The sequence below is a fragment of the Janthinobacterium sp. 1_2014MBL_MicDiv genome (assembly GCF_001865675.1).
GTDB lineage: Bacteria > Pseudomonadota > Gammaproteobacteria > Burkholderiales > Burkholderiaceae_D > Janthinobacterium.
Map to the genome: position 1 here is coordinate 5,181,741 of NZ_CP011319.1, position 226,134 is coordinate 5,407,874.

212 protein-coding genes, 1 other RNA gene and 2 riboswitches are annotated in these 226,134 nt (G+C 63.5%); of the genes, 85 read left to right on the forward strand and 128 right to left on the reverse strand.

Annotated features, from left to right (window positions below):
• Nucleotides 1-250 precede the first annotated feature (250 nt).
• From cobT to yacG, 18 genes are all read left to right on the forward strand, one after another.
• Nucleotides 251-1,291, forward strand: a complete 1,041-nt coding sequence (gene cobT, locus YQ44_RS22310) for a nicotinate-nucleotide--dimethylbenzimidazole phosphoribosyltransferase (RefSeq protein WP_071325253.1) — start codon at nt 251-253, stop codon at nt 1,289-1,291.
• Nucleotides 1,292-1,295: 4 nt separating this feature from the next.
• The gene (locus YQ44_RS22315) at nt 1,296-2,102 is read left to right on the forward strand and encodes an adenosylcobinamide-GDP ribazoletransferase (protein ID WP_071325254.1); all 807 of its coding nucleotides are present in this window, start codon (nt 1,296-1,298) and stop codon (nt 2,100-2,102) included.
• 6 nt (nt 2,103-2,108) lie between these two features.
• Entirely contained in the window at nt 2,109-2,663 is a 555-nt protein-coding gene (locus tag YQ44_RS22320) for a histidine phosphatase family protein (protein ID WP_071325255.1), read from the forward strand.
• Nucleotides 2,664-2,707: 44 nt separating this feature from the next.
• Nucleotides 2,708-2,949: riboswitch (cobalamin riboswitch) on the forward strand.
• 83 nt (nt 2,950-3,032) lie between these two features.
• Nucleotides 3,033-5,027 (forward strand): TonB-dependent receptor, encoded by a 1,995-nt coding sequence (locus tag YQ44_RS22325; RefSeq protein WP_071326691.1) that lies wholly within the window; start codon nt 3,033-3,035, stop codon nt 5,025-5,027.
• Between the two features lie 132 nt (nt 5,028-5,159).
• Nucleotides 5,160-6,185, forward strand: a complete 1,026-nt coding sequence (locus tag YQ44_RS22330; RefSeq protein WP_071325256.1) for a FecCD family ABC transporter permease — start codon at nt 5,160-5,162, stop codon at nt 6,183-6,185.
• Nucleotides 6,186-6,192: 7 nt separating this feature from the next.
• Complete coding sequence (locus tag YQ44_RS22335; RefSeq protein ID WP_071325257.1) at nt 6,193-6,960, forward strand: ABC transporter ATP-binding protein; 768 nt, start codon at nt 6,193-6,195, stop codon at nt 6,958-6,960.
• 1 nt (nt 6,961) lies between these two features.
• Entirely contained in the window at nt 6,962-7,594 is a 633-nt protein-coding gene (gene cobO, locus YQ44_RS22340; RefSeq protein ID WP_071325258.1) for a cob(I)yrinic acid a,c-diamide adenosyltransferase, read from the forward strand.
• A gap of 7 nt (nt 7,595-7,601) precedes the next feature.
• A complete protein-coding gene (cobU, locus tag YQ44_RS22345; RefSeq protein WP_071325259.1) occupies nt 7,602-8,168 on the forward strand; it encodes a bifunctional adenosylcobinamide kinase/adenosylcobinamide-phosphate guanylyltransferase in 567 nt (188 codons plus the stop codon).
• On the forward strand, nt 8,162-9,115 hold the full coding sequence (gene cbiB, locus YQ44_RS22350) for an adenosylcobinamide-phosphate synthase CbiB (protein WP_071325260.1): 954 nt from the start codon (nt 8,162-8,164) through the stop codon (nt 9,113-9,115). Before cobU ends, cbiB begins: the two co-directional genes overlap by 7 nt.
• Entirely contained in the window at nt 9,108-10,094 is a 987-nt protein-coding gene (gene cobD, locus YQ44_RS22355; protein ID WP_071325261.1) for a threonine-phosphate decarboxylase CobD, read from the forward strand. Before cbiB ends, cobD begins: the two co-directional genes overlap by 8 nt.
• Nucleotides 10,091-10,990: a cobalamin-binding protein gene (locus YQ44_RS22360; protein WP_071325262.1), complete on the forward strand. Its 900-nt coding sequence runs from the start codon at nt 10,091-10,093 to the stop codon at nt 10,988-10,990. Before cobD ends, YQ44_RS22360 begins: the two co-directional genes overlap by 4 nt.
• Nucleotides 10,987-12,462, forward strand: coding sequence for a cobyric acid synthase (locus tag YQ44_RS22365; protein WP_071325263.1), 1,476 nt, complete (start codon nt 10,987-10,989; stop codon nt 12,460-12,462). The genes YQ44_RS22360 and YQ44_RS22365 overlap by 4 nt, the downstream gene beginning before the upstream one ends.
• Nucleotides 12,463-12,561: 99 nt before the next feature.
• The gene (locus YQ44_RS22370) at nt 12,562-14,034 is read left to right on the forward strand and encodes a DHA2 family efflux MFS transporter permease subunit (RefSeq protein ID WP_232250971.1); all 1,473 of its coding nucleotides are present in this window, start codon (nt 12,562-12,564) and stop codon (nt 14,032-14,034) included.
• Nucleotides 14,035-14,107: 73 nt separating this feature from the next.
• Nucleotides 14,108-15,304, forward strand: a complete 1,197-nt coding sequence (locus tag YQ44_RS22375; protein WP_071325265.1) for a type II secretion system F family protein — start codon at nt 14,108-14,110, stop codon at nt 15,302-15,304.
• Nucleotides 15,305-15,409: 105 nt separating this feature from the next.
• Complete coding sequence (locus tag YQ44_RS22380; protein WP_071325266.1) at nt 15,410-16,279, forward strand: prepilin peptidase; 870 nt, start codon at nt 15,410-15,412, stop codon at nt 16,277-16,279.
• 42 nt (nt 16,280-16,321) lie between these two features.
• Nucleotides 16,322-16,969, forward strand: a complete 648-nt coding sequence (coaE, locus tag YQ44_RS22385; RefSeq protein ID WP_071325267.1) for a dephospho-CoA kinase — start codon at nt 16,322-16,324, stop codon at nt 16,967-16,969.
• Nucleotides 16,970-17,031: 62 nt separating this feature from the next.
• Complete coding sequence (gene zapD / locus YQ44_RS22390) at nt 17,032-17,787, forward strand: cell division protein ZapD (RefSeq protein ID WP_071325268.1); 756 nt, start codon at nt 17,032-17,034, stop codon at nt 17,785-17,787.
• An 11-nt stretch (nt 17,788-17,798) separates the two neighbouring features.
• On the forward strand, nt 17,799-17,987 hold the full coding sequence (gene yacG / locus YQ44_RS22395; protein ID WP_071325269.1) for a DNA gyrase inhibitor YacG: 189 nt from the start codon (nt 17,799-17,801) through the stop codon (nt 17,985-17,987).
• Between the two features lie 123 nt (nt 17,988-18,110).
• Here the strand turns inward: yacG and YQ44_RS22400 are convergent, their stop codons facing one another.
• From YQ44_RS22400 to argJ, 5 genes are all read right to left on the reverse strand, one after another.
• Nucleotides 18,111-18,533, reverse strand: coding sequence for a PIN domain-containing protein (locus YQ44_RS22400; protein ID WP_071325270.1), 423 nt, complete (start codon nt 18,531-18,533; stop codon nt 18,111-18,113).
• Nucleotides 18,533-18,742 carry a FitA-like ribbon-helix-helix domain-containing protein gene (locus YQ44_RS22405; protein WP_071325271.1) on the reverse strand — a complete coding sequence of 70 codons (210 nt, stop codon included), beginning with the start codon at nt 18,740-18,742 and terminating at the stop codon, nt 18,533-18,535. Before YQ44_RS22405 ends, YQ44_RS22400 begins: the two co-directional genes overlap by 1 nt.
• 120 nt (nt 18,743-18,862) lie before the next feature.
• On the reverse strand, nt 18,863-19,300 hold the full coding sequence (locus tag YQ44_RS22410; protein WP_071325272.1) for an NUDIX domain-containing protein: 438 nt from the start codon (nt 19,298-19,300) through the stop codon (nt 18,863-18,865).
• Complete coding sequence (locus tag YQ44_RS22415; RefSeq protein ID WP_071325273.1) at nt 19,297-20,163, reverse strand: ATP-binding protein; 867 nt, start codon at nt 20,161-20,163, stop codon at nt 19,297-19,299. The genes YQ44_RS22410 and YQ44_RS22415 overlap by 4 nt, the downstream gene beginning before the upstream one ends.
• Nucleotides 20,160-21,398, reverse strand: coding sequence for a bifunctional glutamate N-acetyltransferase/amino-acid acetyltransferase ArgJ (gene argJ, locus YQ44_RS22420; RefSeq protein ID WP_071325274.1), 1,239 nt, complete (start codon nt 21,396-21,398; stop codon nt 20,160-20,162). The genes YQ44_RS22415 and argJ overlap by 4 nt, the downstream gene beginning before the upstream one ends.
• A 421-nt stretch (nt 21,399-21,819) precedes the next feature.
• Here argJ and YQ44_RS28445 point away from each other — a divergent pair, with 421 nt between their 5' ends.
• A complete protein-coding gene (locus YQ44_RS28445) occupies nt 21,820-22,950 on the forward strand; it encodes an alpha/beta hydrolase (RefSeq protein WP_198043800.1) in 1,131 nt (376 codons plus the stop codon).
• A gap of 73 nt (nt 22,951-23,023) precedes the next feature.
• Here YQ44_RS28445 and secA read toward each other — a convergent pair whose 3' ends face one another.
• Entirely contained in the window at nt 23,024-25,792 is a 2,769-nt protein-coding gene (gene secA / locus YQ44_RS22430; RefSeq protein ID WP_071325275.1) for a preprotein translocase subunit SecA, read from the reverse strand.
• 279 nt (nt 25,793-26,071) lie between these two features.
• On the opposite strand from secA, the gene YQ44_RS22435 reads away from it, so the two are divergent.
• The gene (locus tag YQ44_RS22435; protein WP_071325276.1) at nt 26,072-26,581 is read left to right on the forward strand and encodes a DciA family protein; all 510 of its coding nucleotides are present in this window, start codon (nt 26,072-26,074) and stop codon (nt 26,579-26,581) included.
• Nucleotides 26,582-26,740: 159 nt separating this feature from the next.
• Here YQ44_RS22435 and lpxC read toward each other — a convergent pair whose 3' ends face one another.
• The 3 genes from lpxC to YQ44_RS22450 form a co-directional block, all read right to left on the reverse strand.
• Nucleotides 26,741-27,676 (reverse strand): UDP-3-O-acyl-N-acetylglucosamine deacetylase, encoded by a 936-nt coding sequence (gene lpxC / locus YQ44_RS22440; RefSeq protein ID WP_071325277.1) that lies wholly within the window; start codon nt 27,674-27,676, stop codon nt 26,741-26,743.
• A 75-nt stretch (nt 27,677-27,751) separates the two neighbouring features.
• Nucleotides 27,752-28,594: a DMT family transporter gene (locus tag YQ44_RS22445; RefSeq protein ID WP_071326693.1), complete on the reverse strand. Its 843-nt coding sequence runs from the start codon at nt 28,592-28,594 to the stop codon at nt 27,752-27,754.
• A gap of 192 nt (nt 28,595-28,786) precedes the next feature.
• Nucleotides 28,787-29,557 carry a helix-turn-helix transcriptional regulator gene (locus tag YQ44_RS22450; RefSeq protein ID WP_071325278.1) on the reverse strand — a complete coding sequence of 257 codons (771 nt, stop codon included), beginning with the start codon at nt 29,555-29,557 and terminating at the stop codon, nt 28,787-28,789.
• 118 nt (nt 29,558-29,675) lie between these two features.
• On the opposite strand from YQ44_RS22450, the gene YQ44_RS22455 reads away from it, so the two are divergent.
• Nucleotides 29,676-30,443: a class I SAM-dependent methyltransferase gene (locus YQ44_RS22455; protein ID WP_071325279.1), complete on the forward strand. Its 768-nt coding sequence runs from the start codon at nt 29,676-29,678 to the stop codon at nt 30,441-30,443.
• A 48-nt stretch (nt 30,444-30,491) separates the two neighbouring features.
• Here the strand turns inward: YQ44_RS22455 and YQ44_RS22460 are convergent, their stop codons facing one another.
• The 17 genes from YQ44_RS22460 to rnpB form a co-directional block, all read right to left on the reverse strand.
• Nucleotides 30,492-30,998 (reverse strand): peroxiredoxin, encoded by a 507-nt coding sequence (locus YQ44_RS22460; RefSeq protein WP_071325280.1) that lies wholly within the window; start codon nt 30,996-30,998, stop codon nt 30,492-30,494.
• 267 nt (nt 30,999-31,265) lie between these two features.
• The gene (ftsZ, locus tag YQ44_RS22465; RefSeq protein WP_034784974.1) at nt 31,266-32,474 is read right to left on the reverse strand and encodes a cell division protein FtsZ; all 1,209 of its coding nucleotides are present in this window, start codon (nt 32,472-32,474) and stop codon (nt 31,266-31,268) included.
• Nucleotides 32,475-32,629: 155 nt separating this feature from the next.
• Nucleotides 32,630-33,862, reverse strand: a complete 1,233-nt coding sequence (gene ftsA, locus YQ44_RS22470; protein ID WP_010394955.1) for a cell division protein FtsA — start codon at nt 33,860-33,862, stop codon at nt 32,630-32,632.
• Nucleotides 33,863-33,906: 44 nt separating this feature from the next.
• Complete coding sequence (locus YQ44_RS22475) at nt 33,907-34,725, reverse strand: cell division protein FtsQ/DivIB (protein WP_071325281.1); 819 nt, start codon at nt 34,723-34,725, stop codon at nt 33,907-33,909.
• Between the two features lies 1 nt (nt 34,726).
• Nucleotides 34,727-35,695: a D-alanine--D-alanine ligase gene (locus YQ44_RS22480; protein ID WP_071325282.1), complete on the reverse strand. Its 969-nt coding sequence runs from the start codon at nt 35,693-35,695 to the stop codon at nt 34,727-34,729.
• A gap of 1 nt (nt 35,696) precedes the next feature.
• On the reverse strand, nt 35,697-37,100 hold the full coding sequence (murC, locus tag YQ44_RS22485; RefSeq protein ID WP_071325283.1) for a UDP-N-acetylmuramate--L-alanine ligase: 1,404 nt from the start codon (nt 37,098-37,100) through the stop codon (nt 35,697-35,699).
• 10 nt (nt 37,101-37,110) lie between these two features.
• Complete coding sequence (murG, locus tag YQ44_RS22490) at nt 37,111-38,166, reverse strand: undecaprenyldiphospho-muramoylpentapeptide beta-N-acetylglucosaminyltransferase (RefSeq protein ID WP_071326694.1); 1,056 nt, start codon at nt 38,164-38,166, stop codon at nt 37,111-37,113.
• A gap of 35 nt (nt 38,167-38,201) precedes the next feature.
• Nucleotides 38,202-39,413: a putative lipid II flippase FtsW gene (gene ftsW, locus YQ44_RS22495; protein ID WP_071325284.1), complete on the reverse strand. Its 1,212-nt coding sequence runs from the start codon at nt 39,411-39,413 to the stop codon at nt 38,202-38,204.
• The gene (gene murD, locus YQ44_RS22500) at nt 39,413-40,990 is read right to left on the reverse strand and encodes a UDP-N-acetylmuramoyl-L-alanine--D-glutamate ligase (protein ID WP_071325285.1); all 1,578 of its coding nucleotides are present in this window, start codon (nt 40,988-40,990) and stop codon (nt 39,413-39,415) included. Before murD ends, ftsW begins: the two co-directional genes overlap by 1 nt.
• Nucleotides 40,990-42,165, reverse strand: a complete 1,176-nt coding sequence (gene mraY / locus YQ44_RS22505; protein WP_071325286.1) for a phospho-N-acetylmuramoyl-pentapeptide-transferase — start codon at nt 42,163-42,165, stop codon at nt 40,990-40,992. Before mraY ends, murD begins: the two co-directional genes overlap by 1 nt.
• A gap of 2 nt (nt 42,166-42,167) precedes the next feature.
• A complete protein-coding gene (locus tag YQ44_RS22510; RefSeq protein WP_071326695.1) occupies nt 42,168-43,598 on the reverse strand; it encodes a UDP-N-acetylmuramoyl-tripeptide--D-alanyl-D-alanine ligase in 1,431 nt (476 codons plus the stop codon).
• Nucleotides 43,599-43,609: 11 nt separating this feature from the next.
• Entirely contained in the window at nt 43,610-45,118 is a 1,509-nt protein-coding gene (locus tag YQ44_RS22515; RefSeq protein ID WP_071325287.1) for a UDP-N-acetylmuramoyl-L-alanyl-D-glutamate--2,6-diaminopimelate ligase, read from the reverse strand.
• Between the two features lie 8 nt (nt 45,119-45,126).
• Nucleotides 45,127-46,905 (reverse strand): peptidoglycan D,D-transpeptidase FtsI family protein, encoded by a 1,779-nt coding sequence (locus YQ44_RS22520; RefSeq protein WP_071325288.1) that lies wholly within the window; start codon nt 46,903-46,905, stop codon nt 45,127-45,129.
• Entirely contained in the window at nt 46,905-47,174 is a 270-nt protein-coding gene (gene ftsL / locus YQ44_RS22525; protein ID WP_071325289.1) for a cell division protein FtsL, read from the reverse strand. The genes YQ44_RS22520 and ftsL overlap by 1 nt, the downstream gene beginning before the upstream one ends.
• Nucleotides 47,171-48,148, reverse strand: coding sequence for a 16S rRNA (cytosine(1402)-N(4))-methyltransferase RsmH (rsmH, locus tag YQ44_RS22530; protein WP_071325290.1), 978 nt, complete (start codon nt 48,146-48,148; stop codon nt 47,171-47,173). Before rsmH ends, ftsL begins: the two co-directional genes overlap by 4 nt.
• Before the next feature lie 9 nt (nt 48,149-48,157).
• On the reverse strand, nt 48,158-48,586 hold the full coding sequence (gene mraZ, locus YQ44_RS22535) for a division/cell wall cluster transcriptional repressor MraZ (protein WP_071325291.1): 429 nt from the start codon (nt 48,584-48,586) through the stop codon (nt 48,158-48,160).
• Between the two features lie 663 nt (nt 48,587-49,249).
• An RNA gene (gene rnpB / locus YQ44_RS22540) (RNase P RNA component class A) lies at nt 49,250-49,611 on the reverse strand.
• A 243-nt stretch (nt 49,612-49,854) separates the two neighbouring features.
• Between rnpB and YQ44_RS22550 the strand changes: the two genes are divergently transcribed.
• Entirely contained in the window at nt 49,855-51,558 is a 1,704-nt protein-coding gene (locus tag YQ44_RS22550; protein WP_071325293.1) for a thiamine pyrophosphate-binding protein, read from the forward strand.
• 70 nt (nt 51,559-51,628) lie between these two features.
• On the opposite strand, the gene YQ44_RS22555 is transcribed toward YQ44_RS22550, so the two are convergent.
• The 9 genes from YQ44_RS22555 to YQ44_RS22595 form a co-directional block, all read right to left on the reverse strand.
• Nucleotides 51,629-52,183 carry a hypothetical protein gene (locus YQ44_RS22555; protein WP_071325294.1) on the reverse strand — a complete coding sequence of 185 codons (555 nt, stop codon included), beginning with the start codon at nt 52,181-52,183 and terminating at the stop codon, nt 51,629-51,631.
• A 151-nt stretch (nt 52,184-52,334) separates the two neighbouring features.
• Nucleotides 52,335-53,399 (reverse strand): porin, encoded by a 1,065-nt coding sequence (locus tag YQ44_RS22560; protein ID WP_071325295.1) that lies wholly within the window; start codon nt 53,397-53,399, stop codon nt 52,335-52,337.
• Nucleotides 53,400-54,375: 976 nt separating this feature from the next.
• Nucleotides 54,376-54,819, reverse strand: coding sequence for a nuclear transport factor 2 family protein (locus tag YQ44_RS22565; RefSeq protein WP_071325296.1), 444 nt, complete (start codon nt 54,817-54,819; stop codon nt 54,376-54,378).
• 14 nt (nt 54,820-54,833) lie between these two features.
• The gene (locus tag YQ44_RS22570) at nt 54,834-55,601 is read right to left on the reverse strand and encodes an SDR family NAD(P)-dependent oxidoreductase (protein ID WP_071326696.1); all 768 of its coding nucleotides are present in this window, start codon (nt 55,599-55,601) and stop codon (nt 54,834-54,836) included.
• Nucleotides 55,602-55,656: 55 nt separating this feature from the next.
• The gene (locus YQ44_RS22575; RefSeq protein ID WP_071325297.1) at nt 55,657-56,943 is read right to left on the reverse strand and encodes an MFS transporter; all 1,287 of its coding nucleotides are present in this window, start codon (nt 56,941-56,943) and stop codon (nt 55,657-55,659) included.
• Nucleotides 56,940-57,488 (reverse strand): chalcone isomerase family protein, encoded by a 549-nt coding sequence (locus tag YQ44_RS22580; protein WP_071325298.1) that lies wholly within the window; start codon nt 57,486-57,488, stop codon nt 56,940-56,942. The genes YQ44_RS22575 and YQ44_RS22580 overlap by 4 nt, the downstream gene beginning before the upstream one ends.
• Nucleotides 57,489-57,490: 2 nt before the next feature.
• Nucleotides 57,491-58,720: an SAM-dependent methyltransferase gene (locus tag YQ44_RS22585; RefSeq protein WP_156894954.1), complete on the reverse strand. Its 1,230-nt coding sequence runs from the start codon at nt 58,718-58,720 to the stop codon at nt 57,491-57,493.
• Entirely contained in the window at nt 58,717-59,514 is a 798-nt protein-coding gene (locus YQ44_RS22590) for a DUF1365 domain-containing protein (protein ID WP_232250972.1), read from the reverse strand. The genes YQ44_RS22585 and YQ44_RS22590 overlap by 4 nt, the downstream gene beginning before the upstream one ends.
• Nucleotides 59,504-60,814 (reverse strand): NAD(P)/FAD-dependent oxidoreductase, encoded by a 1,311-nt coding sequence (locus tag YQ44_RS22595; protein ID WP_071325299.1) that lies wholly within the window; start codon nt 60,812-60,814, stop codon nt 59,504-59,506. Before YQ44_RS22595 ends, YQ44_RS22590 begins: the two co-directional genes overlap by 11 nt.
• Before the next feature lie 200 nt (nt 60,815-61,014).
• On the opposite strand from YQ44_RS22595, the gene YQ44_RS22600 reads away from it, so the two are divergent.
• From YQ44_RS22600 to rpoH, 5 genes are all read left to right on the forward strand, one after another.
• The gene (locus tag YQ44_RS22600) at nt 61,015-61,965 is read left to right on the forward strand and encodes a MerR family transcriptional regulator (protein WP_071325300.1); all 951 of its coding nucleotides are present in this window, start codon (nt 61,015-61,017) and stop codon (nt 61,963-61,965) included.
• Between the two features lie 155 nt (nt 61,966-62,120).
• On the forward strand, nt 62,121-63,188 hold the full coding sequence (gene ftsY, locus YQ44_RS22605; protein ID WP_071325301.1) for a signal recognition particle-docking protein FtsY: 1,068 nt from the start codon (nt 62,121-62,123) through the stop codon (nt 63,186-63,188).
• Nucleotides 63,189-63,196: 8 nt separating this feature from the next.
• On the forward strand, nt 63,197-63,946 hold the full coding sequence (locus YQ44_RS22610; protein ID WP_071325302.1) for a cell division ATP-binding protein FtsE: 750 nt from the start codon (nt 63,197-63,199) through the stop codon (nt 63,944-63,946).
• On the forward strand, nt 63,943-64,863 hold the full coding sequence (gene ftsX / locus YQ44_RS22615; RefSeq protein ID WP_071325303.1) for a permease-like cell division protein FtsX: 921 nt from the start codon (nt 63,943-63,945) through the stop codon (nt 64,861-64,863). The genes YQ44_RS22610 and ftsX overlap by 4 nt, the downstream gene beginning before the upstream one ends.
• Nucleotides 64,864-65,325: 462 nt before the next feature.
• Nucleotides 65,326-66,219 carry an RNA polymerase sigma factor RpoH gene (gene rpoH / locus YQ44_RS22620; RefSeq protein ID WP_071325304.1) on the forward strand — a complete coding sequence of 298 codons (894 nt, stop codon included), beginning with the start codon at nt 65,326-65,328 and terminating at the stop codon, nt 66,217-66,219.
• Nucleotides 66,220-66,309: 90 nt separating this feature from the next.
• Here the strand turns inward: rpoH and YQ44_RS22625 are convergent, their stop codons facing one another.
• Entirely contained in the window at nt 66,310-66,576 is a 267-nt protein-coding gene (locus tag YQ44_RS22625; RefSeq protein ID WP_071325305.1) for a hypothetical protein, read from the reverse strand.
• Between the two features lie 178 nt (nt 66,577-66,754).
• On the opposite strand from YQ44_RS22625, the gene YQ44_RS22630 reads away from it, so the two are divergent.
• On the forward strand, nt 66,755-67,207 hold the full coding sequence (locus YQ44_RS22630) for a hypothetical protein (RefSeq protein ID WP_071325306.1): 453 nt from the start codon (nt 66,755-66,757) through the stop codon (nt 67,205-67,207).
• Here the strand turns inward: YQ44_RS22630 and YQ44_RS22635 are convergent.
• Together YQ44_RS22635 and YQ44_RS22640 are read right to left on the reverse strand one after the other, a co-directional pair.
• Nucleotides 67,204-67,557, reverse strand: a complete 354-nt coding sequence (locus tag YQ44_RS22635; protein ID WP_071325307.1) for an antibiotic biosynthesis monooxygenase family protein — start codon at nt 67,555-67,557, stop codon at nt 67,204-67,206. The genes YQ44_RS22630 and YQ44_RS22635 overlap by 4 nt on opposite strands.
• Nucleotides 67,554-68,717 (reverse strand): cytochrome P450, encoded by a 1,164-nt coding sequence (locus tag YQ44_RS22640; protein ID WP_071325308.1) that lies wholly within the window; start codon nt 68,715-68,717, stop codon nt 67,554-67,556. Before YQ44_RS22640 ends, YQ44_RS22635 begins: the two co-directional genes overlap by 4 nt.
• 76 nt (nt 68,718-68,793) lie before the next feature.
• On the opposite strand from YQ44_RS22640, the gene YQ44_RS22645 reads away from it, so the two are divergent.
• The 7 genes from YQ44_RS22645 (at nt 68,794) to YQ44_RS29160 (ending at nt 77,056) form a co-directional block, all read left to right on the forward strand.
• Nucleotides 68,794-69,492, forward strand: coding sequence for an ArsR/SmtB family transcription factor (locus YQ44_RS22645; RefSeq protein ID WP_071325309.1), 699 nt, complete (start codon nt 68,794-68,796; stop codon nt 69,490-69,492).
• Between the two features lie 229 nt (nt 69,493-69,721).
• Nucleotides 69,722-70,567 carry a DUF3667 domain-containing protein gene (locus YQ44_RS22650; protein ID WP_232251322.1) on the forward strand — a complete coding sequence of 282 codons (846 nt, stop codon included), beginning with the start codon at nt 69,722-69,724 and terminating at the stop codon, nt 70,565-70,567.
• 73 nt (nt 70,568-70,640) lie between these two features.
• Nucleotides 70,641-71,372: an ABC transporter ATP-binding protein gene (locus YQ44_RS22655; protein ID WP_071325311.1), complete on the forward strand. Its 732-nt coding sequence runs from the start codon at nt 70,641-70,643 to the stop codon at nt 71,370-71,372.
• Entirely contained in the window at nt 71,369-73,693 is a 2,325-nt protein-coding gene (locus tag YQ44_RS22660) for a CPBP family intramembrane glutamic endopeptidase (protein ID WP_071325312.1), read from the forward strand. The genes YQ44_RS22655 and YQ44_RS22660 overlap by 4 nt, the downstream gene beginning before the upstream one ends.
• Nucleotides 73,694-73,765: 72 nt before the next feature.
• Entirely contained in the window at nt 73,766-75,418 is a 1,653-nt protein-coding gene (locus YQ44_RS22665; RefSeq protein ID WP_071325313.1) for a patatin-like phospholipase family protein, read from the forward strand.
• A gap of 323 nt (nt 75,419-75,741) precedes the next feature.
• A complete protein-coding gene (locus YQ44_RS22670; protein WP_083412009.1) occupies nt 75,742-76,014 on the forward strand; it encodes a hypothetical protein in 273 nt (90 codons plus the stop codon).
• Nucleotides 76,015-76,063: 49 nt separating this feature from the next.
• Nucleotides 76,064-77,056 (forward strand): zinc ribbon domain-containing protein, encoded by a 993-nt coding sequence (locus tag YQ44_RS29160; protein WP_156894955.1) that lies wholly within the window; start codon nt 76,064-76,066, stop codon nt 77,054-77,056.
• A 91-nt stretch (nt 77,057-77,147) separates the two neighbouring features.
• Here YQ44_RS29160 and YQ44_RS22680 read toward each other — a convergent pair whose 3' ends face one another.
• From YQ44_RS22680 to YQ44_RS22700, 5 genes are all read right to left on the reverse strand, one after another.
• Nucleotides 77,148-77,366 (reverse strand): proteolipid membrane potential modulator, encoded by a 219-nt coding sequence (locus YQ44_RS22680; RefSeq protein WP_071325316.1) that lies wholly within the window; start codon nt 77,364-77,366, stop codon nt 77,148-77,150.
• A gap of 80 nt (nt 77,367-77,446) precedes the next feature.
• The gene (locus tag YQ44_RS22685; RefSeq protein WP_034784902.1) at nt 77,447-78,028 is read right to left on the reverse strand and encodes a TerD family protein; all 582 of its coding nucleotides are present in this window, start codon (nt 78,026-78,028) and stop codon (nt 77,447-77,449) included.
• Between the two features lie 34 nt (nt 78,029-78,062).
• A complete protein-coding gene (locus YQ44_RS22690) occupies nt 78,063-78,758 on the reverse strand; it encodes a TIGR00266 family protein (RefSeq protein WP_071325317.1) in 696 nt (231 codons plus the stop codon).
• Nucleotides 78,759-78,949: 191 nt separating this feature from the next.
• Nucleotides 78,950-79,525 carry a TerD family protein gene (locus YQ44_RS22695; RefSeq protein ID WP_071325318.1) on the reverse strand — a complete coding sequence of 192 codons (576 nt, stop codon included), beginning with the start codon at nt 79,523-79,525 and terminating at the stop codon, nt 78,950-78,952.
• Nucleotides 79,526-79,676: 151 nt separating this feature from the next.
• Entirely contained in the window at nt 79,677-80,756 is a 1,080-nt protein-coding gene (locus tag YQ44_RS22700) for a DUF475 domain-containing protein (RefSeq protein WP_071325319.1), read from the reverse strand.
• A gap of 115 nt (nt 80,757-80,871) precedes the next feature.
• Here YQ44_RS22700 and nhaR point away from each other — a divergent pair, with 115 nt between their 5' ends.
• The 3 genes from nhaR to YQ44_RS22715 all read left to right on the forward strand — a co-directional run bounded on the left by nhaR (nt 80,872) and on the right by YQ44_RS22715 (nt 84,701).
• Nucleotides 80,872-81,786, forward strand: coding sequence for a transcriptional activator NhaR (nhaR, locus tag YQ44_RS22705; RefSeq protein ID WP_071325320.1), 915 nt, complete (start codon nt 80,872-80,874; stop codon nt 81,784-81,786).
• Nucleotides 81,787-81,908: 122 nt separating this feature from the next.
• Nucleotides 81,909-83,243: an MFS transporter gene (locus tag YQ44_RS22710; RefSeq protein WP_071325321.1), complete on the forward strand. Its 1,335-nt coding sequence runs from the start codon at nt 81,909-81,911 to the stop codon at nt 83,241-83,243.
• Between the two features lie 117 nt (nt 83,244-83,360).
• Nucleotides 83,361-84,701 (forward strand): hemolysin family protein, encoded by a 1,341-nt coding sequence (locus YQ44_RS22715; RefSeq protein WP_071326699.1) that lies wholly within the window; start codon nt 83,361-83,363, stop codon nt 84,699-84,701.
• Here the strand turns inward: YQ44_RS22715 and YQ44_RS22720 are convergent, their stop codons facing one another.
• Genes YQ44_RS22720 through YQ44_RS22745 form a run of 6 tightly spaced genes read right to left on the reverse strand, consistent with a single transcriptional unit; the run spans nt 84,702 to nt 89,817 of the window.
• Nucleotides 84,702-85,778 carry an AI-2E family transporter gene (locus YQ44_RS22720; protein WP_071325322.1) on the reverse strand — a complete coding sequence of 359 codons (1,077 nt, stop codon included), beginning with the start codon at nt 85,776-85,778 and terminating at the stop codon, nt 84,702-84,704.
• 43 nt (nt 85,779-85,821) lie between these two features.
• Nucleotides 85,822-86,415 carry an SCO family protein gene (locus YQ44_RS22725; RefSeq protein ID WP_071325323.1) on the reverse strand — a complete coding sequence of 198 codons (594 nt, stop codon included), beginning with the start codon at nt 86,413-86,415 and terminating at the stop codon, nt 85,822-85,824.
• Complete coding sequence (cyoE, locus tag YQ44_RS22730; RefSeq protein ID WP_071325324.1) at nt 86,412-87,311, reverse strand: heme o synthase; 900 nt, start codon at nt 87,309-87,311, stop codon at nt 86,412-86,414. The genes YQ44_RS22725 and cyoE overlap by 4 nt, the downstream gene beginning before the upstream one ends.
• Nucleotides 87,312-88,481, reverse strand: coding sequence for a COX15/CtaA family protein (locus tag YQ44_RS22735; RefSeq protein WP_071326700.1), 1,170 nt, complete (start codon nt 88,479-88,481; stop codon nt 87,312-87,314).
• 18 nt (nt 88,482-88,499) lie between these two features.
• Nucleotides 88,500-89,087 (reverse strand): SCO family protein, encoded by a 588-nt coding sequence (locus YQ44_RS22740; protein ID WP_071325325.1) that lies wholly within the window; start codon nt 89,085-89,087, stop codon nt 88,500-88,502.
• Between the two features lie 16 nt (nt 89,088-89,103).
• A complete protein-coding gene (locus YQ44_RS22745; RefSeq protein ID WP_335589237.1) occupies nt 89,104-89,817 on the reverse strand; it encodes an SURF1 family protein in 714 nt (237 codons plus the stop codon).
• Nucleotides 89,818-89,895: 78 nt separating this feature from the next.
• Here YQ44_RS22745 and YQ44_RS22750 point away from each other — a divergent pair, with 78 nt between their 5' ends.
• On the forward strand, nt 89,896-90,096 hold the full coding sequence (locus YQ44_RS22750) for a twin transmembrane helix small protein (protein ID WP_034748996.1): 201 nt from the start codon (nt 89,896-89,898) through the stop codon (nt 90,094-90,096).
• Nucleotides 90,097-90,218: 122 nt separating this feature from the next.
• Here the strand turns inward: YQ44_RS22750 and YQ44_RS22755 are convergent, their stop codons facing one another.
• The 7 genes from YQ44_RS22755 to YQ44_RS22780 all read right to left on the reverse strand — a co-directional run bounded on the left by YQ44_RS22755 (nt 90,219) and on the right by YQ44_RS22780 (nt 96,286).
• Nucleotides 90,219-91,079 (reverse strand): cytochrome c oxidase subunit 3, encoded by an 861-nt coding sequence (locus tag YQ44_RS22755; protein ID WP_071325327.1) that lies wholly within the window; start codon nt 91,077-91,079, stop codon nt 90,219-90,221.
• A 56-nt stretch (nt 91,080-91,135) separates the two neighbouring features.
• Complete coding sequence (locus YQ44_RS22760) at nt 91,136-91,342, reverse strand: DUF2970 domain-containing protein (RefSeq protein ID WP_071325328.1); 207 nt, start codon at nt 91,340-91,342, stop codon at nt 91,136-91,138.
• A gap of 9 nt (nt 91,343-91,351) precedes the next feature.
• Nucleotides 91,352-91,924: a cytochrome c oxidase assembly protein gene (locus YQ44_RS22765; protein ID WP_083412010.1), complete on the reverse strand. Its 573-nt coding sequence runs from the start codon at nt 91,922-91,924 to the stop codon at nt 91,352-91,354.
• Nucleotide 91,925: 1 nt separating this feature from the next.
• Entirely contained in the window at nt 91,926-92,042 is a 117-nt protein-coding gene (locus tag YQ44_RS29605) for a cytochrome oxidase small assembly protein (protein WP_232250973.1), read from the reverse strand.
• Between the two features lie 55 nt (nt 92,043-92,097).
• Nucleotides 92,098-93,702, reverse strand: a complete 1,605-nt coding sequence (gene ctaD, locus YQ44_RS22770; RefSeq protein ID WP_071325329.1) for a cytochrome c oxidase subunit I — start codon at nt 93,700-93,702, stop codon at nt 92,098-92,100.
• A gap of 13 nt (nt 93,703-93,715) precedes the next feature.
• Entirely contained in the window at nt 93,716-94,924 is a 1,209-nt protein-coding gene (gene coxB / locus YQ44_RS22775) for a cytochrome c oxidase subunit II (RefSeq protein WP_071325330.1), read from the reverse strand.
• Nucleotides 94,925-95,389: 465 nt separating this feature from the next.
• Nucleotides 95,390-96,286, reverse strand: a complete 897-nt coding sequence (locus YQ44_RS22780; protein WP_071325331.1) for a methyltransferase domain-containing protein — start codon at nt 96,284-96,286, stop codon at nt 95,390-95,392.
• Between the two features lie 84 nt (nt 96,287-96,370).
• On the opposite strand from YQ44_RS22780, the gene YQ44_RS22785 reads away from it, so the two are divergent.
• Nucleotides 96,371-97,120: a ComF family protein gene (locus YQ44_RS22785; RefSeq protein WP_071325332.1), complete on the forward strand. Its 750-nt coding sequence runs from the start codon at nt 96,371-96,373 to the stop codon at nt 97,118-97,120.
• A gap of 50 nt (nt 97,121-97,170) precedes the next feature.
• The gene (gene trmL / locus YQ44_RS22790) at nt 97,171-97,641 is read left to right on the forward strand and encodes a tRNA (uridine(34)/cytosine(34)/5-carboxymethylaminomethyluridine(34)-2'-O)-methyltransferase TrmL (protein ID WP_071325333.1); all 471 of its coding nucleotides are present in this window, start codon (nt 97,171-97,173) and stop codon (nt 97,639-97,641) included.
• Nucleotides 97,642-97,754: 113 nt separating this feature from the next.
• Here the strand turns inward: trmL and YQ44_RS22795 are convergent, their stop codons facing one another.
• The 8 genes from YQ44_RS22795 to YQ44_RS22835 all read right to left on the reverse strand — a co-directional run bounded on the left by YQ44_RS22795 (nt 97,755) and on the right by YQ44_RS22835 (nt 107,932).
• Nucleotides 97,755-98,513 carry a hypothetical protein gene (locus YQ44_RS22795; RefSeq protein ID WP_071325334.1) on the reverse strand — a complete coding sequence of 253 codons (759 nt, stop codon included), beginning with the start codon at nt 98,511-98,513 and terminating at the stop codon, nt 97,755-97,757.
• Between the two features lie 13 nt (nt 98,514-98,526).
• Complete coding sequence (locus YQ44_RS22800; protein ID WP_156894956.1) at nt 98,527-99,804, reverse strand: hypothetical protein; 1,278 nt, start codon at nt 99,802-99,804, stop codon at nt 98,527-98,529.
• 33 nt (nt 99,805-99,837) lie between these two features.
• The gene (locus YQ44_RS22810) at nt 99,838-103,557 is read right to left on the reverse strand and encodes a tubulin-like doman-containing protein (protein WP_083412011.1); all 3,720 of its coding nucleotides are present in this window, start codon (nt 103,555-103,557) and stop codon (nt 99,838-99,840) included.
• A 36-nt stretch (nt 103,558-103,593) separates the two neighbouring features.
• Nucleotides 103,594-104,040, reverse strand: coding sequence for a hypothetical protein (locus YQ44_RS22815; RefSeq protein WP_071325338.1), 447 nt, complete (start codon nt 104,038-104,040; stop codon nt 103,594-103,596).
• 52 nt (nt 104,041-104,092) lie between these two features.
• Entirely contained in the window at nt 104,093-105,562 is a 1,470-nt protein-coding gene (locus YQ44_RS22820; protein ID WP_071325339.1) for a hypothetical protein, read from the reverse strand.
• A complete protein-coding gene (locus tag YQ44_RS22825; protein ID WP_156894957.1) occupies nt 105,559-107,046 on the reverse strand; it encodes a hypothetical protein in 1,488 nt (495 codons plus the stop codon). Before YQ44_RS22825 ends, YQ44_RS22820 begins: the two co-directional genes overlap by 4 nt.
• A gap of 133 nt (nt 107,047-107,179) precedes the next feature.
• On the reverse strand, nt 107,180-107,656 hold the full coding sequence (gene rfaE2, locus YQ44_RS22830) for a D-glycero-beta-D-manno-heptose 1-phosphate adenylyltransferase (protein ID WP_071325341.1): 477 nt from the start codon (nt 107,654-107,656) through the stop codon (nt 107,180-107,182).
• A 33-nt stretch (nt 107,657-107,689) separates the two neighbouring features.
• Nucleotides 107,690-107,932: a DUF3717 domain-containing protein gene (locus YQ44_RS22835; protein ID WP_071325342.1), complete on the reverse strand. Its 243-nt coding sequence runs from the start codon at nt 107,930-107,932 to the stop codon at nt 107,690-107,692.
• A gap of 134 nt (nt 107,933-108,066) precedes the next feature.
• On the opposite strand from YQ44_RS22835, the gene YQ44_RS22840 reads away from it, so the two are divergent.
• The 8 genes from YQ44_RS22840 to YQ44_RS22875 all read left to right on the forward strand — a co-directional run bounded on the left by YQ44_RS22840 (nt 108,067) and on the right by YQ44_RS22875 (nt 113,262).
• Nucleotides 108,067-108,999 (forward strand): hydrogen peroxide-inducible genes activator, encoded by a 933-nt coding sequence (locus YQ44_RS22840; protein WP_071325343.1) that lies wholly within the window; start codon nt 108,067-108,069, stop codon nt 108,997-108,999.
• Between the two features lie 93 nt (nt 109,000-109,092).
• Nucleotides 109,093-109,947: a 4-hydroxybenzoate octaprenyltransferase gene (ubiA, locus tag YQ44_RS22845; protein ID WP_071325344.1), complete on the forward strand. Its 855-nt coding sequence runs from the start codon at nt 109,093-109,095 to the stop codon at nt 109,945-109,947.
• Nucleotides 109,948-110,064: 117 nt separating this feature from the next.
• The gene (locus YQ44_RS22850) at nt 110,065-110,418 is read left to right on the forward strand and encodes a DUF883 family protein (protein WP_071325345.1); all 354 of its coding nucleotides are present in this window, start codon (nt 110,065-110,067) and stop codon (nt 110,416-110,418) included.
• A 79-nt stretch (nt 110,419-110,497) separates the two neighbouring features.
• The gene (locus YQ44_RS22855) at nt 110,498-110,884 is read left to right on the forward strand and encodes a phage holin family protein (RefSeq protein WP_071325346.1); all 387 of its coding nucleotides are present in this window, start codon (nt 110,498-110,500) and stop codon (nt 110,882-110,884) included.
• On the forward strand, nt 110,881-111,231 hold the full coding sequence (locus YQ44_RS22860) for a hypothetical protein (protein ID WP_071325347.1): 351 nt from the start codon (nt 110,881-110,883) through the stop codon (nt 111,229-111,231). The genes YQ44_RS22855 and YQ44_RS22860 overlap by 4 nt, the downstream gene beginning before the upstream one ends.
• A 182-nt stretch (nt 111,232-111,413) precedes the next feature.
• The gene (locus YQ44_RS22865) at nt 111,414-111,887 is read left to right on the forward strand and encodes a DUF3455 domain-containing protein (protein ID WP_232251323.1); all 474 of its coding nucleotides are present in this window, start codon (nt 111,414-111,416) and stop codon (nt 111,885-111,887) included.
• 92 nt (nt 111,888-111,979) lie between these two features.
• Nucleotides 111,980-112,546, forward strand: a complete 567-nt coding sequence (locus tag YQ44_RS22870) for a sigma-70 family RNA polymerase sigma factor (RefSeq protein ID WP_071325349.1) — start codon at nt 111,980-111,982, stop codon at nt 112,544-112,546.
• Entirely contained in the window at nt 112,543-113,262 is a 720-nt protein-coding gene (locus YQ44_RS22875; RefSeq protein WP_071325350.1) for an anti-sigma factor, read from the forward strand. Before YQ44_RS22870 ends, YQ44_RS22875 begins: the two co-directional genes overlap by 4 nt.
• Before the next feature lie 7 nt (nt 113,263-113,269).
• Here YQ44_RS22875 and proC read toward each other — a convergent pair whose 3' ends face one another.
• Nucleotides 113,270-114,100, reverse strand: a complete 831-nt coding sequence (gene proC / locus YQ44_RS22880) for a pyrroline-5-carboxylate reductase (protein ID WP_071325351.1) — start codon at nt 114,098-114,100, stop codon at nt 113,270-113,272.
• 18 nt (nt 114,101-114,118) lie between these two features.
• Nucleotides 114,119-114,820: a YggS family pyridoxal phosphate-dependent enzyme gene (locus YQ44_RS22885; protein WP_071325352.1), complete on the reverse strand. Its 702-nt coding sequence runs from the start codon at nt 114,818-114,820 to the stop codon at nt 114,119-114,121.
• A gap of 70 nt (nt 114,821-114,890) precedes the next feature.
• Between YQ44_RS22885 and YQ44_RS22890 the strand changes: the two genes are divergently transcribed.
• The 4 genes from YQ44_RS22890 to YQ44_RS22905 all read left to right on the forward strand — a co-directional run bounded on the left by YQ44_RS22890 (nt 114,891) and on the right by YQ44_RS22905 (nt 119,862).
• Complete coding sequence (locus YQ44_RS22890) at nt 114,891-115,934, forward strand: type IV pilus twitching motility protein PilT (RefSeq protein WP_071325353.1); 1,044 nt, start codon at nt 114,891-114,893, stop codon at nt 115,932-115,934.
• Between the two features lie 3 nt (nt 115,935-115,937).
• Entirely contained in the window at nt 115,938-117,077 is a 1,140-nt protein-coding gene (locus YQ44_RS22895) for a PilT/PilU family type 4a pilus ATPase (RefSeq protein ID WP_269466315.1), read from the forward strand.
• A gap of 1 nt (nt 117,078) precedes the next feature.
• On the forward strand, nt 117,079-117,564 hold the full coding sequence (locus YQ44_RS22900; RefSeq protein WP_071325354.1) for a glutathione peroxidase: 486 nt from the start codon (nt 117,079-117,081) through the stop codon (nt 117,562-117,564).
• A gap of 186 nt (nt 117,565-117,750) precedes the next feature.
• Nucleotides 117,751-119,862 (forward strand): putative bifunctional diguanylate cyclase/phosphodiesterase, encoded by a 2,112-nt coding sequence (locus tag YQ44_RS22905; RefSeq protein WP_071325355.1) that lies wholly within the window; start codon nt 117,751-117,753, stop codon nt 119,860-119,862.
• Here YQ44_RS22905 and glcF read toward each other — a convergent pair.
• The 3 genes from glcF to YQ44_RS22920 are packed head-to-tail and all read right to left on the reverse strand — an operon-like array spanning nt 119,855 to nt 123,668.
• Complete coding sequence (gene glcF / locus YQ44_RS22910) at nt 119,855-121,084, reverse strand: glycolate oxidase subunit GlcF (protein ID WP_071325356.1); 1,230 nt, start codon at nt 121,082-121,084, stop codon at nt 119,855-119,857. The genes YQ44_RS22905 and glcF overlap by 8 nt on opposite strands.
• Nucleotides 121,085-121,090: 6 nt before the next feature.
• Complete coding sequence (glcE, locus tag YQ44_RS22915) at nt 121,091-122,161, reverse strand: glycolate oxidase subunit GlcE (RefSeq protein WP_071325357.1); 1,071 nt, start codon at nt 122,159-122,161, stop codon at nt 121,091-121,093.
• Between the two features lie 16 nt (nt 122,162-122,177).
• On the reverse strand, nt 122,178-123,668 hold the full coding sequence (locus YQ44_RS22920) for an FAD-linked oxidase C-terminal domain-containing protein (RefSeq protein ID WP_071325358.1): 1,491 nt from the start codon (nt 123,666-123,668) through the stop codon (nt 122,178-122,180).
• 162 nt (nt 123,669-123,830) lie between these two features.
• Here YQ44_RS22920 and YQ44_RS22925 point away from each other — a divergent pair, with 162 nt between their 5' ends.
• Nucleotides 123,831-124,385: a cob(I)yrinic acid a,c-diamide adenosyltransferase gene (locus tag YQ44_RS22925; protein WP_071326703.1), complete on the forward strand. Its 555-nt coding sequence runs from the start codon at nt 123,831-123,833 to the stop codon at nt 124,383-124,385.
• 51 nt (nt 124,386-124,436) lie between these two features.
• Here the strand turns inward: YQ44_RS22925 and YQ44_RS22930 are convergent, their stop codons facing one another.
• The 3 genes from YQ44_RS22930 to YQ44_RS22940 all read right to left on the reverse strand — a co-directional run bounded on the left by YQ44_RS22930 (nt 124,437) and on the right by YQ44_RS22940 (nt 125,323).
• Entirely contained in the window at nt 124,437-124,631 is a 195-nt protein-coding gene (locus YQ44_RS22930) for a hypothetical protein (RefSeq protein ID WP_071325359.1), read from the reverse strand.
• Nucleotides 124,632-124,722: 91 nt separating this feature from the next.
• A complete protein-coding gene (locus tag YQ44_RS22935) occupies nt 124,723-124,914 on the reverse strand; it encodes a hypothetical protein (protein ID WP_071325360.1) in 192 nt (63 codons plus the stop codon).
• 31 nt (nt 124,915-124,945) lie between these two features.
• Nucleotides 124,946-125,323: a glutaredoxin family protein gene (locus YQ44_RS22940; protein ID WP_071325361.1), complete on the reverse strand. Its 378-nt coding sequence runs from the start codon at nt 125,321-125,323 to the stop codon at nt 124,946-124,948.
• Nucleotides 125,324-125,331: 8 nt separating this feature from the next.
• Between YQ44_RS22940 and YQ44_RS29165 the strand changes: the two genes are divergently transcribed.
• The gene (locus tag YQ44_RS29165) at nt 125,332-125,910 is read left to right on the forward strand and encodes a hypothetical protein (RefSeq protein WP_156894958.1); all 579 of its coding nucleotides are present in this window, start codon (nt 125,332-125,334) and stop codon (nt 125,908-125,910) included.
• Here YQ44_RS29165 and YQ44_RS22945 read toward each other — a convergent pair.
• The 6 genes from YQ44_RS22945 to YQ44_RS22970 all read right to left on the reverse strand — a co-directional run bounded on the left by YQ44_RS22945 (nt 125,876) and on the right by YQ44_RS22970 (nt 135,106).
• Complete coding sequence (locus YQ44_RS22945; protein ID WP_232250974.1) at nt 125,876-127,024, reverse strand: cytochrome-c peroxidase; 1,149 nt, start codon at nt 127,022-127,024, stop codon at nt 125,876-125,878. The two genes, YQ44_RS29165 and YQ44_RS22945, sit on opposite strands and share 35 nt — an antisense overlap.
• A 25-nt stretch (nt 127,025-127,049) precedes the next feature.
• Nucleotides 127,050-129,596, reverse strand: coding sequence for a TonB-dependent receptor plug domain-containing protein (locus YQ44_RS22950; RefSeq protein ID WP_071325362.1), 2,547 nt, complete (start codon nt 129,594-129,596; stop codon nt 127,050-127,052).
• 212 nt (nt 129,597-129,808) lie between these two features.
• The gene (locus YQ44_RS22955; RefSeq protein ID WP_071325363.1) at nt 129,809-131,908 is read right to left on the reverse strand and encodes an FUSC family protein; all 2,100 of its coding nucleotides are present in this window, start codon (nt 131,906-131,908) and stop codon (nt 129,809-129,811) included.
• 163 nt (nt 131,909-132,071) lie between these two features.
• On the reverse strand, nt 132,072-133,940 hold the full coding sequence (gene dxs, locus YQ44_RS22960; RefSeq protein WP_071325364.1) for a 1-deoxy-D-xylulose-5-phosphate synthase: 1,869 nt from the start codon (nt 133,938-133,940) through the stop codon (nt 132,072-132,074).
• Nucleotides 133,941-134,858 (reverse strand): polyprenyl synthetase family protein, encoded by a 918-nt coding sequence (locus YQ44_RS22965; RefSeq protein WP_071325365.1) that lies wholly within the window; start codon nt 134,856-134,858, stop codon nt 133,941-133,943.
• Complete coding sequence (locus YQ44_RS22970) at nt 134,855-135,106, reverse strand: exodeoxyribonuclease VII small subunit (protein ID WP_071325366.1); 252 nt, start codon at nt 135,104-135,106, stop codon at nt 134,855-134,857. Before YQ44_RS22970 ends, YQ44_RS22965 begins: the two co-directional genes overlap by 4 nt.
• Nucleotides 135,107-135,512: 406 nt before the next feature.
• Between YQ44_RS22970 and YQ44_RS22975 the strand changes: the two genes are divergently transcribed.
• The 3 genes from YQ44_RS22975 (at nt 135,513) to YQ44_RS22985 (ending at nt 138,585) form a co-directional block, all read left to right on the forward strand.
• The gene (locus YQ44_RS22975) at nt 135,513-136,613 is read left to right on the forward strand and encodes an aromatic ring-hydroxylating oxygenase subunit alpha (protein WP_071325367.1); all 1,101 of its coding nucleotides are present in this window, start codon (nt 135,513-135,515) and stop codon (nt 136,611-136,613) included.
• A gap of 183 nt (nt 136,614-136,796) precedes the next feature.
• The gene (locus YQ44_RS22980; RefSeq protein ID WP_071325368.1) at nt 136,797-137,720 is read left to right on the forward strand and encodes a DMT family transporter; all 924 of its coding nucleotides are present in this window, start codon (nt 136,797-136,799) and stop codon (nt 137,718-137,720) included.
• Nucleotides 137,721-137,733: 13 nt separating this feature from the next.
• Entirely contained in the window at nt 137,734-138,585 is an 852-nt protein-coding gene (locus YQ44_RS22985) for a sulfurtransferase (protein ID WP_071325369.1), read from the forward strand.
• 46 nt (nt 138,586-138,631) lie between these two features.
• Here YQ44_RS22985 and YQ44_RS22990 read toward each other — a convergent pair whose 3' ends face one another.
• Both YQ44_RS22990 and YQ44_RS22995 read right to left on the reverse strand, forming a co-directional pair.
• Nucleotides 138,632-140,374 carry an ABC-F family ATP-binding cassette domain-containing protein gene (locus tag YQ44_RS22990; RefSeq protein WP_071325370.1) on the reverse strand — a complete coding sequence of 581 codons (1,743 nt, stop codon included), beginning with the start codon at nt 140,372-140,374 and terminating at the stop codon, nt 138,632-138,634.
• A 257-nt stretch (nt 140,375-140,631) separates the two neighbouring features.
• Nucleotides 140,632-141,390: a ZIP family metal transporter gene (locus YQ44_RS22995; protein WP_071325371.1), complete on the reverse strand. Its 759-nt coding sequence runs from the start codon at nt 141,388-141,390 to the stop codon at nt 140,632-140,634.
• Between YQ44_RS22995 and YQ44_RS29390 the strand changes: the two genes are divergently transcribed.
• Nucleotides 141,302-141,532 (forward strand): hypothetical protein, encoded by a 231-nt coding sequence (locus YQ44_RS29390; protein ID WP_198044011.1) that lies wholly within the window; start codon nt 141,302-141,304, stop codon nt 141,530-141,532. The genes YQ44_RS22995 and YQ44_RS29390 overlap by 89 nt on opposite strands.
• A 219-nt stretch (nt 141,533-141,751) precedes the next feature.
• Here the strand turns inward: YQ44_RS29390 and YQ44_RS23000 are convergent, their stop codons facing one another.
• The gene (locus YQ44_RS23000; RefSeq protein WP_071325372.1) at nt 141,752-142,636 is read right to left on the reverse strand and encodes a dienelactone hydrolase family protein; all 885 of its coding nucleotides are present in this window, start codon (nt 142,634-142,636) and stop codon (nt 141,752-141,754) included.
• A 30-nt stretch (nt 142,637-142,666) separates the two neighbouring features.
• On the reverse strand, nt 142,667-145,429 hold the full coding sequence (polA, locus tag YQ44_RS23005) for a DNA polymerase I (RefSeq protein WP_071325373.1): 2,763 nt from the start codon (nt 145,427-145,429) through the stop codon (nt 142,667-142,669).
• A gap of 242 nt (nt 145,430-145,671) precedes the next feature.
• Here polA and YQ44_RS23010 point away from each other — a divergent pair, with 242 nt between their 5' ends.
• The 3 genes from YQ44_RS23010 (at nt 145,672) to YQ44_RS23020 (ending at nt 147,958) form a co-directional block, all read left to right on the forward strand.
• Nucleotides 145,672-146,115, forward strand: a complete 444-nt coding sequence (locus tag YQ44_RS23010; RefSeq protein ID WP_232250975.1) for a hypothetical protein — start codon at nt 145,672-145,674, stop codon at nt 146,113-146,115.
• Nucleotides 146,116-146,207: 92 nt separating this feature from the next.
• Nucleotides 146,208-147,164: a homoserine kinase gene (locus YQ44_RS23015; protein WP_071325374.1), complete on the forward strand. Its 957-nt coding sequence runs from the start codon at nt 146,208-146,210 to the stop codon at nt 147,162-147,164.
• A 2-nt stretch (nt 147,165-147,166) separates the two neighbouring features.
• Entirely contained in the window at nt 147,167-147,958 is a 792-nt protein-coding gene (locus tag YQ44_RS23020) for a BPSS1780 family membrane protein (protein WP_071325375.1), read from the forward strand.
• 198 nt (nt 147,959-148,156) lie between these two features.
• Here the strand turns inward: YQ44_RS23020 and YQ44_RS23025 are convergent, their stop codons facing one another.
• Complete coding sequence (locus YQ44_RS23025; RefSeq protein WP_071325376.1) at nt 148,157-150,466, reverse strand: UvrD-helicase domain-containing protein; 2,310 nt, start codon at nt 150,464-150,466, stop codon at nt 148,157-148,159.
• A gap of 113 nt (nt 150,467-150,579) precedes the next feature.
• Between YQ44_RS23025 and YQ44_RS23030 the strand changes: the two genes are divergently transcribed.
• Both YQ44_RS23030 and YQ44_RS23035 read left to right on the forward strand, forming a co-directional pair.
• Entirely contained in the window at nt 150,580-150,855 is a 276-nt protein-coding gene (locus tag YQ44_RS23030) for a hypothetical protein (protein WP_071325377.1), read from the forward strand.
• Entirely contained in the window at nt 150,852-151,373 is a 522-nt protein-coding gene (locus YQ44_RS23035; RefSeq protein WP_071325378.1) for a GNAT family N-acetyltransferase, read from the forward strand. The genes YQ44_RS23030 and YQ44_RS23035 overlap by 4 nt, the downstream gene beginning before the upstream one ends.
• Before the next feature lie 4 nt (nt 151,374-151,377).
• Here YQ44_RS23035 and YQ44_RS23040 read toward each other — a convergent pair whose 3' ends face one another.
• The 12 genes from YQ44_RS23040 to YQ44_RS23095 all read right to left on the reverse strand — a co-directional run bounded on the left by YQ44_RS23040 (nt 151,378) and on the right by YQ44_RS23095 (nt 163,146).
• Nucleotides 151,378-152,232, reverse strand: coding sequence for a hypothetical protein (locus YQ44_RS23040; RefSeq protein ID WP_156894959.1), 855 nt, complete (start codon nt 152,230-152,232; stop codon nt 151,378-151,380).
• Nucleotides 152,233-152,576: 344 nt separating this feature from the next.
• On the reverse strand, nt 152,577-153,683 hold the full coding sequence (locus YQ44_RS23045; RefSeq protein WP_034749160.1) for an S-(hydroxymethyl)glutathione dehydrogenase/class III alcohol dehydrogenase: 1,107 nt from the start codon (nt 153,681-153,683) through the stop codon (nt 152,577-152,579).
• Between the two features lie 101 nt (nt 153,684-153,784).
• A complete protein-coding gene (locus YQ44_RS23050) occupies nt 153,785-154,417 on the reverse strand; it encodes an ANTAR domain-containing response regulator (protein ID WP_071325380.1) in 633 nt (210 codons plus the stop codon).
• A gap of 79 nt (nt 154,418-154,496) precedes the next feature.
• On the reverse strand, nt 154,497-155,120 hold the full coding sequence (gene thiE / locus YQ44_RS23055; RefSeq protein ID WP_071325381.1) for a thiamine phosphate synthase: 624 nt from the start codon (nt 155,118-155,120) through the stop codon (nt 154,497-154,499).
• 10 nt (nt 155,121-155,130) lie between these two features.
• On the reverse strand, nt 155,131-155,895 hold the full coding sequence (locus YQ44_RS23060) for a hydroxymethylpyrimidine/phosphomethylpyrimidine kinase (RefSeq protein WP_071325382.1): 765 nt from the start codon (nt 155,893-155,895) through the stop codon (nt 155,131-155,133).
• A complete protein-coding gene (locus YQ44_RS23065) occupies nt 155,895-156,689 on the reverse strand; it encodes a thiazole synthase (RefSeq protein WP_071325383.1) in 795 nt (264 codons plus the stop codon). Before YQ44_RS23065 ends, YQ44_RS23060 begins: the two co-directional genes overlap by 1 nt.
• A 157-nt stretch (nt 156,690-156,846) precedes the next feature.
• Nucleotides 156,847-157,050, reverse strand: coding sequence for a sulfur carrier protein ThiS (gene thiS, locus YQ44_RS23070; protein ID WP_071325384.1), 204 nt, complete (start codon nt 157,048-157,050; stop codon nt 156,847-156,849).
• 19 nt (nt 157,051-157,069) lie between these two features.
• Nucleotides 157,070-158,983, reverse strand: coding sequence for a phosphomethylpyrimidine synthase ThiC (gene thiC / locus YQ44_RS23075; RefSeq protein WP_071325385.1), 1,914 nt, complete (start codon nt 158,981-158,983; stop codon nt 157,070-157,072).
• An 89-nt stretch (nt 158,984-159,072) separates the two neighbouring features.
• Nucleotides 159,073-159,188: riboswitch (TPP riboswitch) on the reverse strand.
• 108 nt (nt 159,189-159,296) lie between these two features.
• Nucleotides 159,297-159,566 carry a hypothetical protein gene (locus YQ44_RS23080; RefSeq protein WP_071325386.1) on the reverse strand — a complete coding sequence of 90 codons (270 nt, stop codon included), beginning with the start codon at nt 159,564-159,566 and terminating at the stop codon, nt 159,297-159,299.
• A 54-nt stretch (nt 159,567-159,620) separates the two neighbouring features.
• Complete coding sequence (locus YQ44_RS23085) at nt 159,621-160,427, reverse strand: response regulator (RefSeq protein WP_071325387.1); 807 nt, start codon at nt 160,425-160,427, stop codon at nt 159,621-159,623.
• Between the two features lie 28 nt (nt 160,428-160,455).
• On the reverse strand, nt 160,456-162,360 hold the full coding sequence (locus YQ44_RS23090; RefSeq protein WP_232250977.1) for a hybrid sensor histidine kinase/response regulator: 1,905 nt from the start codon (nt 162,358-162,360) through the stop codon (nt 160,456-160,458).
• A gap of 45 nt (nt 162,361-162,405) precedes the next feature.
• Nucleotides 162,406-163,146, reverse strand: a complete 741-nt coding sequence (locus YQ44_RS23095) for a Crp/Fnr family transcriptional regulator (protein ID WP_071325388.1) — start codon at nt 163,144-163,146, stop codon at nt 162,406-162,408.
• Nucleotides 163,147-163,387: 241 nt separating this feature from the next.
• Here YQ44_RS23095 and YQ44_RS23100 point away from each other — a divergent pair, with 241 nt between their 5' ends.
• Nucleotides 163,388-165,472 carry a putative bifunctional diguanylate cyclase/phosphodiesterase gene (locus tag YQ44_RS23100; RefSeq protein WP_071325389.1) on the forward strand — a complete coding sequence of 695 codons (2,085 nt, stop codon included), beginning with the start codon at nt 163,388-163,390 and terminating at the stop codon, nt 165,470-165,472.
• On the opposite strand, the gene YQ44_RS23105 is transcribed toward YQ44_RS23100, so the two are convergent.
• On the reverse strand, nt 165,469-166,533 hold the full coding sequence (locus YQ44_RS23105; RefSeq protein ID WP_071326707.1) for a porin: 1,065 nt from the start codon (nt 166,531-166,533) through the stop codon (nt 165,469-165,471). The two genes, YQ44_RS23100 and YQ44_RS23105, sit on opposite strands and share 4 nt — an antisense overlap.
• Nucleotides 166,534-167,022: 489 nt before the next feature.
• Here YQ44_RS23105 and YQ44_RS23110 point away from each other — a divergent pair, with 489 nt between their 5' ends.
• Both YQ44_RS23110 and YQ44_RS23115 read left to right on the forward strand, forming a co-directional pair.
• Entirely contained in the window at nt 167,023-169,830 is a 2,808-nt protein-coding gene (locus tag YQ44_RS23110) for a valine--tRNA ligase (RefSeq protein ID WP_071325390.1), read from the forward strand.
• 115 nt (nt 169,831-169,945) lie between these two features.
• A complete protein-coding gene (locus YQ44_RS23115; RefSeq protein WP_071325391.1) occupies nt 169,946-170,401 on the forward strand; it encodes a DUF2147 domain-containing protein in 456 nt (151 codons plus the stop codon).
• A 70-nt stretch (nt 170,402-170,471) separates the two neighbouring features.
• Here the strand turns inward: YQ44_RS23115 and YQ44_RS23120 are convergent, their stop codons facing one another.
• Nucleotides 170,472-172,106 carry a hypothetical protein gene (locus tag YQ44_RS23120; protein ID WP_156894960.1) on the reverse strand — a complete coding sequence of 545 codons (1,635 nt, stop codon included), beginning with the start codon at nt 172,104-172,106 and terminating at the stop codon, nt 170,472-170,474.
• 408 nt (nt 172,107-172,514) lie between these two features.
• Here YQ44_RS23120 and YQ44_RS23125 point away from each other — a divergent pair, with 408 nt between their 5' ends.
• Nucleotides 172,515-174,032, forward strand: a complete 1,518-nt coding sequence (locus tag YQ44_RS23125) for an ice-binding family protein (protein WP_071325393.1) — start codon at nt 172,515-172,517, stop codon at nt 174,030-174,032.
• A gap of 13 nt (nt 174,033-174,045) precedes the next feature.
• Nucleotides 174,046-175,185: an OmpA family protein gene (locus tag YQ44_RS23130; RefSeq protein WP_071326708.1), complete on the forward strand. Its 1,140-nt coding sequence runs from the start codon at nt 174,046-174,048 to the stop codon at nt 175,183-175,185.
• Between the two features lie 55 nt (nt 175,186-175,240).
• Here YQ44_RS23130 and YQ44_RS23135 read toward each other — a convergent pair whose 3' ends face one another.
• The 11 genes from YQ44_RS23135 to tyrS all read right to left on the reverse strand — a co-directional run bounded on the left by YQ44_RS23135 (nt 175,241) and on the right by tyrS (nt 184,559).
• Entirely contained in the window at nt 175,241-175,708 is a 468-nt protein-coding gene (locus tag YQ44_RS23135; RefSeq protein WP_071326709.1) for a YaiI/YqxD family protein, read from the reverse strand.
• Nucleotides 175,709-175,740: 32 nt separating this feature from the next.
• Nucleotides 175,741-176,796 carry a Holliday junction branch migration DNA helicase RuvB gene (gene ruvB, locus YQ44_RS23140; protein WP_071325394.1) on the reverse strand — a complete coding sequence of 352 codons (1,056 nt, stop codon included), beginning with the start codon at nt 176,794-176,796 and terminating at the stop codon, nt 175,741-175,743.
• A gap of 6 nt (nt 176,797-176,802) precedes the next feature.
• Entirely contained in the window at nt 176,803-177,381 is a 579-nt protein-coding gene (ruvA, locus tag YQ44_RS23145; RefSeq protein WP_070222695.1) for a Holliday junction branch migration protein RuvA, read from the reverse strand.
• Nucleotides 177,382-177,428: 47 nt separating this feature from the next.
• Nucleotides 177,429-177,968, reverse strand: a complete 540-nt coding sequence (gene ruvC, locus YQ44_RS23150; protein WP_034784777.1) for a crossover junction endodeoxyribonuclease RuvC — start codon at nt 177,966-177,968, stop codon at nt 177,429-177,431.
• Between the two features lie 184 nt (nt 177,969-178,152).
• Nucleotides 178,153-179,739 (reverse strand): bifunctional phosphoribosylaminoimidazolecarboxamide formyltransferase/IMP cyclohydrolase, encoded by a 1,587-nt coding sequence (purH, locus tag YQ44_RS23155; RefSeq protein WP_071325395.1) that lies wholly within the window; start codon nt 179,737-179,739, stop codon nt 178,153-178,155.
• Between the two features lie 95 nt (nt 179,740-179,834).
• Nucleotides 179,835-180,068, reverse strand: a complete 234-nt coding sequence (locus YQ44_RS23160; RefSeq protein ID WP_008445162.1) for a helix-turn-helix domain-containing protein — start codon at nt 180,066-180,068, stop codon at nt 179,835-179,837.
• Nucleotides 180,069-180,246: 178 nt separating this feature from the next.
• Nucleotides 180,247-181,239: a tRNA dihydrouridine synthase DusB gene (gene dusB / locus YQ44_RS23165; RefSeq protein ID WP_071326710.1), complete on the reverse strand. Its 993-nt coding sequence runs from the start codon at nt 181,237-181,239 to the stop codon at nt 180,247-180,249.
• A 198-nt stretch (nt 181,240-181,437) separates the two neighbouring features.
• Nucleotides 181,438-182,082 (reverse strand): histidine phosphatase family protein, encoded by a 645-nt coding sequence (locus YQ44_RS23170; protein ID WP_071325396.1) that lies wholly within the window; start codon nt 182,080-182,082, stop codon nt 181,438-181,440.
• Nucleotides 182,079-182,720 carry a YbhB/YbcL family Raf kinase inhibitor-like protein gene (locus YQ44_RS23175; RefSeq protein WP_071325397.1) on the reverse strand — a complete coding sequence of 214 codons (642 nt, stop codon included), beginning with the start codon at nt 182,718-182,720 and terminating at the stop codon, nt 182,079-182,081. The genes YQ44_RS23170 and YQ44_RS23175 overlap by 4 nt, the downstream gene beginning before the upstream one ends.
• 130 nt (nt 182,721-182,850) lie before the next feature.
• Nucleotides 182,851-183,297, reverse strand: a complete 447-nt coding sequence (dtd, locus tag YQ44_RS23180; RefSeq protein WP_071325398.1) for a D-aminoacyl-tRNA deacylase — start codon at nt 183,295-183,297, stop codon at nt 182,851-182,853.
• Entirely contained in the window at nt 183,294-184,559 is a 1,266-nt protein-coding gene (tyrS, locus tag YQ44_RS23185) for a tyrosine--tRNA ligase (protein ID WP_071325399.1), read from the reverse strand. The genes dtd and tyrS overlap by 4 nt, the downstream gene beginning before the upstream one ends.
• Nucleotides 184,560-184,713: 154 nt before the next feature.
• Between tyrS and YQ44_RS23190 the strand changes: the two genes are divergently transcribed.
• Both YQ44_RS23190 and YQ44_RS23195 read left to right on the forward strand, forming a co-directional pair.
• Nucleotides 184,714-186,081 carry a M23 family metallopeptidase gene (locus YQ44_RS23190; RefSeq protein ID WP_071325400.1) on the forward strand — a complete coding sequence of 456 codons (1,368 nt, stop codon included), beginning with the start codon at nt 184,714-184,716 and terminating at the stop codon, nt 186,079-186,081.
• A 150-nt stretch (nt 186,082-186,231) separates the two neighbouring features.
• Nucleotides 186,232-187,326 carry an anhydro-N-acetylmuramic acid kinase gene (locus YQ44_RS23195; protein WP_071325401.1) on the forward strand — a complete coding sequence of 365 codons (1,095 nt, stop codon included), beginning with the start codon at nt 186,232-186,234 and terminating at the stop codon, nt 187,324-187,326.
• Nucleotides 187,327-187,468: 142 nt separating this feature from the next.
• Here the strand turns inward: YQ44_RS23195 and erpA are convergent, their stop codons facing one another.
• From erpA to rplM, 5 genes are all read right to left on the reverse strand, one after another.
• Nucleotides 187,469-187,831 (reverse strand): iron-sulfur cluster insertion protein ErpA, encoded by a 363-nt coding sequence (gene erpA / locus YQ44_RS23200; protein ID WP_029496047.1) that lies wholly within the window; start codon nt 187,829-187,831, stop codon nt 187,469-187,471.
• A gap of 98 nt (nt 187,832-187,929) precedes the next feature.
• Nucleotides 187,930-188,319: a bactofilin family protein gene (locus YQ44_RS23205; protein ID WP_071326711.1), complete on the reverse strand. Its 390-nt coding sequence runs from the start codon at nt 188,317-188,319 to the stop codon at nt 187,930-187,932.
• Nucleotides 188,320-188,418: 99 nt separating this feature from the next.
• The gene (argC, locus tag YQ44_RS23210; protein ID WP_071325402.1) at nt 188,419-189,456 is read right to left on the reverse strand and encodes an N-acetyl-gamma-glutamyl-phosphate reductase; all 1,038 of its coding nucleotides are present in this window, start codon (nt 189,454-189,456) and stop codon (nt 188,419-188,421) included.
• Nucleotides 189,457-189,624: 168 nt separating this feature from the next.
• The gene (rpsI, locus tag YQ44_RS23215; RefSeq protein ID WP_010393285.1) at nt 189,625-190,017 is read right to left on the reverse strand and encodes a 30S ribosomal protein S9; all 393 of its coding nucleotides are present in this window, start codon (nt 190,015-190,017) and stop codon (nt 189,625-189,627) included.
• A gap of 9 nt (nt 190,018-190,026) precedes the next feature.
• A complete protein-coding gene (rplM, locus tag YQ44_RS23220) occupies nt 190,027-190,455 on the reverse strand; it encodes a 50S ribosomal protein L13 (RefSeq protein ID WP_010393282.1) in 429 nt (142 codons plus the stop codon).
• Nucleotides 190,456-190,680: 225 nt separating this feature from the next.
• Between rplM and YQ44_RS23225 the strand changes: the two genes are divergently transcribed.
• On the forward strand, nt 190,681-191,109 hold the full coding sequence (locus tag YQ44_RS23225) for an OsmC family protein (protein ID WP_071325403.1): 429 nt from the start codon (nt 190,681-190,683) through the stop codon (nt 191,107-191,109).
• Between the two features lie 160 nt (nt 191,110-191,269).
• Here the strand turns inward: YQ44_RS23225 and coq7 are convergent, their stop codons facing one another.
• Both coq7 and YQ44_RS23235 read right to left on the reverse strand, forming a co-directional pair.
• Entirely contained in the window at nt 191,270-191,914 is a 645-nt protein-coding gene (coq7, locus tag YQ44_RS23230; protein ID WP_071325404.1) for a 2-polyprenyl-3-methyl-6-methoxy-1,4-benzoquinone monooxygenase, read from the reverse strand.
• An 87-nt stretch (nt 191,915-192,001) separates the two neighbouring features.
• The gene (locus tag YQ44_RS23235; protein WP_071325405.1) at nt 192,002-192,433 is read right to left on the reverse strand and encodes a hypothetical protein; all 432 of its coding nucleotides are present in this window, start codon (nt 192,431-192,433) and stop codon (nt 192,002-192,004) included.
• A gap of 148 nt (nt 192,434-192,581) precedes the next feature.
• Between YQ44_RS23235 and YQ44_RS23240 the strand changes: the two genes are divergently transcribed.
• From YQ44_RS23240 to YQ44_RS23255, 4 genes are all read left to right on the forward strand, one after another.
• A complete protein-coding gene (locus YQ44_RS23240) occupies nt 192,582-193,361 on the forward strand; it encodes an ATP-binding cassette domain-containing protein (RefSeq protein WP_071326712.1) in 780 nt (259 codons plus the stop codon).
• Between the two features lie 4 nt (nt 193,362-193,365).
• Nucleotides 193,366-194,562: an ABC transporter permease gene (locus YQ44_RS23245; RefSeq protein ID WP_071325406.1), complete on the forward strand. Its 1,197-nt coding sequence runs from the start codon at nt 193,366-193,368 to the stop codon at nt 194,560-194,562.
• A 194-nt stretch (nt 194,563-194,756) separates the two neighbouring features.
• Complete coding sequence (locus tag YQ44_RS23250) at nt 194,757-195,650, forward strand: ABC transporter ATP-binding protein (RefSeq protein WP_071325407.1); 894 nt, start codon at nt 194,757-194,759, stop codon at nt 195,648-195,650.
• 10 nt (nt 195,651-195,660) lie between these two features.
• Nucleotides 195,661-199,239 (forward strand): ABC transporter permease/M1 family aminopeptidase, encoded by a 3,579-nt coding sequence (locus YQ44_RS23255; protein WP_071325408.1) that lies wholly within the window; start codon nt 195,661-195,663, stop codon nt 199,237-199,239.
• Nucleotides 199,240-199,298: 59 nt separating this feature from the next.
• Here YQ44_RS23255 and YQ44_RS23260 read toward each other — a convergent pair whose 3' ends face one another.
• The 5 genes from YQ44_RS23260 to YQ44_RS23280 form a co-directional block, all read right to left on the reverse strand.
• Complete coding sequence (locus YQ44_RS23260) at nt 199,299-199,676, reverse strand: hypothetical protein (RefSeq protein ID WP_156894961.1); 378 nt, start codon at nt 199,674-199,676, stop codon at nt 199,299-199,301.
• 173 nt (nt 199,677-199,849) lie between these two features.
• Nucleotides 199,850-201,313, reverse strand: a complete 1,464-nt coding sequence (locus tag YQ44_RS23265) for a catalase (protein WP_071325410.1) — start codon at nt 201,311-201,313, stop codon at nt 199,850-199,852.
• A 106-nt stretch (nt 201,314-201,419) separates the two neighbouring features.
• On the reverse strand, nt 201,420-202,076 hold the full coding sequence (locus YQ44_RS23270; protein ID WP_071326713.1) for a DsbA family protein: 657 nt from the start codon (nt 202,074-202,076) through the stop codon (nt 201,420-201,422).
• 17 nt (nt 202,077-202,093) lie between these two features.
• The gene (locus tag YQ44_RS23275) at nt 202,094-202,963 is read right to left on the reverse strand and encodes an MBL fold metallo-hydrolase (RefSeq protein WP_071325411.1); all 870 of its coding nucleotides are present in this window, start codon (nt 202,961-202,963) and stop codon (nt 202,094-202,096) included.
• Nucleotides 202,964-203,050: 87 nt separating this feature from the next.
• Entirely contained in the window at nt 203,051-203,971 is a 921-nt protein-coding gene (locus YQ44_RS23280; protein WP_071325412.1) for a LysR family transcriptional regulator, read from the reverse strand.
• 96 nt (nt 203,972-204,067) lie between these two features.
• Here YQ44_RS23280 and YQ44_RS23285 point away from each other — a divergent pair, with 96 nt between their 5' ends.
• From YQ44_RS23285 to pcaC, 5 genes are all read left to right on the forward strand, one after another.
• A complete protein-coding gene (locus YQ44_RS23285; protein WP_232250979.1) occupies nt 204,068-204,745 on the forward strand; it encodes a hypothetical protein in 678 nt (225 codons plus the stop codon).
• A gap of 114 nt (nt 204,746-204,859) precedes the next feature.
• A complete protein-coding gene (locus tag YQ44_RS23290; protein ID WP_071326714.1) occupies nt 204,860-206,311 on the forward strand; it encodes an alkaline phosphatase in 1,452 nt (483 codons plus the stop codon).
• Nucleotides 206,312-206,379: 68 nt separating this feature from the next.
• Nucleotides 206,380-207,765 carry an alkaline phosphatase gene (locus YQ44_RS23295; protein WP_442905942.1) on the forward strand — a complete coding sequence of 462 codons (1,386 nt, stop codon included), beginning with the start codon at nt 206,380-206,382 and terminating at the stop codon, nt 207,763-207,765.
• 79 nt (nt 207,766-207,844) lie between these two features.
• Nucleotides 207,845-208,576: a hypothetical protein gene (locus YQ44_RS23300; RefSeq protein ID WP_071325413.1), complete on the forward strand. Its 732-nt coding sequence runs from the start codon at nt 207,845-207,847 to the stop codon at nt 208,574-208,576.
• An 83-nt stretch (nt 208,577-208,659) separates the two neighbouring features.
• Nucleotides 208,660-209,058, forward strand: a complete 399-nt coding sequence (pcaC, locus tag YQ44_RS23305; protein WP_071325414.1) for a 4-carboxymuconolactone decarboxylase — start codon at nt 208,660-208,662, stop codon at nt 209,056-209,058.
• 80 nt (nt 209,059-209,138) lie between these two features.
• On the opposite strand, the gene YQ44_RS23310 is transcribed toward pcaC, so the two are convergent.
• The 3 genes from YQ44_RS23310 to dprA form a co-directional block, all read right to left on the reverse strand.
• Nucleotides 209,139-211,808, reverse strand: coding sequence for a DNA topoisomerase III (locus tag YQ44_RS23310; protein WP_071325415.1), 2,670 nt, complete (start codon nt 211,806-211,808; stop codon nt 209,139-209,141).
• Between the two features lie 367 nt (nt 211,809-212,175).
• Entirely contained in the window at nt 212,176-212,640 is a 465-nt protein-coding gene (locus YQ44_RS23315) for a DUF494 family protein (protein WP_071325416.1), read from the reverse strand.
• 94 nt (nt 212,641-212,734) lie between these two features.
• Entirely contained in the window at nt 212,735-213,841 is a 1,107-nt protein-coding gene (gene dprA, locus YQ44_RS23320) for a DNA-processing protein DprA (protein WP_071325417.1), read from the reverse strand.
• A gap of 336 nt (nt 213,842-214,177) precedes the next feature.
• On the opposite strand from dprA, the gene def reads away from it, so the two are divergent.
• Nucleotides 214,178-214,720 carry a peptide deformylase gene (gene def, locus YQ44_RS23325; protein WP_071325418.1) on the forward strand — a complete coding sequence of 181 codons (543 nt, stop codon included), beginning with the start codon at nt 214,178-214,180 and terminating at the stop codon, nt 214,718-214,720.
• Nucleotides 214,721-214,948: 228 nt separating this feature from the next.
• Nucleotides 214,949-215,905 (forward strand): methionyl-tRNA formyltransferase, encoded by a 957-nt coding sequence (fmt, locus tag YQ44_RS23330; RefSeq protein ID WP_071325419.1) that lies wholly within the window; start codon nt 214,949-214,951, stop codon nt 215,903-215,905.
• Nucleotides 215,906-215,975: 70 nt separating this feature from the next.
• On the opposite strand, the gene YQ44_RS23335 is transcribed toward fmt, so the two are convergent.
• Nucleotides 215,976-218,459: a hypothetical protein gene (locus YQ44_RS23335; RefSeq protein ID WP_071325420.1), complete on the reverse strand. Its 2,484-nt coding sequence runs from the start codon at nt 218,457-218,459 to the stop codon at nt 215,976-215,978.
• A gap of 231 nt (nt 218,460-218,690) precedes the next feature.
• Nucleotides 218,691-218,867: a hypothetical protein gene (locus tag YQ44_RS29170; protein ID WP_156894962.1), complete on the reverse strand. Its 177-nt coding sequence runs from the start codon at nt 218,865-218,867 to the stop codon at nt 218,691-218,693.
• 267 nt (nt 218,868-219,134) lie between these two features.
• Between YQ44_RS29170 and metH the strand changes: the two genes are divergently transcribed.
• Together metH and YQ44_RS23345 are read left to right on the forward strand one after the other, a co-directional pair.
• Nucleotides 219,135-222,905 carry a methionine synthase gene (gene metH / locus YQ44_RS23340; RefSeq protein ID WP_071326717.1) on the forward strand — a complete coding sequence of 1,257 codons (3,771 nt, stop codon included), beginning with the start codon at nt 219,135-219,137 and terminating at the stop codon, nt 222,903-222,905.
• Between the two features lie 112 nt (nt 222,906-223,017).
• Nucleotides 223,018-223,389 carry an SPW repeat protein gene (locus YQ44_RS23345; protein WP_071325421.1) on the forward strand — a complete coding sequence of 124 codons (372 nt, stop codon included), beginning with the start codon at nt 223,018-223,020 and terminating at the stop codon, nt 223,387-223,389.
• Nucleotides 223,390-223,573: 184 nt separating this feature from the next.
• On the opposite strand, the gene YQ44_RS23350 is transcribed toward YQ44_RS23345, so the two are convergent.
• From YQ44_RS23350 to YQ44_RS23360, 3 genes are all read right to left on the reverse strand, one after another.
• Nucleotides 223,574-224,854, reverse strand: coding sequence for an EAL and HDOD domain-containing protein (locus YQ44_RS23350; protein WP_071325422.1), 1,281 nt, complete (start codon nt 224,852-224,854; stop codon nt 223,574-223,576).
• Between the two features lie 137 nt (nt 224,855-224,991).
• Nucleotides 224,992-225,771: a class II glutamine amidotransferase gene (locus tag YQ44_RS23355; RefSeq protein WP_083412184.1), complete on the reverse strand. Its 780-nt coding sequence runs from the start codon at nt 225,769-225,771 to the stop codon at nt 224,992-224,994.
• Nucleotides 225,772-225,859: 88 nt separating this feature from the next.
• Nucleotides 225,860-226,117 carry a BTH_I0359 family protein gene (locus YQ44_RS23360; RefSeq protein WP_071325424.1) on the reverse strand — a complete coding sequence of 86 codons (258 nt, stop codon included), beginning with the start codon at nt 226,115-226,117 and terminating at the stop codon, nt 225,860-225,862.
• Nucleotides 226,118-226,134: the final 17 nt, after the last annotated feature.

The window sequence follows — 226,134 nt, forward strand, 5'->3', positions numbered from 1 at the left end:
GACAAAGCGTTGTGTTTGTCAGCTGCGAAGAAGGAAGAGTATGAAGCAATTTGCTACGTCCGTCAACTCCTTCTTTTTACTGCATCGCCGTTTCCGGCGATCCTCAAAGCTGCATTTGACTGCGTCTCATTGGGGAGGCGAACTATAGCAAAGCACCGCACGCCCCGCAAGCGCTATTTTGCAGTTGGGCAAATATTGCCGTGTGATATCGTAGCGCCGACCGCACTCTGCCTCATCCACATAGATTCCCATGCCTATCCCACACATCTCCCCCACCGCCCATCCTGCCCTGGCCAGCGCACTCGACCATGCCATCAATAGCAAAACCAAGCCATTGGGCAGCCTCGGCATGCTGGAAACCCTGGCCCGTCAGATCGGCCTGATCCAGCAAAGCACGCAACTGGCGCTGCACCAGCCTGCCATCATCGTTTTCGCAGCCGACCATGGCGTCGTCGCCGAAGGTATTTCCGCCTACCCACAAAGCGTGACCTGGCAAATGGTGGAGAACTTCCTCGGTAACGGCGCCGCCATCAATGTCTTCGCCCGCCAGGCCGATTGCGCCCTCTATATAGTAGACGCGGGCGTGAACCACGATTTCGGTGTGCGCGATGGCTTGCTCGACCGCAAGCAAGGCCCTGGCACACGCAACTTCGCCACGGAACCGGCCATGAGCCAGGAGCAATGCCTGGCCGCCATGCAGGCCGGGATGGATCTGGTCGCCACCTTGGACGGCAACGTGCTGGGCTTTGGCGAAATGGGCATCGGCAACACCACGGCCGCTGCCGCACTGATGCACAAGCTGACCGGCACGCCCGTCGCCGATTGCGTCGGCGCCGGCACGGGCCTCTCGAAAGAAGGCGTACTACATAAACAGCAGGTGATCGAAGCGGCTGTTGCGCATCATGCGGCAGCCAATGAGCCGCTCGATGTGCTGGCCACCTTTGGCGGCTTCGAAATCGCCATGATGGCGGGCGCCATGCTGAAAGCGGCCGAACGGCGCATGATATTGCTGATCGACGGCTTCATCGTCAGCAGCGCCCTGCTGGTGGCGGCCCGTTTGCAGCCGGCCATCCTCGATTACTGCGTGTTTTCGCACTGCTCCGATGAAAACGGCCACCGCCAGCTGCTGGCCAGCCTGGGCGCGCGTCCGCTGCTGCAGCTTGATTTGCGCCTCGGTGAAGGCACGGGTTCCGCGCTGGCCTTGCCGCTGCTGCACGCGGCCGTCAATTTCATGCGCGAGATGGCCACCTTCGCCTCGGCCCAGGTCAGCGAAAAGTCCACGCCGGACTAAGATCATGGCCAACCCCGTTTCCGCCGCAGTCCACCAGTGCCGCCTGTTCTTTATCGCGCTGCAGTTCTTCACGCGCCTGCCCATCCCGCGCTGGGTGGGGTTCGAACCAGCCTGGCTGCAGCACGCCTCGCGCTACTTCCCCCTGGTCGGCGTAGTGGTGGCGGCCATATCCGGCGCCGTGTATCTGCTGGCCAGCTGGCTGCTGCCGTCGCCAGTGGCCGTGCTGCTGGCCGTCGCCGCCGGCATCTACCTGACGGGCGCCTTCCATGAAGACGGCTTCGCCGACATGTGCGACGGCTTCGGTGGCGGCTTGACGCGTGATCGCGTGCTGGAAATCATGAAGGATTCGCGCATCGGCGCCTATGGCGCCATCGGCATCCTCTGTTTGCTGGCCATCAAATGCGCGGCACTGGCCTCGCTGCCGCCAGCCGTCGTCGTGGCGACCCTGTTCATCGCCCATCCGCTCTCGCGCCTGGCCGCCGTCTCGCTGATCCGGTTCATGGACTACGCGCGCGACGAAGGCAAGGCCAAGCCGATGGCGCAGGAAATGCGCACGGGTGAATTCATCATCGCCACCGTCTGCGGCCTGCTGCCGGCCGCTGCCTGCGGCGTACTGGGAATATTTGACTGGGGCGCGCTGGCCTTTGCCATCGTGGCGGCGGCCACCTGCGCATTCTGGCTGGGCCGCAAATGCCAGCGCCGCCTGCAAGGCTACACGGGCGACTGCCTGGGCGCCGTGCAGCAAGTGGCAGAAGTGGCCGTCTACCTGGCCATCCTCTCCAGCTTCCAGCCTCCCGTGCGCTTCTATTAAACACGCATGCGCCTGATCCTCGTCCGCCACCCCGCGCCGCAAGTCGCCAGCGGCACCTGCTATGGCAGCAGCGACGTGGCGGTGGCGCCGCATGACATGGCTGCCGTGCGCGCCAGCCTGCAAGCAAGCCTGCCGGCACATGTGCCGCTCTACGCCAGCCCGCTGCGCCGCTGCGCCGACCTGGCGACGGCATTGGCGCAAGACCTGCCTGCCAGCGCCCTGCGCTTTGACGACCGGCTAGCCGAAATGGATTTCGGCTCCTGGGAAATGCGTCCCTGGCACGCCATCGAGCGCGCCGAGATCGACGCCTGGGCGGCCGACCTGGCCCACTACCGCCCCGGCGGCGGTGAAAATGTGCTGGCAATGGCCGCCCGCATCGATGCATTTCTGCATGACCTGTTGCGCGAACAACACGAAACGGCGGTCATCATCTGCCATGCGGGCACCATCCGCCTGCTCTGCGCATTGCAAGCCGGGCTGCCATTGGAGGAAACGGCCCTGCTGGCAGCCAATTCGGCCCATAAAATCGGCTACGGTGCGACGGTCGTCGTCGATTTCTGATATTGAATTGCCCAGCCAACCATGTCAGTCCATGCCTGCTGCACGTATAATGGCGGGGTTTTGGTGCCCGCGCTCATGTCCATGAGCGCAGTTAAACGGGAAACACGATGCCGCGATCGCGGCGAGCGTGTGCTGCCCCCGCAACGGTAAGCAAGTGTCGCCCCTCCCTACAGGAAGCGGGCGACAAGCTATCTCTGACAACCACTGTGCTTGCAATCATCGAGCATGGGAAGGTGGGATAGCTCTACTTGCCAGCCCGGATACCGGCCAGGACAGGTGGAAGTGCGGGCCTTGCCGGGCGCCGCGCCTTCCGTTGAATCTGGCTTGCGGGGACGCGAGCCGGGTGCTTTTTCCGAAGAAAACGATATCATGACTGCTCCCGTATTACACCGCCGCGCGCCGGCAATGGCGCCGCGCGCCCTGGTTTCCGCCATTTCCCTGTGCTTCATCGCCGCCGCTCCAGCATTCGCGCAAACCGCGAACAACACGCTGGACCAGATCGTTGTCACCGGCTCCCGCTTCAATAGCGACCCGGCATTGCAACCGATCGGCGCTACCGTCATCACGGCCGATGAAATCCGCCGCGCGGGCATCAGCGACGTGAACCAGGCCATCCGCAAGATCGGCGGCGTCTATGGCCGCCAAAGCCTCACCGGCAGTCCTGACTTCACCCTCGATCTGCGCGGCTTCGGCGCCACCGCCAGCCAGAACACGGTCGTGGTCCTCGATGGCGTGCGCCTGTCGGAAAATGAACTGACCGATCCAGTCCTGGCCAGCATCCCCATCGACAGCGTCGAACGCATCGAAATCACGCGCGGCGGCAGCAGCGTCCTGTATGGCGACGGCGCCACCAGCGGTGTGATCAATATCGTCACCAAACGTCCAGGCAAGCAGGCTGGCCGCGGTACCGTCTTTGCCGAAGTCGGCCAACTGGGCCAGCGCGAAGTGCGCGGCTCCGTAGCCCAGACCTGGAATAACGTCACTCTCGATGCCGCTATCGGCAAGCAGGAAACCGACAACTATCGCGACAATAACGAATACAAGCAGACCAACTTCGGCGGCGGCGCGCAATGGCAGGACAAGAATGTCCGCGCAGGTGTGCGTATCGACAGCACGCGTCAGGACAGCCGCCTCCCTGGCTCGATCACATTGGCCCAATTTGAAGACAATCCGCGTCAGGCGAAGACTCCGAAAGATTTCGGTTCAGTCGACAGCGACCGCTACACCGCCTTCGCCGAAGGCCGCCTGGGTGCCGTTGATCTGGCAGCCGAATTGTCGCACCGTGAAAAGACGGCCAAGTCCACCTATTTCAGCAGCTTCGGTCCTTCCGCCTCGGAACGCAAGGTCAAACAAAACCAGTTCTCGCCACGACTGCGCCACCTGGGCCAGTTCGACGGCATGCTCAATGAGATCGTCGCTGGCGCCGACTTCATCAAGTGGGACCTGCAGGTTGACGCTTCGTATTCCCAAGCCAAGGCAAAGCAGAAATCGCAGGCATTCTATGTGCGCGACGAATTGAAGTTCGCTGGCCCGCAAAACGTCCGCATTGCTGCGGGCGTGCGTCACGAAACCTTCGACAAGGACTTCAGCGACCCTCTCGGATACTTGACGACAGCCTACAATCTCAAGCAAAACTTCAATGCATGGGATGTGCAAGGCAGCTTCGATATCGTCTCGCAGGTGAATCTGTACGCCAAGGCCGGACAAAGCTATCGCGTCGCTAATGCCGATGAAAATGGCTTCACCCCTATCGCTAACAAACCATTGCAAGGCCAGACCTCGCACGACCTGGAACTGGGCGCAACCTACGACAACAGCATCATGAAGCTCGATGCCCGCGTCTTCCGCCACAAGCTGACCAACGAGATCTACTACGATCCGACGGCAGGTCAATTTGGCGGGGGTGCCAACACCAACCTGGACCCGACCAAACACCAGGGTTTCGAACTCGATGCCAGCGCGAATATCGCGGCTGACTGGCGCGTCAGCGGCCACTACCAGCACGTGAAGGCCACCTTTACCGAAGGCGTCAACTCGGGCAAGGAACTGACGCTGATCCCGAAAAACACCCTGTCGGCCCGTCTGTCGTGGGTACCGAAAAACGGCCAGAGCGCGGACATCGGCGCGCAATGGGTGGATAGCCAGCGCTATGGCAGCGATTTTGCCAATACCTGCGCTGCCAAGATCCCGTCGTTCACCACCTTCGATGCCCGCTATGCACGCAAGTTCGGCGCCTGGGAAGTGGCTGTGAACGCCTTGAACCTGACGGACAAGCAGTACTTCACCAACGCCTTCAGCTGCAAAGGCGGCATCTATCCTAGCAATGGCCGCCAGATGAAACTCTCGGCACGCTACGATTTCTAAAGTGGCCAGGAGTTGATTACAATGGCCCGTACGCGCAATCGCATGCGGGCCATTTTTTTGTATACGCCCCACCAACGCATCCGAGGAAGTCCGCAGCCACTTGCACCGCTCCCGTTTCACCTAAGGCAGTACATGCACCCATTTTTCCGCAATATGCGCCACCGCGCCACCGTGATCCTCACGGTGCTGGTCGCGTGCGCAGTTGCCAGCCTGATTTTCTCCGGCATGATCGGTTCGATCGCGATTCCGCTCGCCGACCTGCCCTCCGCCCTGTTCCATGTCGTACAGGGCAAGACCGACACCCTCGCCGCCACCCTGCTCGACCTGCGCATGGGCCGCGCGCTGACCGCGTTTGTCACCGGCGCGGCACTGTCGCTGGCCGGCGTGATGATGCAGGCGCTGCTGCGCAATCCGTTGGCCGACCCGTACGTGCTGGGCATTTCCGCCGGCGCCTCCGTCGGCGCCCTGGCCGCGCTGCTGTTCATGTGCGCACTGTGGGTGGTCGACGCGGCGGCGTTCGCTGGCGCCGTCGGCGTCTCCATGCTGCTGTACCTGTTTGCGCGGCGCGACCTGCGCGGCGGCACGGCGGCAGAAGGCGGCGCCTCGCTATTGCTGCTGACGGGCGTGATCCTGGCTTCGGCCTGCATGGCCATCGTCACCCTGATGCTGTCGATCGCGCCGGAAAGCCGCTTGCGCAGCATGGTGTTCTGGATGATCGGCGACCTGTCCGGCGCGCCGGCGCGGCTGATGCCCTGGCTGGTCCTGGGCGGCGCCATGGTCTTCGCGCTGCGCTGCGCGCGTTCGCTCAACGTCATGGCCCTGCACGCGGAAGCGGCCAGCACGCTGGGCGTGCGCGTGGGCGCCCTGCGCAAGGGCCTGTTCTTCTGTTCCGGCCTGCTCACGGCCAGCGCCGTCACCAGCGCCGGCAGCGTGGGCTTCGTCGGCCTGATCGTGCCGCATGCGCTGCGCTTCGCCTGCGGTCCCGATCACCGCCTGCTGATTCCCGCCGCCGCCCTGGCCGGCGGCACCTTCCTGGTGCTGGCCGATACACTGGCGCGCACCGTGCTGGCACCGTTGCAGCTGCCCGTCGGCGTCGTTACGGCGATGATAGGCGCGCCCGTCTTCCTGTACCAGCTGCATCGATTGCGCAGGGGATGAAACAAACATGATCCGCACCTATCAACTGGGCCTGAAGGCCGGCGCGCGCTGCCTCGTGGAAAACCTCACCTGGCGCATCCAGGAAGGCGAATGCTGGAGCGTCATCGGCCGCAACGGCGCCGGCAAGAGCACCCTGCTGCGCGCACTGGCCGGATTGCGCGAACCGGATGCTGGCCACGTGACGATACAGGGCCGCGCCCTGATCGACTGGCCGCTTGACGAGCTGGCGCGCGAACGGGCGTTCCTGGCGCAGGCGCGCCACGACGCGTTCTCCTACCGCGTCATCGAAACGGTGCTGTCGGCGCGCCACCCGTATCACGACAACCACTATTGGGAAGGCAGCGACGACCAGCGCATCGCCCTGGCGGCGCTGGCGTCGATGGAAGTCGAGCACCTGGCCGAACGTGACGTGCGCAGCCTGTCCGGCGGCGAGCGCCAGCGCGTGGCCATCGCCGCGATGCTGGCGCAGGATACGCCCTTGCTGCTGCTCGACGAACCGGCCAACGCGCTGGACCTGGCACACCAGGTCAGCGTCATGGGATTGCTGGCCAAACTCTGCCGCGAACAGAATAAAACCGTCGTCATGGTAGGGCATGACCTGAACCTGGCGCACAGCGTCTCGACCCATGCGCTGCTGCTGATGGGCGATGGCGGCTGGCTGGCCGGCCCCGTGGCCGAAGTCATGCAGGCGCCGACCCTGAGCGACTACCTGGGCCACCCGATCGAAATCATTGCCCACGGCAAACGCAAGATATTCATACCGAAAGAGGACTGACATGAGCGACAACAAGAACATCGACGCGGACACCGCCGCCATCAACGAACGCCACCGCGTGCGCATGGAGAGAAAAAAGGTCATCATCGACGCGGCCATCGCCAAGGCCGACAAGGAAATCGGCATCATCATCGTCAACACGGGCAATGGCAAGGGCAAGAGTTCGAGCGGCTTCGGCATGGCCATCCGCGCCATGGGCCACGGCATGAAAGTGGGCGTGGTGCAGTTCATCAAGGGCACCATGTCGACGGGCGAAGAGAAATTCCTGCGCCGCTTCCCCGACGAAATCAGTTTTCACGCGATGGGCGAAGGCTATACCTGGGAAACCCAGAACCGTGAACGCGACATCGAGAAAGCGGAACTGGCGTGGGAACAGGCAAAGACCTTCCTGGCCGATCCAGCCTATGGCCTGGTACTGTTCGATGAACTCAATATCGCCCTCAAGTACAAATACCTGGACGTGCACAAGGTGATTGCCGACCTGCTCGAACGCCCGGCCATGCAGCACGTGGTCATCACGGGCCGCGGCGCGCCCGATGAACTGATCGCCATCGCCGACACCGTCACGGAAATGGCCGTCGTCAAGCATGCGTATGCGGCCGGCATTGGCGCGCAACTCGGCACCGAGTGGTAACAGCGCCATGACGCGCACCCTGGTCTTCGGCGGCGCCCGTTCCGGCAAGAGCGCCTACGCCGAGCAACTGGCACGAGCGTCCGGCAAGGAGGTCATCTACATCGCCACCGCGCAGGCGGGCGACGGCGAAATGGCCACGCGCATCGCGCATCACCGGGCGCAGCGCCCGGCAGACTGGCCCACCGTGGAAGAACCGCTGCGCCTGGGCGACGCCATCCTGCGGCAGGCGCTGCCCGGCCGCCTGCTGCTGGTCGACTGCCTGACCCTGTGGCTGACGAACCTGATGTTTTCCACCGGCGAGACCTATCCGGACGTGGGCGACATCGCCCTGCCCGAACTGTTTCACAGCGAGCGCGCGCACCTGCTGTACGCGCTGGCCGAAATCGAGGAAACGGGCTGCGACCTCGTGCTGGTATCGAACGAAGTGGGCATGGGCATCGTGCCGTATGGCGCCATCTCGCGCTGCTTCACCGACGAAGCGGGCCGCTTGAACCAGGCCGTCGCGGCCCTCTGCGACAGGGCCGTTTTTGTCGCCGCCGGCCTGCCGCTGCACCTGAAGGGCGGCCCATGCTGAGCGGCTTGTCGCTGCCCATGCTGGCGGGCCTGATGACGGCCGGCGTGCTGCTCGACATGCTGCTGGGCGAGACGCGCCGCTGGCATCCGCTGGTCGGTTTTGGCCGCCTCGCCAATGCGCTCGAGCACCTGCTGAACCGGGGCCGCGGGCGCTTCGTGCGCGGCGCGCTGGCATGGATGCTCGCCGTGCTGCCGATCAGCTATGCCGCCTATTGGCTGTGCGGCCTGGCCGGTGCCGCCCTCCACGTCTTCCTTTTATATCTATGCCTCGGCTTGCGCAGCCTGCGCGACCATAACCAGCCGATCGCCGACGCGCTGGCCGCCGGGGATCTGGACAACGCGCGCCTGCTGACGGCGCGCATCGTCAGCCGCGACACGGCCAACGCCGATGCGGCCAGCCTGGCCAAGGCCAGCACGGAATCCTTGCTGGAAAACGGCAACGACGCTGTCTTCGGCACCCTGTTCTGGTTTGCCGTGGCCGGCGGCCCCGGCGCCGTGCTATTCCGGCTGGCGAATACTCTCGACGCCATGTGGGGCTACCGCAACGCACGCTACGACTGGTTCGGCTGCTGCGCCGCGCGCATCGACGACATATTGAACTACCTGCCGGCGCGCCTGACGGCCCTGTCGTATGTCTTGCTGGGCAAGCGCACGGCCGACAAGCAGCGCGCCTGGCACTGCTGGCGCAGTCAGGCGCCGCACTGGGGCAGCCCGAATGCGGGCCCCGTCATGGCCAGCGGCGCCGGCGCTCTGGGCCTGGCCCTGGGCGGCGACGCCATCTACGACGGCAAGCTGGAACGCCGCCCGCCGCTGGGCAGCGGACGCCCGGCCGAAGCGCACGATATCGACCGCGCCTGGCGCCTGGTCGCCGAGACGGCCGTGCTGTGGCTGATCTGGGTGGCGCTGCTGGCGGGCCTGTCTTACCTGCGGGAGACCTATCTTGCTTGAACACGGCGGCAACCTGCGCGACGCGGCGCGCGAATATGGCCGGCCGCTGGCCGACTGGATCGACCTGTCGACCGGCATCAACCCGCACTGGTATGCGGCGCCAGCACCGGACGCCAACGCCTGGCACCGGCTGCCGGAAGCCGATCCGGCGCTGGCCGCTGCCGCCTGCGCCTACTACGGCGCGCCGGCCATGCTGCCCGTGGCGGGCACGCAGGCCGCCATCCAGGCCCTGCCCCGGCTGCGCGCGCCATCGCGCGTGGTGGTGACCGCCCCGTCGTATGCGGAACACGCGCACCATTGGGGCCAGCATGGCCACCAATTGCGCCAGATGCCGTATGCGCAACTGGCCGGCGCCGTGGACCACTGCGACGTGCTGGTCGTCTGCAATCCGAACAATCCCACGGGCGAACGCATCGCCCCCGAACTGCTGCGGGAGTGGGCCGCCAGGCTGGCCGCGCGCGGCGGCTGGCTGGTGGTCGACGAAGCGTTTGGCGATACGGAGTCGCACGCCAGCCTGGGCCGCCATACGCAGCAGCCGGGACTCATCGTGCTGCGTTCGGTGGGCAAGTTCTTTGGCCTGGCGGGCCTGCGCCTGGGCTTTGTCGCCGCCCAGCCCGCGCTGCTGGCACAACTGGCTGACCTGCTGGGCCCGTGGACCGTCAGCGGTCCGGCCCAGCAAGTGGCGCTGGCCGCCCTGAACGACACGCACTGGCAGCAGGCGATGCGCGCACGCCTGCAAGCACAAGGCGAACGTCTGCGGCAGCTGCTGGCGACCCACGGCATCGCCAGCAACGGCACGGCGCTGTTTCAATGGTGGCCGGAAGAACGCGCCGACGCCTTCTGGCGCCACATGGCGGAATCCGGTATCTGGGTGCGCCTGTTCCGCCACGCCGCCCACGGCATCCGCCTGGGCCTGCCCCCCGACGAACCCGCCTGGCTGCGCCTGCAGCAGGCCCTCACCGCATGGAAGCACACATGAAAAACCTGAACATATCGCTGCTGCTGGCCGGACTGATTTCGCTGCAGGCGCATGCCGCCATCACCGTGCGCGACGACGACGGCAATACCGTCACCGTGGAAAAACCCGCGCAGCGCATCCTGGCGCTGGCGCCGCACGTCACGGAACTGCTGTTCGCTGCCGGCGGCGGCGAGAAGATCGCCGGCGTCGTCAGCTACAGCGACTACCCGGAGGCGGCTAAAAAAATCATGCAGGTCGGCGACAACCGCCAATACGACATGGAGCGCATCATCGCCATGAAGCCGGACCTGATCGTCGTCTGGATGCATGGCAGCGCCGAGCGCCAGATCGCCATGCTGCGCCAGCTGAAAGTGCCCATCTACCACAGCGAACCGCGCAAGCTGGCCGACATCCCCGACAGCATGGAGCGCCTGGGCCAACTGATGGGGACGGAAAAAGTCGCCAGACCGGCGGCTGCCCAGCTGCGCGCCAAACTGGCCAGCTTGACGTCGCAATACGCGCAGCGTCCGCCCGTGCGCGTGTTTTACCAGGTGTGGGACAAGCCTCTCTATACCTTGAGCGGCGCCAGCATCATCAGCGATTCGATGCGCGTATGCGGCGGCCAGAATGTGTTTGCCGCGATGAAGGTGGTGGCGCCCGTCGTCACGCCGGAAGGCGTGCTGCAGGAAGACCCGGAAGTCATCTTCGGCACCAGCGAGAAAAGCGATGCGCGCAGCGAAGGCGGACTGGCCATGTGGCGCGCCTTCCCGTCGATGACGGCCGTGCGCCGCAATAACCTGTTCCGCCTGAATGGCGATTTGCTGAACCGCGCCGGCCCGCGCATGATCGAAGGCACGGCCGCCATGTGCGAGCAGCTGGAGCTGGCCCGCCAGCGCCGCGCGAAAGCCGTCCCATGACGCGACAAGCGCCATTTCCGGCGCTGATGGTACAAGGCACCACGTCCGACGCCGGCAAGAGCACCGTCGTCGCGGCCCTGTGCCGATTGTTGAAACGGCGCGGCGTGACGGTGGCGCCGTTCAAGCCGCAGAACATGGCCTTGAATAGCGCGGTGACGGCCGACGGCGGCGAGATCGGACGCGCCCAGGCCTTGCAGGCGCTGGCCTGCGGCATCGCGCCGCACACGGACATGAACCCGGTGCTGTTAAAGCCTTCGTCGAACACGGGCGCGCAGGTGATCATCCATGGCAAGGTGCGCGCCGAGATGGATGCGCGCGACTACCAGCAGTACAAAACCATCGCCATGGGCGCCGTGCTGGAATCCTATGCGCGCCTGCGTGGGCAATACGACGCCGTCGTCGTCGAAGGCGCGGGCAGTCCCGCCGAAGTCAACCTGCGGGCGCGCGATATCGCCAACATGGGCTTTGCGGAAGCCGTCGACTGCCCCGTGATCCTGGTGGCCGACATCGACCGCGGCGGCGTCTTCGCGCACATCATCGGCACCCTGGCCTGTTTGTCCGACAGCGAGCGGGCGCGCATCGTCGGCTTCGTCATCAACCGCTTCCGCGGCGACATTTCGCTGCTGGCGCCCGGCATCGACTGGCTGGAACAGCAGACGGGCAAGCCCGTGCTGGCCGTGCTGCCCTACCTGCAAGGCCTGTTCCTCGATGCGGAAGACGCCGTCGAAGCGACGCAGGCGGAACAAGGAGCCTTCAAAGTCGTGGTGCCGCAACTGCCGCGCATCAGCAACCACACGGATGTCGACGCCCTGCGCGCGCATCCCGATATCGACCTGCAATTCATCAAGCAGGGGCAGCCGATCCCGCCGGCCGACCTGGTGATCCTGCCCGGCAGCAAAAACACGCGCGGCGACCTGGCCTGGCTGCAGCAGCAGGGCTGGCCCGCCTACCTGGCGAAACACCTGCGCTATGGCGGCAAGGTGATCGGCATCTGCGGCGGCTTCCAGATGCTGGGACAGTCCGTGCACGACCCGCTGGGCGTGGAAGGCGCCAGCGGCGTATCGACGGCGCTGTGCCTGCTCGACATGCACACGCAGCTGACGGCCGAAAAGACGCTGGAACAGGTCACGGGCCACTGCGCATTTGACGAAGCGACTGACATTGCCGTCGCCGGTTATGAAATCCACATGGGCGTCTCGCACGGCGCGGCCATGCAGCAGCCGGCGTTTGTCATCGACGGCCGGCCCGAAGGGGCCGTATCGGCCGACGGACAGATCCTGGGCAGCTATCTGCACGGCATGTTCGACACGCCCGCCGCCTGCGCGGCGCTGCTGCGCTGGGCGGGACTGGAATCCGGGCATGCGGTCGACACCAGCGCCCTGCGCGAGGCCAGCCTGGAGCGCATCGCCGACGCGGCGCAAGCGCTGATGGATGCGCTCGACAAGCTGGGGAGACCGTCGACGTTTCCATGATGCACAGCAACAGCGGGCGCGGCGGCGACGTGGCGGGGCCATTTATGTGACAATTGCTGGCATACACAGGCGCAGTATCCACGACCAGGCTCCGCATCCATGACCAGTTCCCCGATTAAAAGCTACCTTCCCTGGGTGGTCGCCACCGCCCTGTTCATGGAGCAACTCGACTCCACCATCGTCAACACCGCCATTCCCGCCATGGCAGCCAGCCTGAACGTGACGCCGCTGAGCCTGAAGGCCGTCGTCACCAGCTATATCCTGAGCCTGGCCGTGTGCATCCCCATCAGCGGCTGGATGGCCGACCGCTTCGGCACGCGGCGCGTGTTTTCCGCCGCCGTCGCCATCTTCACCATCGCCTCGATCCTGTGCGGCCTGTCCGTCAATTCGCCGATGCTGGTGGCGGCGCGGCTGCTGCAGGGCGTGGGCGCGGCCATGATGATGCCGGTGGGCAGGCTGACCATCATCCGCACCTTTCCCAAGTCGCAACTGCTGGCGGCCATGAACTTCGTCATCATCCCGGCCCTGATCGGCCCCCTGCTGGGCCCCACGGTGGGCGGGCTGATCGTGCACTGGCTGTCCTGGCGCGAGATTTTCTTCGTCAACGTGCCCGTGGGCCTCGTGGCCCTCTACCTGGCGCACCGCTACATGCCCGACTATTACGGCGACAAGCCGCGCCCGCTGGACCTGATCGGCCTGGTGCTGTTCGGCACGGGCATCGCGCTGCTGTCGTGGCTGCTGGAAATCTTCGGCGAACACCGCATCGACCCCACCTCGTTTGCCGTGCTGCTGTTCATCTCGATCAGCCTGCTGGCCGCGTATGCCTGGCACTCGAGCGAAGTGCTGCATCCGCTGCTGCGCCTGACCCTGTTCAAGATCCGCACCTTCCGCGTCTCCGTGGTGGGCGGCTTCGTCACGCGCCTGGGCGTGGGCGGCCTGCCCTTCCTCTTGCCGCTGCTGTACCAGCTGGGCCTGGGCTTGCCCGCCTGGCAGTCGGGCCTGCTGATGATGCCGTCGGCCGCCGCCGCCATGGGCATGAAATTCATTTCCGCGCGCGTGCTGGCCCGCTTCGGCTACCGCCAGGTGCTGATCGTCAACACGGTGCTGATCGGCGTCACCATCGCCATGTTCTCGCAGGTGGGCGTGGGCACGCCCCTGTACGTGATCGTCGCCATCAGCCTGTGCATGGGCTTTTTCAATTCGCTGCAGTTTTCCAGCATGAACACCATCGCATATGCCGACGTGGACAATGCCGACTCCAGCATGGCCAGCACCATCGCCAGCTCGATGCAGCAGCTGTCGATGAGCTTTGGCCTTGCTTTCGGCTCGCTGATCACGGGCTGGTACCTGGGCGACATGCCGCAGTCGGACCGCGCCATGCTGAGCACGGCGCTGCACCACGCCTTCCTGACCCTGGCCGCCTTGACGGTGCTGTCCTCGCTGACCTTCTGGACCTTGCGCCGCGACGATGGCGAAAGCATCAGCAAGGGCACGGACATCGACGAGGAGGACGCCGCCGATGTGAAAGCCCAGGCCGTTGTGCAGACGGAAGTGCAAACGACAAAAGGCTGAGCCAGATCAAGCTTGCCGCCAGCGTCGCTGGCGCTTTGGCCTGCCGCTGCTACCTTGACGGCAGGAGGCGCACATGGCGGCCGAGCGGCGGTTTGCATGGAAAGGCACTGACCGCCATGGCAAGACGGTGGACGGCGTCCTGCGCGCGGCCGATGCCGGCGCCGCCAAGGTCGCGCTAAGGCGTCAGGGCATCCTCGCCAGCAAGGTCAAGGCCCCGCGCGCCGCGCCCGGCAAGGCCATCACGCACAACGATATCGCCCTGTTTACGCGCCAGCTGTCGACCATGATGGCGGCCGGCGTGCCGCTGCTGCATGCCTTCGACATCGCAGGCAAGAGCCACGCCAAGCCGGCCATCACGCAGCTGATGCGCGACTTGCGCAGCGATATCGAAGCGGGCAGCAGCCTGCAGCAGGCGTTCCGCCAGTATCCGCTGCTGTTTGACGAACTGTATTGCAACCTGCTGGCCGCCGGCGAGCAGGCCGGCATCGTGCAGGAATTGCTGGCGCGCCTGGCCACCCACCAGGAGAAAGCCATCGCCCTGCGGCGGCAAGTGCGTGGCGCGCTGATGTATCCGCTGGCCATCGTGCTTGTCGCCATCGTCGTCACGGCCATCATCATGAGCGTGGTCGTGCCCGCCTTCCGCCAGGTCTTCGACAGCTTCGGCGCACCGTTGCCGCTGCCGACCTTGCTCGTCATGGGTTTGTCGTCCTTTTTCGTGCGCTACTGGCCAGGATTGGCTGCCGCGCTGGCCGTCGCCGCCCTGCTGCTGCGCCTGGCCTGGCGCCGCTGGCCCGCCTTGCGCCGCCACGCCCAATTGCAGGCGCTGCGCTTGCCGCTGTTCGGCCCGCTCCTGCGCAAGGCGGCGATCGCGCGCTGGACACGCACCCTGGCCGCCATGTTCGCGGCCGGCGTGCCCCTGCTCGACTCGCTCGACCTGGTGGGCGCCGCCTCGGGCCACGCGTTGTACCGGGAAGCGACGCAGCGCATCGAACGCGACATTCGCGCCGGCGGCAGCCTGGCCCTGGCCATGGAGCACGCCGGCGTGTTTCCCGACCTGCTGACGCAACTGGCGCTGATCGGCGAGGAATCGGGCGCGCTGGACGCCATGCTGTCGCGCGCGGCCGAGATCATCGAAGGGGAATTCGAAGCCAGCATATCGGTCCTGGCATCGCTGCTGGAGCCGGCGCTGATGGTGGTGCTGGGCGTGCTGGTCGGCGCCCTCGTGATCGCCCTGTATTTGCCCATTTTTAAGCTCGGCGCCGTGATTTGAACGATCGCGCCGCCAAAACACCCCCATGCGCTGGCGGATGTTTTACACTGCGGCAGTGCCAGGCAATGTTTGCGCGGCAACAATCTTCACCTCAGACTAGTCACCATGCTGCAAGATACCCTGTTGTTCGCCGCGCCCGGCAACCTGCCCGTCGCCCTCGTCGCCGCCCTGTTCGGCCTGATCGTCGGCAGCTTCCTGAACGTCGTGATCCACCGCATCCCGAAAATGATGCAGCGCGACTCCGATAATTACGTGGCGGAAGAAAGCGGCCAGCCGTTGCCGCATACGGACCGCTACAACCTGATGCTGCCGCATTCGAACTGCACCGCCTGCGGCCACCGCATCACGGCCATGGAAAACATTCCCGTCATCAGCTACCTGCTGCTACGCGGAAAATGCAGCGCCTGCCAGGCACCGATCTCGGCCCGCTATCCGCTGGTGGAATTGCTCACGGGCGCGCTGTCGGCCGTGCTGGTCTGGCATTTCGGCAGCGGCTGGACGGGGCTGGCCACGCTCGTCTTTGCCTACCTGCTGATCGCCATGACCTTCATCGACGCCGATACGCAAATGCTGCCGGACGACCTCACCTTCCCCCTGCTGTGGGCCGGTCTGCTGGTCAATATCAACGGTACTTTCGTGCCCCTGCAGGATGCCGTCATCGGCGCGGCCGCCGGCTATCTGGCCCTGTGGAGCGTGTACTGGGCCTTCAAGCTGGCGACAGGCAAGGAAGGAATGGGCTATGGTGACTTCAAATTGCTGGCGGCGCTCGGTGCCTGGCTGGGCTGGACCATGTTGCCGACAATCATCTTATTGTCGTCGCTGGTCGGCGCCCTGGTCGGCATCGGCCTGATCGTGTTTGCCCGGCGGGGACGCGACAAGCCGATTCCGTTTGGCCCCTACCTGGCCGCCGCGGGACTCATCGCCCTGCTGTACGGCACGCCGCTGTCGCAACTCACGCTTGGCCTGATCGGCTGATTTTCTTCGCGCAGCATGGCTGCCCCGGATTGGACAACAGATATGGAAACACAGAACGCGCCCTATTTCAGCGTAGGACTCACTGGCGGCATCGGCTGCGGCAAGAGCACGGTGGCCGACATGTTCGCCGCGCGCGGCGCCACCATCGTCGACACCGACCAGATCGCGCACAGCCTGACGGCACCGAATGGCGCGGCCATGCCGGCCCTGGTGGCGGAATTTGGCGCCGCCTATGCCGATGCGCGCGGCGCCCTGGACCGCGCCAGGATGCGCACTCTCGTATTTTCCGATGCCGATGCCAAGGCGCGGCTGGAAGCGATCCTGCATCCGCGCATCCGCCAGGCGACCCTGGCGGCGGCCGCCGAAGCGACGGGCAGCTACGTGATCTTTGCCGTGCCCCTGCTGGTCGAGTCTGGCGGATGGGTGGAGCGGGTCGACCGCGTGCTGGTCATCGATTGCCTGGAAAGCCTGCAAGTATCGCGCGTGATGGCGCGCAATGGCTTATCGGAAGAACAAGTCAAGGCCATCATGGCGACGCAGGCGACGCGCGCCATGCGCCTGGCGGCGGCCGACGACGTGATCGATAACAATGGCGATTTGGCAGCACTCGAGCCGCAGATTGCCCAGTTGCACGATTTATATCTGGCATTTTCAAAAAGAATGGCTGGAATCGGGTCGCAACGTTTGTAATTTGTCGACGCTTGGTTCAAAATCACGGGATTGTTTGCAGGTCCTTACTTAAGGGAACTATTTTGATTGTCTACGAATACCCTTTCAACGAACGCATACGTACCTTGTTGCGGCTGGAAGACCTGTACGACAAATTCAAGTTCTTCGTCCAGCAGGAACATGCAATGCAACACCATGTTGCTTTGGCAACTATTTTCGATATGCTCGAAGTGGCCGGCCGCGCCGACCTGAAATCCGACTTGCTGCAGGAGCTCGAGCGCCAGCGCCAGAGCCTGCTGGGCTACCGCAGCAATCCGAATGTGGAACCGGAAACCCTGGACGCCATCCTGGCAGAACTCGACAGTGTCAGCGGCGCCCTGGTGGCGGCGCAAGGCAAGACGGGGCAGAATATCCGCGACAATGAATGGCTGATGAGCATCCGCGGCCGTACCATCATCCCGGGCGGCGCCTGCGAATTCGACTTGCCGTCCTACTTTGCATGGCAAAAACGCAGCTCGGAACAACGGCTGGCCGATATTCACGCCTGGTTTGCCCCGCTGGCCCCGCTGTTCGATGCGCTGGCCCTCGTGCTGCGCCTGCTGCGCGATTCGGGCGGCCCCGTGAAACTGATCGCCAATGGCGGCAGCTACCAGCAAATGCTGCAAGGCAAGGTCTACCAGATGCTGCGCCTGAGCCTGGATGAAACCAGCGGCGCCATCCCGGAAATTTCCGCCAACAAATACATGCTGTGGGTGCGCTTCACCACCCAGGGCGGCGACTTGAAACCCAAGCCGCTGGAAGACGATGTCCCATTCGAGCTCACGCTCTGTAATTTTTAACTGTAATCGCCATGACCGTAGTCAACTGCCCTACCTGTGCCGCCAAAGTCGAATGGACTGAAGCCAATAAATACCGCCCGTTCTGCTCGGAGCGCTGCAAGCAGATCGACCTGGGCGCCTGGGCCGAGGAAAAGTACACGATCCCCGCCGCCGATCCGTTCGAGGATCCGCTGGCAGACGAAGACAACAAGCCGCAATAAGAACCGCGCTCAACACCGGCAGCGTGGGCGCCGGCCTGCGCTACCTTGCCAAGGCAGGGCTGCGCCGCTCAAGCACATCCCCTTTCGCCCGCTACGGCGTCATGCGACGCCGCGAAGCACGCATCAGATAAACGGATTTTCCAGGCGCAGCCCCTGCGCCACGAAACTGCCGAGCCTGCCACTGACCACCGTCAAGCCATAGGCGATGCCCATCGCCGCGATCTGCCCGTCCACGCCATGCGCATGGGCACGGCCATGCAGGCGCGCGCACACGAGCGCGCAATCGAGGTCGAACTCGAGCAGGCGCGGCGCATACTCGACCAGCAGCGCTTCCAGCCACGCTTCCAGGGCCAGCGCTTCCAATGCCGCCTCGCGCCGCCAGCTTTGCTGTATGCCCGCGCGCAATTGCGCGATGACCTGCACCGGCACATAGCGGGCCGCGGGCGCCACGCGTTCGAAAAAAGCGCCCACGCCCGCCGGCGCAGCGCTGCCGCGGCGCGCGGCAACGATCACGTCCGTATCCAGCAGATAAGCCGGATCAGGCATCAGGAGCGGCGTTCGAAATCCGTGTCGAGCCCCACTGCGGGCATGCTGCGCAAGATATCCTCGAGCGGGCGCTTCGGCAGCGGACGCAAGGCATGGCGCAGGATGTCGCGGTGTTCTTCCTCGATGCTGCGACCATGCGCGCGGGCACGCTTGTGCAGCGCCGCCAGCAGCAATTCATCGGTGTCGGTAAAGGTCAGGGTCAGCGCCATGCGTAGCTCCCGGTGTCTGATTAGAGCACTGTAGCGCAAAGCGCCGCCGATACAAGGGCAGGTCGAGGAAAGCTTGCGCCAGCCATGCAGCTCCTCGCCGCATGGCTGGCGCAAGCGGAATCAGGCCGTTGCCAGCAACGCTACCCGGCGTACCTCGTCCAGCCATTCCAGCAGGGGAATGGTGGCCGGCAGCAAGGGTTCCACGCCGACCGTGCCCTGCCAGGCGAACGCCTGCCCTTCCAGGCTTTGCGGTTCGCCGCGCCAGTGGCGGCTGATGTAGAAGTGCAGGCGCACATGGGCGTGCGGATACACATATTCCACGCCGCACCAGGGTTCGGCGCTGTCGATATATAAGCCGAGCTCCTCGACAAACTCGCGTTTCAAGGCATCGAGAATGGCTTCGCCCGGCTCCACTTTGCCACCAGGAAACTCCCAGTAGCCGTCATACGGCTTGCCGGCCGGGCGTTGGCCCAGCAGTACGTCGCCATTCGGCTTCATCAGGATGCCGACGGCCACATCGACAGGCTGGATTTTTTCCTTCAAGGTCACTTCGCTCATTGCGGCAACTTCCCCGCGTAATCGCGCGCGAATTGCCAGGCCACCCGGCCCGACCGCGAACCGCGCTGCAAGGCCCAGCGCAGGGCGTCGCCGCGCGCCGCGGCGATGTGCTCCGGCGTGCAGCCGAACGAGGCCAGCCAGTGGGCGACGATATCGAGGTAATCGTCCTGCTTGAACGGATAGAACGACAGCCACAGGCCGAAACGCTCGGACAGCGAGATTTTCTCTTCCACCGTTTCGCCCGGATGCAGATCGCCATCGTCGTCCGTCTTGTAGCTGCTGTTGTCCGACATGCGTTCCGGCATCAGGTGACGGCGGTTCGAGGTGGCGTAGATCAGCACATTGTCCGATTGTGCGGCGATGCTGCCGTCGAGCGCCACTTTCAGCGCCTTGTAGCCGCTCTCGCCCTCTTCAAACGAGAGGTCGTCGCAAAAGATGATGAAGCGCTCGGGACGCGCCGCCACCAGGTCGACGATGTCGGGCAGGTCGGCCAGGTCGGCTTTATCGACTTCGATCAGGCGCAGGCCCTGGCCGGCGAACTGGTTCAGGCAGGCCTTGATCAGCGACGATTTCCCCGTGCCGCGCGCGCCCGTCAGCAGCACGTTGTTGGCCGGGCGTCCGCTGACGAACTGGCGCGTGTTCTGCTCGATCTGCGCTTTTTGCATGCCGATATTGTGCAAGTCGTCAAACGCGATGTTCGACACGTGGGCCACGGCCTGCAAATGGCTGGCAGCGCCCTGGCGGCGGCGCCAGCGGAACGCAAAGCTGTTCCAGTCCGGCGCCGGCACGGCTTGCGGCAGGATCGCTTCCACGCGCGCCAGCAGGCTTTCCGCGCGCAGCAGGAATTGATCGAGGCTGGTCATGAGCGGTAGTCGGCGTTGATCGACACGTAGTCATGCGACAGGTCGCAGGTCCACAGGGTCGCCGTGGCATCGCCGCGCGCCAGCTTGACGCGGATGGTGATTTCGCTCTGCTGCATCACGCGCTGGCCATCCTGCTCCTGGTAATCGGGATTGCGGCCGCCATTCTTGGCCACCCACACGTCGTCCAGGTACAGGTTCAGCTGGCCCACGTCGAGGTCGTCCACGCCGGCGTAGCCGATGGCGGCCAGGATGCGGCCCAGATTCGGGTCGGAAGCGAAGAAGGCCGTCTTGACCAGCGGCGAATGGGCGATGGAATAGGCGATCTTGCGGCATTCTTCCACGTTGCGGCCGTCTTCCACGGTGACCGTCATGAACTTGGTCGCGCCTTCGCCGTCGCGCACGATCGCTTGCGCCAGGAAGGTCGACAGTTCGGTAACGGCCGCCGCCAGTGCCGCGTAGTGCGGCGAGTCGATGGAATCGATCACCAGGCTGCCGGCGCCCGTGGCCACCAGCATGAACGAGTCATTGGTGGACGTGTCGCCGTCGATGGTGATGCAGTTGAACGATTTGTCGGCCGCCTGCTTGACCAGCTGATCGAGCACGCTCTGGGCCACGGTGGCGTCGAACGCGAGGAAACCGAGCATGGTGGCCATGTTCGGCTTGATCATGCCGGCGCCCTTGCTGATGCCCGTCAGGGTGACCGTATGGCCGGCGATGGTCACCGTGCGCGAGCCGGCTTTCGGCTGCGTGTCGGTGGTCATGATGGCTTCGGCGGCCGAGAACCAGTTATCGGAAGTCAGCGCGGCCACCGCTTGCGGCAGGCCGGCCACCAGGCGCTGCACCGGCAGCGGCTCGAGGATCACGCCGGTGGAAAACGGCAGGATCTGCTGCGGCGTACAGCCCAGCAGCTCGGCCAGCGCGGCGCAGCTGGCTTGCGCGTCGGCCAGACCCGATTCGCCCGTGCCCGCATTCGCATTGCCCGTGTTGACCAGCAGCGCGCGGATCGGTTCCGCGCCTGCCGTCACGGCGGCCAGGTTGGCTTTCGAGATTTGCACCGGTGCGGCGCAGAAGCGGTTCAGGGTGAAGACGCCGGCCACAGTGGCCGTCGGCGCCAGTTTCAACACCAGCAAATCCTTGCGGTTGGGTTTCTTGATGCCGGCTTCGGCAACACCGATTTCAATGCCGGCAACGGCTTTCAGGTCGGCGGCGATGGGCTTGGGAGAATTGACGGCCATATGAGTTCTTCTGCGTGGGAAAATGGAAGCGCTATTGTAGCGCCTTCGCGGCCCGGGTGAACATGCGGCAAGGGAATCGTCGCGGCGGCCCGGGCAGCGCCGATGGGGGCCGGCAGCAAGGTCCTTGCGATTTATCAGAACGCTGCCGCCTGGCGGCGCTAAGGTATAGAAACAGACGATAGCGAGTCTGGCAAGCGCGCCGCCCAGGGAGGATGTCATGGCGCATGCTCAGTCATACCGAATGCCAAGCAACGGCGCAGGACCCTCAGGCCTGCTGCACCGCCTCCTATGCCTGCTTTGCCTGCTGGCCTGGCTGACGGCCTGTACGGTCCCGCCTGGAGCAAACGATCGCGCAGTCGACCACGCCACTGAACCGTCCTCCACAGCGCCGCCGGCCGCCGAAACGCCGCCAGCCGCAGCATTGCCCCCCACGACCGGGGGTCGGCCCCCATCCACCTTCCCATGGAGCAGCTCCTGGTCGGGCATCGGCGGCTTGCTCGGCAACCTGGGCAACCTGGCCGGCAGCAGCGCCACGCTGAAGTCCGACAACGATCCGCCGCCAGACGGTGCCGTGCACGTCACCGTGTATTACGCCACCGACAGGCAATACCAGCCCGCCAGCCGCAACTATGGCTGGCAGCCGAACCGCGCGGCCCCCTACCTGAGCTACGGCAGCGTCCTCGTCAGCATCCCTGAAAAAAGAGCGCCGGGCGAACTGCCGCTGCCGCCCTGGTACGACATCCTGTCCGGCGACGATGCGCAACAATATGTGCTGGTCAAGGGAGGCACGCGCCTGTCGCGCGCGGATTTCCTCGCCACCGTCAAGGCCAGGATACAGGCCGCCCCGGAACGCCGCGCCGCCTTCATCTATATCCATGGCTACAGCAATTCGTTCGACGACGCCGCCCGGCGCACGGCGCAGATGGCGGTCGACCTCGATATCGGCGCCCTGCCCGTGTTCTACAGCTGGCCGTCGAAAGGCACCCTGGCCGGCTACGAATACGACCAGAATTCGGTCGAATGGACGCAGGCGCACCTGCAAGCCTTCCTGGCCGACTTCGCGGAGCACTCGTCCGCCACGGATATCTACATCATCGCCCACAGCATGGGCAACCGCCCGATGACGCTGGCCCTGGCCAGCCTGCTGGAACGGCGCCCCGACCTGCTGCCCCTGTTCAAGCAGGTGGTGCTGGCGGCGCCAGACATCAATGCCGATGTCTTCCGCGACCAGATCGCCCCCCGCTTTGCCAGCCTCAGGCTCCCCGCCACCCTGTACGCTTCCGCGAACGACAAGGCGATCCGCGCCTCCTACAATTTTGCCGACTGGGACAGGATAGGCGACATCCGCGGCCCCGTCGTCGGCATACCCGGCATGGAACTCGTCGACGCCTCGGCCGTCATCATGAATTTCATGGGCCATGATTACTTCGCCAGCAACCGCGTCTTGCTGACCGATATCGCCACCATGATCAAGACGGGACAACGGGCAAGGAACCGCGGTGGCTTGAAGGGCATTCCATCCGGAGCGCCGCAATACTGGGCATTTCCCTGAGCCGAAGCCAAGCGTGCCAGACATAAAAAACGGAGACCGCAGTCTCCGTTCTTGTCCTGCCTATCGGCTTGGCTTAAGCAAGCTTGCCGTGGCAAGCCTTGTACTTCTTGCCGCTGCCGCATGGACATGGATCGTTGCGGCCCACTTTGACGCCCATGCTCACGCTCAAGTCGTCGACGTTATCCATATTGCCGCCGACCGTAGGGGCCAGCAACTCTTCCGGCGCCGCGTTCGGGTCGAACTCGGCGTGCTGGTAGTGCACGTTTTCCACGTGTGACTGCTGCATCGCCTGTTCGGCCGCATCGACTTCTTCGCGCGACTGGATGCGCACCGTCATCACGTGCTTGGTGACGTCGTTCTTGATCATGTCGAGCATCTGGCCAAACAATTCAAACGCTTCGCGCTTGTATTCCTGTTTCGGGTTCTTCTGCGCGTAACCGCGCAGGTGGATACCCTGGCGCAGGTGGTCCAGCGCCGCCAGGTGTTCACGCCAGTGGCTGTCCACGCTTTGCAGCATGACATTGCGCTCGAAGCCGCCAAACGATTCCTTGCCGACGATATCGATCTTCGACTGGTACACGGCATCGGCCGCGACCAGCACTTTTTCCAGGATTTCTTCGTCCGTCAGGGTCGCATCGGCTTCCAGCATCTGCTGCAGCGGCAGGTCGAGCTGCCACTCGCCGGACAGGGTGTTTTCCAGGCCCTTGATATCCCACTGCTCTTCCACCGATTCCTGCGGCACGTACTGGTGCACCAGGTCGGTGAAGACGCCATGGCGCAAGGAGGCGATCATGTCAGAAATATCGGTCGTTTCCAGCAGCTCGTTACGCTGCTGGTAGATGACCTTGCGCTGGTCGTTGGCGACGTCATCGTATTCCAGCAATTGCTTGCGGATGTCGAAGTTGCGTGCTTCCACCTTGCGCTGGGCCGATTCGATCGAACGCGAGACGATGCCCGCTTCGATCGGTTCGCCTTCCGGCATCTTCAGGCGGTCCATCACGGCGCGCACGCGGTCGCCCGCGAAGATGCGCAGCAGCGCGTCGTCGAGCGACAGGTAGAAGCGGGACGAACCCGGATCGCCCTGGCGGCCGGCACGGCCACGCAGCTGATTGTCGACGCGGCGCGATTCGTGGCGTTCGGTGCCGATGATGTGCAAGCCGCCCGCATTGACCACGTGGTCATGCAGCGATTGCCATTCATCGCGCAGCTTCTGCGCCTGCTCCGCCTTGTCGGCGTCGCTCAGCTCGGGATTGGCTTCGATGAACTTGATCTGGTTTTCCACGTTACCGCCCAACACGATGTCGGTACCGCGACCGGCCATGTTGGTGGCGATGGTGATGGCTTTTGGACGGCCGGCCTGGGCGATGATTTCCGCTTCGCGCGCATGCTGCTTCGCATTGAGCACGTTGTGCGGCAAACCGGCCTTGGTCAGGATGCCCGACAGCAGTTCCGAATTCTCGATCGAGGTCGTGCCCACCAGCACGGGCTGGCCGCGCTCGTAGCAGTCACGGATGTCGTTGAGCATCGCGTTGTACTTTTCCGCCGACGACTTGTAGACCTGATCCTGACGGTCCTTGCGCTGCAGCGGACGGTTTTGCGGGATCACGACCGTTTCCAGGCCGTAGATTTCCTGGAATTCGTACGCTTCCGTATCGGCCGTACCGGTCATGCCGGCCAGCTTTGCGTACATGCGGAAGTAGTTCTGGAAGGTGATCGAGGCCAGGGTCTGGTTCTCGTTCTGGATCTTCACGCCCTCTTTCGCTTCGACAGCCTGGTGCAAGCCATCGGACCAGCGGCGGCCCGTCATCAAACGGCCCGTGAATTCATCGACGATCACCACTTCATTGTTCTGCACCACATAGTGCTGATCCTTGAAGTACAAGGCATGCGCGCGCAGGGCCGCATACAGGTGGTGCACGAGGGTGATGTTGGCCGAATCGTACAGCGATGCGCCTTCCGGCAGCAGGCCCATCTCCATCAGGATGCGTTCGGCTTTTTCGTGGCCCGCTTCCGTCAGCAGCACCTGGTGCGCTTTTTCATCCTTGGTGTAGTCGCCCGGCACCTCGACCTTGCCCTTGCCGTCCGGCGTTTCTTCGCCGATCTGCAGGGTCAGCATGCCAGGCACGGAATTGATCTTGTGATACAGGTCGGTATGGTTCTCGGCCTGGCCCGAAATGATCAGCGGCGTGCGCGCTTCATCGATCAGGATCGAGTCGACTTCATCGACGATGCCGAAGTTCAGGCTGCGCTGCACGCGCTCGCGCGCTTCGTAGACCATGTTGTCGCGCAAGAAGTCGAAACCGAATTCATTGTTCGTGCCGTAGGTGATGTCGGAGTTGTACGCCTGCTGCTTGGCGCTGTGCTCGATTTGCGACATGTTCACGCCCGTCGACAGACCCAGCCAGGCATACAGGCGGCCCATGGTCTCGGCATCGCGCTGTGCCAGGTAATCATTGACGGTAACGATGTGCACGCCCTTGCCCGACAAGGCGTTCAGGTAGGCGGGCAACGTTGCCATCAGGGTCTTGCCCTCGCCCGTGCCCATTTCCGCGATCTTGCCATAGTGCAAAACCATACCGCCGATCATCTGCACATCGAAATGGCGCATGCGCAGGACGCGCTTGCTGGCCTCGCGGCAGACGGCGAACGCTTCAGGCAACAAGGCATCGAGCGATTCGCCACCGGCGATGCGTTCCTTGAAGGCCGGCGTCTTCGCTTGCAGCTCGGCATCCGTCAGCTTTTCGATGGTCGGCTCGAGCGCATTGATCTCGCGTACCGTTTTTTGGTATTGCTTGAGCAGCCGCTGGTTGCGGCTACCGAAAATCTGGGTCAGTAATGACATGCTTGAATTCTTGAAAAAACGCCGTTAAAAAAAGCTCGGTAGGCAACAACGAGGTAGTAATCGCGTCACCGCACGGAGTTCGACTATGGCAAAAGACGATGATTTTATCATGCGTTCCCGACATGGTTGGGGTAATGCGCCATATAACAATAGCTTAATGACAAACAAATGGCAGAAATTGCGGACATTTTCCATACTGTAAGGCAATGCGACGGGCCAGACAACGGCGCGCCGGCCGCCGCGCTCGTCATGCGCGGGCGAGTGTGATATGTTTCGGCCATGCGAACTCCCACTTATTCTCCGGCACCGCGCCGCGGCTACGGTTTCGCCCGTTCGGGCCCGGCCGCCACGGGCGCAACCGACTTTCTGCGCGGCAACGCGACGATGGCATCGCTGATGCCGACCGTCACGCGCCTGGCCGCCCTGCAAAAAGACTGCGCCAGGGCCTTGCCGGCGATGTTCGAGCATTGCGACATCCTGCAGTTCGAAAGCGGACAGCTGGTGCTGGCCACGCCCAATGCGGCGCTGGCGGCCAAGCTCAAGCAGCAATTGCCGAAACTGCAAGGGGAACTGGAAAGGAAGGGCTGGCAGATTTCAGGCATCAAGCTGAAAGTGCAGGTCATCAAGAGCATTGCGCCCATCGTGCACACGCGGGCGCTGGTCTTGCCGGAAAAGGCCATGTCGGCCCTGGAAGAGCTGAGCACGGCCCTGCCCGCATCGAAGCAGAACGAGCAGTTGATCGCGGCACTGCGCAGTTTAGTGCGCCACCACCGCGAATCAAAAGATTAAGACTGTCCGACGACATTTTGACACCTCAGAAAACCGTAGCGAGCGGAAGGGAGAGGTGACTAAGAAGCGCTACCGTACGAAGTACGGGGGCGCCGAGCCGGTGAGCATCGCAGGCCGCCTATACCGACGCGCAGTAGGGTTAATGAGGTGTCGCTCAGATCAGGTCAGCGACCACTCGCGCTCCATCTGGCGCAGGTACGATTGCGGCGCTTCCTCGTTGGTGGCAAACGAAACGATTTCATACGATTCCGGCTGCTCGAGCAGCGCCAGCAGCAACTGGTTGTTCAGCGCGTGGCCGGACTTGTGCGCCGTGTAATAGGCCAGCAAGGGGTGGCCGACCAGATACAGGTCGCCGATGGCGTCGAGGATCTTGTGGCGCACGAACTCGTCTTCATAGCGCAAGCCATCCGCGTTGAGGATGCGGTACTCATCCATGACGATGGCGTTTTCCAGCGAACCGCCGCGCGCCAGGCCCATGCCGCGCAAGCTTTCCACGTCCTGCATGAAGCCGAAGGTGCGCGCGCGCGCCACGTCATGCACATATGACACGTCGCCGAAGTCGACCGAGGCGCGCTGCATCGTGCCATCGACGGCCGGATGATTGAATTCGATGAAGAAATCGAGCTTGAAGCCGTCGTACGGCGACAATCGCGCCCATTTCTCCGCGTCGCCCTTGCCATGGCGCACTTCCACCGGCTTGATGACCTTGATGAACTTCTTCGGCGCTTCTTGCTCTTCCACTCCCGCTTGCTGCAGCAGGTAGACGAAGGACGAGGCGGAACCATCCATGATGGGAATCTCTTCCGCATTCACGTCGATATACATATTGTCGACGCCCAGGCCGGCCGCGGCCGACATCAGATGTTCCACGGTAGACACCCTGGCGCCATCCTTGATCAGCACGGAAGCCATGCGCGTATCGCCCACGGCCATGGCGCTGGCGGGAAACTCCACCACGGGTTCGAGGTCGATACGGCGAAACACGATGCCCGTGTCGATGGCGGCCGGACGCAAGGTCAGCTCCACCTTGGTTCCCGAATGTAAGCCGACACCGATGGTGCGGACCAATTGTTTGATAGTGCGTTGTTTTAACATCCCACGATTATATCTATTTGCCGGATTTTCGTTGCGGTGCGGCATGGCTCACGCCAGAAATACCACAAGCGTTCCTCACGGATGTTCGCTTTCCGCATGCACGGCTTCACGGCGCACCAGGTAAATCCCGCTGCCGATGATGATGGCCGCGCCGATCAGCGTATATTGGTCCGGCAGCGCGCGCCACAGCAGCCAGTCCAGGGCCATGCCCCAGGCCAGGGCCGAGTATTCGAACGGCGCCACGCTCGATGCCTTGCCATGGCGAAACGCCTCCGTGATGGCCAGCTGGCCCAGGAAGCCGCTGACGGACAGGCCCGCCAGCAGCCACCAGTCCTCGCGGCGAATGCTCACCCACTCGTGCGCCGACAGGGCCACGCCGCCGATGGCCATCATCACCATCAGCCAGAAGACCATGCTTTCGCTGGCATCGCTGCGGCTCAGGATGCGCCCCGTGACGGCGGAAATGGCGTAACAGGCGGCCGAACCCAGCACCGCCAGCCCGGCCAGCGAAAAGAATCCCGAACCGTCGGGGCGCAGCGCCACCAGCACGCCCAGCAGGCCCACGGCGATGGCGCACCAGCGCGCCAGGTCGACTTTTTCCTTCAGGATAAAAACCGACAGGACCGTGATCAGCAAGGGGGCGACGAAGAACAGCGCATACGTCTCGGCCAGCGACATGCGCTTCAAGCCGTACGCGAACAGCGTGATCATCAGCACGCCCAGCACGCCGCGCAGCACATGCAGCGGCCAGCGCACCTTCAGCACGTTCCTGAAGGCGCCACGGTACAACAGGTACAGGCACACGAGCGGCAGGGACGACAGCGCGCGCAAGGCCGTCACCTGCATGGCGGGATAGTGGGCAGACAACAGCTTCATGGCTGTGTCCATCAGGGAAAACATGGCGACCGCGGCCAGCATCACATAGATGCTGCGCAGGTTCGAGGATGGGGAAGACAAAGGAAACTCCTGGCGACAATGCGGCTAACTTCGGCTGCTCGTTGCAGCTTGGACCGTCATCATGGCGACGGCCGGAGCCAGGCCCCCATGGCAAGGCCATGCGGTCAGCCTGATTATAACAAGCGCGACCGTTTTACATTTTCAAAGGGACAACTACACGGGCAACAGCATCACCAGTTTCAGCTCATGCTGGCGCGCCAGGTGCAGGGTCACCTGGTTGAAGCTGAGCGGCCCCTGCTGCGCATGCTGGAAGCGGCGCAAGCCGCCATCGCGGCCCTGCACCTGCTGCGCGCCCCACCACAGGCGGAAGTCCGCGCTGGCCGCGGCCAGTTCCGCGATCAGCCCGGCCAGCGGCGCCTGATCCGCATGGCGGCCGATATCGGCGCGAAACTCCGCCACCAGCCGCTGCGCCCGCTCGGGCCAGCCGACGACCAGGGCACGCGCGCACGGCTCGAGAAACATGAAGCGCAGCTGGTTCGGCGCGATGGCATCGCCGCGCAGCCAGTCGGCGAACAGGATCGCCGCCGCCCCATTCCATGCCACGGCATTCCATGCACGGTCCAGGATATAGGCGGGGGCAGCGATGGCGGCAACGATGGCCGCCAGTTCGGCGGCGGCGGGACCATCACCCTCGCCTGCCCCCTGGCTGGGGTCATGTCTGTCAGCCACTTCGAACAGATAGGCGCGCTCGGCCACGCTCAGCTGCAGCACCTGGGCCAGGCGCGCCAGCATCCTGGCCGAGGCCGACACGGGCCGCCCCTGCTCCAGCCACGTCAGCCAGGTGGGACTGACGTCGCACAGCTGCGCCAGCTCTTCACGCCGCAAACCGGGCGTGCGCCGCCGCCCGCCACCGGGCAAGCCCGCCATGGCGGGGGTGAGGGCTTCGCGCCGGGCGCGGATGAATTCGGCGAGTTTGTTCGACATGGCAGGGTTCAGGACTCAGGGTTTTATGGTAGTAGTTATACCAGTATAAATTATGGTCTTGTTACAGGATAATTTTATGCCTATTCTGCAGGAACTTACTCACGAACCGGAGAAAACCATGCAGCAGCACGATGTTGTCGCCGAACAATTCGGCAAGACCGCCAACGCCTACCTGAGCAGCGCAATCCACGCGCAGGGCGCCGACCTGGTGCTGATGCAGGAATGCGCGCGCCGCCATGGCAAGCCCACCGTCCTGGACCTGGGCTGCGGCGCCGGCCACGCCAGCTTTGCCGTCGCCCCCGTGGCCGCCTCCGTCGTCGCCTACGACCTGGCGCAGCCGATGCTCGACGTCGTCGACCACGCCAGGGCGCAGCGCGGCTTGCACAATATCCGCACGCAATGCGGCGACGTGGCCAGCCTGCCGTTTGCCGATGCCAGCTTCGACATGGTCGTGACGCGCTTTTCCGCCCACCACTGGAACGACGTGGCCGGCGCCCTGGCCGAAGCGTGGCGCGTGCTGCGTCCGAACGGCACCTTGCTGGTGATCGACATCGTGGCGCCGAAGACGGCCCTGTACGACACCACCCTGCAAGCCGTGGAAATGCTGCGCGACGCTTCGCACGTGCGCAACTACCGCGCCTGCGAATGGGGCGCCAAGTTCGACAACGCCGGTTTCACGCACCAGCTGCGCAGCGTGTGGAAGCTGACCATGCGGTTCGACGAATGGACGGCACGCATGCGCACCCCGGGCGAGCGAGTGGCCGCCATCCGCAACCTGTTCGACGGCACGCCCGAGGAAGCGCGCCGGTATTTCGCGCTGCAGGACGATTACTCGTTCAGCATCGATGCGGCCATGTTCGAGGCCACCAAGCCGTCGGTACAGTAAACATGAAAACGGCGCCGATGGCGCCGTTTTCATGCAAGCGAGTAGCGTTTAAGCCAGTTGGCCCAGCAGCGTTTCCGCATTCGACACTTCAAACTTGCCGCCCTGCTCGACATTCAATTGCGTCACGACGCCATTGTCGACCAGCATCGAGTAGCGCTGCGAGCGCGTGCCCATGCCGAACTTGCTGAAGTCGGCGTCCAGGCCCAGCGCCTTGCTGTAGGCGGCATTGCCGTCAGCCATCATGCGCACCACGCCGGTGGCTTTCTGATCGCGGCCCCAGGCGCCCATCACGAACGCGTCGTTGACGGAGATGCACCAGATTTCATCAACGCCCTTGGCTTTCAGGTCGGCAGCGTGCTGCACGTAGCCCGGCACGTGCTGTGCGGAGCAAGTCGGGGTGTAGGCGCCTGGCAGGCCGAAGATGGCGATCTTCTTGCCTTTGACCAGGTCTTGCACATTGAACGTGTTCGGGCCCAGTGCGCAACCTTCGGTTTCGCTTTCGATGAATTCGGCCAGGGTGCCTTCTGGCAGGGTGTCGCCGATCTTGATGGTCATGTTGACTCCTTGTGTACTGTCGGTTGAAGGCGCTGCCAACTCCATGGAGTGGACAGCGCCCGTGATCTGGTTCGGCTAGCGTAAAGTCATCCCCAATCGATGATGGTGATTTCTCGAAGATGACTTATGCTGGCTCAGCGCGATAGTATGCCTGACTTGCCGTATTTGTGCAGAAAATGGCCAGGAAGGCAAAGGCAAACATCAAGAAAACGGATAAAAAAACGGCGGCCCTCAGGCCGCCGTCATCGTTGCTGACATCAGATCACCTTAGTCGGCCTGCTTGCGCAGAAACGCGGGGATATCGTACGTCTCCATGCCATTCTTTTCCATCGCACGCACCTGCTCGGAAGCCGATTCGCGGCGCCATACTGCCGGCGCCTTCATGCCGTCGAAACCGGCAGCCGGCGTAGCCACGCCAACCGTCGTCGTCGCCGCTTGCGCGCTACCCATGGCAGCCGATGGAGTCAACGGGCTGTTGTGGGTACCGGTGCGCAGCACTTGCTGCGGTACCAGCTGGATGTTTTTCTTGGCGCGGCCCAGGCCCGTGGCCACCACGGTAACGCGGATGTCGTCGCCCATGGCGTCGTCGTAGGCGATACCTTGCGCGATCGACGCGTCCGGCGCGGCAAACGCGCGCACGGCAGCCATGACTTCCTTGATCTCTTTACCTTTCAAGCCACGGCTGGCCGTGACGTTGACCAGCACGCCGCGCGCGCCGGAGAGATCGATGCCATCCAGCAGCGGCGAAGCGACAGCCTGTTCGGCGGCGATGCGCGCGCGGTCGACGCCGGAAGCGGTCGCCGTACCCATCATGGCCTTGCCCTGCTCGCCCATGATGGTTTTCACGTCGTTGAAGTCGACGTTGATATGGCCCGGCACGTTGATGATCTCGGCAATGCCGGCCACCGCGTTGTTGAGCACATCGTCGGCATGCTGCATCCATTCCAGCATGCTTTCGTCTTCGTAGATCTCTTCCAGTTTTTCATTGAGGATGATGATCAGCGAATCGACGTGCAGGGACAGCTGCTCCAGGCCTTCGTCGGCGATGTCCATGCACTTCTGGCCTTCGTACGAGAATGGCTTGGAAACCACGGCCACCGTCAGCGCGCCCAGTTCCTTGGCCACTTCCGCAACGATAGGCGCCGCGCCCGTGCCCGTGCCGCCGCCCATGCCGGCAGCGATGAAGACCATGTGCGCGCCGCGCAGCGAATCGGCGATGCGCGCGCGCGATTCTTCGGCCAGCTGGCGGCCCACGGCCGGCTTCATGCCGGCGCCCAGGCCCGTATCGCCGATCTGGATGATGTTGTGGGCCTTCGATGTCGACAGGGCCTGTGCGTCGGTATTGGCGGCAATGAACTCCACGCCCGACATGCCTTTGTTGATCATGTGTTGGACTGCATTGCCACCCGCACCGCCGACGCCGACGACCTTGATGACGGTACCTAAAGCTGTGTTATCGACCATATCGAACTCCATGATGTGCTCCTATCAGATGCGGTTTCCAAGCGCCAGGCCTCATATTGGTAGGAGAACTGGAGATTGAAAACTGCGGTTAAATATAAAATTAAGTTTATGTGTGTTTACCTGCGATGCTGCCAAAAAACCTGTCATGCCGGGCCTGAAGCACGCCCTTAAAAATTCCCTAAAAACCATTCCTTCATGCGCTGCCAGACTGCCTTCACCGAGCCGTCCTGACGCGTCACGATGTGGCCGCGCAGGTATTGCTTCTTCGCTTCCAGCAGCAGGCCAAGCACCGTGGCATAGCGCGGACTGCGCACCACGTCGGCCAGCTGTCCCCGATACTCGGGCGTGCCCAGGCGCGCCGGTTTCAGGAAAATATCTTCCGCCATTTCCACCATGCCGGGCATGATGGAAGTGCCGCCCGTGAGCACGATGCCCGACGACAGCACGCCTTCGTAACCGGATTCGCGCACCACCTGGTGCACCATCGCAAACAGCTCTTCGACGCGCGGTTCGATCACTGCCGCCAGCGCCTGGCGCGACAGGTTGCGCGGACCGCGGTCGCCCAGGCCTGGCACTTCCAGCGATTCACCGGGATCGGCCAGGACCTGCTTGGCCACGCCATAGCGGATCTTGATTTCTTCCGCTTCCGCGGTCGGGGTGCGCAAGGCCATGGCGATGTCGTTGGTGATCTGGTCGCCGGCGATGGGAATGACTGCCGTATGGCGGATCGCGCCATCGGAGAATACCGCCACGTCGGTCGTGCCGCCGCCGATGTCGATCAGCACCACGCCCAGCTCTTTTTCATCGGGCGTGAGCACCGCATCGGCGGACGCCATCGGCTGCAGGATCAGGTCCGACACTTCCAGGCCGCAGCGGCGCACGCACTTGACGATGTTCTGCACCGCCGACACGGCGCCGGTGACGATATGCACCTTCACCTCCAGGCGGATGCCGCTCATGCCGATCGGCTCGCGCACATCTTCCTGGCTGTCGACGATGAACTCTTGCGGCACCGTGTGCAGCAATTGCTGATCGGTCGGAATGTTAACCGCTTTTGCCGTCTCGATGACGCGCGCCACGTCGGTCGCCGTCACTTCCTTGTCCTTGATGGCCACCATGCCGCTGGAATTGAAGCTGCGGATATGGCTGCCCGCGATGCCCGCGTAGACATTGCGGATCTTGCAGTCGGCCATCAGCTCGGCCTCTTCCAGCGCGCGCTGGATGGACTCCACCGTGGCCTCGATATTGACCACCACGCCTTTTTTCAGGCCCTTCGATTCGTGCTGGCCCAGCCCGATCACTTCGTGGCGCCCGTCGGACATCACTTCGGCTACCACCGCCACCACTTTCGAGGTGCCGATGTCGAGGCCGACGATCAGGTTTTTCGCGTCTTTTGTCATTTCTGTCGCCTAATGTATGGGCTATTCGTTAATTGATTATTCGGTTAAGTCGGTTTTTTAATCGGACTGCCATTTTTCTTCCTGATCGCTGCTGCCGGTCTGCCATCCTTGCCTTCGGCCGGTATCACCAGGCCTGCTGAACTGAGGGCCAGGCCGTTCTGGTAGCGCATATCGATCGTGTCGATATTTTCCAGCCGGCTCGCCAGCTGCGGGTAGATACCCACCAGCCGGTCGACCCGCGCCTTCAGGGTCGTATGATTCTGCTCGCGCCCCAGCGCCACGCTCATGCCGTTATTCAGTTTCACGGTCCACGCATAACGGCTCGACAGCGACAGGGTCTCGGGCACCATCTTCAGCGGCGCGAACCATTTTTCCAGCTGCACGTAAGTAGCCAGCACTTCCTTCTCGCTGCCATCGGGGCCGGAAAACGCGGGCAACTCATGGTCATCCTCGGCCTCGGCCACATTGGCGGTAAACACGTCGCCCTTGACCGACAGCAGGCGTCCATCCTCGCCCCAGGTACCCAGCGCCTCATGTTCTTCCAGCGCTACGATCAGCTGGTTCGGCCACTCGCGCCGCACGCTGGCGCGGCGCACCCAGGGCACCGATTCGAACACGCCGCGCACGCTTTCCAGGTTGGTCGTGAAGAAATTGCCCTTGATGCGCCCCAGCGTGCCGCTGCGCAGGGTCAGGTAATTCACGTGGCGCAGGCCCTTGTCGTCGGCGCTTTCCACCTTGATGCTGCGCAGGTCGAACATCGGGCGCTGCGACACCCACCAGACGCCGGCCGCCACGCACACGACCAGCACCGCGGCCAGCAAGCCGTTGGCAGTCGTATTCAGGCTTTTAGCGTCATGCCACATATCAGCGTTTTCCCTTGTGCATTTTCAGGCTTGCGCCGGCGACGATTTCCAGGCACAGGTCTTCATAGCTGGTGCCTTCCGCGCGCGCCGCCATCGGCACGAGCGAATGGCCCGTCATGCCCGGCGAGGTATTCACCTCCAGCAAAAACAGCTTGCTGTCGGCCGCGCGCATCAGCACATCGACCCGTCCCCAGCCTTCGCAGCCGAGGGCGCGGTAGGCTTCCAGGGCGATACGCTCCATCTCTGCGATGATCGCCTGGTCCAGCTGCGGCGGGCAGAAATACTGCGTATCGTCCGTGAAGTACTTGTTCTGATAATCGTAATTACCTTGCGGAGCGACGATTTCGATCGGCGGCAGCGCGCGCGCCGTGGCGCCCTTGCCCAGGATCGCGACGGTGAATTCGCGGCCCTTGATGAATTCCTCGGCCAGCACCGAATCATCGAGGCCGGCGGCGATGTCGTAGGCGGCCTGGAAGGCCGACGCTTCGTTGACCGTCGTGATGCCGATGCTCGAACCTTCATGCGGCGGCTTGACGATCAGCGGCAAGCCCAGTTCCATGGCGACCTTGGCCAGGTCGGAGCTGTCGTTCAGCACCGCGTACTTGGGCGTCGGCAACTGGTGCATCAGCCAGATCATCTTGGTGTAGACCTTGTCCATGCCTACCGAGCAGGCCATCACGCCGCTGCCCGTGTAGGGAATGCCCAGCTGTTCCAGCGCGCCCTGCAGGCTGCCGTCTTCGCCGAAGCGGCCGTGCAGCGCGATGAAGACGCGGTCGAATTTCTCGGCGGCCAGTTCGGCCAGGCTGCGTTCGCCCGTGTCGAAGCCATGCGCATCCACGCCATGGCTTTTCAATGCGGCCAGCACGCCCGCGCCGGACATCAGCGACACTTCGCGCTCGGCCGAGCGGCCGCCGAACAGGACGCCGACCTTGCCCAATTGTTTTACGTCGATAGCTGAAGCTTGGTTCACATCAGGCCTTTACAGTGTTGGATTGATACGTAGTCAGTTGTTGCGGGATGCCGCTGATGGAGCCCGCACCCATGGTCAGCACGACGTCGCCGTCGCGCGCCACGCTCATGATGGTGTCGGCCATGTCCTTCATGGACTCGACGAAAATCGGTTCGATCTTGCCGCGCGCGCGCAGCGCATGCGCCAGTGCGCGGCCGTCGGCGGCGACGATAGGGGCTTCGCCCGCCGCATACACTTCGGACAGCAGCAGCACGTCCGGTGCACTGAGCACCTTGACGAAATCCTCGAACAGATCGCGCGTGCGACTGTAGCGGTGCGGCTGGAAAGCCAGCACCAGTCGGCGGCCCGGGTAGGCGGCGCGCGCCGCGGCCAGGGTTACTTCCGTTTCCACAGGGTGGTGGCCGAAATCGTCGACCAGCGCGAAGCTGCCGCCGTTCGGCAGCGCCACGTCGCCATAGCGCGTGAAACGCCGGCCCACGCCGGAGAATTCGGCCAGGCCCTGCTGCGTGGCGGTATCGGCGATGCCGATTTCACGCGCGATGGCGATCGCCGAGCAGGCATTCTGCACATTGTGCATGCCAGGCTGGTTCAGCACCACGTCGAGGTCCGGATAGCCTTCCTGCAGCACGGTGAAATGCATTTCCAGCCCTACGGCGCGCGCATTGATGGCGCGCACTTGCGCGTCTTCCGCAAAACCGTAGGTGGTGACCGGCTTGGTCACGGACGGGATGATGGCGCGCACGTGCGGATCGTCGATGCACAGCATGGCGCGGCCATAGAACGGCAAACGGTGCGTGAACTGCACGAACGCCTGCTTGAGCTTTTCAAAATCGTGCTCGTAGGTGTCCATGTGATCGGCGTCGATATTCGTGATCACTTCGATCATCGGCGTCAGGTTCAGGAACGAGGCGTCCGATTCATCGGCTTCGGCCACCAGGTAGTCTCCCGAGCCGAGTTTCGCATTCGCGCCGGCGCTGGTCAGGCGACCGCCGATGACGAAGGTGGGATCGAGGCCGCCCTGCGCCAGCACCGACGCCACCAGGCTGGTGGTGGTGGTCTTGCCGTGCGTGCCGGCGATCGCGATGCCGCGTTTCAGGCGCATCAACTCGCCCAGCATCACGGCACGCGGCACCAGCGGGATCTTGCGCGCGCGCGCTGCCGCCACTTCCGGATTGTCCTGCGGGACGGCGCCCGACGTGACCACCGCATCGGCGTCGCCGATATTTTCAGCCGCGTGACCGAGCATGACGGTCGCGCCCAGGCTCGCCAGGCGCTGCGTCGCCGCATTGCTGCCCAGGTCGGAGCCCGACACCTTGTAGCCCAGGTTGACCAGCACTTCGGCGATGCCGCTCATGCCGCTGCCGCCAATGCCGACAAAGTGGATATTGTTTACTTTATGCTTCACAGAGCTAACCTCATGCCAGTTTTTCCAATACGTTTGCGATCGCCTCATTGGCGTCGCGCTTGCCTGCTGCCAGTGCCGCCTGCGCCATCTGCTGGCAGCTGTCGCGGTCCAGCGACGCCAGCAAGGCGCTCAGCGACGCCGCACTCATTTCCGTCTGCGGCAGGTGAATCGCCGCGCCTTGTTGCGCCATCCATTGCGCGTTGTCGCGCTGGTGGCTGGTGGTCGACGCCACCAGCGGCACGAGCACGCTGGCCACGCCGGCCGCCGTCAGTTCCGACAGGGTGATCGCGCCGGCGCGGCAGATCACCAGGTCGGCCTCGGTATAGGCCCTGGCCATGTCGTCGATGAAGTCGACCACATTGGCTTGCACGCCCGCCTGCGCATAGGCGGCATGCAGGGCGTCGATATTCTTCTTGCCCGACTGGTGCGTCACCAGCGGGCGTTCGCCCTCCGGCATCAGCGCCAGCGCGGCGGGCAGGTTGTCGTTCAGCGCTTTCGCGCCCAGGCTGCCGCCCACCACCAGGATGCGCAGCGGTCCGCTGCGTCCCGCGAAACGCGGCGCCGGCGGCGCCATGGCTAGGATCTCGGCGCGCACGGGATTGCCCGTGACGACGGCCTTGCCGGCGGCGTTGCCGAAGTCGGCGGGAAAACCGAAACACACTTTCTGCGCCAGCGGCACCAGGGTCTTGTTCGACAGCAGCAGCGCCGCGTCGGCATTGACCAGCACCAGCGGCACGCCTTTCAGGCGCGCCATCAGGCCGCCCGGCACGGTGACGTAGCCGCCCATGCCCATCACCACGTCCGGCTTGCGGCTGGCGATGAAACGGCGGATGGCAAAGAAGCTGGCCAGCATCTTGAAGCCGCCCTTCAGCGTGTGCGCCAGGCCCTTGCCGCGCATGCCCGAGAACGCAATGGCGTCCATCGGGATGCCGCTCTTCGGCACCAGCTCCTGCTCCATGCCGTGGGTCGTGCCCAGCCAGCTCACCTCCCAGCCGCGCGCGCGCATCGTCTGCGCAATCGCCAGGCCAGGGAAAATATGGCCGCCGGTGCCGGCCGCCATGATCATCAGTCGTTTAGTCGGATTCAAATTCGTCACGTTGCTCATAGCCGGCCCCCACGCATCAGGATCCGGTTTTCATAATCGATGCGCAGCAAAATCGCCAGGCCGATACAGTTAATCAATACGCCCGTGCCGCCATAGCTCATCAGTGGCAGGGTCAGGCCCTTGGTCGGCAGCAGGCCCAGGTTCACGCCCATGTTAATGAACGTCTGCACGCCAATCCAGATGGCGATGCCTTTCGCCGTCAAGCCGGCGAAGGTCTGGTCGATGGCGATCGCCTGGCGGCCGATGTCGAAGGCGCGCTTGATAATCCAGTAGAACATGCCAATCACGACCAGGACGCCGACCAGGCCCAATTCCTCGCCGATCACGGCCAGCAGGAAGTCCGTATGCGCTTCGGGCAGGTAATGCAGTTTTTCCACGCTGCCGCCGAGGCCCACGCCAAACAGTTCGCCGCGCCCGAAGGCGATCAGCGAGTGCGTCAGCTGGTATGCCTTGTTCAGCGCATTGTCTTCCTGCCACGGATCGAGATACGCAAAAAACCGCTCGCGGCGGAATTTAGACAGGGCGATGATGGTGACGAAAATCGCCGTCAGCATGGCGCCGATGCCGCCGAACCAGATCGCATTGACGCCGCCCAGGAACAGGATGCCCATGGCGATGCAGACGATCACGCCGAAGGCGCCCAGGTCGGGCTCCATCAGCAGCAGCAAGCCGACGAAGCTGACGGCGAGCGCCATCGGCATGAAGCCCTTGGTCAGCTTGTGCATGTATTCCTGCTTGCGCACCGTGTAATCGGCCGCGTACAGCACCATCACCACTTTCATCAGCTCGGACGGCTGCGGCCGCAGGCCCGGCAGATTCAGCCAGCGGCGACCGCCGTTGACCGATACGCCCAGGCCCGGTATCAGCACCATCACCAGCAGCACCAGGGTGCCGATGAACAGCCACGGCGCCATCTTTTGCCAGGTCGCGATACGGATGCGGAACACCAGCGCGCCGGCGATGATCGACACGCCGATAAACAGCGCCTGGCGCACGACAAAATAATTGTTCGTGTAGGCGGCGAACTTGCGCGCATCCGACAGCGAGATCGAGGCCGAATACACCATCACCATGCCCAGCAGCATGAGCAGCAGGACCACCCACACCAGCGGCTGGTCGTAATCCATCATTTTCGACTGCCGCGCGCGGCTATCCAGCGGCTTGGCAGCCGAGCCGGAACCGAAGCTGAAGGGCAGTTGGAAGGCCATCAGATATCCTGTCCGTTTTCCAGGGCGATGTCGCGCACGGCGTCGACAAACACCTGCGCGCGGTGCGCATAGTTCTTGAACATGTCCAGGCTGGCGCACGCCGGCGACAGCAGCACGGCATCGCCGGCCAGGGCCAGGGCGCTGGCGCGCTTGACCGCTTCCGGCAAAGTGGCGCAGTCGATGATGTCCACGCCGGCCGGTTCGAGGGCTGCGCGCAGCGCAGGCGCATCGCGGCCGATCAGCACCACGGCGCGCGCATAGCGCGACACGGGTTCGGCCAGCGGCGAAAAATCCTGCCCCTTGCCGTCGCCACCGGCGATCAGCACCAGGCGCTGCTCCGCGCCGCCGAAGGCCTTGCCCAGGCCGAACAGGGCCGCCACCGTGGCGCCCACGTTCGTGCCCTTGCTGTCATCGTAGTATTCGACTTCGTTGACGGCCGTGACCAGTTCCACGCGGTGCGGTTCGCCCTGGTATTCGCGCAAGCCATGCAGCAGCGGCGCGAACGGCAGGCCGATGGCGCGGCACAGGGCCAGCGCCGCCAGCGCGTTCGAGGCATTGTGCTGGCCGCGGATTTTCAGCGCATCGGCCGGCATCAGTTTTTTCGCCATCGTCGGCACCGGTTCCGGCGCCGGATCGTTCTTCTTGCGCTTTTTCTCGATCACTTCTTCGCTCGGCACGGCTTGCGCCAGCCAGAAGATGCCGCGTTCATTGACCAGGCCAAAACTGTCCACTTCGGCCGGCTCGCCCGTGCCGAAGGTAATGCTCTCCGCCAGCGGATTGGCCATGCGCATGACGGCGGCATCGTCGCGGTTCAGGACGCGCACGGTCTCGTCGCCGAAGATGCGCGCCTTGTCCTGGGCGTAGGCAGCCATGTCGCCATGCCAGTCCAGGTGGTCCTGCGACAGGTTCAACACCGTGGCCGCATCGGCCTGCAGGCTGAAGGTCGTGTGCAGCTGGAAGCTGGACAGCTCGAGGATCCACGCCTGCGGCAGGTTGCCGGCGACGGGCGCCGCGGCTTCTGCAGCGTCCTCGCCGTCACTCTCAGGCTGAGACACAGGCTGCGGCGCGGGCGCGGCGTCGAGCACCTCGCGCAGCACGTCCAGCGCGGCCGGGCTGATATTGCCGGCCACGCGCGTGGCCAGGCCCGCGCGCTCGCACAGCAGGCCCACCAGGCTGGTCACCGTCGTCTTGCCATTCGTGCCCGTGATGGCGATGACTTTCGGCGCATAGCCGCGCTCCGCCTTGAGGAACACCAGCGCTTGCGCGAACAGTTCGATCTCGCCCCACACGGGAATATTCTTTTCCAGCGCGGCCGGCGCAATCTGCGCCAATTCGCGGCCCGGCGCCAGGCCGGGGCTGACGGCGACGAAATCGACGCCATCGAGCAGGTCGGCCGTGAAGGCGCCGGCGATGAACTGCGCCTGCGGCACGGCGGCCTGCAGGGCGGCCAGGCGCTCGGGCGCTTCGCGCGTATCGGCCACGCGCACGGCAGCCCCGCTGCGGGCCAGCCACAGGGCCATGGCCAGCCCCGATTCGCCGAGGCCCAGCACCAGTGCGGTTTTAGCGTCGTACATCATCAGCGCAGCTTCAAGGTGGTCAGGCCGAGCAGCACCAGCATCATGGTGATGATCCAGAAACGCACGACGACCTGCGTCTCCTTCCAGCCTTTTTGTTCAAAATGGTGATGCAGTGGCGCCATCAGGAAGACGCGGCGGCCTACGCCATAGCGCTTCTTGGTGTACTTGAACCACGCCACCTGGATGATCACGGACAGCGTTTCGACGACGAAGATGCCGCCCATGATGAACAGGACGATTTCCTGGCGCACGATGACGGCGATGGTGCCCAGCGCGCCGCCCAGGGCCAGTGCGCCCACGTCGCCCATGAAGACCTTGGCGGGATGGGTGTTATACCAGAGGAAGGCCAGGCCGGAGCCGGCCAGCGCGCCGCAGAAGATCACCAGTTCGCCGGCGCCCGGAATATGCGGGATGAACAGGTAGCGCGCGTACGTGACGTTACCCGTCAGGTAGGCGAACAGGCCCAGGGCTGTGCCCACCATCACGGTCGGCATGATGGCCAGGCCATCGAGACCATCGGTGAAATTGACGGCGTTGCTGGTGCCGACGATGACGCAATAGGTCAGCGCGATGAAACCCCAGACGCCCAGCGGATAGCTGATGGTCTTGAAGAATGGCACGATCAAGTCGGCCTTGGGCGGCAGGTCCATGGCAAAGCCGGACTGCACCCATGCGTAGATCAGGTTCCACACATGGCCTGCGTCGGGTTCCGAGACGGACACGGAAAACGCCAGGTAGAAGGCGGCGATGATGCCGATCAGCGACTGCCAGAAGTATTTTTCACGCGAGCGCATGCCTTCCGGATCCTGGTGCACCACCTTGCGGTAGTCGTCGGCCCAGCCGACGGCGCCAAAACCCAGGGTGACGATCAGCACGGGCCAGATGAAGCGGTTCGACAGGTCGGCCCACAGCAAGGTGGAGATGCCGATGGCGATCAGAATCAGCACGCCGCCCATGGTCGGGGTACCGTGTTTTTTCAGATGCGTTTGCGGGCCGTCCGTACGCACGGCCTGGCCGACCTTCATGCGCGTGAGCATGCGGATCACGGCCGGACCGGCGCACAGGCCGATCAGGATGGCCGTCAGGGTCGCGAAGACGGCGCGGAAGGTGATGAAGTTAAAGACCCGCAGTGGGCCAATGTCGTCCTGGAAATAATGAGCGAGCCAGAGCAGCATGATTAGTGAGCTTCCTTGTTTTTGTTGTTTGAACCAATCAAATGCTGCACGGCCCGTTCCATTTTCATGAAGCGGGAGCCCTTGATCAATACTGTTGCATCCGATCGGCCGGACAAATGCGCATCGAGCGCCGCCAGCAAGCCGTCGAACTGTTCGAAATACTCCACGACCGTGCCTGATTCCTGGCTTGCGGCCGCCTGCGCCGGATTCACCAGATGGCGCGCCAGGCCGCCCGTCGCCAGCACGTGTTCGATGCCTTTGGCGGCGGCGTAGGCGCCGATCTCTTCGTGGAACTGCTGCCCCTGCGTGCCGACTTCGCCCATCTCGCCCAGCACCAGGATGCGCGGCGCCGCGGCCTGCGCCAGCACATCGATGGCTGCCCGCGCCGAATCCGGATTGGCGTTGTAGCTGTCGTCGATGATGGTGGCGCCATTGGCGGCACGTTTTTTCTGCAGGCGGCCGTTCACCGGCGCGAACGCCTCCAGGCCCTGCTTGATATGTTCGATGGCGATGCCGGCGCCGACGGCGCATGCCACGGCGGCCAGCGCATTGCGCACATTGTGTTCGCCCGCCGCCTGCAAACCGACGAAGAACTGGCGCAAGCCGCCGTCCTGCGCGCGCACGCTGACGAACAGGTCGCTGCCAAAATCCTCTGCGGCACGGTGCGTGCAGCTCACTTCCGCATCCTTCGACAGGCCGAAGGTGATGACCGTGCGCGCGCCGGCCAGCTCGCGCCACAGGGCGGTAAATTCATCGCCGTGCGGGAAGACGGCCACGCCGTCATGCGCCAGGGCGGCCAGCGCCGCGCCGTTCTCGCGCGCCACGGCTTCCACCGTATGCATGAATTCCTGGTGTTCGCGCTGCGCGTTGTTGACCATCGCCAGGGTCGGCGCGGCAATCGCGGCCAGACGGGCGATCTCGCCAGGGTGGTTCATGCCCATTTCGATGACGGCTGCCTTGTGCTGCCCGCTCAGGCGGAACAGGGTCAATGGCACGCCGATTTCATTATTCAGGTTGCCGCGCGTGGCCAGACGGCCTTCTTCGCCAAAGGCCGCCGCCAGGATGGAAGAAATCATCTCCTTGACGGTGGTCTTGCCATTGCTGCCGGTAACGCCGATGACGGGCAGGCTGAAACGGCGGCGCCAGTAATTGGCGATGCGGCCCAGCGCCACCAGCGTGTCGGCGGCGACGATGGCCGGCACCTTGCTGCTGTCCCAGCCTTCCGGCAGGCGCTCGACCAGCACGGCGGCGACGCCCCTGGCGGCCACCTGCTCGAGGAAATCGTGGGCATCGAAATTCTCGCCGCGCAGGGCAACGAACAGCGAGCCGGCAGGCGCGCTGCGGCTGTCGGTCGACACACCCGAAAAACTGGCCTCGCCCATCAGCTGTGCGCCATCCAGCGACGGCATCAATTCAGCCAGGCTTGCGTGCATCAGGCTATCCATCAGTTCGTCCTCATCATCGTCAGGCGCGCGGACAGGGCCAGCTGCGCATGGTCGGCATCGGAAAACGGCAGTTTCTTGCCCTTGATTTCCTGGTACGGCTCGTGGCCCTTGCCCGCCAACAGGATGACATCCGGCTTGGCCGCATGCTTGATGGCCGACAGAATGGCGGCGGCGCGGTCTTCGATGGCCTGCGGCTGCGGGCCATTCGCACGCATGCCGGCGACGATCTGCGCGATGATGGCATGCGGGTCTTCGCTGCGCGGATTGTCGCTGGTGACCAGCACGTGATCGGCCAGCTGCGCGATGGCGCCCATCTGCGGGCGCTTGCCCGGATCGCGGTCGCCGCCGCAGCCGAACACGCACCACAGCTGACCGCCGCGTTCCTGCGCCACCTGGCGCAAGGCGGCCAGGGTTTTTTCCAGCGCGTCAGGCGTATGCGCATAGTCGATGACGACCATCGGCGCTTCCTGGCCGCCCACCTGCTGCATGCGGCCCGGCGCCGGCTGCAGGGATTCGATGCCGTCGATGGCCGCGCGCAGGCCGGTGCCGTGCGCCAGCAGGGCGCCCAGCACGGCCAGCGCGTTGCTGATATTGAAGTGGCCCACCAGCTGCGTCTTGACCAGCGCCACGCCAAGCGGGCATTCCAGGTGGAAGTCGGTGCCGGCATTGCGGCTGCGGAACTGGCTGGCACGCAGCATCAGCACGCCCGGCAGGTCGGGCAAGGCTGCCGCATCCTGCAAGGTATAGCCGATGACGGGATACTCGCCGGCCAGCTTGCCGTCCACGTGGCGCGCCAGGCGCAGGCCCATGGCGTCATCCAGGTTGATGACGGCCGTTTTCAGGCCGGGCCAGTCGAACAATTTGACTTTCGCCGCCTCATAGGCCGCCATGTCGCCGTGGTAATCGAGGTGGTCGCGCGTCAGGTTGGTAAACATGGCGACGTCGAAATGCATGCCGGCCGCGCGTTCCTGGTCCAGGCCTATCGACGACACTTCGATGGCGACGGCTTGCGCGCCGGCGTCGCGCATGGCGGCGAGCTTGCGCGCCAGCAGCACGGCGTCGGGCGTGGTGTAGCCGGTGACGTCGAAGTCGATCTCGCCGCGCGGCTTGCACAGGCCCACGCCCAGGGTGCCGATCACGGAGGACGTTTCACCGAGGCGCGCCAGGGCCTGCGCCAGCCACAGCGCGCACGAGGTCTTGCCATTCGTACCCGTCACGCCGGCGCTGAACATGGCGCTGTCGGGCATGCCGTAGAACGCATGGGCGATGGGGCCGGCCTGGCGTTTCAGGTCGGCCACTGCCAGCTGCGGCACGGTCCATGCGGCGTCCCAGTCAGCGCCATCATGCACGATGGCGGCGGCGCCCTGCGCGATGGCGGCGGCGATGAAATGGGTGGCGCCGGCATAGGCGAAAAACACGTCGCCGCGCTGCACGCGGCGCGAATCGGACGTCAGCTGCCCGGACGGGGCAGCCGCTTTGATCCACAAACTGATTTCTTGTATGGTCATGAGTGACTTCACATGGCCTCCGGACCGGCATTGGCCGGAACCACGATTTCGGTAACGGAGGAATCGGGCGGTACGTTCATCGCGCGCAGCGCGTTGGTCGCAATCGCCGCGAAAGCGGGAGCGGCAACCTGGCCACCATAGTGGGCCGGGCCGGTCGGTTCATCGATCATCACGGCAATGATGAAGCGCGGCGCCGACATCGGCACCATGCCCACGAAAGAGCCGATATATTTGCGCGGCATCGCGTAGCGGCCGTTTTCCACCTTGTAGGCCGTGCCCGTCTTGCCGCCGACGCGGTAGCCGGCAACCTGGGCGCGCTTGGCCGAGCCGTGCGCGCCCGACACCACCAGCTCGAGCATGGCGCGCATTTCGGCGGCCGTTTTCGGCTTGATCACTTGCTGGCCCACAGGCAGTTCATTGACTTTCTGGAACGACAGGGGAATCGTGTCGCCATCGCGCGCGAACATCATGTAGGAACGCGCCAGCTGGATCAGCGACACGGAAATGCCGTTACCGTAGCTCATGGTCGCCTGCTCCACCGGGCGCCAGGATTTATACGGACGCACGCGGCCGGCCACGGCGCCGGGGAAGCCCCATTTCGGCTGCTGGCCGAAGCCCACCTTGGTAAACATTTCCCACATTTCCTGCGACGGCATGCCCAGCGCGATTTTCGAGGTGCCGATATTCGACGACATTTCGATGATCTCGGAAACATTGATCACGCCGTGCGGCTTGGTGTCGGTAATCGTGCGGTCGGCGATGGTGTAGCGGCCCGGACCCGTGTCGATCAGGGTACCCGGCTTGACCCGGCCCGTGTCGAGCGCCAGCGAGACCGTGATCGGCTTCAGGGTCGAACCGGGTTCGAAGGTATCGGTCATGACGCGGTTGCGCAGCTGCTGGCCGGTCAGCTTGCGGCGGTCGTTCGGGTCGTAGCTCGGGTAATTGGCCAGGGCCAGCACTTCGCCCGTATGCACGTCGAGCACCACGGCGCCGCCCGCCTTGGCATTGAACTTTTCCACCGCTTCCTTCAGCTGCGTGAAGGCGATGTACTGGATCTTGCTGTCGACGGACAGGGTCAGGTCCTTGCCGTCATGCGGTTCGTGGATGAAGCCGATGTCTTCGACGATATGGCCCAGGCGGTCCTTGATCACGCGGCGGCTGCCGGTGGTGCCGACGAGGGTTTTCTGCTGCGCCAGTTCCATGCTTTCCTGGCCCACGTCTTCCACGTTGGTAAAGCCGACCACGTGGGTCATCACTTCGCCCTGTGGATAAAAGCGCTTGTATTCCTTGCGTTCGTCGATGCCGTCGATGCCCAGCTTGGAGATCTTGTCGGCCACGTCCATCTCGACCTGGCGCTTCAGGTAAACGAAGCTGCGGTCCGAATCGAGCTTCTTGCGCAATTCGTTGACGTTCATTTCCAGCAGGCCGGCCAGCGCATTGATTTTTTCGGGTGTCGCCTGCAGCACGTCGTCGGGAATGGCCCAGATGGCCTTCACGGGAACGGACGACGCCAGCACCTGGCCATTGCGGTCGGTGATCTTGCCGCGCGTGGCAGGCAATTCCAGCGTGCGCTCATAGCGCGCCTTGCCCTGCTTTTGCAGGAACTGCGTCGAGACGCCCTGCAGCCACAAGGCGCGCGCGCCCAGGCCGGCGAAAGCGAAGAACAGCAGGAACAGCACGACGCGCGAACGCCAGACGGGCAGACGCACTGCCAGTACGGGGTTTTTCGAGAATGGCACGCCCTTCGACGCCGCCACCCGGCCGTTGCTGTTACCGCCCAACTTCATTATTCGCCCTCCGTCAGGTACTGCGTGCGTGCCGCCGTCAGCGGCGTCATGCTCAGGTCGCGCCGCGCTATCGATTCGATGCGCTCATGCTTGCCCAGGGTGGACTGGTCCAGCTGCAGCTGCGCCCAGTCGATGTCGAGCTGGCGCGACAGCGCTTGCGCGCGCTCCAGGTCGATCAGCAGGTGGCGCGCCTGGTACTGCGCGTTCACCAGCGACAGGCCGCAGCACACCAGCAGGGCCGACAGCACGACACTGAGCTTGCCAGTCATCGGGCGCCGCCGCTTGCAGGCGCCGCCAGCGGCAGGCGTTGTGCCACGCGCATCACGGCCGAGCGCGAACGCGGGTTCGCCTCGATCTCGGCGTCGGACGGCTTCATCTTGGAAATGAGCTTCATCTCCGGCTGCGGCAAGTCGACGGCGCGGATCGGCAGGCGGCGGTCAGGCTGCTCCACATTCGCCTTCGAGGCGAAGAAGCGCTTGACCATGCGGTCTTCCAGCGAGTGAAAACTGATCACGGCCATGCGCGCGCCCGGCGCCAGACAGGCATACGCCTGGTTCAGGCCGATCTCGAGATCCTCGAGCTCTTTGTTAATGAAAATGCGTATGGCCTGAAAGGTGCGGGTAGCGGGGTCCTTACCCTTCTCGCGGGTCTTGACGGCGCCTGCCACGATGCTGGCAAGCTGTCGTGTGCTTGAAATTGGCTGGACTGCCCGGCCAGCAACAATCGCCTTTGCAATCTGAAAAGCAAACCGTTCTTCCCCATAATCGCGTATCACCTTTTCTAAATTCTGCTCGGTTTCCACCGCCAGCCATTCGGCCGCGGAGATGCCGCGCGTGGTATCCATGCGCATGTCCAGCGGTCCGTCGTTGCGGAAGCTGAAACCGCGCGCCGCGTCGTCGACTTGCGGCGACGAGATGCCCAGGTCGAGCAAGATGCCATCGACCTGCCGCACGCCGCGTTCGGCCAGACTGGCCGTCATGGTGGCGAAACTGTCGTGGACGATGTCAAAACGGGGGTCGGCGATCTGTTCGGCCGTGGCGATAGCCTGCAAATCCTTGTCGAAACCGATCAGGCGCGCGTCTGCAGCCAGGCGCGACAGGATCAAACGGCTATGCCCGCCGCGGCCAAACGTGCCGTCGACGTAAATACCGTGCGCGCGGTCGCCCGACAGGTCGAGCGCATCGACCGCTTCATCGAGCAGCACCGTGCGATGCTGAAATTCCGGCACCGTGAGTTGTGTCATTACGGAGCCTTAGAAAGAAAAATTGGAAAGTACATCAGGGGTGCCGGCATCGATCGCCTGCTGTTCTTGCTCGGCCAACTTGGCGGCATCCCATATTTCAAAGTGGCTGCCCATGCCGATCATCATCACTTCGCGCGACAGCCCGACGGCGTTGCGCAATTCAGGGGAGATCAGCACGCGGCCGGCCGAGTCCAGCTCGACGTCAACGGCGTTGCCGAGGAAGATGCGCTGCCAGGCGCGCGCCGACATGGGCCAGGTGGCGATTTGCTGGCGGTGGCTTTCCCACACGGGACGGGGGAAAAACAGCAGGCAGCCATCGGGGTGTTTCGTCAGGGTCAGGCGACCTTCGCATTGAATCGCCAGCGCGTCACGGTGCTTGGCAGGGATAGACATCCTGCCTTTGGCATCGAGACTGATTGCGGACGCGCCTTGAAACACGGAAGACCTTTTTTGAGCTTGGCTTGCGACGCCTTGGCGTCACGCAGAAAAGGGAAAAATTCCCACAAAAACACACTTTTTCACACAGTTGCCCACTTTAGAGTAAGCAAAGATAGTGGTCAAGCGGTTTCCGATTGGCAAAACAGGAATTTTAGTAATGAAATTAAGGACTTAGCGCATATCGTTGAAGGAGTCTCAAATAAAAATATATCGATAAATTAGATACTTATGAAAGATAGTGAATGTGCTACCTCATCTGCACACATGTGTTTTCCTACCGTAAACATCGAAAAAGACGAAATGAAAAAATTGAATTTTTTACAGTTAGTTGACACATGACAATAGTTTCGTCGTGCGAGCACAACGGTAATCGAGTGCCTGGAAAGACTTGGTTTATGGCAAAAAAATGAGCACACAATGCCCCGCTTGCCCGATTTTCCGGGGGCCGGCCATACCCGCGAAAACTTTTTTTGCAATGCAGCAATTAATTAAACTTCAGAAACTTTAACCAATTGTTCATTTTTAGTTGTATATACAACTTTATCTTAAGCACTATATTTTTAGAAACAAAAAAGCCCCGTTGCCGGGGCTTTTTGGTCATGCCGGCGGTGCGAAAAACACCGTCGCCGAACACCTCTTGGCATGCCAAAGGGTAAAGAATTCAAGTGAAGCAGGCCGGTAGGCCGGATTTTGTTACGGCGCCTTCCCTTGCAGGTCGGCGCTATGACAGTCATTCCTCTAGGCGCCAGATTACTCGGGCGCTCAAGCTTTCTACCCGCACGCTCCGCGAGCAGCATCATCGCGTGCCTATTTGAAATTGCACCAGGTGGAGGTTACCGCGTTTCACCGTAACTTAATACGCTCGTCTCTGTGGCCCTATTCCTCGCCTTATACTCCCCCGACATACAAGTACGCCGGGTCGGCTTTCGGCGGACGGCCGTTAACCGTCACCCCGCTCTATGGAGTCCGGACCTTCCTCCCGCCAGCGCATTGCTGCGCCAGCCAGCGACTGTCTGGCCTGCTTCACCCGCCATTGTACCGCGCCGCAGCATGTTTCTGCAAAAAGGCCTGCGCACGCGCGGCGCCGCTCGCCAGCCGCGCCTTGCCGGACTGCCCGCCCCGGGGGATTGTGTAATTCGGTGTCGCCATTTCAAAAGCCGGGCCAAATCGGCTCACATAGAATGGCGCAAGCTGCGCGTATACCAGGCGCATGCGCTTCGCTTGCCCGATTTTTCTTTGCCACCCAACTAGAATATAAAGAGCCGAACATGACGCAACAATCCCGTACCGGCGGCCAGATCCTGGTCGATGCCCTGCAGATCCACGGTGTCGACACCGCCTTTGGCGTGCCTGGCGAAAGCTACCTCGACGTGCTCGACGCCCTGCACGATTCGGGCATCCGCTTCATCATCAACCGCCAGGAAGGCGGCGCCGCCTTCATGGCCGAAGCCTACGGCAAGCTGACCGGCAAGCCGGGCATCTGCTTCGTCACGCGCGGCCCGGGCGCCACCAACGCGTCGATCGGCGTGCATACGGCGTACCAGGATTCGACGCCGATGATCCTGTTCATCGGCCAGGTGGGCAACGATTTCGTCGACCGCGAAGCGTTCCAGGAAATCGACTACCGCCGCATGTACGGCCAGATGGCCAAATGGGTGGCACAGATCGACCGCGCCGAGCGCATCCCCGAATACCTGGCGCGCGCCTTCCAGGTGGCCACCAGTGGCCGCCCCGGCCCCGTCGTGCTGGCCTTGCCGGAAGACATGCTCATTTCCATGGCGGCCGTGGCCGATACGCGCCCTTACCAGCCCGTGCAGGCGGCGCCGTCCCATACTCAGATGCAACAGTTGCGCAGCATGCTGGCCGGCGCGCAGCGCCCGCTGCTGCTGCTGGGCGGCACCACCTGGACGCCGCAGGCGTGCGCCGACCTGCAGCAGTTCGCCGAAGCGAATCACTTGCCCGTCGCCTGCGCCTTCCGCTTCCAGGACTTGCTCGACAATGCGCATCCGAACTACATCGGCGACGTCGGCATCGGCATCAACCCGAAGCTGGCCGCGCGCGTCAGGGACGCCGACCTGGTGATCGCCATCGGTCCGCGCCTCGGCGAAATGACCACCGGCGGCTACACGCTGTTCGATTCGCCCGTGCCGCGCCAGCGCCTGGTGCACATCCACACGGATGCCGAGGAGCTGGGCAGCGTCTACCAGGCCGAGCTGATGATCAACAGCGGCATGCCGCAAGCGTGCGCCATGCTCGCTGCGATGGATGCCGTCGACGCGGCCGCCTGGCAGCATACGCCGGCCGCCGCCAAGGCCGAGCTGGCCGCCTACCAGCAGCAGCCGCCGATCTTCCAGGATGGCAAGGCGCCGCTCGACCTGTGGCAAGTGACGCAGGACATCATGGCGCAAGTGCCCGCCGATACCATCCTGACGAACGGCGCCGGCAATTACGCCTCGTGGGCGCACCGCTTCTACCGCTACGGCGGCATGCGCACCCAGCTGGCGCCGACGAATGGCGCCATGGGCTACGGCGTGCCGTCCGGCGTGGCGGCGAAGATCGTGCATCCGGAACGCACCGTGATCACCTTTGCTGGCGATGGCGAATACATGATGAATGGCCAGGAACTGGCGACGGCCGTGCAATACCATGCGGGCGTGGTCATCATCGTCTTCAATAACCAGATGTTCGGCACCATCCGCATGCACCAGGAGCGCGACTACCCGGGCCGCGTGTCGGGCACGACCCTGCACAACCCGGATTTCGCGGCGCTGGCGCAAGCGTATGGCGCGCATGGCGAAGTGGTGAATACGACGGAAGAGTTCGCTCCTGCCCTGCAGCGGGCGCTCGCGCATGCCAAGGCGCACAGCCTGCCGGCCTTGATCGAGCTGCGCTACGACGGCAACCTGATCACGCCGAACGCGACGCTGGCCACCATCCGCGCCACGGCGGAAAAGGCGCAGGCGGCGAAGTAAGCAGTCGATTGCAGCAGAAATCACAAAGGCCCGGTCACCACCGGGCCTTTTTCATGGCGTCACGACACTATCAGGCTGCCGGCGCCAGCGAACTCTCGGGCACGGCTTCCGCTGCCGGCGCCGGTTCGGCGGGCACTTCCGGCATGGGCGGGCATGGCGTGCAATTTTTCAGCGGACGGCCAAAGTCGCGCACGCGGCTCAGCTTCATCGGCATGCGCACGTTGCCGCCGCAATAATCGCCTTCCAGGGTCAGGGTTTGCCCATCCTTCGAGAACTTGCCGACGATGGTGCGCTCTTCGCTGTCCGCGCCGGCGATGGTGAAGTCGAAGGCGCCCGTGGCGGCATCGAGGTTGACGTCACTGGCCACGATGGGCCAGCTCAGGGCCCCTGCCGTGAATTCATAGATGACGGAATCGGCTTCGGCGAAGCGATGCAGGGTGACGCGCTGGCCGCCGATCTCGCCGCTGTCCTTTTGCAGGCACAGGTCCGAATACACGGTCACGCCATAACGCTCCAGCCCGGCCGGCTTCCTTGCCTTGGCCGCGGCAAAGGCGGCGCCAGTGGCGCCGACCAGCAGCAGTGCGGCCAGCATGGCGGCCAGGCGTGGCGATTTGAATGGGTACATGGCATTCCTCTACTTTAGTAACGGCAACATTATAACTGGCGCCGCACATGCAAAAACGCGCCGCCAGGACTAGCCTGGAGACGCGTTTCTTTGCTGATAGGCACCCCCGAAGGGATGCCTGCAGCGGTACTAAGCTTCGCTTGCGCGAATATTAGAACGAGTGACGAACGCCAACGTTGAAGGCTTTGTCGCCCGTACCAACATTGGCGTTGTTGCCAACGGTGTAGCCAGCGAAGTTTTTGTTCTTGATTTTAGCGTACGAAGCGTAGGTGCTGGTGCGCTTCGACAGAGCGTACGAGTAGCCCAGTGCCCATTGATCAGCGTCAGCATTCGCGTTGGTTTTGTCGTTCGTGCGGATGAACGAAGCCATTACGGTGCCAGCTGGGCCAACAGGTACGGTTGCGCCAACCAGGATGTTGTTGCTGTCGGTGCTAGCACCAGCCGAAACGTAGTTGAAGGCATTGACGGCGCCGTTGTTACGGATGCCGCTGTTGTTGCCTTTGTTCACGCCGTAAGCGACGTAAGCTTTTGCAACTGCGAAATCGTAGTTAACAGCAGCCAGGTAGTTACGGCCGCTGCCTTGTTCGATGGTCGCGGTGTCGTTGCTGGTGTTGTTGTAAGCCAGACGTGCGTTCAGAGGACCGTTCGAGTAGCCAGCCGACGCGCCGATTTTGCGGCCGATTTTGTTCGAATCAGCGTTTTCGCCGAAGGTGTAAGCCACGTCAGCGTCAAAGCCGTTGAAGTTTGGCGAGGTGTACAGCACGGTGTTGCTGGTGCGGGTGTTCGCTGGGAACAAGTTCTTAGCGGAACCAGCGTAGCCAGCTGCGAATGGATCAGCAACTTTCGACAGGGTGTTGTACCAAGGGGTGTATTGACGACCCAGGGTCAGCGTACCAGCCGTTTTGCTGCTCAGACCAACGTAAGCTTGACGGTTGAACAGGCTGCCTGCAACGTCTTGTTGACCGTTGTCAACGCCGAAGCCCGATTCCAGAACGAACAGTGCCGACAGGCCGCTGCCCAGATCTTCGGTGCCTTTGAAGCCGATACGCGATGCCGAAGCAATGCCGCTGTCCAGTTTGTTAACGTTGCCGTTAACGCCGCCGCGCTCGCTGACGAAACCAGCGTCAACGGTACCGTAGATTACGACGCTCGATTGAGCTTGGGCTACGCCGGTGGCTGCTGCCAGAACTGCCAGGGTGATCAGAGTTTTTTTCATTGCAATTTCCTTTAATTTTTGAAGCAAAAAGTAATACAGCCTATGCATCTCGAGCTGCGCTCTAACAGAGCGCTTTTTATGAGTGAGGGCAAGGTCTCCACCTGCCACATTGCTGTTCCGGTCAGAGGAACAATTCATATCGGTATCGGCACGCTATTGCACCGATAAGCTAGAAGGCTGCATAACGACCGTATTTTCGTGCGCCGGTTCGGTGCTCAAAGGGCACCGGAAGCGGCACTATAACGACCGTTTCACATTCCATCAAGTTCCAACATGTTACTTCCGGTACCAGGCCAGGGGCTTTTTCAGGCATCCCAACCATCGCCAACCGTACTACGCGACAGAGCCAGTGCCCCTTGCCAATCAATGCATTGGCCTGATTGACCATTCCATCATAGCGCATGCCTTGTCGACACCCGTTGTATTAGTGCAACAGTATCAGGCGCATGATTAAAACATCAACATGCTTTACCCACCATCGGCCGTCCAAGATTTACGCGACAAAGCGCACAATTTGTAAGGTGATAATGGATAAACGGGACGAAGCATACACCGCATCGCCAATGTTTGCTGCCGGATGCCCAAAAACGGGAATTATTACGTCCCATTTTGGTGCGTTGCCGCATTATTCAGGGGCGTAGGGCAGAATTTCGGCGTCGGCGCGCGCATGGAAAAAATAGGCAGAGTGACAATGGAATTACTGACTTTCCGGTAATTTAAATTGCCTACCTAGAAATGTTTTCCATGCTTTCCGGTTCTTTTGCCTGTTGCCCGCGAGGTGGCGATATCGGCGTCTCTTGCTTGCCAATTCCGCATCACTTGAAACAATTTCTTACAATGTTGCCTTCTAAATATTTTGATAGTTTTGTGTCAAAAAAACGACACATTGATCGAGATCAAGCCTTTTCGGCGTCCCTCGCAGCGTATTTGCTTTTTCTTTTGAGTAATGTTTGCTTAAAAGCGCCACGCAGCAGCGCTAGCGTCGCCCTGCGCGTTTCAGCATGCGCATGAACCCGCCAAGCAGCGGCAGCTTTTCATACAATTCCTCGGCCACATCCCAATAGTCGCGGTGCTGCACTACCCTGCCCTGCGTATCGAAACGGATATGGGTGGCACCGCGAATACATTGCTCGCCAGCTAAGCGGCGCTTCATGCGGAAACGGAACTCCCAGGTGAGGAACGCTTGCCTGCCCTGTCCCATGCTGTCGAGCACGATAAAACGCGGGGCATCGACTTGCACGAACATGTGCTCGAAGATGGCCAGGATGGCCGCATGCCCCACGACGTCGTTGAACGGATCCTTGAAACAGGCGTCCGGCGCGTACACGGCGCCCAGCTGGGCCAGATTCTCCAGGCTCAGGTGCTCGTAAAACGCCACCAGCCGCGCCAGCGGGCCCTCCACGCTTGCCGTCTGCGTCATGCTCGCTTCTCCTGTCATAAGCCGGTCACCTTGCGGATCAGCCAAAAATAAGCGCGGTACGGCAACAGCCGCGCCAGACGCATGGCATTGGTAAAACGCTTGGGGAAATGGATATGGAACTGGCCCCGCTCGATGCCGTCGAGCATGGCGGCGGCCGCGTCCCGGGCCGTCATCAGCGCGGGCATGGCGAAGTCATTGCCGGCCGTCAGTGGCGTAGCGACGAAACCGGGGTTGATTTGATACACATCAATGCCACGCCCGTGCAGGTCCAGGTACAGCGACTCCGTCAAATTGATCAGCGCCGCCTTGCTGGCGCCATACGCTAGCGCTTGCGGCAAGCCGCCATAGCCGGCCACCGAGGCGACGATGCCGATGCCGCCACGGCCCTGGCGCAACAGCCACGGCAAGGCCACGTCCAGGCAATTGAAGACGCCGCCGACATTCAGCGCCAGCAGGCCCTGCGCCGCGGCCAGGTCAAAGGTGTCGGCGCGCATGGCCTGATAGCCGCCGGCCACCACCAGTATCAGGTCGATCTGCGGCCAATGCCGCGCCAGCTCCGCCCAAACGGCCCGCAGCTGCACGGGCTGGGTAATGTCGAGCGGCAAGGCCAACGCCAGCGGCTGGCCCACGCACAGCAGCTCCAGGCTGGCGCGATGGCGGGCCGACAAGGCCACGCTGGCCCCCTGCTCCAGCAGCAAGGTGGCGCAGGCGGCGCCGATGCCGCTGGACGCGCCGATGACCCACACGCGCTTGCCGGCCCAGTTATCTATCTTGCCATTCATGGCGCCGCCTTTGGACAGGATTTGGCACCGCCGGTGCTGGCGGCGCAGAAACAGCTCACGAAACGCATGCGCGATGCTCCATATGCCCACTATCGCTATATATATGTTGCAAGGGCGCACGCCACAACAGCAGCGCCGCCAGCAGCTTCAGGGCGCAGGGCAGCAAGGCATAGGTGGCCGACAGGGCCGGCAAGCCGCCGTCCCGCCCCGGCACATAGCCGAGCCAGGCCAGCAAGGGCAAGACGATGCCGGCCGCCAGCGCCAGGCTCATTTGCACACCCCAGTTCCACCAGCCGAAATATGCCGCCTCCTGCCTGCCGGCATGGCCCGCCACGCCGATCAGCCCCGCCAGCAGGGCCGGCGGCAAGGCCAGGTCGGCGCCCAGCGCCAGGCCGGACAGCAGGCAAATCGCGGCGAAACCCCAGGCGGCGCCTGCGTCGAGGCCATACGCCCAGACAAACACGCTTGCCGCCAGCAGCATGGCGCCGCGCCAGGCGCGCGCCTCGCCATAGCGGCGGGCCAGGGCCACCCACGCGGGCATCGAGGCGGCCGCCGCACAAAAATAAACGATCAGGAAAGGTCCGGCGTAATGGCCGAGACGCAAATAATCGCCGGCAAAGAACAGGAACAGGGTGGCGGGAATGGCCGCCGCGACGCCATTGACGAGCAGGATGGCAAAGAGCCAGCGAAACGCGCGCTGGCGCCATGGCGCGCGCCAGGCGCCAGCGGGCAGCGCCGCCGAGTCGCGGCGCAGGGCCGGACGCGGCGCGCGCGCCAGCAGCAAGGCGCCGGCCATCAGCAGGCAGGCGGCAAAGGCCAGCGACAGGCCTTCATAGCCAAGCACGGACGTCAGCCCGGCCGCCAGGATCACGCCGACCAGGCCGCAGCCTTCGCGCACGGCCGTGACGCGCGTGCGCTGCGCGCGCGCCTGGCTCAGCGCCGCGCCCCAGCTCTGGTGGGCGATGCTGGCCAGGCCATAGGCGGCGTAGACGAGCAGCAAGGCGGCCAGGAACCAGGCCAGGGTGGCCGCTTCCGGCAAGGCGGGCGGATGAAACAGGGCGCCAAAACCCAGCAGCAGCAAGGGCAGCGACACGCCTATGAGCTCGGCATAGCTGTGCCGGCCATGCGCCATCCACGCGCCCAGGGCCGGGTCGATGAAAGCGGCGCCGATGCGCGCGGCCAGCAGCACGGCGCCGATCTGCGCCAGGTCCAGGTTGCTGCGCTGCGCATAAAACGGCGCCACATATATATAGATGGGCAACGCCAGCATGGCCAGCGGCAAGCCGAACAGGCCATAGCTGAACAAGGCGGGCAAGTCCAGCGCGCTGGCCCTGGTGCTCATGGCAGCGGCGCCGCACTCCGCAGCAAGGCCGCGCGCAGCTGCGGCGCCGTGCTCGATGGCGAGAGCCAGATGGCGAAGAAGGCGCGCGCGAAGTCGCCATCGGTCACATCGGCCAGCACCTGGCCATCGAGATAGAAACGCACGCCGGGCGCGATGCCGGCCCGGTAGGCGCCCGCGATGCGCTGGCCTTCCTTGACGTCAGGAAAGATGCGCTGCATGGTGGCCAGCCAGGCCAGCCGCTGCTGTTGCGTGCCCACGCCCAGCTTTTGCATCTGTTCATGGCTGGCCTCGGCGATCTTCTTGCCGTCGAGCGCACGCGCGTAGCGCAATTCCAGCACGAAGGGCGCCGTTTCGGACGCCGCGCCCTGGTAGCCGCGCGGCCCCACCCATAGTTGCGCCCGATAAATACGCATGCCGAACCACGTGTAGTCGCCCTCGCCGGCCAAACGGGCCTCGGGCACATCCGTGCTGACAAAGGCCGGCGGCGCGGCCCTGGCGCCCAGCATGGTCAATGAGAGCAAAGCGAGGACAAGAAAACGGCGCATGGTCAGTCCTTGATCAGGGTAAATTGCATCACATCCGTGTTGCGGGCCTCGAAGGCGGCCTCGCAGTACGCCAGGTAAAACTCCCAGGTCAGCAGGAAGCGGCCATCGAAACCCTGCCTGTCCAGCGCCGCGCGCTGCGCCAGGAAGCTGGCGCGCCACTGGCGCAAGGTTTCCGCATAGTCGAGGCCAAAGCTGAAGGCGTCCACCACGCGCAAGCCCTGCGCCTCGGCGGCGCGGCAAAACTCGGCCGGCGAAGGCAGCATGCCGCCCGGAAAAATATACTGCTGGATGAAATCCGTGCTCTTGCTGTAGCGCTCGAACAAGGCGTCGGCGATGACGATGGTCTGGATGCAGGCCCGTCCGCCCCGCTTCAGGTTGCGCGCCACGCAGTCGAAATAGCCGGGCCAGTAGCTTTGCCCCACGGCTTCGAACATCTCGATCGAGGCGATGGCGTCGTACTGTCCATGGCTGTCGCGGTAGTCGCACAGCTGCAGGTCGGCCTGCGCCGCCAGCCCCGCGACGTGCAGGCGCTGGCGCGCGTATGCGAGTTGTTCGGTGGATAAGGTCAGCCCCGTCACATGGACGCCATGGTCGCGCGCCGCCGTTTCCGCAAAACCGCCCCAGCCGCAGCCGATTTCCAGTACGCGCTGGCCCGGCTGCAGCCGCAGCTGGCCGGCGATACGCGCGTATTTCGCCGCCTGCGCCTGTTGCAGGCTGGCGCCCTCGCTGAACAGGGCGCTCGAATACGTCATCGACGGGTCCAGCCACAACTGATAAAAGGCATTGCCGATGTCGTAATGGGCATGGATATTCTTCTTGCTGCCCGCGCGGGAATTGCGGTTGAGCACATGCCGGACCTTATACATCAGATTGCCCCACCAATTGCCGTAGATCAGGGACTCGATCTGCGCACGGTTGCGTACCATCAATTCGATCAGGCCCGGCAAGTTGTCCGTGCGCCAGTCGCCGGCGATGAAGGTTTCGGCAAAGCCGATGTCGCCCGAACGCAGGACGGCCGCGCACAGGCGCCAGTTATGCAAGTCCAGCGTGACGGGGTGGCCGCCGTCGCCATACAGCAAGACGCTGCCATCGGGCGTGCGCAGGCGCAAGGCGCCAAATTGCAATTCTTGCAGCAGGCGCAAGATCATGCGCGCGGCGGCGGGCACGCGAACGTGCTCAAGGGGCTGGCTGCTGCGCGCATCGAGGCTGGTTGGCAGGGAATCGGAGCTCATCGGGACACCTTTTCTTGTGGGGGAAGCGGTTTGCTGAAGAAAGGCACGCGGCGCAGCCACAGGCGCAGCGCCTGCCAATGGATGCGCGCCATCACGCCCAAGGTCATCAGTGGATAGCGCAGCAAGGCCCAGGCGATGGCGGCATCGCGCAGCGGCTGCGCCGTGCCGGACAAGCTCGTCTGTAGCAACGGGCCATCGAGGTCGTCGTAATCGACCTTCGCCAGGTGGCGTTCGCCATCCTTGCCGCTGCTGCGCAGGAAACGGAAGCGATACTGGCCTTCCACCTTGCAAAACGGCGAAACGTGGAAAATCTTACTGGCGCGCAACTCGCTGCCATACGCGATCGCTGCGCCCTGCTCCAGCAGATACAGGTGGCGCTCGCCGAAGGTATTGCGCACGTCGCACAGCACGGCGCGCAGCGCGCCATCGGCACGATGGCAAAACCAGAAACTGACGGGATTGAAGACATAGCCGAACACGCGCGGCATGGCTTGCAGCCAGATTTCCCCATCGGCATCGAGCACGCCATGCTGGCGCAGCAAGCCATCTATCCATTCGAGCAGCGGCGTGCTGCCGTCGCCATGGTCGCTGTCGCGGAAGGACAGCGCATTGGCGCGGTTGCGCGCGATCAGGCGGGCGGGGAAATCGTGGGCGCCCATGCTGCGCAAGGGCAGGCGCAGATAAAACATGCCGTAGCTGAACGCATGCGCGCGCGGCCGCAGCCGCGCATGGCGCACCAGCCCCAGGCACAGCTGCGGCTGCGACATGGCCGGCAAGGCGGGATCACGCGGCACGACCGAGCTCCGCCGCCGCCATGCCGTTCAGCGCCTCGGCCACCGCCAGGCCCGACCTCAAGCCGTCCTCATGGAAGCCGTAGCCCGTCCAGGCGCCCGCGAACCACGTATGCTGCGCGCCCTGGAAAGCGGCCAGGCGCGCCTGCGCGGCGATGGCCGCGCCATCGAACACGGGATGGGCATAGGAAAACGCGTCGATGACGCTGGCCGGATCGGGCTCGTCGAGCGGATTGAGCGAGACGATGACGGGCGTGGTGAACGGCAGCGGCTGCAGCTGGTTCAACAGATAGTGCACGCACACTTGCGGCGCCTCGCCAGCGGCCACCGCCCGGCCCTGGTAATTCCAGGCCGACCAGGCCTTGCGGCGCCGCGGCAGGCAGGATGCGTCCGTGTGCAGCACGGCCCGGTTCGGCTGGTAGCGCACGGCGGCAAGCACGCCACGTTCATCGTCGCGCAAGTCGGCCAGCAAGGCCAGCGACTGGTCGCTGTGGCAAGCGAGCACGACATGGTCGACATGGTCGATGCCGGCGGCCGTGTGCAATTCGACCATGCGGGCGCCGCCGTGCGGCTGGCGGCGCACGGCCAGCACGGGACACGCGAGGCGCTGCTGCGGGATACCGGCCAGCAATTTCTCCACATACACGCGCGCGCCGCCGCGCACCGTGCGCCACTGGGGCCGGTCGTTGACTTGCAGCAAACCGTGGTTGTGGCAAAAACGGATGAAGGTGGCCAGCGGAAAGGCCAGCATCTGGCGCGCCGGGCACGACCAGATGCAGGCGGCCATCGGCAACAGATACCAGTGGCGAAATTCGCTGCCATAACCGTGCAGGTCGAGAAATTCGCCCAGCGACAGGGCCGGCGCCGGCAGCGCGGCCGTGGCCAGCGCGCTGGCTTGCCGGTTGAAACGCACGATGTCGCGCAGCATGCGCAGGAAGGCGGGACGCAGCAGGTTGCCGCGCTGGGCAAACACGGTATCGAGGCTGGCGCCGGCCCATTCCAGCACGCGCGCACAGGGCGAGGTTCCCAGCGGCATTTTCACGGAAAACGACATGTCGCTGTCGGCCGCTTCCACGCCGAGCTCGTCGAACAGCCGCACGAGCTGCGGATAGGTGGCGTGGTTAAAGACGAGAAAACCCGTGTCGACGCCATGCGTGGCGCCGTCGAGCGTGACGTCGACTGTATGGCTGTGGCCGCCGAAATAGGCGCCCGCCTCATACAGGGTGACATCCTGGCCAGCCTGCGCCAGCCGATAGGCACACGACAGGCCTGCGATTCCCGCACCGACGACGGCGATTTTCATGGTTGCACCCGTATTAGTTTGTCCTGGACAAAACTACCTGGACCGATAATCAGTTAAATATTGAGCTATGTCAACAATGGCTTGCGCGCTTCATGAACTTATACGCAAGCCTTTCCCAATCGGATTCAGCTATTTATACGGGGCAAGGGAAGGCGTAGAATGCACACCACGTTCTTTCGGTATGCGAGCAAGCCCCTGGTATGGACACTGACCTGCAAGCACTGCAACCACCTTCCGCCTTCAGCATCAGCGATGTCGAGCGCGATACCGGGCTGGCCAAGGAAACCTTGCGTGTCTGGGAGCGCCGCTACGCCTTTCCCCAGCCGCAACGGGATGCCTTTGGCGAACGCAGCTACCCGGCCGAGCAGGTGCAAAAACTGCGCATGGTGAAGCGCTTGCTGGACTTGGGCTTTCGCCCCGGCAAGATCATGCAGCACAGCACCTTGCAGCTGCAGCAACTGGCCAGTGCCGGTGCGGCGCCTCCCCAGCAGGCGCAACCGCAACTCGAGCACTACCTGGCGCTGTGCCGCAGCCACCAGATGACGGAGCTGGGCGACGCCTTGCGCCAGGCGCTGGCCAGGCTGGGCTTGAAGGCCTTCACCGTCGACATCATCGCGCCGCTGACGGCCATGGTGGGCGAAGCGTGGGCCTGCGGCGAGCTGGCCGTGTACGAGGAGCATCTGTATAGCGAAACCTTGCAAACGGTGATGCGCCACGCGATTTTTTCCCTGCCACAACAGAGCAATCCCAGCCTGCGCACGCCGCGCATCGTCCTCAGCACCCTGCCGCAGGAACGCCATGGCCTGGGGCTGTTGATGGCCGAGGCCCTGTGCGTGGCGGCCGGCGCGCATTGCATGTCGCTGGGCGTGGAAACGCCGCTGACGGACATCGTCGCCGCCGCCCGCGCGCAGCGGGCCGATATCGTCGCCTTGTCGTTTTCCAGCGCCAGCAAGGAACGCCAGACGCGCGACAGCCTGCGCCAGTTGCAGGCCGGCTTGCCGGCCACGGTGGAAGTGTGGGCCGGCGGACGCAGCCCCGCGCTGCACAAGCGCCCGCCGCCCTTTTTGCATGTGCTGGACTTGCGCCAGGTGGAGGAAAGCATCGCCGACTGGCGCCGCCGCCATCAGGCGGATGCCCTGCAAACCCACTGAACACGGGAGAACTGCGGCGATCTCCGTGGAAACGCGCGCAATGTTGCCAATCGAACAGTAAAGCATGAAGCGCCGGGCGCGCTCTGGTAGAATAGCCCGTATCGACAGTGTCCGGCGCCGCCGGGCCCAAGGTCAGCACCCGCCACCACACATCCATGTTTAGTTTCTTCAAGAAAAAACCCGCCGCCCCTGAAGCCCTGCCTGTCAGTGTCGAGCCTGCTCCCCCTCCCGCCGCCACTGTCCCGCCGCCTGCCGCCCCTGCCGCTGCGCCCCTGAGCGGCGCGCCGGCCGAGCTCGTGCCCGTGGTCGTGGCTGCCGAACCCGAGAAAAAATCGTGGATGACGCGCCTGAAGGCGGGCCTGTCGAAGACGTCGAATACCCTGTCCGTGCTGTTCGTCGGCGCGAAGATCGACGACGCCCTGTACGAAGAGCTGGAAGCGGCGCTGCTGATGTCCGACGCCGGCATCGACGCCACGGAATTCCTGCTGACGGAACTGAAGAAAAAGGTCAAGGAAGACAAGCTGCTCGACGCCGCCGCCGTCAAGGCCGCGCTGAAAGTGCTGCTGATCGACCTGCTGACACCGCTGGAAAAGCGTTTCGAGCTGGGCCGCCACAAGCCGCTCGTGATGATGATTTCCGGCGTGAATGGCGCCGGCAAGACCACCACCATCGGCAAGCTGGCCAAGCACATGCAGTCGAATAACCAGTCCGTGCTGCTGGCCGCGGGCGACACCTTCCGCGCCGCCGCGCGCGAGCAGCTGATGGTGTGGGGCGAGCGCAACAACGTGACCGTGATTTCGCAGGAATCGGGCGACCCGGCCGCCGTGGCCTACGACTCCGTGCAGTCGGCCAAGGCGCGCGGCATCGACGTGGTGATGGTCGACACGGCGGGACGCCTGCCGACGCAGTTGCACCTGATGGAAGAATTGAAGAAAATCAAGCGCGTGATCGGCAAGGGCATGGAAGGCGCGCCGCATGAAACCCTGCTCGTCATCGACGGCAACACGGGCCAGAACGCCTTGACGCAGGTCAAGGCGTTTGATGACGCCCTGCAGCTGAGCGGCCTGGTGATCACCAAGCTCGATGGCACGGCCAAGGGCGGCGTGCTGGCGGCGATTGCCCGCGTGCGCCCCGTGCCCGTGTATTTCATCGGCATCGGTGAGAAAATTGAAGACTTGCAGCCCTTCGTGGCTGCCGAATTTGTCGAAGCGCTGCTCGGATAAGCCCATACATGATTGAATTTCAGCACGTCTCCAAGCAATACTCCCCCGATGCAGTGGCGCTCAGCGACATTTCGCTGAGCATTGCCAAGGGCGAGCTGGTCTTTCTGGCCGGCCCGTCCGGCGCCGGCAAATCCACCCTGCTGAAAATGATCGCCGCCATGGAACGCCCCACTTCCGGCAAGCTGATCGTCAATGGCCAGGACATGGCGAAGATCAAGCCGGCCGGCGTGCCCTTCCTGCGCCGCAACATGGGCCTGATCTTCCAGCAGCAAAAACTGCTCAACGACCGCTCCATCCTGGCCAATGTCATGCTGCCGCTGCTCGTCGTCGGCGCCCACAAGGCTGCCGCAGAGCAACGCGCGCGCGCCGCGCTCGACAAAGTCGGCCTGCTCGACCGCGCCCTCGCGCGTCCGCTGTCGCTGTCGGGCGGCGAGCAGCAGCGCGTCTCCATCGCGCGCGCCATCGTCAACCGGCCGCAAATCATCCTGGCCGACGAACCGACGGCCAACCTGGACCGCGCCAGCGCCAACAAGGTGCTCGACGCGCTGAAAGCGTTCCATTCCGTGGGCGTGACCTGCCTCATTTCCAGCCATGACGAACAGATGCTCGACGCCGCCGCCCGCGTGATCCACCTGAAAAATGGCCAGCTGGTGGCCATCGACAAGGCCACGCAGGCGCCCGTGTTTGCCCCGCCCGACCCCGACTTTTCGCCCACGCCCGCGCCGGGCGCCGATGACGGCGAAGGAGAACGCGCATGAGAGGCTGGTTCCGTCAACACCGTTTCGCGCTCGGTTCGGCGCTGATTCACTTGCGCAAGTCGCCGGGCGGCTTTTTATTGAACGTGCTCGTCGTCGCCATCGCCCTGTCGCTGCCGTTCGCCGGCTTGACCATGCTCGACAATGTGCGCCCCATGTCGGAACAGATGTCGGTCGACCCGGAAATCAGCGTCTTCCTGAAAATCGACACGCCGCGCGAGCAGGCCGTGGCCCTGGCGGGCGAAATGCGCAAGATCGTGCGCAACCAGAAGGCCAAGATCGTCTTCATTGCGCGCGAACAGGCGCTCGATTCGCTGAAAAACAAGAGCGGCCTGGCCGACGTGCTGAGCACCCTGGGCGACAATCCCCTGCCCGACAGCTATGTGCTGAAGCTCGACGCGTTCAGCAGCGCCAGCGAAGCGCAGGATGTCGATGCCGTGGCGGAACAGTTGCGCCACCTGCCAGGCGTGGAATCGGCGCAAGTCGATTCGGCCTGGGTCAAGCGCCTGGCGGCCCTGCTGGGCGTGCTGCGCCTGGTGCTGCTGCTGCTGGCCATCACCCTGGGCGTGGCCGTCATCGCCGTGGTCTTCAATACCATCCGCCTGCAAGTGATGCAGCAACGCGATGAAATCAGCATCTCAAAGCTGATCGGCGCGACGGACACCTTCATCCACCGCCCCTTCTATTACACGGGCGCCCTGCTGGGCCTGTGCGCGGGCGCCCTCGCCCTGGGTGCCGTGGCGCTGGCCCTGCAGCCGCTGAATACGGCGATTGCCGAATTTGCCCGCCTGTACGCGTCCGAATTCCAGCTGGTGCCGCTGGCGCCGCTGCCGATGGCCGGCTTGCTGGCCCTCAGTGCCGGCCTCGGCCTGATCGGCGCCTTCCTCTGCGTGCAGCGCCACCTGGCGCGCCTGAACTGACCTGCCCTTCCATGGCGGCGCCCCTGGCGTCGCCATGCGTCTCCCCCTCTTGTTTTTTTGCTATTCGCCCCATACTGTGGTCATCTTGATATTTAGCAAGTATTCTTAAGGCTCGCTTCAGCTTGCGGCCGTAGACTATGCATGTGTCGTAAAGGAGTGAGCGCGCAGCGCCGCACCTTGCCCCGCCAGGCGTACTGGCGTGGTGTTTTAGATAATTCATCAAGTATTAAATCGTCATAGCTTTTAGGCTATCAGAGCGATTAAATGTGCTGATTGGCACTCTCAGGCAGAGAGTGCTAATATAGGGACATACCCAAGCAAGACCGCCATGAGCACCAGATGTAGATGGTGCCGCGACAGGCGAAGTGCAAGACCGAATACGTAAAAACAAGACAAGCAGGGCCATGTCGCGTGACGTGGCCAACTGGAACAAAGCAAGACTACGAGGGAGAAAACATGACTATGATGTCCGCAACGTCCGCATTGGTTCCGACCAAAAATAATGCGCTGGGCCTCGGGTTCACTGGCAATCTGGGCAATATCGACGCCTATATCTCGGCCGTGAACCGCCTGCCCATGTTGACCCACGACGAAGAAATTTCGCTGGCGAAACGCCTGCGCGAAAAAAATGACCTGGCCGCCGCGCAAGAGCTGGTGCTGTCGCACCTGCGCCTGGTGGTCTCGATTGCCCGCGGCTACCTGGGCTATGGCTTGCCGCATGCCGACCTGATTCAGGAAGGCAATATCGGCTTGATGAAAGCCGTGAAACGTTTCGATCCGGACCAGGGCGTGCGCCTGGTGTCGTACGCCATGCACTGGGTGAAAGCCGAGATGCATGAGTACATCCTGAAAAACTGGCGCCTGGTCAAGGTCGCGACGACGAAGGCACAGCGCAAGCTGTTCTTCAACCTGCGCAGCCACAAGACGGGCCTGGACGCGATGACGCCGAAGCAGATCGATGCGCTGGCCAAGCTGCTCGACGTGAAGCGCGAAGAAGTGATCGAGATGGAAACGCGTTTGAGCGGCCGCGACATTGCGCTGGAATCGCCGACCGACGATGAAGACGACAAGTTTTCGCCGATCGCCTACCTGTCGTCGGAGCAAAGCGAGCCGACCAAGGTGCTGGAAGCGGAACAGGTGACGCGTTTGCAATCGGAAGGCCTGGAAACGGCCCTGGGCAAGCTGGACGCCCGTTCGCGCCGCATCATCGAAGCGCGCTGGCTGGCCAACGACGACGGTTCCGGCGCCACCCTGCACGCGCTGGCGGAAGAGTTCGGCGTATCGGCCGAGCGCATCCGCCAGATCGAAGTGGCGGCGCTGAAAAAAATGAAGGGCGCCCTGGCCGCCTACGTGTAATAGCAGGGCAAGGCCGCAGTAAAAAGGCGCCGCAAGGCGCCTTTTAGTTTTGTAGTTTGATGTTTATCAACAGATAAACATTGTCAGCAGTTAAGCTGCAGCCAAACCCTTGACCAGGGTTTCGGCGACCAATTCATTCAGATCCGCGCCGCGTTCCTTGGCCAGGGTCTGCAATTGCAACACCAGATCGCTGTTCAGCTTGACGGCGAACGGCACCAGGCCCAGGGCCTGGTCGCGCTTGCGCTGCTCGCGGCGGTCGACGACCACCGCTTCCTTACCGAATGCACCGGCGCCGGGAACATTCATCTTTCCCATCAGTTTCTTGGCATCGCTTTTGGCCAGGTCGGTTTTTTTCATGGTTGTTTCCTGATTTTCAAAACAGCCATTCTACGCAGTAATCGGTGCGCCGCGTGGCCGACGCATCAATTCACCCGCAGCACGCCAAGCGCGCGCCGGGAAAATATCATTTTGTTATTATCATTTTCATCTCTCGCGTGCACGCCATGCCGGGGACGCACTATCTGAAAGGAAAAATATGTCTTACCTTCATCACTCCTGTCGTCGCCTGTTATTCCCCATCTTCATCGCCTGCCTGGCCGTGCTGGCCGGCTGCGGCGCGGCAGGCAGCGCCGGCGACGCGGAAAACACGCCGCGCAGCGTCACCCACGTGCTGTCGCCGGGCGAACAGGTTGCCATCACGGCCACCGATACGCTGAAACTCGAGCGCGTCAACGACAGCCGCTGCCGCAAGGGCGCCGTATGCGTGTGGAAAGGTTACGTCAGCTACAGTTTCAGTTTGCTCAACAGTGCAGGCGCGACGGATGTCGTCCTGTCCGATTCCATGCCGGGCGGCGCCAGTTCCGTCACCGTCAACCACCTGACGTTCACCCTGCTCGACGTCGACCCGGCCACGCCGCCGGCCCTGAATGCGGCCGAGCCCACCTACCGGGTCAAGGTCAAGATCACGCAAGGCGCGTTGCCGCGCTAAACGCTGGCGCCATGGCGCCGCTGGCTGTCGGCTGGCGCCTGTTGCCGCTCAAGCATGCCGTAATCGCGCACCACCGTGGCGATGCGCAAGCGGTAATCGTCAAACACGCCATGCCGCCCGGCCGACTGCGCCACGCGGTGCGCCTCGAGCTGGCGCCACTGCGCCAGCGCCGCCTCGTCGCGGAAAAACGACAGCGACAGCAATTTTCCCGGTTCGCTCAGGCTGCCGAAGCGTTCGATGGAAATGAAGCCATCGACCTTGTCGAGCAAGGGCCGCAGCGCGGCCGCCAGGTCCAGGTATGCCTGGCGGCCTTCGGCACTGGGCCAGACTTCAAAGATCACGGCGATCATGATGCTGCTCCTGCGCTAAAAACAGGGATGCGGGCATTCAGCGACGGCCGGTACGTCCACGCCAGCGGCATGTCTTCCAGCCCATCGGCCCATGCCTGCATGCAAGCGGCGGCGATGGCGTGCGCGATGGACTGGCCCGGACAGGCGTGGCGTCCATGGCCAAAGCCTGGCGTCAGCGCCACCGCTCGCTGCAGCGCGCCAGGCTCCGCCTGCACGCTCGCATCGTGGCAGGCGCTGGCCAGCACGACGATGACCGTCTGGCCGGCGGCCACCCGCACGCCGCCGATGTCCACGTCTTCCGCCGTATAGCGGCGCGTGTTGTGGATCGCGGGATCGTGCCGGCTGACCTCGCCCAGCATGGCCGGCCACAGCTGCGGTGTGGCGCGCAGTTGCCCGTACAGCCCGGGCTGCGTGCGCAAGGCCACGATGGCATTGCCAAGCAGGCCGGCCGTCGCTTCGCAGGTTTGCGACAGCAAGCCCGCCAGGTTGGCCTGCAGGCCGCCCGTGGCATGCCAGCCCAGCGCTTGCGCCTGTGCCACGATGCTGCCCAGCAAACTGCCGGGCAAGGCATCGGCCTCGCGCAGCAAGCAGCCAAAAGCGTGCAGCAAGGCGCCGGCCGCTTCCTGCGCGCCGGCAAGTTCTTCTGCATTGCTCAGCGGCGACAGACAGGCAACGAAATCGCGCGTCCAGGCGGCCAGCGCCGGCCATTGCGCTGGCGCAAAGCCCAGCACATCGGCCATGGCAAACAGCGGCAGTTCGAACAATGCCTCGTTCAGCTGCGCGGCACTGGCGGGCACGCGCTCGCCGCCCATCCGCAATGTCCGCGCCTGCAGGCGCGCCAGCTCCACCTGGCCCAGCGCGCGCGCCAGCACCTGCTTCGGCACGGCATGCCGCTCGCCGTCGTTCATGCGCACCAGTTCCGCAAAGAGCGCGCCGCACGGCGTGCCCGCCAGGTTCAAGGGCACGGCCAGTCCGGGCGGCCGCACGCGGCAAGCCGGATGCTCGAGCACGGCGCACACGCCGGCCGCGCCCGTCGCCAGCCAGCAATCGAGCGACGCCTCGAAACGCAGCGGCGGACCTGCCGCCAGGCGGCGATAGTAGTCATAGGGCGCCGCGTGGGTGACGGCGGCGAGCGGGTGGGCGGGATCGGCGAGGGGCATGCGGCTTCCATTGCAGTGGTGAAAGGAGGCGAGTATGCTGGCTCCTTCACCACAACACTTCGCCGGAGAACGAATCATGGATGACAGCCATCGAGCTCCCACGGCCGACATGGGCCTGGCGCAACTGGCCGGCGCCATCGCCGAGCCGGCCCGCGCGCGCATGCTGTGCAGCCTGCTCGATGGCCATGCGCGCACGGCCACGGAACTGGCCGCGCTGGCCGACGTGGGCGCCTCGACGGCCAGCGCGCATTTGTCGCGCCTGCGCGAGGACGGCTTGCTGAGCATGGTGGCGCAAGGCAAGCACCGCTATTTCCGCCTGGCCAGCGCCGACGTGGGCCAGGCGCTCGAAGCGCTGCTGGTGGTGGCCGGCGTGCCGCGCCAGCCGTTTTCCCCCACCACGCCGGACCGCCTGCGCCACGCGCGCACCTGCTACGACCACATGGCCGGCACGGTGGCCGTCGCCGTGCACGACCAGCTGCATGCGCAAGGCTGGCTGCTGGCCGATGGCGACGATTACCAGCTGTCGGCAGCGGGTGCGGCCGGCATGGCGGCGCTGGGCATCGACGTGCCGCAATTGCAGCGCCAGCGCCGCCGCTTCGCCTGTGCCTGCCTGGACTGGAGCGAACGGCGCGCCCACCTGGGCGGCGCGCTGGGGGCGGCCATCCTGCAGCTGGCCTTGCGCCAGCGCTGGGCCGAACGCGAACTCGACAGCCGCGCCCTGCGCCTCGCGCCCGAAGGCGAGCGTCGCCTGCTGGCCGCATTCGGCGGCCGCTGAACGGCGCCATCAGGCGGCACGCAACAGGGACGCTCCGGCCAACGCCAGAATTTTGTATCTCTGAAGCAACCAAAGAGAAAAAAGATGGCCTTTTATCATTGTTTTCATCCATCATATGCTGCGTACGCGCGCCGCCACGCTGCCGCGCCCTTGCGCGAGCCTGGCTGAGCCAGCCGGCTCCGCCAGCATGATTACCTTTCGGATATAGAAAGAGTCCATCTTGAAAACAGTGTCATCCAGTGCCAGCACCTGCCATAACTGCAATACCGACGCGCCAGGCAATTTCTGCAGCGCCTGCGGCCAGACCACCGCCGTGCACATGCCCAGCGCACGTGAATTCCTGCATGAATTTGTCGCGCACTATGTAGCGCTCGAAGGCAAGCTCTGGCGCACCCTGGCCCTGCTGCTGCTGCGTCCCGGTGCACTGAGCAATGAATACATCGCGGGACGCCGCGTGCGCTACGTCGAGCCGCTGCGCGTGTACCTGACCTTCAGCATCCTGTTCTTTGCCATCCTCAAGTTCGGCAGCGGCGACATGCTCCTCACCGTCCACGACGAACAGGTCCGGGTCAGCGCCCACGGCCCCCACCCGGCCAAGGCAAACGGGCCTGCGCAAATGCAGCTCAGCATCCTGGGCCAGACCCCCACCCTGCCGCACCAGTGGCAAGACTTTGTGCAACTTTCCACGGCCGAGAAACAAAAGCTCGTGGCGGACAGCTTTTTCCATTACGCGCCGTACGCCATGTTTTGCCTGATGCCGCTGTTCGCCCTGTTCCTGAAAATCCTCTACCTGGGCAGCGGGCGGCGCTATGGCGAGCATTTCCTGTTCGCCCTGCATACGAATGCCTTCGCCTTCATCACGATGGCGCTGATGACCCTGATTCCCGTCGACCTGATCCGCCTCGCGCTGGGCGTGTGGCTGCTTGCCTATCTGCCGTGGGCCATGTGGCGTGTGTATGGGGGCGGCAAGCTCGCTACCGTCTGCCGCTGGGCGCTCCTGATGGCCGCCTACAGCCTCGCCATGAGCCTGGCGATCGTGGCCTGCATCGCCACCGGCGTCATGCTGCGCCATTAGGAACGCGTCCGGGTAGAAGCGGCGTCAAATATCAGGCTATCATCCTGCACCTATCTATTTTTCGGGATGCAGGATGATCGCCTTCGAAGGTTTGGCCAAATGCTACGGCAGTTTCGAGGCCGTCAAGCCGCTCACCCTGCAAGTCGGCAAGGGAGAGGTCTTCGGCTTCCTGGGACCGAACGGGGCTGGCAAGACCACCACCATCCGCATGCTGATGGGCATCCTCGTGCCCAGCGGCGGCCGCGTGCTGATCGATGGTCTCGATTGCCACCGCGACGGCGCCGCCGTCAAGCGCAAGGTCGGCTACCTGCCCGACCACCCCATCTTTTATGACTATTTGCGGGGCCGCGAAATCCTGCAATTCGTGGCCGAAATGCATGGCTACCCGCGCGCCGAAGCGGCCGCCCGCGCGGCGCGGCTGCTGACGGAGTTCGGCCTGGACGAAGCGGCCGAGGACTTTGCCGTCAATTACTCGCTGGGCATGAAAAAGAAACTGGGGCTGGCGTGCGCGCTGATCCATGATCCGTCCGTGCTGATCCTCGATGAGCCGATCAACGGCCTCGACCCGCGCGCCGCGCGCGACGTGCAGGAACGGCTGCTGCGCGCCGCCGCGGCCGGCACCACCATCTTTGTTTCCACGCATTTGCTGGACATGGCGCAAAGGCTGTGCAGCCGCGTCGCCATCATCCACCGCGGCGCGCTGGCGGCCACGGGCAGCCTCGACGATATCCGCCAGCAGCTGTCCAGCGCTGGCAGCCTGGAAGACATCTTTTTGCAACTCACCGACGAAGCGGACTCCGCGTGACGCCGCTGCCGCCCCCACGCTGGCGCGCCGTCTGGCTGCTGACCCGCTTGCGCCTGCAGCGCCTGCTCAACATCAGCGGCAAGGGTTTGGCGTGGAAGAAGAGCAGCAAGAGCCGCCCCACCACGCCGGGCAAGAAGCGGGCACGCTGGCTGCCGGGCGCGCTGCTGCTCCTGCCCATGCTGTTCGCTTTCGCCAGCATCGCGCACCACAGCATACTGAACATGCATTGCCTGCTGGACCAGGTGGCGGCCTGCCAGGCACGCGGCAGCCTGCACACGGGCAAGCACCTGCTCGATCCCGTCATCGCCCAGCTGATGGGACAACCGTTCAGCGCGGCGCTGGTCGGCGGCCTGACCCTGCAGTTGGCGCTGCTGTGGCTGGTCAGCGTACTGTTGCCGCTGGGTATGGGGGAGCTGTCGAAACCGGACTGCGACCTGGAATGGCTTATCACCCTGCCCGTCGAAAAAAGCACCGTGCTGTGGGCGCGCGTACTCGAACGCACGGTCGTCAATCCGGCCGGCTTGCTGGCCCTGTGGCCCAGCACCACCATACTCGCCTGGTATTCGGGCCAGGACTGGTTCGCCCCTGTGTCCGGCCTGCTCGCCAGCCTGCTCCTGCTGGCCCTGGCAGCCATGCTGCGCACCCTGGTCGACACGGGCTTGCGCCTGTCGCTGACGCCATCCCAGCTGGGCAACCTGCAGGCGCTGCTGTCGCTGGCCGGCCTGTTTCCCATGTACATGGGCATGTCCTTCGGCATGGGCATGGGCGGCTTCGCCTATGGCTGGGCAGCGGCCATGCCCGCCTGGAGCGGCTGGACGCCGCCGGGCCTGCTGGTGCGCGTGCTCAATGCCGATGGCGTAGCGGCCGCCTTGCTGCCGGCCTCCCTGCTGCTGGCGCAAGCGGCGCTGTTGATGCTGCTCGGCATGGCCATGCTGCGCCGCCAGCTGCGCCACGGCGTCGTGGGCGCGGGCCAGCGCGAGGGCGTGCGCAAGCGCGCGCCGGCGGCGCGGCCGGCACGCCGGCGCTTCCCACGCCTGGGCACGGTGATCCAGCGGCGCGAGCTGACCCTGCTCGGGCGCGACCGCAATTTCCTCGTGCAAACCTTGCTGATGCCGCTGCTGATCCTCGGCGGCCAGGCCCTGTTCACGGGCCAGGCGCGCGACGTGCAGGCGCTGCTGGCCAGCCCCGCCCTGCTGGCTTCCACCGGCTTTTTCCTCGGTAGCTATGTCCTGATGATGTCGGCCTTCCAGACCCTGAACAAGGAAGGCGGCGCACTGTGGCTGCTGTACACGTTTCCCGTGCCCGTCGAGCAGGCGCTGCGGCAAAAGGCCCAGCTGTGGGCCGTGCTGGCCCTGCTGTATCCGCTGGCCCTGTTCGGCGCGGCGCTGGCCTGGCTGCCCGCCTGGGAATGGCAGACGATGGGCCTGATGCTGCTGGCGCTGGCCGGCATTCCCTTGTATGCGATGATCGCCGTGGCGCTGGGCGTGTTTGCCAGCGACCCGCTGGCTACCGAGGCGGCGGCCAAGGTGCGGCCTGCCCATATGTATTTGTATCTGCTGCTGACCAGCCTGTATATCGCCGCGCTGGCCGCCGGCAGCCTGGCGCAGCAGCTGGCGTTCGTCGTGCTCACGGCGGCGCTGTCCGTGGCCCTGTGGCAAAAGGCGCGCGCTGCCGTGCCTTACCTGCTCGACCCCGGCGCCTCGCCGCCGGCCACGGTATCGGCGGCGGACGGCCTGATCGCCGCCATGCTGTTTTTTACCCTGCAGACACTGGCCTTGCTCCTGCTCGAAGGTACGGATGCGATGCCACTGGCGCAGGCCGCCATCGCCTTCGGCGCGGCCGGCACGCTCACGTATGGACTGGCGCGCCTCGTCTACTGGCGCCGCAGGACGACGGGCGTGCCGCGCATCGGACGGGGCCGCCAACCGTGGCGCCGGGGAGGCACAGGCGCCTTGGCCGCCTCCGCCTTCGGTATCGGCTACGCGGCGCTGTTGCCGCCGGCATCATCGCCATTGATGCATCTCAACGAAAACGGAATCTGGCTGCTGGCCGTGGGCGTGCTGGCCGCAGCGCTGTGCGAGGAATTCATCTTCCGCGGCCTGCTGCAGGGCGGCTTGCGCCGTTCGCTGCCGGCCTGGCAGGCGATCGTCATCGCGGCGGCGCTGTCTGCCATCGTGCATCCGCCCGCCGCCATGCTGCCCGTCTTCGTTCTGGGCCTGTGCGCAGGCCATGCCTACGAGCGCAGCGGCGCGCTGCTGGCGCCCATGCTCACGCACGCGCTGTGCAGCGCCGCCATGCTCGGCTACCAGCTGAATAGGTGATCGTTGCCGGGTTTGCTAGAATCGCACACGTTTCCGTCCGTATCCCCAAACCTGACTACGCACAGATCACGCATGAAGCCACGCCTGTTTGCCCTATTCTGCCTCGTTGCGCCGCTGAGCGGCTGCACGGTGCTTGCCCTGCGCCCCAACAGCGGCGTCGAGAACCGCACGTTTACCGTGCAGGAAACCCCGCGCCTGCGCATCGATGCGCCCAAGGCGCGCATCCAGAATCCCCTGCCCAGCGACCATTTCATCGGCATCGCCCTGTCCGGTGGCGGCAGCCGCGCGGCGAACTTCTCGGCCGCCTCGCTGGAGCAGCTGGAACAGTTCGGCCTCGTCAGCGGCGCCTCGGCCATCTCCGGCGTCTCGGGCGGCGCCATCGCGGGCGGCTACTACGCCCTGCATGGCCGGCAGACGGACTGGCCTTTGCTGCGCAGCAAACTGAAAACGGATTTCTTCGGCCAGACCATCCTGAAACCGGCCAACCTGACGACGATGTTGTTGACCAACAAGACCCGTACCTCCTTCCTGTCCGACGTGCTCGATGATGTGCTGTACGACAAGAAAACCTATGAGGACTTGCCGCACGACGGCCCCATCTTCCTGGCCAACGCGACGGACGCCACCGATGGCGGCAAGCGCGTGGTGTTTTCCTATGAATATTTTTACAACACCCTGCACTCGCCGATCAAGGATATCCGCCTGGCCACGGCCGTGGCCACCTCGGCCGCCTTTCCCGGCGTGTTCGACTCCGTCACGTTCGAGCGTTTCCGGCCGAAAAACAGTTTCGTGCCGGAACTCGGTTCCGAATCGCGCGAGTCGCCGTCGTATGTGCATCTGTTCGATGGCGGCGCGGCCGACAACCTGGGCGTGGAAACCCTGTGGGACGTGGCTCTGACCCAGCTGTACGGCAACGACATGGCCTTCGTGCCGCCACGCCTGAACAGCAAGCCCTTCATCCTCATTTCCATCGACGCCAACGCACCCAATTCCAGCGCCGTATTCGAAAAGATGTCGGACGAGCGCCAGCCGCTGGACCGCATCTTCAACAAGAATATCTACGACGCCGTCGACGCCCTGTTTTCGCGCCAGCGCAAGGAAAACCTCGTCAAGATGGGCTTTGGGCAAGCCCGCTTCGATACCATCACGCACGAGAGCTTCGGCGACCTGAGCCAGAAATTCGTGAAAGGCAAGCGCACCTCGGCCTTTGCCATTCCCGTGCTGTGCCGTCCGCACCTGGGCCAGTTCCGCTGCGAAGTCGATGCGGCCGATCCGCTGCCGGGCCAGTTCCGCACGCGGCTCGAAGGCTTTGCCTGGCATATCTCCATCGACCAGATCGCTTCGCTGGCGCTGCGCCTGTCCAGCGGCGATGCGCAAGTCGATCGTGCGCGCAAGGACGAACGCGCCGCCCTCGTCAAGCTGCAGCGCCTGGCCACGCAGACGAAAACCCATCTGAAGCTGACGGGGCCGGAAAATTGCAGCCCGGACGTCTTGCAATCGGCCCTGTACAGCGCGGCGCGCGTGCTGATCCTCGACGACGAGGAATCGCGCTTCGCCCTGTGCGACTACATGCTGGCGAGTCAGCTGATCAATGACGACACCATCTGCAAGCAGCGCTACGTGCACGCCGTGCCCCGCTTCGCCATCGAAAGCGAAGATTTGCAATACCGCAACCTGAGTTCGGATGGCAACTCCGTCAACGTGCCCATCCGCTGCAAGAAATAAGCGGCAATTGCCCGCACCGCACCCAATCAATCGGCATGCAGCAGGAACGTCCCCTGTTGCAGAGGCTCCTTTCGCCCCGTTGTGAGTATTCGATATATTTCACACAAGTTTCTTTGTTATCATGTTTCCCCTTGGAAATATTTCCTTGCTCATTCAACTGAGCGCCGCTCGTCCACGCCATCGGCATGGCGCTGCCAGCGTCTCAGTCCACTTTGGCTTGCACTGCAAGGCCAGGAATTCATGACGGGAAAACAATGATCTTTTGCAGTTGCTGTGGAAAACCACTACACGAATCGGCCCCTACCTGTCCGCACTGTGGCGGGGTGCAGCGCCGGCAGGCGCCGGCGCAAGGCGAAGGCCCGGTCTGGATGGCGATCGTGGCGCTGGTGTCGGGAATAATCTGCGTCCTCGCGCTGTTCAGCGATGAGGCCATGGATGAAGAAACGATGTGGGGACTATTTCTCTTTTCGCTGGCTGGCATGGTCTTCGGCGCCGTCAGCATCAAAAAATACATTGCCGGAAAGAAAATGGCAATTGCCGCCGTGGTGCTTTCATCGATTTCGTTTCTGGCATTGATCGGCATGCTGCAGCCGTAGCCTGCCTCCTCCGGTTGTGAACAGCCATTCCACCATCAAAAGGATCAACATGTTTTGTAGTGCATGCGGTACAAAGAGCAATGACGATAACGCGCAGTTCTGCACCGGCTGCGGTGTCGCCTTCCCTGCCGGCGCTGTCCAGCCTGCGGCGGCATCGCCCGCCATCGCGGACACCTTGCCAGATGGCATCAAGGGCTGGAGCTGGGGCGCGTTCCTGCTGAACTGGATCTGGGCCGTGGGCAATCGCACCTGGATCGGCCTGCTGGCGCTGATTCCCTATGTCGGCCTCGGCGTGGCCATCTGGCTGGGCATCAAGGGCCGCGAAATGGCCTGGAAAAACGGGCAATGGCAAAGCGTCGACCATTTCAACCGCGTACAGAAAAAGTGGTCGCAGTGGGGCGTGGGCATCCTGCTTGCCAGCTGCGTCATCGGTCTGCTGATCGGCGTCGGCGCCGCGATGTACGAGAGCCGCAGCCACAGTGCCGGGGACGACCAGCTGAACGCGGAAATGGCGGCCATTCTTGCCGGCACCAACGATAGCCAGGCAAGCAGCATGACGACGGCGGCGCTGCCTGCGGCCCGCACGGAAAGCGGCTCCCTGGACAGCAATGCGGATGCGCTGCCAATGCCACTGGATACCGTGGCCGGCACGCTGTCGAAGGTGGAACTGCAGAATGGTCAGAACGGCGTCGCCCTCAATGAGCAGCTGCTGTTCAGCGGTGATGATGCGCACTGGCAAAAACCCGTACGCGTGTTCAAGCTGCCCGACCAGCGCGAATACATCCTGATGGCCAGCAGCGGCGGCCGTGGCAACAGCTGCGAAACCCTGTTCTACTTCCTGATCGCCGACCGTTCCGGCGTGCGGGCCACGCCGGAATTCGGCACCTGCTCGCCCCAGGGCACGTACACGCAAGACGGCGGCAAGGTCACGCTGACGCTGCCCATGATGGGCGGACACTCGACAATCGTGTTCGACGGCAACACCGTGAGGGAAGACGGCAAGGTGGTGGACCTGGTGGATAGCAACGATCCCTCCCAATAAGGGAGCAAGCGGCGCAGTGCGCCGCATAAGAAAAAGCCCGCACGATCGCTCGTGCGGGCTTTAGCGCAAGGATACCCGGCGCCCGGTTGACCTAGATCAACCGACTACGCCTGCGCATGTAGCTGCGGCTTAACGCACCCTCCAGTTCCTGCTCCGTTTTATGCTGGTTGACCGTGTACAGGGCCCACAGGGCCGCCGGCACCCAGCCGATCACAGTGCACTGCAAGATCAAGGCGGCGACGCCGGCCAGCGGGCGCCCCAGCATGAAAAACGTGAGACACGGCAGTAGCAGGGCTATCAGCAATCGCATCACGACATACTCTCCTTCAATAAAGAGCAGCGGACAAGGGCCGGTATCCGGTCCGTCCCCCGCCCGCTGCGTACTGCTCCTTATAGATGCACGGAAATCTGGGGCATCAGGTCGTCAAACGTGCGACCGTTGCCGTTTTCTCCGATGGCGTGCATCTTCCATTCGCCGTTATGGCGGTACAGCTTGGCCATGATCTGTGCCGTGTGGGAACCTTGCACAGACAGGTTGAAACGCGCGACTTCCTGGTTATTGCTGGCATTCAAGATGCGGCAATAGGCGTTTTCCACCTGCGAGAAGTTCTGGCCCGTAAAGCTGTTGACGGTGAAGACCAGGCTTTTCACGTTCGCCGGCACTTTCGACAGATCGACATTGATCTGTTCGTCGTCGCCATCGCCCGCGCCCGTGCGGTTGTCGCCCGTGTGGACGATGCTGCCGTCCTTGCTTTTCAGCTGGCGGAACCAGACGATGTCGGACGTGCTCTTGTTTTCATCGAACATGACGCACGAGGCGTCCAGGTCGACGGCTTCCGTCTTCGAACCGAAACCGAGGAAACCCTTGGTCTTGGCCGCATCCCAGCCCAGGCCCATGGTGATACGGGTCAGGGTGGTACCAGCTTCTTTGTCCAGAGAAATCTTCTGGCCCTTGCTCAAATTGACAGACATACGCATAGCTCCTGTTGGGTTAGTTACTGCTTGATTACGCCGGCTTGCTTTGGGTCCAGGCGAGGAAGGCCGCGCGGTTGCGCGAGCACACGAGGATTTTTCCCGTGCCTGAAAACTTCAATACCATGCCCTCGCCGCTGGTCTGGCTGTTGATCAGGTTACCCAGAAAGCCGCCGCTGCTGCCGGTCGTCATGGAAATCTCGTATTGCAGGCGGTTGTCCCAGCACACGACGTGCGAGTTATCGATCACCACGTCCTTGCCAGGCGTCACTTCCAGTTCCGACATCGCGCCAAAACCGGAGACCGCCAACTGGCCGCTGCCTGCCGTCTCGGTGATGAAAAATCCACCGCTCTGGGCAAACAGCGCATTGCCAAGGCTTTGCGTACGCACCTTCAATTCCACGCCAGCACTGGCCGCCACGAAGGCGCCGTCGCTGATCATGTATTGTTGGGCGCCCACCTCGAGCACCCGCATCGCGCCGGGCAAGGTGGGCGACAGCAAACAGTCGCCATCGCCGCGCAAAGCCTCGATATGCTGCTGAAAGAACGATTCGCCGTTGGCAAAGGTGCGCATCAGCGCGGCGCCGATGCCGCCAGTCATCTTGCCTTTCAGCTCAAGATTGGTTTCCATCATCACCATCGCGTCGGATTCGCAATAAATCTTCTCGCCCTTGGCAAGCGACACATGCAGGAAGGGATCGACGTCCCCGGTAATATTGAAAACTGGCATATCTATTCCTTCCTCAACGAGATAATGATGGGGCGGCCCACTGAGCGGGCCGCTGTGACTACAAAATCATGGTGCCGCACAAAACCATGGCAAGCGGATGTGATTTGTGGCTGAGAAGCAGCGCTGTAGTTGAGTACAGCGCGCATCGCCGGCCGCAAGGCGCACCGCGCAGCAGGTTTGGTGTGGCGACCTTACACGCCGACGCCGAACGAGGCTGCCAGGGGGCCCAGGCCGCCCTTGTAGCCCTGGCCGATGGCCTTGAATTTCCAATCGGCGCCGTTGCGGTAGATTTCACCGAAGACCATGGCCGTTTCCGCGGAACCGTCTTCCGACAGGTCGAAGCGGGCGATTTCCGTGTTGCCGTTGGCATTGACGCAACGCACATACGCCTTCGATACCATACCAAAGTTTTGCTTGCGCGCTTCGGCATCGTGAATCGTCACGCAGACGGCGATCTTGTCGATCTCGGCTGGCACCGTGGCCAGGTCGACGACGACGGTTTCATCGTCGCCATCGCCGGCGCCCGTGGTGTTGTCGCCCGAGTGGGTGACGGAACCGTCGCTCGATTTCAGGTTGTTGTAGAAAATCATGTCGACGTCGGCGCGTACCTTGCCGTCGGCCTTCAACAGGAAGACGGAACCGTCGATGTCGAACGCGGCGCCGTCGGTGGCGCGGGCATCCCAGCCCAGGCCGATGATCATCTTCGAAATGCCGGGAGCTTCCTTGCTCAGGTTGACGTTGCCGCCTTTTTGCAGACTGATTGCCATGATGTATTTCTCCTATGTGAAATAAAAGTCCAGCGAATAATTGCTCACTACTTGCTAACACCTGGCGCCCCCTCCGGCCCGACTCCCCGGACCAAAGGCGGCGCTTGCTGCATCACGCTGGCAAACGGGTGTGGCGTTTGCCGCGTATTCCTTACACTGCCTTCGCTTCGAGCGCAGGCTGCTTGTCGTCCTCGCCTTCCAGCAAGGCCATGCGGCGCTTGTAGCGGATCGACGACCACAGCGAGGCGAGAATGAAGGCCACCCCGATCAGACCCGTGAAGATCTCGGGAATGTGGAACTTCATGCTGACCAACATGATCACGGCCAGGATACCGATCGCATAGTGCGCGCCGTGCTCCAGATAAACGAACTCATCGAGCGTGCCCTTGCGCACCAGGAACACCGTCATCGAGCGCACGAACATCGCGCCGATGGCCAGGCCCAGCATGATGATCACGACATCCTTGGTGATGGCGAACGCGCCGATCACGCCGTCAAAGCTGAACGAGGCATCGAGCACTTCCAGGTACAGGAAGCCGCCAATACCGCCGCGCTTGACGATGTCGCCCACGTTGCCGTCGCCGTTATCGCCTTCCAGCAAGCCGCTGACCACATCGACGCCCACGTAGGTCAAAATACCCCACAGGCCGGCCGTCAAGACCACCAGTTTCTGGCCTTCTTCGATCATGCTCAGGCTGGCCATCAGGGTGCCCAGGGCCACCATCACGGAAATCGACGAGATCTTGCCCAGCGCGCCCAGTTTCTCTTCAATACGGCCCAGCCAGTGCGTTTCCTTCTCCGCGTCCAGCAGGAAGTTCAGGAACACCAGCAGCAGGAAGATGCCGCCGAAGGCCGCCACTTCCGCATGGTGATTCGTCAGGTGCATCGAATACTGTTCAGGATTGCTCAGTGCCAGATTCCATACTTCCATCAGCCCCAGGTCGGCCGCTTGCGCCACGATGACCAGCGGGAACACCAGACGCATGCCGAAGACGGCGATGATGATGCCGACGCCCAGGAACAGTCCTTGCCAGAACTTGTCCCAATTCTTCAGCACCGAGGCGTTGACCACCGCGTTGTCGAACGACAGCGAGACTTCCATCACGCCCAGGATCACCGCGATACCGAGCGCCGCCAGCATGGTCTGCACGCCGCCGTGCGTGTAACCCCACCAGGCGGAAATACCCAGGCAGATAAATGTCACTAGAAATGACACTCTGAAATGTTTCATCGATAGTTCCCCTTTATGCAAATTCAATGGAACGTAGTATAGGGACGTATGAACTATTTAAAAATAGAAGATAATGGAAGTATTACTTCGTAAAAACAGAAGATTGGAGGTCGCGATGAAAACTACCGGTTTCAATTACCGCCATTTGTATTTCTTTTGGGTCGTTGCCAAGGAAGGCGGCGTGACGCGCGCGGCTGAACGCCTCGGCCTGGCCGTGCAAACCATCAGCACCCAGCTGGCGCTGCTGGAAAAGGAACTGGGTCGCTCGCTGCTGCAGCCGCAGGGACGGCGCCTGGTGCCGACGGAGGCGGGCCGCCTGGCGCTCGGCTATGCGGACCAGATCTTCCTGCTGGGCGAGCAGATGCAGGATGCGCTGGCCGATGCCGACGTCGACAAGATGCGTTTGACGGTGGGCATTTCCGACTCGCTGCCGAAACTGATGGCCTACCGCATGCTCGACGCCACGCGCAGCCTGGACCAGCCCGTCAAGCTGGTGTGCCTGGAAGATGAATTCGAATCCCTGCTGGCCGACCTGGCCCTGCACAAGCTGGACCTGGTCTTGACGGACCGCGCCGTGCCGGCCGGCGCCAGCCTGCGCGTCTCCAGCCACCTGTGGGGCGAAAGCGCGATGAAGCTGTTCGGCGTGCCGGCGCTGGCCGAGCGCTACCGCGACGGCTTCCCGCAGCGCCTGACGGGCGCGCCCTTCCTGCTGCCGGCGCGCAATAACGCCTTGCGCGGCCGCATCGACGAGTGGATGGTGCAGCAGGGCGTGCGCCCCGACGTGGTGGGCGAATTCGAGGATAACGCCATGCTCAACGCGTTCGGCCGCAAGGGCCTGGGCCTGTTCTTCGCCCCGGCCAGCCTGGCGGCCGATATCGAGGAGCAGTTCGGCGCCGTGCTGGTCGGTGACGCCTCGTCCTTGCGCGAGCAGTTCTATGTGATTTCCAACGAACGCAAGATCATGCACCCGGCGCTCGACGTGATCCTGGCCGCCATCCAGGGTCATCCGAAAATTCACAAGGAAACCTGATAAATCCATTCGAAAATAACGTTTGAATAATCAATCAAAAGCGATTGTAATGAGACCTGAGACAGACATGCGCCCGCCGCCCTGCGGCAAGGCGCGATCACCATAAGAACAGGAGCGGCACCATGTCCACGGCAGGCAAGACGATCGATATTCCCGATCTCATCAATAACAACAGGATCGGCTCCTTTCAGATCGGCATGCTGATCCTGTGCGGGCTGTGCGTCATCATGGATGGCTTCGACGTGCAGGCGATGGGCTACGTGGCGCCCGCCATCATCGCCGACTGGCATGTGAGCAAGGCCAACCTCGGTCCCGTGTTTGGCGCCGGCTTGCTGGGCATGCTGGTGGGCTCGCTCGTCTTCAGCATCACGGCCGACAAGTTCGGTCGCCGCCCCGTGCTGATCGGCTCGACCATCTTCTTCTCGCTGTGCATGCTGGTCACGCCGCTGGCCACCACCATCGAGCAATTGCAGCTGATACGCTTCATTACCGGCCTGGGTCTGGGCGCCGTGATGCCGAACGCCATGGCGCTGGCCGGCGAATACAGCCCGCTGCGCAAGAAAGTCACCCTGATGATGCTGGTCTCGTGCGGCTTTACCCTGGGCGCCGTGCTCGGTGGCCTGCTGTCGGCCGCGCTGATTCCCGCGTTTGGCTGGCAATCCGTGTTTTACGTGGGCGGCGTCGTGCCACTGCTCATCGGCGTGCTGATGTTCTTCCTGCTGCCGGAATCGATGCAATTCCTGGTGCTGAAAAAACGCAAGCTGGATAAAGTCGCCAGGTGGCTCAAGCGCATCGCCCCCACCGTCACCATCACGGCCGAGACGCAATACGTCGTGCACGAGAAAGAACACAAGGGCGCGCCCGTGCTGCAATTGTTTACGGGCGGCCGCGCGAAGATGACGATTTTGTTGTGGGTCATCAACTTCATGAACTTGCTGAACCTGTATTTCCTGTCGAACTGGCTGCCGACGATCGCCAGGGAGGCGGGCCTGTCGACGGCCAACGCCGTGCTGGCCGGCACAGCCCTGCAAGTGGGCGGCACCATCGGCACCCTCGTCATGGGCCAGCTGATCGACCGCTCCAGCTTCCGCCGCATCCTGCTGCCGTGCTTTTTGGTCGCCGCCGTCGCCATCGCCCTGATCGGCCGTCCCGACGTCTCGCTGGCCTTCCTGTTCATCACGATCTTCATCGCCGGCTTTTGCGTGGTGGGCGGCCAGCCGGCCGTCAACGCCCTGGCGGCCAGCTACTACCCGACCACCCTGCGCTCGACGGGCATCGGCTGGAGCCTGGGCGTGGGCCGCATCGGCTCCATCATCGGCCCCGTGCTCGGTGGCGAGCTGATACGCCTGAACTGGCCCAACAGCACGATTTTCCTCGTCGTCGCCATCCCCGCCATCGTTTCTGCCATCATGGTCTTTGCCATGCGCGGCGGGCCGCAAACGGCCGCCCAGGGCTGACCAGGGCTGGCAAAGCGCGCCGCGCGCCCGCTTTCACGGCGCGCGCGCGGCAAAATTAGGCTATGGCGCCCTTCGTCGTTTAAGATGACGTTTTTACAGCCCATCTTCAGCGCCCCCATGCACAATGTCTTGCTAGTCCTGCTCGCCCTCTTCCTGGTCGCGCTGAACGGTTTTTTTGTTGCCGCCGAGTTTGGCATCGTCACATTGCGGCGCACGCGCATCCGCGCCATCGCCAAGACACAGGGACTGCGGGGCCGCATCCTGTCCAAGGTGCATGGCCAGCTCGACGCCTACCTGTCCGCCTGCCAGCTCGGCATCACGCTGGCGTCGCTGGGCCTGGGCTGGGTCGGCGAACCGGCGTTTGCCGGCCTGCTGGAACCGCTGTTCGGCGCCATCGGCGTCACGTCGCAAGAGCTGATCCACGGCGTCTCGTTCGTCGTCGCCTTCAGCGTCATTTCCTTCCTGCACATCGTCGTGGGCGAACTGGCGCCGAAGTCGATGGCCATCCGCAATCCGGAAGCCGTCGGCCTGTGGAGCGCCATCCCCCTCTACGGTTTCTACTGGACCATGTACCCGGCCATCTACCTGCTCAACGCCAGCGCCAACTGGGTGCTGCGCATGGCCGGCCTGTCCGGCAAGGGCGGCCACGACGCCCACTACTCGTCCGAGGAACTGAAACTGATCCTGCGCACCAGCCAGCCCGGCGAGAAATTCACGCGCGACGAGCGCAACATCCTGGCGCAGTCGCTCGATTTCGAACAGATGACGGTGTCGGACCTGATGCGCCCGATCAATGAAGTGATCGCCCTGCACGCCTCGAGCACGCTGGAAGAAAACCTCGACACGGTGCTGCGCAACCGCTTCAGCCGCTATCCGTATTTCGACGTCAACGAAGACGACGTGCTGGGCGTGGTGCACCTGAAGGATTTGTTTTTCGCGCAGCAGGCGGGCAAGCCCATCACCTCGCTGACGCCGTTTTTGCGCCCCGTCGACATTATTTCCGCGCGCACGCCGGCGCTGGAACTGTTCCGCCGCTTCCGCGACGGCGCGCCGCACTTCGCCCTGATCGGCGAAAAGGGCAAGCGCCCGCTGGGTTTCATCACGCTCGACAACCTGCTGGGCGCCATGGTCGGCGAAATCCGCGACGAATTCCGCCGCAATGAAAACGACTGGCTCAAGCAGAGCGACGGCACCCTGATCGGCAAGGCCAGCCTGCCCATCTTTTCGCTCGAACGCATCCTCGGCATCGATATCGAAAACGAGGAACTGGGGCTGGACGACGTGGAATCGGTGGGCGGCTTGATCATGGTCAAGCTGGGCGACATCCCGAAACAGGGCCAGCGCATCACCTTTGTCGACTTCGACATCGTCGTCAAGAAGATGAACGGGCCGCGCATCGTGCTCATCAAGGTGATCCCGAAGCAGGAACGCGATCTCGACGCTGACCTCAGGGACTGATTATTTTTTCAGCGTAATCTTATCTTTGCCCTGCGGCACGGTGGTTTCGCCCACGGTCCACGTCTGCAGCAGGCTGTACAACACCGCCAGCAAGGTCGGCCCGATGAAGATGCCGACGAAGCCGAAGGCCAGCACGCCGCCCAGCACACCGAGCAGCACCAGCAGGAAGGGCAGGCTGCTGCCGCGGCTGATCAGCATGGGTTTGACGACATTGTCCACGCCGCTGATCAGCACGGCGCCCCACACCAGCATGAAGATGCCCCAGCCCGTCTGGCCGTCGTTGAACAGCCAGATGGCGGCGCCGCCCCAGATCAGGGGCGGGCCGACGGGGATCAGCGAAAAGATGAAGGTGGCCACGCCCAGGAGCGCGACGGCCGGCACGCCGGCGATCAAAAAGCCCACCACGGCCACCAGCGCCTGCGCCAGCGCCGTGCCCAGCAAGCCATACATGACGCCGCGCACGGTGCGGCTGACGGTCAGGCCGACGCCGGGCGCGCTGTCGCCGATGATGCGGCCCGCGCCCGTCATCAGGGCGCGGCTCAGCTGCTGGCCGTCGCGGTAGAGGAAGAAGCTGACGAACACGGCCAGGCTGGTCTGCGCCAGGCCCGTGCCCAGCAGGATGCCGCCCGAGGCGAGGAAATGGCGCGCCGGTTCCAGCATGGTCTTGCCCAAATTTAAGAGTTCCTCGCGGTCGGCGAGCAGGCGTTCCACGTAGCCAGCGATGGTTTCGCCCACCACGGGGATGCTGGCCAGCCAGGCCGGCGGATGCAGGCCGCCCGTTTCCAGCGCCGCGCGCAACTGTTCATAGATGCGCGACACATTGTCGGCCAGGTTGTAGGTGACGAGGGCCAGCGGCAGGACGATGACCAGCACCAGCGACAGGGTCATGATGGCGGCCGCCAGGTTGCGCCGGCCTTTCAGGCGTTCGAGCAGCAGCAGGTACAGGGGCCAGCTGGAGATGCCCACGCAGGCGGCAAACAGCATGGCGGCCAGGAAAGGCCGCAAGACGAAGAAGCAGCCGATCAGGAGGAAGATGAAGGCCGCCAGGCGGGCGTAAGGCTCGAAACGTTTGTCCATGTACCGCTAATCCTGAAGATGGCGCCTGAACGGCGCGACCGGATCAGGATAGCAGAAGTTTAAGATCGTGCGCGATGGCGGCAGGCTTCTCGCCGTGGCGCACGAACAGGCGGATCTTGCCTTCGCGGTCGAACACATAAGTGCCGGCCGTGTGGTCGACCGTATAGCTGTCGTCCGTCTCGCCCTCGACCTTGGCGTAATACACCTTGAATTCCTTGGCGACCTTGGCCGTCGCCGCCGCGTCGCCATACAGGCCCACGAAGCGCTTGTCGAAGGCCGGCACATATTCGGCCAGCAAGGCCTGCTTGTCGCGCTCGGGGTCGACGGTGACGAACAGCACTTGCACCTGGTCCGCCTGCGGGCCCATTTCCTGCATCACCTGGGCCATGTCGGCCATGGTGGTGGGACAGACATCCGGGCATTGCGTGTAGCCGAAGAACATCAGCACCAGCTTGCCCTTGTAGTCGGCCAGGGTGCGCGGGTGGCCCGTATGGTCCGTCAAGGCGAACTCGCGCGCATAGCCGAGGCCCGTCACGTCCGTGTTCTTGAATTCCAGCTTGGTCGCGGCCGGTTTGCCGCAGCCGGCCAGGGCGACGGCCAGCGCGGCCGCCAACAACAGGGTCAGGTATTTTTTCATGTGCCGAAGGGAAGGTAGTGGTCGACCAGCAGCGCCACGAACAGCAGCGCCAGGTAAATGATGGAATACGTAAACGCCTTGCGCGCGATCAAGTCCGTGTAGTGGCGGTACATCTTCCACGCGTAATACAGGAAGCCGGCGTTCAGCACGACGGCAGAGGCCAGGTAGATCAGCCCGCTCATGCGCACGGCATACGGCAGCAAGGTGGTGGCGGCCAGCGCGATCGAATACAGCCAGACGTGGAATTGCGTGAATTTCAAGCCGTGCGTGACGGGCAGCATGGGCAGGCCCGAGCGCGCGTAATCGTCGCGGCGGTACATGGCCAGCGCCCAGAAGTGCGGCGGCGTCCAGACAAAGATGATCAGCACCAGCAGCCACGCCTGCATCGGCACGTCGTTGGCGACGGCGGCCCAGCCCAGCGCGGGCGGCATGGCGCCGGACAGGCCGCCGATGACGATATTTTGCGGCGTGGCCGGTTTCAGCACCATGGTGTAGATCAAGGCATAGCCGACAAACGTGACAAAGGTCAGCCACATGGTCAGCGGATTGACGAGGTGGTACAGGATCGCCATGCCGAGGCCGCCGATCACCAGCGCGAACACCACCGTCTGTTTTACCGTGATGTCGCCCATGGCCATCGGGCGGCGCGCCGTGCGGGCCATGCGCGCATCGATTTCGCGCTCGGCCAGGCAGTTGACGGCAAAGGCGGCACCGGCCAGCAGCCAGATGCCGATGGTGCCGAACACCACCGCATGCCAGTCAGGCAATTCCTCGCTGGCCAGGAACATGCCGATGACGGCGCAAAACACGGCCAGCTGCGTCACGCGGGGCTTGGTCAGCGCCCAATACTGGGCGATGCGGGGGGATGGTTTACGGCTGATGGTCTGAGTAGTCATTTATGCGATACGGGAAGTACTGGCTGGTGCCGAGGGCACTGTCGCGGAGGCGGAAGCGGAAGTCCGCGCAACATCGAGTTGGAATTTAGCCTTGTAGTTTAACATGGTCAGCAACAACACGAGCAGCGCCGCCCCGCCGTTATGCAGGACGGCAATCGACAATGGCCAGCTCAGGTAAATCGTCGCCAGGCCCGTGGCCGCCTGCAGGAGCAGCACCACGGCGACCCAGCGCGCCGTGCCGCGCAGCGACGGCAGGCGCCAGGCCCGCCACACCGTATAGCCGATGCCGGCCAGCACGATGAAGGCGAAGTTGCGGTGCACCCAGTGGATGGCCGTCAGCGCGGAAAACGGCAGGTAGTGGCCGGCGGCCGTCTTGCCCAGCTCGCGCCACAAATGGAAACCATGCTCGAAATCCATCTCCGGAATGACTTTCCCGCCGCACAGGGGGAAATCCGTGCAGGCCAGCGTGGCGTAGTTGGTGCTCACCCAGCCGCCCAGCGCGATCTGCACGGTCAGGAGCACGAGCGACACGATGGCCAGCGCGCGCACGGGGCGCAGCACGGACGCATCCGCATCGGCGCGCAGCAAGGGTTGCACGGCGTAATCCTGGCGTCCGCCCAGCCACGTCAGCATGGCCAGCAAGCCCATGCCGAGCAGCAAATGGATGGTGACGATCACCGGCTGCAGCTTCAGGGTGACGGTCCAGGCGCCGAACGCGCCCTGCAGGCACACAAACAGGAATAGCGCCGTCGGCAGCGCCGGGGCGAATTCCGCGCGCCGGCTCTTCCTCCACTGGCGCCATGCCTGCACCATCATCGCCACGATCAGCACGCCGATGGCCATGGCCAGGTAGCGGTGCGTCATCTCGATCCACGCTTTCACCACCGTCACGGGGCCCGTCGGCATCAGGGTTTCCGCGGCCACGATGTGCTCGTGCGCGAGGAAGGGATTGGCAGAACCATAACAGCCGGGCCAGTCGGGACAGCCGAGGCCGGAATCGGACAGGCGCGTGAAGCCGCCAAACATGATCAGGTCGACCGTCAAAAAGACGGCGATCCACACAAGCTTGCGGTATTTATTCGCGTCCGCGGATACCCAGACCATGGTCAAGGGCAACAGCGCCACCAGCAGACCCGTCAAGCCCAGCTGGGCCAGCGCGGAAAGATGCATCGTCGGCATGGATACCCCTCAACCGATCGCCGAAGCTTTGAGCAGCTTGGCGATGTCTTTCTTGATCTTGTTCGGGTCCGCGTCCTTCGGGAAGCGCATCATCAGGTTGCCCAGCGGGTCGATCAGATACAGGTGATCGCTGCTCTTGCCGCCCGGTTCCACCGGCAGCCACGCTTTCAGCGCGTCGCCATTCACGCGCAGCATGCTGGTGCCGTCGAATTCGCGCATCACCAGCGTGTCGAGCGGCTGCGCATCCGTCACCAGCCAGACGCGCTCGAGGCGCTCGCGTTCCTTGCCCTGCATGAGGCGCAGTTGTTGCATGTCAAACAATTGCTTCTTGCACGCTTCCTGGCAATCGGCTGGCCCCGTTTGCAGCATCACCCACTTGCCCTTGAACTGGGCCAGCGGCGCGTCCTTGCCATCGAGTTCCGTCACGTGCAATTGCGCCTCGGGTATCGGGTACAGGCGCGGGTCGATCAGGGCGCCATAGTTGTTGCGGCCCGACGGCTTGATGATGTAGTAGGTGAAATACGAGGCGATGATGGGAAACGCGCACACGGCCACCACGGCCAGCAGTTTCCACCGTCCTTGTGTCTGTTTGCTCATGCTGTCTTGGTTTGTTTCAGGGCTGTTTGTTTGCACGTCGAAATCCTGTAAAGACAAAAAATAAAAAAGCCATCAGTGCCAGGGCGAGCCACTGGAATGCATAGCCGCGGTGCTTGTCGGCGCCCAGGTCGGGCGCCGGCCAGTCGCGCACGGGAAGCTGGCTGGACGCTGGCGCCGCTGTCGGATCAACTGGGTTAACTGTCTGTTCGAGGATCAATGGCTGCAGGGCCAGGCCGCTGGCCTGCGCCAGCTGGCCGATATCGGCATTTTGCACGATGGCATGCGGCGCCAGCGGCGGCGGCGTGCCCAGTTCCATCACATGGCCCGCGTTCAGGCGCGCGATGCCGGTGATGGTGAGCGTGCCCGCAGGCGTGCTGTAATCGGGGATACGCGTGCGCTCGGCATTGTTGCGCGGCAACCAGCCCTGCGCCACCAGCACGTGCATGGTCGAACCGTCGAGCTGGAATGGCGTGAGCACGTGGAAGCCGGCCTGGCCCTTGTACGGGCGGTTGTCCAGGTACACCGTCCAGGCGGGCACGAAGCGGCCCGTGACGGTGATTCTGCGATATTCGATGGCTTGCGCATCGGACGGCAGCAGGGGCGCGGCGCTCAAGGCCAGGGGCGCGGCCAGGTTGCCCGCTTCCAGCCGGGCGGCGCGGGCGATTTTCTCGTCGGCGCGGCGCTGCTGCCATTGCGCCAGCGATAGCCCCAGCGCCACCAGTAGCAGCATTACAACAAATGGAATCCATCTAAAATGGAAGCGGATACGCATTACAATGAAACCTCCTCAAGCCTGGCGCTACCATCCATGAAAATCCTCGTTGCCATCGCCTTCATCCTGATCCTGGGCAGCCTGGGCTCGGCCCTGTTCTTCTTGATGCGCGACAAGGGCAAGAGCAACCGCACCGTGCAGGCGCTGGCCCTGCGCGTGGGGCTGTCGATCACCCTGTTCCTGCTGATCCTGCTGGCGCACAAGCTCGGCTATATCCAGCCGACGGGCATCCATTAGGCTAGGCATTGCCTGATTGGCAAAATCTTCAAACTATGAAAAAAGCCGTACCCGGGATCTCCCGGTACGGCTTTTTTCATGGTGACGGCGCGCCCCTCAATAGCGCGCGCCCTGCCCCGCCATTATAACCAATACACGACCACGTACAGGCCCAGCCAGACGACGTCGACAAAGTGCCAGTACCAGGCGGCGCCTTCGAAGCCGAAGTGGTGCTCGGGCGTGAAGTGGCCTTTCAGCACGCGGTACAGGATAACGGACAGCATGATGGCGCCCAGGGTCACGTGGAAGCCGTGGAAACCCGTCAGCATGAAGAAGGTGGCGCCGTAGATGCCGGACGTCAGCTTCAAGTTCAGTTCGCTGTAGGCATGGATGTATTCGTAGACCTGGAAGCCCATGAAGATGGCGCCCAGCAAGATCGTGGCGAACAGGAACAGGGCCGTCATGCCGCGGTGGCCGGCGCGCAGCGCGTGGTGCGAGATGGTCAGGGTCACGCCCGACAGCAGCAGCAGGGCCGTGTTAATGGTCGGAATCCAGAACGGCGTCATGGTGGTGAATTCCTGCACCGTGCCGGCCGGGCCCGTATTGCCCCAGTGGGCGGCGAAGTCGGGCCAGATGAATTTGTGGTCGAGGTCGGCCAGCCAGGGCATCGAGATGCTGCGCGCATAGAACAGGGCGCCGAAGAAGGCGGCGAAGAACATGACTTCCGAGAAGATGAACCAGCTCATGCTCCAGCGGAAGGAGTGGTCGATGCGTTCGCTGTACAGGCCCTGCTCCGACTCGCTGATGGCGTCGCCGAACCAGAAATACAGCACCAGCAGGATGCCGGCCAGGCCCAGGTAATTCACATACGGGCCCCAGGAGACGTCGTTGACCCAGGCCGAGGCGCCGATCATGGTCAGCAGCAGGCTGGCGCCGCCCAGCATGGGCCAGCGCGAAGGCCCCGGCACAAAGTAATAGGGTACGGCGGCGTGGTTGGAACTCATCATCATCTCCTCAAAAACTTGTAGGGTGGTTTTTATACGTTATAGATGTTGCGAAATCATGAGACAGCGAATTTAACGATGGTAAGCAGGACGCCGATCAGGCAAGCCACCACGAGGAAGCCGGCGATGACGATATGCACGGGATTGAGCTTGAGCGAATCCGTATCGAAATCGCTCTTGCGGCGCAAACCCGTAAACGACCAGATGACGGCCCGCAGCGAGTAGAAGAACGACGCTTTTTCAGGTTTTGCTGGCTCAGCCATGGCACTCTCCTATTGCACGGCCGGCGTTTGAGCCTGGCTCAGACCGGCAATCTCGAAAAACGTGTACGACAGGGTGATGGTCTTCACCTCTTTCGGCAGGGCCGGATCGAGGAAGAACACCACCGGCATCTGCCGCGCCTCGTGCGGCTTCAAGGTCTGCTGCTTGAAGCAGAAGCACTCGACTTTCTTGAAATGTGGCGTCGCGCTCTGCGGCGCGTAGCTGGGGATGGCTTGCGCATTGACGATGCGGTTCTGCGTGTTGACCACTTCATACATGACCGTCACCAGTTCGCCCGGATGCACCTGCATGCTCGAAACGACGGGGCGGAAGCGCCACGGCCCCTGCGCATTGCCGTCGAACTCGACGGTGATGCTGCGCGTCGTGTCGACCTGCGTATTGTTGTCGTAGGCCACCGTGCCATCTTTTTGCGTCAGCACATTGATGCCCATCACTTCGCAAATCTGCTTGTAGACGGGAATCAGCGCATAGCCAAAGCCGAACATCAGGATGGCAATGACGATCAGCTTGCCCAGCATCTTGCGGTTCAGGCCGCGCGTTTCCTGTTGCACCGGGGTCGTCACGTCAGAACCACAGGCGCTTGGCGAACACGGACAGGAAGAAGAAGGCCGCCAGGCCCCCCAGTATCAGTCCGGTGCGCAGGTTGTTCGGTTTTTTACGCTCAGTTTTCACTTCGGTCATGGCAGGCACTCTATTCAAGGCGGGCCGGAGGACACCCCGGCCCGTGACACTGGCATTACTTCACTGTGGGCGGCGTCTCGAACGTGTGGAATGGCGCCGGGCTCGGCACGGTCCATTCCAGGCCTTCCGCGCCTTCCCATGGTTTCGCCGGGGCAGCCTTGCCGCCGCGAATGGTCGGGATCACGACGAACACGAGGAAGTACACTTGCATCAGGCCAAAACCGAAGCCGCCGATCGAAGCGATCATATTAAAATCCGTGAACTGCGCCGGATAATCGGCGTAGCGGCGCGGCATGCCGGCCAGGCCCAGGAAGTGCATCGGGAAGAAGGTGACGTTGAACGTGATCAGCGACAGCCAGAAGTGGATCTTGCCGCGCGTCTCGTTGTACATATGGCCCGTCCATTTCGGCGACCAGTAGTAGAAGCCGGCGAACAGGGCGAACAGGGAACCGGCCACCAGCACGTAGTGGAAGTGCGCCACCACATAATAGGTATCCTGCAGCTGGATGTCGATCGGCGTCACGGCCAGGATCAGGCCCGTGAAGCCGCCCATGGTAAACACGAAGATGAAGCCCACCGAGAACAGCATCGGCGTCTCGAACGTCATGGAACCCTTCCACATGGTGGCGATCCAGTTGAACACTTTCACGCCCGTCGGCACGGCGATCAGCATGGTCGCGTACATGAAGAACAGCTGGCTGGTGACCGGCATACCGGTGGTAAACATGTGATGCGCCCAGACGATGAACGACAGGATGGCGATCGAGGCCGTGGCGTACACCATCGACGCATAGCCGAACAGCGGCTTGCGGGCAAACGCGGGCAGGATCTGCGAGACGATGCCGAAGGCCGGCAAGATCATGATGTAGACCTCGGGGTGGCCGAAGAACCAGAAGATGTGCTGGTACATGACGGGGTCGCCGCCGCCTGCCGCATTAAAGAAGGACGTGCCGAAATGGCGGTCCGTCAGGGTCATGGTTATGGCGCCAGCCAGCACCGGCATGACGGCGATCAACAGATACGCGGTAATCAGCCAGGTCCAGCAGAACATCGGCATTTTCATCAGGGTCATGCCCGGCGCGCGCATGTTGAGGATGGTGACGATGATGTTGATCGAGCCCATGATGGACGAGGCGCCCATCAGGTGCATGGCGAAAATGGCCATGTCCATGCCAGGGCCCATCTGCGTCGACAGCGGCGCATACAGGGTCCAGCCGGCAGCCGTGGCGCCGCCCGGCACGAGGAAGGACGTGGCCAGCAGGATGGCGGCCGGCGGCAGCAGCCAGAACGAGAAGTTGTTCATGCGCGCAAACGCCATGTCGGAAGCGCCCACCTGCAGCGGGATCATCCAGTTGGCGTAGCCGACGAAGGCCGGCATGATGGCGCCAAACACCATCACCAGGCCGTGCATGGTGGTCAGCTGGTTGAAGAATTCAGGGTGAAAGAATTGCAAGCCGGGATGAAACAGTTCCGTACGGATCATCAGGGCCAGCACGCCGCCCGACAGCAGCATGATGAACGAGAACCACAGGTACAGGGTCCCGATATCCTTGTGATTGGTGGCAAACAGCCAGCGGCGCAAGCCGGTGGGGTGATCGTGGGCATGGTCGTGATCGTGACCGGCGTGGTCCAAGGTGCTAGTGCTCGTGCTAGTACTCATATGCGGCTCCTAATTACTTGCGTGCAGCCACGATTTCGGCTGGTTGAACGATGTTCTCTTCGGCCTTGTTCGACCAGGAATTGCGCGTGTAAGTGATCACTGCGGCGATTTCCGTGTCGGACAGCTGTTTCCAGGCGGGCATTTCCGCCGGATACTTGCCGCTCTTTTGCCCGTTCAGCAAGACGTGTATCTGTTCCGCCTTCGGACCGTTCACCACGGCCGAGCCGTCGAGCGGCGCGAATGCACCCGGCACGCCCTTGCCCGTCGCCTGATGGCAGACCACGCAGTTGGCCGCATACACTTTCTCGCCCTTGACCTTCAATTCGTCGATGGTCCATACCTTGCTTGGATCATCGGCCAGTGCGGCCATTTCCTTTTGTTTCACATCAACCCAGGCCTTGTAATCGTCGGCCGAGACGACCTTGACGACGATGGGCATGAACGCATGTTCCTTGCCGCACAGTTCGGCGCAATTGCCGCGGAAGGTGCCGATATGGTCGGACTTGAACCAGGTGTCGCGCACGAAGCCGGGAATCGCATCCTGCTTCACGCCAAAGGCGGGCACGGACCAGGCGTGGATGACGTCGTTGGCCGTCAGCACCATGCGGATCTTCTTGTTGACCGGCACCACGACTTCATTGTCGACTTCGATCAGGTAGTTTTCGCCGCGTTTTTCCGTCGGCGGCACGCCCGGCGCGCCCACTTGCGCGCGCGGCGTGGCCAGGTTGGAAAGGAAGGAAATGCCTTCTCCCTCGCCTTTCAGGTAATCGTAGCCCCATTTCCACTGCATGCCGGTAGCCTTGATCGTGATGTCGGCGTTCGACGTATCCTTCATGCCGACCACGGTGCGCGTGGCGGGCAGGGCCATGCCGATGACGATCAGGAAAGGCACGACGGTCCAGGCGATCTCGACGGTGGTGCTTTCGTGGAAGGTGGCCGGCTTGTGGCCCAGGGACTTGCGATGCTTGAAGATGGAGTAAAACATGACGCCGAACACGGCCACGAAGATCACCAGGCAGATGATCATCATCCAGGTGTGCAAATCGTAGATTTCATGGGCGATCTGTGTCGCCGGCGGTTGCAGATTCATTTCGAACGGCACGGGACCACCGGTGCCTGGATAGGTGCCGGCAGCTGGTGCCGCCGTGGCCCATCGCCCGATGCCAAACGCTGTCAGCGACAGCCCGAGCAGCAACGATTGAAGTCGCTTTGCATGTTTCATGTTTTCCCCAACCACCCAAAAATAATGATATTTTAAACGGCTGCGGACTTCTCCGTACTGGACCGCTGCCGCTCCTCCATGAAAGCAACACGGCCAAAACATGGCCCTGCGCCTCAAGCACCAGCGAATTCCATGCTGACTGTCCTGTCAAAAACGACGGCGGACAAGCATGCTGGAATCCTGTTTTTCTTCCCCGCCATTAAATGGCCCTGCGTGGAAGATGGTTACTATACTAATGCAGTAACTTCAATTAAGTCTTGCTTTGTTTTTTTTATTTTGTATGCAGCCCTTGTTTTTTAAGCTTAGCAAGCTGACAAACAATCAACGATTATAATCAAGTAAACTTGAATCCATCAAGCAATAATCGGCATCGTGCGCACCCCTGGCCCCGTCGCCGCGCGCTTTGCAACGGTTGCCGCAACAGCGGCATGCCGATGGCGACCAAGTGTCGGTTTCTTTCGGCTTTTATTTGGGTTTTCTGGGCAGGTCGAAACGGATGATGGCTTCCCCATTGCGCGTCACGCGCGGCGCCGGACGGAAGGCGTGGCCGTAGATCACCTCGAAACTCAGGCCCAGCTTGCCGTCGGGACGGCGCATCTTTTCCAGCGCGGCCAGCATGCGCTGCCAGGCCGCCTTGCCCATCAGGCCACGCCGGCGCGTCGTCAGCGGGTTGCCGCCAAACGCGCGCACGTCGGCCAGCAGCTTTTCCGGCGTGTCGTAGGTGACGGTGATGATCTCCATGTCCAGCACGGGCGTGGAAAAACCTGTCTCGACGAGCATGTCGCCAAAGTCGTGCATGTCGACGAAGGGCAAGGCATGCGGATACAGGTCAGCCTCGGCAAAGGCGTCGCGCACTTCGCGGAAGGTGTCGGGCCCAAAGCACGAAAACATCAGCAAGCCGTCGAGGCGCAGCGCGCGGCGCCATTCGGCAAACACGCGGTCGGGCTGGGCATGCCAGTGCAGCGCCAGGTTCGACCACACGAGGTCGACGCTGCCCTGCGCCAGCGGCAAGTCGCCGAGGTCGCCGCACAGCAAGTCCACGCCCGCCTTGGCCGGCAAGAGCTTGCTGAGGAACTGGTTCAGGCTGGCCAGTTTCGACGCCGGCGCGCGCGCCGCCTGCATCATCGCTTGCGCTGCATCGAGACCGATAATCTGCGCGGCGGGATAATCCTTGTGCAACTGCGCCAGATCCGCGCCGGGGCCGCAGCCGGCGTCGAGCACGCGCAAGGGGGCGATCTTCACCAGCTCCAGGCGCTCGTGCATGCGCGTTGATACTTCGCGGCGCAGGAAGTCCGACGGCGCGACGCGCGCCGGACGGGAAAAGAAATCGCGTACTTGCACCGCATCGATGGGCGCACTCATTTTGGGCGGACTGGTGGGAACTGGCATGTTGAATCGGGTGAGGTGAGATAATGTCGGCAGTGTACATGGAACGACGCCATCGCGATGCGGAACGCCGCCAGGTCCAGCCTTGATGCCGCATGGCAGGCGCTCAAGCTGCGGCTGGGCGCCTGCCTGCTGCCGGCGCAGTGCGCGCTGTGCGGCATGGGCTGCGCGGAAGTGCTGTGCCCGCCCTGCCGCGCGCAGTACCTGGGACAGCTGCGGCCGCGCTGCCGCCTATGCGCCAATCCGCTCGATGACGCGGCAAAGCTGTGCGGACGCTGCCTGCGCCAGCGGCCCGCGTATGACGCCACGATCACGGCGTTTGATTATGCGGCGCCCGTCGACCAGTTGCTGCTGCAGCTGAAATTCGGTGCGCGCCTGGCGCTGGCGCCCCTGCTTGCGCAATTGCTATATGTAGCCATACAGCAACAGTCTGACTGGGAGCGGCCGCAACTGCTGTGTCCCGTGCCGCTCGGCCCTGCCCGCCTGGCCGAGCGGGGTTTCAACCAGGCGCTGGAAATCGCCCGTCCGCTGGCGCGCCTGCTGCAGCTGCCCTTGCAGCCTCGGCTGGCGCTGCGGCTGCGCGAAACACGGGCGCAAAGCGGCGTCGCGCCGCAGGAACGGCAAGCCAACCTGGCCCATGCGTTTGCCATCGCGCCGGACTATGTGGCGCTATTGCAAGGATGCCATGTCGGCATCGTCGACGACGTCATGAGCAGCGGCCATACCGTCAACGCGCTGGCGGCCGCCTGCAAGGGCGCAGGGGCAGGAAAAGTCAGCATCCTGGCCGTGGCGCGCACGCCGCCGCGCTGAAGCCGCTGAAGCACCGATTGGATAGTAGATAGGTTAACAAGGAGAGTATTTTGTTTCACGTCGTTTTGGTAGAACCTGAAATCCCGCCCAATACGGGCAACGTCATCCGTTTGTGCGCGAACACGGGCGCGCAGCTGCACCTGGTCGAGCCGCTGGGCTTTCCCCTCAACGATTCCAAGATGAAGCGCGCCGGCCTCGATTACCACGACTACGCCAGCATGAAGGTGCACAAGAACTGGGCAGCGTTCCTGGCCGACACCCAGCCCGACCCGGCCCGCATGTTCGCCATGACGACGCGCGGCTCGCGCCCGTTCGGCGAGGTGGCCTTTTTACCTGGCGACGTGTTTGTGTTCGGTTCGGAGACGAAAGGCCTGGATCCAGCCCTGCGCGACGGCTTCCCGGCGGAGCAGCGCATCCGCCTGCCCATGCGCCCCGACAACCGCAGCCTGAACCTGTCGAATACGGTGGCCGTCGTCGTCTATGAAGCGTGGCGCCAGCATGGCTACGCCGGCGGCGCGTAGGTCGGATTAGGCCCAAGAGGCCGGAATCCGACAACATTGTTGGCGTTAGTGGTGTTGTCGGCTTACGCGGGGCCTGACCCCGCTCATCCGACCTACGCGTTTGCATACGGCAATCAGCGCAGCGCCAGCTGCGCGTCAATGCCCGTATCCGCATCCAGCATCACCAGTTGCGTGCGCAAGTCGCGCGTGGCGGCCAGCTTGCCGTTGACATACAGGTTGGTCTTGACGCCATATACGCCTTGCGACACGCCCGCAGGCAAGGTCAGCTCGAACGAGTTCTCGAAGCGCCCGCCCGATTTATTGTTGCTGGCCAGCGCTTTCGAACCGGACTTGAACGGCTGGCCCTGCGGATCGAGCACCACCAGCTCTTCGCGCACGTCGTTGACGCTTTGCGCGCTGCCATTGACCAGCTCCACCACGGACGTGACCTTGAACGGCTGGCCGCGCTTGACGGTGGACGCGCTCAGCTGCGGCGTGTACGACACCACTTGCGGTTCGCGCGGCAAGGCGCCGCGCGCGCGGATGTAGTCGCGGTCGGCCTGCGCCGCCGTCTTGGTCTGGCGCGAATTGACATTGATCGCCAGGCAACCGGCCGCCGCCAGGCCGCCGCCGATGGCCGCGCCCTTCAGCGCGCCATTCTTGCCGCTGACCAGCGCTCCCAGCAAGGCTCCCACGGCCGCGCCGGCCGCTGCCGTCGCGCCCACGCTGCACGGATCGTCGTCCGTCGCGCCCGCCTGCGGCGCCTGCCCGCCTTGCGGATAGGTATTGTCCTGGCGCACGCCATTCGGATTCATCGGCGCCGTGGCGCAGCCGGCCAGCATGGCCGTGATGGTCAGCGCGGCTGCCGCGCGCAGGGTGGTCTGGTTGAACATGCTCGCTCCAAGTCTATTTGATCGTTGTTTCCGTCTGCAGCACCTGGCGTTCGCGCTCGCGGATGCGGCGCGACAGGCTGTCGATGCGCGCATTGGCGGGATCGATGCGGCGCGCGCTGTCCAGGTAAGTCTTGGCCGCATCGAACTTGCCTTCCGCCAGCGAACGCTCGGCGTCGCGCAGGAACGATAGCGCCATCTCGTTGCGCATGGCGGCGCCATTGTCGGCCGGCGCCGCCTCCGCCACGGCTGCTCGTTCGACCGCGCGCGCAGGCACGGGTTCCCGCGGCGCGACACGAGCGGGGGCCGGGACGGGAGCCGTCTCCAGCACCGCCGGCGTTGACACCGGCGCCTCGGATGGCGTCGCCGCAGCCGCGGCAGCCGCTGTCGCAGCGGACAGGGCTTGCAAGTCCCCCTTCAGCTGGGGCAATTCCGGCGCCTCGCGGTCGATCGCTTCCAGCCTGCCGATGCCGTTTTGCGCGGCCACCGCATCCTTGCCGTCGAGCGCCTGGCGCACGCCTACCTGCACCGACGCGGCCGCCGCCTGCTGGCGCGCCAGCTGCTTGCGCAGCTGGTCCACCGTGGATGCGCCCGCGCAATCGGCATCGAGCGCGGCGACGCCCTTGGCGGCGCTTTGCAATTGATGACCGTCAATATGGCGTTCGATGGCGCGCACGCTGCGCTGGCAGCCGCCCGAGGCGGCGCCAGCCTTGCTGATCGCCGCCTGCAAATCGTCCGCCTTGGCGCTGGACTTGCCCGTGCAAACGTTTTTCGCCGTCGCCAGCTTTTGCCGCGCGCCGTCGAGGCTGCCATTCGCCACCAGTTTCAGGCCGCTGTCGATGGCGTCGTTGCAGGCCGATGCGTTCTTGCCGCCCGGCTTGCCATTCATGTAGGCGATGACGGCCGCCAGCACGGCGAGGCCGGCTATCCACTTGAGCCACGCGCGCGATGGCGGTGGCGGCGGTGGCGACGCAGGCGGTACCGGTGGTGTCGGCGCTGTCGGCGCCTTTGGCTTAGGCGGTGGCGCGGCCGGCGCCGGTGCCGGCGGAGCTTCCTTCGACCGCTCCGCTTTCGGCACCGATACCGGCACGGGTGGCGGCTTCGGCGCAGGCGCGGCCACCGCAGGCGGTTTCACCGGTGCCGGCGGCGTCACTGGCAGCGGTGGCGGCTTGTGGTCGACGGCGGCCGGCAACGGCGCCGACGGCTGCGCGGCGCCAGCCAGCGCCTGCCCGCAGTACGGACAATGGCTGACAGCGCTGAACAGGCCGCCCTTACATTTGATGCAGATATCCAAAACTAATCCTTCATTGCAACGTCATTCCAGCGTTCAGCCCAATGGCGGCGGCATCAGCGGTGGCGGCGCGCTGTGAAACAGGGGAGCCAGCTCGGCGAACTGGGCCAGGTCGACCCAGGCCGGCAAGCCGGCGCGCCACACCTTGGCCGTGGCCGGCTGCACTTGCCCGCCCTGCACGTATTGCACGATCTGCTGGGCCGTGAACGGTCCCTGCTGCTGGCCATTGATCCCCAGGAAATACTGATGCTCGACCAGGGGCGGCGGCATGCCGCCCAGCGGCGGGGGCGCCATGCCGAAGGCGGGGGCCGCCGCGCCAAACGGCGCCGCTGCGGCTGCCGCGCTGCCGGCCGGACGCAGCAATTGCTCCAGGCGCCCCGCTTCCAGCATTTCCGCCTTGATCGCGTACTTCAGGCGCGGCTGGCCATCGTCTTCCGGCTCGCGCACTTCCCAGTCATAGGCGTCGCTGTCGGAGTCGCCGATGACGGTCGCCCACTCCTTCAGGCGGCCCAGCAGGGTCGTCACGGTACGGTCCAGCTCATCGCTGGCCATGCCCTTGCGGCGCGCCGACTCGCGCAGGCGCGCGCCCACCTCGGCGGAAATAGCGCTGCCAAAGCCGATATACGGCAGCTGCGAGCCATCGGCTTGCGCCACCAGCTTGGGCGCATACACGCCCCGCTCGTAGTATTTTGCCAGCGCCGCCATGGCCGCCGTCTGCACTGCATCAAGCGCAGCGAGTTTTTCTTCGATGCGCAACGCGATATTTTTCTCGTACGAGGCGGGCATGCCGTTCTGGCGGATGGCGCGCTCGTTGCCGATGCGGCGCAAGTCGCCCGGTTCGACGGCAAACTGGTACTGGCCCGGCGGCACGACCCGGCCCGTGTGGCGCGTCAGCACGCCCAGCATGATCGCCTGCAGGAATTCGCCGAAGTCTTCGGCCAGGCGCTTCATCTCGTCCGTATTGGGTGCGATCGGATGCGTGAATTGCGTCGGATCGATATGCGTGTGCGTCGGCGCCTTGTCGTTGTCGCCTTCCTTGCGGTAGCTGGTGCGCCAGCCTTCCAGGCCGCGCAGCACCGTCATCGGCACGCCGGCCAGCTCGCAATAGCAGACGGCGCGTCCGCGCAAGCCCGTCTCGACGATTTCCAGCTGGCTCACCGTGATGCCCACCTGGGTCGGCACGCACGATTCGAGTTCGGCGCCGAATTTCGCCTTGAAGGCGGCCGCGTTGGCCACGCCGATCACGCACTTGAACTGGTCCGACACCACCGTGAAGTCGCCCGCCATGTTGGCGTCGATCCACGGCATGGAGCAGGCCAGCAGCTTGCGGAAGCGGTCCAGGCGTTCGGACACATCCATCTGCTCGAGCGCCTCGAACAGCGGGTCCGGCACGCTGGTGGCGCCTTCGGCCAGGCCCGTGCTGGCAATCATGTTTTCAGCCATGCGCGTGACTTTGGCCAGGATCAAGGCGCGCTGCGCCGGTTCGCCCAGCATGGGGAACAGCGCTTTCGAGCCGCCCATGTCCTTGAACGCTTCATCGGCCCACTGGCGCAAGGTGGACGCCGATGGCAACGCCACGTCTTTTTCCGTGACGGGAATGACGATCAGGGTCGCGTGTTCCTTGTCCAGGTCCTTGCGCAGGATGGTATTGGCCGTCTTCAGTTCGGCCAGCATGGCCAGCACGCCTTCGCGGCCCGCCTGCAGCTCGCCCACCAGGCCATTCCATTGCGCGCGGCCCTGTCCATCGACGCCGATGCGGTTGCCCAGCCAGCGCGACAGTTCGCCCAGCAGGATGACGGCTTCGTCGGCCGCCTTGGCGCGCAGGTGGAATTTCAGCGCATTCGCCATTTCCGTGCGCAGATGGTCCATCACCACGCCCGCCTGCTTCTCGCTGTTGCTGAGGAAGCCGAAGGTGCTGCGCGTCTGCTCGAGGTTGTTCAACAGGCGCTCGTATTCGCGCGAACGCACGGCTTCCTTGATCTCGCGGTAGCGCTCGGCATTCGCGCCGATCTGCGCCGTCAAGCCGCTGCCGGGCGCCTCGATGCGGTCCTTGATCTGTTCCACCAGCGACAGCACGTATTCGAGGCCGCCGAATTCCTTGTTGTCCAGGTAGCCATACAGCTGGTCGCGCACGACTTTCTTGATATCGTCGAGCACTTCGCGGCGGCGCTTGCTGATGCGGTCTTCCGTCGTGTCGGCCGTGGAATCCTGGTCGCGCACGGCGTCGCGCTCCAGGTGCTTCATGGCGTCGCGCACCTGGGCCGGCCATTCGCTGCGCTCAAAACCCGTGCGGATATCGTTGATGCGCGTATTGACCCGGTTTTCCACGCCGGCCAGCAGGTGGCCGTGGCGGTCTTCCAGCAATTCCTCGACGGCACGGTAATCGATGAAGTCGCCGCTGGAGCGCTTCAGTTCGATGCTCTTGTCGGAAAACTCGGGGAAATCGCTGAACGGCGTACCCTTCAGGAACATATTCGCCGCCAGGAAATTGTCGCGCTGCGCATCCGTGGCGCGGTTGGCGCCGGCATCCGTGCCGCCCACGCCAAAGAAGGCTTGCAGCATGGCGCCGGCCCAGCGGTGGGCCCGCTCGTCGCGCGCCGCTTCCTGGCGCGTATCGAGCACGGCCATGCCGAACGAGGAAAAGCGCTTCGAGAAATACAGGCGCATGTCGCCGAAGCGGTCTTGCGGCACGGGCGCGTTGTACAGGGAATTCTTGTGCTGCGCCTGGTTGACGGCGATCGAGCGCTTGGCGCGCGCGAAGTCGGCCGAGGCGAAATCCTCGAACAGCGAATCGGCCACCATGTGGTAGACGTCGCTGACATCCTTGGTGTGCTGCTGCGCCAGGTTGCCCGAATCGATCAGGTAAACCTCGCTGTACGGCTCGCGCGACAGTTCCGGGCGGTCGTACGCATCCCAGCGGCCCACGTAGCCCTTGTTGCCCATCATCGCCGATTCCAGTTCCATCAGCGCCGCATAGCCATTGGCCTCGACGCGGTCCTTGTTGGCCTTGGTGTAGCCGGTCGGCAAGAACAGCATCAGTTCGACGTCGGCCGCGCCCACTTCGCTGCGCGCCAGCCAGCGCGCCAGCAAGCCCATGTCGAGGAAGGAACCGGAGCCCGTGCCGCCCGCTACCGAGCCGACGATGACGATGCGGAAACGGTTCGTTTCCATGCGCAAGCCCAGTTCGGCCAGCTGGCGCTCGTGCGACAGGCCCGCCTTCAGCGCCTTGAGCTTGAGGCGGATCTTGTCGCGGATCTTCGCGTACTTGTCGAAGAAGTACAGGCGCGACACGGCGCGGATCTGGCCGGCGCCGCTGCTCATGTCGAAACGCAGTTCGCGGATGCGCTGCGGCGTCAGCGGCAGCCATTCCTTGATATGCGGATATTTCTCCAAGGAATCTTCATCACGGCTGTACTTGTCCATGTCGAACGATTCGACCACCTTGTCGTCATCCGTGAACTTCACCTGGTCGAACTGCAAGTCTTTCGCCTGCGATTCGCCGCTCTCGATCACGGCGCCATTGTCGAGGTCGAAATGGATGAATTGCGCGATGGGAAAGTCCGCCAGCCCCTCGATGCGCGTGCGGTTGCCCGCGCCGCCCCACAGGGTGTTGAGGATGCGCCGGCGCACGCGCATCAGCACCTGCATGCCCGTGCCGCCGATGCCGATGAACAGGGTCGGGCGCAGTTCGATGATCTTGTCCTGCTTGCGCTCGCTGGCGCCGCCGGTGATGGTTTGGTTCAGGTTCTCTGCCATGGTGATTCCTTGGATAAAGCGTGTTACGGCGTTTTCTTAGCGGCGGCTGGAGGTAAATGTGAGCAACAGGGCAACGAGGCCCACGAGTACCAGCGGTCCCATGAACAATGGCGCGAGGAATTTATGCGCGTTCACGGCAGCCAGCACGACACCGGTCGCCAGGCTGGCCAGGAAGATGAACAGCCACCAGCCCGAGGCGTTGGCCTTGTTCGGCGGCACGCGCTTGGCCACCAGGCCATTCGCATAGGCATTCTTGGCGAAGAAAAAGGCGATGAACAGCAGCAATAGCACCACGCCGCCCACCAGGGTGTCGCGCGACGAGGTGTCGGTGGTGCCGGCCGCATCGAACGCGGGCGCCGGCTCGGTGGTGCCGGCCGTGGCGCTGGCTGCCGCCGGCGCAGCGGTAGCGTCCGCTGCCGGCGGCGCGGAGGCCGGGGCTGGCAAGGTAAAACCTGCGTTGTCTTTTGGAGTGTCTTGAGCCATGGTATGCCTCTGGTGGATTAAAAATGTTTTTATAAGTAGTGATGGATCTGGCTCAAGCCACGCTCAGCGTATGGCCGTCGGCCACGCGCACGACGGCCGGCTTGCCCAGGCCACGCTTGAGCTCGCCAATGTCGCGGCCGTCATCGTCGCGGATCTGCACGCTTTTGAACGGATGCAGCAGCACTTGCCGCTGCACGCCATCGGCCAGCACCTTGTAGCGCGTGGCGCGCGTGCCCAGCAGTCCCAGCGCCAGCAAGCCCAGCACGAGCGCCAGGATGCCGCCGAGGATCACCAGCACGGGCAGCAGCGGATACTGGATGCGCACCAACAGCGGTATGGTCGCCTGCGACGCGCGCACGCTGTCGGGCGGCGTAAACATGTCCGAGATCGGGTCGCCGGGGAACAGTTCCTGCAAATCCTTGCCAAAACTGGAGGCCAGCGCCAGCCGCTGTTCCGACAGGCCCACCTGCGCCTGCATCGGCAGCATCACCTGCTTGCCCATGGCGGCGATGGCCTGGCCCGACCAGGGCGAGGGAATCTGCGCCATCGGCAGCGCAAACTGCACCTGCACGGACTGGCTGGCGCCCGGCTGCAGCTGGCGGATCCGGTCCGGCGTCACCTGCAGCGGCGCGTTCTGGCCGGCCAGGTTGGCGTGCACCCTGGCGCTGTCGATCACGTACGGGAAAAACATGTTTTGCAGGGACGCCTGCAGCACCACCTGCGGCACCAGCCTGGCCGCATCGACGTCGAGCACGATGGTGCGTCCGTCACGGCCCAGGCTGGCGTGCACATTGTCGCTGTTCTTGACGGCTTGCGGCACGATGCGCACGGCATCCTGGTCGACCGGTTTCAGGCGCGCGGGCGGACGCGTCAGCACTTGCGACAGCCGCCCTTCGGCCAGGATGCGGTTCAGCGCATCGGACGCCGGCTGGCCATACGCGAGCGCATACACCATCAAGCCCTTGGCGCTGTACAGCTTGCCCTGCACGGGCATGCGCAGCGGAAATACCACCGTCTTGGTGATCGACGGTTCCAGGTGCAGCAGGCGGTAAAAGTCGCGGTTGCGTTCCGCCGTCTGGCTGTCGTTGTTCGGGCTGTTCTTGTTGTTGGTGAAGATCCACACGATGCCGGAGGCGGACTGGAACGGCCCCGTGATGGTCTTCGTCACGGCTTCCTGGAAATCCGTGTCGGCCAGCGCGCCGCCATTGCCCTTGCGCGCCAGGCCCAGGCTGGCCAGCTGGCCCGCCACGCCGGCGCCGCCCTGGCCTTGGCCCAGCAGCGATGGCGACACATGCGCGCCGCTGCTCTGGCTGAAGGCCAGCGTATACACCTTGTCGGACGGACTCGTGGCCGCCTGCGCCACGGCGCCCACCAGGGCCTTCAGCTGCGAATGCTCGTCCGTATAGAACGGTTCCATCCAGCCGGAATTCTGCACCAGGAACGCCTGCTGGATGCCAGCCGCGTGCGCGGCGCCGGCCGACACGGCCAGGGCCGCAAGCACGGTCAATAAGCGCGCCTTCATGCCTGCAAGTTCCAGCCATCGATGCGCGACAGCAGCGGGTGGTAGGCCCACAGCTTGCCTTCGCTGACAAACAGGCGCACGCGCCACGGCTCGCTGACGGCGAACGTGTGGAACACCGTTTCGCGCAACTCGTCGTCCTGCACCAGCTGCGCCGCCAGGCGGTCCGTCGAGCGCAGCACGCTGGACAGGCCGGCGCTGGTCTCGAACTTGACGCCGAAGACGCCATTGCCGGCGCCCGATTCCAGCAGCGGCATGACGGCCTGGTTCTTGCCGCCATCGTCGCCGTGTTCCGGCTCTTCCCACGGCGCCGTCTTCAGCTTGGTGGCGAAGCGGTAATTGAAACTGCCCGAACACAGGCGCGGCGCCAGCGCGTCGGCCCGCTCGGGCTGGCTGCCCAGCTTGACGTAGACATAGGTATGGCGGCTGCGCTCGAAGCACAGCTGCCACAGGCCGCCGTCGCGCGACAGATAGGGGCTGCCGAACTCGAAATGCGGCACCAGCCCCTCGGGCCACGGCGTGAACGAGGCGGCCACGTTGCCGTCCGGCTGCAGTTGCAGCCGCAGCTGGCCGTTGGCGCACGGCCACACGGCCATGCGGTTGTAGGCCACGGGCGCGCTGACGGCGCCCAGGTCCGCCACGCCGTCGAGCAGCACGTCGCTGCCCGGCTTTTGCGCGGCGTCAAGGTTGACGAAGCGGATGCGGCCATCGTCGTCGCGCAGCGGCGCCCACAGGCGGTTCTGGAACCAGATGGGGCCCGCCACGCACGGCGCGCCGCCCACATGCTCGACCACGTAAGTGAGCGAAGGCACGTCGGGACGGATGCAGGCCAGGCCGTGGCTGGTCGGCAAGACCAGCACGCTGTTGAAATCGGGCACGACTTCGGCGCGCCAGGCACCGTGGGCGATGTCCGATTCGGCCAGCAGGCTGCCATAGTCGGGGTCCAGCGCCAGCCAGCGTTTCGAGGCGGGCAGCCACGCGTGCAGCACGGCCTTGCGCGGGTCGAGCGCCAGCAGCGCGGCGCCGCAGGTGCCGAACTGGGCGGAGAAGAATTCGTACTCGCCGGGCGGCGGCATGGGCAGCGACGCTTCCGCCGGCGCATGCTCGTCGCGCGCGCGCTGGTCGGCCAGTTTCAACGGCACGCTGGCCTGGCGCAAGCCGGCCGCGCCAGGCGGCGGCACGTCGCTGACGGCAGGCGCGCCGAAAGGCGGCACCCAGGGCGGTGCCGCGGCCGTGTCCGGCGGCGCTTGCAGCGCCGCGCCGGTGGCGGGATCGAAGGCGAATTCGGGCGGAAATTGCCGCAGCGCCTCGCCTGCCGCGCCGGGCAGGCGCCGGGCGTGCATCAGCTTGCCGATATCGGCATTGCTCAACAAGGGCGAGACGCTCTGGCCGTCCGCGCTGCGCTGCAAGGTCCACGCGCCATCGGCGGCATCCACCTGCCACACGCCAGAGGGCAGCGGCCAATCCCCAGAAGTTTTAAGGTCCATGTATTTTCTATGACTAGCAATGCGTATCAGACGGTGTAACGTGCTGGGGCGGTCGAAACGAAGTCGCAGCCCTGGCGGTTCTCATAGTAACGTCTTTTTATCTGTATGGAAACATTGACGACGTTTCCCTCCCCTACTGCGCCCGCACTTTCGTCAGCAATTTGGTGGTCGAGCGGTCGTGTTCGAAATCGATGGCCACCGCCTGGCCGCCATACGCGAGCACGGCCCGGCCTTCCGGAATGGCCGCCATGTCGTAGTCGCCGCCCTTGGCATAGATTTCCGGCTGGACTTCCTGCACCACTTCCAGCGCGCTGTCTTCCGAGAACGGCACGACCAGGCTCACCGCTTCCAGCGCGGCCAGCACGGCCATGCGGTCTTCGCAGCTGTTCAGGGGACGGTCATCGCCCTTGCCCAGGCGTTTCACGGAGGCATCGGTATTCACGGCCACCACCAGCGAAGCGCCCAGCGCGCGCGCCTGCGCCAGGTACGTCACGTGGCCGCGGTGCAGAATATCGAACACGCCATTCGTCACCACCACCGGTTTCGGCAGCGCTTGCGCGCGGGCGCGCAGTTCATCACGGCTGCATAGTTTGTTTTCAAAATCAGGCATGGCACTCTCTTGTAGGGGTTAATTCTCTTGTCTTCATTCGGCGTGGCTATCGCCATGGATGCCGCCGGCATCGAGGCGCCAGGCCTCGATCAGGGCCAGGGTGGCCGCTTCCAGGCTGTCCGCGGCGATGGCATCTTGCCGGTAATAAATCATGCGCGCGTACACGCCGGCCAGCCGGCTGACGGGCGCCGACAGCGCATATTCGTTGCCGCGCGCCGGCTGCCTGGCACGCCAGTAATTGATCGCCGCTTCCAGCGCCTGTATGCGCACTTCCATCGCCCTCTCCTTGCATCGCCTCGTCCCGCATTATAGGGGGCGATCCGCTACAATACGCCATCGGCGCCACAGTTTGACGTTAGCGCCACCTTTCATTCATTGCAAGTAAGTACTTCCTGTGTTTCAATCACCTTATGACACTGACTGAACTGAAATATATCGTTGCAGTCGCGCGAGCGAAGCACTTCGGCCACGCCGCCGAAGCCTGTTTCGTTGCCCAGCCCACCCTGTCAGTGGCCATCAAGAAACTTGAAGACGAACTGGGCGTGGTGCTGTTCGAACGGGGCGGCGCGGAGATCTCCGTCACGCCCCTGGGCGCACAGATCATCGCGCAAGCCGAGCGCGTGCTGGAACAGACGGCCGCCATCAAGGAACTCGCCAAGCAGAACAAGGACCCGCTGGCCGGCCCGCTGCGCCTGGGCGTGATCTACACGATCGGCCCCTACCTGCTGCCGCCGCTCGTCAAGGCCATGATAGACCAGGTGCCGCAAATGCCCTTGATCTTGCAGGAAAACTTCACGGTTCGCCTGCTGGAACTGTTGCGCCAGGGCGAACTGGACGTGGCCATCATGGCCTTGCCCCTGCCCGAGCACGGCATGGCCATGCAAGATCTGTATGACGAACCGTTCGTCGTGGCCATGCCGCGCCACCATCCGTGGACGGCGCGCGAGCGCATCGCCGCGCAGGACTTGAAGTCGGAAACCATGCTGCTGCTGGGCAACGGCCACTGCTTCCGCGACCAGGTGCTGGAAGTGTGCCCCGAAATGGCGCGCTTTTCCTCGCCCGGCAACGGCATGCAGCGCACCTTCGAGGGTTCCTCGCTGGAAACCATCCGCCACATGGTGGCCAGCGGCATCGGCCTGACCGTCCTGCCGCGCGCCTCCGTCACGAATATGCACGCCACCGACGGCATGCTCGAATACCGGCAGTTCGCGGATCCCGTGCCATCGCGCAGAGTGGTGATGCTCTGGCGCAAGAGTTTCACGCGCAAGGCCGCCATCGACGCCCTGTGCGCGGCCATCGCCAGTTGCGACTTGCCCGGCATTATTCCTCTCTGCGAAGAATAAACGGGATAGCCAGGCAGGCGGGATGGTCAAAATAGTACATTTGCGTACTATTTGCGATAATCGACCTTTCTCTTCAACAAGATCGAGTCTTCCATGAACAAGCTGGCGCTGTATTTCCGCCTGATCCGGCTGGACAAGCCTATCGGTACCGTATTGCTGCTGTGGCCTACCCTGTGCGCGCTGTGGCTGGCGCAGCAGGGCATGCCGGACTGGCGGCTGATAGTCATATTCACCCTCGGCACCTTCCTGATGCGCTCGGCAGGCTGCGCCATCAACGACTACGCCGACCAGGATATCGACAAATTCGTCAAGCGCACGGCGGAACGCCCCATCACCAGCGGACGCATCAGCGGCAAGGAAGCGCTGGCCGTGGCCGGCGTGCTCACCGTGCTGGCCTTCTGCCTGATCCTGCCCCTGAACACCCTCACCAAGCAATTGTCCGTGGCCGCCGTCATCATCGCCGCCACCTACCCGTACTTCAAGCGCTTCTTTGCGATTCCGCAAGCCTACCTGGGCATCGCCTTCGGCTTCGGCATTCCCATGGGCTTTGCCGCCATCACCGGCTCCGTGCCCGTCGTCGCCTGGCTGCTGTTGCTCGGCAACGTCTTCTGGGCCGTGGCCTACGACACGGAATATGCGATGGTCGACCGCGACGACGATTTGAAAATCGGCATCAAGACGTCGGCCATCACGTTTGGCCGCTACGACGTCGCCATCGTCATGCTGTGCTATGCCGTGTTCCTGCTGCTGTGGCTGGCGTGCGGCTGGTATCTGGGCTTGCGCACCTGGTTCGTCGCGGGCCTGTGCGTGGCGGCCGGCTGCGCCGTTTACCACTACACCCTGATCCGCGCACGCGAGCGTATGCCGTGTTTTGCGGCATTCCGGCATAATAACTGGCTAGGAGCAGCGGTGTTTGCGGGAGTGGCGCTCGACTTTGCTTTCCGTTAATTTGCTCGCGACAAAAAGCCTTGCGCCCCGGCAACCGTTGAGGCGGCGCAAGGCAGCCTGGCCGCTGCTGCCTACACTGGTATTTCACTGTGCAGTTTCACTTCCATGAGGTAATACATGAGCTCGACACATACCGGCAAATCCAGCAGCGACAGCATCCTCGCCGACGCCGACAAGGCCCGCGATAAACTGGTCGGCGACCTGAAAAACGTCATCAACGAAGCCGAAGGCTGGCTCGATGGCGCCAAGGACCAGACGGGCGAGAATGTCAAAGCCGTCAAGGAAAAGTTCATCGCCACCGTGGAAACGGCCAAGAAAGACTTGCTGAAGCTGGAAGAAGACTTGCTCGAACGCACCAAGAAGGCGGCCAAGGCCACCGACGAGTATGTGCAAGACAATCCGTGGAAAGCCGTGGGCGCGGGCGCCGTCGTCGGCGTGCTGTTCGGCTTGCTATTGTCGTCGCGCCGCTAAGCAACACCTGACTGCGCCAGCGGCTGGGCCGTTGGGCAGCCTCGACGGCATGGCCGTCCCCTGACGCGAAAGGCAGCATATGGCTATCGTGCATCATGTCGCCCAGGTCGCAGCGACCCTCGCCGCCATCGTCCAGACCCGTCTGGCCCTGGCGGCCGTGGAAATGGAAGAAGAGTCGCTGCGCTTCCTGTCCTATCTGGCGCTGGCCATGCTGGCGCTGCTCTGCCTGTTCGTCGGCCTCGTGCTGCTGGTCTTCCTCGTCATCGTGCTGTTCTGGGACACGCACCGCATCGCCGCCATCGCCATCACGGCCGCCGTCTTCATCGTCGCCGCCACCGCCACCCTGCTGGGCGTGCGCGCGAGTTTCCGCAGCAAGCCGAAACTGCTGTCCTTCACCATGAGCGAATTGAACAAGGATCTGGACGAGCTGCAACTGCTGGCCCGCCGGGGATCGGAGCTGCCATGACCACGCATCCCACCAAACTGTCCCACGTGCACACGTCCGCCAGCCTGGCGCAGCGGCGCGATGCCCTGCTGGCCGAATGCGCGCTGCAGCGCCTGGCCCTGGGCGTGGAAACGCGCCAGTTGCTCGAACCGCTGACGGGCGGCAGGCTGCGCCACACCCTGGCCACGCGCTTTAAAATCCCGCTGATGCTGGGTGGCGCCGCGCTGGGCCTGCTGCTGGTGCGCCCGCGCCGTTTCGTGCCGCTGCTGCTGGCCGGCGCCTCGCTGCTGAAGCACGCGAATGCGGCCCTGCCCCTGATCCGCACGGTATTGCAGCGTTTCGGCAGGCAGGACGCGCCGCCGCCTTAAAAAATATTTCTTCCTGGCTGCATCCAAATGGCAGGCCCGTGCGTAGTAATGGTATCAACCACCGGGTTGAGACTACACGCTACCAGGAGCCTGCCATGTACACCGCCATCGCCACCCCGCGCCATACCGCCCCCTCGCTCACCGTCCTGTGCGCCGTCCTGTTCGTGGCCGCCTGCGCGCCGATGGGTGCGCGCTATACGCAAGACGCCTTGCCGGCCGCCGTCCAGGTGCCCGATGGCCACCAGGTGGCCATGCAGACCGTGGGCGTGGGCAAGATCGCCTATGAATGCAAGGCGAAAAAGGACATGACGGGCCACGAATGGACGTTCGTCGGACCGGACGCGGCCTTGAACGACCGCAGCGGCATGAAGGTCGGCACGTATGCGGGCCCGCCGGCCACCTGGGCCAACCTCGACGGCTCGAAAGTGACGGCGACGCAAGTGGCCGTGGCGCCGGCCGGCGCCGGCAACATCCCGTATCAACTGGTGAAAGCCAATCCGGCCACGGGCAGCGGCGCCATGCAGGGCGTCAGCTACATCCAGCGCGTGGCCACCAGCGGCGGCGTGGCACCCAGCAGCCCCTGCGGCGCGGAAACCCTGGGCGCCAAGCAATGGGTGCCCTACCAGGCCGACTACATCTTCTGGAAAGCCGCTTAAATGCATGGAGTTAACGGTTGGCAAGCAGGTTTCTGGCCTATACTCGCCATTGAAAACTTGCTAACCGTTAACCCCTGACGATTGCGCCCACCTTGCCAAGCCACGCCGCCCCATACGATTACGATGCCGCCCTGCGCGCCTGCGCCAGGGGCGAGCAGCAGGCATTGCACGGCCTGTACCAGCAGGAAAGCCGCTATCTGCTGGGCGTGGCCCTGCGCATCGTGCGCCAGCGGGCGCTGGCCGAAGACGTGCTGCACGACGCCTTCCTGAATATCTGGCGCCGCGCCGGCAGTTTCGACGCCACGCGCGGCAGCGGCAAGGGCTGGATCTATGTGGTGGTGCGGCACCAGGCGCTGAACGTGGCGCGGGCGCGCGCGCATGAAGTATCGGCCGACGAGGATAGCGTGGAAACCCTGCTGCATGAACGCCAAGGCAACGATGCCGGCGACGCTTCGGACGCCTACGCCTTGCAGGCGAATATGGGCAAGCTGCGCGATTGCCTCGGCCATCTGGACGATGCCAAGCGCGACAGCATCCTGTACGCCTATGTCGATGGCTGTTCCCACAGCGAAATCGCACAGCGCCTGCAGGCGCCGCTGGGCACGGTGAAAGCCTGGGTCAAGCGGGGCCTGGCCGCCTTGCGGGAGTGCATGGGATGACGCGCCACGACGAAGACGAATTGCAGCGGCTGGCCGGCGAATACGTGCTGGGCACGCTGGAACTGGCCAAGCGCAGCGCAGTGGAACAGCGTTTGCCGCGCGACGCCGCCCTGCGCGACGCCATCGCCGCCTGGGAACAGCGTTTGCTGCCATTGACGAGTCTGGCGCCGCCCGTACAGCCATCCGAGCAACTGTGGCCGCGCATCGGCGCCAGCCTGTTTACGCCGCAAGCAGTCAGGCAGGCGGGCGGCTGGCAAGCGTGGTGGAACAGCCTGGCCTTCTGGAGAATACTGGCCGGCGGCGGCTTGCTGGCCACGGCCGCGCTGGCCGTCATGGTGACGCTGCAGCTGCAGGCGCCTGCCGGCCCCGGCTACCTGGTGGTGCTGGTGGCGCCGCAGGACAAGTCGCCGGGCTGGATCGTGCAGGCGGGCAGCCGTGGCGGCAAGAGCCGCGAGCTGAGCCTGATTCCGCTGGGCCCGACGGCCGTGCCGCAGCAAAAAGCCCTGCAATTCTGGACCAAGGGCAAGGACTGGGGCGCGCCCGTCTCGCTGGGCCTGGTGCAGCCGGGACAAAGCCTCAAGTTGACCTTGGACAAGCTGCCGCCGCTGCAGCCCGATCAGCTGTTTGAAATCACGCTGGAGCCGGAAGCTGGCTCGCCGACGGGCCGGCCGACAGGGCCAATCCTGTATATCGGCCGCGCCGTCAAGGTGATGTAAGCCGAACTTACTTGCCCAGCTCGTCACCCATCTCGCGCCCGCGCTGCGCAGCCGCCTTGATGCCCTTGACGATGGCCGCCTTCACGCCGCTCTCTTCCATGCTGGTCAGCGCCGCATACGTCGTGCCGCCCTTTGACGTGACGCGCTCGCGCAGCAGCGACACGGCTTCGCTGGAATTGGCCGCCAGCTGCGCCGCGCCCGTAAAGGTGGCGATGGCCAGCTGCGTGCCCTGCTCCGGCGTCAGGCCCAGCTCGGCGGCGGCCTGCTGCATCGCTTCGATAAAGTAAAACACATAGGCGGGACCACTGCCGGACACGGCCGTGACGGGGTCGATCTTCGCTTCGTCAGCTAGCCACACGGTCTGGCCGACGGCGCGCAGGATGGCGTCGGCCGTCTTCTTTTGCTCTTCGCTGACGCCGCTGCTGGCCACCATGCCCGTGATGCCCATGCCGATCAGGGCCGGCGTGTTCGGCATGCAGCGCACGATGGCGGCATAACCGCCGAGCCAGCGCGACAGGTCGGCGGCGCGGATGCCGGCCGCGATCGACAGGACCAGCGGCGCCTTGTCCGCATCGAGGAAGGGCAGCAGCTGGGCCGCCACCTCGCGCATGCTTTGCGGCTTGACGGCCAGCACGATCACGTCCATGCCGCGCAGCGCCTCGCCGGCGGCGGTGGCCGTCGTGACGCCGAATTGCGCCTGCAGTTTTTCCAGCGCCGGCGCATGCGGGTCGATCACGTGGATGTTGCCGCCCAGGGTCAGCTTGCCCGCCAGGCCGGCGATCAGGGCCGCTGCCATGTTGCCGCCGCCCACAAAGGCGATGTTCAGTTCTGTCGTCATGGTTGCTCTTTCATTCAATCAGGAATAGTTACGGGAACCGAAGATGGCGCTGCCCACGCGCACGATGCTGGCCCCTTCCAGCACGGCGGCGCGCAAGTCGGCCGACATGCCCATCGACAGGGTATCGAGCGCCAGCCCGTCGGCCTTTAATTGTTCGTACAGCGCGCGCAATTGCGCAAACGCAAGGCGCTGGCGCTTGACATCCGTTTCCGGCTCGGGGATGGCCATCAGGCCCCGCAAACGCAGGCGCGGCAGCTGCGCCACGGCGCGCGCCAGCGCCGGCAGGTCCGCAGGCGAGACGCCGCTCTTGCTGGCTTCGCCGCTGATATTGACTTGCAGGCAGATATTCAGGTCCGGCAAGCCGGCCGGGCGCTGTTCGGACAGGCGCGCGGCGATCTTTTCCCGCTCGACCGTATGCACCCAGTCGAAATGCTCGGCGATGGGGCGCGTCTTGTTGCTCTGGATGGGGCCGATGAAATGCCAGGCCAGGCCGCCTTGCGGCAGCGCAAGGTCAACGGCGGCAATCTTGTCGAGCGCTTCCTGCAGATAGTTTTCGCCAAACGCCGTCTGGCCCGCGCGCGCCGCGGCCAGCACGGCGTCCGCGCCAAAGGTCTTCGAGACGGCCAGCAGGGTCACGTCGGCAGGCGGGCGCTGCGCGTCAAACGCCGCCTGCGCGATAGCGTCGCGCACGGCTTGCAAGTTCTGTTCGATTGTGGACATAATCATTTTCTAGTGGATACGGGGCAAAGCCGCTTCAGGCCGCCCATCAATGCAGGCACAGGGATTATAAATGGACATCTCCGAACTACTCGCTTTCTCCGTCAGCAACAAGGCTTCCGACCTGCACCTGTCTTCCGGCCTGCCGCCGATGATACGGGTGAATGGCGACGTGCGCCGCCTGAACGTGGCGCCGCTCGAGCACAAGGAAGTGCACCGCATGATCTACGACATCATGAACGACAGCCAGCGCAAGGCGTATGAAGAAGCGCTGGAATGCGATTTCTCGTTCGAGATTCCCGGCCTGGCCCGCTTCCGCGTGAATGCCTACAACCAGGAACGCGGCGCCTCGGCCGTGCTGCGCACGATTCCGTCGAAGGTGCTGACCCTGGAAGAACTGAACGCCCCGCGCATCTTCGGCGAACTGGCCATGCGCCCGCGCGGCCTCGTGCTGGTGACGGGCCCGACCGGTTCGGGCAAGTCGACCACCCTGGCGGCCATGGTCAACCACGTCAACGAGCGCCTGAACCACCACATCCTCACCATCGAAGACCCGATCGAGTTCGTGCACGAACCGAAGAAATGCCTGATCAACCAGCGCGAAGTGGGCTCGCACACGCATTCGTTCAGCAACGCGCTGCGCTCGGCCCTGCGCGAAGACCCGGACGTCATCCTCGTGGGCGAGTTGCGCGACCTGGAAACCATCCGCCTGGCGCTGACGGCGGCCGAGACGGGCCACCTCGTGTTCGGCACCCTGCACACCTCGTCGGCGGCGAAATCGATCGACCGCATCATCGACGTCTTCCCCGCCGAGGAAAAGGAAATGGTGCGCGCCATGCTGTCCGAATCGCTGCAAGCCGTCATCTCGCAAAACTTGCTGAAAACCAAGGATGGCGCGGGCCGCGTGGCCGCGCATGAAATCATGCTGGCCACGCCGGCCGTGCGCAACCTGATCCGCGAAGCGAAAGTGGCGCAAATGTATTCGGCCATCCAGACGGGCGCCAACGTGGGCATGCAAACCCTGGACCAGTGCCTCTCCGACCTGGTGCGGCGCGGCACGATCTCGGCGGAAACGGCCCGCTCGGCCGCCAAGGCCCCCGAAAACTTCCCCGGCTAAGCCATGCAGACGACCCACGAACACTACGACGCCATGCACGCGCTGCTGGCGCAGATGCGCGCACGGGGCGGCTCCGACCTGTTCATCACGGCCGGTTTTCCGCCCGCCATCAAGCTCGACGGCAAGCTGACGCCGCTGCCCGGCGCCCCGCTCGATGCGGCCCAGGCTGCCGGCTACGTGCGCGCCGTCATGCACGCGCGCCAGGCGGCGGAGTTCGCGGCCAGCCGCGAAGCCAATTTCGCCATCAGCCCGGACGGCCTCGGGCGCTTCCGCGTGTCCGCCTTCATGCAGATGGGCCAGGCAGGCATGGTCTTGCGCACGATCAATACCGCCATCCCCACGCTGGATGCGCTGGGCCTGCCCGCCATCCTGCAGGACGTGGTGATGAGCAAGCGCGGCCTCGTCATCATGGTGGGCGCCACCGGCTGCGGCAAGTCGACCACGCTGGCCGCCATGGTCGGCCACCGCAACGCCCACAGCCACGGCCACATCATCACCATCGAAGACCCTGTGGAATTCATCCATCCGCACGGCAACTGCATCGTCACCCAGCGCGAAGTGGGCGTCGACACGGACGACTGGGCCACGGCCCTGAAAAACACCCTGCGCCAGGCGCCCGACGTCATCCAGATCGGCGAAATCCGCGACCGCGACACGATGGACCACGCCATCGCGTTTGCCGAGACGGGCCATTTGTGCCTGGCGACCCTGCACGCGAACAACGCCAACCAGGCGCTCGACCGCATCATCAATTTCTTCCCCGAGGAGCGCCGCCAGCAGTTGCTGATGGACCTGTCGCTGAATCTGAAGGGCATGATTTCGCAGCGCCTGATCCCCAACAAGGAGGGCGGCGGACGCCAAGCGGCGCTGGAAATCCTGCTCAATTCACCGTTGATGAGCGACCTGATCTTCAAGGGCCAGGTGCACGAAATCAAGGAATTGATGAAAAAATCGCGCGAACTGGGCATGCAGACCTTCGATCAGGCCCTGTTCGACCTGCACGAGGCGGGACGGATCGGCTACGAAGACGCGCTGCGCAATGCCGATTCCGTCAACGACCTGCGCCTGACGATCAAACTGAACGGCAATGCGGCGCCGGAACCGGCCGCAGCCGTGGGCAACCTCAAACTGGGACTCCTCTGACATGACCAGCATCCACGATTTCCAGGCCACGGCGCTGGACGGTACGCCAATTAATCTGGCGCAATACAAGGGCAAGGTGCTGTTGATCGTCAACACGGCCAGCGCCTGCGGCTTCACGCCGCAATACGCGGGACTCGAAGCGCTGTACCGCGAGTTTCAGGATCAGGGCCTGGTCGTGCTGGGTTTTCCCTGCAATCAATTCCGCCAGCAGGAACCGGGCTCGAATGCGGACATCGGCGCCTTTTGCGAAAAGAACTTCGGCGTCACCTTTCCCCTGTTTGCGAAAGTCGACGTGAATGGCCCCCATGCCCATCCCGTCTTTGCGCAATTGAAGCAGGCGGCGCCCGGCATCCTCGGCACGCAGGCGATCAAGTGGAATTTCACGAAGTTTTTGGTGCGCAAGGATGGCAGCGTGTTTCGCCGCTATGCGACGGCCAGCAAGCCGGCCACCCTGGCCGCCGACATACGCCAATTGCTACAGGAATAGCGCGTATGCACCTTGATTAATGACAACATCCATGCGAAATCAATCAATCCGTATTTATTTCATGACTGATATCAATATTGTGTTTCAAATAGCAATTTTTCGGTGATAATGTTTGCATAATTATTCGCAGATATCGATCAAAAAACGATGCCAGTCTTTGGGAAAATATTATCTTCATGGATGCGGATGGGCTGTTATTCCCGCCTCTTCATCCCTATTTTCTTCCTGATACTTGCCGTTTCCGCCGTCCGCTACCACGCCCTGCTCGACACGGAAACGGCGCTGGCCAATTCGCGCTACCAGAGCGATGCGCGGCAACTCGATCTCTACCTGGCCAATACCGTGCTGCCGCTGGCCGTGCAGGCGAATATGGAGTCGCTGCGCGACAGCGTGCAGCAGGCGCTGCGCGGCGCCCTGCCGCTGAACCGCAACCTCGCCTCCGTGCGCTGGGACAGCGCCTCCACGCATATCGAAGTGCAAGCCGACAGGCAGCTGGCCGATGAACTGGCGGCCGGCGTGCCGCCCTGGTTTGCGCGCCTGGCCGGCATCACGGCCATCAGCAGCCGCCTGACGGTGGCGCTGCCCGGCGGCGGCGATGGCATCGTCGACCTGCATTACACGCCCAGCCTGCCCCTGATGCAAGTGTGGCACAGCGTGCGCCACCAGGCCGTGCTCAGCACCATCAATATCGTCCTCATCTATGTGTTGCTGGCCCTGATCCTGGCCTCGCACCGCAGGCTGCTGGCGCGGCTGGTGCAGGCGACCGACCGCTTTCGCGGCGGCGACTTCGCCGTGCGCATGGCGGCCGGCGCCACGCCCGAGGCGCAAGCCGTGTCGGGCTCGTTCAACAGCATGGCCGGCGATGTCGAGGAACTGTTTTCCTCGCTGAAGACGAGCCAGCGCCAGCTGGGCGAACAATTGAATGAAACCGTGCACATGCAGCAGGCGCTGCAAAAGCTGTCATGGCAAAATTACAATGACGTGCTGACGGGATTGCCCAACCGTGCCGCGCTGGCCGCCCGCTTCGAGCAGGAGCTGTTCCTCGCGCGCGAACGCCAGCGCCTGCTGGCCGTGTGCCTGTTCGATCTCGACCACTTCCAGGCCATCAACGACCGCTACGGCGCCGAGGCCGGCGATGAAATCCTCAAGCAGGTGGCGGCCCGCCTGCACGGCTACACGGGCCAGGTGCACTACGCGGCGCGCCTGGGCGGCGATGAATTCGTCCTGCTGCTGTGCGGCCAGGCCAGCATCGCCAGCATCGAGCAGAACATCACGCAGCTGATGGGAGAGCTGAGCCGCCCCTACCTGTGCGACCAGCAGGCGCTGCACATGACGGCCAGCGTCGGCATCGCCGTCTACGCGGGCAAGGACCTGAACACGGAAAGCCTGCTGCGCCACGCCGACCACGCCGTCTACCAGGCCAAGCTGACGGGACGCAACCAGTACCACTTCTTCGACACCAATCTCGATGAAGAGGTGCGCACGCACCACAACCAGCGCACGGAAGTGCGCCAGGCCCTGATCAACGGCGAACTGCGGCTGTACTACCAGCCCAAGGTGAACATGCGCGCCGGCACGGTGGTGGGCATGGAGGCGCTGCTGCGCTGGCAGCATCCGCGCCGCGGCGTGCTGGCGCCGGCGCAATTCCTGCCGCTGGTGGAGCAGACGGACCTGATCATCGACATCGGCGAATGGGTGCTGCGCCAGGCCCTGTGGCAGATGCAGCGCTGGAGCGCGGCCGGCAAGCACTGGGTGGTCAGCGTGAACATCGCGGCGCGCCACTTCCAGCAGCCCGATTTCGTCTCGCGCCTGAAAACCATCCTCGGCGAGTTTCCCGGCGTGCGCGCCAGCATGCTGGAACTGGAAATCCTCGAATCATCGGCCCTGCACGACATCGAGCACGTGCGCCGCATCATCCGCGCCTGCCAGGCGCTGGGCATCACCTTCGCCCTCGACGATTTCGGCACCGGCTATTCCTCGATGTCGTACCTGAAACGCCTGCCGGCGAATATCGTCAAGATCGACCAGAGCTTCGTGCGCAACATGCTCAACGACCGCGACGACCTGCATCTGGTGCGCGCCGTCATCGGCCTGGCCCGCTCATTCAGCCTGACGGTGATCGCCGAGGGCGTGGAAAGCATCGAACACGGCGCGCGCCTGATCCAGCTGGGCTGCGACCTGGCGCAAGGCTACGGCATCGCCCGCCCCATGCCGGCCGACGCCGTGCTGGAATGGGCGAGCCATTTTGTGCCGGCGCCGCAGTGGAGGATTGCGCAGTTCAGCGAGGCACCTATCTGACGGCTGTCAATGCTGCATCGATCAGCTCGATCCAGTGCCGCACGGGCGTTTCCGTGCCCGACTGCAGATGCGTGAGGCAGCCGATATTCGCCGAGACGATCATCTCCGGCTCGCACGCCGCCAGGTTCGCCAGCTTGTTGTCGCGCAGCTGCTGCGACAGGGCCGGCTGCAGGATCGAATACGTGCCGGCCGAACCGCAGCACAGGTGGCTGTCGGCGCACAGGCGCACGTCGACGCCGACGGCGCGCAACACCTGCTCCACCTTGCCACGGATCTGCTGGCCGTGCTGCAGGGTGCACGGCGGGTGATACGCCACCCTCTGTGCGATACGGTCTTTCAACAGCGCCACCAGCTCGTCTTCAAACGCCGGCATGATCTCGGACAAATCGCGCGTCAGGGCGGCGATGCGCCGCGCCTTCTCCGCATAGCTGGCGTCATGCGCCAGCAGGTGGCCGTACTCCTTGACGGTGGCGCCGCAGCCCGACGCCGTCATGACGATGGCTTCCGCGCTCTCCACGTAGGGCCACCAGGCGTCGATATTGCGGCGCATGTCGTCCAGCGCCGCCTCCTGGTCGTTCAAATGATGGCGCAGCGCGCCGCAGCATCCGGCCTTCGGCGCGACTATCAGCTGCACGCCCAGCGCGTCGAGCACGCGCGCCGTGGCCGCGTTGATGTTCGGCGACATGGCCGGCTGCACGCAGCCGTCGAGCAGCAGCATGGTGCGCGCATGCTGGCGCACCGGCCATGCCCCGGCTTTCACGCCCGGGCGCAGCTTGTCCTGCAAGCCTTGCGACAGCAGCGGCCGCAGCGCCTGGCCCGCCTTGTACACGGGCGTAAACAGCCAGCGGCGCGGCAGGGCTTCCTTCAGGGCGAAGCGCAGCGCGCGCTCGCGCAAGGGGCGCTGCACGCGCTGCTCGACGACGTGGCGGCCGATGTCGACCAGGCGCCCGTACTGCACCCCGGACGGACAGGTCGATTCGCAGTTGCGGCAGGTCAGGCAGCGGTCCAGGTGCGTCTGCGTCTTGACCGTGACGGGCGCGCCTTCGAGCACCTGCTTGATCAGGTAGATGCGTCCGCGCGGGCCATCGAGTTCATCGCCCAGCAACTGGTAGGTGGGGCAGGTGGCCGTGCAAAAGCCGCAGTGCACGCAGGCGCGCAGGATGGCTTCGGCTTCGTCGCCTGCCGGCGTATTCTTGATGAAATCGGCGAGATTGGTTTGCATGCGCGCTCAATACATTCTGTGCGGGTTGAAGATGCCGGCCGGATCGAAAGCCTGCCGCAGGCGCTGGTGGATGGCATCGATGGCCGGCGCCAGCGGCTGGAACACGCCCACGGCCTTGTCGCCGCCACGGAACAAGGCGGCGTGGCCGCCGGCGGCCGCCACCGCCTGGCGGATGCGCTGCGCGCCGGCGTCATCGGCGTCGGTGTCAAGTTTCAGCCAGCGCTGCGCCCCGCCCCACTCGATCAGCTGGCGCCCTTTCAGGATCACGGCGCTGGCGTGCGGCGGCAGCGACAGGCGCCACAGGCTGCCCGCGCCCGCAAAGAAGTCATGCGTCTGCTCGCGCAGCGCGCTCCAGAAGGCGGCCGCGTCCTGCGGCGCCAGCACCTCGCCGCCCAGCGACTGCAGCGCCGCCGAGACGGCCGCCTCGGCGCCGGACAGGCGCACCGTCAGCACGCCGTCATGCCAGCAGCTGGCCGAAATCGGCAGCGGCTTGCCGGCCCACTCATTGAGCAGGCGCAGGGCGGCGATTTCCGCGCACGCGATGCGGAAAGTGGTTTCGCGCAGCGGCAGCGGCAGCACCTTCAGCGACACTTCCAGGATCAGGCCCAGCCTGCCCAGGGACCCCGCCAGCAGGCGCGAGACGTCGTAGCCGGCCACGTTCTTCATCACCTGCCCGCCAAAGGCCAGCCGCTCGCCATGGCCGTCCAGCAGCACGGCGCCCAGCACGAAGTCGCGCAGCGCGCCCGCGCTGGCGCGGCGCGGACCGGACAAGGCGCAAGCGACAACGCCGCCCACGGTGGCGCCGGGGCCGAAATGCGGCGGCTCGAAAGCCAGCATCTGGTTGCGCGCGGCCAGCGCCGCCTCGATCTCGGCCAGCGGCGTGCCGCAGCGGGCCGTGATCACCAGTTCCGTCGGTTCATAGTCGATGATGCCCGCATACGCGCGCGTATCGAGTACCTCGCCTTCGAGCCGCTGGCCATACCAGTCCTTGGTGCCGCCGCCGCGCAGGCGCAGGGGGCTGCGCGCCGCGCTGGCCGCCAGGATGGTCTGCCTGAATTGTTCCACTATCGCTTGCAAGGAGGTCTCCGGCAGGTTAAAAACGGGGCAGGTTGGCGAACGGCAGGCGCCCCGCCGTCACGTGCATCTTGCCGAATTCCGCGCAGCGGTTCAAGGTGGGAATCGCCTTGTCCGGGTTCAGCAAGGTATGGGGGTCGAAGGCGCGCTTGACGGCAAAGAAGGCATCGAGTTCGGCGCGCGTAAACTGCACGCACATGGAATTGATCTTTTCCATGCCCACGCCGTGCTCGCCCGTGATGGTGCCGCCCACGGCCACGCACAGGGCCAGGATGTCGGCGCCAAACGCCTCGGCGCGCTCGAATTCGGCCGGCACGTTGGCGTCGAACAGGATCAGGGGATGCAGGTTGCCATCGCCCGCATGGAACACGTTCGCGCAGCGCAGGCCGTGCGTCTTTTCCATCTGCGCGATGCCCGTCAGGACCTCCGCCAGTTTTTTTCTCGGGATGGTGCCGTCCATGCAGTAATAATCGGGCGAGATACGCCCCGCGGCGGGAAACGCGTTCTTGCGGCCGGACCAGAACTTCATGCGCTCGGCTTCCGACTGCGAGACGGCGATCGCGCTGGCGCCCGCCCCTTCCAGCACGGCCGTCATGCGCGCGATTTCCTCTTCCACCTCTTCGTGCGTGCCGTCCGCCTCGCACAGCAGGATGGCCGCCGCGTCGATGTCGTAGCCGGCCTTGACGAACGGTTCGACCATGCGCGAAGAAGTCTGGTCCATCATTTCCAGGCCGGCCGGGATGATGCCGGCGGCGATCACGTTGGCCACCGCGTTGCCGCCCGTGACGACGTCGCCGAACGAAGCCATGATGACCCTGGCCGTGGCCGGTTTCGGTATCAGTTTCACCGTCACTTCCGTGACGATGCCCAGCATGCCTTCGGAGCCGATGAAGACGGCCAGCAGGTCGAGACCCGGCGAGTCGAGGCATTCGCCGCCCAGTTCCAGCACGTCGCCAGCGATGGTAACGACGCGCACGCGCAGCACATTGTGCACGGTCAAGCCGTATTTGAGGCAATGCACGCCGCCCGAGTTTTCCGCCACGTTGCCGCCGATGCTGCAGGCGATCTGCGAGGACGGATCGGGCGCGTAGTACAGCGCGTATGGCGCGGCCGCCTCGGAAATGGCCAGGTTGCGCACGCCCGGCTGCACCACGGCCGTGCGCGCATACGCATCGAGGCGCACAATGCGGTTCAGGCGCGCCGTCGACAGCACCACGCCATCGGCGATGGGCAAGGCGCCGCCCGACAGGCCCGTGCCGGCGCCGCGCGGCACGATCGGCACCTGCAATTCGCGGCAGACGCGCAGGATGGCGACGACCTGCTCTTCCGTGTCGGGCAGGGTGACCACCATCGGCAGCTGGCGGTAGGCGGCCAGGCCGTCGCATTCATACGGGCGCGTGTCTTCGGCGTCGGACAGCACGCAGCGGGCCGGCAGCACGGCCAGCAGGGCGGCGACGACGGCTTGCTGGCGCGCGGCGTTCAATCCGGATTCGGGGGCGGCATTGAGCATAAGTGGGGCAACTTAAGTGAGCAAAAGTGCATGGGCGTGCAACGATTGTAAGCACAAAAGCGGCGCGCACCGCATTTTTTGTCGCCATGGCGGGCAAATCGGGGGCAAGGTGTGGCGCAGTGTCGTATGCTGCCCCCATTCTACTTTGACAGGATCAGCATCATGGGCAACCGACTCTCGAAAATCGCCACGCGCACGGGCGACAATGGCAGCACCGGCCTGGGCGACGGCAGCCGCACCAGCAAGGACAATGTCCGCATCCACGCCATGGGCGACGTCGACGAACTCAATTCCAATCTGGGCTTGCTGCTGTGCGAAGCCATGCCCGACGCCTTGCGCGACGAGCTGGTCGCCATCCAGCACGACCTGTTCGACCTGGGCGGCGAAATCTGCATCCCCGGCTACCAGCTGATCAAGGAAGAGCACGTGCTGCGCCTCGATACGCTCCTGGCAAAATACAATGCGGACTTGCCCGCCCTCTCGGAATTCATCCTGCCGGCCGGCTCGCGCGCCGCCTCGCTCGCGCATGTGTGCCGCACCGTGTGCCGCCGCGCCGAGCGCAGCATCGTCGCGCTGGCCAACGTGGAAACCCTGCACGAGCATCCGCGCCAGTACGTGAACCGCCTGTCGGACCTGCTGTTCGTGCTGTCGCGCGTGCTGAACCGCTTTGCCGGCGGCAGCGACGTGCTGTGGCGGCACGACCGCACGCGGGGTTAACGCCGCCAATGCCGGCCCTGCCGGCGTACTGGCAGGGCCGGCAATCTTTAATTAATCTGGCGCGCAGCTTTCATAACAGATCCGATGAATCTTGCTGCAGGCACCTGGTGAGCCCGGATGCTCGGTCATGCACTGCTCCAGGTCGTCGTTACACTGCGAATAGCATGCCGGCTCGCCGCTGCCGGCGATTGCATACGAGGCGCTGACGCCCATGGCAAACAAAAAGAAACCCAGCTTTTTAAACATAAGCACTCCTGTTGAATTGACAGACGATGAATGACATCCATGGCGCGCCGTCGCTTACGCGCCATCCATACGCTGGCATTGCATGCGCGCGTCAACCACGCGGCGGACGCAGGCATTCCTTCTGGCAAGCCTGATAATTTTCCATGCAGGCCGGCTGGCCGAATTCCACGCAATCGAGCAGGTTGCGTTCGCAGACAAAGGTGCAGTCAGGGCCACCTGCCTGCACGCTGAAGGACAACGCGGCGCTGGCGGCAAACAGGAAAGCGGCAATCTTTTTGAGCATGGTGAGCCTTTCAAGTTAACAAGTGGGAACGTCAGATTTTCTTCAGCGCCGCTTGCAAGGCATCCGTATTGAAACCCTGGATCTTGCGGTTGCCGATCAACACCACGGGCACGCCGCCGCCGCCGAGTTCTTCATGGGCTTTTTTCGCTGCCGGCGATTTCTCGATATCGAGATCGACGAAATCGATCTTGTTTTCCTTGAAATACGCGCGCGTCTTGGCGCAATAACCGCACCAGTCCGTGCCATATAACACCACCTTCGCCTGGGCATTCGGGAAATACGCGGCGTAATTGCCTTCCGTGTAATTCGACTTGAGCAGGCCAGGCAATAAGGACAGGCCATAGCCACTGCCCAGGCCGGCTGCCAGGATCAACGCATACAGGGCGACGGTTTTGATTTTTTTCTGCATAGTGGGGGATGGCGAGAGAGGGGCGTATCAAAGGCAAGCCAGCGCGGAGCGCCGTTGGCTTGCCACCTTGCGATAAATCAAGTCTGAAATCAGCTGCCTGCTTCGCAGACTTTCAGGCACGCCTTGTAACTGCCGCTGCAAAATGGGGATCGGTCGCCATTCATCATCGTGCACTCGCGCAATTCCTCCTCGCAGCTGGAGCAGCTGATCTCCGAAGCGAGAGCATACGAAGCACTCAAACCCAGGGTAAAAATAAATGCCGCAATCTTTTTCATTTACTACTCTCCATGTCAGCCATTGCAGCAGGCAATGGCACTACACCAGTGGTAAAAATCAATGACGATTTTCCTTATTTTCTTGCTACAAAATCGAATATAGAGCGCGATTATTTTAGAGTCAACATTTCCTTCTTATATATTTTTATTTTGGAAAATATATTGGGAAAGCCCGTGGAATGTGGAATTTGGAGAGATTGGGAGGCGCCAAACGTCTATACAATATTGGCGCCGCATGCAGGAAAACGGCCGGCTGCGGGCGCAGCCGGCCGGGCGGCTACAGGGCTTCCAGAAAGCTCTTCAGCGCGATGATTTCCTCGGACGTCAGCTGCAAGCGCTGCAGCAGGGGCGACGTGACGGGAAACTTCGGATCGGCCGCCTGCTGCGCATTTTGCGGCACGGGGCGCGACATGCCCGCGTTGTACATGTTCAGCAAACCCACCATTTGCGGGAACAGGCCGTTGTGCATCCACGGCCCCGATTGCGCCACGCCACGCAGGCCCGGCGTGCGGAACTTGCCCACGTCCTCGTCCTTGCCCGTCACCAGGTAGCGCCCCAGGTCTTCATATTTCTTGCGCCCGTAGTACGTCAAGCCCAGGTTATGGAATTGCTGGTCTGTCAGCAAGGCGCCGCTGTGGCACGTCATGCAGCGCGCCTTGGTGCGGAACAGATGCAAGCCCAGCAGCTCGCGGTCGTTCAGGGCCGTGCGCTGGCCTTCCAGGAAAGTGTCGAAGCGCGTGACGGGCGGCAGCACCGTGCGCTGGTAGTCGGCCAGCGCCGTCAGGATGCGCGGCAGGGTCACGCCGGCGCCCTGGCCGAAGGCGGCGTCGAACTGCGCCGGATAGTCATCGAGCGCGGCCAGCTTGGCCGCCAGGGCCGGTACGTCCATGGCCATCTCGTCCGGATGCTGCAAGGGACCCAGCGCCTGCTCTTCCAGGGTATTCGCGCGGCCATCCCAGAACAGCGGCTTGAGCTGCCCCACGCCCAGCAAGCCCGGCGCGTTGCGCTGACCCAGCCTTCCTTCATGGCCGACGGAGGTGCGCTTGCTGTCGGCAAAGCTGTGGGCGGGACTGTGGCAGCTGATGCAGGCCACCGCGTTCGAGCGCGACAGGCGGGGGTCATTGAACAGCCGCTGTCCCAGCGCCGCCACCTGTGGCGCCACCTGCGCCGGCGACAGGGCCGAGACGGGCGCCATTTCCTGCGGCGCGACGCCGTCGGCCACCTGCGGCCGGGGCCAGTGGGCGATAGGCTGCGCATACCTCTGGCGCAGACAGGCCATGTCCCAGCCCTTGTCCGCCGCGCAGGCAATACTGGCGGGAACGCCATCGCTGGCGCGGCCATCCATGCTCGTCATCAGGCCCGCGCCGCCCGCCAGCAAGGCGGCCACGGCGAAGGTGGTTTTTTTCAGGTGGGATGCGATATTCATGCGCCTGCCGTCATGGTCGTTGTCATTAGAAGCGGTAGCCGAGTTCCAGCGTGAACTGGCGGCCTTTTTCGAACACCACGCCGTTGTTGGCATCGAACAGGGGATTGCTGCGGTTGCTGACGTTCTCGATGCCCAGGTTGACGAAGCCTGCGCCCGGCCCCGTCTTCGGCAGCGCGTACTGCACGCGCATGTCCCAGGTGAAGGACTTGCTGGTCGAAACGTCCTGGTAGACCTTCGCCACGTCGCCGTCGAATGGCAGCGCATCTCCCGTGGCGACCATATTCGTTTCCGGCCCCCGCATGCGGAAGAAATGGTCCACCTTCAGGCGGTACGCAGGCATATCGGTCGACAGCAGCAGGCGCGCCGTCCAGGGCCGGTTGTAATTGTTGGCCGGGCGGTCCGCCCAGCGCACGAACTTGCCCTGGTAATAGATGAATTTATCCAGTTCGTTCGTCAGGTCGCTCAGCGAGTCATCGTAAGTGGCATGCGTGCTGGTGGTGCGCGTGCGGTCATAGCCGAACTGCACTTGCGTGGCGCTGCCGCCCCAGCGCAGCGGGCGCATGGTCTCGGCGGACAGGGTCCACACCTTGCTGTCGCTGCGGCCCACGTTATCCCAATAGAAATTGGCGGCCGACACCACGTGATACACCATCTCGTCGCGGCCTTCGCGCAGCACGCGCTTGGCGCTCCATTTCACGCCGCCCCATTGCTGGCTGATGCCCAGCAGTTTTTCATCCGTGTACGGCACCTTCATGTCGCCGAGCTTGAGCCAGCTCCAGTTGCTGGCCATGACGGGCGCGGCCCAGTCCTTCAGCAAGCCGCCCGACAAGGTACGCGTTTGAGGCGAGGTCTGCAGTGCCAGGCGTTTCGACTGGGCATAGAAGTTGAAGAAATTGCGGCCATAGTAGCGGTTGGCGCCCAGTTCGACCTGCGTCGTGCCCTTGCCCGCCACATCCCAGAACGCGGACAGGCGCGGCGCGACGGTGGACTTCGGCGACAGGTCGTCCGTATCGTAGCGCATGCCCAGGCGCACGCGCACATCGCCCGCCTTGACGTCATCCTGCAGGAAGGCGCCGCGCGTCTTGTTGCTCAGTTCATAGCCGCCCGCGTAAAAAATGATGCGCGATGCCAGATACTGGCCGCGCACGTTCGACGCCGCATTCCATGGCGTCGCCAGCGAGCAGTACTGCGTATCGACGCCGCCGCCCAGCATATTGCAAGTGGTGGTGTTGGCCGATGCCGTGTATTGCTCATAGGTGGTGTTGCGCTGGTAACGCGAACGCTGCGTGCCCAGTTCCAGGCCGGCCTGGAAAGTATGCGACATGCCCAGCAAGGCGAGCGGCTCCCACTTCAGCTTGCCCTGGTACTGGGCGCTTTCCTGTTCCTGGTCGATGTCGCCGTAGCCGCCTTCATTGCTGGCCCAGCCCGTCGCGCCCGTGCCCGTCTTGACGCCCCAGTTCTTGTCGCTCGAGTAGCGCCACGCCTTCCACACGGTGGCATCGGCGTCGCGCGAACTGTCCATCTTGCTCCAGCTCAAGCGGTGTTCCGCCGTGGCATTGCCCAGCCACCCCACGGGATGCGTCAGGCCCAGGTTGATGCCATTGCCGCCGCTCTTCAGGTGATAGCTGCTGTTCCTGGTGTTGGCGATGAAATAATCGCCCTCGGATGGCGCATGCATGAGGGAAAAATCGGCCAGCACACCGGGCGTGATGGTCCAGAAGCCGCGCACGAAGGCGTTGTCGCTGCCACGCTTTTGCACCTTGCGGTTGGCATCGCTTGCGCTCTGCAAGCCATTGCCGTAGCCATTTAGGGGAATCTCCGACGTCTTGCGGATGAAGCTGCCGATCAGGCTGAAATTTTCCGTCACCTTGCCCTGCAGCGCGGCGCGGTAGGTCCATTTCTCGAACGCCGGCTGCAGATCGGCCGTGGCCGAATTGGCGGCGCTTTCCCGCTGGCTGTCGCTGAGCTTGTATTGCATCCACGCCGAGCGCGTGCTTTCCACGGACACTTGCCCGGCCAGCTTGCGCGTGGGCGCGCAGGTATTGGCCTTCACCACGCCGCCCTTGAAGCGGCCATATTCGGCGCCGATGTTCGAATCGAGCACCGTCACGTCGCACAGCAGGCTGGTGTCGACGGCAAAGCCCTGGCTGGCCGACGGCGGCGTGGCATTGCTGGCGGGATTGCTGCTGTTCGGGCCGATATCGTTGTTGAGCGACATGCCGTCCATCTGGTACAGATTGTCGTAGAACTTGGCGCCGTTGATGCTGATATCGGCCGGCGCCAGCTCGCCCTGGGTGGCGGACGCTTGCTGCTTGTTATCGAACTGCACGCTGGGATTGATGCGCAGCAAGCTGGTGATATTGCCGTCGATGCCATTCATGGCCTCGATCTGGCGCTTGTCCAGGCGCTGTTCGCCCACGGACTCCCGCTCGGCCTGCAGGCGCACTTCGGGCAGCACTTGCGGTGCGGGTTCGTCGGTGTCGGCTGCGGCGGCGAAGGGAGTGGCGGCGCTGGCGCCAAAGGCCAGGCCGATGGCCAGTACGGACTGGCGCAGGGTAAGAATGGAAGACATGAAAACCTTGCAACTGCGGATGGGAAAGGGGCAGTCTCATGATGCCGTCCTTCACCCGCGCTGCCAGTGTCGCCTTCTCATGCCGCCAATTGCAAATGATAACGATTAGCATTTACTGTTGCAATGCTCGAAAATCAAGACTTCGCCGTTTTTTTGACGTGCGTAAAAATTTCTTGCCATCTTGTTGCATCTACACCACGGCCTCGCCGCCGTCATGCGGCTGGTGCCACCTCGCCGGACTGCAGCTGTGCATGCAGGTGTTCGCGCAATAATCCCCGCAGCAATTGCACCTGCGCCACGGCATCGGCCTGCAAGGCCGTCAAGCCGTGGCCGCCGCAGGGAGCGGGTGCGGGAACGTCCGCCTCGCCGCGCAGCAAGGCATCGATCTCCGCGCTGACGGCGGTGATCCACTGCTGCAACTCGGGCATGGCCGGCTCGGCCTGGGGACTCAGGCTGATGCGCGCCGTGCTGCCCGCCACGCGGCGCAGCAGCGGCAAGGTGCGCAGGGCCGCCAGGCCCACGCCGCTACTGCGGTCCAGGCGGCGCTCGATGCGCAGGCGCTGCAGCACTTGCTCGGCGTTGTTGCTGGCCAGTCCCGCCTCACGGCGCAGGCGCGCGATCGCGCTATCCCACCGCCCGCCCGCCGCCAGCACGGCCAGCAGGTATTTCAAATTGGCCGACACGGCTTTCGCCAGGCGCTGGTCCAGGTCGTCCGCTTCGCGGTCGGGCCACAGGAAGAACGTGGCCAGCAGGGCCAGCACGCAGCCAAGCACATTGTTGCCCAGGCGGCTCATGGCATACACCATCTCGCTGGCCGGCGCCGCATAGTCGGCCACCAGCACGAAGGCGGGCGTCATGAACAGCACGTGCAGGCTGTAGCTGACGCGGCGCAAGGCCATGGTGGCGACGATCAGGGGAAACACCACCAGCGAGATGGCCAGCGGCGTGTGCACGGCCAGGCCGATCAGCACGGCCAGCACGGCGCCCAGCACGCTGCCCGCCACCCGCTCGATGCCGCGCGGCCAGGTGGTCGACACGGACGGCTGCAGTATCAGCAAGGTCGCCATGGTGGCCCAGTAGCCGAACGGGATGTGCAAGGCTTCGACCAGCAGGAAGCCGGCCGTCGTCGCCAGCGACACGCGCGCCGCGTGGCGCCAGCTCAGCGACTGCGGCGTGGCGTTGACTTTCAGCGTCTGCCACGCCTGCCCCAAGGCCAGGAAAGCCGCTTCGCGCCACGGCAGCTGCCTCGCGCGCGGCATGCCCAGTTCCATGAATTCCACGTTCAGGCGCAGCGGCAGCAAGGCGCCCAGCGCCGCTTCCAGGCGCCGTCCGCAGGCGGCCAGGCGGCGCTGCAAGTCCAGCGGCGGCGTTTCCGGCCGGCGCTGCACGGCCTGCCCCAGGCGGCGCAGCAGCACGGCCATCACTTCCAGGCTGCGCCGCGCGCGCGGGTCCTGGCGCAGCCGCTGCTGCTCGCGCTCGCAGGTATGCGTGACGGCGATCAGGTAGGCGAAGATGCGCTCGGCGTCGCTGAGGGCCAGCAGCAGGTTGTCGTACAGGGCGCTGCGGCCGGCGCGCGATGGCGGCACGGCGGCCAGCGCCACGCGCGCCGCTTCCAGCGCGGCGCGCGCCTGCGAGCGGTAGCTGGCGCCATGCGCGGCAACGTCCGCCTGCGCGGCGTCAGCTTCGAGGAAGCGCGCATTGTCGCGCGCGATGCTGGCCAGGCGCGAATATGCGGCGCGGATGGCGCGCCTGCTGGGGCCGAACGGGTGGATGCGCCAGACCGTAAAACTGAGCACGGTGGCAAACAGGCAGCCGACCATGTAGAGGCCGAGGAAAGGCGCGCTTTGCGTCATCGATTCGAGCGGATGCGTGACCATCACGACACAGGCCGTGGCCGCCAGGATCGCCACCTGCGCCGTGGCCGCGCCCCAGATGCGCGCCAGCGCGCCGGCCCAGGAAAACAGCAGCACGGCGATGGCGGCCGTCGCCAGGCCATGGCCGGCCGCCAGCGCCGTCAGGCCGCCGGCCACCGTGGACAGCAGGCCGAAGCCCAGCATCGAGACGAAGCGCATGCGGCGCGTGCCGGCCGCGTCGGCCAGGCAGGTCCAGAAGGCGCCGATGGCGGCCCAGGAAAAATCGGGATGGTCGAACAACAAGCCCAGCAGCAACATGGCGCTCGAGGCGCACGCGGCCCGCAGGCCCTCGGACAGATTGGTTTCGTCGATGGCCAGGGTGACCATCCACAGGGGGCGGCGCTGCGCCAGCTTGTCCGTGTAGGCGTGCAAGCCCGTCAGCCAGCGGCTTGCCAGCATGCGCGTACGGCGGTGGAGTTTCCTGAAATGCAAGATCGGCTTTGAAAGGTATCAAAGCGTCATCGTAGCATTCCCGGACGAAAAATGTTGCAGTGCAGCGTAAAATTCCAGCAGGCGAAGAAAAAGCGGCACCGCAGTGCCGCTTCTCTCTTGCCTGTGCGTCTTAGCTGACCATCGCCAGGCGCGGCCCGGCCGCGGGGAAACGCTGCTCGACCGACGCGGCGATGCCGGCGGCGTCCAGGCCCACGCTTTTCAGCAGCTGCACGGGATCGCCATGGTCGATGAAGGTATCGGGCAAGCCCAGCATGAGGATAGGCTTGACGATGCCTTCGGCGGCCAGCGCCTCGGCCACGGCCGAACCGGCGCCGCCCATGATGCAGCCCTCTTCCACCGTCACCAGGTAATCGTGTTCGGCGGCAAGCTGTTTCACCAGCGCCACGTCGAGCGGCTTGACGAAACGCATGTTGGCCACCGTCGCGTCGAGCTTCTCGCCCGCCGCCACGCTCGGCGCCACCATCGAGCCGAAAGCGAGGATGGCGATGCGCTTGCCCGGGCGCTTGATCTCGCCCTTGCCGATCTCGATGCTGGTCAGTTCCGGCACGATGGCCGCGCCGGCGCCGGCGCCGCGCGGATAGCGGATCGCTGCCGGGCCAGGATAGTGGTAACCGGTCGTCAGCATTTGCCGGCATTCGTTTTCGTCGGACGCGGCCATGATGACCATGTTCGGGATGCAGCGCAAAAACGCCATGTCATAGTTGCCCGCATGCGTGGCGCCGTCGGCGCCCACGAGGCCGGCGCGGTCCAGCGCGAACGTCACGTCCAGGTTTTGCAGGGCGACGTCGTGGATCAGCTGATCGTAGGCGCGCTGCAGGAAGGTCGAATAGATGGCGACGACGGGCTTCAAGCCTTCGCAGGCCAGGCCCGCGCCAAAGGTCACGGAATGCTGCTCGGCGATGCCGACATCGAAGTAGCGGTTCGGATATTGCTGTTCGAACTTGACCATGCCCGAGCCTTCGCGCATGGCCGGCGTGATGCCCACCAGGCGCTTGTCGTGCGCGGCCATGTCGCACAGCCAGTTGCCGAACACTTCCGTGTACGTCATCTTGGCCGGCGCCGTGGCCGGCTTGATGCCTTCGGCCGGGTTGAACTTGCCCGTGCCGTGGTACAAGATCGGCTCCGCCTCGGCCAGCTTGTAGCCCTGGCCCTTCTTGGTCACCACGTGCAGGAATTGCGGGCCCTTCAATTGCTTGATATTTTGCAAGGTCGGGATCAGCGAATCGAGGTCGTGGCCGTCGATGGGGCCGATATAGTTGAAACCGAATTCCTCGAACATGGTGGCGGGCACGACCATGCCCTTGGCATGCTCCTCGAAGCGCTTCGCCAGTTCCAGCACGGGGCCGGGCAACACGGACTTGCCGACATTTTTCGCCGCCGCATAGAACTGGCCCGACATCAGTCGCGCCAGGTGGCGGTTCAGGGCGCCCACGGGCGGCGAGATCGACATGTCGTTGTCGTTCAGGATCACCAGCAGGTTGACGTCTTCCTGCACGCCCGCATTGTTCATCGCCTCGAAGGCCATGCCGGCCGTCATCGAACCGTCGCCGATCACGGCGATCGCGTGCAGCGGGTCGCCCTTGATCTTGGCCGCCTGCGCCATGCCCAGCGCGGCCGAGATCGACGTCGACGAGTGGGCCGTGCCGAAGGTGTCGTATTCGCTCTCGTCGCGTTTCGGGAAGCCGGAAATGCCGTCCTTCTGGCGCAAGGTGTGCATGCGGTCGCGGCGGCCCGTGAGGATCTTGTGCGTATAGGTCTGGTGGCCCACGTCCCACACGATGCGGTCGTGCGGCGTGTTGAACACGTAATGCAGGGCGACGGTCAGCTCGACGGTGCCCAGGTTGGACGACAGATGGCCGCCCGTCTTGGAGACGGAATCGAGCAGGAAGCTGCGCAGTTCCTGCGCCAGCGGCACCAGTTGCGAGCGTGCCAGCTTGCGCACTTGCGCCGGTTCATTGATGGTTTCTAACAGTTTCATTTATGCCTTCCGCTGCACGACCAGGTCCGCCAGCTCGCGCAAACGGCGTGCCTTGTCCCCGAATGGCGCCAGCGCCGCATGGGCGTCGCACCGCAATTGTTCTGCCAGGGCCCTGGAAGGTTCCAGTCCCAGGATCGATACGTAGGTGGGCTTGTTGGCCGCCGCATCCTTGCCTGCCGTCTTGCCCAGGGTGGCCGAATCGGCCGTCGCGTCGAGCACGTCGTCGACCACCTGGAAAGCCAGCCCGACGGCGCGCGCATAGGCGTTCAGCGCCGTCATCTCGTCCGCCGCCAGGTCCTTGCCCGCCAGCGCGCCGAGGATCACGGCCGCGCGCAGCAGGGCGCCCGTCTTCAACTGATGCATCTGTTCCAGCTGCGGCAAGGTCAAGGCCAGGCCAACGCTGTCGAGGTCGATCGCCTGGCCGCCGCACATGCCGGCCGAACCTGACGCGTGCGCCAGCAGCTTGATCATGGCCATTTGCCGCGCCGGCGGAATGGCCGCGCCGTCGGCCAGCAGCATGAACGCTTGCGATTGCAGCGCGTCGCCCACCAGCAGGGCCGTCGCCTCGTCGTAGGCGATGTGCACGGTAGGCTTGCCACGACGCAAGGCGTCGTCATCCATGCACGGCATGTCGTCATGCACGAGCGAATACACGTGAATCATTTCCAGCGCACACGCGGCGCGCGCGAGGGTGTCTTGATCGGCGTCGAACAGTTCGCCTGCAGCCATCACCAGCAGCGGGCGCACGCGCTTGCCGCCGCCCAGCAGCGCATAGCGCATGGCCGCGTGCAGCTTGTGCGGCACCACGTCGGCCGCCGGCAGGAACTGCTCGAGCCGGCGCTCCACGCCGGACTGGGTGGCTTGCATCCAGTCGCCGAAGGTGACGCCGATGTTGCCTTGTTGTACGCTGGCCGTCATTGGGCGGCCTCGCCGGCATCCACGAACGGTTTCAGCATGTCGCCTTCGAGCACTTTCACCTGCGCTTCGACGCCGTCGAGCTGGGCCGCGCAATACTTGACCAGTTCCGAGCCGCGCTGATACGCCGCGACCGATGCTTCCAGCGGCAACTGGCCCGCTTCCATTTGCGTTACCAGCTGCGCCAGTTCCGCCATTGCCTCTTCAAACGAGGCCGGCGCTGCGGCAGCGGCAGTTAATTTCTTCGACATAGACTCAGATCTCTTCGTGGCACGAGGGGCTTGTAGGGAGACGCCGGGGACTCCCGGCCAGCATAGAAGCGTTATTTTAGAACAAACCACACTATTAAGTGAAAACTAAAGCGCAATCGGCGTGTTCAAAGGGGAAGACGTTGCCAGCATATCAGTGGATTTTAGCGCAATCGCCTCCCTCCACCGGAAATTGCACGGTAAATGACAACGTTTCTCATTAAAGTGCCCAATTTGCCGGGAGGTTTGGCAATGCCGAGGCCGATCCGCGCTATAATCGCCGGTTCTGTCCGAAATACCGTTTCAACAAATTTGAATTCAGGTCTTTGCGGATTCTTTCTCTCTGTAGCGGTTGCCCAGGGAATGGCCTGGGGCACTGCTGACCGTTGTACATTTATGGGGGGTTGGGATGTCCGATCTGGCTACTCACGCCAAGCTGGCGCGTTCAAACGCGCAACTTCCGGTCCACGTCTATTTTGACGAAACGCTGTTGCAGCGTGAAATGCAGCAATTGTTCCAAGCCGGCCCGCGCTATGTCGGGCATGCGCTGATGGTGCCGGAAACCGGCGATTTTGCGACCCTGGCGTCTGAGAACGAAGGGCGCATGCTCGTGCGCAACGCCAATGGCATCGAAGTGCTGTCCAACGTGTGCCGCCACCGGCAGGCGCTGATGTTCAACGGCCGCGGCAATGCCAATCATATCGTTTGCCCGCTGCACCGCTGGACCTACGACCTCAAGGGTGAACTGATCGGCGCGCCGCATTTCCCCGAGACGCCGTGCCTGAACCTGTCGAAAACGCCGCTGCAAAGCTGGAATGGCTTGCTGTTCGAGCAAAACGGCTACAACGTGATGGAAAAATTGAAAGATTTGTCCGTCTCGAAAGACCTCGATTTTTCCGGCTATATGTTCGACCATGTGGAAATCCACGAGTGCGACTACAACTGGAAGACCTTCATCGAAGTCTACCTCGAGGATTACCACGTCGAGCCGTTCCACCCTGGCCTGGGCAGCTTCGTCAGCTGCGACGACCTGCGCTGGGAATTCGGCAAGGATTACAGCGTGCAGACGGTGGGCGTGCACCGCGGCCTGCAGCAGGCCGGTTCGCCGACCTACAAGAAGTGGCAGGAGCAGGTGCTGCAATTCCGCGGCGGCGAACCGCCGCCGTATGGCGCCATCTGGCTGACCCTGTATCCGAACATCATGGTCGAATGGTATCCGCACGTGCTGATCGTCTCGACCCTGTGGCCCGATGGTCCGCAAAAGACGCGCAACGTGGTCGAGTTCTATTACCCCGAAGAAATCGTGCTGTTCGAGCGCGAACTCGTCGAGGCGGAACGGGCCGCCTACATGGAAACCTGCGTCGAGGACGATGAAATCGCCCAGCGCATGGATGCGGGCCGCAAGGCCCTGATGGCGCGCGGCGTGAGCGAAGTGGGTCCTTACCAGTCGCCGATGGAAGACGGCATGCAACACTTCCACGAGTGGTACCGCAGCAATATCGAACTGTAATCTTAGTAGAGGGGCCGCATAATGCGGCCCTTCTTTCGTTTCACTCTACACTTACAACACCTGACAGAACCGCAGCGAGCGGCAGCGCGGCGTGGCCAAGAAGCGCAGCTGTACTTTGGTACGGCGCGCATCGCAGGCCGCGCCCCGCGACGCGCAGCAGGTTTGCTCAGGTGAAAGGCCACAATGCAATCTCTTTGGATGCTGTTTGCAAGTTTTATGTTCGCCATCATGGGCGTGTGCGTCAAGCTGGCGTCGGAGATGTATTCGACGTCCGAAATCGTCATGTACCGCGGCATCATCGGCATGACCGTCATGGGCTGCACCATCGTGTACCAGGGCGGCAGCTTCAAGACCACGATGCCGGGCCAGCATCTGTGGCGCGGCGTGGTGGGCGTGGTGGCCCTGTGGCTGTGGTTTTATGCGATCGCCATCCTGCCGCTGGCCACGGCCATGACCCTGAACTACATGGCCCCCATCTGGATCGCCGTGATCCTGCTGGCCGGCGGCTGGTGGAAAGGCATGAAACAGGTCGAGTGGCCGCTGGTGGCGGCCATCGCCATGAGCTTTGTCGGCGTGACCCTGCTGCTGCAGCCCGTGTTCGAAACGGACCAGGTGGGCGGCGCCGTCACGGCCCTGATTTCCGGCATGCTGTCGGCCCTCGCCTACCTGCAGGTGCGCAAGCTGGGCCTGCTGGGCGAACCCGAATACCGGGTCGTGTTTTATTTCTCCATCGTCAATTTCCTCGCCGGCGTAATCGGCCATGTGGCCAGCGCCGGCGGCGGCCCCGTCGTCTGGCACGCGCACACGAGCGGCTACGGCATCGGCTTGCTGGCCGCCATCGGCCTGTGCGCCACCATGGCGCAGATGGCCATGACGCGCGCCTACCGCCTGGGCAAGACCCTCGTTGTTGCCAATTTGCAATACACGGGCATCGTCTTTTCCAGCTTCTGGGGCGTGGTGATCTTTGGCGACCTGTTCGACTGGCACGGCTGGCTCGGCATCGGCGTCATCCTGGCCTCGGGCATCGCGGCAACCTATTACAATACCCGCAACACGGCCCGTGGCGCCGCCATCGCGCGCACGGATCCCATCGCCAGCGAAGTGTAAAGGAGCGTTCCTGATGTACACCACCTTGATCCAGGCCAGCGAACTGGCCAGCCACGTGAATGACAGCCACTGGGTCATCCTCGATTGCCGCCACGACTTGCTCAACCCCACGGCCGGCAGCGATGCGTTTGCCGCCGGCCACATCCAGAACGCGCAGTTTGCCGACATCGACACGGCCCTGTCCGGCCCGAAGACGGCGCGCGGCGTGGACTTTACGGGCCGCCATCCCCTGCCCGACCGCAACGCCTTGCTGGCCAGCCTGCGCGGCTGGGGCATCCATGACGACACGCAAGTGGTGGCCTACGACGGCCAGGGTGGCATGTTCGCCGCCCGCCTGTGGTGGCTGCTGCGCTGGGTCGGCCATCCGGCCGTCGCCGTGCTCGACGGCGGCCTGGCCACATGGCAGGCGCAAGGCTTGCCGCTGGTTACGCCCGTGGCGCCCCGCCCTGCCGGCAAGCTGATGGAAAAAGCCAGCCTCACGCGCACGGTCACCGTGCAGGACGTCATCGCCAACCTGGACACGCAGGCGCTGACCGTCATCGACGCGCGCGCGCCCGACCGTTATCGCGGCGAAAATGAAACCATCGACCCCGTGGGCGGCCACATCCCCGGCGCGAAAAACCGTTTCTTCAAGGATAACCTGCAGGCCGATGGCCGTTTCAAGGGGGCCGAGGCACTGCAACGCGATTTCAGCGCCCTGTTTGATGCGCCGCAAGCGGCCATCATGCAATGCGGCTCGGGCGTGACGGCTTGCCACAACCTGCTGGCGCTGGAAGTGGCGGGACTGACTGGCGCAGCCCTGTATCCCGGTTCATGGAGCGAATGGTGCGCCGACCCGGCGCGGCCCGTGGCGACCGGCAGTTAAAAAAATGGCGGACCCGGTGGTCCGCCATTTTTTCACCCGTGGATAACTAGGATGTTATCCCCAGCGCCTGGTTCAGCCGTTCCAGCTCCGCCAGCCACGCCTGCTGGCTGGCCGGCTTCTGATGGCGCGGCTTGCGGGCCAGGTCCTCGGCCAGCAATTGCTCGAGTTCGCACAAGCGTTCCAGCTGCAGGTCGACATCCGTTTGCGCTGGCGCCAGCGCAGCCGTTTCCACGCGCGGCGCGGCCGCCGGCGCCTGCCCATCCCCCAGGCTCAGGCGCGCATACGCGCTGGCCGCGTCAAGCCACTCTTCCAGTCCGCCATCGGCCACCACCCAGTAACGGTTGCACGCCGTCTCGATCAGGTCGCGGTCGTGCGACACCAGCAGGCAGCCGCCTTCGAATCCCTGCAAGGCCAGGCCCAGTTCCGCCTTGCCTTGCATGTCCAGGTGGTTGCTGGGCTCGTCCAGCAGCAGCAGGTGATAACTGGCCAGCGACAGGCCCAGGAACAGCAGCCGCGCCCGCTCGCCGCCGCTCAGGGTGGCCACCGTCTGGCCATGGCGCGCATACGGGAAACCGGCCGAGATTAACGCCTGTTTGCGCGCCACCTGGCTGCGCGCAGCTTCGTTTTGCACGGCGAACGGATACAGGGCGTCGGACAAATCCGCATCGTCGGCCAGCTGCCGGAGCGACTGATCGTAATAGCCGATGTTTGCCGCCTTGTGGTAGCGCAAATCGCTGCGTTCCTGCTGCGCCTGAATCGCCTGCCAGCACAGGCGCAGCAACGACGACTTGCCGCTGCCATTGGCGCCCAGCAAGGCGACCCGGTCGCCCGGTTTCAGCCACAGCTGGCCGACGTGGAACAACACGGGAGAGGCCGGCACGGCGCGCACGTCCAGCCCGTCGAGGGCCAGCAGCTGGTCGGCCGCCAGCGCCTTGCCGCGCAAGCTGAGGCGCCAGGGCGCGCCCTCGCTGACGAACGATTGCACCTCCTTCAGCTTGTCGACGCGCCGCTGCATGGTCTTGGCCTTGCGCGCCAGGTCTTCATTGTCGTAGGTGCGGCCCCACAGGGCCAGGCGGGCGCTGCTGGCCGACAGGCGGTCGATTTCCTTCTGTTCGGCCGCATGGCGGGCGGCGGCGGCAATATCCGCCTCGGCCAGAGCCGCCAGCGCGGGGCCGCACGGCAAGTCGAAATCGTAGAGGCGGCTGTCGCGCAGGATCCAGCTGCGCGTGGTCACGTTGTCGAGCAGGCGCTGGTCGTGCGAGACGAGGATGAAGGCGCCGCGCCACCGCAACAGGAATTGCTCCAGCCACAGCAGCGACGGCAAGTCCAGGTGATTGCTCGGCTCGTCGAGCAGCAGCACGTTCGGTTCCTGCAGCAGGGCGCGCCCCAGCAGCAATCGCGTGTGCTGGCCGCCGGACAGCGAGTGCACGGGCACTTGCGCCGTATCAAGGTCGAAACCCAGTTCGGCCAGCAGGCTGTCGACGCGCCAATGCAGTTCAGGCTGATCGAGCACGGGCGCCAGCAAGGCGTCGTACAGGCTCAGGCTGGCCAATGCCGCCGGCAAGTGCTGTTCCACGTGCTGCAAGCGGCAGGCGCGCGCGAAATGGATGCTGCCGGAGCTCGCTTCGCACGTGCCGCTGAGCAATCCCAGCAAGGTGGATTTGCCGCAGCCATTGTGGCCGATCAGGCCGATGCGGTCGCCCTGGCGCAAGGTAAAGGCGAGTTCGTGGAACAGGAAACCGTCGTGGGTATCCAGCTGCAAGGCGAGTGTAGAGATAAGGGTAGTCATGGCTCTTGTCTTTGTTCGGGATGCAAGCATCCGCGTTAACAGGAGCGCTAACGACAACGGAGTACCAGGAAAGGACTCGTAGAGGAGGGTAACTTTGCTCTGGCCAGGTTATCGCAGCGCGATAGAACGTGGGCAAGAGCGGCTAAATGTGCTTAAAGAACGCACATCCCATAGGACGAGCACAAAAATTTCCATATTTTCCTCCTTTCGCTTTGAATTAGTCAGAAAGGCCATACTACACGCGACGCGCCGGCGCATCAACCGCCGTGCTTGTGCCGCGTCAGGAACAGCACGATGCACACGCCCAGCGCGATCAGCAGCACTTGCGGGATGGTTTCGCGCAAGGTGGCGCGGCGCTGCATCTGCGGCATCAGGTCGCTCAAGGCGATATAGATGAAGCCGGACGAGGCGAACACGAGCACGTAGGGGATCAAATTGCTGGCGCGGTCCAGGGTGAAATAGCCGAGCAAGCCGCCCGCCACGGCCATCATGCTGCACAGCAAATTGAAGACATAGGCGCGCAGGCGCGAGAAGCCGGCGTTCAGCAGCACGATGAAATCGCCGATTTCCTGCGGAATTTCATGCGCGATGATGGCCAGGCCCGTCACCAGGCCCAGCTTCGGGTCGGCCAGGAAGGCGGCGGCGATCAGGATGCCGTCCGTAAAGTTGTGCATGCCGTCGCCGACGAGGATCATCCAGCCGGCCTTGCCCGCCTCGTGCTTGTCGTGGCCGTGCGCATGGTGGTGGCCGTCGCCCTCGTGGTGGTGCGAATGGCGCAAAATGGCGAACTTTTCCAGCATGAAAAAGGCCAGCAAGCCTGCCAGCAAGGTGGCGAACAGGCTGCGCGGATCCGCCTGGGACTCGAACGCTTCCGGCAAGGCGTGCAGCAAGGACGTCGACAACATGATGCCGACGGACAAGCTGACCATGCGCTCGACCACCTTGGACAGGAATGCAAACGAAAAGATCGCCGCCGCGGTAATGCTCAACACGCCCGCGATCGTGGTCGCGAGCAAAATGGATAAAAGGACGGGATCGATGATTTTCTTACCTCAAAATGGCGCCGGGTCACTGGCGCCCGCTGTGCTGGCGTCTGGCCTGATGACTATTGCTTATTATTTAATTCTTGTCGCGCTTGGCGGCGGCGTGGCGCGTTGAAGATGCAATTGTACTGCATTGACGCGAACCGGGCATTTTACAGCCCGGTGCGCCTTTCGCGTCAATTTCTGGAAAAATTAACTCTTGCCATGCTTCCGACGCCGCATAACACCGTCGCGAGCGGCAGTGAATCGTGGCCGAAAAGCCGCCCTGCACGAGTAGCCGCCGAGACGGCGAGCATCGCCGCCCGCAAGCGGCAGCGGGATCAGTCAGACGTCCTCATGCCACGCCATGGCTCTTGAACCAGGCCAGGCAGCGCGCATAGCCATCCTTCGCATCGGCCGCCACATAGCTGGGGCGGTAATCGGCGTTGAAGGCGTGGCCCGCATCCGGATACACGACGAATTCCGACTGGTTGCCGCTCTTGGCCAGCGCTTCCTCCATCTTGCCGATGGATTCCTGCGTGATGCCCGTATCCTTGCCGCCGTACAAGCCCAGCACGGGGACCTTCAGGGTGGCGGCGATATCGATGGGATTCGTCGGCTGCAAGGCAGTGGGCTCGCCCACCAGGCGGCCATACCAGGCCACGCCCGCCTTGACGGCCGGATTGTGTGCCGCGTACAGCCACGTGATGCGCCCGCCCCAGCAAAAACCGGTGATGCCCAGGCGGCCCGTGTCGCCGCCATTCTGTTTCGCCCACGCAACAACTGCATCGAGGTCCGCCATCACCTGCGCATCCGGCGTCTTGGCGATGATGCCCTTCATTAACTCCGGGATGCTGCCGACCTTGGTAGGATCGCCCTGGCGCACGAACAGGTCGGGCGCCAGCGCCAGATAGCCCTGCTTGGCGAAGCGGCGCGCCATGTCGGCGATATGCTCATGCACGCCAAAGATTTCGGATATCACGAGCACCACGGGCAAACCCGTCTGTCCTTCCGGCTGGGCCGCATACACGGGCACGGCCTGGCCATCGACCATCACCGTGACGGTGGTCGTCACCAGCCCGGCGGTATCGGTCTTGATGACGTTTTGCGCCGCCACCGGCAGCACGGCCAGGGCAAAGCCCGTTCCCAGCGCCACCTTCAGGAAACCACGCCGGCCATCGGGCCCGGACAAGCTGCTCTGGCCCAGCAAACTATCACAATCGGTGATCATGTCGCTCATGCGTTTCTCCTGAAGTGTGTGTTTAAGAAATTAATGCGCTTCGTCCCAGTTTTTACCTATGCCCACTTCGGCCGTCAGCGGCACTTTCAGTTCAGCCACGCCGGCCATCAGTTCCGGCAGCCTGCGCTTGACCAGTTCCAGCTCGGCATCCGGCACTTCCAGCACCAGTTCATCGTGCACCTGCATGATCATCTTCGTCTGCAAGCCATCCGTTTCCAGCCAGCCCTGCACGGCGATCATGGCCAGCTTGATCAGGTCGGCAGCCGTGCCCTGCATGGGCGCGTTGATCGCCGCCCGTTCCGCGCCCTGGCGGCGCGGGCCGTTCGGCGAATTAATTTCCGGCAACCACAAACGGCGGCCGAACACGGTTTCCACGTAGCCGCGCGCCTTCGCCTGCTGGCGCGTGTCTTCCATATACTGTTTCACGCCGGAAAAACGGGCAAAGTAGCGGTCGATATAGCTTTGCGCGGCCGTGCGGTCCACGCCCAGGTTGCCGGCCAGGCCAAACGCGCTCATGCCGTAGATCAAGCCAAAGTTGATGACCTTGGCGTAGCGGCGCTGTTCGCTCTGCACTTCCGCGGCCGGCACACCGAAGATCTCGGCTGCCGTGGCGCGGTGGATATCGATGCCGTCGGCAAACGCGCGCAGCATGGCTTCATCGCCCGAGATATGCGCCATGATGCGCAATTCGATCTGCGAATAGTCGGCCGAGACGATGTGGCTGCCGGGCGGCGCGATGAACGCTTCGCGGATGCGGCGGCCTTCCGCGCTGCGGATGGGAATATTCTGCAGGTTCGGGTCGTTCGACGCCAGCCGCCCCGTCACGGCCACGGCTTGCGCATAGTTCGTGTGCACCCTGCCCGTCGTGACGTTGATCATCTTCGGCAATTTATCCGTGTAGGTCGACTTCAGCTTGGCCATGCCGCGGTATTCGAGCAGCACTTTCGGCAGCGGATAATCCTCGGCCAGCTTTTGCAGCACTTCCTCGTCCGTCGATGGCGCGCCCGTCGGGGTTTTCTTGACCACCGGCAGCTTCAATTTCTCGAAGAAGATTTCGCCGATCTGCTTGGGCGAGCCCAGGTTGAACGGCTGCTCGGCCAGTTCATACGCCTTCTTTTCCAGCTCGAGGATTTTCACGGCCAGCTCGGCCGACTGGATGTTGAGCAATGCGTCATCGATCAGCACGCCGTTGCGCTCGATCTTTTGCAAGACCACGGCCGTCGGCATCTCGATCTTTTCATAGATGAAGGTCAGCTTGTCATCATTGGCCACATTGCCCCACATGGCATTGTGCAAACGCAAGGTGACGTCGGCATCCTCGGCCGCGTATCTCGCCGCCTGCTCCACTTCCACCTGGTTGAACGTGATCTGCTTGGCGCCCTTGCCGCACACCTCCTCGAACGGGATGGTCGTGTAGTTCAGGTGGCGCAGGGCCAGGCTGTCCATGTCGTGCTTCTTGTGCGATTCGAACACATACGATTCAAGCAGGGTATCGTGGGCGATGCCGCGCAGGGTCACGCCATGGTTGGCGAAGATATGGCTGTCGTATTTCAGGTTCTGCCCCAGCTTGGGCTTGCTGGCATCTTCCAGCCACGGGCGCAGTTTCGCCAGCACGTGTTCGCGCGTCAGCTGCTCGGGCGCGCCCGCGTAATCGTGCGCCAGCGGGATGTAGCAGGCACGGTGTTCGGCGACGGACAGGGAAATGCCGACCATCTGCGCCGTCATCGGTTCGAGCGACGTGGTTTCCGTGTCGACGGCCGTCAGGGGCGCCGCATCGATCAGGGCGAGCCATTGATCCAGCTGGGCATCCGTCAGCACGGTTTCATACTCGGCCGCAGGCGCTGGCGCGGCGTCGGCAAACATGTCGCCCGTCGTGTTCGCGGTCGATGCGCCAGCCGTTGCCGGTGCGCCCACAGGCGACATCGGCGGCGCTGCCGCCCCCAGTTCGCGCAGCAGGGCCTTGAAGCCGTAGCGCTGGAAGAAGGCCAGCAGCGCTTCCTTGTCTTCGTGTTTCGCCGCCAGCGAATCGGCGATCGTCGTCATGTGCTCCGACAGGTCGCAATCGGTCTTGACGGTGATCAAGGCGCGCGCCTGCGGCAGCCATGGCAGGGCCGTGCGCAGGTTTTCGCCCACGGCGCCGCCCACCTTGGCCGCGTTGTCCATGATGCCTTCCAGGCTGTCGTACTGCGTCAGCCATTTGACGGCCGTCTTCGGGCCGCATTTCGATACGCCCGGCACGTTGTCCACGGTATCGCCGATCAGCGACAGATAATCGATGATGCGGTTCGGCGGCACGCCGAACTTGGCCAGCACGGCCGCTTCGTCGAGCTTTTCATTGCTCATGGTATTGATCAGGGTCACCTGGCTGTTGACCAGCTGCGCCAGGTCCTTGTCGCCCGTCGACACCACCACGTCCATGCCGGCGGCGGCCGCCTGCACGGCCAGCGTCCCGATGACGTCATCGGCTTCCACGCCGTCGACCATCAGGATGGGCCAGCCCATGGCGCGCACGGCTTCGTGGATCGGTTCGATCTGCAGGCGCAGGTCGTCCGGCATCGAGGCGCGCGTGGCCTTGTACTCGGGATACATGTCATCGCGGAAAGTTTTACCCTTGGCATCGAACACGCAGGCGATATAGGCGGCCGGGTAGTCGGCGCGCAGGCGGCGCAGCATGTTGACCATGCCGTGCATGGCGCCCGTGGGATAACCGTCCGGGCTGCGCAGGTCGGGCAGCGCATGGAAGGCGCGATAGAGGTAACTGGAACCGTCGACTAACAGCAGGGTGTTTTGCATAATGCCAATAAAATAAGGTGAACCGCGCCGGCCGGCAAGATATCGCGGCGGGCGGTGGAATATCGCACAATTATCGCAGAGTTTAGGGCCGCGCCACCGGGCCGCGCACGCCCTATTCTTGCCGTTTTTGCCACCTCGGCGGGCCCGTGCGGGCGCAGCGGCGGCCGTTGTGGCCTATTTCGGCGCAAGTAAACAGCATTGCTTACCAGTTTGTTACAATGCCCTATAGATAAATTGACGGCATGACCACTGCATTTTCTGCAGTCCACCACATGGAAGCGAACCCCATCATGATGCGTACATCGACACTCTGGACATTCCTCGCCCTGCCCCTGCTGGCATGCTCGGCCATTGCCAGCGCCCAGACACCGGCCAAGCCCAGCGACGCGCCACCACAGCTGGAGCGTATCGAGGAAATGGGCGAAGCGCCCATCACCGTAGCGCCAGCAGCAACAAAACAACAGATTACCGAGAAACGCGAAGCGGGCGTGACGTCCGAAGTCAAGGTCACCACGGGCGGCAGCACGTATTACATGAAACCGGCCGCCGGCGCCGACCAGGCCAATGGTGGCGCCTTGCGCGGCCCGCAATGGAAAGTGCTGGAATTCGACCTGGGCAAGAAAAAACAGAAACAACGCGACGAAGAAGCCGCTGACGCGCCGGCGCCTCCCGCACCGGCAAAATAAGCGGCGCGGCCAGCCGACACCATCTTATTGCCCGGCCCCGGCCACAAGCGGGGCCGCCGGCTTTTTTACTTTTTTACCTCAGACCTTTTCCCATGGCAGTTTTTACCGCGCTACACCTGGACGATATCGGCCAGTGGATCACGCAATTTCCACTCGGCAAGCCTCTGGCGCTCAAAGGGATCGCTTCCGGCATCGAAAACAGCAATTTCTTCCTCAGCACCGAGCGCGGCGAATATGTGCTGACGATCTTTGAAAACCTGAGTTTCGAGCAATTGCCGTTTTATTTGCAGCTGATGCGCCACCTGGCCGACCGCGGCGTGCTGGTGCCGGCGCCGATCGCCAATGCCGACGGCGCACTGGTGACGGCCCTGCAAGGCAAGCCGGCCGCCATCGTCAGCAAGCTCGACGGTAGCTCGCAGATGGCGCCACAGGCCGTGCATTGCGCGGCCGTCGGCGCCATGCTGGCGAAGATGCACGTGGCGGCGCAGGATTTCCCCCTGCAGCAGCCGAATCTGCGCGGCCTGGACTGGTGGAACGCCACCACGCCGCTGGTCTTGCCGCACCTCGACGATGCCAGGGCGCATTTGCTGCGCGCGGAAATCCACTTCCAGGACGCGTTTGCCGCCTGCGACACGTATAAAGCCATCCCGCGCGGTCCCGTGCATGCCGACTTGTTCCGTAACAACGTCATGTTTGACGGCGAACAACTGACGGGCTTTTTCGACTTTTACTTTGCCGGCTGCGACACCTGGCTGTTCGACGTGGCCGTCACCGTCAACGACTGGTGCGTCGACCTCGACACGGGCGTGCTCGATACGGCGCGCGTGCGCGCCCTGCTCGACGCCTACCAGGCCGTGCGCCCCTTCACGGCCGAGGAACACACGGCTTGGCAACCGATGCTGCGCGCCGCCGCGCTGCGCTTCTGGCTGTCGCGCCTGTACGATTATTACCAGCCGCGCGAAGCGGAAATGCTGACCCCGCACGACCCCACGCATTTCGAACGCATTCTGCGCGAACGTATCACCACACCCGCACCGGAACTGTCTTAAACATGGAAAAATTACCTGCAAGTACAGGCTGGCAATGGGTGAAACAGGGCTTTGGCCTGTTTCGCAAGCAACCCGGCGGCCTGTCGATGCTGTTTCTCGGCTATATGTTCTGCATGCTGGCCGTCAGCATCGTCCCCCTGCTCGGCCAGTTGCTGCCCGTCATCCTCGTGCCCGTCTTCTCCGTCGCGTTCGTGCAAGGCTGCCTGAATATCGACCTGGGCAAGCGCGTCTTGCCCAGCCTGCTGATCTCGGGCTTCCGCAAGCCGGCCTTCCCCGTGCTGCTGGGCCTGGGCGTGCTGTACATCCTGACAGCCATCGTTGCCATCGGCGCCTCGACCCTGGTCGACGGCGGCGTGCTGTGGCAGCTGGCCACGGGCCAGCTGAACCCGCAGACGTCGCCTGACGTCATCCGGGAATCGAACGTCGGCATGGCCATCCTGACGACCATCGTCCTGTACGTGCCGGCCGCCATGGCCTTCTGCTTTGCCGCGCCGCTGATCTACTGGAAGCAAACGGGCCTGGGCAAGGCGCTGTTCTTCAGCTTTTTCGCCGTCTGGCGCTCGCTGTCGGCCTTCGTCGTGTTCGCCAGCACCTGGTTCGCCATCAGCGTCGTCACCAGCCAGCTGCTGTTCCTGATCGTCGGCCGCACGCCGATGGCCGTGCAGCTGATGATGCCGCTGTCGATGATCCTGACCGTCATCATGCATTGCTCGTTCTACGCCGCCTACCGCCAGATCTTCGGCGTGCCCGTCGACGAGAGCAAGGCGGTATCGCTGGACAAGCCGAACGATTGATCGCCGGCCAGATGCAACAAGGGCAGCCTGCGCAGGCTGCCCTTTTTTATGACCGTTGGCTACCGTAACATCGCACAAAACCGTAGCGAGCGGCAGCGGGTTGTGGCCGAGACGCGAAGCTGTGCGCAGGCACGGGGCCGCCGAGGCAGTGAGCATCGGCGCCTGCAAATCGCGACGCGCAGCAGGTTTGCTTAGGTGTTAACGTCCCAGTCGTTCCAGCTTGGCGATACCGAGGTCGAGCACCTTCATGCCATGCTGGCCGAAGTTGATCTGCGCGCGCGCATTGCCGCCGCCGCCTTCGATATTGACGATCACGCCTTCGCCGAACTTGGCGTGCGCCACGGATTCGCCGATGCGCCAGCCGCCGCCCGTGGCTTTTTGTGCGATCTTTTGCGCAATCGCATTGTCCGAGCCCAGGCTGGCCACGCGCGGCGCCTCGTCCCACGCCGACTTGCGGTTGCCGAACCAGTTCGCCTGCACCTTCGGCGACAGCCATTTCAGCGATTCCTCCGGCAATTCGTCGAAGAAGCGCGACTTCATGTTGTAACGCGTCTGGCCGTGCAGCATGCGCGTCTGCGAAAAACTCATGTACAGGCGCTTGCGCGCGCGCGTGATCGCCACGTACATCAGGCGCCGTTCCTCTTCCACGCCGTTGTCTTCCTTCGAGCTGCTTTCGTGCGGGAACAGGCCCTCTTCCAGGCCGGTAATGAACACATTGTCGAATTCCAGGCCCTTGGCCGAATGCACGGTCATCATCTGCAGCGCATCCTGGCCCGCCTGCGCCTGGTTGTCGCCCGCTTCCAGCGACGCGTGCGAGAGGAAGGCGGAGAGCGGCGACATCACGGCCGGCAACGGCGCGTCGGCGTCGAGGATCTCGATGCCATCCTGGTTGACGACGGGCGCGCCCGACTGCGCCTGGGCGGCAGGCCCCAGGTGCGCGGGCGCGCCCTGGCCGAAGCCTTCCTCGGAAATGAACTGGCTGGCCGCGCTGACCATCTGTTCCAGATTCTCGATGCGGTCGGCGCCTTCCTTTTCATTCTGATAGTGCTGGAGCAAGGTACTCGCTTCCAGCACCACGCGCACCATTTCCGGCAGCGACAGCTGCTGCGTTTCGAAGCGCACGCCTTCGACCAGCTTGACGAAGCCGGCCAGCACGCTGCCCGCCTTGCCCGCCACGTACGGCACGGCCGCGTACAGCGAGATGCCGTACTGCTCGGAGGCGGCCTGCAATTGCTCGATCGAGCGCATGCCGATGCCGCGCGTGGGGAAGTTGACCACGCGCAAGAAGGCCGAATCGTTGTGCGGATTGTCCATTAATTGCAGGTAAGCAATCGCATGCTTGACCTCGGCGCGCTGGAAGTAGCGCTGGCCGCCATACACATGGTAGGGCATGCCGGCCGAGAACAGCGCATGTTCGATCACGCGCGACTGCGCATTCGAGCGGTACAAAATGGCGATTTCGCTGCGCGAGGCGCCATCGGCAATCAGGCTCTTCGCCTCTTCGATGATCCACTGCGCTTCCTGCAGGTCGGAGCTGGCTTCGTACACGCGCACCTGCTCGCCATGGCCCGCGTCCGTGCGCAAGTTCTTGCCCAGGCGTTTGCTATTGTTCGCGATCAACAAGTTGGCGCTGTCGAGGATATGGCCGTGCGAGCGGTAATTCTGCTCGAGCTTGATCAAGTTCTGCACCTGGAATTCATGCTCGAAGGCGCTCATATTGCCCACGTTGGCGCCGCGGAACGCGTAGATGCTCTGGTCGTCGTCGCCGACGGCAAACAGGGCGCCGCCATCGCGGCTGCCGTGGCCGGCCAGCAATTTGAGCCAGTTGTATTGCAGGTTATTCGTATCCTGGAACTCGTCCACCAGGATGTGGCGGAAGCGCGCCTGGTAGTGCTCGCGCAAGGGCTGGTTGCGGCTCAGCAACTCGTACGTGCGCAGCAGCAATTCCGCGAAATCGACCACGCCTTCGCGCTGGCACTGGTCGTCATACAGCTGGTACAGCTCGACCATCTTGCGCTCGTGCGCGTCATACGCTTCCACATCCGTGGCGCGCAAGCCCTGGTCCTTGGCGTTGTTGATGAAATACATCACCGTCTTCGGCGGGAACTTCTCATCATCAATATTGTTTGCCTTCAACAAGCGCTTGATCACCGACAACTGATCCTGCGAATCGAGGATCTGGAAGGTCTGCGGCAAGGCCGCGTCGCGGTAGTGCGTGCGCAGCAGGCGGTTGCACAGGCCGTGGAAGGTGCCGATCCACATGCCGCGCGTGTTGATTGGCAGCATGGCCGACAGGCGCGTGAGCATTTCCTTGGCGGCCTTGTTGGTAAAGGTCACGGCCAGGATGCCGGCCGGCGATACCTGCTGGGTCTGGATCAGCCACGCGATGCGGGTGGTCAGCACGCGGGTCTTGCCCGAACCGGCGCCCGCCAGGATCAGCGCATGCTGGGCCGGCAAGGTGACGGCAGCGTATTGTTCGGGATTGAGGTTGTGAAGAAGATTTTGCATGCCGTGATTATACCGGCATGGCTAAAAATACTGTGCATTTGTCCAGCGGTCGCGCCAGTTTGGGCGTGCGCGCTACAATCGGCGTCATGACATTCACGCGGAAACCGCCCCCCATGACACCTCCCAGCCACATCGACGGCGCCCGCGTACTGGCCTGGGCCTGGTCCGACTTGCCATTCGGCCACGTTAGCGGCGGCACCGGCGCCGCGCCGCTCGCCATTCACGGCCTGGCCCTGTGCCAGTACGAAGGCGAGGCGCGCGTCTACCGCTTCAGCTGTGATGCCCAATGGCAATGCCAGCAAGACCAGCTGTACGACAGCGTGGAAGACGCCAGGGCGCTGCTGCCGGCACAATACCGCGCCGCAACCGCCGTCTGGCACGCGCCATGAGCTACGCCATCCGCGCGGCCAGCGGCGCCGATCTGCCCCTGCTGGCCCAGGTCGAGCGCAGCGCCGCCGCCCTGTTTGCGCAGGCCGGGCCGGAGCTGGCATGGCTGGCGCAAGGAGCCCCCTTGCCCTTGAGCACCTTACAAGCGCTGCAGCGCGAGGGCGGCGTGTGGCTCGCCACCGATGGGCACGCTGCGCCGGCCGGCTTCCTGGCCGCCGAACCGCTCGACGGCCAGCTGTTCATCGTGGAATTGTCCGTCGCCCTGCCGCAGCAGCGCCAGGGACTGGGCGCGCGCCTGCTGGCGGCCGCTGCCGCCCAGGCGCAAGCGCTGGGTTGCACCTTCCTGACCCTGAGCACGTATCGCCACCTGTCCTGGAATGCGCCCTACTATGCGCGCCACGGCTTCAGCGAAACCGATGCCGTGGCGCTGGGCGAAGGCCATGCGCACAAGCTGGCGCGCGAGGCGCAAGACGGCCATGATCCGGCGCTGCGCTGCCTGATGCGCAAGCGGCTGGCCTGAGCACTCAGCGCACCAGCTTGGCCTTGCCTTCGCTCAGCGATTGCGCGATGGCCTGCCGCGTGGCCTTGTCCGCCGCCTTGGCCGCCTTCTCTTGCTGGCGGCCCAGTTCGCTCATCTGCTTGCCCAGCGCTTCCATCGGCTTGCTGCGCTGCTCCATCTGGCGCGAAATCACTTCAGCCTGCTGGGCCTCGCTCTCATGGATGGCGGCGATGCGGTCGTTGGCTTCTTCCATTTCATCCTGGGCGTCTTCAATCTGCTGCTGCAAGCGTTCCACATCGCGCTCGGCCGTACGGCGCGCCGCATCCGTCGTCGCCGTTGCCTGGCGCCGCGACGCCTCGCCCAGCTTGCGACCCAGTTCCTGCTGCTGGCGGCCCAGCGCGCGCAGCTGTTCCGACTCGCGCGTGCCGGCCCTGGCCTGCGCCTGTCCGCGGTCGCCCATCTTGCTGCCCAAGTCGCCCATTGCCTTGCCATGCGCCCCCATCTGCCGGCCCAGAACGCTCATCTGCTGGCCCAGTTGCTGCGATGGTTTCCAGGCCTCGTCGATCCGCGCCAGCAGCGTCGAATCTTGCATCACATAACTCTTGCCCTGGTCGCGAAACCACAGGAATTGTCCCTTGATCGACTGTTTCAACTGCTTGATCTGCTGGTTATCCACATCGCTGCCGCTCATGGTGACCCTGTCCTTCTGGCCATCGACCAGTGCATAGCCATCGCCGCTGTCCATGGAAATACTGATCTGCTTGCTTGGCGCAGCAGGCGGGGCCGGCGGCGCGGGCGGCTGCGGCGGCTGCACGGCCAGGGCGCTGCCGCCGAGTAGGATGCCGGCCAGGCTGAGGATCAAACGGTGGGAAGTGGACATGGCTGCCTCATAGGTATGGTTGGAGCGTCCACTCTAGCCATGCCCGGCCGGCGGCTCCAGCGCCGTGCGACAGGCTGCAAAAAGGCGCGCCTGGACGGCAGGCTTGCGCGATGGATGGTAGTCGGCGGGCAAAAAAAAAGGAGGCCAGTGGCCTCCGCAAAGCCGCCGTGGTACGGCGACAGGGACCACGATAGCCGCGTGCCGGCGGCGCTTCCAGCGTCATGCGATGAAGTGCCCGGATGAGGGACTGGACGACCGATAGGCGCGATGGATGGTAAAGCGCGGCGGCAAAAAAAACGGAGGCCGCAGCCTCCGCAAAAACGCCGTGGTACGGCGTATTTACATTAGTACAAGACGACGGAACGGATCGATTCGCCGCTCTTCATCAAGTCGAAACCTTGATTGATATCATCAAGCTTCAGGCGGTGCGTGATCAAATCATCGATATTGAGCTTGCCTTCCATGTACCAGTCGACGATCTTCGGCACGTCCGTGCGGCCGCGCGCGCCGCCGAAAGCGGAACCCTTCCACACGCGCCCCGTCACCAGCTGGAATGGCCGCGTGGAGATTTCCTGGCCGGCGGCCGCCACGCCGATGATGATGGACTGGCCCCAGCCCTTGTGGCAGCACTCGAGCGACTGGCGCATGGTGGTGGTATTGCCGATGCACTCGAAACTGTAGTCGGCGCCGCCGTCCGTCAGCTGCACGATGGTGTCGACGACGTTTTCCACTTCATTGGCGTTGACGAAATGCGTCATGCCGAACTTGCGCGCGATGGCCTGGCGCGCCGGATTGATGTCGACGCCGATGATCTTGTCGGCGCCGACCATCTTCGCCGCCTGGATCACGTTCAGGCCGATGCCGCCCAGGCCGAACACGACCACGTTGGCACCCGCCTCGACCTTGGCCGTGAACAGCACGGCGCCCACGCCCGTCGTCACGCCGCAACCGATGTAGCACACCTTGTCGAACGGCGCGTCCTCGCGGATCTTGGCGAGAGCGATTTCCGGCACGACGATATAGTTTGAGAAGGTGGACGTGCCCATGTAGTGGAAGATGGGCTTGCCGTCGATGGAGAAGCGCGAGGTGGCGTCCGGCATCAGGCCGCGGCCCTGGGTCGAGCGGATCGACTGGCACAGATTGGTTTTTTGCGACAGGCAGAACTTGCACTGGCGGCATTCCGGCGTGTACAGGGGGATGACGTGGTCATCCTTTTTCAGGCTTTTCACGCCCGGCCCCACGTCGACGACGATGCCGGCGCCTTCATGGCCAAGGATGGACGGGAAGATGCCTTCCGGGTCGGCGCCCGACAAGGTGTAGTAATCGGTATGGCAAATGCCGGTGGCCTTGATCTCGACCAGTACTTCGCCCTCGCGCGGGCCGGCCAGGTCGACTTCTTCTATCGTCAGCGGAGCGCCCGCCTTCCATGCAATCGCGGCTTTGGTTTTCATGTGTGTCCTGTCAGTGGTTGAATCAGGCGCGCCAGCGCGCCGTATCGCCACATCATAACAAGGCACGCACCGGCGTGCCACACCGGCGCAAGGGGAAACACTTACTTGGTTTTCGCGCGGTTGAGGAATGCGCCGTGCAAGCCGTTCAGGGTTTCCTCGGCCAGCAGCAGCTGGCTGGCGATTTCATTGATCTTGCGGCGGCTCGAGCGGGCATGGTCGCGCAGCACCTCGAACGCCGTGTTGCGGTCCGTCTGGAACTTGCCCATCAAGAGACCCACGGCCAGGCTCGTTTCGCGGCCGGCGGCCAGCGCCGCATTCAGGTTCAGCTCGGTACGACGCAGCTGACGGATCTCGTCGGCGCGCGCCAGGCCCGCTTCGAATGCGGGCATCAGGCGGCCTTCGTCGACGGGTTTGACCACATAGCCGACGGCGCCGTAGGCGGCCGCCTGCTTGCCCGACTCGCTGTCGCCGCTGCCGGACAGGAACATGAACGGCACGGCCGTCTCGCCGTGCAGGCGCTTGGCCAGCTCCAGGCCGGACATGCCCGGCATGTGGATGTCGAGCAAGGCCAGGTCGGGTTCGCGCTGCGCGATCAGCTGCAGCGCCACTTCGGCGGAATTGGCCAGGGCCGTCTCGTAACCGGCATGGCGCAGGACTTCGCCAAGGAATTCCAACAGGAGTTGGTCATCGTCAACGATCAGGATAAGGCGTTTCGCGGCGGCAGGCTGACTCATGGGCAAAGGAACCTCGGTAATGAATGATGCTCTTATTATATGCCGATTATGCGTGAAATCCGCCGCGCAAGACCTCCGCTTAACGCGCAAACAGCAGATTGAATTGCTGCACTGCAATATCCACCTCGTCCGCCTGGTCTCCGTTGCCAAATACGCTGCTGATCGCCGCCACCATGTCGGCGCCGCGCGCGACCAGCGGCGCCGCATTCGCCGGCGTCATGCCGCCGATCACCACGCACGGCAAGCTGATCTCGCGTTTCGTCTGCAGCACGATGTCCAGCGGCGTCGTCACCGGATACTGTTTCACCAGCGATGGATAGAAGCCGCCAAAGGCCACGTAACTGGCGCCGCCCGCCTGCGCCGCGTACGCCAGCGCCATGTCGCCATAGCAGGAAGCGCCGACGATCTTGTCCGTCCCCAGCCGCGCGCGCACCTGCGCGACGGGCGCATCCGTGCCACCCACGTGCACGCCGTCCGCGTCGAGCTCTTCGCACAGTTCGATGAAGTCATTGATGATGAAGGGCACGCCATACTTGCGGGCCAGCGCCAGCAAGGCGCCCGCCTGCTCGCGCCGTTGCGCCGCATCGGCGCTCTTGTGGCGGTATTGCAGCAGGGCCACGCCGCCCTGCAAGGCTTGCTCGCTTACGTCGAGCAGGCGGTCGGTGTCATCCCAGTTGGGAGTGACGAGATACAGTCCACGCATGATGTTTTCCTTAATCAGTCAGTCGTTGCGGCATGAATTGACCTGGCGCAATGGCATACGCGCCAGCCAGGGCCGCATGGCAATAAGTTTGCGCGCCATCAAGCGCCTGCGCGAGTGGCTGACCCGACGCCAGCCGCGCCGCGATGGCGGACGCCAGGGTGCAGCCGCTGCCGTGGAAGGCGCCGGGCAGGCGTGGCCAGCACCACTCGCGCTCCACGCCAGCGGCATCGCGCCAGCGGTTGATCACCTCGTCACCGGCGCCATGGCCGCCCGTCACCAGCACATGTTCGCAGCCTTGCGCGCGCAAGTTTTCCGCTCCGCCCAGGGCCACCGCCTCCGGCCCGTTCGGTACGATGACAGTAGTCACTGCCAGCAGGGGTGCCAGCGCCAGCACGGCATCGTCCAGGCTGAGCACGTCGCCATGGCCGCTGGCCAGCACGGGGTCGAGCACGACGGGCAGATTCGGCCGGGCCTGCCGCAATTGCCCGATCAAGTCGGCGATGACGGCCGCGTTTGCCGCGCTGCCGGGAATGCCGATTTTCACGGCGTGGATGGCGATCTTGTCGATCAACGCCTGCGCCTGCCGGCGCAGCAGCTCCGGCGCCACGGCTTGCACGCCAAACACGCGGTCGTTGTCCTGCACGGTCAGCGCCGTGACGACGGGCAAGGCATGCGCACCCTGCGCCGCGATGGCGAGAATATCGGCGGCGATGCCCGCGCCGCCGGAAGGATCGACGCCGGCAAACACCAGCACCGCCGGCAGCGTAGGCACCATCACGCCAGGCGGCCTGCCATCGGCGACGATGGCGAGGCGGCGAATTTGCGCGGCATGCGTCCCGCCAGGAACGCTTCGCGCCCGGCCCGCACGGCCAGCTTCATGGCGCGCGCCATGCGCACGGGGTCGCGCGCGCCCGCGATCGCCGTGTTCATCAACACGCCATCGCAGCCAAGCTCCATGGCGATCGCCGCATCCGACGCCGTGCCCACGCCCGCGTCCACCAGCACCGGCACTTTCGCCTGGTCGATGATCAGGGACAAGTTCCACGGATTCAAGATGCCCATGCCCGAGCCGATCAGGGACGCCAGCGGCATGACGGCCACGCAGCCGATGTCTTCCAGAATCTTCGCCTGGATCGGGTCGTCGCTGCAGTACACCATCACGTCGAAGCCATCCTTGACCAGCGCCTCGGCCGCGATCAGGGTTTCCGGCATGTGCGGGAACAGGGTCTTTTCGTCGCCCAGCACTTCCAGTTTCACCAGATTGCGCCCGCCCAGCAGTTCGCGCGCCAGCTGCAAGGTGTACACGGCATCCTTGGCGTTGTAGCAGCCGGCCGTGTTCGGGAGTATGGTGTACTGCTCGGGCGGCACGAAGTCGAGCAGGCTGGGCGCATTCGGATCTTGCCCGATATTCACGCGGCGGATCGCCACCGTGATGATCTGCGCCTCGGCCGCGTCCGTCGCTTCGCGCGTCTGCGGCAAGTCCTTGTACTTGCCGCTGCCCACCAGCAGGCGCGATTGATACTGTTTTCCTGCGATCGTCAGCAGGTCGTTGTTTGTTGCGGTATGCATATGCTGTTCCTTAAGTTTTTAAACGTCCGAAGAAAACCGTCGCGAGCGGCGATGATTTGTGGCCGAGACGCGCCACCGTGCCAGGGCACGGGCGCGCCGAGCCGGTGAGCATCGCAGGCCGCAAAGCGCGACGCGCAGCAGGTTTGCTTGGACATTTTTAGCCGCCGCCGATGGCGCGGACGATCTCCACCTGGTCCTGGGTTTCCAGGACCCTGTCCCGCCACGCCTTGCGCGGCACCACGCTGCGGTTGACGGCCAGCGCCAGCGCCTGGTTTTCCAGCGACAGCGCGGCGATCAGTTGATCCAGGGTTTGCCCGGGCGGCACCTGGTGCGGCGCGCCGTTGAGCATGATCGGTATCAATGCACTCATCACGCCTCCCTCAGACCTTGCGGTACAGCTCGGCGCCGTTCTTGATGAACTCGATGGCTTTCACTTCCATGCCCTGCTTCAGCGCCTTGTCTTCCGCAATGCCCATGCCGGCCGCGTATTCGCGCACTTCCTGCGTGATCTTCATCGAACAGAAGTGGGGGCCGCACATGGAGCAGAAATGCGCCACCTTGGCCGAATCCTTGGGCAAGGTTTCATCGTGGAATTCGCGCGCCTTGTCCGGGTCCAGGCCGATGTTGAACTGGTCGTCCCAGCGGAATTCGAAACGCGCCTTCGACAGCGCGTTGTCGCGGATCTGCGCGCCCGGGTGGCCCTTCGCCAGGTCGGCCGCATGCGCCGCGATCTTGTAGGTGATGATGCCGTCCTTGACGTCCGCCTTGTTCGGCAAGCCCAGGTGCTCCTTCGGCGTCACGTAGCACAGCATGGCCGTGCCGTACCAGCCGATCATGGCCGCGCCGATGCCCGAGGTGATGTGGTCGTAGCCGGGCGCGATGTCGGTCGTCAGCGGCCCCAGGGTGTAGAACGGCGCCTCGCCGCACTGCTCCAGCTGCAAGTCCATGTTTTCCTTTATCAATTGCATGGGCACGTGGCCCGGGCCTTCGATCATCACTTGCACGTCGTGCTTCCAGGCGATCTGCGTCAGCTCGCCCAGGGTCTTCAGCTCGCCCAGCTGCGCCTCGTCGTTGGCGTCGTAGATGGAGCCGGGACGCAGGCCGTCGCCCAGCGAGAACGAGACGTCATATGCCTTCATGATCTCGCAAATCTCTTCGAAATGCGTGTACAGGAACGATTCCTGGTGGTGGGCCAGGCACCATTTCGCCATGATGGAGCCGCCGCGCGAAACGATGCCCGTCAAGCGCTTGGCCGTCATCGGCACATAGCGCAGCAGCACGCCGGCGTGGATGGTGAAGTAGTCGACGCCCTGCTCGGCCTGCTCGATCAGGGTGTCGCGGAAAATTTCCCACGTTAAATCTTCTGCCTTGCCATTGACCTTTTCCAGCGCCTGGTAGATGGGCACGGTACCGATGGGCACGGGGCTGTTGCGCACGATCCATTCGCGCGTCTCGTGGATGTGCTTGCCAGTCGACAAGTCCATCACATTGTCGCCGCCCCAGCGGATGGCCCAGGTCATCTTTTCCACTTCCTCGCCGATGGACGACGTGACGGCCGAGTTGCCGATATTTGCGTTAATTTTCACCAGGAAATTGCGGCCGATGATCATCGGTTCGACTTCCGGGTGGTTGATGTTGGCAGGGATGATGGCGCGGCCGCGGGCGATTTCCTCGCGCACGAACTCGGGCGTGATTTCGGCCGGGATGCTGGCGCCAAACGACTGGCCAGGGTGCTGGCGGCCCATCATCTCGGCCATCCGCTCGCCCATGGGGCCGGAAGCCTTGAGCTCGCGCAAATACTCTTGCCGGCGCATGTTTTCGCGGATGGCGACGAATTCCATTTCCGGCGTGATGATGCCCTGGCGCGCGTAATGCATCTGCGTCACGTTCTTGCCGGCAATGGCGCGGCGCGGCTTGCGGTGCAGGTTGAAGCGCAGCTCGGCCAGTTTCGGGTCGGCCAGGCGGGCGATGCCGTAGTCGGAGGTGGGACCTGGCAATTCTTCCGTGTCGGCACGCTCGAGTATCCACGGCAGGCGCGGCGTATCGAGGCCCGAGCGGATGTCGATCTGCACGTCCGGGTCCGTGTACGGGCCGGACGTATCGTACACGTAGATCGGCGGATTCTTTTCGCCGCCGAACGACGCTTCCGTGTCGGACTGGCTGATGGCGCGCATGGGCACGCGGATGTCGGGGCGGCTGCCTTCGACATAAATCTTGCGCGAATTGGGCAGCGGCGCGATGGCGGCTTCGTCGACCGTGGCGGTGGCGGAAAGGAATTTCGGATTGGCGTTCATTTTGGCTCCTTGGCTAGACTGCAGCTAGACTATTTATAGCCTGGAGCCAGCTAAGGAGGTTCGGCTGCGCGCACGCGGAAAGGCGGGGTGCGTTCATCCTAAAGCTTCCCTTCGCTGGCATTATCCAGATCAGGTTCGGAGGGTATTTCTCACCCGCGCTTGCACCGTGTTTCCACAGCGAAAGGCAGGACCCCTAGCGTTTGCCGCCTTGCGGCAGCGAGCCAATTATACGCGGTTCGCGCCGCGTGGCCAGATGATTTCTTGCAGCTGTCGTCTTTGCGCATCGCTTGCCTTGCAAACGATGCGCGGACATTTATTTCTTCTTGCCCCAGCGCCAGCTGGTCGGTTCGCCTTTCAGCCAGCACACGCCGACGAGCGCGGCGGCGATGACGACTTCATAGACGATGTACGGCGCCAGCGATTCCTGCGGCGGGAACAGATAGGCGCCGCAGGCGAACAGCGCCAGCGCGCCGAGGAAGACCAGCCAGCCCTGCCAGGTGATGGGCATGCCCCAGCCCCAGCCATAGGTCTTGGCGGGGAACCAGTATTGCGGCGGTGTCGCCGGAGGCAGTTTGTCAGCCATGATGCTTTCCTTGTCGATGTGAATGGCAACAAGTATAAATCAGCCGCCCGCCAATCAGGCAGTGCGCAGGCGCGCCGTGACATCGAGGCCGATGCCGCGGTAGCCGATGAAGCGGCTGCCATTGTCGAACATCGGTTCGCCGCTGACCTGCAGGTACTGCGTGCTGCCGTCCGGGTTGGCGCGGCTGTAGATGAAGTCGAGGAACGGTTCGCGCGCGGCGATCTTGGCGTCGAGCAAGGCACGCTCGGCGGCGTTCCAGCGCTGCGGCTCGTCTTCGCTGCCGATGCCCAGCATCTCGGCCACGGGGCCGGAAAAGCGCGTCAAATTGCCCTGCGCATCCTGTTCCCAGTACCAGTCCGACGACAGTTCCGTGAAGCGCTGGAAGCGCGCTTCGCTTTCGCGCAGTTCGGCCGTGCGCGCTTCCACCATCTGTTCCAGCGACTTGCTGTAGTCGCCCAGCTTCTGGTACAGCAGGCGTACTTCCAGCATGTTGTGGATGCGCGTCTTGACTTCCACCAGGTCGAAGGGCTTGCTGACGAAATCCTTGGCGCCGGCCTGCAGCGCGCGCAGCTTGTGGCCAGGCTGGGCCGTGATCACCAGCACGGGCAGGTAACTGCCTGCCTCGATGTCGCGCAAGCCTTCCATCACCTCGAAGCCATCCATTTCCGGCATCTGCAAGTCGAGCAGGATCAAATCGTAGCGGTGCTGCTGGTGCAGCGCGCGCACGGCTTGCGGGTCCATGGTGGACGTGATGCGCGTGTAGCCGGCATTGCGCAGCACCTGTTCCAGCAGCATGACGTTGGCCTCCTGGTCATCGACGATGAGGATGCTGGCGTTCAGAATCTCGGTGGCTTGAAGCATGGCGGTATTCCTAAAAATAAATGCTGAATTAGCGTACTGCGTGAGTGTCGTCGGCCAGGCCGTGCGCTGCCGCATGGTGCAGGGCCACGTCGAGCGCATCCATGAATTCGACGACCTTGATCGGCTTGGTCAGATAGCGGAAGAAGCCAGCTTCCAGGCCTTTTTCGATGTCGCGCGGCACGGCGTTGGCCGACAGCGCCATCACGGGAATGTGGCTGGTCAGCGGATCGTCGTGCAGGATATGCAGCGCGCCATAGCCGCTGATGCCGGGCAGGTTGATATCCATCAAGATCACATCGGGCTGGTAGGTGCGCGCCAGGTCGATGCCCAGGTGCGCATCGATGGCCGTCAGCAGCTTCAGGTCGCTGCGGCGGGCGATCAATTGCTCCACCAGCGCCAGGTTGGCGGGATTGTCTTCCACGTACAGCAAGGTGCGCTGGCTTTCCTGCGGCTCTTGCACCTGCGGCAACGCATCGCCGTCGCCCAGCACCAGTGACGGTGCAGTGCTGGCGGCCAGCTCGAACCAGAAGGTGGTGCCCACGCCGACGGTGCTGTCGACGCCGATGGCGCCGCCCATCAGTTCGACCAGCTGCTTGGTAACGACGAGGCCGATACCCGTGCCCTCTTCCGTGCTGTTTTCCTGCCCCAGGCGGTTGAACGGCTGGAACAGCTGCGCCACCTGGCCCGCATCGAGGCCGGCGCCGCTGTCACGCACGCTGACCCTCACCTTGTCGCCATTCCGGCTGCATTCGACGGTGACGGTGCCGCCGGAATGGTTGTACTTGATGGCGTTCGACAGCAGGTTGACCATCACCTGTTTCACGCGCGTGCGGTCCGCATGCACGTAGAAGGCCTGGCCACAGCGGGGAAACTGCATGCGGATGCCGCGCTTTTCCGCCTGCGGCGCGATCATCGCCTGGCAATCCTGCAGCACGTCGAGCAAGGACATCGCTTCCTGCGACAGGGTGACCTTGCCCGATTCGATCATGGCCAGGTCGAGGATTTCATTGATCAAGCGCAAGAGATACCAGCCGCCCTTGAGGATCTGTTCGATCGAGCGCTGCTGCGGCACCGTGGGCGGCGGCACGTCGGACGCCATCAGCTGCGCAAAGCCCAGCACGGCGTTCAGCGGCGTGCGCAATTCATGGCTCATGCTCGACAGGAATTCCGACTTGGCGCGGTTGGCCTTTTCCGCCACCTGGCGCGCCTTTTTCAGCTCGGCATTGTTGCTCTCGACCAGCGAGCGCGTGTACGCCTGCTGCTCCTGCAGGCGCTGGTCCAGCAGCGCCTGTTCCGCCTCGACCTGCTTGCGCGCCGTGTTGTCCGTGCCGATCAGCAGATAGCCGATGACCTTGCTTTGCGCGTCGCGCAGGGCCGTCACGGAGACGATGGCGGGAAAGCGGCTGCCATCCTTGCGGATATACGTGAGCTCGTAGATATCCTCGATGCCGCGCGTGGCCTTGAACACCAGCGCTTCCACGCCGGGCGTGATGCGCGTATCGAGTTCGGCGCTGAGGGCGGCAGCGCGCGCGACGATTTCTTGTGCATCGGAAATACCGGCCGGCGTCAGCTTGTCGACCACCTCGCCGGCTGCGTAGCCGAGCATGCGTTCGGCGCCCACATTGAAAATCTGGATCACGCCCTGCGCATCGGTGGCGATGCACGAGAAGTTGGCGCTGTTGAAAATCGCGTCCTGCAAGGCGCCCGCCTTGAGCAGCTGGCGCGGCAGGCTGGCCGCCACCGTGCGCCGGTACAGCGCCGCCAGCAGCATCAGCAGCAGGAACACCAGCGCGTCGATCACGCACGCCGTCTCGAACGGGGCGCGCCAGGCCAGCACGCCGACGGCCAGCAGCACGATGGCGCTGAACGAAAACGCCAGCGCCATGGGCCAGCGCGATGGGGCGCGGGAGGGGAGTTTATCAACTGTGTGCATGGAATGGCCTGGCTGTAACGACAATGAAAGAGGGGACGGGGAAACTCAGTGGCCCTGGCGCTGGCGCACGTCCGACAACAGGCGCGCGAATTCCTTCTTCACCACGCCATAGCATTCGCACACATGGCCTTCGAGGCCGGCGCGGTCCTGCACCGTGATATGCCCGCGCCGATAGCTGATGAAGCCGCGCGCCTGCAGGCGGCCCGCCGCTTCCGTCACGCCTTCGCGGCGCACGCCCAGCATGTTGGCAATCAATTCCTGCGTCATCGTCAGCTCGCGGCCCGGCAGGCGGTCCATGGTCAGCAGCAGCCAGCGGCACAGCTGCTGTTCCACCGTATGGTGGCGGTTGCACACGGCCGTCTGCGACATTTGCGTGATCAGCGCCTGCGTATAGCGCAGCAGCAAACGCATGACGGGGCCGGCGCGGTCGAATTCCTCCATCAGCAGATGCGCCTTCAGGCGATAGCCGACGCCGCCCGTCTGCACGACGGCGCGGCTCGGCGTGGAATTGCCGCCCATGAACAGCGACACGCCCACCATGCCCTCATTGCCGACGCCGGCGATCTCGGATGAGCCGCCGTTTTCCAGCAGGTAATGCAGGGATACGATGGCCGTGGTGGGAAAGTGCACATGCTGCAGCTTGTCGCCCGAATCGTAGATCACGTCGCCCAGCAGCATCGGCACTTGCTCGAGGTGCGGCGCCAGGCGCGCGAAATCGGCGTCGAGCATGGCGGCGAGCAAATGGTTTTGATTCGGGTTGTGCAACTGGGCATGCGGACTCGACATGGGCAGGGTTCCTGGTTTCCAGTCGTCAGCTAGGGGATATGTGAAAGGCGTCCGAACGAGAGCCGCCATGCTGTGCAGCGTAACACAGCGCTTGCACAGTGGCCCGACTATATTTCTTGTTGGCATGGTCGTCCGTTCGCTAGCGTACGGACGCTGAATCGGCCACGGCCCTACAGTCCAGTCCTAACCGGGCGACCTGATCATGGACACGCACCGGCGCGCACAGCCACCGGACGCCACCATGCAATCATTCTTCAAGCGCATCTCCATTTCCGTCTCCACCTCGGCCCTGCTCACGCTGGCGGCCGGGCTGTGCCTGACGGCCCTGTGCTATGTCTCGGCGCGCCAGATCGAAGCGGAAAGCGCCAGGCTGCTGTGGCAGCACCACGCCAGCGGTCATGCGCTGAGCGCCGCCCTGCTGCCCGCGCACGGGCTGACGTTCGACGCCAACCGCCGCGGTTCGCTGTATGTGCTGCTGGGCGGACTGCTGTCGAGCCTGCTGGCGGCCGCCTATGTCTACCAGCTGGTGTCGCGCAACAGCGTCATTGCGCGCATCACGGGCGAACGCACGGCGGCCCTGCAGTTTGCCAATCTGCGCCTGTCCGAGGACATCGCCGCGCGCATGCACAATGAAAAATCGCTGCGCTTGCGCGAACGCATCATCGAAGTGTCGGCCAATGCCATCATCCTGTGCAGCGCCGACGCGCCCGGCTACCTGATCGAATACGTGAATCCCGCGTTCGAGCGCATCACCGGCTATGCGGCCAGCGAAGTCATCGGGCAGCGCCTGGAAGACTTGCAGGGTCCCGAACATGCGCGGCAGGACATGCATGCAATTACCGCGGCCCTGCGCGAGCGGCGCGAGGGCAAGGCCATCGTGCGCAATTACCGCAGGGATGGCAGCTGCTACTGGAGCGAACTGTTCGTGGCGCCCGTGCGCGACGATGGCGATGGCCCCGTCAGCCACTTTGTCGTCGCGCAATACGACATCAGCACCGTCATGCGCTTCGAGCAGCAGCTGGAATTCCAGTCGCGGCACGACGTCCTGACGGGCCTGGCCAACCGCCTGCTGCTGCGCGAGCGGCTGGAGCAGGCAATGGCCGTGGCGCGGCGCAGCAAGCTGCCCCTGTGGGTGGTCTTCATCGACCTCGACCGCTTCAAGTTCGTCAACGATACCCTGGGCCACGACGCGGGCGACAGCGTGCTGAAAAGCGTGGCCGAGCGCCTGCGCGACGCCACGCGCGAAGTCGACACGGTGGCGCGCCTGGGCGGCGACGAATTCGTGCTGCTGCTGCCCCAGCATGGCGATGGCGAACCGGGCGCGGCCATCCTGCAGCGCATCCTCGACGCCGTGGCGCGGCCGCTGCAGCTGGGCGAATATGAATTCTTTCTCAGCTGCTGCATGGGCGTGGCCGTGTATCCCGACGATGGCAACGATGGCGATACCCTGATCAAGCATGCCGACATCGCCATGTACCGCGCCAAGGAACAGGGACGGGGCCACTGGCAATTCTATGCGTCGAGCATGAATGCGGGCACGCTGGAGCGGCTGGAACTGGAGGGAGAATTGCGCCACGCCCTGGAGCGCGGGCAGTTCCACCTCGAATACCAGCCGCAGCTGGACCTGGCCAGCGGCGCCGTGACGGGCATGGAAGCGCTGCTGCGCTGGAACCATCCGCAACTGGGACGCATCGCGCCGGCCAGCTTCATCGGCCTGGCCGAGGAAATGGGCTTGATCACGCCCATCGGCGACTGGGTGCTGCGCACGGCGTGCGCGCAGGCGCGTGCCTGGCAGCTGGCCGGCCATGGGCCGCTGCGCCTGGCCGTCAATCTGTCGGCGCGGCAATTCAAGCAAAAGAACCTGCTGCATGCGGTGGCGCAGGCGCTGGCCGAGACGGGACTCGATGCGGCCTACCTGGAACTGGAATTGACGGAAAGCATGGTCATGCATGACGTGGAACAAGCCACGGCCATCATGGGCAACCTGAAGGCGCTGGGCGTGCAACTGTCGATCGACGACTTCGGCACCGGCTATTCCAGCCTCGCCTATCTGCGCCACTTCCCCATCGACGTGCTGAAAATCGACAAATCCTTCGTCAGCGACATCACGCACAGCGACGACGACGCGGCCATCGTGCGCGCCATCATTTCGCTGGCGCACAGCCTGCGCCTGAGCGTGATCGCCGAAGGCGTGGAAACGGCGCAGCAGCTGGCCTTCCTGCGCCAGCACGGCTGCGAGCAGATGCAGGGCTACCTGTTCAGCCGTCCGCTGGCCGCGCCCGCCTTCGAGGCGCTATTGCAACAAGGAAAGAAACTGCCGGCTTAAAACGCGTGGCGCAAGCCGATGTTCAGCGCGCGGTTGCCCGTGCCCACTTCCGTGGCATTGCCCACCATGTAGGCGGCGTCGTTGCGGTTGCGGATATGTGCGTAGGCAACATACAGCTTGCTGCGCTTGGACAAGGCATACGTGGCGCCGATGGCCAGCTGCTGCGCATCGCGGTTGGCGGCATCGCGGTCATCCTTGTGGATGAACGAGGCCAGCAGGGTCGTCGCGCCGAGCGGCACGGCAACGCCGACGATGGCGTCGCGGCTGTCCGTCGACTGGGCCGGCGCCTGCGCCGCGCCATATGGATTCTCGGCAAAGAACATCGTGCTGCCGTCGCCCGTGTTGCGGCCATAGCCGGCAAACGCCGTCGCCACGCCAAAGTTGTAGTTGCCGGCCAGGATGGTGTTGTTGACGTCGGCCTTGCCGAAGTCGCCGCCACGGCTCTGGCGCGCCAGGCGCAGGGTCAGGGGACCGTTGACATAGCCCAGGGCCAGGCCCAGCGAGCGTTGATCTGCGGCAACACCCGTATGCTCGCCAAAGCCGTACATGACGGTGGCCGTGACGCCGCGCAACTCGGGCGAGGTGTAGCGAACGGTATTGTCGATGCGCGTAGCCGAATAGCCGGCCAGGTTGGTCGAGGCGCCGGCCATGCCGCCCTCGAACGGGTCGGCCACGTCCGTCAACGCCTGGCTTTGCAGGTTGTACTGGCGGCCCACGGTCAGCATGCCCAGGGGGCTGTTCAAGCCGACAAAGGCCTGGCGGCCGAACAACTGTCCCGCCTGGTCAGAGCGGCCCGTGTCGCCCTGCACGCCCGCTTCCAGGGTAAACACGGCTTGCCAGCCGTCGCCCAGCGATTCCGTGCCGCGCAGGCCCAGGCGCGAACCGGCCGAAACGCCACTGGTCAGCTTGCTGATGCCGCGCTCCTGTACCAGGGCCGCATCCATCAAGCCATACATGGTGACCGAAGACGGCTCGACGGACGACTGGGCGTGGACGGCGGGCATGGCGCCCAGGGTGGCAATGGTCGAAACGAGGCCGACGCTGATCGAGAGTTTTTTCATGCTGGTTTCCTTATGCAGGCATAACCGGGAAAGCGTGCGGCCATGGCACGGCCACAGCGGCCAGGCGCTGCGGAACATGCCGTATCGAAAGACGACGGGCCAGATAACAACATTCCTGGCTAAGCTGTGGCGGCGCGGCCGGGAAACGATGGCGCGCGGTAGTCCGCCGTGAATGGTGCACCGCTGGCGGTGCGCGTGGCTCAGGCGTCCGGCCCGCAGGGGACGCGCTGAAAGTGGCTGGCATCGCTGATGCGCTGGCCGTATGGCGCGGACGAGAGTTGGGTAAAACTGCGTCCGCTGGCGCCGTCCGCGAAGATGAGGCAGGAGGCGCCGAGGCCGACATTATAACATCGTCAGCTGTTTTACCCTCGTTCCCTTGGCCGCCAACGGTCCGCAAAGCCGCCAAAACACTGAAAAATGCCCGCTACCCCGCTGCAGGCGATGCCGCGTCATCTATAATGGTTCCTTTTGCCAATCACACGCCAAATCATGGAATTAGCCAAGTCTTTCGAGCCCGCCGACATTGAACAATTCTGGCGCACCGAGTGGGAACAGCGCGGTTACTTTACCGCCACCCTCGATGCGGGAAAACCTTCCTTCAGCATCCAGTTGCCGCCGCCGAACGTCACCGGCACCCTGCACATGGGCCATGCGTTCAACCAGACCATCATGGATGGCCTGACGCGCTACCACCGCATGCTGGGCCACAACACGGCCTGGATTCCCGGCACCGACCACGCGGGCATCGCCACGCAAATCGTCGTGCAACGCCAGCTGGATGCGCAAAAGATTTCGCGCCATGACCTGGGCCGCGAGAAATTCGTGGAAAAAGTGTGGGAATGGAAAGAAAAATCCGGTTCCATCATCACCGGCCAGATGCGCCGCCTGGGCGCCTCGGCCGACTGGCAGCGCGAATACTTCACGATGGACGAGCCGCGCTCGAAAGTCGTCACCGACGTCTTCGTGCGCCTGTTCGAGCAAGGCCTGATCTACCGCGGCAAGCGCCTCGTCAACTGGGATCCCGTGCTGGGCACGGCGGTTTCCGACCTGGAAGTGGTATCCGAGGAAGAAGACGGCTCCATGTGGTACATCAAGTACCCGCTGGCCGACGGCAGCGGCTTCCTGACGGTGGCGACGACCCGTCCTGAAACCATGCTGGGCGACGTGGCCGTGGCCGTCGATCCGACGGACGAGCGCTACCTGCCGCTGGTGGGCAAGATGCTGAAACTGCCGCTGACCGACCGCGAAATCCCCATCATCGCCGACGAATACGTCGACAAGGAATTCGGCACGGGCTGCGTCAAGATTACCCCCGCGCATGACATGAACGATTACGCCGTCGGCCAGCGCCACAAACTGGCGCAGATCGTCATCCTGACCCTGGACGCAAAGATCACCGACGATGCGCCGGAAGCGTACCGCGGCATGGACCGTTTCGCCGCGCGCAAGCAGATCGTCGCCGACCTCGATGCGCAAGGCTTGCTCGAGCAAGTCAAGCCGCACAAGCTGATGGTGCCGCGCGGCGACCGCACGGGCGTCGTCATCGAGCCGATGCTGACGGACCAGTGGTTCGTCGCCATGAGCAAGCCGGCCCCGGAAGGCACTTTCTTCCCCGGCAAGTCGATCGCCGAGACGGCGCTGGACAAGGTCGCCAGCGGCGAAATCAAGTTCGTGCCGGAAAACTGGAGCACCACCTACAACCAGTGGCTCAACAACATCCAGGACTGGTGCATCTCGCGCCAGCTGTGGTGGGGCCATCAAATCCCCGCCTGGTACGACGACAAGGGCAATATCTTTGTTGCCAAGACGGAAGCTGAGGCGCAAGCCAAGGCCCTGGCCGCCGGCAGCACGGGCCCGCTGAAGCGCGACGACGACGTGCTCGACACGTGGTTCTCGTCGGCGCTGGTGCCGTTCTCGACCATGGGTTGGCCTGAAGAAACACCGGACATGAAGGCGTTCCTGCCGTCGTCCGTGCTGGTCACCGGTTTCGACATCATTTTCTTCTGGGTCGCGCGCATGGTCATGATGACGGCGCACTTCACGGGCAAGGTGCCGTTTGAAACCGTCTACGTGCACGGCCTCGTGCGCGATTCGACGGGCCAGAAGATGTCCAAGTCGAAGGGCAACACCCTGGACCCGATCGACCTGATCGACGGCATCGACCTGGAAGGCTTGATCGTCAAGCGCACCACGGGCCTGATGAACCCGCGCGACGCGGAAAAGATCACCAAGGCGACGCGCAAGGAATTCCCGGAGGGCATTTCCGCCTACGGCACGGACGCCGTGCGCTTCACCATGGCCAGCTATGCTTCGCTGGGCCGCAACATCAATTTCGACCTGGGCCGCTGCGAAGGCTACCGCAACTTCTGCAACAAGATGTGGAATGCCACCCGTTTCGTCATGATGAATACGGAGAACAAGGATTGCACGCCGAATGAGGCCGACCTGTCGCAGGCGGACAAGTGGATTATTTCCCTGCTGCAAAAGGCGGAACTGGACGTGGCCAAGGGCTTCGAAGATTTCCGTTTCGACAATATCGCCGCCACCATCTATAAATTCGTCTGGGACGAGTATTGCGACTGGTACCTGGAAGTCGCAAAAGTCCAGGTGCAGCAGGGCACGGAAGGCCAGCAGCGCGCCACCCGCCACACCCTGCTGCGCGTGCTGGAAGTGGTGCTGCGCCTGGCCCATCCGATCATCCCCTTCGTCACGGAAGCCCTGTGGCAGACAGTGGCGCCACTGGCCGGCAAGACGCTCAAGCCAGAGGGTGATTCAATCATGATGCAGCCGTATCCGATCGCCAACACCGACAAGATCGACGAATCGGCGGAAGCGTGGATGCAGCAGCTGAAAGCATTGACGGACGCCACGCGCAACCTGCGCGGCGAAATGCAGATCTCGCCTTCCGTGCGCGTGCCGCTGATCGTCGAAGCGGGCAATGCCAGCGAGAAAGAAGCGCTGGCGTCGTACGCGCCGTACATCCAGTCGCTGGGCAAGCTGGCCGAGGTGCAGATCGTCGATGCGTTGCCGGACTCGCCAGCGGCCGTCGCCATCGTCGGCACCACCAAGCTGATGCTGAAAGTGGAAATCGACGTGGCTGCCGAACGCGAGCGTCTGGGCAAGGAAATCGCCCGCATCGAAGCGGAAATTGCCAAGGTCAACAGCAAATTGGGCAATGAAAGCTTCGTCGCCCGCGCGCCGGCCGCCATTGTTGCGCAAGAAAACGAGCGTTTGCTCAGTTTTTCGGCCACAATTGAAAAATTGCGCGAACAGTTTGCTAAACTAGCTAGCGCATAAGGCAAGTTTGGCAGGATTGCGCGGCGTCATCCGTGACGCCGCGCAGCACTGATAGTCTTGCCTTGGTATAAAAACTGTTCGTGACCCGATCAAAAAAAACCATTGGAGACTAGCGATGCATAAAATACTCACAGCAAGCGTACTGGTGGCCGCCCTGGCCATCGCCGGCAGCGCAACCGCGCGCGACGGCAACTACACTCCCGTCGGTACGTGGAAAACCATCGACGACGCCAGCGGCAAGCCGAAATCCCTCATCGTCATCACGGAAAGCAACGGCGTCTTGCAAGGCAAGATCGAGAAGCTGTTCCGCGGCCCTGACGAAGATCAAAACCCCAAGTGCGACAAGTGCACGGGCGCCAAGAAAGACCAGCCCATCATCGGCATGGTGATCCTGTCCGGCCTGAAATATGACGGCAAGGAATGGACGGGCGGCGAAATCATGGATCCGGCCAATGGCAAGACCTACAAGAGCAAGGCCGAGCTGACGGAAGGCGGCACCAAGCTGCAAGTGCGCGGCTATGTCGGCGTGCCGATGTTTGGCCGCTCGCAAACGTGGGTGCGCGAAGAATAAGCAGCACACGCCCTGCCCTGATGAAGCCGGCCCTGCGCCGGCTTTTTTATGTCAAGCGCCCGAACACACGTCAGAATCGCAGCACGAAAGCATGCCAGCGCGGCTGTATCAGCGCTGTCGTGACGGGCTTGCCATATGGCGTCCGCGTGGAGGGATATGCCAGATAAGCAACAACAGCCTGGCCAGTGGCATTAATGGCGACACGCGGGTTCAATACCTCCGCCTTATGTGCCACCTTGGTCCAGCCCGCCCAGCCTGTTCCCATGGCAAATTTATTGACCATGATCGATATGGAATAATCATCATTCTTCACCAGTTTCGCGGCGACAGCTTGTCCAGCAGCATTCATCGCCACGGCAATATTCTGGTCAATCAAATACTCAAACGACGACGCCGGGCTATTGGACATCAAGATTTGCGGGGTGGACCAGTTTTCGCCATACGATGACCGGGACCACATGGTACGCACGGGCGTTACCGGAGTGCCTGGCTCCATCCTGGTCTGCTCCACCCACACTGCCAGTGCGTTTCCTTGGGCATCGTTAAATATCTTGGGTGGAAAGAGAATGGATGCGTTCTTTTCACTCACGCGCGTGATTTTGGCATTCAAGCCGAATCGCCGGTTCACCCGTATCAAGTCCAGATTTTCCGTCGTACAGTCGGCGCTGTCTTGACTGACGACAGACAGCACGCCTTCGGCATAATCGGTGGTCGTGGCCACGATCGGCCGGCTATCGCAAAAACCGCCATAACTGGCAATCGTCCAGGGCGCAAAGGCGATGTTATTCACATCCGCCCAGCGTACGTTCAAGTCCGTCATCCCTTTTTCAGTGCGCGAAAAACTGCTGGTGTAATACAAGCCATAGCCATCTGCATGGGGGGCAAAGAATGTATATGAGCCAGCGAACTGGGGCGTGTCCGGTCCGGGATATGAGCGGTTCACTGGCAACAGGCGTTGCTGGTGCCCGTCAAGCGTCGTCCTGACCACTTCGTAATCACTGGCCAAGCCGCTATAGGTGAACGAGCTGTCTGCCAGCAAACTGATATCCGTACCGGAACCTACGTGGGAATAATTGCCGATATCGCCGGCGCTGGGTTCATACACGACCGGATCCCAGCCCTTTCCTTCGATATACCGCGCGACATTCACGATAAAAGCCTTCGGATTGATGGCGTACAGAGGATTTTGATCCGTCCAGCTCAGGATCGCATTGCCGGCAGCATTCATCTGCAATTCGATGCTGCCCGTGCGTCCCGTCAATCCGGCCGCGGCAACAGGCTGGAAACTCCCCCACTGGCCCTGCGGCGAAGATTGCGCCCAGTACGTCAGGTTGTTCTGTACGTCGTATGAATTAGAGTACTGCAACGCCAGCAATGCCTTGCCCTCATCCGAGAGCGTCACTGCCATATTCGCATACGAGATGGGCAAACCTGTCTTATTCAACGGTACCAGGGTGGCGGAACCCAGATCCAGCGTCCCGGGCAAGTGTCCGGCAAGGCCCAGCCCATCCGCAGGTTCGGCGGGAGGGAGCACGACGGGCGGGACGACGGGCGGCGGGACGACGACCGGGGGATTGACCTGGGTCGGCGGTGGCACCGGCGTAGCGGGACCTCCGCCGCCACCGCCACCACCGCCGCATGCGGCCAGAGAGACTGGCAGCAACGCTGCACATAAATATAACCCTACCTTGCTTCTCGCCGTCATAGTTGGTCCATTGCAGCCTTGCCAGCTTACTGGCCAGCCTGTTATTCAATTATCAAGAGAAATATAATATATCAAAAAGCAATATTTCACCTATACAAAGAACATGTATTGTTAATAAAAATAAAAAACTGTTCAATGACTCAAATACAGCTGGGGACCGAAGCATTTGTGCATCTCGATGAGCATGCGCGGAAGCAAAGCGTTGTTTTCAAACACAAGTAACCATTTCCAGAAGATATTTCAAATTGCCAGCAAGCTAAGCGCGCCACCGAACATACCTGAAGTTTCCTAAATGAAATAGTGCATGCCTGTGACGCCATCGCCCTGTAGCGAAGGGCGGCATGGCTCCGCAGGATGACCTCATCCGTGGATGCCTGGCAATGACTTGCCCAAGCACAAAGGAAACACATGAACCTCTTCCAACGATATCTGAACCCGCTGCTCATTTCGGCAGGTTTGCTGGCCATGGCCGCCCTGGCCGGTTGCGGCGGCGGCGACCAGGGACGCGACCCCATCCTCGGCTTGCCGGCCACCACCCTTGCCAGCCTGACCGTCACGCCGGCGACGGCGACGGTGGCCATCGGCGCCGCCCAGCAATTCACGGCCATCGCCATGTACGGCGACGGTTCTTCGCAAGACGTCAGCGCCAAGGCGGCCTGGACGTCCGCCACGCCCACCAGCGCCACCGTCAATGCAGCCACAGGCTTGGGCACCGGCATTGCTGCCGGCAGCAGCAGCATCGGCGCCGCGTTCGGCGGCAAGAGCGCCAGCGCCGTACTGACCGTCACGCCGGCCGCGGTCGTGTCGATCGCCGTCGCGCCGCAAAACCCCATCGTTGCCGTTGCCGCCACGCGCCAGCTGGCCGTCCTTGCCACGTATTCGGATGGCAGCACCGTTGACGTGACCGCCAGCAGCAGCTTCGTTGCCGCCACGCCCGCTGTCGCCAGCGTCGCCAGCGGCGGCCTCGTCACGGGCCTGGCCTTCGGTACCAGCGTCATGAACGCGAGCTTCAACGGCAAGACGGCCAGCACCAGCGTCACCGTGCCTGCCCACGCCCTGGTCAGCATCGCCGTCACGCCGGCCACCGCCAGCATCGCTGTCGGTGCTCAGCAGCAATTCGTTGCCACGGCAACGTATGCGGACGGTTCGAACGCCGTCGTCACCGCCGGCGCCACCTGGACGTCGGGCACCGTTGCCAACGCAACCGTACTGAACACGGGCGTCGCCACCGGCATCGCCGTCGGCACCAGCAGCATCACCGCCACGGCCGGCAGCCAGTCGGGCAGCGCGCTGTTGACCGTGACGGCCGTCGCCATCCCGCCCGTCCTCAACCCGATCAAGCTGGGCCGCGCGGCGCCGTTCGGCGTGCTGGCCGGCACCTCGATCACCAACAATTCGGGCGGCACCACCCTGATCACGGGCGACGTCGGCGCGCCGTCGCAAACGGTCGATCCAACCCAGGCGGCAGGTTTCAGCAACTACAAGTCGGGCGCCATCCTGGCCGGCGCCATGACGGACCTGCAGGCGGCGATCACGGACGGCAACAGCCGCAGCTGCGATGTCAGCTTTGCCGGCGGCATCGACCTGGGCGGCCAGACGTTCGGCCCCGGCGTGTATTGCTATGCGGGCGCCATCAGCATCACGGGCACCTTGACCCTGAACGGTCCCGGCGTGTACATCTTCCGCACGGCGCTGACCCTGAACTCGACCGTCAACTCGGTGGTCGCCCTGAACAATGGCGCCACGGCCGACAACGTCAGCTGGCTGCCCGTCGGCCCCACCACCCTGGCCGCCAACAGCGTCTTCAAGGGCAACATCCTGGGCCAGTCGGCCGCCATCACGGTGGGCGACAATACGACACTGCTCAACGGCCGCGTGCTGACGGCAGCCGCCGTTACCCTGCGCAACAACCAGATCACCAAATAAACAGGACATGACCATGACGATCGCACACACACTGGGCGCCCTGAGCGTGATGGCCGGCTCCCTGCTGGCAGCCCACTCGGCGCAAGCGCAGGACAGCACCTTCATCAACCCGGACTGGGCCAACAGCGCCTGGTACCTCGGCGCTGGCGTGGGCCAGTCGCGCGCCACCATCGACGAGCCGCGCCTGCGCGCCAGCCTGGCCGCCAACGGCGAAAGCGTCACCGCTTTCAACAAGGACGAGCGCGACACCGGCTATAAACTGTTTGTCGGGCGGCAATTGAACCCCTACCTGGCCGTGGAAGCCGGCTACTTTGACCTGGGAAAATTCAATTTCCAGTCCGCCAGCAGCGGCAATGGCGTGCTCAATGGAGAAGCGGCCTTTCGCGGCGTGAACCTGGACTTGCTGGGCCAGTTGCCGCTGTCGCAGCGCCTGTCGCTGCTGGGCCGTGTCGGCATGCACTACACCAGGACGAGTACGGAATTCAGCGGCAACCGCCTGCTGGGTTCGACGAACACGCATGCCAGCGAGCGCAAGCTCAATGCCAAGCTGGGCCTGGGCCTCGAATACAAGTTCAGCGAAGCGCTGGCCTTGCGCGGCGAAGTCGAGCGTTATCGCCTGAACGATGCCGTCGGCAACCGCGGCGACGCTGACCTGTACTCCGTCAGCCTCGTGTACAAACTGGGCCGCCCGGCCAGCGCCACGCCCGCCTACCAGCCGGCGCCGGCAGTGGCGCCCGTCGTCACGATGGCGCCGCCGCTGATCGAGACCAAGCCCGCACCGGCCCCCGTGGCGGAAAAAGTGTCGTTTGCTTCCGAGGCGCTGTTTGATTTCGATCAATCCACGCTCAAGCCGCAAGGCAAGACGGCGCTGGACCAGTTGCTCGGCCAGTTGACGGGCATGGACCTGGAAGTCATCGTCACGGTCGGCCATACGGATGCCGTCGGTGCCGACGCCTACAACCAGACACTGTCGCAGCGCCGCGCCGAAGCCGTCAAGGCTTACCTCGTGGCGCACGGTATCGAGACGAACCGCGTCTACACGGAAGGCAAGGGAGAGACGCAGCCCGTGGCCGACAACACGAGCGCCGCCGGACGCGCCAAGAACCGCCGCGTGACGGTGGAAGTGGTGGGCACGCGAAAAGTGCCGCGTTAAGCTAGCCGCACACATAAAAAACCGGCCTGGCAGCCGGTTTTTTTTCGTCCCCAGATTATTGCGCCGGGGCCGGCTTGCGGTGGTGCTTGCTCAAATGCCGGTCGAGGCTGTTGGCGAATTGCTGCCGGTCCGACTGGCTGAAGGCGGCCGGGCCGCCCGTGTCGACACCGCCGCTGCGCAATTCCTCCATGAAGGCGCGCATCGTCAGTTGCTGGGCGATATTATCTTTCGTATAAAACTCGCCGCGCGGGTTCAGCGCGTAACCGCCCTTGGTGAGCACGTCGGCGGCCAGCGGGATGTCGCCCGTGACGACCAGGTCGCCCGCATTGAGCAGGCGCACGATTTCCTGGTCGGCCACGTCGGCGCCGGATGGCACTTGCACGGTGCGGATGAAACGCGACGGCGGCACGCGCAAGCCCTGGTTCGCCACCAAGGTCACGGGCAATTCCAGGCGGTCGGCCACGCGGTACAGGATTTCCTTGATGACCACGGGACAGGCATCGGCGTCGATCCAGATCTGCATGCCCGTGCTGAAAGATACGCCCTCTTCCGCCATCACAGTTCCCACGCTTCGCCGCTCGGACCCATGCGCGGCGCGCTGACGCCGAAATGCAGGTAGGCGGCCGGCGTGGCGACCCTGCCGCGCGGCGTGCGCTGCAAAAAGCCCTGCTGGATCAGATACGGCTCCAGCACATCTTCGATGGTGTCGGCCGCTTCGCCGATGGCGGCCGCCAGGTTCCCTATGCCGACGGGACCGCCGCCGAACTTGAACAGCACGGCTTCAAGCAGCTTGCGGTCCATCACGTCGAAGCCGACGGAATCGACGTCGAGCATGGCCAGCGCGCGGTCGGCCACCACCTTGGTGATCTCGCCATTGCTTTTGACTTCCGCGAAATCGCGCACGCGGCGCAGCAGGCGGTTGGCGATGCGCGGCGTGCCGCGCGCGCGCTGGGCGATCTCGTGCGCGCCTTCCGGGTCGATCGGGGCTTTCAACAGCGCCGCGCTGCGCGTGACGATCTTCGTCAGCTCGCCCGTGTTGTAGAACTCCAGCCGCGCCACGATGCCGAAGCGGTCGCGCAGCGGATTGGTCAGCATGCCGGCGCGCGTGGTGGCGCCGACCAGGGTAAACGGTTGCAAATCGAGCTTCACGGAACGGGCGGCCGGCCCTTCGCCGATCATGATATCGATTTGATAATCTTCGAGCGCCGGATACAGAATTTCCTCAACGACCGGCGACAGGCGGTGGATTTCATCGATGAACAGGACGTCGTTCGCTTCCAGGTTCGTCAGGATCGCCGCCAGGTCGCCCGGGCGCTCGAGCACGGGGCCCGAGGTCTGGCGCAGGTTGACGCCCATTTCGCGCGCAATGATGTGCGCCAGGGTCGTCTTGCCCAGGCCCGGCGGGCCGAACAGCAAGGTGTGGTCGAGCGCTTCCTTGCGCTGGCGCGCGGCCGTGATGAAAATCTCGAGCTGGTCGCGGATCTTTTCCTGTCCCACATACTCATCGAGCTGCTTCGGGCGCAAGGCCCGTTCGATGGCCTCCTCGTTGTGCGAGATGGGCGCCGCGTCGATGATGCGCTGTTCCGTGAAGCTGTCGGTCTGGATGCTCATGCCTGATCAGCCTTTCGACAGCGCTTTCAGCGCCAGTTTGATGCCGTCGGAGACGCCGCTGCCGGCCGGCACGTTTTTCACGGCCGCAAGCGCTTCCTTGTCCGAATAGCCGAGCGCCACCAGGGCGTTGAGGATGTCCGATTGCGCGTCCGGCGCCGCGTGCGCGCCGCCGGCGCCGATATCGGCACCCAGCTTGCCCTTCAGTTCCAGCAACAGCCGTTCGGCCGTTTTCTTGCCGATGCCCGGTACTTTCACCAGGCGGCCGGAATCCTGCAAGGTAATGGCTTGGGCCAGGTCGGCAATCGTCATGCCCGAGAGAATCGACAGCGCCATGCGCGCGCCCACGCCCGTGATCTTGATCAACTGGCGGAATACGGCCCGCTCGGCCGCATTGCCGAAGCCAAACAGCAGATGCGCATCTTCGCGGATGGCCTGGTGCGTGAACAGCACGACTTTCTCGCCCACGTGGGGCAGGTTGTAAAACGTGCTCATCGGCACGTCGACTTCATAGCCGACGCCCTGGCAATCGACCAGCAATTGTGGTGGATTCTTTTCAAGCAAAATACCGGAGAGACGGCCTATCATCGCGTATTCCTAATGTTGTGTATATATATGAGGGCCAAGTTGGCAAGCTAGCCCACCAGGCGGCCGCGCTTCATGCGCAAGCCCTGCAACTGGGGCGCCAGCGCGCCTATCATGGCCAGCGCATCGATGCTGTTGGCATGGCAAATGGCCACGCCCAGCGCATCGGCCGCATCGGTGCCGGGCAAGCCAGGCAAGGACAGCAGGCGCGACACCATCTCCTGCACCTGCTCCTTGGCCGCCTTGCCATGGCCCGTGACGGCCTGCTTCACCTGCAGCGCCGTATACTCGGCCACCGAGAGGTCGGCATGCACGAGCGCGCAAATGGCCGCGCCGCGCGCCTGGCCCAGCAGCAGGGTCGATTGGGGGTTGACGTTGACAAACACTTTTTCGATGGCCGCGCAGTCGGGCTGGTAAGTGCCGACGATCTCGCTCACGCCCTGCAGGATGACCTTCAGGCGCGGCGGCAATTCCCCTTCGGACCCCGTCTTGACGGTACCCGAAGCGATATAGCGCAACTTGTTGCCGTGTTTTTCAATGACCCCAAAGCCGGTCGTGCGCAGGCCAGGATCGATGCCAAGAATAATCATCGCCAGATTCTATAATGAATACGGCAGGCACCGGTGAATAACCGGTGCCTGCCGCTGAGTACTTTATCGAGTAGGGGTAGGTCGGATTAGCGGGACGCGTCATCCGACATGCGTCGCCAACTGCCCTTGTCGGATGACGCGCAGCCTTCGGCCCCGCCAATCCGACCTACTTTCTCTATCTATATTAGTGACGGAAGTGACGCGTACCCGTGTAGAGCATGACGACGCCGCGCTCGTCGGCCGCATCAATCACTTCCTGGTCGCGCATGGAGCCGCCCGGATGGATGACGCAGGTCGCGCCCGCATCAACGACAACGTCGAGGCCGTCGCGGAACGGGAAGAAGGCGTCCGACGCCACCACGGAACCGGCCAGCGACAGGCCCGCGTTCTGCGCCTTGATCGAGGCGATGCGGGCCGAATCGATACGGCTCATCTGGCCAGCGCCCACGCCCAGGGTCATGTTGCCGCCGCAGAAGACGATGGCGTTCGACTTGACGAATTTCGCCACTTTCCAGGCGAACATCAGGTCGGACAATTGCTGCGGCGTTGGCTGCAGCTTGCTGACCACGCGCAGGTCGCCCATGGCGACGTTCTTCGCATCCGGCGATTGCACCAGCAGACCGCCGCCCACGCGCTTGAAGTCCATGGCGTTGACGCCATTGCCCAGCGGGATTTCCAGCATGCGCACGTTTTGCTTTCTCGACAGAATCTGTTTCGCTTCGGCCGAGAACGACGGCGCGATCAGCACTTCGACGAACAACTTGGCGATCTCGCCGGCGGTGGCGCCGTCCAGTTCGGTATTAAACGCGATGATGCCGCCGAATGCCGAGGTCGGGTCCGTCTGCAGGGCACGCGCGTACGCTTCGGCCGCATTCTTGCCCAGCGCGACGCCGCAGGGGTTCGCGTGCTTGACGATGACGCAGGCGGCGCTTTGCTCGAAACCGCCGAGGCTCTTCACGCATTCCCAGGCCGCATCGGCGTCGGCGATGTTGTTGTACGACAATTCCTTGCCTTGCAGCTGGCGGTAGTTGGCCAGCGCGCCGTCGGTGACGGCCAGGTCACGGTAAAAGGCGGCGCTCTGGTGCGGATTCTCGCCGTAACGCATGTCTTGCACTTTCTCAAATGCGACATTCAGGATTTGCGGATACGCGCCGCGCTCGGCGTGCACTTTCGTCGGGCCCAGGCTGGTCAGGTAGTTGGTGATGGCGCCATCGTATTGCGCCGTGTGCGCAAAGACTTTTTTCGCCAGCATGAATTTGGTGTCGTAGCTCACGTCGCCGGCCTTGCCGTCGGCCGCACGCATTTCCGCCAGCACCACGTCGTAGTCGGTGGGGTCGCAGATGACGACCACGTCCTTGTGGTTCTTGGCCGCCGAACGCAGCATGGTCGGGCCGCCGATATCGATGTTCTCGATGGCGTCTTCCAGGGTGCAATCGGCCTTGGCCACCGTGCCCTGGAACGGGTACAGGTTGACCACCACCATGTCGATGGTCGGCATGTCGTGCTCGACCAGTTTCGACATGTGCTCAGGGAAATCGCGGCGCGCCAGGATACCGCCATGCACTTTCGGGTGCAGGGTCTTCACACGGCCATCGAGCATCTCAGGGAAACCCGTGTAATCGGCGACTTCCGTCACGGGAACACCGTTGTCCGCCAGCAATTTGGCGGTGCCGCCGGTGGACAGGAGGTTGACGCCGAGCGCGGACAGGGCGCGGGCGAATTCGAGTACGCCGGTCTTGTCGGAAACGGAGAGGAGAGCTTGTTTGATCATGGCTGTGGCTAGGTGGTTAAGTGTTCTTGGCGAATGGCGCAGGCCCGGGCCGGGCTGCGGCGGATTCAAATCTTGGCGTCACTTGCATGCCGGCATTACAGCAAACCGTGCTCCTGCAATTTCTTGCGCAGGGTATTGCGGTTGATGCCCAGCATCTGCGCGGCGTGCGACTGGTTGCCATCGGCGCGTGTCATCACGACTTCCAGGATGGGCTTTTCCACGGTCAGCACGACCATGTCGTAGATATTCGATGCTTGCTGTTCGCCCAGGTCATTGAAGTAATCTTCTAGACTTTTCTGTACGACTTCCTGAATGCTTTCTTTGCTCATTTTTATGCTTCAACCGGCTGAACACCTGACAATCCGCTGCCGCGTCGCTCATGCGGTCCGCGTGCTGCCGTCTTGTCTCGGTGTGTAATTAATATTGCATGACGCTCTGTATAGGCGCTCGCCCTTGTATTGCTTTTAACTTGCTGCTTAACTTATACGTAACTTTCTTGCTATCTGCTCATGCTGCCGTGGCCGCTTCTATCAGGCCACTTTCACTGGATTCGGCGAGGCGGTATTGTAACCGTTCGCCAAATTTCCATTGCGACTCAAAAAATTGATCGACGGCCAGCAACTGCGCTTCCGTCGACTCGAGCAAGTTCATTTGCTGTCGGAACGCTTCGCCGCCTTCCAGATCTTTCACATACCAGCCGATGTGCTTGCGCGCCGTGCGCACGCCGAGAAATTCGCCATAAAACGCGTAGTGGGCGCGCAAATGCTCATCCATCAGTGTGCGCACTTCATCCACGTACGGCGCCGGCAGCAAGGTGCCGGTACGCAGGAAATGATCGATTTCACGGCAAATCCACGGCCGGCCCTGCGCCGCGCGGCCGATCATGACGGCATCGGCGCCTGTTTGATCCAGCACAAAACGGGCTTTTTCCGGGCTGGTAATGTCGCCATTGGCCACCACGGGAATGCCCACCGATGCTTTCACGGCAGCAATGGTTTCATATTCAGCATCGCCTTTGTAGCCATCGGCGCGCGTGCGGCCGTGCAAGGTCAGCATCTGGATGCCGGCCTGCTCGGCGATGCGGGCGATGGTCAGGGCGTTCTTGTTGGAACGGTTCCAGCCCGTGCGAAATTTCAGGGTGACGGGCACGTCGACGGCGTTGACGACGGCATGCAAAATCTTCTCGACCAGGCTTTCATCTTGCAGCAGGGCCGAACCGCACCAGCTGTTGCACACCTTCTTCACGGGGCAACCCATGTTGATGTCGATGATCTGCGCGCCCCGGTCCACATTGAACTTGGCGCAGTCGGCCAGGTCTTGCGGATCGGCGCCGGCGATCTGCACGGCTTTCGGCTCCATTTCGCCCTCATGGTCCGTGCGGCGCGAACTTTTTTCCGTCGCCCACAGGCGCGGATTCGACGCCGCCATCTCCGACACGGCATAGCCTGCCCCCAGCTGCTTGCACAACTGGCGGAAAGGCCGATCCGTCACGCCGGCCATGGGAGCGACGAAAACGTTGTTGCGCAGAATGTGAGGGCCGATTTGCACTGAAGAACCTGGAATGGACGGAGGAACCTGCTATTTTAACCGATTCCCTGCCTAATTAATAAGCACTATTTTTTCGCTTCAGTGCGCCAGGGCGTGCATCGCGCTTGTGCAGCACAGCAAAATGGGGCCGTGGCGGCACTGGCCCCGCTCTTAGCCCAGCTCGTCCATTGCGGGCGCGCTCAGGTGTTCGATATTTCCCCAGTGCACTAAATGCAGCTTGCCGTCCGCGTACGAAAAGCGGTTCACACTGGCATTTTTCACCTGGAAATCACGTGGACTGTCGAGCGTCATGCCAACCGCCTCGCGGTAAGCGCACTCGAGCACGCCGCCGTGCGCCACGATGGCGATCGTCTGGCCGTCATGCTGCTGGGCCCAGCGGGCGATGGCGCCATTCGCGCGCGCATAGAACTGGCGAAAGCTTTCGGCCTGGCGCTCGCCGGACGGCATCACGGCGTCGATCTGGCGCGATTGCCATTGCGCATACTCGTGCGGATAGCGCGCGGCGATGTCCGCATACAGCAAGCCTTCGAAGGCGCCATAGCAGCGCTCGCGCAGCAAGGGGTCTGCCTGCACCGGCAACTGCTGCACGTCGGCCACGGCTTGCGCCGTCTGCTGCGCGCGTTGCAGATCGCTGGCGATGATGGCGGCCAGCGGCTCGTCAGCCAGCGCCTGCCCCAGCGCGGCCGCCTGCGCCAGGCCCGCCTCGTTCAGGGCGATGTCGATATGGCCCTGCAGGCGGCGGTCCGCATTCCAGGCCGTTTCGCCATGGCGTATCAATAAAATGGTTGTGCTCATGTTTTCAAGGTAAGTGCCAGCTCGGGGTTGAGCGAGTAGGCGACGACGAGTTGCGCTTCGTCAAGAATGTGGCCGTAAATGGCAGCGTAGGCTTGCTGCCCCGTAAAACGCTCGGGCAAGTCCAGACGCGGCACGTCGAGCGCATACAGGCGGAAGATATAGTGGTGGATGCGTTCGTCATTCCACGGCGGACACGGGCCATCGTAGCCATAATAGTCGCCTGCCATGGCGGCATCGCCGGCAAACCAGCCCGTGTAGTCGTTGAGACCCTGGCGCAATTGCAGCGGTCCGCCTGCGGCCGTCTTGCCATGGGGCGTGATGCCGCTGGAAAACTCGCCAGCGGCAATGGCCCGCATGGCCAGGGGAATATCGAGCAAGCTCCAGTGGTAAAAGTCGCCGCGCGGCGCGGCCAGCGGCAAGGTCCGGTCGTCGCGGTTGACGAGGCTGGCGTCCTGCGGCGCATCGGGGTCGATGCAGAACAACACCAGCGACTCGGTGCCATTCGGCACCTCGTCCCAGGCCAGGTGGGGATTGCGGTTGCCGGCAAGGCGCACGCGGCTGGCCGGATCGATCTCGGCAAAAGCATATTCGGCCGGCATCAGGCCGCCATCACGAAAGGTCTCGCTCCACAACTTCATCGCTTGCTCCTCTTTATAATTATAATTTCAGCAACAAACCATGGCGAGCGGCAGCCAGTCGGGGCCGAGAAGCGCAACTGTGCCGAAGCACAGGAGCATCGCAGGCCGCACATGGCGACGCGCAGCAGGTTTATTTGGCATTTACTTGCAGCCAGAACGTGACGGGCCCGTCATTCGTCAGCGACACCTGCATGTCGGCGCCGAACTGCCCCGTTTGCACGGTCGCATGGCGGCTGCGCGCCTGTTCCACGAAATGCGTGAACAGGCGCAAGCCGTCCTGCGGCGCGGCGGCCGGCGTGAACGACGGGCGCGTGCCGGACTTGGTGTCGGCCGCCAGCGTGAACTGCGGCACCAGCAGCAAGCCGCCGGCCACGTCCGTCACGCTGCGGTTCATCTTGCCCACCGCGTCGGCAAAGACGCGGTAACCGAGCAACTTGGCCAGCAAGGCATCCGCTTCCTTCTCCGTATCGCCGCGCTCGGCGCACACGAGCACCATCAGGCCCCCGTCGATGGCGCCGATGGTGGCGCCGGCAACATCGACCTTCGCCTGCGTGACGCGCTGCAGCAGCGCGATCATGCCGTCAAGGTGACGCGCGCAAACTTGCGCTTGCCAACTTGCAACACCAGCACGCCCGCCGCCACTTGCAAGCCCTTGTCGCTGATGACGGTGCCGTCGATGCGCACGCCGCCCTGCTCGATCATGCGCATGGCTTCCGACGTCGACGGGCACAGGCCTGCCTGTTTCAGCAATTGCGGGATGCCCAGCGGCGCGCCGGCCAGCGTCACTTCCGGGATATCGTCGGGAATGCCGCCCTTCGAGCGGTTGACGAAGTCGGCCAGCGCATCTTCCGCCGCCTGCTGCGAGTGGAAGCGGGCGACGATTTCTTGCGCCAGCGCAACCTTGGCGTCGCGCGGATTGCGGCCGCCTTCCACTTCGCTCTTCAGCTGCGCCAGTTCGGCGATCGAGCGCCACGACAGCAGCTCGTAGTAGCGCCACATCATGACGTCGGAAATGCTCATCAGCTTGGCGAACATGGTGTTGCCCGGTTCCGTGATGCCGATGTAATTGTTCTTCGACTTGGACATTTTTTCCACGCCGTCCAAACCTTCCAGCAGCGGCATGGTCAAAATACACTGCTGTTCCTGTCCGTACTGCTTTTGCAGTTCGCGGCCCACGAGCAGGTTGAACTTCTGGTCCGTGCCGCCCAGTTCCAGGTCCGACTTCAGGGCCACCGAATCGTAGCCCTGCATCAGCGGGTACAGGAATTCATGCACGGAAATAGGAATGCCGCCCTGGAAGCGCTTGGTGAAGTCGTCGCGCTCGATCATGCGCGCCACCGTGTAGTGGGAAGCGAGCTGGATGATGCCGCGCGCGCCCAGCGGATCGCACCATTCCGAGTTATAGCGGATTTCGGTCTTGCTGGCGTCCAACACTAAAGATGCTTGCGCGAAATACGTCATCGCGTTAATCTCGATCTGTTCCTTGGTCAGCGGCGGGCGCGTGACGTTGCGGCCCGAAGGGTCGCCGATCATGGAAGTAAAATCGCCGATCAGGAAAATGACTTGATGGCCGAGGTTTTGCAGCTGGCGCATCTTGTTCAGTACCACGGTATGGCCCAGATGCAAGTCGGGTGCAGTCGGGTCCAGGCCCAGTTTGATGCGCAGCGGAACGCCCGTTTTCTCGGAGCGTGCTAATTTTTGCGCAAATTCGCTTTCGATCAAGAGTTCGTCGACGCCACGCTTGGTAATCGCGAGGGCTTCTTGTACTCTGTCCGACAGCGGAAGCGCGGTCTGAGCTGCGTTAGCCTTTGTAGGCGATGCGGTGGTGTTGATTTCCATAAAATTTGACTGTAGATCTCAAAATGGTAGTAGGTTTGCGGAGTTTGCTATAATGCTCGATCCCATCAATCTTGCCGTATGAAAACGAATCAAAATAACAATAACAAAGAGCGCTAGTTCAGGTATCGTTCAAGGGCAAATTTTAACTGATTGCATGAACCCTATACATAAAATCACAGGCTCACGCTTGTACACACAGCTGGCGACGACACGCAAGGCACGCATTATTGGCGTGTCGGCAGTGCTGCTCGCCGTGGTCGCCTTCGGCGCGGCCGGTGTGGCCCCGCTGGCGCCCGACGCGTCCGACCTGCCGGTCAAGTCGATCGCCCAGAACCTGGAAATGCCTGACCTCGCCTCGCAAATTTCCGCGATGGAACAGGTAGACCAGAATTTCACCCACGAAGAAAAAGTCCGCGCCGGCGATACCCTCGCCACCCTGCTGACCCGTCTCGGCGTGGATGATGCGGCGGCCGCCAATTTCATCAAGACCGACAAGATCGCGCGCGGCGTGATGTTGCTGAAATCGGGCAAGCGCGTGCAAGCGCAAACGTCCGAAAACGGCGACCTCAACTGGATGCGCGCCACGCTTGTCGACGGCACCGACAAATCGGTCAAGAACATCCTGATCACCCGCAAGGGCGACAAGTTCGTGGCCACGGAAGTGGCAGCCCAGCTGGAACGCCGCGTTGAAATGCACGCGCGCAAGATTACCTCCACCCTGTTCGCCGCCACCGACTCCAGCCTGGACGGCACCCGCCTGCCAGACTCGATTTCCGCGCAAATCGTGGAAATGTTCTCCACCAATATCGACTTCCGCTCCGACCTGAAACGCGGCGACTCGTTTAATGTTGTCTACGAAACGTTCTGGCAAGATGGCGAATTCGTCCGAGCGGGCCGCATCCTGGCCGGTGAATTCACCAACCGCGGCACGACTTACCAGTCCGTTTGGTTCGAAGACCCAGCCAGCAAGCAAGGCGGCGGTTACTACAGTTTCGACGGCAAGTCCCTCAAAAAAGCCTTCCTGAAATCCCCCCTCGAATTTTCCCGCATCTCGTCCGGCTTCTCCATGCGCGTGCACCCGATTTCCGGCAACTGGAAAGCGCATAAAGGCATCGATTTCGCTGCAGCAACGGGCACGCCTATCCGCGCTTCGGGCGACGGCGTGGTCGATTCCGTCGGCATGCAAAACGGCTACGGCAATGTTGTTGTCCTGAAACACTGGGCCAACTACACGACGGCCTACGCCCACATGAGCCGCTTCGCTTCCGGCCTGAAAAAAGGCCAGAAAGTGAGCCAGGGCGATGTGATCGGCTACGTCGGCACCACCGGCTGGTCGACGGGCGCCCACTTGCACTATGAATTCCGCGTCGGCGGCGTGGCGCAAGACCCAAGCAAGCTGAACGTACAAGCACAGGCGCCGCTGACGGCCGCCGAGCTGAGCCGCTTCCGCATGGTGTCGGCCGACATGATGCACCGCTTCACCCTGCTGCGTCCGAACGACACGGCACTGGCGTCGCGCTAAGCGACACTGCCTTCGGGCAATAGACTAAGGCACCGCCCATGCAGATGGCCGGTGCCTTTGTTTTTTGTGCGCGTGCTTCCCGTGCGCTTTTGCGTACGGCACAAATGCGGCACAATCCATACCATCACTTACGCACGCGAGGAAACACCCATGCTGTATATCGGTTTAATGTCTGGCACCAGCCTGGATGGCGTCGATGGCGCGCTGGTCGACTTTTCTGACGATGGCGGCGTGCGCAGCCTGGGCGAGGCGTATATTGCCTTTCCCGCCAGCCTGCGCGCCGACCTGATGGCGCTGCAAGGCGCGGGGCACGATGAAATCGAACGCGAGGCGCTGGCCGCCAACGCGCTGGTGCGCCATTACGCCGACTGCGTCGCCGTGCTGCTCGATAATGCGGGCATCGGCCCGGACGCCATCGCCGCCATCGGCGCGCATGGCCAGACCATCCGCCACCGTCCCGAACTGGGATTTACGCGCCAGTTGAACAATCCGGCCCTGCTGGCCGAACTGACGGGCATCGACGTCATCGCCGACTTGCGCAGCCGCGACGTGGCGGCCGGCGGCCAGGGCGCGCCGCTGGTACCCGCCTTTCACCAGGCCGTCTTCAATGCGCCCGGCCACACGCGCGTGGTAGCCAATATCGGCGGCATCGGCAATATCAGCGTGCTGCATGCGGATGGCACGGTGACGGGCTACGATACGGGCCCCGGCAACGCGCTGATGGATGGCTGGGTCTTGCAACACCTGGGACAGCCCTACGACGCCAACGGCGCCTGGGCCGCCACGGGCAAAGTCTTGCCTGCCCTGCTGGCCGAGCTGCTCAATGAAGCGTATTTTGCCTTGCCGGCGCCGAAAAGCACGGGCCGCGACCTGTTCCACGCCGAGTGGCTCAACAGCAAACTGGCCAGCCACCCCGGCGCCAGCCCCGCCGACGTGCAAGCCACGCTGACCCAGCTGACGGCCGCCAGCCTGGCGCACGCCATCGCGCGCGATGGGGCGCAGGCGGAAACCGTGTATGTGTGCGGCGGCGGCGCGCAGAACGCCAGCCTGATGGCGGCCCTGGCCCGCGCATTGCCGGGCATGGCGGTGGCATCGACGGCAGCGCTGGGCGTGGCGCCCAGCCAGGTCGAGGCGCTGGCATTCGCCTGGCTGGCCTGGCGCTTTACACAGCGCAAGCCGGGCAACTTGCCGGCCGTGACGGGAGCGAAGGGACTGCGGGTGCTCGGCGCGCTGTATCCGCGTTAACAAGGAACAAGCGTTTCAGAAACACAAATAGCGGATCATCGATCCGCTATTTTCTTACCTGCCCAACATTCTTACAAGCGTGCCTGAACAATGTTCAGGGCAAGTCCATGCAATGCCGCCATGGGCACTTTTTCAGGCGTGCTTATACCGAGAACGAGGAACCGCAACCGCAGGTCGACGTTGCAGTCGGATTCTTGATCACGAATTGCGCGCCTTCCAGGTCATCCTTGTAGTCGATTTCCGCGCCGACCAGGTACTGGTAGCTCATGGAATCAATCAACAGCTGGACGCCGTTCTTGACCATGGTGGTGTCATCTTCATTGACGATTTCATCGAAGGTGAAGCCGTACTGGAAGCCGGAACAGCCGCCACCCTGCACGAACACGCGCAATTTCAGGTCGGGATTGCCTTCTTCTTCGATCAGCTGCGCGACTTTTTCGGCGGCGCTATCGGTAAAGATAATAGGCGAAGGGATCACATCTTGCATTTCAGCGACGGCATTCATATCAGGCACTCCTACTAGAAAACATTAAGTCATTATAGACTGTTGGCGCAACTCGCGCTGCCGCTGCCGCTGATGCGGCTGGACGGTGTTGTTCCTGCTCACATTTCCGACACGGCCAGGTGCAGCACGGGGTCGGCGCTGTCGTGGCGACTCAGCTTGCCCTGCACCAATGCGCCGCTGTGCATTTCCAGCACCTTGTAATAGACCTCACCTACAATGCGGGCTTTCGGCTGGATTTCAAGCATTTCGGACACGTACACGGGGCCATTGATCTCGCCGCTGACGACCAGGCACGAACAGCGCACTTCGCCGTCGATGCGGCCCGCTTCGCCCAGCACCACATACGTGGGTTCGCCCGACTCGCCCGTGACGTTGCCGCGCACATGGCCATCGATGCGCAAGCCGCCGCAAAACAGCAAGTCGCCCTCGATCCGCGTCGAGGCGCCGATCAGGGTGTCGATGGGGTTTTTCGCATTGCGCTCGAACATGAACGTCATCCTATCCGGGGTACGCGGCAGTCCAATTTATCACAGGTCCGGCAAAAAGGCGCCGGACCTGCGCAAGCACTGGTGCCTATATGCCCATATTTAAGGCATCACGGCGATATGTTGCAAACCAGCCGTTTCCTTCAAGCCAAACATCAAGTTCATGCATTGCACGGCCTGGCCCGACGCGCCCTTGACCAGGTTATCCTGCACGACGAGCACGATGACGGTGTTGCCGCCTTCAGGACGGTGCAAGGCCAGGCGCAGCATGTTCGAGCCGCGCGTGGAGCGGGTTTCCGGATGCGAGCCGAATGGCATGACGTCGACGAAAGGCTCGTCCTTGTATTGCTCTTCGAACAAGGCTTGCAATTCGTCATTACTGACGTCCTTGCTCAACTGCGCGTACAGGGTCGAATGCATGCCGCGTATCATCGGCACCAGGTGCGGCGTGAAGGTCAGCGCCACTTTCTCGTCCGTGAAACGCTGCAATTGCGCCGTCGTTTCCGGCAGGTGGCGGTGGCCGGCCACGCCATAGGCCTTGAAACTGTCGCTGCTTTCCGAGAACAGGATGCCGATTTCCGCCTTGCGGCCGGCGCCGGACACGCCCGACTTGCAGTCGGCGATCAAGCCGCCCGCATTGACGAGGCCCGCCTTCAGCAGCGGGTAAAAGCCCAGCTGCATGGTGGTCGGGTAGCAGCCGGGGTTGGCGACCAGCCTGGCCTGCTTGATATCGTCGCGGTTCAGTTCCGGCAAGCCATACACGGCCTGGGCTATCAGCTCGGGTGCCGTGTGGAGAATCTTGTACCACTGCTCGAACTTGGCCTGGTCCTTCAGGCGGAAGTCGGCGGCCAGGTCGATCACTTTCACGCCCGCGGCCAACAGGGCCGGCGCTTGCGCCATCGCAACACCATGCGGGGTGGCAAAGAAGACCACGTCGCACTGCTCCAGATTGGCTTTATCGGGCGAGGAAAACGCCAGTTTCACGTGGCCGCGCAGGGAAGGATACATGTCGGCAACGGGCAAGCCATCTTCCTTGCGCGAGGTAATCGCCGTCAACTCGACATCTGGATGGGTAGCGAGCAGGCGCAGCAACTCCACGCCCGTGTATCCAGTGCCGCCGACGATGCCAACTTTGATCATGTTCTTTCCTTGTGTATATATTGCATAGAGATGGAGGGGAAACGGTCCCCGCGGGTTTTCCGCGTATTTTACAGCGCAACGCAGAGTCACGCTGAAATGCAAAAAAGCCGCGGGACCGAAGTCCAGCGGCTTTTCGACCAGCACCGGGAAGGTGCTGCAGCGTAAAAATTAACGCTTCGAGAATTGTTTTGCGCGACGTGCTTTGCGCAGACCAACTTTTTTACGCTCGACTTCACGTGCATCGCGGGTCACGAAGCCGGCTTTTGCCAGTTCCGGTTTCAACGCTGCATCGTAGTCGATCAGAGCGCGGGTGATGCCGTGACGAACTGCACCAGCCTGGCCCGACTCACCGCCGCCATGGACGTTGACTTTGATGTCGAAACGCTCGACATTGCCGGTCAGTTCCAGTGGTTGACGGATGACCATCAGACCCGTTTCGCGCGAAAAGTATTCGTTTGCTGGTTTGCCGTTAACAACGATCAAGCCTGTGCCAACTTTGATAAAAACCCGAGCCACTGCACTTTTGCGACGGCCGGTTCCATAATTGTAATTACCGATCATGTCAGTTCCTTAGAGAACAAGTGCTTTAGGTTGCTGAGCAGCGTGCGGATGGGAACCTTCCGCGTACACTTTCAGCTTCTTGATCATTGCGTAGCCGAGTGGGCCTTTAGGCAGCATGCCTTTGACCGCTTTCTCAAGCGCGCGACCTGGAAAACGCTGTTGCATTTTCTGGAAGTTGGTTTCGTAGATGCCGCCTGGATAGCCAGAGTGACGGTAGTAAATTTTCTCAGTAGCTTTGGTACCGGTCACACGCAGTTTGCCTGCGTTGATGACGACGATGAAGTCGCCGGTATCGACGTGAGGAGTAAATTCTGGTTTGTGTTTGCCGCGCAGTCGGAGTGCCACTTCGCTGGCAACACGTCCGAGGACTTTGTCCGTCGCGTCAACCACGAACCAATCGCGCTGGACTTCATGTCCTTTAGCGGAAAATGTTTTCATGTTGACTTCCTAATAGATTACACGCTCAAATGGTGGTTCCGCCGATGTTGCTGTGCGGACTCTGCCTTATTTACTTTTCCTGAGCGAACGGAAAGCCGACAAGTATAAGCGGCTTTGCCTTGCCGCGTCAAGCCGCAATCGAGGCCGGCTGCGGCCCGGCGGGCGGCACATGGACGGGCGTTCCTCTATTACAATACAAAACGCTTACAATTTTCGGAGAGTACGATGGAATGCAAAGTCAGCTGGAATGGCCCGTCGGGCATGAGTTTTCGGGCAGAAACGGGTTCCGGCCACCTGGTGACCATGGATGGCGCGCCCGATGGCGGCGGCCACAACCTGGCGCCACGCCCCATGGAAATGGTCTTGCTGGGCACGGGCGGCTGCACCGCCTATGACGTGGTGCTGATCCTGAAACGGGGACGCGAGGCCGTCAGCGGCTGCGAAGTGACGCTAAAGGCCGACCGCGCCGAGACCGACCCGAAAGTGTTTACCAAGATCCACTTCCACTTCACCGTGCGGGGAAAAGCCCTGAAACCGACGGCCGTGGAACGGGCCGTGGCCTTGTCGCATGACAAATATTGCTCGGCGTCTATCATGCTGGCGAAAACCGCCGAGATTACGCATTCCTTCGAGATCATCGAAGAAAGCGCCTGACCAAACCTACTGCGCGTCGGTATAGGCGGCCTGCGATGCTCACCGTGCCCTTGCACGGTTGCGCTTCTCGACCACCTCTCCCTTCCGCTCGCTACGGTTTTGTCAGGCGTTTCACGGCTCGGGCATGCATAAAAAAGGCGCTCTTCAGAGCGCCTTTGTTTTAAATGTAATACGCGGTTTTCGTCATCACCTTGCCCATGATGCCCATCAGCGCCTTCACCGGCGCCGGGGTGTCGATGGCGCCCAGGCGCTGGGCGGCGGCGCCGTGCTCGACCTCGTCGATGGCCATCTGCTTGACGATGGCGCGCGATTTGGCGTCCTGCGGCGGCAATTCTTCCAGGTGGCTGGCCAGGTGCGCCTCCACCTGGCGCTCCGTTTCCACCACAAATCCCAGGCTGCGGCCGTCGCCCATGCGCGCGGCGATGGTGCCCAGCGCAAACGATCCCGCATACCACAGGGGATTGAGCAGGCTCAGACGCGAGCCCAGCTCCGTCAGGCGCTGCGCCGTCCAGGCCAGGTGGTCTTCCTCTTCGCGGCCCGCCTCGTCGAACTGGGCGCGGATGGCCGGGCTGTGCGCATAGCGCGCCTGCGAGTTGTACAAGGCTTGCGCGCAGACTTCACCGACATGGTTGACGCGCATCAAACCGGCGCTGTGGCGCTGCTCGGCCGCGCTCAGTTCCGCGTCCGGCGCATGCGCGGCCGGCGAAGGGCGCGAGGCGGACGCCACGCCCGCCATGACGCGCAAGGCCTTGTCGGCGCCGACAATCAAACGATCCAGGGGGTGAAAGTAGCGGTTCGCGGTCATCGTGGCTATGCTCATGAGTAGGAAAACATGAATTATAGGACGATCGCGGCCCGGCATGCCCACGTCGCGCGCAGGGCGAACGGGGCTTTATTGACTTGTGCGCGCTTTTTCCCGCTCGATCCAGTCCACCACGGGACCGACGGCGTCGAGGCCGGACAGGCTTTTCGCCACGCCCAGGTTCAGCGAAATGAGGAAGGAAATGCTGTCGACGGGAATATCGGGGCAATGCTGGCCGAAGGCGGCCAGGAAGCGCTCCGATTGCAGCACGCGCAAGACTTTTTCGCCGCTCATGAATTGCAGCACGCTGGCAATGCTGTGCCCGCCACCAATCGAGTGGTAAATGAACCGGTTGTAACGGGCGTCGATCTGCTTGAAATCGAGCGTTTCCTCCGTCATCAGGCCGGCCAGGTAATACAGGCCCAGGCTGACGCGAAAGAAACCGATGGCTTCGGCACTGGTCATGCCGGCGCGCGCCACGGCCAGCACCCTGTCCTGCATCGCCTGATCGATCGTTTGCATTGCACTCTCCCGCGCCGTCTGCCGGCGCCTACCGGGCCAGCTTGCATGAAGATGCTGTTTTTTTCAATAGACCAAACGATATTTCCATCTTGCAAGTTACATTTTTTGCATGCTACTCTCGTTCTTCCCCGTCGAATGGATGAATTACATGATTGAGGTCAAGCACCTGGCAAAACGTTTTCGCCTGCCGCCCCACAAGGGCAAGGCCGTGCGCGTCAGCGACCCGCGCGAGCATGACGGCTGGTTCCACGCCGTGCGCGACGTCAGTTTCAGCTGCGCTCCCGGTGAAGTGCTGGGCTTGCTGGGACCGAATGGGGCCGGCAAGACAACCACCCTGCGCCTGTTGTCGACGGCCTTGCAGGCGGACGCGGGCAGCGCCCTCGTCAACGGCGTCGACGTGCTGCAGCAGCCGCTGGTGGCGCGCCAGAGCATCGGCTTCCTGTCCGGCTCGACGGGCCTGTACGGCCGCCTGACGGCGCGCGAGAACGTGGAATACTTCGGCCGCCTGCACGGCATGCCGGCCCACAAGCTGAAACGCCGCTGCGACGAGCTGTTCGCCCTGCTGCAGATGGAGGAGTACGGCAGCAAGCGGGCCGACCAGCTGTCGACGGGCATGAAACAGAAGTGCGCAATCGCCCGCACCGTCGTGCATGAGCCGCAAGTGGTGATCCTCGACGAACCGACGACGGGCCTGGACGTGATGTCGGCGAAGATATTGCTCGACTTCATCGCCAGCTACAAGGCACTGCGCGTGCCGCTGATCTTTTCCACCCACCACCTGCACGAGGTGGAAAAGCTGTGCGACCGGGTCTGCATCATCAACCGCGGCACCACGGCCTTCAACGGCACGGTCGACGCGCTGCGCCATCTGGGCGGCAGCGCCGACCTGTACGACGCCTTTGTCAGCGTCATCAACCAGGGAGCCTGACGCCATGTGGACCATCTATCTGAAAGAATTGCTGGAACTGACGCGCGACCGCAAGACGCTGATCTTCACGATCCTCATTCCCATCTTCGCCATGCCGCTGATCTTTGGCGGCTTTGCCTATGTCTCGAGCAATATGTTCAAGAATGCCAAGACGGCGGAAATGCGCTACGCCCTGTTCGGCAAGGACCATTCACCGGGCCTGAGCGCGCGTTTCGCCCAGCAGCACAACCTGCGCGAAGTGCCGCTGGCCAGCGAGGCCGAGATACGCCGCGCCATCGGCGACGACAGCATCAAGTTCGCGCTGGTCATTCCGCCGCGCTTTGAAGATACCTTGCTGCAACAGGAACAGGCGAAGGTCACCTTGCATTACAACAGCGCCAGCACGGTCGATGTGACCCAGCAGCGGGTGCGCGAGATCGTCGACGCCTACAACGCCAGCCTGCGCGCCGACGCCCTGTCGGCGCTCAAGCTCAGCCCGGCCCAGCTGGCCTTCGCCCTCAACCCCATCGTGCTCGAGCGGCAATCGACGGCCGACGAGCGCGAGCAGATGGGCGCCATCATCGGCGGCATGGTGCCCTACCTGCTGCTGATGGTGTGCCTGACGGCGGCCATGTATCCGGCCATCGACCTGGGTGCCGGCGAAAAGGAACGGGGCACGCTGGAAACCCTGCTGCTGGCGCCCGTGCCGCGCAGCGCCATCGTGCTGGCCAAGTTCCTCGTGCTGTTTACCGTCGGCATGACCTCGGCCGTGCTGATGGTGGGCAGCATGGGCGCCCTGCTGGCCATCTTCGGCAGTTCGCTGGAAGGCCACATGGCCATCCTCGTGCATAGCATCGGCTTGCCCGACCTGGCCATGGTGACCCTGATGCTGGTGCCGACGGCCGCCATCTTCGCCTCGCTGCTGCTGTCGATCTCGATCTATGCGAAAAGCTACAAGGAAGCGGCCGGCCTGATCACGCCGCTGATGCTGTTTGTCATCCTGCCCACGGTGGCGGCCATGCTGCCCGGCGTCGAGCTGAACTGGATCTGGGCCATGGTGCCGCTGACGAATGTCTCGCTGGCCATGAAGGAGCTGGTGAAAGGCACCATGGATTACCGCATGTTCGGCGTGATCCTCGCCTCGACCACGGTCATCGCGGGCGCGCTGCTGATGCTGTGCCGCTGGTGGTTTAACCGGGAATCGGTTTTGTTCCGCAACTGACACTCACGCGGCGCGCCCGGAAAGGCCGGATCCGGCACGCCGTCCACCCCTGCCAATTGCACTCTGGGCACGCGAAAATGCCGTGTATCGCATGCAACTGCCCAGTACGTCTTAAATTCAATACAATGCCAGCATAGAGAAGCCCTGGACCGCCTGCCTGGCGCAGGGCCGCAACAGCATGAGTTAGGAGTTGTATGGAATTGCAGATCCGCAAATTGTCGAAAACCTACGCGAATGGCGTGGTGGCGCTGGACAACGTCTCGCTGACGATACCACCGGGCATGTTTGGCTTGCTGGGCCCGAACGGCGCCGGCAAGTCGACCCTGATGCGCACCCTGGCCACCTTGCAGGAATGCGATTCCGGCTCCGTCTTCTTCGGCGACTACGACGTGCTCGACGACAAGGACGAGGTGCGCCGCATGCTGGGCTACCTGCCGCAGGACTTCGGCCTGTACCCGAAAGTGACGGCCTACGAGCTGCTCGACCACTTTGCCACCCTGAAAGGCCTGTCGCAGCGGGCGCGCCGGCGCGAAGTGGTCGACGGCCTGCTGCAGCAAACCAATCTGTTCGACGTGCGCCACCAGCGCCTCGGCAGTTTTTCCGGCGGCATGCGCCAGCGCTTCGGCATCGCGCAAGCCCTGCTGGGCGACCCAAGACTGATCATCGTCGACGAACCGACTGCCGGCCTCGACCCGCAGGAGCGCGTGCGCTTCCATAACCTGCTGTCCGACATCGGCGAAGACAAGACGGTGATCCTGTCGACGCACATCGTGTCCGACGTGGCCGACCTGTGCGCCAACATGGCCATCATCAACAAGGGCCACTTGCTGCTGTGCGGCAAGACGCAGGAATTGATCGACGAAGTCAGCTACAAGATCTGGGCCCGCTTTGTCGACAAGAAGGAGCTGGCCAGCTTCCAGCAGCGCCACGCCGTCATTTCCACGCGCCTGCTGTCGGGCCGCACCCTGATCCACGTCTACAGCGACGAGGACCCGGGCGACGGCTTCGAGGAAGCCATCGGCGACCTGGAAGACCTGTATTTCGCCACCATTGCCGGGCGTCACCGCGTCGCCCCGCAGTGCGACTGAGGGGGCGGCCATGTTTGCCATCGCCCGCTTTGAAGCGCGACAGCGGCTCAAGCTGCTGTCCACCTGGGTGTATTTCGCCATGTTCCTGGCCCTGTCCATGCTGTGGATGGCGGCCGCCGGCGGCGTCTTCAAGGAAGCGAGCGTCAGTTTCGGCGGCAAGTTCCTGATCAACGCGCCGCGCTCGCTGGCATTCACGTGCAGCCTGCTGGGCTGCTTCGGCGCCGTGGTGGTGGCCGCCATGATGGGCCGCTCGGTGCAGCAGGATTTCGAGTACGGCATGCAGCATTTCTTCTTCAGTGCGCCGATCAGAAAATACCAGTATGTTTTCGGCCGCTTTCTCGGCGCCTACCTGGTGCTGGCCGTGGTGTTTTCCAGCATCGTGCTGGGCGCCTGGCTGGGCGCCTGGCTGCCCGGCATCGATCCGGAACGGCTGGGGCCGCAGCGGGCGCTGGCCTACCTGATGCCGTATGCATTCACCCTGCTGCCCAACCTGTTCATCTTTGGCGCCATCTTCTTCGTCATCGCCGCGCTGACGCGGCGCATGCTGCCCGTGTATATCAGCTCGGTGGTCATGCTGATCGGCTACCTGGTGGCGCCGTCGCTGGCGCGCGACCTCGACTACAAGACCCTGGCCGCCCTGATCGACCCCTTCGGCACGACGGCGCTGATACGCCTGACGGAATACTGGCCGAATGCGGAGCGCAATACGCGCCTGGTGACGCTGGAAGGCGTGTACCTGCTGAACCGCGCCATCTGGTCCGGCTTTGCCCTCGTGGCCTTGCTGCTCGGCTACTGGCGCTTCCACTTCCATGCCTCACCCGACGCGGGCGCCTCGAAGCGCCACGGCGAGGGCGACGCCCCGCTGCGCCTGTCGAGCGCCTCGCTGGCGACGCAGGAAACGCCGGACTTCGCGCAACGCAACCTGGCTGCCCTGCTCGTCAAGCTGAGCTGGCTGAACCTGCGCGAAACCATCAAGAACATTTATTTTGTCGTCATCGTGCTCGCCGGCGTGCTGACCATGTATGCGGGCGCGCTCGACATGGGCTCCATGTATGGCACGAACACCTATCCGGTGACGGAAAAGGTGCTGGAAATGGTCAGCGCCTCGTTCGCCCTGTTCATGCTGGTGATCACCACCTTCTATGCGGGCGAGCTGGTATGGCGCGAACGCGAAGCGCGCATCCACCTGATGCTCGACGCCCTGCCCGTGCCGAACTGGCTGCCGCTGCTGTCGAAACTGTTTGCGCTGATCGGCCTGCAAGCCTTGCTGAGCCTGGTCATCATGCTGTGCGGCATGTCGATCCAGATCGTCAAGGGCTATTACCGCCTCGATCCCGGCCTGTACGTGGAGTCGCTGTTCCTGTCGCACCTGCCCTACTACGTGCTGATCGCCGTGCTGGCCCTGTTCTTGCAGGTATTGATCAATCACAAGTACCTGGCGTATTTCGCCATGATTTTGTACTACATCGCCAGCGTCAGCGTGGGCTCGCTGGGCCTGGGCGACCCGCTCTTGCTGTACGGCAGCACACCGGACTTCGTGTACTCGGCCATGAACGGCGCCGGCCACTATGTGCTGCGCGAGCGCTGGTACCTGCTGTACTGGAGCGGCGCGGCCGTGATGCTGATGGTGCTGTCGCTGCTGTTCTGGCCCCGCGGCGCGCAGGACAGCTGGCGCATCCGCCTGCGCCTGGCCCGCCATGCGCTGACGCGGCCCGTGCTGGCCAGCTTTGCCGCGGGCCTGCTGCTCTTCGTCGGCGCCGGCGGCGTGCTGTTCTACGTCTTCCACGTGGCCAACGACTACAAGTCCGACTACGCGCGCGATGCGGACCGCGCCAGCTTCGAGCGCCAGTACCGCAAGTTTGCCGCCGCGCCGCAGCCGAAGGTGACCGACGTCAAGCTCGACGTGGCCATCTACCCGGCGCGCCGCACCCTGGTCGTCAAGGGCCGCTACGTGCTGCAAAACAAGACCAGCTTGCCGATCAGCCAGATCCTCGTGCAGCAAGACCCGAGCGCCAGCATGCGCCTGCGCTTCGATGCGCGCGTGCATCCCGGCCTCGATGACGGCCAGCTGGGCTTTTACAGCTACCGCCTGGCCGCGCCGCTGGCGCCGGGCGCCACCCTGGGCCTCGATTTCGACATCAGCTACGCGCCGCGCGGCATCTTCGGCCTGGGCCAGGACACGCCCGTGGTGGCCAACGGCACCTTCTTCACGAATGCCGTGCTGCCGCATATCGGTTACCAGGCGCAGCTGGAGCTGACGGACCCGCGCGACCGCAAGAAACACGGCTTGCCGGCGCGTGAACGGGCCCTGCCGCGCGACGATGCGAAGGGACTGGCCGAGAATTACGTCAGCAACGATGCCGACCGCATCAACTTCGACGCCACCGTCAGCACCGTCGACGGCCAGACGGCCATCGCGCCGGGCATGCTGGACAACGACTGGATCGCCAATGGCCGCCATTACTTCCATTACACGATGGAGCGGCCCATCCTGAATTTCTACTCGATCCAGTCGGCCCGCTATGCCGTCAGGCACGAACGCTGGCAGGATGTTGCCATCGACGTGTTTTACCATCCCGGACATGAGTACAACCTCGACCGCTTCGTGCGCGGCAGCAAGGAAGCGCTCGAGTATTACACGAAGCAGTTCGGCCCCTACCAGCACAAGGTGCTGCGCATCGTCGAGTTTCCCCGCTACGCCACCTTCGCGCAGTCGTTCCCGAACACCATCCCGTATTCGGAAGGACTGGGTTTTATCGCCAAGGTCGACGACAAGAATCCCAAGGACCTCGACTACCCGTTCTACGTCACGGCGCATGAAGTGGCGCACCAGTGGTGGGCGCATCAATTGGTAGGTGGCAACACGCGGGGCGCCACCGTGCTCAGCGAGACGCTGGCCGAGTATTCGGCGCTGATGGTGATGAAGAAAACCGTGGGTCCGGCCAAGATGCGCCGCTTCCTGCGCTATGACCTGAATCAATACCTGTCGGGCCGCAGCAGCGAACGCAAGAAGGAATTGCCGCTGGCCGAGAATGAAAACCAGGCCTACATCCACTACCACAAGGGCAGCCTGGCCATGTATTTGCTGCAGGACATCATCGGCGAAGACAAGGTCAACGGCGTGCTGCGCGACTTGCTCGCCAGCTACGGCCAGAAAGGCCCGCCGTACGCGAGCGTGACGGCCCTGATCGACGGCTTGCGCAAGGTCACGCCACCCGAGCAGGCTTACCTGATCGACGATCTGTTCGAGAAAATCGTGCTGTTCGACAACCGCGCCCTGTCCGCCACGGCCACCAAACGCAGCGACGGCAAGTATGCCGTCACCGTGAAGGTACAGGCGGGCAAGCTGATTGCCGGTGAGCAGGGAGAAGAACAGGATGCGCCGCTGCACGACCTGATCGAGATCGGCGTCGATGACGCGAATGGCCATCCGCTGCTGCGCGAACGCCAGCGCATGACGGCGCGCGAGGCCAGCTATACGGTGATCGTGAATGGACGGCCGGCCAAGGCCGGCATCGATCCCGACAATAAATTGATCGACCGCAAGCCGGACGACAATATGGTGACGGTCGACCTGGCCGAGCCCTGACGAAAAATGGCCGCCCTGGACCGGCGGCCATTGTCATGTCTCGATACCTCAGGCCACTGTCAGGCCGCGACGGCCCGCGTGGCGATGCTCACGCTGATGCCCATCTCCGTCAGGTGCTGCATGTCGGCCAGGGTCAGGTCGAGCGGCGCATCGAGCGTATCGTCGCCGCGCAGCTCCAGCTGCAGTTCGGCCACGATGCGCGGCATGGTGAACGTGACGCCGCGCGAACGGCATTCGGCCAGGTAGCTGCGTATGCGCGAGGGCAAGACTTGCGACTTGGCCGCCTGCGCGATGATCACTTCGAAACCGGAATCGAGGTAGACGCGGCCGCCTGCCTTGGCCTCGCCCTTGCGCCATTCGCGTTCGGGATCGGAAGGCAAGACTTCGAGGATGGATTTGAGCGTGGGGTCATCCCCATGCACCGACAACTTGGCCATATTCATATTGCAAGACTTTCTAGTCAGGGCGCCGCCGACAGGGGCGCGATCATCAGACCGACAAGTCTACGCATGGACGACAAATATGTCCACATGGCAATATTTAATATCAACTGTTAATTTGTGCTATATCAACAACAGGCGGAACAAACCTGCTCCGCCTGTGTCGTGGATTACAGCGCTACGCCGCGCGCCGCCAGCGCCGCCCGCACGCCGGCGCCATACGCGGCATCGGCCCGGTCGAAATGCCCGAGTTGACGCTGCAGGGTTTCCGCGCGCACCTGGCTCAACGGTCCTGCCAGGTTATCGAACAGGTTCTGTCTGGCCTGGGCCGACATCAGGCGGAACAGATTGCCTGCCTGCGTGTAATCATCTTCCGCGCCGCGGCCATCGTAGCGCGCCGCGCCGCCATCCAGCGCCAGCGCCGGCTCGCCATGGCCCAGGCCTTGCGGCTGCGTGCCTGCCGCCGCCACGTTCGCATAGTTTTGCGCCGCGCCGCCATTGCTGATCGCCATGCTGCCGTCGCGCTGCTGGTTATGGAAGGGGCAGCGGGCCGCATTCACGGGCAAGTGCTGGTGGTTGGTGCCGACCCGGTACAGCTGGGCGTCGTGGTAGGCGAACAGCCGGCCTTGCAGCATCTTGTCCGGCGAATACCCCATGCCCGGCACGGCGTTGGCCGGCGAAAACGCCGCTTGCTCGACTTCCGCATGGTAATTGTCGGGATTGCGGTTCAGCTCGAAAATCCCCACGGGCAGCAGCGGGAAGTCCGCATGCGGCCACACCTTCGTCAAGTCGAACGGGTTCCAGCCCGTGCGTTGCTCCCATGCATAAAGTTGCTCCTGCGTCGCCACCTGCAGCTTGACTTCCCACTGCGGGAAATCGCCGCGCGCGATGGCGCCGAACAGGTCGCGCTGGGCATAGTCGGGGTCGTCTCCCGCCAGACGGCCCGCTTCCGCCGCGGACAGGTTACGGATGCCCTGGCGCGTCTTGAAGTGCCATTTCACATACACGCGCTGGCCGTCGGCATTGATCAGGCTATACGTGTGGCTGCCGAAGCCATCCATGTGACGGTAGCCGTCCGGCGTGCCGCGGTCCGAGAACAGCATGGTGACCTGGTGCAAGCTTTCCGGCGCATGGCTCCAGAAGTCGAACATCATCTCTGCCGATTTCAAATTGCTGCGCGGATCGCGCTTTTGCGTGTGGACGAAATCGGGGAACTTGATCGGGTCCTTGATGAAGAACATCGGCGTGTTATTGCCGACCAAATCCCAGTTGCCCTCTTCCGTATAAAAGCGCACGGCGAAACCGCGCGGGTCGCGTTCCGTGTCGGCACTGCCGCGCTCGCCGCCGACCGTGGAAAAGCGGGCGAAGGTGGCCGTCTGCTTGCCCACTTCGGCAAACAATTTCGCCTTGGTGTAGCGCGAGATGTCATGCGTGACGGTAAAGGTGCCGTAGGCGCCCGAGCCTTTCGCGTGCACGACGCGCTCGGGAATGCGCTCGCGGTTGAAATGCTGGAGTTTTTCGATCAGGTGGAAGTCTTGCAGCAGCAAGGGGCCGCGGGGGCCGGCGCTGATGGAATTCTGGTTGTCGGCGACGGGAATGCCCGAGGCGGTGCTGAATGGCGACTGTTGGCTCATGACTGCTTTTCCTTCGTTGTTGGCTGATGAAATCAGTGTAACGAGTGCAATAACAAAGGAAAAGCTAATTGATTTTATCGAGTCGATAGGTATTTACAATGTCAACCTACACAGCGCAGCCGGCGGCGCCGCACGCGCCACCGAGCTGCGCCTGCCACTTCGCCGGCTGGCCCAAAAAGCCCCCGATATCGATCACGGACAGCTTGCCTGCGCCATCGTCGAGCACGAACGTGGGGAAGCCCTGGCCGCCCACCTGCGCCAGCAGGGCGCGGCTGGCGGCGATATGCCGCTCGGTGGCGGCGCCAGCCTGCCGCGCATACGCGGCGTCGAAGGCGGCGCCGTCCAGGCCCAGCTGCTGCGCCAGCAGCACCAGCACGGGCAGGTCGGCGATGCGCAAGCCTTCGACGTAATGGGCGCGCTGCAGGCGGTGCAGCATGTCCAGGCCCTTGCCGGCCAGGTCTTGCGCGGCCAGGATGGCCGTGATCGGCGGCTCGGAATCCATCGTGGCCGTGGTGTCGTTCAGCAAGCCGTTCAGGTAGGCGTCGCCAAACGGCTGGCCCGACAGCTGCTCGATGCGCCGGTCATGCGGCAGCACATAGCCGCGCCATTCGGGCGTGATCTGGCGGCGATTGCTGCCCGTCATCATGCCGCCGCCGTGCAACGCCACCGTCAGGCCGGGCACGGCGCGCGCCGCCTCGACCAGCGGCGCGGCGCCATAGCACCAGCCGCACAGGGGATCGAAAATGTAATGCAGCACAGGCATGGCGACGTCCTTGCTGCTTACCATTTCATTTCACCCTTGGCGACCTTCGCGCTGGTTTCCAGCGCGCCATCGAGGCCCAGCGCCGGATAGTGCTGCTTCATCGCTGCGATCAGCGCGTTGGAATTGGCGGCCTTCGCCGTTTCCGCCTCGAACGTCACCAGGTAGTCGCGCGTAAAGCCGATGCTGTCCGGCGTCATGGGCGAGCCCACCTTGAAGTGGCCGGGCACGACGGTCACTGGCTTCAGCGCGGCGATGCCATCGAGGGTCTTGAGCCAGTCCTGGCGCGATTGCAGGCTTTGCGTATCGGCCGTCCACACGTGCAAGTTACCAAACAGCACCACGCCGCCGACGACAGCCTTGATCGACGGGATCCACACATAGGTGCGCGACGGCGTCGGGCCGGCGATGTCCAGCGACTGGCCTTCCAGCGTGATGCGCTGGCCCTTCAGCGCTTCCGGGATGACGATGGCGTGCGGCGCATTGTCTTTCAGGATCGGGCCCCAGTAGGCGACCTTGGCGTCGGCCTTGCGGCGGATTTCCGCCACGGTTTCCGGCGTGGCAACGATTTTTGCCTGCGGGAACGCAGCCTTGATCACGTCGAGGCCAAAGTAAAAATCAGGGTCGCTGTGGCTGATGTAGACCGTCGTCAGTTTCTTGCCGCTGGCGCGGATCTTTTCCACCAGCTTTTGCGCTTCGGCGCGCGAGAATTGCGCGTCGATCAGCACGGCGTCATGCTTGCCGGCCACCAGCACGGAAGCGACGGGGAAGATGGCCGCTTCGCCCGGGTTGAACACGTCCAGGGTCAATGGGGCGCTGGCGGCGGCCGAGGCGGCGCCGGCGGCAAACACGGTGGCAACAAGAATGCTGGTAATGGATTTGGAGAACATGATGCGCCTTCACAAGAAGTTGGGATGACTGCATCTTACGTTGCTCAATCCGGTAGAAAAACCCGGAATTTCGCAATAGTTTGTTGCTTAAATCGGTGCAATCAACAACTGTTCAGCCACCGCGCGCAGCCACTGCCCTGCCAGCGCGCCATCCCACACGAGCAGCACCTGCTCGCTGCAGTCGACGGCATCGGCCACCTCGACGCCCAGCAAATCGTGTGCGCGCACGGCGAAGTCCGGCAGATAGGCCAGCGCCCGGCCGGACTGCACATAAGCGAGCAGCAGCTGCACGTCGTCGCTCCAGTAGCGGATGGTCCGCCCGGCCGTGCCGTGCCAGCCATCGGCGTGGCGGCCCCGCTCCTCGCCGCACAGCAGGGAATGCGTGGGACTGGCGAATACATGGCGCAAGACCTCGTCCAGGCTGCAGGGCACGCAGGCGGCCGCCGCCGGCACGCCGTGCGCCAGCGCATGCGAGCGCCCGGCCGCCAGCCGCATGCGCATGCTGCCCAGCGCCGTGCATTGCCAGCTGGCGGGCCAGTCGCCGCCACGCTGGGCGATGGCTTCCTGCGTCACCAATGCCGCATGGCAATCGCCGCGCGCCAGGGCCGCCAGGGCCGCATCCTCGAAGGCGGGCTGCAGGCGCAGGCTGGCCTGCGGATAGGCGTCCAGCGCCGAGGCCAGCGCCGCCGCATGGCGCCACAGCAGCAGGGCCGGGCCGGCGATGCGGGCATCGATGGCGCCCCGCGCGCCCATCACATCGTGGCGCGCCTGCTCGGCCAGCGCCAGCAAGGGGCGCGCCCGCGCCAGCAGCAGGCGGCCGCTGTCGTTGAGCAGCAATTGCTTGCCGGCCCGGTCGAACAGCGGCGCGCCCACGGCGCCCTCCAGGCGGCGCAAGGCTTTCGACACGGCCGACGGCGTCACATGCAGTTCCAGCGCCGCCGCGCCCAAGGTCGGCTGGCGCGCGGCGCTGCAAAACACGCGCAGGTCGGCAAGGCTCATGCTCATCATGATTTCCAGACAGGATACAAAAAGTGAAAAATGGTTGCTGTACCGTTCATGATACCGCCCCTATCATCGTGGCATTCCAACTCTTCGTTCAAAGCCATGCTGCGCCCCCTCTTCCTGTCCCTGTTCCTGTTCGCTGCCAGCCTCGCCCACGCCACGCCCCCGACCTGGGGCGTGCACGGCATGGTGCTGTTTGGCGGCCAGCAAGGGCTGTATGCCTCGCATTTGCCGATGTTCCATGCACCCCACGACTACCAGGTGGTGCTGCAAGTGCGCCTGGCCGACCCCGCCCTCGATGCCCGGCTGCGCGCGCAGCTCGATGGCCGCACGGCGCTGTGGACGCTGGAACCCGAGCGCTTCGAGCTGGCGCGCCTGCTGCCGGACACGCCGCAGCCGCTGCGCCAGTTCCGGGCCACGGTGGTGCGCGGACATTTCGAAAAGGATGGACAAGCCGAACCGGGCTACGCCGATGCCGCCATCGTCGTCGAGCGCGTCCTGCTGATGCGCCGGCTTTCACCGGCACCCGCCGTCAGCGCCAGCGCGCGCTACCTGCAGGTGGGCGACGGCACGCAGCGCTTCCTCGTCAAGCGCATCGACAGCCGGCCCGATTTCGAGCATATCGTCGCCTGGACCAGCGCTGCGCAGGCACCGCATGGCGATATCGTGGCGAGCAAGTCGGGCGTGCAGGAAACCCCGGCGTCCGTCTTGCGCACGCGGCTGGGAAAAACGGCCGCCTTGCGCGGCACGCTGTATTTTTCCACCGAGGATGTGCGCTAAAACCACATCACCGGCCGCGGCGTAGCGCCGTGGCGCAAGCTGCTACAGCGTCATGAGGGTGTCACATTGGATTGCTATCTTGCTAGCTCTTTCAAACCTAGCCGGATGAACCACATGACACGCAGAAAAATTTCCGTCGCTGGCTGCAGCGTCGCCATCACCCTGATGCTGGCCGCCTGCGGCAGCGACAGCAAAAAAGAAGACGTTGCGCCAGAAGCGCCGCCGAAAAATGTCATCTTCTTCCTCGGCGACGGCATGGGCCTGACCACGATGACGGCCGCGCGCATCTATTCGGTAGGCGAAGACGGTTCGCTGACCATGGACACCCTGCCGGAAACGGCCTTCGTCAAGACCTTCTCGAACGACGCGCAAGTGACGGACAGCGCGCCGTCGATGGCCGCCTACATGACCGGCGTCAAGATGAACAATGAAGTCATCTCGATGTCGGCCAACACGGTCGCCATCGATCCTGGCACGGACGCCAACGGCAACAAGCTGGTCAACAAATGCGGCAGCGGCAACGGCACGCCCGCCACCACCCTGCTGGAACTGGCCAAGGCCAAGGGCTTCGCCGCCGGCGTCGTCAGCACGGCGCGCGTGACGCACGCCACGCCGGCGGCCACCTATGCGCACATCTGCCACCGCGACCTGGAAAACGATATCGCCGCGGCCCTCGTGCCGGGCGGCACCGGCTACAACGGCGCGCTGGGCACCACCGGCCTGGAAGTGGTCCTGGGCGGCGGCGCACAATTCTTCAAGCCGTTCAAGGACGGCGGCAAGCGCGCCGACGGCCGCGACCTGGTGGCGGAGTTGAAAGCGAAGAGCTACACCATCGCCAACACGGGCGCCGACTTCAAGGCTGTCGATGCGACCAAGACGGAGCGCCTGTTCGGCGTGTTCACCTCCAGCCACATGAGCTACGACCTGGACCGCGACGCGGCGAAAGAACCTAGCCTGGCGGAAATGACCACCAAGGCCATGGATGTGCTGGCAAAAAACAAGAAGGGCTACTTCCTGATGGTCGAAGGCGGCCGCATCGACCATGCGCTGCACGAAACGACGGCCAAGAAGGCCCTGCAGGACACGGTCGCCTTTGACAGCGCCATCAAGGCCGCCATCGAAAAAGCCAAGGTCAGCGACCCGACCCTGGCCAATACCCTGATCGTCGTCACGGCCGACCATGACCACACGCTGGTGCTGAACGGCTACGCCAAGCGCACGGGCAAGACGGCCGCCGGCAACCCTGGCGTGCTGGGCGTGGTGAAGAACTACGTGACCGGCGCGGTCGAGAAGGACCTCGATGGCGCACCGTACTCGATCATCGGCTTCGGCAATGGCGAAAACCGCACGCAATCGAGCCGCGCCGCCATGGCCAGCCTCGACGAAACCGTCACCAGCGCCAATGCCTACCACCAGGAAGCGGTCATCCGCACCACGGCCGGCAATGAAACGCACGGCGGCACCGACGTCTTCCTGGGCGCCATCGGCAAGGGTTCGGAAACCTTCCTGGGCACCATCGACAACACCAAAGTATTCGGCCTGGTCAAGACCGCCGGCGGTCTGTAATCCCCAAGAGACAAGAATTGGACAAGCATATGAAACCCGCATTGAAACCCGCCGCACTGAAATCTGCCCTGAAACTCTCCTTGCTGACCACGCTCGTGGCGGCCAGCGTTGCCAGCGCCTACGCCGCCGACGCCAAGAACGTCATCTTCTTCCTCGGCGACGGCATGGGCCCGTCCGTCGTGACGGCCTCGCGCATCTACAAATACGGCGAAGACGGCAGCCTGACGATGGACACGCTGGAGCGCACTGCGCGCATCAAGACGTTCTCGAACGATGCACAAACGACGGACAGCGCGCCGTCAATGGCCGCCTACATGACCGGCGTCAAGATGAACAATGAAGTCATCTCGATGGCGCAGGACACGATCGCCAAAGAGCCCAGCCGCGACGCCAACGGCAACCTGGGCGTGGACAATTGCCCGGCCGGCGGCAAGACCGTGCCGACCATCCTGGAACTGGCGAAAGCCAAGGGCAAGGCCGTGGGCGCCATCACCACCACGGAATTGACGCACGCCACGCCGGCGACGACCTTCTCGCACATCTGCAACCGCAATGCGCAATACGCGATTGCCGCGCAAACGGCGCCGGGCGGCGCCGGCTACAACGCGGCCCTGGGCGACGGCGTGGATGTGCTGATGGGCGGCGGCCGCAACCACTTCACCCCATGGTCGGCCAGCAACAAGTATGGCCGCGCCGATGGCCGCAACCTGTTGACGGAATTTGCCGCCAAGGGCTACACCGTGGCCGCGACGAAAGCGGAAATGGCGGCGGCGCCGAGCGGCAAGAAGTTCATCGGCCTGTACAGCACCCGCAGCCACCTCGAATATGAGCTGGACCGCACCGCCACGCCGCCGCTGGGCGAAGGCGCGACCCAGCCTAGCCTGTCGGAAATGACGCTGAAAGCCATCGACTTGCTGTCGAAAAACACGAACGGCTACTTCCTGATGGTCGAAGGCGGCCGCATCGACCACGCCCTGCACGGCATCAATGCCAAGCGCGCGCTGACCGATACCATCGCTTTCGACGACGCCATCAAGGCCGCCATCGCCAAGATCAAGGAAACCGATCCGACCCTGGCCAACACCTTGATCGTCGTCACGGCCGACCACGACCACACCCTGGCCTTCAACGGCTACGGCAAGCGCGGCAATCCTATCCTCGACATCAACCGCGGCTACAAGGATAACCAGCCAAGCAAGGATGCCGATGGCAATACCTACACCACCCTGGTGTTCGGTAACGGCCCGAACCGCCCTGACCTGCGCAGCAACGTCGACAGCGCCACGGCCCTGAAAGACAATTACCTGCAAGAAACAGGCGTGCGTCTGGCCAGCGAAACCCACGGCGGCGGCGACGTCAAGCTGCTGGCCACGGGCGCCGGCGCGAAGACCTTCAAGGGCACGCTGGACAATACCAAGGTGTTCGACCTGCTGAAGGCGGCACTGGGCTTCTGATGTAGCACCAGCAGCGTAACCCCACCGGGGCGGATGGCAGGATTGCCCTCCGCCCCCTTTGCACAATAAAGGCAACACCATGAAACCGACCCTGATCGCCATCCTCCTCGCCGCCGGCTTCGCCGGCCCGGCCCAGGCCGCCGCCCCCGCCGCGCCTGTCGACCTGGACCTGGGCATCACGTATTACAGCCGCGTGCTGACGCCGGAAGGCGTGACGCGCGAAAGCCGCTACGAGGAAAAAATGCTGCGCCGCCCCGGCCACGTGTGGGTCGAGCGCGTACTGGCGCCGGCCACCGATGCGCATGCGGGACACGCGCATGGCGAAAACAAGAAAGTGGCGCTGAAAACAACGACGGCGGCCACGCAACATGAACACAAGCACTTCAATCCCGTGCTGATTCCCCGCCACGTGGTGCTGGAAAAGAACACGGTGCGCGTGGAATACATCGATGCGCACGACAAGATCGTCGTCGCCATCCCCAAGGCCGAGTACGAAAACGTCAATTTCGACGGTTCCTGGGAAAACAGCTTTTATCTGCTCGATCCGAAACTGGTCACCGCCATGCCGCTGTCGAAGCAGGCGTCCAACGTGCCGGGCGCGCGCTGGCGCGAAGTGGAAAAGAACGGCGTGTTCCAGCGCATCCTGTGGGACGAGCAAAAGCAGATCCCGCTCGTCATCGAGAGCGGCGACCGCGCGAACACTTTCTATCGCCGCGTCGACGTCAAGCTGCAGCCGACCGTGAGCAAGGCGCAGCCGTGGGCGAACCTGCAGAACTACGCGCAGCGCGAATACTCCGATTATCTCGATTAATCGCGCCACGCGGCGCCATGCCGCGCTTGACCACCGTTTGCCCGCTCGCTAGTATCTGAAGCGTACAGCAACGGGAGCGCGGCATGGATGAACAATTCGAGAATGGTTTGCGCATGCGCAAACAGGTGATGGGCGACGCCTTTGTCGAGCGCGCGTTTGCCCAGGTCGACGCCTTCACGGCCCCCTTGCAGGAATTCGTCACGCGCAACGCCTGGGGCACGACCTGGTGCCGCGACGGCCTGGACCTGAAAACGCGCAGCCTGGCCACCATCGCCATGCTGACGGCCCTGGGACGGGCCCAGGAGCTGCGCGGCCACGTGCGCGGCGCCGTCAACAATGGCGCCTCCATGCAGGAGATCCAGGAAGTGCTGCTGCACGCGGCCGTGTATTGCGGCATGCCGCTGGCCATCGACGCCTTCCGCTCGGCGCATGAAGTGCTCCGGGAAATGGGCCTGGTGGAGCCGGCCGCGCCGCCAGCCTGATCGGGGGACACCAGGTCGTGACATAAAAAAAGCCAGGGATCACTCCCTGGCTTTTTTGCGCTGGCCCATGCCGCCGCGAATTACTCCGCCGCTGCCGCCGCCTTCTTCGCCGGCGCCTTCTTGGCCGCCGGTTTTTTCACGGCCGTCGCCTTCTTCGCTGGCGCCTTCTTCACGGCCGCCGCTTTCTTGACCGCCGTTTTCTTCGCTGGCGCCGCGCCTTCTTCGCCCTCGACCTCGGCGGCTGCCGCCTTGGTCTTCGCGCCCGGCTTGGCCTTGCGCTCTTCAAACTCGAAGCTCACCTTGCCATCCTTGCCGCGCACGAGGAAAGCCTTGAACGGACGGCGCGTGCGCTGCGATACAAAGCCCGGCAACAGGTCGGTCTTGCCATCGTTGAGCAGTTTCGCCATTTGTTCCGGCAAGATTTCCTGCTGCAAGATGATGCGGCCGCTGCGGAAATCGCACGTCTTCGGTTTCGCCACGCTGTGCTCGCACACATAGGCCAGGCCCATTTCATACACGCCGGCGTTGCACTTGGGGCACGGTCCCACGGGCGTCTGGCCCGTGAAATCGACGCCTTCGCCATCTTCGCTCTCGTCGTTCTGGCCGAAATCGAATTCCAGCTTGAAGTTCTTGATCTCTTCATCGCGCACGATGCGCAAGATGGCGGCGAACGGACGGCCCATCTTCGAGCGGAAGCCTTGCAGCGGGCCGATGGTGCGGTCCTTCAGCAATTGCTCCACTTCCGCGATTTCGAACTGGCGCGAACCCGGTGTCTTGCTCATCGAGAATTCGCACTTGGTGCAGGCGAAACGGCGGTAGTTTTCCTTCACCACGCCGCTGCAGTTCGGGCATGGCGTTTCCAGGGTGGCGTAGTCGCCAGGAATCGTGTCATTGTCGTATTCCTTGGCGCGCTTGACGATGATTTGCGTCATCTGCGCAATTTCGCGCATGAATTCTTCGCGCGAAATCTTGCCTTTTTCCATCTGCGACAGCTTGTATTCCCACTCGCCCGTCAGCTCCGGCGCCGTCAATTCATTGACGCCCAGGCCTTTGAGCAAGGTCATCAGCTGCGATGCCTTCGCCGTCGGAATCAGTTCGCGGCCTTCGCGGATCAGGTAACGCTCCGTCAGCAAGCCCTCGATGGTGGCGGCGCGCGTCGCTGGCGTGCCCAGGCCCTTGCCGGCCATCGCATCGCGCAGCTCGTCGTCGTCGATCAGTTTGCCAGCGCCTTCCATGGCCGACAGCAAGGTCGCCTCCGTGAAGCGCGCGGGCGGTTTCGTCACCAGGCCATTCGCGCTGACGCTTTCCGTCTGCACTTTTTCGCCCTTGGCCACCGGCACCAGGTTGCCGTTGCCATTGCTTTCCTTGTCGGCGTCCGTCGATGCTTCCTTGCCGTAGATGGCCAGCCAGCCCGGATTGGTCATGACCTTGCCTTCAGTCTTGAACTGGTGGCCGGACACTTCCGTGTAGCGCGTGGTGACCTGGAATTCCGCAGGCGGGAAGAACACGGCCATGAAGCGGCGCGTGACCAGGTCGTACAGCTTCTGTTCCGGCTCGGACAAGTTTTTCGGTGCGATCGTCGTCGGGATGATCGCGAAGTGATCCGAGATCTTCGTGTTGTCGAAGATGCGCTTGTTCGGCTTGACCCAGCCCTTGTCGATGATCTGCTTGGCGAACTGGTGATAGTTGCTGTTGTCCTTGACCGTTTCCAGCGCCTGCAGCACGGTCGGCATGTAGTCTTCCGGCAGGTGGCGCGAATCGGTACGCGGATACGTCAATACCTTGTGCTTTTCATACAGCGCCTGGGCCAGGCCCAGGGTGTTCTTGGCCGAGAAGCCGAAACGCGAGTTCGCTTCGCGCTGCAGGCTGGTCAGGTCGAACAGGCCAGGCGCCATCGAGGTGGTCGGCTTCGACTCTTCCGTGACGACGCCTTGGCGGCCGCGGCAGGCGGTGGCGATCGAGTCGGCAGCCGTCTTGCTCCACAGGCGCTCGGCGCGCTTCTCGGGATCGTTCTCGTCCTTCTTGAATTTCGTGTCGAGCCAGCGGCCTTCATAGATGCCGGCCGCGCAGACGAATTCGGCGCGCACTTCCCAGAAGTCGCGCGGCACGAATTTTTTAATTTTATCTTCGCGCTCGACGACGATGGACAGCGTCGGCGTCTGCACGCGGCCCACGGTGGTCAGGTAAAAGCCGCCTTCTTTCGAATTAAACGCCGTCATGGCGCGCGTGCCATTGATGCCGATCAACCAATCGGCTTCCGACCGGCAGCGGGCCGCATCGGCCAGCGGCAGCATTTCCTCGTCGCTGCGCAGGTGGGCGAAACCGTCGCGGATGGCGCCCGGCGTCATCGACTGCAGCCACAGGCGCTTGACCGGTTGCTTGGCCTTGGCGTTTTGCGCGATCAGGCGGAAAATCAGCTCGCCTTCTCGCCCCGCATCGCATGCGTTGATGAGGGTGGTAACGTCTTTGCGTTTGATCAGCTTGTTTAATACTTTGAGGCGCGCTTCCGTCTTGGCGATCGGGTTCAGCGCGAAATACGGTGGAATCATCGGCAAGTGCGCGAAACTCCATTTGCCGCGCTTCACGTCGAATTCTTCCGGCACGGCGATCTCCAGCAAGTGGCCGACCGCCGACGACAGGACGTATTCATCCGATTCAAAGTACTCATCGTGCTTGGTAAAGCCGCCAAGCGTCTTCGCGATATCGTTCGCGACAGAAGGCTTCTCGGCGATGATGAGGGTTTTTGTCATATTTTTTAGTCTCGAAAAATGCTCTAGGATAGTTTCAGCATGCGCATCATACAGTGCATTGCCAGGCGCCGACGCTTTTGTCTGCGCAAGGCCTTGTGACTTGTGGTCTTGTCAAGCGGCCAATGATAAGCGCCTATTGAAGAATTCGGCAAGTTATCTGCGAGCAAGAATGCGCCAGCGCAAACACATAGGGTCAGCGTGCACGCCGGTGCAGCACATCGTAAAGGAGATGGCGCGGCGGCGGCGCCAGGGTCAGGCAAACAGCTGCAGGAGACGCCGCAAGCCGGCATAGAGTCAGGGCCAGGCGCAGCGTCGCAGGCAGTAGCTGGTTCGGCAAGGCGCTGCAACGCCGCCATGGGCATGGTGATTAGTGCAGCAAGCGCGGGGGGAGGTCTTCATCGTCGACGAACAGGTCGTCGAACATCAGCGCATCCGGTTCCTTGCCCTGGCTCCACAGCAGCATCAGCACGATGACTTTCAGCTTGCCCAGCGAGACAGGCGCCTCGTCGAGCGCCAGTGCCCGTTCGATGACGATTTCGCGCTGCAGCGGCGAGAGCACCTTGGCGCTTTCGAGGAACTGGATGAAGCCGACGGCGGCCGTGCCCAGCACGTCGCTTTCCTGCTGCACGTAAAAGCGCGTGCCTGTCGCGCTGGCCGTCAGGGTTTGCTCGACGCCGGCCATGGCGTTCAAGTCCGTCAGCCAGACGAGCGCCTCGGAAATCTCCACGTCGTCGAAACCGACGGCCGACAGTTTGCGCGCCAGGACTGCCGGCTCGGGGCAGGCATCGGGGCGATAGTAAGTCTCGTAGAGGTACACCAGGATATCGAACATGGCTCTACTCTAGCAGCTAAGTTCGCTGCGACACAAGGGCGCGCACCGACAAAGCGCCCCCGTGCGGCGTGGCCGCCACACAAGTGACAAGCTGTCATTTGCAGCGTTGAAACAGTCCTCCCGGCAAGCGTTCGGCCATGCCCGCCAGCTCCAGCGCCAGCAATTGCCCCATCAGTTCCCCCATGGACAGGCCGCTGCGCGCGGCCAGGCTGTCCGCATCGACGGGATCGTGGCCCAGCGCGGCCAGCAGCGGCGTTGCCGCCGCGTCGGCCTGCGCCGGCACTCCGGGAGAGCCGCCCTGCCACTGCCATTCCTGCAGCACGTCGTCGGCCGACTCGACCAGCTTGGCGCCCTGCTTGATAAGCGCATGGCAACCCTTGGCCAGGGTGGAATGTATGGAGCCGGGCAAGGCAAACACGTCGCGCCCCTGCTCGCCGGCCAGGCGCGCCGTGATCAATGAGCCCGATTGCGCCGCCGCCTCGATCACCAGCACGCCGCGCGCCAGGCCGCTGATCAGCCGGTTGCGGCGCGGAAAATTGCCCGGCATGGCGGGCAAGCCCAGCGCATACTCGCTGACAATGCAGCCGTGTTCGGCAATTCTTTGCGCCAGATCAAGGTTACGTCGCGGATACACGAGATCGGCGCCCGTGCCGATCACGGCCACCGTGGCGCCCGCGCCGCGCAAGCCGCCCTCGTGCGCGTGCGTGTCGATGCCCAGCGCCAGCCCGGAAATGATGGTCAGTCCCGCCGCGCTCAGCGCTTGCGCGAATGCGGCCGCGTTCTGCATGCCTTGCGCGCTGGCATTGCGGCTGCCGACGATGGCCACGCCCGGGCGCGACAGCAGCTCGACGCGGCCGCGCACATATAACAACAGGGGCGGATCGGCGATTTCCAGCAGCAGCGGCGGATACGCGCCATCGGCCAGGGTCAGCACGGCATTGCCTGGCTGTTGCAGCCATTGCAGGGTGAGTGCCAGCTGGCTGTTGGCGAGCGGCTTGGGCGGCTGCACGATGGCGCGCGCCACGCCGGCCGGCACCACCTCGCGCAAGGCCTCGAACGGCGCGGCAAAGATCTCCGGCGGCAAGCCGAAGCGGGCCAGCAAGGCGCGCGCCGCCACCGGCCCCACGCCGGGCAAGTGCTGCAGGCGCAGCCAGCCCGCCAGTTCGCTGGCCTCGTCCGACGCCGTTGCAATTGTCTGCATGATAACCTCGCTCCATGCTCGCCCGGTGCCCGCTCAGTGCTGTGCCATTCCATGCTAGCGCCATGGCGCGCACGCGATGCCGACGCGCGCAAGGATGCGTGCAATGGCCGTGCAAAACGGCCCGCCATCCACAGCGCCATGGGCGTCTGTGATAAAATTTCCCTTTGCAGCAGACAAATCGACGCACTGGCAAACGCATCTGCCGCGCCGTTGCGCCACACGCACCCAACCGTAGCGTACTCAGACACTCAATAACAATCCGCCATGCCATCGCGCGCATGGCCCAGGCATGAATTATCCGGCGCACCGGCGCCCACCTTAACCAGTCGAATCCGTATGTCCATATTAAATATCCTGCGTTACCCCGATCCTCGCCTGCACACGGTCGCCAAGCCCGTTACCGCCTTTGACGAGCGCCTGCAAACCCTGATCGACGACATGGCCGAAACCATGTACGACGCCCCGGGCGTGGGCCTGGCCGCCTCGCAAGTGGACGAGCATATCCAGATGATGGTGATCGACATCACCGAAGAAAAAAACCAGCTGCAAGTGTTCATCAACCCGGAAATCACCTGGGCCAGCGATGAAAAGCAGGTGTACGACGAAGGCTGCCTGTCCGTGCCTGGCGTCTACGATGGCGTCGAGCGCCCGGCCCGCATCAAGGTGCGCGCCCTGGACCGCCACGGCAAGCAGTTTGAACTGGAAGCCGATGGCTTGCTGGCCGTCTGCATCCAGCATGAGATGGATCATCTGCTGGGCAAGGTATTCGTCGAATACCTGTCGCCGCTCAAACGCAACCGCATCAAGACCAAGATGATCAAGGAAATCCGTGGTCTCGAGCGCGAAGCAAGCTTGCGCGCACAGAACCGTCGCTTCTAAGAACACCCGACCAGACCTGCTGCGCGTCGCGACTTGCGGCCTGCGATGCTGCCTCGGCGGCCCCGTGCAAAGCACCGTTCCGCTTCTCCGCCACAATTCGCTTCCGCTCGCTACGGTTTTGTAAGGTGTGAAAGGTGCTTTTGCAAGACTGCTGATAAACTGACCGTCTTACCACGCCAGCCTGGCGCCCTCGGGCGCGGGCCTGCGCACCTCACGTCAAGGAACCATATGAAAGTGATCTTCGCAGGCACGCCTGAATTCGCCGCCACGGCACTGAAGGACTTGCACGAAGCGGGCTTTGAAATTCCGCTGGTGCTGACCCAGCCGGACCGCCCTGCCGGACGCGGCATGCAGATGCACGCCTCGGCCGTCAAGCAGTACGCGCAGCAGCATGGCATCGAAGTGCTGCAGCCGCTGTCCCTGCGCATGGACAGCAAGGACCCGCAGCGCGCCGCCGAGGCGAAAGCGGCCCACGAGCGCCTGCTGGCCCTTGACTACGACGTGATGGTGGTGGCCGCCTACGGCCTGATCTTGCCGCGCAGCACGCTCGACATCAAACCCTGCATCAATATCCACGGTTCATTGCTGCCGCGCTGGCGCGGCGCCGCGCCGATCCACCGCGCCATCGAGGCCGGCGACGACGAGACGGGCGTGACCATCATGCAGATGGAAGAAGGCCTCGACACGGGTCCCATGCTGGCCATCGAGCGCACGCCCATCGAGGCGGGCGACTCCACCGCCACCCTGCACGACAAGCTGGCCACCCTGGGCGGCAAGATGATCGTCGACACCCTGCGCAAGATGCAGCAGCAGCCGCTGGAAGCCGTGCCGCAGCCGGAAGCGGGCGTCACCTATGCGGCGAAGATCGCCAAGGACGAGGCGGCGCTGGACTTCAGCCTGCCGGCGCTGGAACTGGGCCTGAAAATCCGCGCCTTCAATCCGTTTCCCGGCGCCTGCGGCCAGGTCGATGGCGTGACCATCAAGATCTGGGCCGCCGACGTGCTGGAAGCGGACAGCAAGGAAGCGCCGGGCCAGGTGCTGGCGGCCGATGCCCAGCATGGCATCATCGTGGCCTGCGGCAATGGTTCTCTGCGCCTGACGCAATTGCAGAAACCGGGCGGCAAGCGCCTGCCGGCCGCCGAATTCATCAAGGGCTTCCCCCTCGAAGGCAAGCGCTTCGTTTAACACGGCGGCGCTACGCACATAAAAAAAGGGCTTGCCGCGGCAAGCCCTTTTTGTTATCCGGCCATGGCGCTTAGCGGCGCATGACCTTCATCAGGCGGCCGCCGACGGACGACGATAGGCTGACCTCGAAGCGGCCACCGGCCGGCAAGGCGCTGACGTCAACGCTGGCGTTGCCACCAGTCAACTCACTGGCGATCACCGTCTTGCGGCCATCGGCGGCCACGTGCAGCACGGCCGCATACGGCTCGGCCTGCGCATTCCAGGCCAGCACCAGCTTGCCGCCACTTTGTGTGACATCAAAGCTCGCATCGTTGGCAGCGGCCTTGCTGCGGCGGGCCGGACGCTCCAGCTTGGCCAAGGCCTTGCCTTTTGACAACACTTCCACATCGCTGATCTCGCCCGGGTTGGCGAAGCTGACGCGGAAATGGCTGATGGCGCTGCCGCCATGATCGGCCAGCGCGACGGCATCGAAGGGCAAGTCGATAGTCTGTCCTGACGCCGTCAGCAGGCGCAGCGTGTACGCCTGGCCGCTGCTGCCGGCAGCGGCGCCGACGCGCGCGGACGAGGCAACGGCCGGGCGCAGCGCCACGCCGGCTGGCGTGATGCGGCCGGAAATGGTCAGGTAGCCGTTCTCGGCCACGGACATGCTGGCGGCCAGCACATTGCTGCCCGTGATCTGCCGGCTGCTCTTTTCCAGGAACTGCTGCACGCGTGCATAGCTGTAGTCGGAGAACCAGGCGCCGCTGCAATAGCTCATCACGTCCTTCATCGGCGTGCCCGCGCCATAGGCGGCCTGGCTCAGCTGGCCGAGGCTGCCCGCATAGCTGCTGTTATACAGCGGCTGCGGTCCCAGGTTGCCATTGGCATACGGGTAATCGGTCACGGCGTTGGCGGGGCCGCCGCAGGGAACGTGGGAAAGCGAATGGTTGTGGCCCAGTTCATGCACGAGCGTGGTCAGCCATTCAGGCCAGCTATTGCCGAACGGGTCGAGCGCCGCGATGCTGTTGAACTTGGCATCCAGGCCGATGGCCGACGTGAAATCGCTGCCGCCGGTGCGCAAGTTGATGTACGCGAGGCCGGCGGAACGGTTGACGGACATTTTCGGCACGAAACCATAATAGTAGGCGCCGTTGTCTTCCTGGACACGGTTACGTTCCAGTTCTTGCAGGGCATTGCTCCACCAGCTGTCGGCCGTGCTGCTGCCAGGCATGCTCAGCGGCGCGCGCGTGCTGATGCTGATGTTTTCCGCCGCATACGGATACACGCGGGTCAGCGCGGTACGGATGGCCTCGGCGTCAGGCAGCTGCGCCACGCCATCGTCAGTGCTCAGCGGTACCAGCACCAGGCGAATGCGCGCCGCGCTGGCCACGGCCGGTACCGCCTCCTGGCTCACTTGCGTGCCGTCGTTGCCCACGGCCGTCACGCGCACGCGCACGCCGGGCAGAATCCAGCCCGCCGGCAAGACGCCGCTGAAGTTGCCATTGAAACTGTAATCGCTTTTTCCTGTCGGCAAGATGGCGGGACCGGTCATGTTGACGCTGCCCAGGTTGCTGCCATTGGCCGCCGTGGCGGTCAGGGTAACGGCAGGGCTGGCGCGGCCAGCCTGGGTGCCCAGCACGGACACGCGCACGGCGGCCGACTTGCCGCGCGTCAGGCGCAAGGCCGTATCGCTGGCGTTCAGGTTGAGTACCTGTGCGAAATCAATGCTGCCCAGGGTAAAGGCCGCCACCGTGCCCGCATTGACGGCAACGCGCGAGGCGGCCGACAACAGCACATTGCCCGTCGCCGTGGCTGGCGCCGACAAGACCAGCTGGCCGGCGCTGGCGCTGACGATGCTCGCCGGCGTGCTGCCCACCGAGGCCGAACTCACCTGGTCGAGGTTGCTACCCTGCACCGTCACCGACATCGTCGAACCGCTGATCACCGTCGAGATCGACGTCACCGTCACACTCGCCAACACCGTGTAGGTATCGTTGCTGATCACGTCGTTGTAAGGGCCGCGCACCGTCAGCAGTCCCGTTACGGCGCCCGCAGGCACGACCACGGTGACGCTGGTGGCGCTCTGGCTTTGCGGGGTCGCCGCCGCACCGTTGCCAAACTGCACGCCCGTCACGGCGCCCATGCCGCTGCCCGCGATGGTGACGCTGGACCCGACGCCGCCCGTCGCCGGGGCGACGCTGCTGACGGTCAAGGGCACGTACACATTCACGTTATAGCTGGTGGCGGCCGTGCCGCTGGCACTGACCAGGCTCAGCGCACCGGCGACGGGCACGCCCGGCATGACCAGGGTGACGCTGCCATCACTGGCTGCGCTGGTGGCGACCGTCACGCCGGCCACCTGGAAAGCCGTCACACGGCTGAGATTTGCGCCAGTGACGACGAGGCTGCCGCCAACGGCCACATTCGTTGCCGAAACGGCCGTCACGGCGGGAATGACGGCAGGGTTGCCCGAGCTGGTCGCCACCACCGTGTCGCCGCCGCCACCGCCTCCTCCGCCGCCGCAGGCGGACAGGCCCAACGCGAGAAACAATGCAATCAGCAAATGGTTTTTCATGGCTGGCAACCTAGGGCACACAGTGCGCCGGCAAGGGAAAGACGGGAGAAATGTGACATATCGGTGACTTTTGGTGAGAATTTAATTTCCGGGAACCAATATTATCGGTCAATTTGATTCTGAAGGACAACTATTAATGCTTTTGATTCAATTGGTTTTGATAATAATTAATGTATCTGCTTGGCAATTTTTATTAGAGGCATTATTGGCGTCATTCTGTGTTGTTCTAAATCAAGATTGTTTCCCCATATACCTATTGCCATTCCATTCATGAAAAATATTTTGATGAGGCGCAAATAATGTGGAAATTTTTCCACAGCATAGAGATGCTGCCTTCTCGCCAACTTTGGCGGAAGAATTAACATTTTCAGTAAGATTTTCAGGAATGTAATTTTTGAGGGCGGACATGCCATGGCCGCCACAGGACAGGCGCAGGGGCACGATGTGTTGCGCAGACGGCCGCAGACTGGGGCTGGGCCGCTTTTGCTCAAAACCAAAGCAGCCTGATGCCGTATAATTTTAGACCCGGTGAAATCCGGCGATTGCCACCTTCTGCCCGCCCTACCCGGCCGGCACTCTCCGCCAGCCGACCCTGCTGGCCGCAACGCCCCGTCACCGCGCCGCCGCCCGTTTGCCTATTGAAAGCATGAAATGAACGATACCGTGATCCCCGCCATGTCCCCGACCGAAGCCACGCTGCGTGCCATCCTGGCGCGCCGGATCATGATCCTCGACGGCGCGATGGGCACGATCATCCAGCAGTACAAGCTCGATGAAACCGCCTACCGTGGCGGTCCCGCAGGCCGTTTCATCGATTTCGCCGCGCCCGCCGACAGCGGTGCGCGCGAACTGTTCGTCAAGGGCAATAACGAGCTGCTGACCCTGACGCAGCCGCAGATCATCCAGGAAATCCATGAGCGCTACCTGGCGGCCGGCGCCGACCTGATCGAAACGAATACCTTTGGCGCCACGACGATCGCCCAGGACGATTACCACATGGCCCACCTGGCCTATGAAATGAACGTGCAGGCCGCCAAACTGGCGCGCGCCGCCTGCGACAAGTACTCCACCCCGGACAAGCCGCGCTTCGTCGCCGGCGCCCTGGGCCCCACGCCGAAGACGGCGTCGATCTCGCCGGACGTCAACGACCCGGCCGCGCGCAACGTCACCTTCGACCAGCTGGTGGCCGCCTACTTGCAGCAGACCCAGGGCCTGGTGGAAGGCGGCGCCGACGTGCTGCTGGTGGAAACCATCTTCGATACCCTGAACTGCAAGGCGGCCCTGTTCGCCATCGACCTGTTCTACGAGCAAAACCCCACCATCGTGCGCCTGCCCCTGATGATTTCGGGCACCGTCACGGATGCCTCGGGACGCATTTTGTCGGGCCAGACCGTGCCCGCCTTCTGGAATTCCGTGCGCCACGCGAAACCGCTGACCATCGGCCTGAACTGCGCGCTGGGCGCCGCCCTGATGCGTCCGTACGCGGAAGAGCTGGCCAAGATCGCCGACACCTTTGTCTGCATCTACCCGAACGCGGGCTTGCCCAATCCCATGAGCGACACGGGCTTCGACGAGTTGCCGGCCGACACCTCCGCCCTGCTGCGCGAATTCGCCGACGCGGGCTTCCTGAACATGGCGGGCGGCTGCTGCGGTACCACGCCCGAGCACATCGCCGCCATCGGCGAGCTGCTGTCGAAAAACACCCCGCGCACCGTGCCGGCACCGTCGCACGACCTGCGCCTGGCCGGCCTGGAACCGTTCGTCGTCAACGACGAGTCGCTGTTCGTCAACGTGGGCGAGCGCACCAACGTCACGGGCTCGAAGGCGTTCGCGCGCATGATTCTCAACGAGCAATACGACGAAGCCTTGTCCGTGGCCCGCCAGCAGGTGGAAAACGGCGCGCAAGTAATCGACATCAACATGGACGAGGCGATGCTCGATTCGCTGGCGGCCATGACGCGCTTTTTGAACCTGATCGCGTCCGAACCCGATATTTCGCGCGTGCCCATCATGGTCGATTCGTCGAAATGGTCGGTCATCGAAGCGGGCCTGAAATGCGTGCAGGGCAAGGCCATCGTCAATTCCATCTCGATGAAGGAAGGCGAGGAAGAATTCCTGCGCCAGGCCAGGCTGTGCCGCCGCTACGGCGCCGCCGTCATCGTCATGGCCTTCGACGAGAAGGGCCAGGCCGACACCTTCGAGCGCAAGATCGAAATTTGCGCGCGCGCCTATCATTTGTTGATCGATGCGCTGGACTTCCCGCCGGAAGACATCATCTTCGATCCGAACATCTTTGCCGTCGCCACCGGCATCGAAGAGCACAACAACTACGCCGTCGACTTCATCAACGCCACGCGCTGGATCAAGGAAAACTTGCCGTACGCGAAGATCTCGGGCGGCGTGTCGAACGTGTCATTCAGTTTCCGCGGCAACGATCCGGCCCGCGAAGCCATCCATACCGTCTTCCTGTACCACGCCATCAAGGCCGGCATGACCATGGGCATCGTCAACGCCGGCATGGTGGGCGTGTACGACAACCTGGACCCGGAATTGCGCGAGCGCGTGGAAGACGTGGTGCTGAACCGCCGCGAAGACTCGACCGAGCGCATGATCGAATTTGCCGGCACCCTGAAGGCGGGCGGCAAGGCGGAGGCGCAGACCCTGGCCTGGCGCGAAGGCACGGTACAGCAGCGCCTGTCGCACGCGCTGGTGCATGGCATCACGCAATTCATCGTGGAGGACACGGAAGAGGCGCGCCAGGAACTGCTGCACAATGGCGGCCGCCCCATCCACGTGATCGAAGGCCCCCTGATGGCCGGCATGGACGTGGTCGGCGACCTGTTTGGCCAGGGCAAGATGTTCCTGCCGCAAGTGGTGAAATCGGCGCGCGTGATGAAACAGGCCGTGGCCCACCTGATTCCATTTATAGAGGAAGAAAAACTGCTGGAAGAGCAGCGCACGGGCATCGTCGCCAAGCCGAAGGGCAAGATTATCATGGCGACCGTGAAAGGCGACGTGCATGACATCGGCAAGAACATCGTCACGGTGGTTCTGCAGTGCAACAACTTCGAAGTGGTGAACATGGGCGTGATGGTGCCGTGCTCGGAAATCCTCGCCCGCGCCAAGGTGGAAAACGCGGACATCATTGGCTTGTCCGGCCTGATCACGCCGTCGCTGGAAGAAATGGCGTATGTCGCCAAGGAAATGCAGCGCGACGAACATTTCCGCATGCTCAAAATTCCCCTGCTGATCGGCGGTGCCACGACCAGCCGCGCCCATACGGCCGTGAAAATCGCGCACAACTACGAAGGCCCCGTCATCTATGTGCCGGATGCCTCGCGTTCCGTGTCCGTGGCACAATCGTTGCTGACGCCGGAACAGCGCGACAAGTACGTGGAAGACATCGAGCTCGATTACGCGCGCATCCGCGAGCAACACGCCAACAAGAAGGCCCTGCCCATATTGCCGCTGGCACAGGCACGCGCCAACAAGATGCGCGTGCCCTTCGACGGTCCCTGCACGCCAGTGAAACCGAAGTTCATCGGCCGCCGCGTCTTCAAGAACGTCGACCTGGCCGCCTTGGCCAACTATATCGACTGGGGCCCGTTCTTCCAGACCTGGGACCTGGCAGGTCCCTTCCCCGCCATCCTCACCGATGAAGTGGTGGGCGACGCGGCCACCAAGGTGTATGCGGAAGGCCAGGCCTTGCTGAAAAAACTCATCGACGGGCGCTGGCTGACGGCCAATGGCGTCGTATCCTTGCTGCCAGCCAACAGCGTCAATGACGACGATATCGAGGTGTACACGGACGATACGCGCAGTAGCGTGGCGTTCACGTATTACGGCATGCGCCAGCAGGGTGTCAAGCCCGTCGTCGACGGCGTGCAGCGCCCCAACCAGTGCCTGGCCGATTTTATTGCACCCAAGGAATCGGGCGTGAAGGATTACATCGGCATGTTCGCCGTGACGTCCGGCCTCGGCATCGAGAAATACGAAAAGCGCTTCGAGGATGCGCACGACGATTACTCGTCCATCATGTTGAAATCGCTGGCCGACCGCCTGGCCGAGGCGTTTGCCGAATATCTGCACGAGCGCGTGCGCAAGGATTTGTGGGGCTACGTGCCGGACGAGCAACTGAGCAACGACGACATGATCGCGGAGAAGTACGTGGGCATCCGTCCCGCGCCAGGCTACCCGGCCTGCCCCGAACATACAGTCAAGAAAGAGATGTTCGAGGTCATGCAGGCCGAGGAAATCGGCATGCAGCTGACGGAATCGTATGCCATGTTCCCCGGCGCGGCTGTCTCCGGCTTCTATTTTGCCCACCCGGAGTCGAAATACTTCGTTGTCGGCAAGATCGGCATGGACCAGGTGGAAGACATGGCCAAGCGCCGTGGCGCCAGCATCGAGGACGTGGAACGCTGGCTGGCACCCAATCTGTCATAATATATGCACAAGGCGCGCGGAACTTATCGCGCGCCGAAGCGCACTAACGCAGTATGCCGGCCGGCATGCTGCATGCCCGCTCCGGCCCGTTCCCAACTGGCAAGGAGGATATATGGCAACCAATTTCAAACTCAAACGCTGGCAGGATCAGGTGATCCTGTTGCTGGGCCTGTGGCTGGTCGTCTCGCCATGGGCGTTTTCCTATCCCGAAGGCTCGCCGCAGATGATCAACGCCTTTGTCTCGGGCCTCGTCATCGCCGTGCTGGCCGCCTTCGACCTGTACAAGACCTATTTCTGGGCCGTCGTCGTCAACCTGCTGGTGGGCGTCTGGGTCGCCGCCTCGCCGTGGATACTACGGCTGGCCGAACAGCGCGTCGTCCTGTGGAACGAGCTGATCGTCGGCATCGCCGTCGTCATCCTCGCCCTGTGGGAACTGCGCACCGATCCGGAGCTGCACAAGCACTGGCCCGGCGCCGCCGCCTAGCGCCGCTACAGGCGCAAAAAAGCCCTGCCACGGCAACGCCGTGCAGGGCTCTCAAAAAATGGCAATCCGGGACGGCAAATTCGGGTAGATCGGATTAGGCCGCAGGCCGTAATCCGACATCACTACGATCAGCATCAACAATGTCGTCGGATTACGCGTGGCCTGACGGCCGCGCTAATCCGACCTACAGCGCGTAGCGGACGACGTTGTCACTCCATTCGTAAGCGGCCATTTCCAGCTCCACCAGGTCGTCCGGCGACATGGCCAGGTCGCGCAGGGTCGGCACGATCTCGCCTTCCATGTCTTCGATGCGTTCGATGCATTCGGCCAGGCGCAGCAAGTCGCCATAGAAACCTTCGCGCGACAGCAGCGCTTCGGCCACTTCGTCGATCACTTCGATCTGACTCAGGATTTCCGACATCGGCACGCCGAACAGGGTATCCATCAGGGACATGATGCCGACCGTAAAGGCGATATCGGCGGAATGGGCGTGGTTCGGACGCAGTTTATGCGCGAGCAATTCCAGCAGACGGCCACGCGTGGTGGCCAGCATCAGCAGCGGCGTCATGCTATGGCCGCGCTTGCTTGGTTCCGCGTACAGCATGATTTGCAGCCAGCGCTGCAGCTGACGGCGGCCCAGCACGGTGACGGCCTGGCTCAGCGAATCGATGCGCTGGCGCGCGCCCACGGCCGGCGTATTGACTAAACGTAGCAAGTTCAAGGCCAGCGACACGTCACGCTTGATGGCGCGTTCGATATCCATGTTGTCGGCGTCCGACGTCACCAGGGTCATCAGTTCCATGACGGCCAGTTGCGACGGCGACAGCTTCTTGCCCGTCATGATGGCCGGTTTGGCAAAGTAATAACCCTGGAAGTAATCGAAGCCCAGGTCCAGGCCCGACTTGAATTCTTCGCGCGTCTCGACCTTTTCCGCCACCAGTTTCTTCTGTTCCTGCTTGAAGCGGGGCGCCAGCGTCGCCAGCACGGCCGGGTCGACAGTGCTCATGTCCATCTTCACATATTGCACCAGTGGCAACAATTCCTGCACTTGCGCCGTGTCGGCCACGACGTTTTCCAGCGCGAAGGTAAAGCCGTGGCCCACCAGCTCGCTGATGCGCGCACGCAGCGCCGGCGTCACCTGCATCGATTCGACGATTTCCAGCACGACTTTTTCGCGCGGCAAGAAAACGAAGATGTCGCTCATGATCACATCGGCATCGACGTTGACGAAACCGAGCGCATCGCCGATGACCTTTTCCATGCCCAGCTGCGAAGCATGGGCAATGACGGTAGCCGTGGCGGACAGGTCGCTGGTAATGTTGGCGGGCCCGACCGGAGCGTTGCGGAATAGCAACTCATAGCCAAACAAGGCTTGATTGCGGTCAAGGATAGGTTGTCGCCCCAGATAAAACTCGCGCACGCGCAAGGGTTTCGGGGTGATGTCGTTGCTGGAAATATCGATCATTAAATCTTCATCAATCACGTCGAGTGACACTGGCCGCGCCGCGCCCGCATCAAGGTTCACTATTGACAATACTTTAGCTGAATTTCGCCCGCGCTGTGGGTATTTTGGCAGTAATAAAGATTATTGTCGTCAACAAATTAGGCCGTTGCAGGTTCTTGCACCATACCGTCGACAAATAACTTCAACTCACCGGGCGCAAACGCCGTCCATTGCTCGTTGGTTGTCAGCGGCTGGGTGACGATCACGGCCACCCGGTCCTGCGGCGTGGTCACCTGGGAAAAGTCCACGCTCAAGTCTTCATCGGAGAGTTTAGCAGTTGGAAACGGATGTTGTCGCACCAGATAATGCAAACTGGTCGAGCAATGGGCAAACAGGGCTTCGCCGCTGGACAGCATCATGTTGAACGTACCGTGCGCGGCGATGCTCGGCAACAGCTCGGCCAGCGCCGCATGCAGCTGAGGCAGCGCCGGCGGGGCGTCGCCAAAGCGCGCGTGCAGTTCCTGCAGCAGGTAGCAAAAGGCCAGTTCGCTGTCCGTGCAGCCGACAGGACGGTAACTGCCCGTCAGCACGGGATGGAACGCCTTCAAGTCGCCATTGTGGGCAAATACCCAGTAGCGGCCCCACAGCTCGCGCACGAACGGGTGGCAGTTTTCCAGCGCCACCTGGCCTTGCGTTGCTTTACGAATATGCGCGATGACATTGCGCGACTTGATGGGATAACGCTTGATCAGTTCGGCCACGGGCGAGGCGATGGCCGCCTGGTGGTCGACGAAATGGCGCACGCCGGCACCCTCGAAAAAGGCGATGCCCCAGCCGTCGTGGTGGGTATCGGTATGGCCGCCGCGCATGGCGAAGCCGGTAAAACTAAAGACAATGTCCGTGGGGACATTGCAATTCATTCCGAGAAGTTGGCACATGGTCTGTTTGCAGCTGGATAACACAGCCACCATACCATGCCGGCTTGCGGATTGGTATGGTGGCGATCGCCATCAAACGACCCCGGCTTTAATGCAGCAGCACGGGCTGGCTCATGAGGGAATCATAGCTGCCTAAAAATTCATCGATCTCTTCCATGCTCGGTTCGCTGGCGATCAATTCCGTGACGTCGCGGCGGAAATTCTGGGCCAGGACGCCGGCGATAAACGTCTCGCGCTTGCCGCCCTTGTCGACGATTTCATAGCCGCCAAAGCGCAGGGCTTCCAGGTCGCGGTCGGCGCCGAATTCCACGACGCTATATTGTTCGCTGTTATAGATGAGGTTCATTTTGCATCCTTCGCTCA

What these genes read in the sequence shown, in the direction of transcription:
- YQ44_RS23115 (WP_071325391.1), top strand. Translation starts at nt 169,946, where the DNA reads ATGCATAAAATACTCACAGCAAGCGTACTGGTGGCCGCCCTGGCCATC.
- YQ44_RS23300 (WP_071325413.1), top strand. Translation starts at nt 207,845, where the DNA reads ATGAAACCGACCCTGATCGCCATCCTCCTCGCCGCCGGCTTCGCCGGC.
- YQ44_RS23100 (WP_071325389.1), top strand. Translation starts at nt 163,388, where the DNA reads ATGCAATCATTCTTCAAGCGCATCTCCATTTCCGTCTCCACCTCGGCC.
- ftsA (WP_010394955.1), bottom strand. Translation starts at nt 33,862, where the DNA reads ATGACAAAAGACGCGAAAAACCTGATCGTCGGCCTCGACATCGGCACC.
- YQ44_RS22855 (WP_071325346.1), top strand. Translation starts at nt 110,498, where the DNA reads ATGGCTATCGTGCATCATGTCGCCCAGGTCGCAGCGACCCTCGCCGCC.
- ftsY (WP_071325301.1), top strand. Translation starts at nt 62,121, where the DNA reads ATGTTTAGTTTCTTCAAGAAAAAACCCGCCGCCCCTGAAGCCCTGCCT.
- YQ44_RS22320 (WP_071325255.1), top strand. Translation starts at nt 2,109, where the DNA reads ATGCGCCTGATCCTCGTCCGCCACCCCGCGCCGCAAGTCGCCAGCGGC.
- cobT (WP_071325253.1), top strand. Translation starts at nt 251, where the DNA reads ATGCCTATCCCACACATCTCCCCCACCGCCCATCCTGCCCTGGCCAGC.
- rpoH (WP_071325304.1), top strand. Translation starts at nt 65,326, where the DNA reads ATGATGTCCGCAACGTCCGCATTGGTTCCGACCAAAAATAATGCGCTG.
- rplM (WP_010393282.1), bottom strand. Translation starts at nt 190,455, where the DNA reads ATGAAAACATTTTCCGCTAAAGGACATGAAGTCCAGCGCGATTGGTTC.
- dxs (WP_071325364.1), bottom strand. Translation starts at nt 133,940, where the DNA reads ATGAAACTGTTAGAAACCATCAATGAACCGGCGCAAGTGCGCAAGCTG.
- YQ44_RS22720 (WP_071325322.1), bottom strand. Translation starts at nt 85,778, where the DNA reads ATGGACAAACGTTTCGAGCCTTACGCCCGCCTGGCGGCCTTCATCTTC.
- YQ44_RS22635 (WP_071325307.1), bottom strand. Translation starts at nt 67,557, where the DNA reads ATGATCGCCGTGATCTTTGAAGTCTGGCCCAGTGCCGAAGGCCGCCAG.
- YQ44_RS22570 (WP_071326696.1), bottom strand. Translation starts at nt 55,601, where the DNA reads ATGAATGGCAAGATAGATAACTGGGCCGGCAAGCGCGTGTGGGTCATC.
- YQ44_RS22680 (WP_071325316.1), bottom strand. Translation starts at nt 77,366, where the DNA reads ATGCGATTGCTGATAGCCCTGCTACTGCCGTGTCTCACGTTTTTCATG.
- YQ44_RS22610 (WP_071325302.1), top strand. Translation starts at nt 63,197, where the DNA reads ATGATTGAATTTCAGCACGTCTCCAAGCAATACTCCCCCGATGCAGTG.
- YQ44_RS23095 (WP_071325388.1), bottom strand. Translation starts at nt 163,146, where the DNA reads ATGTCGAGTCCGCATGCCCAGTTGCACAACCCGAATCAAAACCATTTG.
- thiE (WP_071325381.1), bottom strand. Translation starts at nt 155,120, where the DNA reads ATGCGTGGACTGTATCTCGTCACTCCCAACTGGGATGACACCGACCGC.
- YQ44_RS22980 (WP_071325368.1), top strand. Translation starts at nt 136,797, where the DNA reads ATGCAATCTCTTTGGATGCTGTTTGCAAGTTTTATGTTCGCCATCATG.
- YQ44_RS22565 (WP_071325296.1), bottom strand. Translation starts at nt 54,819, where the DNA reads ATGACGCAGACGGCAAGCGTGGAGGGCCCGCTGGCGCGGCTGGTGGCG.
- YQ44_RS23060 (WP_071325382.1), bottom strand. Translation starts at nt 155,895, where the DNA reads ATGGTGCCTACGCTGCCGGCGGTGCTGGTGTTTGCCGGCGTCGATCCT.
- YQ44_RS23050 (WP_071325380.1), bottom strand. Translation starts at nt 154,417, where the DNA reads ATGAGTCAGCCTGCCGCCGCGAAACGCCTTATCCTGATCGTTGACGAT.
- rpsI (WP_010393285.1), bottom strand. Translation starts at nt 190,017, where the DNA reads ATGATCGGTAATTACAATTATGGAACCGGCCGTCGCAAAAGTGCAGTG.
- YQ44_RS22625 (WP_071325305.1), bottom strand. Translation starts at nt 66,576, where the DNA reads ATGAAAAAAACCGACCTGGCCAAAAGCGATGCCAAGAAACTGATGGGA.
- YQ44_RS23195 (WP_071325401.1), top strand. Translation starts at nt 186,232, where the DNA reads ATGCTGTATATCGGTTTAATGTCTGGCACCAGCCTGGATGGCGTCGAT.
- dprA (WP_071325417.1), bottom strand. Translation starts at nt 213,841, where the DNA reads ATGCAGACAATTGCAACGGCGTCGGACGAGGCCAGCGAACTGGCGGGC.
- YQ44_RS23175 (WP_071325397.1), bottom strand. Translation starts at nt 182,720, where the DNA reads ATGAAGTTGTGGAGCGAGACCTTTCGTGATGGCGGCCTGATGCCGGCC.
- mraY (WP_071325286.1), bottom strand. Translation starts at nt 42,165, where the DNA reads ATGCTGCTCTGGCTCGCTCATTATTTCCAGGACGACATTGGCCCACTG.
- YQ44_RS22435 (WP_071325276.1), top strand. Translation starts at nt 26,072, where the DNA reads ATGCGAACTCCCACTTATTCTCCGGCACCGCGCCGCGGCTACGGTTTC.
- YQ44_RS23255 (WP_071325408.1), top strand. Translation starts at nt 195,661, where the DNA reads ATGTTTGCCATCGCCCGCTTTGAAGCGCGACAGCGGCTCAAGCTGCTG.
- YQ44_RS22970 (WP_071325366.1), bottom strand. Translation starts at nt 135,106, where the DNA reads ATGTCGAAGAAATTAACTGCCGCTGCCGCAGCGCCGGCCTCGTTTGAA.
- YQ44_RS22840 (WP_071325343.1), top strand. Translation starts at nt 108,067, where the DNA reads ATGACACTGACTGAACTGAAATATATCGTTGCAGTCGCGCGAGCGAAG.
- YQ44_RS23135 (WP_071326709.1), bottom strand. Translation starts at nt 175,708, where the DNA reads ATGCAGATCTGGATCGACGCCGATGCCTGTCCCGTGGTCATCAAGGAA.
- YQ44_RS22900 (WP_071325354.1), top strand. Translation starts at nt 117,079, where the DNA reads ATGACCAGCATCCACGATTTCCAGGCCACGGCGCTGGACGGTACGCCA.
- thiC (WP_071325385.1), bottom strand. Translation starts at nt 158,983, where the DNA reads ATGAACGCCAATCCGAAATTCCTTTCCGCCACCGCCACGGTCGACGAA.
- YQ44_RS23205 (WP_071326711.1), bottom strand. Translation starts at nt 188,319, where the DNA reads ATGTTCGAGCGCAATGCGAAAAACCCCATCGACACCCTGATCGGCGCC.
- YQ44_RS22690 (WP_071325317.1), bottom strand. Translation starts at nt 78,758, where the DNA reads ATGCCAGTTTTCAATATTACCGGGGACGTCGATCCCTTCCTGCATGTG.
- YQ44_RS22885 (WP_071325352.1), bottom strand. Translation starts at nt 114,820, where the DNA reads ATGTCCACAATCGAACAGAACTTGCAAGCCGTGCGCGACGCTATCGCG.
- cobO (WP_071325258.1), top strand. Translation starts at nt 6,962, where the DNA reads ATGAGCGACAACAAGAACATCGACGCGGACACCGCCGCCATCAACGAA.
- YQ44_RS22895 (WP_269466315.1), top strand. Translation starts at nt 115,938, where the DNA reads ATGCAGACGACCCACGAACACTACGACGCCATGCACGCGCTGCTGGCG.
- YQ44_RS23090 (WP_232250977.1), bottom strand. Translation starts at nt 162,360, where the DNA reads ATGCACACAGTTGATAAACTCCCCTCCCGCGCCCCATCGCGCTGGCCC.
- YQ44_RS23065 (WP_071325383.1), bottom strand. Translation starts at nt 156,689, where the DNA reads ATGCATACCGCAACAAACAACGACCTGCTGACGATCGCAGGAAAACAG.
- argC (WP_071325402.1), bottom strand. Translation starts at nt 189,456, where the DNA reads ATGATCAAAGTTGGCATCGTCGGCGGCACTGGATACACGGGCGTGGAG.
- YQ44_RS22315 (WP_071325254.1), top strand. Translation starts at nt 1,296, where the DNA reads ATGGCCAACCCCGTTTCCGCCGCAGTCCACCAGTGCCGCCTGTTCTTT.
- coxB (WP_071325330.1), bottom strand. Translation starts at nt 94,924, where the DNA reads ATGAAACATGCAAAGCGACTTCAATCGTTGCTGCTCGGGCTGTCGCTG.
- YQ44_RS22640 (WP_071325308.1), bottom strand. Translation starts at nt 68,717, where the DNA reads ATGCCCCTCGCCGATCCCGCCCACCCGCTCGCCGCCGTCACCCACGCG.
- YQ44_RS22990 (WP_071325370.1), bottom strand. Translation starts at nt 140,374, where the DNA reads ATGACTACCCTTATCTCTACACTCGCCTTGCAGCTGGATACCCACGAC.
- YQ44_RS23310 (WP_071325415.1), bottom strand. Translation starts at nt 211,808, where the DNA reads ATGACAAAAACCCTCATCATCGCCGAGAAGCCTTCTGTCGCGAACGAT.
- cbiB (WP_071325260.1), top strand. Translation starts at nt 8,162, where the DNA reads ATGCTGAGCGGCTTGTCGCTGCCCATGCTGGCGGGCCTGATGACGGCC.
- YQ44_RS22335 (WP_071325257.1), top strand. Translation starts at nt 6,193, where the DNA reads ATGATCCGCACCTATCAACTGGGCCTGAAGGCCGGCGCGCGCTGCCTC.
- YQ44_RS23315 (WP_071325416.1), bottom strand. Translation starts at nt 212,640, where the DNA reads ATGTTCGATATCCTGGTGTACCTCTACGAGACTTACTATCGCCCCGAT.
- YQ44_RS23085 (WP_071325387.1), bottom strand. Translation starts at nt 160,427, where the DNA reads ATGCTTCAAGCCACCGAGATTCTGAACGCCAGCATCCTCATCGTCGAT.
- YQ44_RS22985 (WP_071325369.1), top strand. Translation starts at nt 137,734, where the DNA reads ATGTACACCACCTTGATCCAGGCCAGCGAACTGGCCAGCCACGTGAAT.
- def (WP_071325418.1), top strand. Translation starts at nt 214,178, where the DNA reads ATGTCCATATTAAATATCCTGCGTTACCCCGATCCTCGCCTGCACACG.
- YQ44_RS22510 (WP_071326695.1), bottom strand. Translation starts at nt 43,598, where the DNA reads ATGCACGCAAGCCTGGCTGAATTGATGCCGTCGCTGGATGGCGCACAG.
- YQ44_RS22475 (WP_071325281.1), bottom strand. Translation starts at nt 34,725, where the DNA reads ATGTGGCATGACGCTAAAAGCCTGAATACGACTGCCAACGGCTTGCTG.
- YQ44_RS22850 (WP_071325345.1), top strand. Translation starts at nt 110,065, where the DNA reads ATGAGCTCGACACATACCGGCAAATCCAGCAGCGACAGCATCCTCGCC.
- YQ44_RS22825 (WP_156894957.1), bottom strand. Translation starts at nt 107,046, where the DNA reads ATGGACCTTAAAACTTCTGGGGATTGGCCGCTGCCCTCTGGCGTGTGG.
- YQ44_RS22575 (WP_071325297.1), bottom strand. Translation starts at nt 56,943, where the DNA reads ATGAGCACCAGGGCCAGCGCGCTGGACTTGCCCGCCTTGTTCAGCTAT.
- YQ44_RS29165 (WP_156894958.1), top strand. Translation starts at nt 125,332, where the DNA reads ATGGCGAGAGAGGGGCGTATCAAAGGCAAGCCAGCGCGGAGCGCCGTT.
- cobU (WP_071325259.1), top strand. Translation starts at nt 7,602, where the DNA reads ATGACGCGCACCCTGGTCTTCGGCGGCGCCCGTTCCGGCAAGAGCGCC.
- YQ44_RS23000 (WP_071325372.1), bottom strand. Translation starts at nt 142,636, where the DNA reads ATGAGCGACATGATCACCGATTGTGATAGTTTGCTGGGCCAGAGCAGC.
- YQ44_RS22785 (WP_071325332.1), top strand. Translation starts at nt 96,371, where the DNA reads ATGCGGAACGCCGCCAGGTCCAGCCTTGATGCCGCATGGCAGGCGCTC.
- dtd (WP_071325398.1), bottom strand. Translation starts at nt 183,297, where the DNA reads ATGATCGCGCTGCTGCAGCGCGTCACGCAGGCGAAGGTCGATGTTGCC.
- glcF (WP_071325356.1), bottom strand. Translation starts at nt 121,084, where the DNA reads ATGCAAACCAATCTCGCCGATTTCATCAAGAATACGCCGGCAGGCGAC.
- YQ44_RS22665 (WP_071325313.1), top strand. Translation starts at nt 73,766, where the DNA reads ATGAAGCCACGCCTGTTTGCCCTATTCTGCCTCGTTGCGCCGCTGAGC.
- YQ44_RS23240 (WP_071326712.1), top strand. Translation starts at nt 192,582, where the DNA reads ATGATTGAGGTCAAGCACCTGGCAAAACGTTTTCGCCTGCCGCCCCAC.
- metH (WP_071326717.1), top strand. Translation starts at nt 219,135, where the DNA reads ATGTCCCCGACCGAAGCCACGCTGCGTGCCATCCTGGCGCGCCGGATC.
- YQ44_RS22860 (WP_071325347.1), top strand. Translation starts at nt 110,881, where the DNA reads ATGACCACGCATCCCACCAAACTGTCCCACGTGCACACGTCCGCCAGC.
- YQ44_RS22740 (WP_071325325.1), bottom strand. Translation starts at nt 89,087, where the DNA reads ATGAGCAAACAGACACAAGGACGGTGGAAACTGCTGGCCGTGGTGGCC.
- YQ44_RS22710 (WP_071325321.1), top strand. Translation starts at nt 81,909, where the DNA reads ATGTCCACGGCAGGCAAGACGATCGATATTCCCGATCTCATCAATAAC.
- ftsW (WP_071325284.1), bottom strand. Translation starts at nt 39,413, where the DNA reads ATGGCCTTCCAACTGCCCTTCAGCTTCGGTTCCGGCTCGGCTGCCAAG.
- YQ44_RS23345 (WP_071325421.1), top strand. Translation starts at nt 223,018, where the DNA reads ATGGCAACCAATTTCAAACTCAAACGCTGGCAGGATCAGGTGATCCTG.
- YQ44_RS22735 (WP_071326700.1), bottom strand. Translation starts at nt 88,481, where the DNA reads ATGCATCTTTCCGCGCTGGCCCAGCTGGGCTTGACGGGTCTGCTGGTG.
- YQ44_RS22725 (WP_071325323.1), bottom strand. Translation starts at nt 86,415, where the DNA reads ATGAAAAAATACCTGACCCTGTTGTTGGCGGCCGCGCTGGCCGTCGCC.
- YQ44_RS22580 (WP_071325298.1), bottom strand. Translation starts at nt 57,488, where the DNA reads ATGCGCCGTTTTCTTGTCCTCGCTTTGCTCTCATTGACCATGCTGGGC.
- YQ44_RS22815 (WP_071325338.1), bottom strand. Translation starts at nt 104,040, where the DNA reads ATGGCTCAAGACACTCCAAAAGACAACGCAGGTTTTACCTTGCCAGCC.
- YQ44_RS22450 (WP_071325278.1), bottom strand. Translation starts at nt 29,557, where the DNA reads ATGTCGAACAAACTCGCCGAATTCATCCGCGCCCGGCGCGAAGCCCTC.
- YQ44_RS29605 (WP_232250973.1), bottom strand. Translation starts at nt 92,042, where the DNA reads ATGACCGAAGTGAAAACTGAGCGTAAAAAACCGAACAACCTGCGCACC.
- proC (WP_071325351.1), bottom strand. Translation starts at nt 114,100, where the DNA reads ATGACGACAGAACTGAACATCGCCTTTGTGGGCGGCGGCAACATGGCA.
- YQ44_RS22380 (WP_071325266.1), top strand. Translation starts at nt 15,410, where the DNA reads ATGCTGCAAGATACCCTGTTGTTCGCCGCGCCCGGCAACCTGCCCGTC.
- YQ44_RS22780 (WP_071325331.1), bottom strand. Translation starts at nt 96,286, where the DNA reads ATGAGTGCGCCCATCGATGCGGTGCAAGTACGCGATTTCTTTTCCCGT.
- YQ44_RS23040 (WP_156894959.1), bottom strand. Translation starts at nt 152,232, where the DNA reads ATGTCCACTTCCCACCGTTTGATCCTCAGCCTGGCCGGCATCCTACTC.
- dusB (WP_071326710.1), bottom strand. Translation starts at nt 181,239, where the DNA reads ATGGCCGGCGTGACGGATCGGCCTTTCCGCCAGTTGTGCAAGCAGCTG.
- coq7 (WP_071325404.1), bottom strand. Translation starts at nt 191,914, where the DNA reads ATGACCGCGAACCGCTACTTTCACCCCCTGGATCGTTTGATTGTCGGC.
- YQ44_RS23360 (WP_071325424.1), bottom strand. Translation starts at nt 226,117, where the DNA reads ATGAACCTCATCTATAACAGCGAACAATATAGCGTCGTGGAATTCGGC.
- YQ44_RS22330 (WP_071325256.1), top strand. Translation starts at nt 5,160, where the DNA reads ATGCACCCATTTTTCCGCAATATGCGCCACCGCGCCACCGTGATCCTC.
- YQ44_RS22875 (WP_071325350.1), top strand. Translation starts at nt 112,543, where the DNA reads ATGACGCGCCACGACGAAGACGAATTGCAGCGGCTGGCCGGCGAATAC.
- ruvA (WP_070222695.1), bottom strand. Translation starts at nt 177,381, where the DNA reads ATGATAGGCCGTCTCTCCGGTATTTTGCTTGAAAAGAATCCACCACAA.
- YQ44_RS22555 (WP_071325294.1), bottom strand. Translation starts at nt 52,183, where the DNA reads ATGTACCCATTCAAATCGCCACGCCTGGCCGCCATGCTGGCCGCACTG.
- purH (WP_071325395.1), bottom strand. Translation starts at nt 179,739, where the DNA reads ATGATCAAACAAGCTCTCCTCTCCGTTTCCGACAAGACCGGCGTACTC.
- YQ44_RS23015 (WP_071325374.1), top strand. Translation starts at nt 146,208, where the DNA reads ATGGCAGTTTTTACCGCGCTACACCTGGACGATATCGGCCAGTGGATC.
- fmt (WP_071325419.1), top strand. Translation starts at nt 214,949, where the DNA reads ATGAAAGTGATCTTCGCAGGCACGCCTGAATTCGCCGCCACGGCACTG.
- YQ44_RS22930 (WP_071325359.1), bottom strand. Translation starts at nt 124,631, where the DNA reads ATGTTTAAAAAGCTGGGTTTCTTTTTGTTTGCCATGGGCGTCAGCGCC.
- YQ44_RS29390 (WP_198044011.1), top strand. Translation starts at nt 141,302, where the DNA reads ATGCGCTCGACCACCTTGGACAGGAATGCAAACGAAAAGATCGCCGCC.
- YQ44_RS22655 (WP_071325311.1), top strand. Translation starts at nt 70,641, where the DNA reads ATGATCGCCTTCGAAGGTTTGGCCAAATGCTACGGCAGTTTCGAGGCC.
- YQ44_RS22460 (WP_071325280.1), bottom strand. Translation starts at nt 30,998, where the DNA reads ATGACCATCAAGATCGGCGACACCCTGCCAGAAGGCACCCTGGCCGAA.
- YQ44_RS22445 (WP_071326693.1), bottom strand. Translation starts at nt 28,594, where the DNA reads ATGCTGGCCGCGGTCGCCATGTTTTCCCTGATGGACACAGCCATGAAG.
- ubiA (WP_071325344.1), top strand. Translation starts at nt 109,093, where the DNA reads ATGAACAAGCTGGCGCTGTATTTCCGCCTGATCCGGCTGGACAAGCCT.
- rfaE2 (WP_071325341.1), bottom strand. Translation starts at nt 107,656, where the DNA reads ATGCCTGATTTTGAAAACAAACTATGCAGCCGTGATGAACTGCGCGCC.
- YQ44_RS22750 (WP_034748996.1), top strand. Translation starts at nt 89,896, where the DNA reads ATGAAAATCCTCGTTGCCATCGCCTTCATCCTGATCCTGGGCAGCCTG.
- YQ44_RS22700 (WP_071325319.1), bottom strand. Translation starts at nt 80,756, where the DNA reads ATGAAACATTTCAGAGTGTCATTTCTAGTGACATTTATCTGCCTGGGT.
- murD (WP_071325285.1), bottom strand. Translation starts at nt 40,990, where the DNA reads ATGATGTACGACGCTAAAACCGCACTGGTGCTGGGCCTCGGCGAATCG.
- tyrS (WP_071325399.1), bottom strand. Translation starts at nt 184,559, where the DNA reads ATGGAAATCAACACCACCGCATCGCCTACAAAGGCTAACGCAGCTCAG.
- YQ44_RS22945 (WP_232250974.1), bottom strand. Translation starts at nt 127,024, where the DNA reads ATGAATATCGCATCCCACCTGAAAAAAACCACCTTCGCCGTGGCCGCC.
- coaE (WP_071325267.1), top strand. Translation starts at nt 16,322, where the DNA reads ATGGAAACACAGAACGCGCCCTATTTCAGCGTAGGACTCACTGGCGGC.
- YQ44_RS23080 (WP_071325386.1), bottom strand. Translation starts at nt 159,566, where the DNA reads ATGGCTGACAAACTGCCTCCGGCGACACCGCCGCAATACTGGTTCCCC.
- YQ44_RS23280 (WP_071325412.1), bottom strand. Translation starts at nt 203,971, where the DNA reads ATGATGAGCATGAGCCTTGCCGACCTGCGCGTGTTTTGCAGCGCCGCG.
- polA (WP_071325373.1), bottom strand. Translation starts at nt 145,429, where the DNA reads ATGCAAAACACCCTGCTGTTAGTCGACGGTTCCAGTTACCTCTATCGC.
- YQ44_RS22950 (WP_071325362.1), bottom strand. Translation starts at nt 129,596, where the DNA reads ATGTCTTCCATTCTTACCCTGCGCCAGTCCGTACTGGCCATCGGCCTG.
- argJ (WP_071325274.1), bottom strand. Translation starts at nt 21,398, where the DNA reads ATGGCCGTCAATTCTCCCAAGCCCATCGCCGCCGACCTGAAAGCCGTT.
- YQ44_RS29160 (WP_156894955.1), top strand. Translation starts at nt 76,064, where the DNA reads ATGTTTTGTAGTGCATGCGGTACAAAGAGCAATGACGATAACGCGCAG.
- ftsZ (WP_034784974.1), bottom strand. Translation starts at nt 32,474, where the DNA reads ATGGAGTTCGATATGGTCGATAACACAGCTTTAGGTACCGTCATCAAG.
- yacG (WP_071325269.1), top strand. Translation starts at nt 17,799, where the DNA reads ATGACCGTAGTCAACTGCCCTACCTGTGCCGCCAAAGTCGAATGGACT.
- YQ44_RS22865 (WP_232251323.1), top strand. Translation starts at nt 111,414, where the DNA reads ATGGGTGCGCGCTATACGCAAGACGCCTTGCCGGCCGCCGTCCAGGTG.
- ftsL (WP_071325289.1), bottom strand. Translation starts at nt 47,174, where the DNA reads ATGACTGGCAAGCTCAGTGTCGTGCTGTCGGCCCTGCTGGTGTGCTGC.
- YQ44_RS22745 (WP_335589237.1), bottom strand. Translation starts at nt 89,817, where the DNA reads ATGCTGCTACTGGTGGCGCTGGGGCTATCGCTGGCGCAATGGCAGCAG.
- YQ44_RS22955 (WP_071325363.1), bottom strand. Translation starts at nt 131,908, where the DNA reads ATGCTGGCAAGCCGCTGGCTGACGGGCTTGCACGCCTACACGGACAAG.
- secA (WP_071325275.1), bottom strand. Translation starts at nt 25,792, where the DNA reads ATGTCATTACTGACCCAGATTTTCGGTAGCCGCAACCAGCGGCTGCTC.
- YQ44_RS23270 (WP_071326713.1), bottom strand. Translation starts at nt 202,076, where the DNA reads ATGCCTGTGCTGCATTACATTTTCGATCCCCTGTGCGGCTGGTGCTAT.
- YQ44_RS22550 (WP_071325293.1), top strand. Translation starts at nt 49,855, where the DNA reads ATGACGCAACAATCCCGTACCGGCGGCCAGATCCTGGTCGATGCCCTG.
- YQ44_RS22835 (WP_071325342.1), bottom strand. Translation starts at nt 107,932, where the DNA reads ATGGAAGTGCGCATACAGGCGCTGGAAGCGGCGATCAATTACTGGCGT.
- YQ44_RS23120 (WP_156894960.1), bottom strand. Translation starts at nt 172,106, where the DNA reads ATGACGGCGAGAAGCAAGGTAGGGTTATATTTATGTGCAGCGTTGCTG.
- YQ44_RS22630 (WP_071325306.1), top strand. Translation starts at nt 66,755, where the DNA reads ATGTCTTACCTTCATCACTCCTGTCGTCGCCTGTTATTCCCCATCTTC.
- YQ44_RS23025 (WP_071325376.1), bottom strand. Translation starts at nt 150,466, where the DNA reads ATGCAAAATCTTCTTCACAACCTCAATCCCGAACAATACGCTGCCGTC.
- YQ44_RS22375 (WP_071325265.1), top strand. Translation starts at nt 14,108, where the DNA reads ATGGCGGCCGAGCGGCGGTTTGCATGGAAAGGCACTGACCGCCATGGC.
- YQ44_RS23170 (WP_071325396.1), bottom strand. Translation starts at nt 182,082, where the DNA reads ATGAGCACAACCATTTTATTGATACGCCATGGCGAAACGGCCTGGAAT.
- YQ44_RS22940 (WP_071325361.1), bottom strand. Translation starts at nt 125,323, where the DNA reads ATGCAGAAAAAAATCAAAACCGTCGCCCTGTATGCGTTGATCCTGGCA.
- YQ44_RS23285 (WP_232250979.1), top strand. Translation starts at nt 204,068, where the DNA reads ATGCTGCGCCCCCTCTTCCTGTCCCTGTTCCTGTTCGCTGCCAGCCTC.
- YQ44_RS22520 (WP_071325288.1), bottom strand. Translation starts at nt 46,905, where the DNA reads ATGAAGTTGGGCGGTAACAGCAACGGCCGGGTGGCGGCGTCGAAGGGC.
- YQ44_RS23160 (WP_008445162.1), bottom strand. Translation starts at nt 180,068, where the DNA reads ATGAGCAAAGAAAGCATTCAGGAAGTCGTACAGAAAAGTCTAGAAGAT.
- YQ44_RS23235 (WP_071325405.1), bottom strand. Translation starts at nt 192,433, where the DNA reads ATGCAAACGATCGATCAGGCGATGCAGGACAGGGTGCTGGCCGTGGCG.
- YQ44_RS22410 (WP_071325272.1), bottom strand. Translation starts at nt 19,300, where the DNA reads ATGAGCGAAGTGACCTTGAAGGAAAAAATCCAGCCTGTCGATGTGGCC.
- YQ44_RS22325 (WP_071326691.1), top strand. Translation starts at nt 3,033, where the DNA reads ATGACTGCTCCCGTATTACACCGCCGCGCGCCGGCAATGGCGCCGCGC.
- pcaC (WP_071325414.1), top strand. Translation starts at nt 208,660, where the DNA reads ATGGATGAACAATTCGAGAATGGTTTGCGCATGCGCAAACAGGTGATG.
- YQ44_RS22455 (WP_071325279.1), top strand. Translation starts at nt 29,676, where the DNA reads ATGCAGCAGCACGATGTTGTCGCCGAACAATTCGGCAAGACCGCCAAC.
- YQ44_RS23350 (WP_071325422.1), bottom strand. Translation starts at nt 224,854, where the DNA reads ATGATCGATATTTCCAGCAACGACATCACCCCGAAACCCTTGCGCGTG.
- YQ44_RS23105 (WP_071326707.1), bottom strand. Translation starts at nt 166,533, where the DNA reads ATGAAAAAACTCTCGATCAGCGTCGGCCTCGTTTCGACCATTGCCACC.
- YQ44_RS22760 (WP_071325328.1), bottom strand. Translation starts at nt 91,342, where the DNA reads ATGGCTGAGCCAGCAAAACCTGAAAAAGCGTCGTTCTTCTACTCGCTG.
- YQ44_RS29170 (WP_156894962.1), bottom strand. Translation starts at nt 218,867, where the DNA reads ATGTCCGCCCTCAAAAATTACATTCCTGAAAATCTTACTGAAAATGTT.
- rsmH (WP_071325290.1), bottom strand. Translation starts at nt 48,148, where the DNA reads ATGACACAACTCACGGTGCCGGAATTTCAGCATCGCACGGTGCTGCTC.
- YQ44_RS23110 (WP_071325390.1), top strand. Translation starts at nt 167,023, where the DNA reads ATGGAATTAGCCAAGTCTTTCGAGCCCGCCGACATTGAACAATTCTGG.
- YQ44_RS22920 (WP_071325358.1), bottom strand. Translation starts at nt 123,668, where the DNA reads ATGCTCAATGCCGCCCCCGAATCCGGATTGAACGCCGCGCGCCAGCAA.
- YQ44_RS22925 (WP_071326703.1), top strand. Translation starts at nt 123,831, where the DNA reads ATGGGCAACCGACTCTCGAAAATCGCCACGCGCACGGGCGACAATGGC.
- ruvB (WP_071325394.1), bottom strand. Translation starts at nt 176,796, where the DNA reads ATGAGCATCCAGACCGACAGCTTCACGGAACAGCGCATCATCGACGCG.
- YQ44_RS22755 (WP_071325327.1), bottom strand. Translation starts at nt 91,079, where the DNA reads ATGAGTTCCAACCACGCCGCCGTACCCTATTACTTTGTGCCGGGGCCT.
- YQ44_RS22365 (WP_071325263.1), top strand. Translation starts at nt 10,987, where the DNA reads ATGACGCGACAAGCGCCATTTCCGGCGCTGATGGTACAAGGCACCACG.
- YQ44_RS22935 (WP_071325360.1), bottom strand. Translation starts at nt 124,914, where the DNA reads ATGCTCAAAAAGATTGCCGCTTTCCTGTTTGCCGCCAGCGCCGCGTTG.
- YQ44_RS23265 (WP_071325410.1), bottom strand. Translation starts at nt 201,313, where the DNA reads ATGAGCCAACAGTCGCCATTCAGCACCGCCTCGGGCATTCCCGTCGCC.
- YQ44_RS23290 (WP_071326714.1), top strand. Translation starts at nt 204,860, where the DNA reads ATGACACGCAGAAAAATTTCCGTCGCTGGCTGCAGCGTCGCCATCACC.
- YQ44_RS23125 (WP_071325393.1), top strand. Translation starts at nt 172,515, where the DNA reads ATGAACCTCTTCCAACGATATCTGAACCCGCTGCTCATTTCGGCAGGT.
- YQ44_RS23030 (WP_071325377.1), top strand. Translation starts at nt 150,580, where the DNA reads ATGACACCTCCCAGCCACATCGACGGCGCCCGCGTACTGGCCTGGGCC.
- ctaD (WP_071325329.1), bottom strand. Translation starts at nt 93,702, where the DNA reads ATGAGTACTAGCACGAGCACTAGCACCTTGGACCACGCCGGTCACGAT.
- YQ44_RS22600 (WP_071325300.1), top strand. Translation starts at nt 61,015, where the DNA reads ATGGACACTGACCTGCAAGCACTGCAACCACCTTCCGCCTTCAGCATC.
- YQ44_RS23250 (WP_071325407.1), top strand. Translation starts at nt 194,757, where the DNA reads ATGGAATTGCAGATCCGCAAATTGTCGAAAACCTACGCGAATGGCGTG.
- YQ44_RS22890 (WP_071325353.1), top strand. Translation starts at nt 114,891, where the DNA reads ATGGACATCTCCGAACTACTCGCTTTCTCCGTCAGCAACAAGGCTTCC.
- YQ44_RS22975 (WP_071325367.1), top strand. Translation starts at nt 135,513, where the DNA reads ATGTCCGATCTGGCTACTCACGCCAAGCTGGCGCGTTCAAACGCGCAA.
- YQ44_RS22905 (WP_071325355.1), top strand. Translation starts at nt 117,751, where the DNA reads ATGGGCTGTTATTCCCGCCTCTTCATCCCTATTTTCTTCCTGATACTT.
- YQ44_RS22515 (WP_071325287.1), bottom strand. Translation starts at nt 45,118, where the DNA reads ATGACCATACAAGAAATCAGTTTGTGGATCAAAGCGGCTGCCCCGTCC.
- nhaR (WP_071325320.1), top strand. Translation starts at nt 80,872, where the DNA reads ATGAAAACTACCGGTTTCAATTACCGCCATTTGTATTTCTTTTGGGTC.
- YQ44_RS22965 (WP_071325365.1), bottom strand. Translation starts at nt 134,858, where the DNA reads ATGACGGCCAGCGTACAACAAGGCAACATCGGCGTCACCTTCGGCGAC.
- YQ44_RS23035 (WP_071325378.1), top strand. Translation starts at nt 150,852, where the DNA reads ATGAGCTACGCCATCCGCGCGGCCAGCGGCGCCGATCTGCCCCTGCTG.
- cyoE (WP_071325324.1), bottom strand. Translation starts at nt 87,311, where the DNA reads ATGACTACTCAGACCATCAGCCGTAAACCATCCCCCCGCATCGCCCAG.
- ftsX (WP_071325303.1), top strand. Translation starts at nt 63,943, where the DNA reads ATGAGAGGCTGGTTCCGTCAACACCGTTTCGCGCTCGGTTCGGCGCTG.
- YQ44_RS22685 (WP_034784902.1), bottom strand. Translation starts at nt 78,028, where the DNA reads ATGTCTGTCAATTTGAGCAAGGGCCAGAAGATTTCTCTGGACAAAGAA.
- YQ44_RS22585 (WP_156894954.1), bottom strand. Translation starts at nt 58,720, where the DNA reads ATGAGCTCCGATTCCCTGCCAACCAGCCTCGATGCGCGCAGCAGCCAG.
- YQ44_RS22400 (WP_071325270.1), bottom strand. Translation starts at nt 18,533, where the DNA reads ATGCCTGATCCGGCTTATCTGCTGGATACGGACGTGATCGTTGCCGCG.
- YQ44_RS22645 (WP_071325309.1), top strand. Translation starts at nt 68,794, where the DNA reads ATGGATGACAGCCATCGAGCTCCCACGGCCGACATGGGCCTGGCGCAA.
- YQ44_RS23010 (WP_232250975.1), top strand. Translation starts at nt 145,672, where the DNA reads ATGACCACTGCATTTTCTGCAGTCCACCACATGGAAGCGAACCCCATC.
- YQ44_RS22715 (WP_071326699.1), top strand. Translation starts at nt 83,361, where the DNA reads ATGCACAATGTCTTGCTAGTCCTGCTCGCCCTCTTCCTGGTCGCGCTG.
- YQ44_RS23335 (WP_071325420.1), bottom strand. Translation starts at nt 218,459, where the DNA reads ATGAAAAACCATTTGCTGATTGCATTGTTTCTCGCGTTGGGCCTGTCC.
- YQ44_RS23275 (WP_071325411.1), bottom strand. Translation starts at nt 202,963, where the DNA reads ATGTTCTCCAAATCCATTACCAGCATTCTTGTTGCCACCGTGTTTGCC.
- YQ44_RS22560 (WP_071325295.1), bottom strand. Translation starts at nt 53,399, where the DNA reads ATGAAAAAAACTCTGATCACCCTGGCAGTTCTGGCAGCAGCCACCGGC.
- YQ44_RS23045 (WP_034749160.1), bottom strand. Translation starts at nt 153,683, where the DNA reads ATGAAAACCAAAGCCGCGATTGCATGGAAGGCGGGCGCTCCGCTGACG.
- YQ44_RS22820 (WP_071325339.1), bottom strand. Translation starts at nt 105,562, where the DNA reads ATGAAGGCGCGCTTATTGACCGTGCTTGCGGCCCTGGCCGTGTCGGCC.
- lpxC (WP_071325277.1), bottom strand. Translation starts at nt 27,676, where the DNA reads ATGTTAAAACAACGCACTATCAAACAATTGGTCCGCACCATCGGTGTC.
- murG (WP_071326694.1), bottom strand. Translation starts at nt 38,166, where the DNA reads ATGATCATGGCGGCCGGCACCGGCGGCCATATTTTCCCTGGCCTGGCG.
- YQ44_RS22595 (WP_071325299.1), bottom strand. Translation starts at nt 60,814, where the DNA reads ATGAAAATCGCCGTCGTCGGTGCGGGAATCGCAGGCCTGTCGTGTGCC.
- YQ44_RS23260 (WP_156894961.1), bottom strand. Translation starts at nt 199,676, where the DNA reads ATGGCCAAGTTGTCGGTGCATGGGGATGACCCCACGCTCAAATCCATC.
- YQ44_RS22360 (WP_071325262.1), top strand. Translation starts at nt 10,091, where the DNA reads ATGAAAAACCTGAACATATCGCTGCTGCTGGCCGGACTGATTTCGCTG.
- ruvC (WP_034784777.1), bottom strand. Translation starts at nt 177,968, where the DNA reads ATGATTATTCTTGGCATCGATCCTGGCCTGCGCACGACCGGCTTTGGG.
- YQ44_RS22415 (WP_071325273.1), bottom strand. Translation starts at nt 20,163, where the DNA reads ATGACCAGCCTCGATCAATTCCTGCTGCGCGCGGAAAGCCTGCTGGCG.
- YQ44_RS23225 (WP_071325403.1), top strand. Translation starts at nt 190,681, where the DNA reads ATGGAATGCAAAGTCAGCTGGAATGGCCCGTCGGGCATGAGTTTTCGG.
- YQ44_RS22370 (WP_232250971.1), top strand. Translation starts at nt 12,562, where the DNA reads ATGACCAGTTCCCCGATTAAAAGCTACCTTCCCTGGGTGGTCGCCACC.
- YQ44_RS22810 (WP_083412011.1), bottom strand. Translation starts at nt 103,557, where the DNA reads ATGGCAGAGAACCTGAACCAAACCATCACCGGCGGCGCCAGCGAGCGC.
- YQ44_RS23355 (WP_083412184.1), bottom strand. Translation starts at nt 225,771, where the DNA reads ATGTGCCAACTTCTCGGAATGAATTGCAATGTCCCCACGGACATTGTC.
- YQ44_RS22795 (WP_071325334.1), bottom strand. Translation starts at nt 98,513, where the DNA reads ATGTTCAACCAGACCACCCTGCGCGCGGCAGCCGCGCTGACCATCACG.
- erpA (WP_029496047.1), bottom strand. Translation starts at nt 187,831, where the DNA reads ATGAATGCCGTCGCTGAAATGCAAGATGTGATCCCTTCGCCTATTATC.
- YQ44_RS23245 (WP_071325406.1), top strand. Translation starts at nt 193,366, where the DNA reads ATGTGGACCATCTATCTGAAAGAATTGCTGGAACTGACGCGCGACCGC.
- YQ44_RS23020 (WP_071325375.1), top strand. Translation starts at nt 147,167, where the DNA reads ATGGAAAAATTACCTGCAAGTACAGGCTGGCAATGGGTGAAACAGGGC.
- YQ44_RS23190 (WP_071325400.1), top strand. Translation starts at nt 184,714, where the DNA reads ATGAACCCTATACATAAAATCACAGGCTCACGCTTGTACACACAGCTG.
- YQ44_RS22695 (WP_071325318.1), bottom strand. Translation starts at nt 79,525, where the DNA reads ATGGCAATCAGTCTGCAAAAAGGCGGCAACGTCAACCTGAGCAAGGAA.
- YQ44_RS22405 (WP_071325271.1), bottom strand. Translation starts at nt 18,742, where the DNA reads ATGGCGCTGACCCTGACCTTTACCGACACCGATGAATTGCTGCTGGCG.
- YQ44_RS23130 (WP_071326708.1), top strand. Translation starts at nt 174,046, where the DNA reads ATGACGATCGCACACACACTGGGCGCCCTGAGCGTGATGGCCGGCTCC.